Here is a 230686-nt window from a genome sequence, read left to right as displayed (position 1 = left end):
CGAAACAGCAGAGAACTGTAGTCTTTCAGTTGATTACTGGTTGCCTCGCTTTTGACCAGGCGGAGCAGGTTGGCAAGTTCGTGATAGCCGATCAGCACGATGTCGCCGCCAATTTTCTCGGCTTGGCGATTGGCGCTGTCTTTCCAGATTTCGGGCAAATAAATCAGCGTGGTTGCTGGGTCTTCCGCTTGTTCCCGACTGGCTTGGGCAACAGATTCCCAGTTGTCCGCGCCGTCGTATGCGTTGCCGCCAGTGGCGACCATGGCTTTACCGTCTGGATCAATGGCGACTGTTCCAGGCACCCAGCTTTCAGGGCGGGGGGCGCGGCTCCAGCCTTGGACTTCGTCACCGGTAATGACGATGTAGCCTTGGGTGTAGTCGATACTGGCGTCATGGGCGTTGGTCGTGCGGTATTCAGCCGCCAGTTCGATTTGCTGGGAAAGGGTAATAGTCATGAGGCGAATCCAAATCGCAAGGCGCGTTGTTCGTTCAGTTCGTTGCGGATCATGAAGGCGAAGGACTTGAGCTCTTCGGCTTCAACGTCAGAGACGATCTGCCAAAGGAGGTAGCGAACGGCCAATTCTGGCAACAGAACAGATTGGTCGTGGAAGGCTGCGCGGTACTCTGAGAGCACGTCTTCAGCGCAAGGCGGTACCAGTTCGGTTTGAACCGGAATCGGTGGGTGAACAGTCGCGTATGGCATTTGGGTAGCCCCTTGCCTTGCCACGCTGCCGGTTTAGTAACAGTTCGTGGTAGGCTTTCAAGTTGGGTTTGGTAATAACGGCGCTGCAACGCCATTACCTAAATACTAGTCTAAAAACTAACTTCTAAGCAATAAATGCCTAGTATTTAGTCGGTTGAATTTTTGTATATGGAAAATCCATTAGATAGATTTAAGCTATTGATACGGATGGAAGACGTTAAGATGCCATGGCTCGAACAAGCCACAGGGATCGATAGAAAGCGATGGGCAAACGTAAGAGATGGCAATGCAAAAATGCTTGCGTCCGAAATCCAAGCTTTAGGGGCAATATGGCCGGATTACGCATACTGGATAGCGACAGGCCTTGAGTTACCTGAAGCTGGGCAGGTAAGTCCAATGACCAAAAAGGCTCATGAACTCTCAAAGACAGCCCCCGGGGCTGGCTAGTAGCTAAACGTGTTGCCGAACGATGGACAGCGGCGACAACACGACAGGGAAGTTGTGATGAAGATACTGAATAAAAGCTCATTACTGGGCTTGTTCATTGTAATGATGGGTCAGCCTGTAGCAGCTGAAGACTTTGTAGAGGCATTGCAGGAACTCAACCAAGCGAAAGCCGATTGGTTTGTTAACGCATTCAAGCGATCCAAAGACCTGGATGAAGTCACAGAGACCATTCCTTTCCAGGGAATGCCCGTCACCTTTCGGCACCAGCATTGGAAAATTCCACACGAAAGCGTCTGCCGTGATGTATGGAATAACCAGAAGCAGTATGCGAAATGCACGATAGCTGCCAAGCAGCTGTTCGTTAGTCTGTGCAATACACCGCAATACAAACGAGCTTCAATAGAGAAGAGCAGATCAAGGATGTTTTGCAACACCGCAGAAACCTACCAGCCTGTTCAGACAACAGTTAAGCCCTCCGGATCGGCAGGGCAGATAAGCGGCAGGCAGATTACTGACGAGTGCAGACAGGCAAAGCTGGATGCTTTCATGAACCCAAGCACAAAAACTGCAAATTACAGAGATCAGGTGTGCAACTAGGGACGCATTCTTGTAGCTGGACAGAAGTAATCCGCACATTGCTCTGCCACGACAGAATACCTGGACTTATCTTCATACATGCGACAGCTTGCTTTAAAAACCCTCTGAGCATGAGCTCTGCAATCCCGATACTTCAGCGATCCACGTTTGTACTTGTAGCAGACGGTGTTTAAGTGGATTGACGCTGTTTTCTTGCTATACCGCCAATGGACAGGGGGACAATCCCTACCAACAGAGGGACATTCTACGTTCGCCCGGGGGCAAAGCTTATCTGTAAATGGGGTACTGTAAGCCGATGCTGACAGCGAAAAACTGCATAGCAAGAGCGTGAAGAGAAGGTGGTGAAAGGAAGCTTTCAGTAACTTGACCATGTTCGCTCCATCCGTGAAGTTTTAATAAGAGCCAAGTTACACGATTGTCAGGAAAATATCAGCATGTGTTGACGTTCAAGAAGAGAATCAACCTCGTTTTGATTCTTTATTTTCTTCTGAAATTAAGGCTGCCCAGTTGGTATTTCCCTTTTTCCGCTTATCAGAGTCTTTTGAAATCCTTGTGATTTTCTTTGCCTCTTTATTAGGGTTCTTATTCATGACTTCCATCCTTATTCACTTTTTTAAATAGTTTAAGCTCTTCGTCTGTAGGCAGATAACTATCTGGATCATTCTTTACTTGCTCTTCTATTTCCTCATCCGTGGTCCTGGAAACCCGGTCGTGATCAGTTTTTCCTTTGAGCTTTTTAAGATCTTCTTTGGAATAACGAACTATTTTTTCTTTCATGCTATACCTCGTTGAGAAAACAAACCTTTATCATATAGCTCTCGCTCTTTTTTATTGGCTCGACGAGCAGAGATTATGCGAATAACTTCCATTCCATCTTCATAAAATCGCTCAGTATAAATGACGAAGTATATGTTGAACTTGATTTTGCCAATAGTTTGATAACGAGTTTCACCGTAATCATTTCTCAAGTCTTTTACTTCTTGCCGCCTTGGATCATCCCATAGGTCAATCATGTCAATAAAGTCGATTTGTCTTTCGTTGAGGGTTTTTATTCTTTTGTTTTCATCCCATTCAAATTCCACCTTTGACTCCTTGTCCAAAAAACGTTCAGCAAAGAATCTCAGAAAACATAGGCTTTTTTTGAGAGTAAAGTCTCAGCTCAGAACAAAAAATCCCCTTTTAAAATACGTGTTACAGGGACGTATCTCTTGGGGCGTCCCGCCAGTCTGCGGCCCGCCCTGGTTCTTTCTCGCTGTTCGCTTGGCATCACCAGGGCGGGCCTTGCCTGTCGTCGGGCTTGCTCCCGGACTCGCTACGCTCGAAATCCTCAACAGGCAAAGGGTACAGCGTAAAGGGTACCTTACTTCGTTACGCGCTATGCGCCCTTGACTCTGTACCTGATCTTTCCCTGTTTCCGGGTTTTGAATCCTTCGCATCCCTGACGCAACCGGCAGCGGCTACGCCGGTGACACCGAGCAAGATCCAGATGAGCTAGGCAACAGCACCAAAGCTACGGTCACAAACCTGTCAAGGGTTCGCGCGCTGCGCGCGCCGCTTCGCGCCCCTGACAGCTTTTAGACCGTCAGCTAGGGGTAATCATGCCCAGCGCATCATAGGCGGTAGACACCGCATAGGGGAGGGAGTAACCAGCAACACCGAGCAGGAAGCGAAGCCTAATATACAGTGGTTGAACGCTAGTTAAGTTGTTGATTTATATAGGCTTGTTGTCGGCTCTATATTAGGCAATGCGGTATAAGTTGTTGATTTTTATAGAAAAGCCTTGCTGCATGGGGTGCAGGGGGTCGCGAGTTCGAATCCCGCCGTCCCGACCAAATTTTCCTTTTAAAATCAGCAGCTTAACTTTTTGCTGATCTTCCAGAACAGCCACTTCCTAATATTCCCGCCTAATATACAGTACTACCGTGTGGACTTGATTAGATCCGGTCTCTCATCGCCATATTCTGCGGTAACAGACATCTTAATGCCGTTGTAGGAGGGAATTTATTCCCGATGGCTGGTAGGTGCGCCTTGCGCACCCGAACGCAGAAAGGCCAGCGTCACTGTCAGCGGGAGCACGCCTGATTCATCATCAGACGGTTGTATTCGCTCTGCTTTTCAAAATAGGTTGAACGCCAAAACTTGCAGGTCTCGGCAATTTGTTGTCTGGCACTCTGCTCGCGTTGTTGCTTGGCGCGGGCGGCTTCGGCCTGCTTTTGTTGAATCGCTCTTTGCTTGCTCAGTTCTTGCTGACGTTGCTGGTTCTGAATGTTTGCCAGCCAGGCAGCCTGGCGCGCTTTCAGTTCTGCTTTCTTCTTGGCCTCAGTTCGCTCTTTTTGAATCGCTTCAGCCGCAACATTGGCGGTGTAAATGCCGATGGCCATATAGATCCCAGTCACAACGATTGAAGACAGTACCAAAGCAAAAAATAAGGCCAGAAAAAGTTTGAAGGGGGTCAGCGTCCGTTCCATTCAATACATCCTTTGTTTGAGTAGCCTCAAACATACCACGTGGCGATGACCTTGGACGCTTGTTGATCCGCTTCAAAGAGATTAATTGAATTTTACGCCAATCGAATTATTCCTCTGGGGCATCAATCTCTACCTTGGATTCCTTACTGTTTCCCCATTCATCTATTCGTAACTTTACAGAAATGTAAATAACACGGGCTTTTCACATCCGAGCGTCAAGGTAACGGGCCTTTCTTGCTGTGTGCATGTCGCTTTTATTTCAGCGCCAACAATCCGTCATCCGCAGGAAAGCGTTTTTTTGAGCTTATTCCCTACGGATCGAACGGTTTTTTGATGTTATGGCAATATTCACGCGTAAGGATCGACAGCGTTTTTTGATCAAACAGATCATGACCGGTATGGCCATTGTTGGGCCGGTACAGGCGGTCGCCTCTGAAATTCATAACGTGGAAGCGGTGATTCCTCCGCAGTGCTACACCAAGACCGAAGGGAAGTTTAACCCCTGTTATGTGTGCCACCAGACCCACCCCAAAGGCACTCGGGTGAATGCCATGGCGGATGGCGATATTCAGGGGGACTACAGCTTTTCTGATATCGGAGTAACGAATCAGTGGAGCAACCTGTTCAAGCCGCGTGCCGTTGAAATTGCTGCCATCACTGACGATGAGATTCTGGAGTATGTTCGTCAGGATAATTATAGCGACTTGTTGGCGCAGCAGGGCAGTGGCGCGTACCTGCCTGATTTGAAGAATTTACAGAACCCGGCCGATGCCTTTGATGAGCGTGGTCTGGCCCGCGACGGTTCGGGGTGGGTTGCCTTCAATTACAAGCCGGTTCCGAGCACGTTCTGGCCAACCAACGGTAATTTTGATGATGTGATTATCCGCTTGCCGGAAGCGTTCCGCACTGGTGCGAACGGGGATCACAGCGAGGCGATTTATTTCCTCAACCTGTCGTTGGTTGAGATGGCGATCAAGGACCTTGATCAAATATCGATTCCTGCGGTTGATGAGCGACAGCTGGCATTGGACCTGAATGGTGATGGCGAGCTGACGCGGGTGTTCAGCCTGTTGCGTCAGTCGAATTATCTGGGAGCTGCTTCCGACGTTGAGTTAAAGCGCCAGCAGTACCCGTTGGGAACGGAATTCTTGCATACGGTTCGATATCTCGACCTTGCTGCCGATGGTTCTATTCAGCCGTCCCGTCGGATGAAAGAGGTACGTTACAGCCGTAAGTACAAGATGCTCTCGGAGGTGGCGACACGCTACGCGTTTAACATGGAGCATCGGGAAAAGGCCGAGGGCAAGTTGCCTGCCTACTCCTGGAATCAGCCTGCCACCCAAGCCGGAATGAACAACAAGCAAGGCTGGGTTGTACAAGGCTGGATTGAGGATGAACACGGTGCTTTGCGATTGCAGAATCGTGAAGAGAATTTCTTTTGCATGGGGTGCCATACCACCATTGGCACCACCATCGACAGCAGTTTTGCATTTCCTCGTAAAGTCACCGGGGCTGCTGGTTGGGGCTATATCAACCTCAAGGGGATGCAGGATGCGCCGAGTCAGGGTGAAACCCTCGGCGAGTACCTTACCTACCTTGAACGGGTCGGCGGTGGTGATGAATTCCGCCAGAATCAGGAAATGATCGGTCGTTGGTTCCATGCTGACGGTCAGGTTAAACGTGAAGCGGTGCAAGCCGCTGATGTACACACTCTTATTACTCCCTCCACGCAACGGGCTTTGCAGCTGAACAAGGCGTATCAGCGCATCGTTGCCGAACAATCCTTTTTCCTTGGACGAGATGCCGTGCTCGGTAATCCGGTCAACGTTTATAGCGAAGTTGATCAGGATAACGTCCCGGTTTTGCCAGCCAGTCGTCAGTTCCACTATGACCTTCGCCTCGATTGGACGGCGAAGTCATCTGTGTCGAGCACGTTGACGGCCAGCAAGCAGGAATCGAACAAAGCGTCAGTGACCAATCTGGTTGTCGCCACTCTGGATGACGACTCCGGCCGCTCTGGTGGTGCCCTGTCCCCATGGATGGCCGTACTGATGATGTTTTGTGTGATGGTGCTGCGGCGGCGGTGAATGCCGCTGGCTGTGCACCTTGAGCAACGATTCCAAAAAACCAAAAGGAAAGAGGGAGTTCACATGTCCAAAGCAACCGTACATGGGTTGCCGGAGTCTCTGGTGCCAATGACCAAGCAGCTGTTGTCTGCTGTGATGGTCGTTGCATCCTTGACGATGGCAGGCTGTGGTGTCTTTGATGACGATAAAGAAAGCAGCTCTGGTAGTGCGGATAACAATAGCAATAACAATGGCAACACCGACTCAAATACTGACAACGGCTCAGATACAGGCTCAGACACAGACAACAGCCCTGAAGCGGCGCGTTACATCAAGCTGTTCGAGGATGACTTTGAATCTGGCTCCATGAGCAAGTGGGCCGTCGTTAATGTAAACGACGGCAGCAACGAGTGGCATGTGGAATCCTACGCCGGTGACCAGTTTGCCGTTGCCAACTGTTATGGCAGCTCGGACGCTTGTGATACCTGGATGATTTCACCAGCGCTGGACGTTACCAACTTCGAAAGCCTGTTGGTTAGCTTCAACTCAGCCTGGAACTACGGCACAGGCACCGACCAGATTGCGCTGAAGGTTTCCAGCGATTATGCCGGTGATGTTGCTGCGGCTACCTGGACCGATGTTTCTGATCGTGCGACCTGGTCTGACGGCGCATTCAACTTTGTGGATTCTGGCGATGTCGACCTTACCGACATGGTTGGTCAGCCAATCGTTCTTGCGTTTCACTATGCTTACCCGGTGGCAGATGCGACCAAATGGGAAATTGATGATGTCGTGATTGACGGTTACGGCACCGGCGACTTCCCGCTGTCTGCGGAAGTTAACCTGGGTGACGGTCCTTTCTATGTGGATCGGGCAATTACCTTTAACGGTGCTGCATCCAACGGCGCTGGTGAACCTTATACCTTCAGCTGGAATTTTGGCGATGGTGAAACCTCGTCAGAAGAGACACCAGACCACACATTCAGCGCATCTGGCAGCTATGAAGTGGTTCTGACCGTAACCGATTCCGCAGGTAATGCAGAGTCTGTTTCTAGCTATCTGGATGTGATTCCACAAACCACGTTCACCGTTGCTGAAAAAGCCTCGGGCGATCTGCGTGTTGCAACCTTCAATGCTGGCTTCGACAAGCAGAGTGCTGTGGGTGAGCAGGAAGCAACCTTTGCCGATGGCGAATACGTTCAGGCCCGGAAAGTGGCTGAAATTATTCAGCGTGCTAACCCGGATATCCTGCTGTTGAACGAAATTGACGGCAACGACGACGGTGCCACGGTAAACACCTTCAACAGTGCTTACCTGCAAGTTGCCCAAGCCGATGACATTGCTGCCATCAGCTATCCATACGTTTACTACGGCGATAATGGCAACACCAATTACTGCAATACGGGCGCGCCAATCGAAGAATCCGTTGATGTTGATTACAACAAGGACGGCGATTCCGATGACCCGGAAGACCGCTATGGGTTTGGTAACTACAACGGTCAGTACTGCATGGCGATCTTCTCGAAGTACCCGATCGACGAAGCCAATATTCGTACCTTCCAGGAATTCAAATGGGCCGATATGCCGGATTACCTGGTGCCGACCACCAGCGATGGTAACTGGTACAGCGATGACGAAATGTCGGTATTCCGCCTGTCTTCGAAAACCCATATGGACGTTCCAGTCAACGTTGATGGCACGGTGGTTCACGTACTGGCGACCCACCCAACACCGCCAAGCTTCGATGGCGACGAAGACCGTAACGGCATGCGTAACCACGATGAAATTCGTCTGTTTGCGGATTACATCAACCCGGAAAGCACTTACCTGTACGACGATCAGGGCAACACGGGCGTCAGCCTGACGGCCGATAGTCGTTTCGTGATTGTGGGTGACCTTAATGCGTCAGCCAAAGAAGGGGATGCCTACACGCTGGATGGCGTACGCGCGATTGAACAGCTGACACTGAGCGAGCTGGTGAATCCGAACCTGCACGAAGACAGCAATACCTTCCAGGTACCAACGTCTGCGGCTGGCTTCGAAAATGCTTCTGACAGCATTTACGCCTCTACTCACACTGCCGGTTGGGCGATGCGTGCTGACTACGTACTGCCATCTGCATTTGGTCTGGAAATTTCTCAGGGCGGCGTATTCTGGCCACGGGAATCGGACGACCTCAGCTACCTGATTACCGCAGCCAATGCCGATGACATGGAAAGCTCTGACCACCGCATGGTGTGGATGGACCTGACCATCACAGACGGCACCGTGGTGGATGAAAGTACTGAACAGCCAGCGGCTGAAGAAATCGTGTTCAGCGATGACTTCAAGTCCGGCTTCGATAACGTCACTTTGGTGGACAACGGCGACGCTGCCGAGGGGTGGGAATCGTCTTCCAGCTACGGCGCGGTTGTGAGCTGCTTTAACGGCACGGAAAACTGCGACGACTGGCTGATCGTGCCAGCTACTCTCGATGCCGACGCTGAATATGCACTGAGCTTTGAGTCCGCCTACAACTACGGTTCTGACCCGCTGGGCCAGATCAAGCTGCTGATCTCTACCAACTTCACCGGTGACGTTGCTGCAGCAAGCTGGGCTGACCTGTCCGATCAGGTGACCTGGTCTTCCGGCAGCTGGGCGTTTGTCGATTCCGGCGACATTGATCTGTCAGCCTATGCGGGCGAATCGGTTCATATCGCTTTCCAGTACAGCAGCGCTTCTGGTTCTGACGCGGCGACCTGGGAAATCACCAATTTTGAACTGGTGAAGCAGGTGGTAGCTACCGCGGACGAAGTGGTTTTCTCTGACGACTTCAAGTCCGGTCTGGATAGCCACGATGTCGTGAGCCTAAACGATGATGGTCAGGACTGGACGTCCGACGCTGGTTACGGTGCCAAGGTAAGCTGTTTTCATGGCACGGCGGCCTGTGATGACTGGCTGATTGTGACCGAATCACTGGATGCGGGTGCCGACTATGTTCTGAACTTTGAGTCAGCCTACAACTACGGCAACGACCCGCTGAGTCAGATCAAGCTGCTGATCTCTACCGATTACGCGGGTGATGTTGCTACCGCTAACTGGACTGATCTTTCCGATCAGGTGACCTGGTCTACTGGTAGCTGGGCATTTGTGGAATCCGGCGATATCAGTCTGTCTGCTTACGCGGGCCAGGCTATTCACATTGCTTTCCAGTACACCAGTGCCGCAGGCGGCGATGCCGCGACCTGGGAAATCACCAACCTGACCATTACCAGGCTGGGTAACGGTGTGCCGGTTGTTGAAGACACCACAGGTGGAACCGTGTTGGCCGACAGTGCGCCAGCCGCAACCCTGAACAACGTGAACCTGCGTACCGAAGGCGCACTTGCGTTTGAAGAAGTGGCAGTGCCAGCGGCAGATTCCGCGGAAAGCTTTCAGGTGGTTGGTTCTTCTGGCCTGACGGTGGACGGTATTGCACTGGCCGATTCCGGCTATAAAACGCTGGTGAAGTCCGGTGACCTGATCGACGGTAATGTCTACGCCCAGGTGAAAGACAGCGCCGGTTCAGACCTGTTTGTGTCCAACTACAACGAGTTCAGCTCCATTCTGCCAATCGACGATCGTATCTTTGCGGTCAGCCAGTTCGAGAACATCCCGGGTGGTATGCACCTGATGGAACTGACTCAGGACACCACCACCGGTGTACTGACGCCAATTTCTACCGAGGCGCTGGACTTCTCCCATGTTCACGGTGGCTACAACCACTGTGCCGCCATGGTGACTCCATGGAACACGCACATGGCCGCAGAAGAGTATGAGCCAAACGCCCGTGCCCGTAACGCCGCGACCGGTTCCATCGACAGCTACTACGATCCCATTGCCGATTACCATGCCGACCTGAGCCTGGTACAGGTAAACCCGTACTGGTACGGCTACCCGGTTGAAGTCGCGGTCAACGTTGACGGTACCGATGTGACGACTGAGATCACCAAGCACTATGCGGTGGCCCGTGTATCCATCGAAGTGCCTTACGTAATGCCAGACCGCAAGACCATGTACCTGACCGACGACCAATCCACCGGCGGTGGTCTGTACATGTTTGTTGCCGATGAAGCGGAAGACATGTCTGCCGGTACTCTCTATGCCATGAAATGGAATCAGACCGATGCCGGTTCTGACGACAATGCCGGTATGGGCGCTGCGGATATCGAGTGGATCAATCTGGGTCACGCCACCAACGAAGAAATCTCAGCCTATGTGAACGGTGATGCGCCACTGGCCTTCGCCGATATGTTTGATGCCATTGATCCAGCCGACGGGCAGTGTGCGCTGGGCTACACCAGCATCAACTTCCTCGGCGAGCAGGAGTGCCTGAAGCTGAACAGTGGCATGGAACAGGCGGCTTCCCGTCTGGAAACCCGTCGCTATGCCGCTTACATGGGCGCGACAGTGGAAATGGCCAAGGAAGAAGGTTTCACCTACAACCCGCATAACCACAAGATCTACCTGGCAACCACCAACGTGGTTCGCGGCATGCTGAATGGCTCGAACGAAACCGGTGGTCCAAACCACATGCAGCTGCAGTCCAACATGTGTGGCGGCATTTATGAAATGTCGCTGGGCAGCAACGAGGAAATGGGTTCCGAGTATGTGATCGGTGCTGCTCGTGGCGAAGTCGCTGGTATTGTAGAAGGCTCCAGCTGTTCTGTTGACGGCCTGGCGGGTCCTGACAACGTTGCCTACGTTGGCTATGACACCCTGATCATCACCGAAGATACCGGTTACCACGACAACAACTTTGTCTGGGCCTATAACCTGCAAAGCAAAGCGCTGACCCGTATTCTGTCCGCGCCGAGCGGCGCAGAAAACACCGGTCCGTACATGTTCAACCAGATCAACGGTTTTGCTTACATCACCAACGTAGTGCAGCACCCGGCCGGTGAATCGGTTGATCCTTCGGCTGGTAACGAGGCGGAACTGGGGTACTTTGGCCCGATTCCTCTGACAGCTGACTGACAACCACCGATGTCAGCCTGAAAACCGCAGTTATGTGCTGCGGTTTTTCTTGAACCTGCTGTTTTTGTCATGAGTACACTGAAAAAATCTCTCCTTTTTATGATCTTTTACAGTGCACCTTACCATTTTGTGTGCTTCTTCATTGAGCATCAAAAAGCTGCCTGTCAGCATCATCAGATCAATATCCGAACAGAACTTATTTTTTTCACGTTTTTTTGCTTTCAAGCAGAAATTTTCCGGAGATGATTTTAAGTTGTTGAATTTAAATGACTAATTTTATTTCTGTTGCCGTATTTAATCGAAAAAATCCGCCATTGGCCCGCTTGGCACCAGCTCTGCAACTACCGATTACATGTTTTCTCAACAAGCGTTTGAACGAATGCATGGCCCGATTCGACCGACCCTTGTTGAATTCATTGAATCGAAGCCAAACCGACAGATAGCACACGTAAGGCAAGCAAAATAAGGTGTGTACGTCTTTTCCCGGTGAGGCTTTAAATCATAGATAAATGCCGAGGAAGATCAGATGCTGAAGAAAGTCTTGTGGACCACGATCGCTTTTCTGGGAATGCAAACCGCTGCGGCCAATGCCGGTGAAGCCATGAATCTTAACCTGTGTGGCGGTAGCCCTAATGGCCTCTGGAGCCTGCTGGGTGTTGGACTGGATCGTGCCGTGAAGGCGGATAACCCGGAATCCAGTGTGACCTATCAAACTTCTTCCGGCGGCTTTGCCAACATCATGCAGATCAAGAAAGGCGCCTGTGACCTTGGCATTGTGCATCTCGGTGAAGCCAGTCTGGCGTGGGATGGCAAACCGCCGTTCCGCAGTGCCGAGCAGGAGTTCGGTGTGGTGGGCGTGTTGTACAACTGGGCGCCAACCCAATGGGTTATGACCAGGGACTTTGCCGACAAATATGGCATCAGCTCGCTGGAAGACCTGGCCAGTAAAAAGCCACCGGTGCGCATCGTTATGAACCGCAAGGGCATCCTGCCGTCGATCGTGGCTGAGGATGAACTGAAGTCATTGGGTGTCAGCGTTGATGATATCGAAGACTGGGGTGGCAGTGTGGTGAACCAGGGTTCTTCTGTCGCGTCCGAGCTGATTCAGAACCGTCGGGCGGATATGTGGGTGAACCAGACCTTTGTTGGCAGTTCTGCTATTCGTTCGATGTCTGAAAACATGGACATGCAGCTGCTGGAAGTACCGCCAGCTGTGGTTGCTGCAATGGCTGCCAAATACGGCGATACGCCATTCACTATTCCTTCAGGTGCCTACCCATGGTTGAGCAAGGACATCACCAGTAACGCCGCGACCGCCATGGTCGTGGCTTCCAGCAAGATGGATCCGAAGGTGGTAGAGCAGCTGACCAATGCCATGATCGAGCACATCGACCTGATTCAGGGCGTGCATTCGGCGATGGGCAAACTGACTCCGCAAATTCTCAATTCCCAGAACAAACTGGCGTATCTGCCGGGTGCGGTGTTGGCCTATAAAAAGCATGACCTGCTGGTAGCCGCCGAATAATTCAACCCTGTAAACGGAGTGATGCTTTGAGTATTTCAACATCGCTGGGTGTTGCTCTGCTTTCTACGGGAGACCGTAGAAAGCCAGAGGGCTACCTTGGAAAATTTATCGCCATATATGGCTTTATGATTGCCTTATGGGTGTTGTGGTCGACGATATTTTCAACATCTGACGTATTGATGCTGACGATCGTATATTTAACCCAAATGCTGGTGTTGGTATTTCTGGTGTTTTCCTCCGGTCATGTCAATGCCTCTGATAAACCTACAATAATGGACTATACCCTTTCATTATTGTCGTTCGGCAGTTCGGTTTTCTTTTTGGTGAATATGGATTCACTGGCCGATCGAATCAGTTTGTTAACCCCGTTGACTGATATGGAATTTGGCGTTGGTGTTGTAGTGTCGCTGGTCACACTTGAGGCTACCCGTCGCACTGTAGGGCTAGGGCTGACGCTGATTGCCGGGGCATTTATTGTATATAACCTGTTTGGGCATTTGATCGATGGTGAATTTGGCCACGGTTATATTTCACTGGCCGATTTTATCGATATCAATATTTACACCAGTGATGGCCTGTTTGGTGTGCCGGTACGTGTAGCAGCCACATATGCTTTCCTGTTCGTGATGTTTGGTACCTTTCTGGAAGCCGTCAAAGGTGGCGACTTCTTTTTCCGTCTGGCGTCCCGTCTGACCGGGCGTTCGGTGGGTGGGCCTGCCAAGGTAGCAATTATTTCTTCCGGCTTGTTTGGCACGGTTTCCGGTAGCCCAACGGCCGATGTGGTGACCACTGGTTCGGTGACGATTCCCTTGATGCGCCGTCTGGGGTTTTCGAAAGATCTGGCTTCCGGAATTGAAGTGTCGGCGTCCACCGGTGGTAGTTTGTTGCCGCCGATCATGGGCTCTGTGGCCTTTATCATGGCTGAGTACACCGGGCTGGCCTACAACGAGATCATCATTGCCTCGCTGATTCCGGCAATTCTTTATTACATCGGCGTGTATGTGCAGGTGCATCTGTATTGCCTAGCCCACGGTGTGGCGAACCCGGATGGCGACGAAATACCGGGCTGGAAAGAGGTGTTTGAAGGCTCCTGGATGTTTCTGGTGCCCTTTATGGCGATGGTGATTCCGCTGGTGGCGGGCTATTCGCCAACCTTTGTCGCGGTGTTTGGTATTGCAGCCATCATGGTGGTGTCGCAGGTTCCGGGAAAGTGTCGGGTACCAGTAAAAACCCTGATGCAGAGTTTTCCGACCGCAACAATTCGTATGGTCGGTGTGACAGCCGCGTGTGCTTCTGCGGGCCTGGTTATTGGTGGAATCACCATGACCGGATTGGGTACCAAGTTTTCGTCGCTGATCCTGATGTTGGCCGGTGATAGCCAATTGATGACGCTGGTATTGAGCGCCATTGTGACCATTATTCTTGGTATGGGAATGCCAACCCCAAGTGCCTATATCCTGGCCGCGGTACTGGTGGGGCCGACGCTGGTCAATCATATGGATTTGCCCATTATGTCAGCGCACCTGTTTATTCTGTATTACGCCGTATTGTCAGCGATGACCCCGCCGGTGGCAGTGGCAGCTTATGCCGCAGCCGGTTTGTGTCATGGTAATCCGATTACCATTGCAGTAACGGCGGTACGTTTGTCAGTAATTGCTTTTGTATTCCCGTTCTCGTTTATCTATAACCCGGGAGTATTGCTTGAAGGCTCATTAATTGAATGTGTTTTTGCCATTATTCAGGCCCTGTTCGCCACAGTATTTATAGCCATCGCAGCGGAAGGGTATTTCTCGTTCCGAATCAATAATCCTATCCGCTTGGTTATCCTGTGTTGTGGGCTGTCATTGCTGGCGCCCGGGCACATATATTCAATTATTCCGGTAATCCTGGTAGTGGCTCTTTTGGCTGCTATAAAAAAAGACAAGGCTGGCTTGTTAGTCAAGCCTGTTTGAACTTATATCAAAAAATCTGTTTTAAATAACGAGGTACTATTATGTCTGTTTCCAACAAACCTGTTGCATGGCCACTGGATCCACTGGTTCTGGACGATCAAATTCGTGCCTTCCTGCGCGAAGATATCGGCTATTTCGATCTGACCGCTACCTTGCTGGTGGATCAGGAACTGCAGGGCGATTTCTATATGAACGCCCGTGAGCCAATGACGGTTGCCGGTATTGCTGCTGCCGCTCGGGTGTTCAGCTTCTACGATCCAACACTGGAAGTAGAGCAGCTGGTGAAGGATGGTGACCAGGTTCAGAAAGGCGACATCCTGCTGAAAATCCGCGGATGTGCCCGCAGCATTCTTACCGCCGAACGGGTGTCGCTGAACCTGTGTCAGCACCTGTCGGGTATCGCCACCGTTGCTGCAACCTACGTGAAGGAAATTGAAGGCACCAAGGCCCAATTGATCGATTCCCGTAAAACCACGCCGGGTCTGCGGGCAATGGAAAAACACGCGGTGGCGTGTGGTGGCGGTCGTAACCACCGTCTTGGTTTGGATAACGGCATCATGCTGAAAGACAACCACATTGCCGTATGTGGCAGCATCACTGCCGCGGTTGTGCGCGCAAAGGCATCCGTTCCCGTGCTGACCAAGGTGGAAGTGGAGTGTGACCGTCTCGATCAGGTTGAGGAAGCGCTGGCGGCCAAAGCCGACGTCATCATGCTGGACAACATGTCTGTTGAAGATATGAAAAAAGCGGTTGAGCTGGTGAACGGCAAGATTCTGCTGGAAGCGTCGGGTGGTGTGCGTCTGGAAACCATTCGCACCATTGCCGAGACCGGTGTTGATTTCATTTCGGTAGGCCGTATTACCCAATCTTCACCTGCTCTGGACATCGGTCTGGATGAAGCGGAGTAACTGATGATGAGTAACCAGACCGCCCAGCCAGAGGGCATGCTCGTTCTGGTGGTCGGCCCCAGTGGGGTCGGCAAGGACACTCTGATTGACCTGGCTATGCAGCGTTTGCATGCCCATCTGGTCAGCCGTGCAATGCGTATTGTCAGTCGCCCGGCGGATGCTGGCGGTGAGGATCATATTGCCGTCACCGAGAGTGAGTTTGTCCAGTGGCAGGAGTCGGGACGGTTACTTATTTCCTGGCAGGCCCATGGCTTGTGCTATGGCCTGCAGGCTGATATTCGGGATCGCATCAAGCGTGGCGAAACCGTCATTGCCAATGTTTCCCGCAAGGTAATCGGCGACCTGGTCGGCATGGGTTTGCCGGTCAGTCTGATCGAGATTACCGCCTCGAAAGAGGTGTTGAAACAACGTCTGATCGAACGTGGTCGTGAGTCGATGGAGCAAATCCAGCGTCGCCTTAGTAGCCTGGAGTGGGACATTCCGCAAGATATTCCGTTTGTTCGGGTGGTTAACGACAAAACCCTTGAGCACGGCATCAACCGTTTTATTGATGCGCTCAGCAGCTTCTGGGGCAACGAAACCAAAACCCGCACGCTCGAAATGACTGCCGGTTACCGGCTGGCCTGCGTGATTCAGCCTGACAGCCCGTTTGCCCGCATGATTGCCGATCCGGAAAACCCGCGGCTCGAGCTGACCTTTATGAATCAGCATCGGGTATTCGACGTGATCATTTCTGATGCTGTGGCGTTGAAGACCGACCAGGTCGGAATTCTGGCCAGCTCCTACGCTGTGCTTGGCTTCGATCACAAGGTCAAGGTGACGGTATCCGAGCCGTCCTACCCGCAAGGGCTGGCGCTACTGAAACAGAAGATCAAAGGCCAGTCGCTAACCGAAGATGAGTACTTCGCGGTTATCAGTGACATCAATGAAAACCGTATCAGTGAAGGTGCCGCCTGTGCTTTCCTGACGGCGTTGTCGAACGATTTGTCAGATGCGGAACTGAGTGATCTGACCCGCGCCCGTTCACGCTTTTCCAGCGTCATTAACTGGAACCTGCCGGTGGTGGTCGACAAGCACTCGATGGGTGGTTTGCCTGGCAGCCGGGTCAGTTTGATCATTATTCCGATCATTGCAGCACTGGGGCTGAAAATTCCCAAGGCGTCGTCGAAGGCGATCACCTCCCCAGCAGGTACGGCAGATACCATGGCCTTGTTTGCTGACGTTGATCTGTCAGCGCGACAGGTACAAAAGGTGGTCGACGAGCATAATGGCTGTGTGGTCTGGAACGGCCGTATCAGTCATACCCTGTTCGATGATTTCACCAATGCCATGATCCGGCCGCTGGATCTTGATTCCGCCAAGATGAGTGTGGCGTCGATCCTGTCGAAAAAACTGGCTGCCGGGATTACCCATCTGGTGATCGATTTACCGGTGGGGCCGAACGTCAAGCTCAAGACCATGGCTGAAGCTGAACGCCTGAAAGGCCTGTTTGAATCCGTAGGTGCCGCGTTGGGCATCGAGGTCGATGCTATTTTGACCGACGGCAACCATCCGGTGGGGCGCGGTGTTGGTCCGGCACTCGAAGCCCGCGACATTATCGAAGTGCTCAACAACAAGAAAACCGCGCCCAAAGACCTGCGTGACAAAGCGCTGTTGTTTGCCGGACGGCTGTTGGAAATGTCTGGTAAGGCAGCGCCAGGACAAGGGCAAGCACTGGCGCTGGAAACCCTCAAGTCCGGAGCGGCAGCCCGCAAATTTCTGGAAATTTGCCGGGCTCAGGGCAAGCGTAAGGTGCTGCCTGCACCGGAGGATCGCTACATCGATGTACTGGCTGATGTCGACGGTGAAGTGGATGCCTTTGATGTCTGGCGTATTAACAGCATTGCCCGCTATGCCGGGGCGCCCGCCAACCCGAGAGCAGGCATCGAACTGCATGTTGAGCTCGGCAGTCAGGTGCAAAAAGGCGATCTGTTATTCCGGGTGTACTTTGGTCAGGTCCGGGACGCTAAAGAGATGGCTGACGACGTTTATCGCTATAGCGGCGTCTCGGTGCACCCGGGTCGGTCGCAGCTGGCAAGCTAAACAAATTCAGCTATCTACACAGGTTTTGCCATAGCGTATTGCCGCTACCCTTGGGTAGCGGCTTTTTTGTTTGCTTTCTATGTTCCCTTTAGTACTTCCTTTTCAACCCGCTTTGCCACTCCCTTGGCCACTGGCCAATCATTTCCTGCCGCTGGTAAAAGTGGCGGCAATTTGCCGTTTTGGCTTGCCACTCATCTTGAGACTATATCCAAGCTACTGATAAATAAGCATATTTTTATTTGGCACGGCGGTTGCTGTATTCACTGCAAGTTAAGTTTCGACTGTGGTAACGGCAATGGCGGCAATCAGTTTCAACAATGCACTCGGTGTTCATGACGATGCTCTGCAACTTCGTGCCAAGCGGGCAGAGGTGCTGGCGAATAACCTCGCTAACGCCGATACCCCGGGATACAAGGCGCGGGATTTTGATTTTCAGTCAGCATTGGATGCGGCGGTTGAAAACGGCAATGTGGGCACCGCCCAGCAAACCAGTCTGACGCTGGAGCGTACCAACAGCGGCCATTTGGCCGGATCGGGTACCGGTTCAATGGATGAAAGCCTGCTGTACCGCAATCCAATGCAGCCTGCGCTCGATGGCAACACGGTCGATTCGCAGCTGGAATCGGCGCTCTACGCCAAAAACAGCATCGATTACAACGCTTCCTTTGAGTTCCTGAACAGCAAGATCACAGGTCTCAAAGGCGCCATCCGGGGAGAATAATCATGTCATTAACCAATGTGTTTGATATCGCCGGTTCTGGCATGAGTGCCCAGTCGGTGCGTTTGAATACCACAGCTTCCAACCTGGCTAACGCGGAAAGTGCCTCCAGCTCGGTGGATGAAACCTACCGCGCTCGCAAGCCCTGGTTTGCGGTGATGCAACAAGAAGAGCTGAAGCTGAATGAAGACGGCCAGTTCAGCGGCATGGACGACGGTATCGGCGTTGGGGTGCAGGTGCTGGGTATTGTCGAGAAAGACTCACCACTGCAAGCCCGCTTTCAGCCGGATCACCCCATGGCCAACGAAGACGGTTATGTCTATTACCCCAACGTTAACGTGGTAGAGGAAATGACCGACATGATGTCGTCTTCCCGCAGCTATCAGATGAACGTAGAGGTGATGAAAACCGCCAAGCAAATGCTTACCCGTACGCTGACGCTGGGCCAGTAAGGAGGTTTTCATGTCCACCATTGATACAACCACCACCTCGTCTTCGGTACTGGATCAGTACAAGGCTTCGACCGATTCCGGTACGGGCACCTCCGATAACGAACTGGGACAGGACGCCTTTCTGGAGCTGATGGTTGCTCAGTTGAACAACCAGAACCCGCTCGACCCCATGGACAACCAGGCGTTTGTGGCACAGCTGGCGCAGTTCTCAACGGTTGAGGGCATCGACAACCTCAACACCACGGTTGAGACCATTTCGTCCGAGTTCTCATCTTTCTCCGCCTTGCAGGCCTCCAGCATGGTTGGCCAGTCGGTGATTGTTGATGGCAACACCAGCGGTGTGCTGCGCGATGGTGGCACCCTGAGTGGCTATACCGAGCTGGAAGAAAGCGCCACTGACCTGAGCCTTGCGGTGTACGACAGCAGCGGTCAGTTACTGGAACAGTATGACATTGGCACGCACGCCTCTGGCGCCCTGTCGGTGGAGTGGGATGGCCTCAACCTCAGCGTCGATGGCGATGAGCTGAACAGCAGCGCCCTGAACCGGGATGAATATCTGACCGATGACAACGGCGAACTGATTCTGGACGACGACGGCAACCCGCAACTGGTGCCTTACGAAGCCGGTGAATACCAGTTTGTACTGACGGGCACTATCGACGGTACAACCGAACAGGTTGATATGAACATGAGTACCCGGGTAGAGAGCGTGACGTTGGCTTCCAGCGGCACCGTTACCCTTAATTTGACCGGCGGTCAGACAGCCAGCATGTCTGATATCAGCCAGGTTCTCGAAGACTAACGCACGACAGGTATCAAGAGGAATTCGTCATGGCTTTTAACATTGGTTTGAGCGGTATTAACGCGGCGTCTACCGACCTGTCGGTCACCGGTAACAACATCGCCAACGCCAGCACTACCGGCTTTAAGGAATCGCGGGCGGAGTTTGGCGACGTCTACACCAACTCGCTGCTGGGCAGTGGCAGTGCGGCAGTGGGCAGTGGTGTATCGGTTGCGGATGTGGCGCAAGAGTTCACCCAGGGCAGCATCAGTGCCACTGATAACACGTTGGACCTCGCCATCGATGGCAACGGCTTCTTTGTGTTGAACGACAACGGCTCACAAACTTACACCCGTTCGGGGGCGTACAACCTCGATGCCGATGGCTATGTCACCGCTAACAACGGCGCCGTGCTGCAAGGCTTTTTGGCCGATGAAAACGGCGAAATTGCCGGGGTACTGCAAGACCTTCAAATTGACGTAACCAGTCAGTCTCCACAGTTAACCAGCGACGTTCAGCTGGAAGTTAACCTCGACGCCAGCGAACCAATTTTGCAGGAGCTGGGCACCACAGTAGATACCACCGGTCTGGCGATTGGCGCAGTTGACGCCGGTATTCCTGAATCGACCTTTACTACCTTGTCCAGTGCCGGTCAGCCTATGACCGCTGGTACTGCCGCACGGGTGGGCTTTGCCACCGACCTCACCACGGTTGCAGCGGCCGGCTATGGCGCCATCAGCATGGATATTGATGTGGGTGACGGCTCTGGTGCCCAAACCATCACACTGGATGGCGTCGCGGCCGGTGGCTCCGTGGCTGATATTCTCAGCGATGTGCAAGGGGCTCTGGATGATGCCTTTGGCTCCCAGCAATTTACTGCCAGCCAGGGTACGGGCGGCGAGCTGGTGATTACCCGAGCGGGCTACGCCGCGACCAATGGCAGCGCGTTTACGCTCTCGAACACAGCCGCATTTGATGCTGCCTTTGGTGCCAGCGGGGCCGTCAGTGCCGGTACGCAGGGTAGCTTGCTGTTTGTTGGTGACACGCCACTGACCATTGATCTGTCGAACACCCCGGGTACTTCAACAACCACCCGTACCACTGCCACTCCGCCGCTGAATATTGTTGCCAGCGATGCCGGTGAACTGGCGGAATTGACTGCTGGCAGCATCATCGGTGCTCAGGATTTGAGTACCGCCAACGGCAACGTGCTGGCGTTCACCATTGCCACCGGTAACGGCTCCACCTACAACATCAACCTGTCCGAAGCCAGCTGGGCCTCCGCTGCTCCAGCCGACTATGCCAATGTGACAACCGCTGAGCTGGTGGCAGAAATCAACACCCAAATCGCGGCTCAAAGCGCCACACCGGATGTGAACGTGGTGAACAGCAGCGGCTTTATTTCATTCCAGGCTCAGGCTCCGGCAACCGAAGGTGATTACGTACAGCTGGCGGATAACACCGCAACGTCGAATGGCCTGAACCTGACGGATCTCGGCTTTTCTACCTCAAACCGCTACGACGGTGGTGAAGCCCCGGTTGATGCCAATAACGAATTCCAGATTGAAGTGACCAGTACCACGGGTAACACCGCTGGCCCATACACAATAACCATTCCACCAAACACCTATGCCGATCTGGATGATCTGGCCAACGCCATTCAGCAGCAGTTTGATCTGGTGATCGGTGCTAACGGCCTGGCCGATAACGTCAGCGTTGAAGCGGTGGGCGGTCAGTTGGTGTTTACCAATCTGGTCACCGGCTCCGGTGAGGGCATTGATATTACCGCTACCGGTACGGAGCCTCAGGCCGTTACTGAGCTGGGCTTTGACAGCCTGTACGCTGTGGCAGGTACCGATGCTATCGATCGCAGCAACAGCTTCCGTATTAACCTGACAGTGCCGCAGCCGGATGAAGAAGGTCGTTCCGGTTCTGTACTGATCTCGCTGGATCAGGAAATCAGCTCGGTGCAGGAGCTGGCTTCGGCCATTAATGCCCAGTTGAACAGCCAGGACTCCGACAGCTACATTGGCGTACAAGCCTACGCGGTGGAAGTAGAGCCAGCGACCACGCCAATCCAGTATCAGCTGGAACTGCGCGCCACAGATGCGGGCGAAGCCTCGACCATCAGCATCACCAACATTAATGCCTCAGGCAGTGACATTACCGATGCCGAGCTGTTTGCCCTGTTGCAGGTGGATGCCAGCGACGACACTCTGATGGTTGAAGGCATTGAGGGCGTTAACAACGGCTACCCCGAAACCATGGTGACCCTGACGAATCCGGAAGGGGAAGAAAGCATCATTACCATTCCGGAGTACAGTGCTGCCAACGAAATCGTCGCCTTGCTGAACGATGAGCCAGGGGTTACTGCTTCAGCAACCTCCACCGCCACTCTGACAGCAGCGGGCTACAACAGCCCAGGCAACGACATGACCATTACCCTCAATGGTCAGCAATTAACGTCAACTTCGCTGGAAGATCTGGCTGAAGAAATCAACGAATACACCGATACCTCGCTGCCGGGCTTTACTGCTGAAATCAACGCCGACGGCGATCTGGTCATCAACAGTGCCACAGGCCGTGATATTGATATCGAGATTTCTTCCAGCACCGATACCGACTCGCTGGTGATTGTCGGCTCGTCCACCACTGGCCCGCAGGTACTGGGTGGTAGCGCCGGTGCGGCCTCGGCTGCCACCATTGGCGGCACCGTGAATATCGTACTGAACGAAGGCTATAACCTGTCGAATCCGACGCCATCGGTATCGGGTATTTTTGGCACCCTCAATGCCTCTGAATACACCGAATACGCGCTGAACACCTTCGACCCGAACGATTCTGGCACCTATAACCATTCCACCTCGGTGACCATCTACGACAGTCAGGGTAACGACCATGTGATGACCCAGTACTTCGTACGTGAACCCGCCACCGACGAATCGTCCGACTCCCAGTGGGTTATGTACGTGACGGTGGATGGACAGAACGTGGGTGATCCGGATTCGACGCTGGATTACCCGGCTAACCAGCAAGCCACCATGGCCAGCTTCGATCTTTACTTCAACCAGGATGGTACCATCGATGAAGATGCCGTCGGTGAAATGTACATCACCAACTGGGACCCATTGGACAGCAACGGCGACCGTAACGGTGCCATCGGCTCAATGAATGTGCTGGAAGGCGGTCTGCCGCTGACCACCCCGGCCAACAGCTCCAACTTCCAGATCAGCCTGGAAGGCACCACCTTGTATGGCTCTGATTTTGCGGTTAACGAAGTGGATCAGAACGGTTACACCACCGGTCGTTTGAGTGGCCTGCAAATTGATGACGACGGCATTATCTTCGCCCAGTTCACCAATGGTCAGTCTGAGACCCTGGGGCAGGTGGCGTTGGCCAACTTCACCAACCCGGAAGGTTTGACCAAAGTGGGTGACACCGCCTGGGCGGAGTCATACTCGTCCGGCGTGCCAACCATTGGTGAGCCAAATACGGCTTCTTTGGGGCAGATTCAGTCGTCTGCGCTGGAAGATTCCAACGTCGATTTGTCGGAGGAACTGGTGCAGTTGATCATTGCCCAGCGTAACTTCCAGGCCAATGCCAAAACCATTGAAACGTCTGATCAGGTGACACAGGCCATCATCAACATCTGATTATCTCTATCTACCCATAAGTCAGACAGGGCTCATGGGTTTTGATTAGAAAAGAGGAGAAGAGTAGCAGACCACAGATAGATCGCTGCTCTTCTCCGCTATCCTTATACGCGTTAGTCTAGAGGCTCCCCCTTGAGCTTCAACGGAGCGAACCATGGCTAACGAATCCCCGCAACAACGCCGCATCGACATCGTCAAGGTAGATTATCGCAACCCGCAGCATGGCCAGCAGCTGGTCGATCTGTTGGACGCTTACGCGCGTGATCCTATGGGCGGGGGGGAGCCGTTGTCGATAGAAGTACAACGTACATTGCCACAACGCCTGGCGGCCGTACCGTACGCACACAGCTGGATTGCCTACGTGGACGATCAGCCTGCCGGTTTGCTGAATGCCTTTCTGGCGTTTTCCACCTTCAAGGCCAAGCCGTTGATGAACATTCATGATATTGCGGTGAAGTCGGCGTTTCGTGGTTTGCAGTTGAGTCAGCAATTGCTGCAAGCGGCCGAGATGGAAGCCATTGAACTGGGCTGCTGCAAGGTGACGCTGGAGGTGCTTTCCGGTAATGAAGTCGCAAAGAATGCTTATCGTAAATTCGGTTTTGAAGGCTACGAGCTGGACCCGGAAAATGGTCACGCGCTGTTCTGGCAAAAGCATCTGGATTACACCAATTTGTAATCCAGGATGTGCGGAGCTTCCCAGGGCACCGGCCTGAGTGCGTGCCTTTTTAAAAAGGCGCTTGTTTAAAAAGGCGCTTGTTTAAAAAGGCAGAAGGCTGCCATCCCAAAACAACAACTTGCCGGACTGTTGTTCGGTCAGGTTTTCCATAATCGTCATCATGCGCTCGGCGGTTTGCTCTACGGAATAGAGCTTGCCCTCGGCAATGCCTTCCTGAAACGGCTTGCTCAGCGGTGTATCGGTCGTACCGGGATGAACCGCACAAACCCGAGCCGCCGGGTTCTTGCGACGCCATTCAATATCCAGATTACAAATCAGCATGTTCAATGCGGCTTTGGTCATTCGGTAGCTGTACCAGCCGCCAAGCCCGTTGTCTGAAATACTCCCCACCTTGGCCGACAGCGAGATCCAGCGAAACTCCGTCTTGCGGTTTATGTGGCTATGAAGGCTCTGCGCCAGATGGGCGTGGGTCACCAGATTGCTGCTCACCGATTGCATCAGCCAGTCGGCGTCAAATTCCCGAATCGATTTTTCAGGCCGGTGACTGTCGTCATGCAGCACACCGCTGCAATGGTACACCCGGTTGGGACAACCAACGGATTGCCATAAACCGGACAGCTGTTCGAGACAGCGTTTGTCCGATAGATCGACCGTCAGGTGCTGGTGGCTGGCTGCCATGCTGGCATCGGTCTGTGGTGTTTCACCGCGTGACAGGGTGATGATGTGGATATCGGGCATCACCGCCAGCGTGCGAAAAATCTGCTGACCAATGGCGCTGCTGGCACCGGCAATCACCACGGTAGTTGAGGCAGAATTCGGGGGCATAATGCGTGCTCCAGTGTGAAGGGGCTGGAGCCGAAATACAGCCCCTAAACCCGGTAGCGGCTGACCACAGCCTTCAGGTTAGCTGCACTATTGTCCATCGACAGGCTGGTATCATCCAGTGCTTGTGTGTGTTTGTCGGTATCTGAACTTAACGCACTCACATGGGTAATCAACGAACTCATCTCTTCAGACAAATTGGCCTGGCGGTTAGCAGCTTGCGAAATTAGCTGATTAAGGCGAGTGATGCTGTCGACGGCGGTTATCAGTCCTTGTAACGAAGCCATGCTCTGGCGCGATTGGTCAGCATTTTGACTGGCGTCTTCCGAATAGCGGCGCAGCTCGGTTGCCGAGGCGGCGGCTTCCTGTTGCAGCTGTTCGATTTCCGACTGAATACTCTCTGTGGCTTTCTGGGTACGATTGGCCAGTCCTCGTACTTCGTCTGCCACGACAGCGAAGCCACGTCCTTGCTCACCGGCCCGGGCCGCTTCAATAGCGGCATTGAGCGCCAGCAGATTGGTTTGCTCGGCAATTTCATTGATCAGCGAGACCACTTCGCTGATACCCCGGGTTTTGCCTGCGACCTCATTGGCACGCTCGGAAGCGGCTTGCAGGTTGGCCGACAGGGCATTCACGGCATCGGTCAGCGCCTGCACCTGTTGTACCCCTTGCTGGGCATCGTCGCGGGTGGCGCCTGCAGTCGCCGTACCGTCTTGAGCCGATTGCAGGGTGTCTCTGGCACATTGCAGCACCTCGTCCATGCGTTGCTGAACGTTGCCGACCAGTTGCAGTTGTTGGTTGCAGTTATTGCGGTTGTGGCTCACGGCATTGTTCAGCTGCTGGCTTTGTTGGGCAACGGCACTGGCTGACGTCGCCATGCGCTTAACGCTTTGCTGAAAGCTGTCCAGCATATGGTTGAAGGCCATCGCGGTTTCGCCTGCTTCGGTTGCAGGTTCGGCTTCCGCCCGGCGGGTCAGATCGCCAGTGGCGACGATTTCCTGCATGGTTTTCATGGTATCCAGCCAGACGGTGCGGGCACCGTGCTCGGCAACATTCAAACCGATCTCTTCGTGCTCTTTGCTGACGCGCAGATCGTGTAGTTGACGCAGTAACCAGAAACACACCAGCCCGGAGAAAAACGCCCAAAGAAACACGCTTACCACACCGCTTAGTTGCACCATCAGTTGCTCACCGCGGCTGTGGTTTAACACTTCCGGCTCGGCAAACAGTGCCAATGCCAGCGTGCCCCAGATGCCGCCGAAGCCGTGAACCGCAACTGCACCCACTGGGTCATCGAGTTTGGCGTAGTGCAGCAGGCAGTATTCCGCAACGAACACCACCACACCGCCAATCAAACCAATCCAGATGGCATTGTTGGGTTCTACAAAGGCACAACCGGCCGTAATGCCAACCAGACCGCCAAGGATGCCGTTAAGCGACCGCTCCACCGAGACAATGCCACGCCCTGTAAGCCACGACAGCAGCAGCGCGGTGATGCCACCCGCGGCACCGGCCAGCACGGTATTCAACACAATAATGGCAACACTGGCGTCAGCGGCGAGCGTGCTGCCACCGTTAAAACCAAACCATCCAAACCAGAGAATGAAGACGCCGACGGTAGAAATCAGCAAATTGTGGCCAGGAATATCCATCGGTTTACCATCGTCGTCAAAACGTCCACGCCGTGCGCCAAGGGCAATAATCCCGGCCAATGCCACCCAGCCTCCAACAGAATGCACCACGGTAGACCCGGCAAAGTCCATAAAGCCTTTGGCCTCAAGCCAGCCCGGCTGTCCTTCGGTCAGGGCGCTGCCCCAAATCCAGTGGCCAGACACCGGGTAAATAACAATGGAAATGGCGACGCTGATAATAATGTAGGCATTGAACTTCATGCGCTCGGCGACCGCACCGGCAACAATGGTGGCGGCCGTTCCGACAAACATGGATTGGAACAGGAAAAAGGCGTAATCCGCCGGGGTTGAGAGCAAGCCGCCCATCCACCCGTCACCGCCTAGCCAGCCGTTGACGCTGGGGCCAAACATCAGGGCAAAGCCAATCAACCAGAACGTCAGTACGGCAGTGGTGAAGTCGCTGATGTTTTTAATCGCCACGTTGTAGCTATTTTTGGCCCGCACCATGCCGGATTCCAGCATGGTGAAACCGGCCTGCATAAAGAACACCAGTCCCGCCGCGAGAATCACCCAGGTCATATCCAGCATTCCTTGCACGTCGCCGGCGACGATATGGGCCGGGTTGGCCGAGGCAATGCCGGGTATCAGGCTGCCAGCCAGTAGCAGGCTCAGAGCGCGAGGTAATTGACAGCGTTTGGAATAGGAATGATTTGCCATACGAATCCCGAGAGTACAGTAGTCCCTCAAGCCTAGTCGGGTTTCTCCCTGGTCCTGCTGGCCGCGACTGGATATTCCAAACTGATATGAGCAGCGCGTGATAACGCACTTTTATTCAGAGGGTTCTTTACTGACTCATTGAACGAACCTCTCCGCTTTAAAAAGCGCTGGGTCAGGCTCAGTACGGCGTCAATTTATTAGCTCGACTGGCGGCAATTCGCTGCCGCCAATTTGACAATCTCGCTGCGTCCAAAGTCTGTAATTCTTCTAACCCTTTGAAAAATATGAATAAAGTGATTCTGGCACAAAGGCTGCTGTGTTCTTACAAAAGCTGACGCAGTCCGTTGGCGGTGACGAATACGGGGCAGTGCCCCAGCGGGAGGAAGTATGGATAGAGCGCTCTACATTGCCATGTCAGGGGCTCGTCAAAACACCTTGGGGCAGGCATCCCATGCCAACAATTTGGCCAATGCCAGCACCACCGGGTTCCGTTCAGACTACAGCCAAAGCCGTGCCATGGGGGTATTTGGTGAACATTTTCCCACCCGTGCCTACGCCATGGTGGAAAGCCCGGCCAGTGATTTTCGTCAGGGGCCATTGATCGAAACCGGCCGCCGTATGGATGTCTCGATTGAGCATCAAGGCTGGTTCGCCGTTGTTGGCCCTGATGGTCAGGAAGCCTATACCCGCGCGGGTGATCTCAGTGTTGATCCCAACGGCCGTTTGCTGAATGGCCAGGGCGATCAGTTGATTGGTGACGGCGGCCCTGTGGTACTGCCGCCGTTTACCCAAATTGAAGTCAGCCGGGCGGGCATCATTACTATCCAGCCCGCAGGCGAGCAGCCGGTGGGTGTGGCAGAGCCGGTGCAGCTGAAGCTGGTGAACCCCGACCCCCAGGATCTGGAAAAAGGCGAAGATGGCCTGTTCCGGTTCCGCGAAGCGGGCGTTGGCCCAGCCGACTTTGACCCCAACATCTCGTTGGTGAACGGCTTTCTGGAAGGCAGCAACGTCAACGCGGTGTCCGAGTTAACCGATCTGATTGCGCTCAATCGTCAGTACGAAATGCAGGTGAAGCTGATGAAGCGCGTCGATGAAAACACCGCAGCAACCACCCAGTTGCTGCAAAGCCAATAACGTCAGGCCTGAGAGGTAATCTACCATGATGAATGCACTCTGGATCAGCAAGACCGGCCTTGAAGCTCAGGATCTGGCGCTGACCACCGTTTCCAATAACCTGGCCAACGTCGCCACCACCGGCTTCAAGAAAGACCGCCCGGTGTTTGAAGACCTGTTGTATCAGATTGACCGCCAGCCCGGGGCCAACAGCTCGGCCGACAGCCGCTTGCCATCGGGCCTGCAGTTGGGTACCGGTGTTCGTACTGCGGGCACCCAGAAGGTGTTTACCACCGGCTCGTTGGAACTGACCGACCAGACGCTGGATGTGGCGATTAACGGTCGCGGCTTTTTCCAGATCGCCATGCCGGACGGCAACATTGCCTACACCCGTGACGGTACGTTTCACCTCAATGACGAAGGGGTGATGGTGAATGTGAACGGCTATCCGTTGGAGCCACAAATCACCATTCCGGATCAGGCCAATGAAGTCATGATCAGTCGTGACGGCATTGTGCAAGCCTCTATTCAAGGGGACCCAACGCCGATTGATCTGGGCCAAATAGAAACCATCGACTTCATTAACCCGGCAGGCCTGCTGGCCACCGGTGGCAACCTGTTCCTGGAAACTGCGTCCAGTGGTGCACCGGTTGCCGGTATTCCCAGTGAGGATGGCTTCGGCACGCTGGAGCAGGGCGCTTTGGAAAACTCCAACGTCGAAGTGGTGGAAGAGCTGGTGAAGATGATCACGGTTCAGCGCGCCTACGAAATGAACTCGAAAGTGGTGTCTGCGGCGGATGAAATGTTGCAGTTCCTCAACCAGAACACCTGATAGAGCGGAGTAAGTTATGACGCCCGTTAGCCACCTCAACAGCACGTCTGACCAACAACCGGAAAGCGGCAAGGATCTGCCAGTCCAAACCGAATTTGCCGCTGCCGGTAAGCCTTTGCTGGTGTGTGCCATGTTGGCAGCGGTCGTCGGCTGTACCTCGGTGCCGATGGAACAGGATGTCGTCATGAACGACCCGGATTACGCGCCGGTATCGGCCGATACCTTGCAGCCACCACCAACGGCTTCGGGTTCCTTGTACCAGGCTGCGTATTCTAACGGCTTGTATCTGGATCAACAGGCTCGCCGGGTTGGCGACATCATTACGGTGATTTTTGAAGAGTCGTATCAGTCCAGTAAATCGGCTGAAACCAGCTCCGACAAGTCGTCCTCCAACAGCGTTGGTGCGGGCACTATTTTGGGAGTAACACCGGGCTGGAAGAACCTCAATCTGGGAGTCGAAACCAACAGCGACCGCACGTTTAGCGGCAGTGGTGAAGCCGATCGCTCCAACAGTTTGTCGGGTCAGATCAGTGTGTCGGTGGCAGAAGTTTTGCCCAACGGCATTCTGCGTATTCGTGGTGAAAAATGGCTGACCCTGTCTGAAGGGGATGAATACATTCGTATAGCGGGCCTGATTCGCCCGCAAGACATCACCCCGGACAACACGGTGTCGTCCAGCAAGGTTGCAGATGCGCGAATCTCCTTTGGAGGCCGTGGCAACCTGAACAACTCCACCAAGCAGGGCTGGGGCGACAAGATTCTGAACTCTCCCTGGTGGCCGTTTTGATGGTGGCCGTTTTGATGGTGGCCATTCTGATGGCGATCACCTACACCCGGTTACGCAACAACAAGCCTTTTCAACAGAGTTGGCTGGCCGCAGCACGTATGCTGGTTTTCAAGGCGAATGAGAGCTTTGAGGTAGTGACATGAAAAACGCAAGCGCCCGTATCATCATCAGCCACACTGGTAACAGCAGTGCCTGGGATCGGCTGTTGGCCAAAGGTCAGGCCTTGGTGTTATTGCTGATTGCTTCGGTGTTTCTCGCCCCTGTGGTGATGGCAGAACGCATCAAGGACATCACCAGCATTTCCGGTGTGCGCAGCAACCAACTGGTGGGCTACGGTCTGGTGGTGGGTCTGGATGGCACCGGTGACAAGGCGCCGTTCACCACCCAAACCTTCACCAATATGATGTCGCAGTTCGGCATTACCTTGCCGGAAGGCACCGACCCCAAACTCAAGAACGTCGCCGCCGTGTCGGTCACTGCTGAACTTCCGCCGTTTGCAAAACCTGGCCAGCGGGTCGACGTGACTGTTTCTTCTTTGGGCAATGCCGGCAGTCTGCGCGGCGGCCAGCTGTTGTTTACGCCATTACGCGGCGCAGACAATAACGTCTACGCCGTTGCCCAGGGGAATCTGGTGGTCGGAGGACTTGGGGTCGATGGCAATGATGGCTCCAGCGTTACCATCAATGTGCCCAGTGTGGGGCGTATTCCCAATGGCGCATCGGTAGAGCAGTCGGTGCCAAACAGTTTCGCCCGTGGCGACAGTCTGGTGTTTAACCTCGACCAGCCGGATTTCACCACCGCCCGTTACATGGTCGACAAGATCAATGATCTGCTGGGGCCGGGCACCGCCGAGGCGCTGGACGCTACTTCTGTCCGTGTCAGTGCCCCCCGTGATACCAGCCAGCGAGTTGCCTATCTTTCCATTATTGAAAACCTGGAAATTGAAACCGGTGAAGAGCGCGCCAAGGTCATCATCAATTCCCGCACCGGCACCATTGTGATGGGCCAGCACGTCAGAATCGACCCGGTTGCCGTTACCCACGGCAGCATGACGGTAACCATTAACGAAGATTTTCAGGTAGCCCAGCCCAATCCATTGGCGGACGGCGACACCGTGGTGGTACCCGAAACCAACATCGAAATTGACGACGGCGGCGAAAGCCGGATGTTCAAGTTCGGTCCGGGTGTGACATTGGATGACATCATCAAGGCGGTTAACGAAATTGGCGCTGCCCCCGGCGATTTAATGGCTATTCTTGAAGCCATGAAGCAAGCCGGGGCCCTGAAAGCCGAACTGATCGTAATATGAGAACAGACTATGACTGCCACCAAGGACATGACCCTGAGCCAGCTGGAAGCTGAATTTGAACACATCCGACTGATGTCGCTGGAGATTCAGTCGTTGATCAAGCAAGGCGTAAAAAAAGGCGTACAAGAGCGGTTGCAAGAACGCGATATACGCCTGCGCAGCTGGTTTGAGGCGATCAATGGCGTCATCAATCTGACCCAACACAATCAGACGGTGCTGGAGCAAATTCTGGCCGAAGAACGAGCGCTGGTCGCGCAGTTAAAATCCGAGCAGGGCAGTCTGGCCAGTCAAACCAAAAAACACACCCAGGTGCGCGCCTACCATGCGGTTGGCAAACACTGACTGCTGTAAACACTGACTGCTGTAAATAGTGACGCCGCTCTCTGCTTACACTCATTCCCCAATTTGCTGTCCAAATCCTGCCTTTGGCCGATAGGCTGCTCCACTAATTATTGTTAGCTTAAGAACCCTCTGAATAACTCGGTGCCCGCTCTGGATGACAGGGCGACGCTGAATCACGAAGCTGATTTGCAGGCCTGACGGGTCAAGTCAAAAATCAGCGACACAGAGTCATCAATGCCCTGTCATCCCCTTTGGGCGCTGCCTGCAGGCCGCCAGAACGGTGTTGGCGAATTTGGAAAGGGCCAGCCATTCCGCTGCATTCGCCGCCTTGTTCTGACAACCTGCAGGACTCGCGCACAGCTGTGCAGAGTTATTCAGAGGGTCCTTAATCCCTATCAATATACCTGCATGGAGAAGCCTGATGTCAGAACAGGACAAGATCAACGGCCTCAAGGTTCGTACCGAAGTCATGGGCGAAGCCTTTGTTCAGAAAGCCCAGGACAACACCATTCCTCTAACAGAACCGCTGCAAGACTGGATCAACGAACACGCCTGGGGCTCCACCTGGCAGCGTGACGGCGTGCTGCCGCGTAATGTCCGGTCGTTGGTTACCATCGCCATGCTGGCAGCCTTGCGAGCGCCAACCGAGCTGAAAGGCCATATCCGCGGCGCGTTAAACAACGGTTGTAGCCCAGCAGAAATCCGCGAGGTATTGCTCCATAGTCTGCCGTACTGCGGCGCACCGGCGGCGCAGGAGGCCTTTCGGGCTGCGGCCGAGATTCTGGGTGAAGAAACCTTCGACGACCAATAAGTAGACTCCGCCTCTCATAGCAACGATCAAAATTCCAGCAATCTGGCAAGCATCTTGCTGAATCAGGGTAAACCACCCTGATTTGGAGATGGCCATGACGGTCAGCAGTCAGATTTCCGGCACCCGCGCTCAAGCCAGCGACGTTTATACCGACCTTAATAGCCTGCAAGACATTCGCGCGCTGGGAAAGGACGATAAAAACGCCGCCTTGATGAAAGTCGCCCAGCAGTTCGAGTCCATGTTCATGAACATGATGATGAGCTCGATGCGGCAGGCCAATGCGGTGTTTACGGAAGACTCCATGTTCAGCTCCCCGGAGATGGATTTCTATCAGGGCATGTACGACAACCAGATGGCGCTGGAACTGACCGGCACCAGCAATGGCGGGGCTTCCGGGGCAGGTAAAAGCGTTGGTGGCACTGGGCTGGCGGATGTGATTTACCGTCAGCTGAAACAAAACTACGGCGATGTTGATGAACGGGATATCGCCATTGATCAAAGCACCTTGTGGGACCGCCGGGTCTCCTCCCAACCACTGAATCAGGCCATTGAGCAGGTCGACGAAGTGCTGCAACAGCAGGCTTTATCGGAGTCGCTTGCCGAGGCTGAATCGGTCACTGCTGAGTCACCTGTTTCCAGTCCACAATCACCTGCTTCCAGTCCGGAAATAGCATCTTCGGATAGCGCTGAAAGCACTGCCCTGGCCGCCACTGGCAGCGGCAGCAAAGGGCAGCAGTTTGCCACCCCGGAAGCATTCGTTGCCGCTTTGTATCCGCATGCTGAAGTTGTTGGCGCGGAGCTGGGTGTTGATCCACGCGCCATTGTGGCCCAGGCCGCGCTGGAAACCGGCTGGGGCAAACACATGATTGCCGATGACGCTGGTCGCAACAGCTTTAACTTCTTTGGCATCAAGGCCGACAGCCGCTGGCAGGGTGACTCGGTTGAGGTAATGACCCACGAATACCGCCAGGGCGTTCGGGTGAATGAGACCGCCAGCTTCCGTTCATACGCTTCGTTGGAAGACGGCCTGCGCGACTACGCCGACTTCCTGTCGGGCAACAGCCGTTATCAGGACGCCATCGGGCAGGGGCTGGGTGCTGACGACTACGGCCATGCCTTGCAACAGGCGGGCTACGCCACTGACCCTGAGTACGGCAACAAGATTGAACGCATTGCCCGCAGCGCTGCTATTCACGGTGCTGCCATTCACGGTGCTGCTGTAGAGACGGATAGCAAGTCGGTTGAACTGCCTCAGGCCGGTCAGGCACAGCCTCAGACTGATGTGAAAGAGGACTGAGGCCATGGCGGATATTCTCAATATTGCGGTATCGGGCCTCAAGGCCCATCAAACGGCACTGGCGGTAACCGGTAACAACATTTCCAACGCCACAACCGAGGGCTACAGTCGCCAGACCGTCAGCTTTGAAACCAGTAACAGCCAATACCTCAGCGGCAACTGGCAAGGCACCGGCGTCACACTGGAAACCGTGTCGCGGATTTACGACGAATACCTCACCGAACAGGTGTGGACGGATACCTCGGACTTCAATTACTACGAGACCCTGGCCAACTACGCAGGCCAGATCGATGGTCTATTGGCCGACTCGTCTACCGGCGTGCAGCCTGCCATGGAATCCATGTTCGAGGCGTTGCAGGCGGTGGTGGATGACCCCAGCTCGATATCGACTCGTGAAGTCTTGCTGTCAGAGGCAGAAGCCCTGACCGACCGCTTTTCGGTGGTTACCGACCAGTTGTACGCCATCAACGAAGTATTGAATGGACAAATAGAGGTGATGGCCGCTGATATCACCCAGTTGGCCAACACCATTGCCGAACTGAACGAAGACATCGCTTTTGCCGTAGGCACTTCCCAAGGTGAGCAGCCCAACAGCTTGCTGGACCAGCGCGACCAGCTGATTACCCAATTGTCCGAGCTGGTGGACGTGACCGTGGCGGATCAGGGCAACTCCCAGGTCAACGTGTACATCGGTGATGGCCAGCCACTGGTGATCGGCAATATCTACAACGAGGTCTATGCCAATGTCGGTGAGTCCGATCCAACCCGCTATGCGCTGTATCTGCAAAACAGCGATCAGGTAACAGAAGTGACCGATAACCTCACTGGTGGAACGCTGGGAGCATCGGTCGCTTTTCGTAATGAAATTCTCGACCCGGCGCTGAACTCGCTGGGCAAGCTGTCGCTGGTGATTGCCGAGCAGTTCAACGAACAGCAAGCGCTGGGGCTGGATTACAACGGCGACCTCGGCATCAGTTTTTTTCAGGACATCAACAGCGATACCGCGGTATCCCAACGAGTGTTTGGCTCCAATGAAAACGCCAACCCGGACGACCGTGAGGTGTCGGTTTACATTACCGATGCCGGCGCTCTGGGAACCTCTGATTACACCTTGTCTTTTAATGGCCCGACCGATTTCAACTACACCATCACCGACAACATGACGGGCGAACAGGTGGTGAAAGGGGCCTACGACGGCGACCTGCCCGCGGTGATTGAAATGGACGGTCTGGAAATTCGGCTGGAGGCAGGCAGCTTCCAGCAAGGCGACAGTTTCCAGATTATGCCTACTCGCAACGAAGCCACCAATATGGAGGTCGAGCTGCAACTGGCCGAGCAAATTGCCATGGCGTCCCCCATTATGACGGCGGCCTCCTATGGTAATCAGGGCGATGCTGAAATTACGGCGGGTGTTGTCAGCTCGCTGGATACCCATGCCTTTAACGACGATGGCGAACTGGAACCTGAGTTACTGATTCGTTTCACGTCGGCCACCACCTATGAGGTGCTGGATAATTCCGACCCGGCCAATCCCGTCGCGCTGGAGCCACCGATTTCGAACCAGAAATACGTGCCGGGTGTGGCCAATACCATCAACCTCGGGTCGACCACCCAGACCATTGCCACCAGCTATCTGGACGAGCTGCCCGTCGCGGCCACTTATCAGGCACCGTCGCCAGCCGCGGAAGTGACTCCGGGTAACGGCTTCAACAGCCAGATGTTTGCCATCAGCACCACCAACGCCGCGACCGGTGTGGTGACCGAGCAGCCGCAGCTGAATATCAGCGCCAATACCTCGGCCAAGGAGATTGCCGAGCAGTTGAGTTATTACAGCGGTGTCGAAGCCAGTGCCCAAACCACCTTGCAGCTGGCCAACTTCAACGACGATGACGACTTCCTCGGCATGGGCGTCAGCCTCAATGGCATTGAATTGACCGACACCTTGCCATACGGCCAAACCAAATACAGCGAAGACTACCCGGAAGAAGTCCCCAATCCGATGACGCCCGAATTCATTGCCGATCGCATCAACAGCAACCTGGAGTTGCAAGGCATGGGCATCACGGCGGTATCCGATGGCGAAGTGGTGACCATCACGGCCATCAACGGCGAAGACCTGACCATTGAAATCAGCGGTGACGCCACTGACACCGTGGATGTCAGCAACGGCCAGGACATTGCCCTGACCAGCACCGGCAACTCGCCGTACCGCGCTCTTAACGTCTACGAAGGCTTCGACTTTACCGAAGGCGGCCCTTACAGCTGGGAGTTCGAGGTGGAAGGACAGGGCACCTTCCAGATTGAACTGAGCGAAAACTACGCCACCGCCGACGACATGATTGCCGCCATCGAAGCCGCCATTGAAGAAACCGACTATCTCAGTAATGGCACTGTGGATGTGTCCATCGATGAACGCGGCGACATCAGCTTTCAATCGCGGCTGGAAATGAGTGGCACCGGTATTCACGGCTCAACCAAGGTGACGTTGGGTGGTCAGGTGACCATTACTGCTGATGAAGGCGTCAGCATCGAAAACGTTGGCCGCGGTAACAACCTGTTTGCCGCTGACCTTGGTTTTGTGTCCAGTGACATGGGCATCACGGTGGAAATCTCTGGCTCGGTGGTGGCGGGAGATGAATTCACCATTGGCAACAACACCGACGCCATTACCGACAGTCGCAACGGTGTCGCCATGCTGGCGTTCCAGTCGGCTGACCTGATCAACGGCACCAGCACGCTGACCGAATCCTACTCATCGCTGGTCGAGCAAGTGGGCTCGGTCACTGCCCGTGCCCAAAGCAACATGGAATCGGCCGAAGTGATTCTGGCTGCCTCTCGCGACGCCGTCAGCAGCATCAGCGGCGTGAACCTCGACGAAGAAGCGGCGGCCCTGATTCAGTACGAGCTGGCTTACAACGCCAACGCCCAGGTGATCCAGGTGGCGCGGGACATGTTCGATACCCTGATTTCGACCATCGGCTGATAGTCCGATCGTTTTAAAGAGGAAGCACCATGCGTGTATCAACCTTGCAAATTCACCGTAACGGGCTGGCCAATATGCTCAGCAATCAGGAAGCCCTGACCAAAACCCAACAGCAGGTGTCTTCTGGTGTGCGAGTGAATACGGCCGCCGACGATCCGATTGCCGCTGCCCGAATCCTGCAAATTGAGCAGCAGCTGGCCCTGACCGAACAGTTTGAAAACAACATGATTTCAGCCACCAACCGGCTGGAACTGGAAGAAAGCACGCTGTCGGCGGTGACCGACTATTACGACCGTTTGCGGGAGTTGACCGTGCAGGCGGGTAGTGGCGTGTTGGCCCAAACCGACCGCGAGGCCATCGCCGCAGAAGTTGAGCAAATTGAAGAGGCACTGGTGGAGCTGTTTAACACCAAAGATGCCACTGGCGAATACATTTTTGCCGGGTTCCAGGGGGGCGAAGCGCCTTTCGTACAAAATGCCAATGGCCGCTACAGTTACGAAGGTGACGACGGCCAGCGCTTTGTTGCCGTTGGCAGCTCGACCACGGTGGCTACTGGCGATTCCGGTATCGATCTGTTTGTTGATATTCCATCGGCAGCACCAACCTTCACCACCACTACCAGCCCACTCAATACGGGAACAACCAGTGTCAGCGCCGGATTCATTACCGACGACGAAGCCTTTGCCGAGTTCTACCCGGACGACATTGTGATTACGTTCAACGCCGACTCGGCGGTTGACCCGGCAGCGACTAACTATACCGTCACCCGGGCATCGGACGGCCGAGTCATCAACGGCTTGGAAAATCAGGTCTACGACGAAGGGGCCGAGCTGAACATCAACGGCGTTACCTTGCAAATCAGCGGCGTGCCCGAACCCGGCGATCAGGTGATTGCCGAGTCGACTCCCAAGCAAAGTATCACGGATACCATTTTCCGGTTTACCGAGGCATTAAACACGCTGACCAACGGCTCTGAGGATCAGGCGACTCTCGATAATCTGATTGAAGATACGCTCAACAACCTCGATGCCGCTCTGGCGGTGGTATCCAGCACCCAAAGTAAAATTGGTGCGCGTTTGAACACCATTGAAAACACCGAACTGATGACGGCGGACATGAAACTGGCCAATCAGGAGGCGCTGTCGGATTTGCGGGATGCTGACCTGGCCGAGGCGGTCAGCCGTATGACGTTGGAATCGACTTTGTTGGAAGCCGCACAGCAAAGCTACACAGTGATCAGTAACCTGAGCCTGTTTAACAAGCTGTAATCCGGCCAAAAATCGGGCCAGTTTTCCAATGAAAGGGTGGGTGGTTTTCCACCCATTTTAAGGGGAAAGCACCAAAAGAGTGAGATTGAATTACGGATGTAACTGTTTAACAGTGCATTCGTACCATTTTTCGCTAAAAGTACTTGCCGTATTACGACCAAAGTCAGACACTTGAAGACTTGGGACCCTCTGAATAACTCAGTGCCCGCTCTGGATGACAGGGCGAAGCTGAGTCACGAAGCTGATTTGCAGGCCTGACGGGTCAAGTCAAAAATCAGCGACACAGAGTCAGCAATGCCCTGCCATCCCCGCAGGGCGCGGCCTGCAGACCGCCAGAACGGTGTTGGCGAATTTGGAAAGGACCCGTCATTCCGCTGCATTCGCCGCCTTGTTCTGACAGACCGCAGTACTCGCGCAGAGCTGTGCAGAGTTATTCAGAGGGTCCCTTGATCATAAAATAATTCTAATAATAATCAGGAGTCTCCTATGAAGCTGGCTATTGCCGTGCTGACGTCGGTTATTGTCTCTCTGTGTGCCGCCACGGTACACGCTGATCCCATCCAGATTCGCTTTTCCCACACAGTGTCTGGCAAAGCGCCAAAGGGCCAGATGGCCAAACACTTCAAAAAACTGGTGGAAGAACGCCTGAAAGGGCGTGTGGAAGTCAAAATTTACCCCCGTTCACTGATGTACCTGGACTCCGAAGTGGTGTCTGCGTTGCAGGAAGGCAAGCTGGAACTGGCTGCCCCGGCATTGTCCAAGCTCAAGCGTCTGACGCCAAAACTGCAGGTGTTCGATCTGCCGTTCCTGTTCAAGGACATGGCCGCAGTAGACCGCTTCCAGAATTCCCCGCAGGGTAAGGCGCTGCTGCAGGCCACGGTTGACCAAGGTGTACTGGGCTTGGGCTACCTGCATAACGGCATGAAACAAATGTCGGCCAATGACCCGCTGCGGGTTCCGGAAGACGCCAATGGCAAACGTTTTCGCATCATGTCTTCTGAAGTGATCAAGGCGCAGTTTGAAGTGCTGGGTGCGGAAGGGGTGAAAGCCGCCTTCCCGGATGTCTTCAATATGCTGGCGCGTGGCAAGGTGAATGGTCAGGAAAACACCTGGTCGAACATTTACAGTGCCCACCTGCATCGCCACCAGAAGTACATCACCGAAAGCAACCACGGTTTGCTGGACTACATGGTGATTACCTCTGCGGAATTCTGGCAGAACCTGCCAGCGGACATTCGGGTTGAACTGGACCAGATCATGGCGGAAGCCATTGCCTTTGGTAATCAGGTGGCTGCGGCCAATAACGACGAGAATCGCCAGTCGGTGATTGACTTTGGCCACAGCGAAATTGTGACCCTGAGTGATCAGCAACGCGCCGCGTGGGAACTGGCGATGGCGCCGGTATGGCAACAGTTTGCCAATGAAATTGGCCCGGACCTGATTCTGGCAGCCAAGTCGTATAACCAGTAATCAGCCAGACCTGCATTAGCAACCCTTCTGAGATGCCCGGGACTGAAGACCCGGGGCATCTGCACCTCACAAACACCACAATCCGGTTGAACAATCCTGCCTGCAACGACTCTCTGAAGCGTGAACTCACTTCCAACCGGAGTCTGATATGGAAGGACTGGACCAGCTGGCCAGTTACATGGCGGAACTGAATCTGCCCACCTGGGCCATTGCCTCGGGTATCTCATTGGCGTCTTTGATGGTGTTTCTGGGACTGAAAACCCTGTTGCTGGCGCGTCTGGCAAAAGTCACCGATAAGACCAAATGGTTCTTTGATTCGCTGTTTATGCGGGCACTGGGTTTGCCATTAACCATTGTGATTATTGGTTTTCATCTGGTGGTGCTGGAACGCCTGTTCGAGCACTTTGACCTCAGCGGCAAGAACTTCGATTTGATTGCCAGCGTGATTGCCAAAATCCTGCTGGTGTTCGCCATTATCGTCTTTTTCGACCGGCTCTCGGTTGGCACGCTGGATCATTACACCCGTCGTTCGCCGATTTTGTACAACAGTCAGGGGTTGGCGCGGGGGCTGGTTCGAGGGCTCATATTTGGCCTTGGTTTATTGGTGCTGCTGGGGACGCTGGGTATTTCTGTCACCCCCATTATTGCCTCACTGGGGATCACCTCGTTGGCTGTTGCGCTGGCGTTACAACCGACGCTGGAAAACTTTTTCTCCGGGGTTCAACTGCTGGTCGACAAGCCGTTCAAGGTGGGTGACTTTATTCAGCTGGAATCCGGCGAAATGGGCTATGTGCAAAAAATCGGCTGGCGTTCGACCTGGGTGAAAATGCTGCAGAACAACACCGTGGTGCTGCCTAACAGCCGAATCTCGGAATCCAAGGTCCTGAACTACGACTACCCGGCGAAGGAACTGTCGGTGCTGGTGGAAGTAGGGGTGCACTACGACTCTGACCTGGAGCACGTTGAACAGGTAACCCTGGAGGTTGCCAGAGCCATTTTGAAAGACACCGACGGTGGCCAATCGGAGTTTGAACCCATGGTGATGTACCACACCTTTGGCGACTCCAGCATCAATTTCACCGTGGTGCTGCGGGCGCTGGAATACGCTGACAGCTTTGTACTGAAGTCGGAATTTGTGAAAAAGCTGCACCGTCGTTACGGCGAAGAGGGCATCACCATTCCGTATCCAATTCGGGCTCTGAACCTTTCTCAGGAGCAGGTGGATCTCGATACCTTGATGCAGTCCCGTAAGCCTTCAGCGGCTGCGGCTGCGGCTGAGTCTGAATCTGAATCTGGTGCCGAATCAAAGCCAGGGCCGATACCAGAGTCAAAATCAGAACCAAAACCAGAAGCCCTGAGCGACCGTCAGAAGCAGGCGATGGCGTATGCCAGTCAGCAACAGGACGTGGCCACAGAGAACGGTGATTCAGGTGGGGAGAGTAATGGCGACGGCAGTGGCTCGAATGGCCGTTAGGGGCTCTGGCTGATTACCAGGTTCTATTAAGTCATACAGCAGACACAAAAACGCCCGCTACATAGCGGGCGTTTTTGTCTGTTTCAGAAGACTCTGAAACCGGCTCTGTTACTTCTTGAACAGCTTTTGCAGTTCTTGCAGAGCCACCGGCCAGTATTCACGCAAGCTGGCAAATTCACGATCCAGCACTTCCATGTACTCATCGACATGTTCCACTGCATCGTGTTGTTCTGTCTGCTCGATACGAGCCAGACGATCTTTCAGATCAACCAAGCGGGCTTCCAGGTTGGCGATCTTGTTTTCCAGTTCAGCTTTGCTTTCGTACATGGACCTACTCCTTACAGACCCAGCGCCTGACTGCCGCCAATCAGCACCAGTGGGGCAATGAAGAACACCAGCAGAATGTAGCCGCCTGCGTACAGCTTGTTTTCAACCGCAGCGTCAGCCAGTTTTTCTGCAGCGAACAATGGAATATTACGCAAGAACGGGATGCTGTAAATAAATACCACAGACATCAGGTTAAAGGTCAGGTGCACCAGGGCCACTTGCAGGGCGAATACTGCGTTCGGGCCTGTTACCGCTGTGGCAGCCAGCAAGGCCGTTACCGTGGTACCAATGTTGGCGCCCAGGGTGAACGGGAAAATCTGACGCAGGGTGAACACACCGCTGCCGGCCAACGGCACGATCAGGCTGGTGGTGGTGGAGCTGGATTGAACCAGAACAGTAATCAGGGTGCCGGATGCAATGCCGGAAACCGGGCCACGACCAACGGCAGAGTGAAGGATTTCTTTCGCTTTACCCACCAGCAGGGCTTTCAGCAGCTTGCCGATCAGTGTGATGACGACAAAGATCAGGGCGATGCCCAGAACCACCATGACGATACCGCCAGCGGTGTCGCCCATCAGCGATTCGGAGTGGCCTTTAATAAAGCTCACCGGTGGCTTAACCAGTGGCTTGATGAAGTTCAGACCTTTCATCGACATGGAGTCAGCGCCCACCAGCATGGAGGATACCGACGCACCGATTTTTTCAAGGAAGCCGAACATGATTTCCAGCGGCAGGAAAATCATCACTGCCAGCAGGTTGAAGAAGTCATGCACAGTGGCCGCAGAGAATGCGCGGCGGAATTCAGCGCCCTGACGTACGTGGCCCAGGCTCACGATGGTGTTGGTGATGGTGGTGCCAATGTTGGCGCCCATGATCATCGGAATGGCAATTTGTACCGGCAGGCCACCGGCAACCAGACCAACAATGATCGAAGTAACCGTACTGGAGGATTGAATCAGGGCAGTAGCAACAGTACCGACAATCAAGCCAGTCAACGGGTTGCTGGCAAACTCAAACAATTCCTTGGCATGGTCGCCAGACGCCAATTTAAAACCACTACCAATGGTAGATACGGCGACCAGCAGCAAATACACCAGGCCGGCAATTTTCAGCCAGTTGATCCAGTTCGCCTTGGGTGTTTGCTCAACAGCGACGGACGCTGCAGTTGCTGTAGTTTCATTCATAACGAAATTACTCGTAGATTGAAGGTCTGAAATAAAGTGCGCGGATGGTCTCCGAGAAATATTACAGTTTTGTTACAGCGACAGCTTTGACTGTCATAAAGTCTTCATAAAACTGAAATATTTCAATTTTGGCTCTAATTTGAGCTTTTGTGATGAAGATCTCATCGGCAGCGCGATGGTACATAAACGTTGCCAAAACTGACAGTTCAGTTTCTTGTCATCACTCAATAGGTAGCCAATGAGCCGCGCTCTATTTTATTTCCAAGCTGGAATATGAGTGTTTCTGTTAAGAGCCGATGCTTTTATACTGTGTGGCGACACCTGACCAGCAACACCCACTTATCACTCGGACACTGCTATGGCTCGCTTTACCGGTACTGACGACTACATTGCCACTCCTGAACTTCAAATGGCTGTGAATGCCGCCATCACATTGCAAAAACCGCTGTTGCTTAAAGGTGAGCCTGGTACGGGCAAAACCATGCTGGCAGAGCAATTGGCCAGTGCGCTGGATACCGACCTGATTCAGTGGCACATCAAAAGCACCACCCGCGCTCACCAGGGCTTGTATGAGTACGATGCGGTATCACGCCTGCGAGACTCTCAGCTGGGTGTGGAAGGCGTAAACGACATCAGCAATTACATCAATAAGGGCAAACTCTGGCAGGCCTTTGAGGCTGATAAGCCGGTGGTACTGCTGATTGATGAAATTGACAAGGCCGACATCGAGTTCCCCAACGACCTGTTGCTGGAGCTCGACAAGATGGAGTTCTTTGTTTACGAAACCAGCGAACGGGTGGTGGCCAGGCATCGTCCCATCATTCTGATTACCAGTAACAACGAAAAAGAGCTGCCGGATGCGTTCCTGCGTCGTTGCTTCTTCCATTACATCGATTTTCCGGACCGCGATACCCTGCAAAAAATCGTCGACGTGCATTTCGATAACATCAAGCAGGAACTGGTCAGTGCCGCGCTGGAGGTCTTCTTCGATCTGCGCAAAGTGCCGGGCCTGAAGAAAAAGCCGTCCACCTCGGAAATGATCGATTGGCTGAAACTGCTGATGGCCGATGACATTGGTCTGGACGCCTTGCAGGGTAAAAAGGGCACCGACGCCATTCCACCGTTGCATGGCGCTCTGATCAAAAATGAACAAGACGTTATGCTGCTGGAAAAACTGGCCTTTATGAGTCGTCGTCGCGGTTAACGCCGGGGCTTGTTGCTATGTTGATTGATTTCTTTCAAATCGTCCGCGCTGCCGGTGTGCCGGTCTCTATCCGGGAATATCTGGATTTGATCAATGCCCTCAAGCAAAACCTGGCGTTCGCGGATCAGGAACAGTTCTATCAGTTAACCCGGGTGTGTCTGGTCAAGGATGAGAAATACTTCGACCGTTTTGACCGTGCGTTCGCCGCTTACTTTGCCGGCCTTGAAAGCTGGCAGGGCAAGCTCGAAGAACTGAACCTGCCGGAAGACTGGCTGCGCAAGGAAGTAGAGAAAATTCTGTCGGAGGCTGAAAAAGCCGAGATAGAAGGATTGGGCAGCCTTGAGAAAATCATGGAAGCCTTGCGCGAGCGGCTGGAAAATCAGACCAAGCGCCATCAGGGCGGCAGCAAAAACATTGGTACCGGAGGCACTTCACCCTTTGGGGCTCATGGCTACAATCCCGAAGGCATTCGTATTGAGCAGGGCCATAGCCGCCATAAAAAGGCGGTGAAGGTGTGGGAACAGCGCAATTACCGCAACCTCGACGACAACGTCGAACTGGGCATTCGTAATATCAAGGTGGCGCTGCGACGTTTGCGGCAGTTTGCCCGCCAGGGCGCTGCGGATCAGCTCGACCTGGATGACACCATTCGCTCTACCGCCCGCAATGCCGGATATCTGGATTTGAAGCTGGTGCCTGAGCGCCACAATGCCGTCAAGGTGCTGTTGTTTTTCGACATTGGCGGTTCGATGGATGAACACGTCAAAGCCTGTGAGGAGCTGTTCTCGGCTGCACGGGCGGAGTTCAAGCACATGGAGTGCTTCTACTTTCATAATTGCTTGTACGAGTTTGTCTGGAAGGACAACCACCGCCGCTATCAGGAACGCCTCAACACCTGGGACGTGCTGCATAAATACGGCCCCGATTACAAAATCATCTTTGTGGGGGACGCCACCATGGCACCCTACGAAGTGACTCATGTTGGTGGCAGTGTTGAGCACTACAACGAGGAGGCGGGTGCCGTGTGGTTACAGCGCGTGACCGACCAGTTCCCCCACGTCGCCTGGCTGAACCCGACACCGCACCATTGGTGGGGGCCGGGTGGGTCATTGGGCATGATTCGCCAGCTGATGGAAGACCGTATGTATCCGCTGACGGTCGACGGCCTTACCCAGGCCATTCGTGAGTTACAGCGCTAGCTTTGAATAACCCGCCGCGCTTTGAGAAAACGCTGCCGCTTTGTCATCTTCATTGAGCGCGACACATGCCGTCGGATTGCTTTGACGGCATTGTCAGGTGTCTGGCCGATTAAAAAACAGTCAGTCATTAATTCTGAAACAGTTCACGGTTCCTGTGGTCGCAACTGGATAGTATCGAATTGTCCGTGCCTTTTCGTAAGGCAATCTCTACCCGTTTGCAGCAGCGATGCAAGTGATGTCAGGAGGTGACCGATGGAATTGATGCAAATGAGTCAGGAAGAAGTTTTCAAGCTGACGTGCCAGGCGCTCGCCCGTGAGTTGCAGCAAGTGCACGAGGTTCTCGATGTGGTGCATGGCCCGCTGGAGCAGCAGCTGCATCAACTGGACCATGAATTCGAAGAGATTCTGCACGATACCGAAAGCCATGTGCCTCATTGGCAAAAAGCCAATGCCAAGGCGCAGCAGACACGCGCTCGGTTGAACGATCTGGCGCACCAGTTGAACTGAAGCAGTCAGCTGCTCATTTCAACAGCTAAAGAAAAACAAAAGGCGCAACAGAGAACTGTTGCGCCTTTTGTTTAGGGGCGGTTTTAAGAGTGATCGGTTTTCGGCGTGATTCGTTTTCAGCTGTAGATCAGATCACTTGGCGTCAGCTTTGCGCTGAGCTTCCTTGAAAGCCTTCTTTTCCGCCCGACGCTTCTGAATCACGTCCTGCAAGTCGTTACCCAGGTGGTCTTCACCACGCTCCCGTGCCAATTGCATCTGCTGTTCGCGCTGGCGGAAACGCTCACGCTGTTCTTCGGAGTATTCGTCGATGCAATGATGACAGCTGATGCCCTGAGCGTAGTGCTCGGATTGCTTGTCTTCTTCGGTAATCGGGCGACGACAGGCGTGGCACTGGTCGTATTCGCCTTTTTCCAGCTTGTGGTTAACGGTCACCCGGTTGTCAAACACAAAGCATTCGCCTTCCCACAGGGTTTCTTCTTCCGGAACTTCTTCCAGGTATTTCAGAATGCCGCCCTCGAGGTGGTAGACCTCGTCGAAGCCCTGTTCTTTCAGGTACGCGGTGGATTTTTCACAACGGATACCGCCGGTACAGAACATGGCGACTTTCTTGTTCTTCTGCGGATCAAGGTTTTCCTTCACGTACTGTGGAAACTCACGGAAGGTTTTGGTGTTCGGGTCGATGGCGCCCTTGAACGTGCCAATGCCCACTTCGTAATCGTTGCGGGTATCCACCAGTACCACATCCGGGTCTGAAATCAGCGCGTTCCAGTCTTTCGGCTTAACGTAGGTGCCTACGACGCGCTTTGGATCAATGCCTTCCACGCCCATGGTGACGATCTCTTTCTTCAGCTTGACCTTGGTGCGGTAGAACGGCTGTTCGTCGTCGTAGGATTCCTTGTAGCCGATATCGGCCAGGCGCTCGTCCTTGCGCAAGTAGTCCAGCAAACCGTCGATGCCTGCGCGGGTACCGGCAACGGTGCCATTGATGCCTTCGTTAGCCAGCAACAAGGTGCCTTTAACGTCGAGCGCCAGCATGGTATCCAGCAGTGGTTGGCGCAGCGCTTCAAAATTGTCCAGTGTGACAAATTTGTACATGGCGCAAACAACGATTTGTTCGCGCTGTGCAGCAGACGGATTAGCGGTATTTTGAGTCATATTTCCTCGCTTTCCCGGAACGTAAAACCGGTGCGTTTGATGGTAGTGGGTTGATACAGGTCAAAAGAGGGCGCGGAGTATACAAAAACCACTGCAAAACCCCAAACCGGGCTCATCGCCGAAAAATACAGAGCAGTAAAACGCCGCTATCGGTTGCGGCAGACAGAGATTGGCGGGTAAGGACTGAGGGGTGGAAAGTAGCGAAAGTGGGCAAAGCAGCGAAAGTGGGCAAAGCGGCTACGGATAGAGCAGAGAACAAGAAGGCCAACGCACCGGTTGATGCGTTGGCGCTACTGGTCAGAATCCGTTGATCAGAACTCGCAGTTATTGTTGTTCAGCACGTACTGCGGCAGCTCATCTTCGGCCGGAATTGGCGTTGGAACGCCCTCGTCATCAATGGATACAAATTTGAACAGGGCTTCGGTCACTTTTTCACGGTGACCAATACGGCCACGACGGACCCAGGCTTCCACATGGATTTGCATCGAGGTGCGACCGACCTGGGCAACTTCGGTGTAGACCCCCAGAATGTCACCCACTTTAACCGCGCGAATGAAGCTCATGCTGTCGACAGCCACGGTGACAACTCGGCCCTGGGCGCGTTGGCCGGCGCAAATTCCGGCAGCAATGTCCATTTGGGACAGTACCCAGCCGCCGAAAATATCTCCGGCCGGGTTGGTATCGCTGGGCATGGCAATGGTGCGGGTGGTCAGACGGCCGCGGGTGGTTTCGTTCATAGATTTTCTCGGTCTGGTTGCTCTCGGTGAGATCGCTCTCGGAGAGGCTGCTCTCAGTGTGTGCTCAAGATAGATCGCCGGATATTGGTTTCCGGTTGGGTGCGACAGTAGCGGGAAAACCTGCCTGTCGCGTTTGGCGCAATATAACCCAATCTTTCGGGGCCAGCTATCGGAACGGCTGTTCATTCAGGGGCGGTTCAATGCCTGATAGAAACCCGGGTGCCGTTCAGGAGTTCCAGAAATCGCGGTTGCGCAGCCGAAAACCGTGGCTGTCGCACTCGTAATGCACCAGCTCGAGTCCCTGCGGGGTGATGGCTTTGGTTGGCAAACCGGGCAATTGGGACAGCGGCTCGCGCATCACCGACGCCGGGGTTTTGTCGGCCAAAAAGCGCGACACCGTGACGTGGCTTCCCCAGGGCATGGCACTGCGAATACTGCGTTTATTGGCGCTCGATACCAACTGGTCGGCCAGCTGCCAAAAATGCTGGTTGGCTTTGCTGGCAGCAATCAGAGTGTTGCTGTTGTAGAGCCATTCGGTGAAGGTAATCTGGATGCGCTCGGTGAGCGACTGGCCAAGGGCAAGCCCTTCTTCAAAGAACCAGCTGCTGAATTGCAGCTCGCTTTTGCTGGCTTCGTGATCTGTTAAATCGTGCAGCTTGGGACCGACGGCAACCGTCGTGTACAGCGCCTCGGGGGCGTAGGTCAGGGCGGGGATAGTGCTGGCGACGGCCAGGCTGGCCTGGTGCAGTCGCTCGGTTAGCTCCGGCGGGTATTTCAACACCACCAGCATGCCGGCCTCGAACGGCCGATCGGCACCGGTTAACTGCAACTCCTGCTGCGCCATGGGGTGCTTGAATGCGTTCAGATAAATACTCTGCTGTTTTTCAAACAATGTATCCAGACTGCTGTGCATACCTGTCCCTCGCGCTGATCTCGTCCTGAGTGGAGTGGTGGTCGTTTATGTTTGATGTTCGACCTTGGTCGAATAAATCATCGGACGGGATGGTACTTTTGTACAGACTTAAAAAGCAGCAACTTGCATAAAAATTGGCCTGAATCACAACATAACGACCGTAAGGGAATGACAAATCCGCCAGTGGCGGGTGGATTGGCGGGGGATTGGCGGGGGATTGGGGTGGATTAGAAAGTAGCTGCGAATCAGTCGCTACTGAGCCAACTAACAGTCATCGCCAATCGCAGAGTATTCTGGCCATCACACTGTTAAACTCGTCACATTCTGCTTAGGGGACTGATCTGAATAACGCTGCGCGAGCAGCGGGGTATTCAGGCTGGCCCCGGTGTTATTGCAATGCCCACTGGGCTCAGGGACGGCATGATCAAGTTTTACCACTCCAACGACCTCGATGTTCTGAAAGGCATTTTGTTGTCTTTGATGAAGCACAACCCTCCGTCGCCGTTCGAGCAGGAAGCGATACTGGTGCAGAGTCAGGGCATGGCCCATTGGCTTAAACTGAACATCGCCGATGGTCTTGGGGTATCGGCTCAAGTCGATTTTCCACTGCCGTTCAGCTTTGTCTGGAAAGTATTTAACCAGCTTCGCCCGGATTTGCCGGAGCGCTCTCATTTCGACAAGCCGTTCATGACCTGGAAGCTCATGACCTTGTTGCCGGAATTGATTGAAGCCGCCCGCGATAACCCGGATCACCCGTGTGCGGCCATTGCTCACTATCTCGATGACGACCCGCAAGGACTGCGCTGTTTTCAGTTGTCACAAACCATCGCCGACGTGTTCGACCAATATCTGGTTTATCGCCCCGACTGGTTATTGGCATGGGAGAACCAGCAGGACGAGATTGAGGGCGCCGACATCTCCCTGCACCCGTGGCAGCCGGTGGTGTGGCGGGCGCTGGTGGAGCGCAGTCGTGAGTTGGGGCACAGCCTTGATCACCGTGCTCGCTTGATGGAACAACTGGCCGATTTGGTCAGGCAGCACCCGGAGCGCCTGAAGGGTTTGCCCAAGCGTTTGTTTGTGTTTGGTATTGCCGCGTTGCCAGGCAGTTACTGGCAAGTCTTGAATGCCATTTCTGAACGCATTGAGGTGCATTTTTTCCTCTTGAACCCGTGTCGAAATTTCTGGGGCGACATTGTCGACGACAAACGCCGGGCACGGATTCTGCGCCAGTCGCCAGAATCTGCCGCTTATCTGGAGCGGGGTAATCCCTTGTTGGCCAGTTGGGGGCAGCTCGGACGGGACTTCCTGACCATGGTACACGACACCGAATTAGAGCTCGACGTTGAAGCCTGGGTAGATCCTCAACCGCAGCCCCAGCGTAACCTGTTGCAGCACCTGCAAGCCGACATTCTTGAACTGCAAGACCGCCAGCAGCTGGCCTTTACCGAGCAAGCGTTAGACAGCAGTGATTTCAAACAAGCGGTTGAGGCAAGCGACGACAGCATTCGTATTGTCTCGGCTCACAGTCCGCTGCGGGAAGTGCAGCGCTTGCAGGACCAGCTACTGAATTGGCTGGCTGATGACCCGACCTTGCAGCCTCGCGACATCGTTGTGATGGTGCCGGACATTGATGCCTATGCACCCTACATTGATGCCGTATTTGCCAGCGCCGACGTCAGTCGAAAAGCCAACAGTCTCTATATCCCGTGGGCCATTGCCGACCAATCGCTGGTGGCAGAAAACCCGTTGCTAGACACGTTTTTGGCCTTGCTGGCGCTGCCAGACAGCCGCATGACGGTGACCGAAGTACAGGACTGGCTGGAAGTACCGGCCATTCGTTTGCAATTTGGCATTGCCGAATCCGATCTCGACACCATCAAGGAATGGCTGCAGCGAGCCAATGTGCGCTGGGGGCTGGATCGCCAGCAACGGAACGGTTTGGGCGTGCCCGGTTTTGAACAAAACAGCTGGCGTAAGGGATTGCGTCAGTTGTTGCTGGGGCTGATGATTCCGGAAACCCTGCCGTCCAGCTCCATGGTGCCTGGCTGGCAGGGTGACTGGCCGGTTTCGGCGGTAGAAGGCAGCAGCGCGGAATTACTCGGCAAGTTGCTGGCATTGATTGATGCGCTGGAGTACTGGCAGCAGGCGCTGGCCAAACCGGCGACTGCGCTGCAATGGATCGAACGGGTGTCCGAACTCACCCGGCAGTTGTTTACTTCAGACTTCAGTCGCGCCGATCAGGTATCCGCTTACGAACAGCAACGTCAACAGAATTCCCTGCAACAAATACGGGATGCCATTCAGAGCTGGCAACAAGAGCTGGAACTGGGTGGTTTGGTGAACGACGAGCAAGGCGGTGAACAGCAACTGTCGATTCGTGTGGTACGCGCCTGGTTTGTGAATGAACTGGGTCAGCAGGGCGGTTGGCAACGTTTTCTGGCCGGGCCAGTTAACTTCTGTACCCTGATGCCGATGCGTTCGATCCCGTTTCGGGTGGTGTGCATGCTGGGCATGAACGACGCCGACTATCCCCGTAAGGTGACGCCGGTCGGGTTTGATCTGATCATGGCGGGTAAGCGTCGTCAGGGAGACCGTTCCCGTCGGGACGACGACCGTTACCTGTTTCTGGAAGCCGTCAGCTCGGCGCAGGACAAACTCTATATCAGCTACCGTGGTCGCGGTGTGCGCGAGAATAACGAACAACAGCCTTCGGTATTGGTCAGCGAACTAACCGACTACTTGTGTGATGGTTATTGCCTGTCGGACTGGCAGCCAGCGGCTCATGCCGATAGCCGCCAGTGGATGCGTCAGTGGTTGCAGGAAGAGCTGCCTTTGCAGCCGTTTAATCCGCAGCTGTACTTGCCGCGCTCTCCAGACAATGCGGCTCAAGACAATGTGGCCTGGGACAATACGATCCAAGACAGCACTAAAGAGAACAGCAAGATTCCCTCTCGCACGATTCAAAGCTATCACCCGTTGTGGGCCGCCGTGGCTTCAGCCCCCATGCAAGTTGAACCTGAACGGTTTATTGCCAAACCCTTGCCGATACCGGAAGAGTGGCAAGACGATCCACAGTCGGCCTTGCAGCTGGAGCTGAGCGACATTCAATCGGCGTTGAAAAGCAGTGCTACGTTCTTCCTCAAACGTCGTTTGCGCATCGACCTGCAACCGCGTTGGCAGGAAGAGCGTACCGAGGAACCGTTCCGGCTGGATACGCTGGAGCAGTATCTGTTTCGCGATGAAGAAGTCGGGCTGGAAATCGCTCAGGTAGCCGCTGACTCGGGAACCGATTGCGGCTTGCAGCCCGATAGTCTTAAGCGTTTACAGCGACTGCAATCGCTCGGCCAGCTACCCGTCAATGTGCTGGGAGAACTGGCTCTTGAAGATGCCATAGCCGAGGTGCAACCCCTGGTTCAGCGAATTCGGCAGCTACAGCCTCAAGTCGGCGAGGCTACTTCCTGGCGTGTGGAACTGCCACTGCCTGCGTCTGTACGGGCCTTGTTCGGCAACCATGAGCGCTTGAGTGCCAACGAACAGCTGACCATCAGTGGCGAGAGTCTGGCGATGACGGCCGGTAAAACACTCGTTCGATGGCGCAGCGGTAGCGTGCGCGGCAGTCATCTGCTGGATGCCTGGGCCGAACTGTTGTTAGCCAATCTCGCCTCCGACGGTGAGGTCAGCAACCTCAGCTATCTGGGATTGGGGGACCGCAAGAGCGGCGAGGTATGTGAATACCAGCTGGGCTGTCCTGAACCAGAGCAAAGCCAGGCGCTGTTGCTGGAAATGGTCGAATACCTGATGCAAAGCTGGCTGATGGCCGGTGACTTGCTCCCCGATTTGCTGTTCAGCCTGCTGTCACAAACGCCGGATGTGGATCTTGCTGCCGTCGCAGCCGGTTCCAACGACGATGACAGCGAACACCAACAAGCGATCGAAGAATGGCTAACCCTTGTTAGGCAAGCATTGGCCAGCGACTTTGGCGAGTTGCAAGGGGCTGAACTGCAACGCTGTCGGCCGGAATTATTGGAGTCACTGCTGAAACCGGACTACCTGCAACACTGGGTCAGCCGTCATAACCACCTGATGTCGTCCTTGATGAAATACACAACACGCGCCGATGCGGCTCAGGAGGGAGTATGACCTCCATGAATGCCATTCCACTGGATGTTTCCACTTTTCCGCTTACCGGCCAATCGCTGATTGAAGCCAGTGCGGGCACCGGCAAAACCTTTACCATTGCCAGCCTGTACAGTCGTTTGAGTCTGGGACATAACACCGGTTTGCCGCCGTTGGGTTGTGATCAGATTCTGGTGGTGACCTTTACCAAGGCCGCCACGGAAGAACTGCGTGGCCGAATTCGTGAGCGCCTGCGCGGCAATCTGGAAGACCTGCTGCGTCAGCAAGCCGGTCTGCCATTAACAGACGGGCTGCTGGCCAGTTGGTTACAACAGCTGGACTGGTCGGACGAGCAGCTGCAACAGCAGATCGACAGCTTGCAGGCCAACCTGTCGGCGATGGACGACGCCAGCATTTACACCATTCACGGTTTTTGTCAGCGCATGCTGAAGCAGTTTGCCTTCGACAGTGGGGTGATGTTCAGCGCTGATCTGGAGATGGATACCGCCAGCTGGCTGAAGCAGGCCTGTGAAGATGTGTGGCGTCAGCACATGTATCGGGCAGAGCGTACCGATGTGCTGGTGTACCGTTCGGTGTTTCCGTCGCCGGACGAACTGATGAGCAAGATTCGGGGCTGGTTCTCGCGCCCGGATACGGTGTTTGTCCCACCGGTGCCTGCGGCCGAAGCACCGGACTCCCGTGAAGCCGAACAGGCGTTCGAGAAAGCACTGGCGGCGGCTCAGGCGAGTGGCTGGCAAAGCATCGGCGACTTGCTGTTGGAAGCGGCCACCACCAAACAGCTGAACAACAACAGCTATAAACCGGCTTCTATACCTGGTTGGCTGAAAGACCTGCAACGCTGGTTTGATGGCGGCTTTTCACTCAAGGTGCCAGCCAAGGCCGAGAACTTTACCGCTCGCCAGTTGAGTGTCAAAACCAGCAAAGGCAAAACCACGCCAGAGCACGATTTCTTCGATGCGATGGACGTGCTGCTCAGTGCACTGGAACCATTGCAGCAGTATCAGCACCAGTTACTGAAAACCCTGCCCAAAGCCTGGTTTGATGAGGTGAAAACCCGCTACTTCCAGCTGCTGGAGCAAGCCGGTGCCTTGTCGCCAGATGACCTGTTGCGGCTGCTGGACAGTGCCTTGCAAGGGGCTCAAGGTTCCGCACTGGCGCAGCAAATCCGAACCTTGTATCCGGTTGCTCTGATTGATGAATTTCAGGATACCGATCCGATGCAGTATCGGATCTTCCAGACCATTTATGCCACGGCTGCTGATACAGAGGATGGCGCTGAGTCAGCACCCGCCTGTGGCCTGACCGCCATTGGTGACCCCAAACAGGCGATTTATGCCTTCCGTGGGGCGGATATTTTTACCTACATTCAGGCCCGTCGACAGATGCCGCCAGAGCGTATTTTTACGCTGGATACCAACTGGCGCAGTCACAGTCGCATGATTGGCGCTGTGAATCGGCTGTTCGATGAGCACCCGTCGCCATTTGTGTTTGATGACGATATTCCTTTCTTTCCGGTAAACGCCGCTGGTAAACATGACGATGCTGCTTTGCGACTGAACGGCGAGGCGGCTGCACCACTGCAATTCTGGCTGCCCTCTGATGCCGAGGCGGAAGAAGAAACCCGGGAAGCCGGTGTACGCCGCTGTGCTGAAGACTGTGCCGACAGCATTCAGCGCATGCTGGCCGGGGCGGCGCAGTTGGGTGAGCAGACAGCTCAGGCGCGGGACATGGCGGTGTTGGTACGAACCAATGCCCAGGCGCAAATGATGCGTGATGCGCTGGCGCAACGAGGCATCGCAGCGGTGCTGCTGTCGCGGGAGTCGGTGTTCAAATCGACCACTGCGGTCGAGCTGCTGAACTGGCTTAGCGCGGTGGCGGAACCGGCTGACGAGCGTTTGCTACGCAATGCACTGGCAACCCGCTTGCACGGTTTTAGCGTTCACCAGATTTACCAGTTGCAAGTGAACGAACGCGAGCTGGAACGTCAGTTGGAGTGGATGCATCACTACCACGAACGCTGGAACCGTAACGGCATTATGGCTGCCATTCTGGACTGGATGGCCCGGGACGATCGTGCCGCCCGCATTCGCCATCAGGCGGATGGTGAACGCACGCTGACCAACTTGCTGCATTTGGGCGAGTTGTTGCAGCAGATCAGCCGTCGTTTGAAAGGGCAGCAAGCCTTGTTGCGCTGGTTCCGTGAGCGGGTGCTGGACGCCAATGAATCCGGCGAAGACGCCCAGTTGCGGCTGGAGTCGGACGCCAATCTGGTGTCGATTGTCACCATTCACAAATCCAAGGGTTTGGAATACCCGTTGGTGTTCCTGCCGTTTGTCTGGGCAGACCTGACCAAGCTGAATAACGTTGAAGACGTGCGCTATTTTGACGGCGAGCAGGTGATTCTTAACCTGGATGCCGGTCGGGATGAACGCGATCTGGCGGCCCGCGACAAACGGGCTGAATACATGCGTCTGTTGTACGTGGCACTGACCCGGCCGAAACAGGGCTGCTTTGTGTGGTTGTCGAAGGCGAATGTCGGCGGTCGTGCGAAAAATCCACCGCCGGTGTTGCAGTCGTCGGCCCTTGGCGAGTTATTGCAAATACAGCAGCGAGGCTGGCAAGGGCTGGCTGAATTGTCTGATGACAGCTTGTATCTTGGCCCGGCACCTGAGCTGCAGCCAGACGAAGCAGCTTTTTCAGGCGCATACGCCGAACAGCTGGGCGACAATGCCCAGCTGCAAGCGGCTGACTTTACCCGCAAGATAGATCGCCGCTGGCGGGTTTCCAGTTTCACCGCCTTGAGCCAGCAGGATGTGGCCAACGAGCAGGGTCTGGAAGAATCCCAGGAAGGTGGTCTGCGACAAGACGAAGGCAATGGCTGGCAGCAAGCCAGAGGTATGCTGAATGCCGGGTTGCCAGTTGCTGGCACTGCAGGAGTGATTCCTGGCGGCGAGAGCATGAGCGGTGCTGGCAACAACCTGACAGAGGCTAATGCCGAACTGGCCGCTGAAGCCCAACGGGCAGCTAGGCAACAGGCCTTTGTGCAACATCTGGCCATGCAATTCCCGCGTGGCTCTCAGGCCGGTACCTGTTTGCACAGCATTTTTGAACACTGGAATTTTACCGACAACAAGGCGCTGCAACGGGATGTATTGCCGAAAGCATTGCGCCACTTCGGCTTGCTGGACGACGTGTTGGCCATTGCGCCCTCTGACGCTGACGAAGCGTCTGAGATCCCGATTGAAGAGCACCAGGCAATCGAACAGCTGTCAGATTGGTTGCAGCATGTGGTGACCACGCCGCTAAGCGGCGACATCCAACTGCACCAGCTCGATAGTCGTCAGCGACTGGATGAAATGGAGTTCTGCCTGCCCGTCGGCAATCTGTTCGCCGATGGCCTGAATGCCTTGCTGCGTGACAGCCGTAGCGCCGATATGCAACGCCCCAAACTGCAATTCCGGCCACTGGATGGCTACCTGAAAGGCTTTATCGACCTGATTTTCTGTGTTGACGGCCGTTACTACCTGTTGGACTACAAGTCGAATTATCTGGGCGACAACCCGGAAGATTATCTGGGTGAAGCGCTGGATCAGGCAATGGCTGCACATTACTACGATTTGCAGGCTCGTATTTACAGTCTGGCGTTGGATCAGTTCCTGCGTCACCGGGTTCCGGATTATTCCCCAGCGCAACATTTGGGTGGTGTGTTCTATCTGTTCCTGCGGGGGATGCAGCCAGGCTGTGATTCGCAGTCGGGAGTGTGGTTCAGCCCGATTGACCCGCACGATTTGGCCCGTTGGCAGCGAGGCATGTTGCGTTTGCCTGCCACGGAATCCGTGGAGGGCAAAGCGACTGGTCTGGATTCTGGCATGAACTCTGGTTCTAGTACGAACCTCAGCATGAACTCCGGCACGAACTCCAGTCAGCAAGGGGAGTTACCTTTCTAATGATGTCTCAAGGATCAACTCGTCATCCGCAAACCGATGGGCTGCAAATCAGCATGAAACAGAGTGCCATGGCGGCACTCTGGCAGGCATTGCAGGAAAGCGACCGGCTGCGGGAAATCGACTGGCAAGTGGCCAGACAGCTGTTTCTGTATCAGTCGCAGTCGTCCGGCCCTGACAATAGAAGTCAGGAAGCTCAGCAAAGCCGGAATGCTCATAACAATTGCCAGGATCAGGATGCCGCAATGGTAGTGGCCGGGCTTTTGGTATCCTGGGCCTTGGGGCGAGGACAAGTGTGCCTGCCGCTGGCAACGTCCCCCCTGAAAGACATTTTGCCGCAGGGCTTGTACGTCGATGCGGCCAGCTCTACTTCCAGCGCGAATTCTGGTCAGGTTCCGTCCGCCATAGCCGCGCTGAATATGCTTTGGCCGACACCACAGCAATGGCAAGGCTGGCTGGAGCAACATCCGGCGGTGTTTAACAGCACCGCCGCTGGCCCGGATGCTGTTACGGCGGCTTATCAGGGCCAACCGCTGGTGCTGGAAACCTGGCCGCAGCCACGCTTGTATCTGGCGCGTTATTTCTTTTATCAGCACGGTCTCGAACAGCAGATTCGCCAGCGACTGGCTTTGCCGGTCGAGCTGAATATGACAGCCATGGCGCCGGTATTTGCAGACCTGTTTCCGCCGCAGGCTGTGCCCGCCAGTGCGGGGCTAATGGAGCGGACCGACTGGCAAGCAGTGGCCGCTGCAACGGCCTGTTTGCAGCGTTTTTGTGTGATTACAGGTGGCCCGGGAACAGGCAAAACCCACACGGTTACGCGCTTGCTGGCGGCTTTGCTGAGCGCCGAACCGGATCTTCGAATTGCCCTGGCGGCTCCGACAGGAAAAGCCGCTGCCCGCATGACCGAGTCGATTCGTGCTGCCCGTGAGCGTGGGGATGTTGCTCATGCTGACGCCATCCCGGATACCAGTTTTACCCTTCATCGTTTGTTGGGCTGGCGACCTGATGGTTTCCGCTACGGCGAACAGCAAACCTTACCGTATGACTGCATTGTGGTTGATGAATCCTCGATGATTGACCTTGCCATGATGTATCAGTTGGTGGCGGCAACTCCGGCTTCAGCGCGGTTGATTTTGCTGGGCGACCGGGACCAATTAGCCTCGGTGGAAGCCGGCAGTGTGTTGGCAGATCTGTGTAATGCCGGTAACCAGTGCTGGCCCGATGCGCAGTTTGCCGCCCGGATTAGCGCATTGTGCGGCCAGCAGTTGCCTGCCAATACCAGTGCTGGGGCGACTTTCGAGAACAGTACAGAGAGCAGAGAAGACAACGGTTGGGTATCTGATGATTCCGCTGATCACTTACAGCCGTTCGAAACAGCAGACCTGTTTGCAAGCGCTGACCTTGTCCCGGATTCCGCGCCAACGGAGTTTCCTCCCTCAAATTCAGATCCCATTGCGTCGGTGATGAGCGGTGCTGCAACCAGTACAGATGTCGTCGACCAGCCAGCATTTAATATGGCCAATGCCGTTGCCGAACTGAAAGTGTCACGCCGTTTTACCGCCGACAGTGGTATTGGCCAGCTGGCCAGTGCGGTGAATCAGGGGCGCTCCAGTATTGCCTTGCAGCTGTTCGGTCGTCACCCTCAGGCGTTGTCGCTGCGTTTGCATGATGATCAAGGCGCCATGCCTCGCGATGCGTCGCAACTGTGTGACTGGGAAACGGACTTGCTGGACGGTCATCGCTACTATTGCAGCCGCATTGCCGTTGCAGCGCCGCGTTCGATGCAGGAGCAGGAACAGGCAGGGGCCGAGGCGCTGGCGGCGTTTGCCGAGTTTCAGGCGCTGGTGGCGGTGCGACAAGGGCCATTTGGCGTGGAGAATCTGAATCGCCATGTTGAGCAACTGCTGACGCGACAAGGGCTTCTAAATCGGGCGTCAGACAGCGTCTGGTACGCAGGGCGCCCGATTATGATTACCCGTAACGATTACGACCTCGGCCTCTACAACGGCGATATCGGTGTGGTGGTGCGTGATACCAGCGGAGAATTGCGGGTGGCCTTTGAGGCACGGGAAGGCGGAATTCGCTTTTTATTGCCCAGCCGACTGCCCAGCCATGAAACTTCTTTCGTTATGACAGTCCATAAAAGTCAGGGATCGGAGTTTCAACAGGTAATGTTGCTGTTGCCAGAGCAATGGCAGCCAGTGATCACCCGAGAGCTGATTTACACCGCGATCACCCGAGCCAAGGAACGCTTTGTGTTACTGACCCAGCCCGAAGTTTGGCATATCGGTTTAAAGAGCCGGGTAGTGCGAGCCAGTGGCTTGCGTGACGCTTTGTGGGCGTCAGATCGGTGAGTGCAGCCAAAAACCGACATATTTACCCTTTGGAAAAGTCCTGTTCTGGCTCTGAACGACAGGGCATTTTATTTAACTGTTTATATTTACATGCGGAGTTTGCATGACCTCCCAACGTGACGATTCGGATATCAACGAACCGCTGGTAGCGTCCCGTGAAACCAGGACTCACTCAACATCACAGTCTTCAGCACCGGTACCGGGTGGCAAGCCGCCACGCGGCATCCTGTTCTGGCTGGGCCGCACCGTGCTGGTGTTGCTGCTGTTATTGATCATTCTGGTTCCGCTGGTGCGTTACGTGGCACCGCCGTTGGCGATTTCCTGGTTGAAGAACTGGTACGCCGAGCAGGGTGACGAGTACCAGTTGCAACTGGCGGACTGGCAGCTGTCACTGTGGTCCGGCACGCTGGCGCTGAATGGCATTGTGCTGGATCACCCGGGTAAGGATGGCGACCAAACCTCATTGCAGTCTCTGACGTTGGATGTGAATACCGGCCTGCTCAAGGACCGCACCATCGAGATTGAAGGCGTATCGGTGTCTGGCTTAACACTGCAAGCCAGTATGGCCGATAGCACTTTGCACCTTGCGGGTCTGGAATTGCCGCTGGAACAGCAGGCGACGTCTACAACAACTGCAGGCGCCACCAGCCCAAGCGAGCCATGGCGGGTAATGGTCAATGACCTGACGTTGTCGGACTGGAACCTGAACTGGCAGCAGCCAGGCCTGAGTAGCAAGGCCACCCTGAAACAGTTGTCGCTGGCGAATTTCGACAGCGAGAACCCCGCGTCATTTGATGTGACTACCTCGGTGGCGCTGGAATCCCTGGCGCTTGATGACCAACTTCTGACCAGCCTCAACCAACAAGCCTTGGTTGATACCTTGCAGCAGTCGCTGGCGGCCGATACCGAGTTGAAGCTGACGTTAGAACAGCCGTTTCAGGTTGATTGGTCTGGCCGCGTTACCCAGTGGAACAGCACGCCGGGAGTGGCAGGCGACCTGACACTGGGAAGGCTGGAATTGCGGGCTCTGGATGCTATCGAGCTGGGATTCGATCAGTTTTCGGTGGAGGGTATCGAGGCCAGTGCGTCACAACAGGCATCCGCCGAGGTGAATTTGACCGGTCTGCATATTACCTCTCCTAACGCTCGTCAGGTGGCGCGAGACCTGTTTGTGCTGGAGCAATACCAGCTTGATCGGGCGCTGTTCGACGGTCAGATGCTGCAACTGGGCAAGCAAACCATCAAGGGTCTGAAGATTGATGCCCGATTGGAAGACGAGCGTCTGAATCAACTGCCGTTTGTGATTGCATCGGTCAATACAGCGGATGCCCAGGATTCTGTTAACGGAGGTACTGACTCCAGTGAAACGGGTGTCAGTGAGTCCGCTGAGCGTAGTTCCGTAGCAACACAAACAGCTACACAAGTAAGCCCGCAAGCAAGCCAGTCTCGTCGTGGTACTGGTCCGGGTGGCTTGCCGGAATTTCATCTCGAAGGAGTGGATGTTCAACAGCTGGACATCGGCTATCGTCAGTCTGGCATTGTGGCGCACATCACTTCGGATGCCATGAATCTGGGGGTGATCGACAGCGCCCAGAATCTGCCGATTGAATTGAACGGTAGTCTGGATGTTCAGCGTCTGGAAGTCGAAGAGCCTCAATCCGTGGCCCTGCTGCAACCGTTGAACTTCCGCTGGTACGGTCAGCTGCGTGATTGGCGTCGCCAGCCGCAGCTGGTGGGCGACGTTGTCTTTGAACACTTCTCGGGCCGTGCAGAAGGTCAGCCACCGCTGTCGTTCGATAGTCTGGCGGTGGAGGGCATCAGCGCTGACCGTCATATCCAGTCTGCTGAACGGATAACCCTGAGCAATCTGGTGGCGCAATTCCCGGACGGCGAAACAGAAGCAGTCAAAAACAAGGGGCCTTTGCTGAGCCTGGCCAGCTATGTGATTCCGAAGCCCTATTTCGATGGCGATGCCTTCACCACCGGGATACAGACGTTTGCCGGTTTGAAGATGAATCTGGTGCGCTTGCAGGACGGCCGCATTGCCGGTACGCCGGTGGCCTCGGATGCCGGTGCCAAAGCCAATAATGGCGGCACGGGCAGCTCAGAAGGGCCCGTCGCGCCGACGGTAAATCCAACCTTGCCAATCCTGATTCGGGTGGATGGGGTTGAGCTGCTGACTGAAAACGCAGGCACGGCCATCGATAGCCGTATTGAGTTTGAAGATCAGGCGATTCAGCCAAATCATCGCAGCTCTCTGCAACTGCGTACCTTCACCGTGGGCCAGGTCGACAGCAATGAGCTGTTGGGCAATCCGGAGAGCCGTGTACCGGTGAGTGTGTTGGCGGGCCTCGACAAATACAACGACATCAAACTGGATGCCAAAGTGGGGTTGAGTGGCGGTTTGCCTGAAGGCAATTTCAACTTCTCCATCAGTCAGATGAACTTGCCACCGTTCAGTCCTTATGTGTCTCAGGCGATTGGCTACAAGGTGCAAAAGGGCATGCTGCAGTTGAAGTCGAATGTTGATGTGGTGGCGGGACAGATGGACGGCAAGGCGACGCTGCGACTGCAAAACAGCAAGTTTGAACCAGCCAACCAGAAGCGGATTGACCGCGTCAGCAAGCAAATTTCGATGCCGGTTGAAACCGTGTTGTCGGTACTGAAAGACGATAACAACAACCTCAAAATTGATATCCCGATCGACGGTCCGATCAACGACCCGGGTATCGGCATCAACGACATTCTGCAACAGGTGACCAAAACCGCGGTGCGTACCGCCACCCTGTATTACTTGCAGCAAGCGTTTCAGCCTTACGGTGCGCTGATCAGCCTGGGCTCTATGGCGTCCGATACCCTGTTTGCCATTCGACTGGAGCCGCTGAAATATCAGCCACAACAGTCAGATCTGACCTCTGAACAAACGGATTACCTGCAAAAAGTTGTCTCCACCATGAAGAAAAAGACGGCGCTGGAGCTGCAAGTGTGTCCGTTCGTCAGTAAGGAAGAAGCGGCCGCCATGGGAGATCAATGGTTCGGTCTTGGCATTCAACGCGGTGAAAACGTTAAGGACTGGTTGTCGCAGTTCAAGGACGACAAGGACAAGTCCTTGTCCCGTCGAATTACTGTCTGTTCGCCCGAGCAAGGCAAGGACTCCCGGGTAGAGATGGGTTTCTAACGCCAGTACCACTGCCCGCTGAAAACGCCTGACCAACTGGTCGGGCGTTTTTATTTGTGGACACTGGTTTTCGGTGTGTTAAATAAGTGCTATCAGGTACGAAATTATTACAAATTAGTACCAGAATGCCATTGAGGTGCCTTCTCATTTGCATTACCTTTCCTGACGTTTTTGACACACAACAACAAGAGTTAGGAAAATCATGAAACGTTCGATGCTGGCAGCTGCCATTGCAATGGCTGCTTCTTCCACGGTTATGGCTGAAACCAATGCTGAACTGAAAGCAGAAATCGCCGATCTGCGTGAGCAACTGAATGCCGTTGCCGACATGGTGGAAAGCAAGGAAAGCGCTCACAGCGGTGTGAGCCTGGGTGGTTACGGTGAAATCCACCTAAACCTGAATAACGGTACCGACAACGAAATCGACTACCACCGCTTCGTATTGTTCCTGGGTAAGGAATTCAACGACACCACGCGTTTCTTCGCTGAGCTGGAGCTGGAACACAGCCTGGCCGGTGACGGTAAGCCAGGTGAAGTTGAGCTGGAACAGGCTTTCATCGAGCACGATCTGAACGCCAACAACTCTGTCAAAATGGGTATGTTCCTGATGCCGGTTGGCCTGCTGAACGAAACCCACGAACCAGATACCTTCTACGGTGTTGAGCGTAACAACGTAGAGAAAAACATCATCCCAACGACCTGGTGGGAAGGTGGTGTTATGTTGACCTCTCGTCTGGCTCCAGGCTTGGCAGTAGATGTGGCCATGCACTCTGGCCTGAGCACTTCCGACGGTACCATCCGTAAGGGCCGTAAGAAGGTCGCTGAAGCACCTGCCAACAAGGCTGCTTACACCGCACGTATTCGTTACACCGCCATTGCCGGTCTGGAGCTGGGTGCAACCCTGCAACGCCAGGACGACATGCTGCAAGGCGCGGGTACTGAAGAAGTGAACGGTACTCTGGTTGAAGCGCACGCCGCTTACCAGAAAGACGGCTTCGGTCTGCGTGCCCTGTACGCCAGCTGGTCCCTGTCTGACGCTGTTGAAGATCAGGGTCTGGCCAAAGGCGAAGGCGCCACTTCCCAGAAAGGTCTGTACATCGAGCCTTCCTACCGCGTCGGCGATGTGGGTGCGTTCTACCGTTACAGCCGTTGGGACAACCAGGCTGACGCCGATCTGGGTACCGATTACACCCAGCAAGACGTCGGTGTTAACTACTGGTTGAGCGAAACCGTTGCCCTGAAAGCGGACTACTTCCGTCAGAACAAGGATGGCGATCTGAACGCGACCGGTTACAACCTGGGTCTGGGCTACAGCTTCTAAGCGATAGCCAATCCGCAGGATAGCCAAAGCCCGGTGCATCGAAAGATGCATCGGGCTTTTTTGTGTCTTGCAGGTTTGTGCAGTGCAGGTTTGTGCAGTGCAGGTATATCGGTGGCAGATTCCTGAATGACAGATTCCCGGACGGCAGGCATAAAAAAACCGGAGTGGCGAACCACTCCGGTTTTTGTCAGGCAGTGAAAACCGGGATTAAACCGGTTTCACAACGAACAGCAGGTCGCCCTGGTTCACCTGTTGGCCATCGGCGTTCATGATACGAGTGACCTTGAACTTCTGGCCTGCCGGGTACAGTTCGGCACCAGCACGGTTGAACTGCTTCAGGCTCAGCGGCGTGAACATCTTCATCGCTTCCATCAGACACAGGGTCTGCTCAACGTCGATGATGTCGCCTTCTTTCACGAACGCAGGTTCGCTTGGAGAAGATGAGCCGTAGAAGATAGACGTGGTTGGAGACAGAACTTTCAGTTCGTCAGAACCTTCAATCTTCAGTTCAGAAGCATCTACTGCGTCAGCGGCCAGATCGGCGGCTTCTTCAACGTCCTTGATCAGGGCATTGAGGTCGGTGCGATCCAGGAATTTCGGCAGGTAGCCAGTGTCGTAAACACCGTTCTTGAACACTTCATCATCCAGAATGCGCATGGCGGTCGGGATGTTGGTGCACACGCCGGTGATCTTCACGCGGCTCAGGTATTCACGCAGCTTGGCTACAGTGTCTTCACGGTCCTTACCGTAACAGATGATCTGGACGATCATGCTGTCGTAGAACGGTGATACTTCCTTACCGGCAGCGGCCATGGAAATCAGATCGATGTAATCTTCTTCCGGCAGTACGCATTCGCGGATCTTGCCCGGAGTAGGAACGAACTGCAGCTCGTCACCCTTGATTACCGGCTTCTCGGCGTTGATACGTACTTCAATGGCGTAACCGTTCTGCTTCGGCGTCAGGTCAGCAATGGATTCGCCTTCCGCGATCTTGAACTGGGTGGATACGATATCAATACCGGATACCCATTCCGTTACAGGGTGTTCTACCTGCAGACGGGTGTTCATTTCCATGAAGTAGATGGTGTTGGCATCGAGGTCGAAAATGAATTCAACGGTACCGGCACCGAAGTAGTCCACGGCGTCGGCCAGCTTGGTGGCGTAGTCGTAGGACAGCTGTTCCAGTTCACGCGGCAGCATGGTGGAGCCGGATTCTTCGAACAGCTTCTGGTTGTTACGCTGTACGGAACAGTCACGCAGACCCAGAATCTTGGTGTTGCCGTGCTTGTCACGCAGTACCTGTACTTCGATGTGACGCAGGGAAGTGACAAACTTCTCCAGGTACACGTCGCCGTTACCGAAGGCCGCCTTGGCTTCCGTAGAGATCTGGTGGAACAGGGTGTGCATCTTGTCGGCAGAGTGAACCACCTGGATGCCTTTACCACCACCACCGTGTACGGCTTTCAGCAGTACCGGGTAACCGATTTCTTCTGCAACCGCCGCTGCGTTGGCAGAGCTGGTCAGAATGCCGTGAGAGCCTGGGACAACCGGAACTTCAACGCGCATCGCGGTGTTAATCGCGTTGGACTTGTTACCCATGGTTTCCATGGAGGAAACAGCAGGGCCAATGAAGTTGATGTCGTGGTTGCCACACAGAGCGGCGAACTGGCTGCTTTCAGACAGGAAGCCGATGCCCGGGTGCAGGGCTTTGACGTTTTCGTGGTGCGCAACACGCAGCACGGACTTGGCGTTCAGGTAGGATTCATCCGGAGTGTTACCACCGATACAAATCACACGGTCTTCAGGGCCAAGCATGTCCACTGGAACGGAGTTCATGTCCGGGTCGGACTGAACCAGAACCACCTTGATGTCGTTTTCCTGAGCCTTGCGGATCAGTTTCACGGCAGTACAACCACGGGCGTGTACCAGCACCTTGTCGACAGGACCGAATACCTTGTCGCTGTTGGCGCCTTTGCCAGTGTCCGGAATCAGACGCTCGGCAGTCACGTAACCTTGCAGAACACGATCCAGAACGTCATCAACGGTGTGACGTGCGGTTGGCATGTCAGGGTCGATGGCGCGCAGACGGTCGTCCATATCGTCGAAGAACGGGTGGGCCACCAGACCGTCCATGGACTTCGGAGAAACAGACAGGTAGTTGGACAGGGTGCTGGTGCTTGGCAGGTAGCTAGGCACAACAATCTGACCGGCGAACGGCATGTTGGTACCGGAGAAGTAGTAGGTCTGCGCCAGCGGGTGAGTCACGAAGGACGCCTGCGCACCACCAGTACAGTCACCGAAGCCGAAGATCACCATTGGCAGTTCGTTGTCACGAACAAAACGGGTGATACGGTCGTTGGTTACCGCCATGGAGAACAGTGCCGCAGCACCTTCTTTGGTTTGCATACCACCGGAAGAAACGAAACAAACGATTGGCAGGTGCAGCTTGGCACACTCCACCATCAGCTTGCAGAATTTCTCGGCAGAAGCCATATCGAAGGCACCGGCCTGGAAGTCCAGGTTGGATACCAGCGCACCGACTTGCTGTTCGCGCTCACCAATCTTGATGGTACCGATACCGGTGATCACACCACATGGCTTGACGTCTTTCTTCAGAGCGCCTTCGATGGAGCTACGGAAGCCTGGGAATTGAACCGGGTCAGCCGACATCAGGTTGGCGTTGGTTTCCTGGAAATCGCTGAAGAAGCGCTCAATGATGGCATTGGCGGAGGTCTTCTTCTGACGCTTGGTGTCGTCCAGAACCTGCTGGATCAGCAAGTCGTGGTAGGCCATGGTCAGACGGTTCCAGAAGTCTTTACGACGACCAATGGTTACCGGGTTGATGCGACCGTTGTAGGCCTTGCCCTGTTGCTCGGCGGAATAGTATTCCGGCAGCAGTTTTTCCAGAATGAAGGTGATCACCACGAACAGGGTGTCAGACAGACGTGGGAACGCCAGCTTCTTCCATTCTTCAACGGACTTCAGGAAGGCACCACGCTGACCGCTCTTGCAGAAGTAGCTCAACCAGTAGTTGAAGGATTCCTTCTCTTGCTCGGTGTAGGTGTCGCCAGAAGTCGCTTCGGCGAGGGATTTTTCCAACAGTGCTTTCAGGCTTTCCAGCGACAGCGCGCGGCTCTCGTTGGCTTCCTTGGCAACGTTCACCAGGTTGCTGATGAAGTTGTCGTACATCTTGCCGAACACCAGCATGTTGTGACACACCTGGGTGAATTCCAGACGCAGTTCATCATGCAGAATGGCGTCCAGAATGGTGATGTCCGGATGCTGTGGGTTCTGGATGTTTTCCTGACGGAACTGGATGTACGGCGCCAGAGACTCTTCCAGAATACGACGGTTGGCTTCGATGGTCGCCGCGTCGGTGCTGTTGGCCAATGCTTCGGTACGGGAAGACAGCTTCAGCTCGGAACGAATGGCTTCAGGAACCAGAGCGCCTTTCAGGACGATGTTCAGGGCGGACGCGATGGTCTGCTTCAGAGCGCCTTTGGACTTCTCTTTTTCCATGCCCTGGGTCAGTTCCTGATGAACATCGTGAGGCAGTTGTTCACGAATGTACGCCGCCAGTGGGTGGGCGTTGTTTTCGATGAACTGGGCAACGGACTGGGTATCCAGAACGTCAGCAGCGCGTAGCAGGAAGCGGCTCTGCTTGTAGTCTTCCAGGTAGTTCAACAGACCGTTGAAGTTAACCGGTGCGTCGGACTTCCAGCGGTTGAACAGGTACAGACCCAGGTTAAAGCACAGCTCTTGCTTGGCTTTCAGGTAGTTGTTCTTTGGTTCACCCAGGAACAGACGTGCGATGGTGCCACGGCTTTCGTCGCGGTCTTCGTACTTGCTCCAGAAGTTCTTCCAGCTCTTGTGCAGCGTGTCGTCGTAAACGATTTTCTCAGGCGCTTGCAGCCAGTTCTGGAACTTGCGCTTGGATTCGGCTTGTTGACGCTGTTGCAGCTGACCTTCCGGAATCTCTTTCTCAGCCAGACGGCCGTAGTTTTCAACGGTGCTGGAGTGAATTCGACGACGCAGGGTCAGGTAACGGGTGTAACGGTACGTCAGACCAAACAGGTTAACGTGTTCAGTCGGGCTTTCTGCTACGAAGAAGTTAGCGCCTTTCTGCAGGTTTTGCAGTTTGTCAGACGGCTTCAGGAAACGCTCAACCGAGGTCTTGTAGTGGTCCAGCATGTATTCGTTGTTCTTGGCGAACTCGACGGCGCTGCCTTCGATGGACTGAATACCGGAAACCACGGCCTGGTGCAGGTTGAAACGCTTTTCGTCAGCGTCGGTCGGGGCGTAGTCGATGATGCCATCGATGATGCCGGCTTTACGCAGTTCGTAACCGGATACACCCACGTACTTGGCACATTCCTGCCAGGACAGGTTGTACTTGCGGGCAATGCTCGCCAGACCCTGTGGCTGAATGGTGTTGAAAATACCGTCGCGCACGGTCAGCAGGATGTTGGTGGTGGCCAGTGGAATGGCACCGCCGGAGTAACCTGCACCCCAGATAATACCCAGAGTTGGCACGTCGTTGTTGGCCATCTCGGTAATCAGGTGGGAAATGCTGTGCGCCTGGTTGCCGGCGTTGGCAACTTCACCGGCGTCCGCTCCAGGCGTGTCGATGAAGGTAACGATTGGCATGGAGCGTTGGGCGTAGCCACGAACCAGCTGAGCCGCACGGTTGTGGTGCTGAGGGCCCCAAACGCCGTTGGCGGTTTCGCGGTTCTGACAGATGAAGGCAACGCGACGTACCTTGCCGTTGAAGTCCATGTCGGCTTCACAGGCGTACAGAGGGCCGTCTTCAACTTCAGTGATGGTACGCAGGATCAGGTGCTTGACGACGCTCTTGGCGCCTTCACGGCTGTTGCTTTCAGAAGGAGCAACCACCTGTTCGATGTATTCGTCGATGTTCAGGGTTTTCAGACGCGCCAATTCGGTGTCACAGGTGTCAGGCGCAACCAGACCTTTTACGGTTTGGTCAACAGCGTTGTCTTCATACTCAGGGAACAGGGAGAAGTCTGCCGATAGCTGTTCGGCAATTTGAAAGAGCTGGTCTACTTGTTTGGAAATTTGTTCAGACATGTTGGGTTAATTCCGTAATGTGCCGATCGTCGGACCAGGTTGGTTGGCATACCGCCAAACCAATCATGCCCGCTGGGCAACCGATGTTTTCAGTTGCCGTCGCAGGCCTGGTAAGTCAGGGAGCAAGGATCGGGTTTCCCTTGCCCCTGGCTGCTGATTAGACAGCCTTGAAAATCAGTGTGGCGTTGGTGCCACCGAAGCCGAAGCTGTTGGACATAACGTACTTCAGCTCAGCTTCACGGTTCTCTTGAACCAGATCGTACTCAGCAGCGCCTTCATCCACTTCAGTGATGTTGGCACTACCGGTGATGAAACCGTGTTTCATCATCAGCAAGCAGTAAATGGCTTCTTGCACGCCCGCGGCACCCAGAGAGTGACCGGACAGGGACTTGGTAGAGCTGAACGGTGGCACCTTGCCATCAAAGGCCTGGGCTACGGCTTTCAGTTCGGTGATGTCGCCTGCTGGAGTGGAAGTACCATGAGTGTTCAGGTAGTTGATTTCCGGGTTGCCGGCTTCTGCCATGGCAATCTGCATGCAGCGAACTGCACCTTCACCGGAAGGGGCTACCATGTCGGCGCCGTCGGAAGTGGCACCGTAGCCAACCAGCTCACCGTAGATGGTGGCGCCACGGGCTACTGCGTGCTCGTATTCTTCCAGTACAACCATCGCGCCGCCGCCAGCGATTACAAAACCGTCACGGTTAGCATCGTAGGCACGGGAAGCGGTGGCTGGGTTGTCGTTGTTCTTGGTAGACAGTGCGCCCATGGCGTCGAACTGCATGGACAGTGCCCAATGCTCTTCTTCACCGCCGCCGGCAAAAATGATGTCTTGCTTGCCAAATTGAATCAGCTCGGCACCGTGACCAATACAGTGTGCGCTGGTCGCACAAGCGGAGGTCATGGAGTAGTTGGTGCCCTTGATCTTGAAGGCAGTTGCCAGGTTGGCGGAGGTTGTGGAACCCATGGTGCGGGTTACACGGTATGGACCAACGCGCTTGACGCCTTTTTCACGCAGGATGTCGACAGACTCAACGATGTCGCTGGTTGAGGCGCCGCCGGAACCGGTGATGATGCCGGAACGTGGGTTGCTGACCATTTCGTCAGTCAGACCAGCGTCGGCAATGGCTTCTTTCAATGACAAGTAGGAGTAAGCAGCAGAGTCGCCCATGAAGCGCATCATTTTACGATCGATGTGTTCACTCACGTCGATTTTCGGACGGCCAGCAACGTGGCTGCGCATACCGATCTCAGCGTACTCAGGAATGAATTGGATACCGGAGCGCTGTTCGCGCAACGAGGACAGTACTTCTTCCTTATTGTTGCCCAGGCAACCAACGATCCCTATACCTGTAACCACTACTCGACGCATAACTAGATCTCTGAACTTGTTCTAAGTGACTGAAACGCGACATCGTACGACCGTCGCGTTGAATTAATGTTTCAAAAATAAGTAATGAGCCCTGAAAAAGCTCAAAATACTGAAAATCGCCGTCCACTATATAGCAGGCGGCAAAAATGGATAAAGAAAAATATTCTTAACTGAGAATCGTCAATCGCGACTCAAAAAGCCCGACACAGATCACGCCAGTCAGCGTTTATCTGCTGTAATTGGCATGAAACTGGTCGGTTTTTGTTCGAGATCAGATCGAAGGCGCGGTTTTGACGCGCTTGAAGACCGGAATCCAGAAGCCACGTGCACTGTTGATCAGTGCGCAAATGGCAATAACGGAGGCCAGCAAACCGGTGCACGGGTATGGGTCGTTGTGGAACGGCGTATAAATAGCCGCCAATGACAGAATAGTGGCGGTAAACAGGATCACGCCCGGCTTGTTGGGCCATTCGAAGTGCTGGCAAATCCACACCGACAGCCAGGCAATGATGATGCCGCCAGCCGAGCCGACCAGAACGTCCAGTGGCCAGTGGGCACCCACCGCGATACGGCTGAATGCTGCCAGCAGGGCAAAGGCCAGCAGTGGCAGCAGCCAACGTGGTGAAATGGCCAGCATGACCAGTGTCCAGCAACTCAGTGCCGTGAAGGAGTGGCCAGACGGAAAGCTGTGGCGGGTGAGTGTGGGGCCAATGATGTGAAAGCTGTCAGGCACCAGCACAGCGGCCGGTCGCAGGGCATCAAAGAAGGCTTTGCCGCCCTGCACATAAAGAGTGCCAATAATCAGCAGTACCAGCGAAGGCGCCAGAATCTGGGGGCGGAAGCCTGCGACCAGCAGCAGCAAACAAACGCCGAACAGGGTGTCGGCGGTGAAGGTCATGTTGGCCCAGAAGCCATCTGGCAACACACTGGCATCCTGGTTCAGCAGCAGAAAAATGGCGGCATTGGTGTCGCTTAGCGACACCACCAGTGCCATGGCCAATAACAGCAAGGCGGCAACCAGCAGAGGGACCTGTTGTGGGCCAAGTGTCAGGCGATCAGTGCGCATCAGGGGCTCCTGTTGGGTGTGTTTGGTCAGCATCGGTTGGGTTCATCGCCGGGCTATCGGGCCATTGAATCAACATAATCGGTCCTTCGTGAAACAGCACATTGTATTGGGACAGATTGTCGATACGGTCTTCGCGGCCAAAACCAACCCGGCCAGCGGGCAGGTCTGAGCGTCGAGGGGTGACCTTGTCGAGGTAAACGTTAAAGCTCGGAGTATCAATCGACAGGGTGGTTACAGGCAGATTGTGCTCGCGGGCAAACATGGCGGCGTTATAAATAGGGCGCTGCTGGGCTTCGCTGAAGGCCGGAGCAAACACATACCAGGTGAAAATGGCCTGACAAATACCCGCCAGAAACAGCCCTTTCCAGATGGCCAGTTTGCGCCACAGAATAAAGCCAACCGCGATCAGACCCAGCACCGCAGCCTTGATGGCAAAGGCAGTATTAATGTAGTGAGAAGCACGTTCTGCCGTGGCAATTTCGATCGGGTTGGTGAGGCTAGCCTTGATGGTCGGCAACAGCAGCGGAAAGATCGCAAACAGTGCAAAGAACAGGGCAGGCAGAATAGCGACCAGCCAACGGCGCTTGAGAGCAAAGCGATGACGGGCCATCAGCAACACCAGTGGGGTGCAGCCGTACAGAATGTAATGCGGCAGCTTGGTGCTGGCGGCGCTGAACAACACCAGCACAAACAGGAACCAGATCCACAGGAAACGATTCAGCGGATCAGAGGTAACACTCTTGATGCTTGGCAGCATGCGCAGCAACAGTGGACCAAAGGGGGCAAGAACAAACGGTAAGACCAGCGGGTAGAAGAACAACGAGCCGCCGTGGCCTTCCATCGCGTTGTTAAAGCGATTGACGTTGTGCTTGAGGAAAAAGCCGTTAATAAAATCCTGCCCCTGAGCCATGTACTCCAGCACATACCATGGTGCGGCGATGGCCAAAAACAGTACCCAGCCTGGTACGAAGAACAAGGCACGCAACAGGGCCTCACGCTGACCGTTCCAAAGATAGAAAATCACCGCCACGGCACCCGGAATGGCAACCGCCACCGGACCTTTGGTCAGTACGCCAATGCCCATCAAAGCGTACACCGCATACAGCACACCTTTACCGGCACGAGGGTCGCGCAGGCTCAGCCGACTGTGGTGATACATCAACAGCAGGGTGCAGGCCAGTACCGAATTCAGCAGTGCATCGGCGGTCGCTACGTGGGAAATAACATTAATGCCCAATGCGCTGGCGCAGATCATCGCCGCAGCGACGCCGGTATCGCGGCTGAGGTAGTGACGTGCGAATACGAACGTGGCCATCGACCAGATGATGCCAGCCAGCACCGACGGCAAGCGGAATGCCCACACTTCGGTGCCAAACAGGGACATGGAAACGCCCTGTAGCCAGTAAATCAGGATGGGTTTGTCAAAACGCACCCGGTCGTTTAGCCAGGTGGTAATAAAATCGCCACGCTCGAACATGCCGCGGGTGGCTTCACTGAAGGCGCCTTCATCATGGTCAAACAGCAGGTAGCCGCCCATGTTCAATGAAAACAGCACCACGATGAGGGGCAGCAGCCAAAAAGGCATGGCTGCTGGAAGGGGCAATCGCATTGGGTATCAGCTCGCGGAGGTTGGGGCGTCTTTGTTGGCTTCGTCGTTGAATTCGTCTTTCAATGTAGAACTCGGACCATTCCCGTTCGCCCAATCGGCATCGGCTGTTGGCTCACCTTCGCGGTGGTAGATCACGTATTGCTGTTGGCGGGCCGACGATTCGAAATAGGTACGTGAAATAAGTTCAGACATCACGCCGGTGGTCAGGAATTGCAGCGCCGCAATGACACACACCACTGCGATCAGGAACAGCGGTCGGCCGCCAATATCTTCACCCAGAATAAACTTCACAAAGGCCAGGTACACCATCAGCAAGGAGCCAATAGAACCCATGGTCAGGCCGATCATGCCAAAAAAGTGACCAGGACGGGCGCGGTAACGCATGAAGAAGTAGACCGACAGCAAATCCAGAATAACCCGGAAGGTGCGGGAAATGCCGTACTTGGAGGTGCCTGCGGTACGCGCATGGTGGTCAACCACGATCTCGCCAATGCGGCTTGGTGGTACAACCGCAGCCACCCAGGCCGGAATAAAGCGGTGCATTTCACCGTACAGGCGTACCTGCTTGATAACCGAGGAGCGGTATACCTTCAGGGAGCAGCCGTAGTCGTTGATGCGTACGCCGGTGATCTTGCCAATCAGGCGGTTGGCAATGCGCGAAGGAATCTTGCGCATTACCAGGTCGTCCTTGCGGTTTTTACGCCAGCCGGTCAACAGGTCGAGGTCTTTCTCGATCAGGTGGTCGACCATGCGAGGAATGTCTTTTGGATCGTTTTGCAGGTCGCCATCCAGTGTCGCGATCAGTTCACCACGGGCTTCATCGATACCCGCCTGCATGGCCGCGGTTTGGCCGAAGTTGCGACGCAGCTCAACCACACGAACATGACTGCCGCGTTCTTCAGATTGGCGACGCAGCGCCTGTGGCGTGCCATCGGTACTGCCGTCGTCAACGACCAGCAGTTCCCATGGACCTTGGTAGTCGTCCAGGGCTTCATGCACGCGGGAAATCATTGGGCCGACGTTGTCGATTTCATTGAACATCGGAATAACAATCGACAAGGACGGCTTGGTGTTCTCTGTCACAGGGATACCACTCTGAAAAATCATATAGGAAACGCGCTGGATAATACCCAAAAGCGTGCAGCGTTAAAACTGACGCAATGTTGCAGCGGTGCCGCTAATGGATCTTTCGGGGCGATGAAGGTTCCAGGGCGGTTAAGGTTTCGGGCGTCGGGGAATCAGAACCGTCATCAGGGTGGTCAGCAACAAGGTGCAGCCGAGTACAAACAGATGCAGGTTGACCGCACCGGCCAGGGCGGCTTTGGCATCGGTGGCCCACAGTACCAGTCCCGCGACGACCCCGGCTTCGTAGGTGCCAGCACCGGCAACACCGTGAATAGGCAGCACCGAGCTCAGCTCACCGGTGCTTGCGCCAACCCAGGCATGATTGAAAGGAATGCCGATGAACTGCTGCAATAACCAAGCGTAAACCGCCACCTTCAAGGACCAGTTGAACAAGGTCCAGCCAAAGGCACGAATAAAGGGCCATGGGGAGCGTGGCAGAGCTGCCATCAGGTCGGCAATCTTGTTCAGCTTGCCGGAGTTGTGGTTCTCCAGCCATCCGATGATCAGGTTTTGCAGCGGCAGAATGACAAGCGGGCAGGCCAGCAGCAGGATTTGCAGTGTCCAGATTACGTTTTCCGTCAGGCCGGTCAATTGCGCCAGTTGGCTCTTCAGGGTCCATACCGACAGCACAATCAAGGCGTACAGGTCGAGCAGTCGCAGCCACAGCAGTGCCGGGGCTGAGTGACGGGCCGGGCAATCAAACTGTTGCTTCATTAATAGAGGGAAGCTGACCTCACCACTGCGCATTGGCAGCATGTTGTTCAGAAAATTGTGAATGACGGTGACGCGGGTCAGTTGCCAGAAATGCCCCCGGCAATACTGATGAAAAAAGTCATAGAAGCGTGCGGCTCGTAACAGGTAGCTGGCGGCCATCAGGGCAACCGCGGCCAGCAAGGCTTGTGGCGCAATGGACTGCCAGCTCAGCAGGACAGCAGACCAGCCGTAGCTTTGTTCAACAAGGACAATAAAGGCGATGAAAATCAGCAGGCTCAGCCAGAATTTCCAGGATATCAGCATTGGGCTCTCAAGACCAGAATGACCGCAGTCACAGTTGAAGGGAACGGCTGCGGATACTTGCCCTCGTACCGTTTAAAGTCAAGCGTTGCATCCATGGTCAGGCTTGGGTAACGTCCGCGCTAACAAAAACCGGATACATGCTTGTGGTCGCTTCAGAAACTCCTTCTTTTAAAGTCTTGTTGATTAAAACTTCTTCGCTGGGGGATGTGTTTCATACCTTGCCGGCACTGGAAGATGCCTGGCGCAGTGTGCCGGGGCTAACCGTGGACTGGGTGGTAGAAGAAGGTTTTGCGGCGATCCCGGCCTGGCACCCGGCGGTGCGAAAGGTGATTCCGGTTGCCTGGCGACGTTGGCGCAAGCAGCTGTTCAGTGCCAAACACCGGGCGGAAATTGCCGAGTTTCGCCAGCAGCTCAATGGTGAACAATATGACCTGGTGCTGGACGCCCAAGGGTTGCTGAAAAGTGCCATGATCACGTCGTTGGTGAAAACCGATAAGCAACGCAAGGCCGGATTGGATAAACACAGTGCGCGGGAATCGTTAGCGGCGCTGGCCTATGGACAGAAGTATCCGGTAGCCAAAGGGCGACATGCCATTCATCGGTTGCGTGACTTGTTTGGCAAGGTGTTCGATTACCAATGCGAAGAGCTTGAATTCAGCTATGGCGTTGATCGTAGCCGTTGGCAGCGTCCGAACATTGAGGGCAATTATTGGCTGTTTTTGCACGGGACAACCTGGGTTACCAAGTTGTGGCCGGAAAGCTACTGGAAAACTCTGGCGCAGCAGGCTGTCGATCAAGGGCGTAAGGTGGTGTTGCCGTGGGGTAATGACGAAGAGCACGAGCGTGCGATTCGAATTGCCGAAGGCATTGAAGGGGCCGATGTACTGCCGAAAATGGGCCTCAACGAATTGACGGCCTGGTTGGCATACGCTGAAGCCATTGTAGGTGTGGATACCGGCTTGTGTCATGTCGCAGCAGCGCTGGAGGTTCCGGCAGTGGCCATTTATGGCTCAACGGATAGCAGTCTGACAGGAGCGCTGGGGCCTGAAATGGAAGTGCTGGCGAGTGAATACCACTGCGCACCGTGCCTGTCGCGCAAGTGTCTGAACCCGGGTGAGGGCGAGGTGGAACCGCCTTGCTATCAGGAAATCAGTCCGGCACGCGTGTGTGAGCAATTGCTCACACGGTTGGGTCGCACAGACGTTATTGCTGCGAACTGATCAGGTCGCGGGCATCAATCAGGGCGTCATAGTAGGCCAGCGAAACTTCCTGTGAGCTGAGGCCTCGCTGTTCCAGTGCGGCCCAGTCCAGTGATGACCAGTCCGCCTGTTCCAGACGGGTGATCACATTCAACATTTCTCCTAACTCACCACTGTTGTTGAGCAGCGCTTCGCTGATCATGGCAGGCAGGTGCAGTTTCTCGCACAGCACTTTTAATGGCACGTCGACAAAGGCGTCCAGTAACGAAAACAGCCCAACGGTGAATGCGGTTTCCTTGTCCATGTCTGGCCACAGTTCGGCCAATTGGCGGGCGAGGCAGGCGCGGGTGACGGCTTGTTCCTGCAAGGCGACGGGCTTGTCGTCCAGCTGGCCAAGCGCCAGCATATTGGACCAGGACTTGAGGCGATCCAGCCCCATGGTCATCACGGCACGGGTGATGGACGTGATTTCACTGGCAGGGGCAAACGCGGGTGCGTTAACCATTTGCAAGATACGCGAGCTGATTTGAGGGTCGGCCTGAATCACTCGGGTCAGTTCGTCGACTTCGCTGTCCGGGTTGTTCAGTACCCGCAATAGCTTCAGTACCGTGAGTTTGTTGTCGGGAATCTTCTTGCCGTACATCACGTCGGGTTTGGCAAAGAAGAAACCCTGGAACAGGTCGCAACCGGACTGGGTGCAAAACTCGAATTCCTCGCGGGTTTCGACTTTCTCGGCCAGCCACTTTAAGCCGGGGCGCTGGTTGGCGGCCATGATGTCGCGCAGCTGCTCTATGTTGTCCAGTGCCATCAGGTCTACCTTGATGATGTCGACCAATTCCAGAATGGCTGCGGGAATGGTGCCGCCGGTGAAGTCGTCGAGGGCGATCTGGAACCCTTGTTCACGCAGGTTACGAATGTGGTCGGCCTGGGTGTCGGTCAACTCAAGGTGTTCCAGCAGCTCTGCAACGACGTACTTGCAGCCAAGGATTGGTGGGTTCTCCAGCCAGTATTGGGTGAAATTCACAAACGCGGGCAGGCCACCCGTGACGTTTTCGATGCCGAGATCGTTAAAGGCATTGATGATGACTTCGCTGGTTGCCTGGTCGCCGTGAGAATCCTGCCAGTCAGGAGTGGCGTTGGGCACGGGTCTGCTGAGTAGCTCATAGCCGACGGTTTTCTGATGCTTGTCGAGTATCGGCTGGCGCGCCAACAGGGGGACCTGGCTATCAATCATTCTCTCATCCTGAACTGCAAAGCGGCCGTTTGGCCCGCTGGTAAATTAGAGTGTAGCCGACTCATGCAGTTTGCTCGGGGTTGTCTACACTTCAGGGAGTATCTATTTAAACCTGCATGATCCTGAGCGGATGCTGGCTTCCGCGGTGCCCGATTGTAACTGGCTTTGGGCGTAATGGCCGACCTCGAAGTGCGTCTTATGCGCTATCAGGTTGTGAATTGCTGCTCGAAAACGCCAATGACGGCAAATGACACATGCACCACCCCGGGTGGGATGTGCAGTGCAGGGGGAATACATACACCTTTTATAAGAGTCTACAGCTGGAGCTTTTTATGAGCGGCGTACTGAGCAGTGTTGATGCCAGAACCAAATTGGTTGGCCAGAATCGCCTCGAGATTCTGCTGTTCCATCTCGGTGGTCGGCAACACTTCGCCATCAATGTCTTCAAGGTGCAGGAGGTGATGCGGCTTCCCAAGTTGACGGCACTGCCAGACTGCCATCCTGTGGTTCGCGGTGTCACTCACCTGCGTGGCCAGACCGTGCCAGTGGTGGATTTGCGTCAGGCCATCCAGATGGGGCCTTTGAAGGTGGATGATGTCGACGCCACTATCATTGTGACGGAATACAACATGACGGTTCAGGCGTTTCTGGTGGGTGGTGTCGATCGTATTGTGAATATGAACTGGAATGAAATCCTGCCGCCGCCTGGTGGGGCAGGGCGTCAGCATTATCTGACAGCCATTACCCGTATCGATGAGAAAATTGTGGAAGTGATTGATGTTGAGAAAGTGTTGGCAGAAATCAATCCATACGATACCCAGCTTTCCGATGATATTTACGAAAACGACTTGCTGGCGGTGATTCGCGGTAAAAAGATCCTCATCGTCGACGATTCCAAAGTGGCTCTGGGGCAGATGAAGCAAGTACTCACTCCAATGGGTCTGGAGATTGTTGAGGCCAGTAACGGTCTTGAGGCTTATCATCAGCTGATGCACTGGAAGGAGTCTGGCATGGACATCGATAATGACATTGCCATGATCATCACCGATGCTGAAATGCCGGAAATGGACGGTTACATGCTCACGACCGAAGTGCGAAGGGACCCTGTGCTGAAAGAGCTGATCATCGTGTTGCACACCTCGCTGTCAGGTAATTTCAACAAGGCGATGGTGCAAAAAGTGGGTTGTGATGGCTTCCTGTCGAAATTTGCTCCGCACCAAATGGCCACCGAAGTGCAAAGTCTGTTGCGTAAGCGCTTCATGGGCTAATTGTTCGTTTTCACGGTTTGGTCTTACAGCGCCAAAACCGCTAAGCTCCAGCTTCGACTAATTCCTGTGGAAGCTGGAGTCTCCCTTGACTGATCTCACTGTCACCCGCCTGTTTATTTATCCGGTTAAATCCTGTGCTGGAATTGAAGTTGATCGCATTGAATTTGATCGACAGGGCCCTCTGCACGATCGTCGCTTTATGGTTGTCTCGCCCGAAGGCAAGTTCCTGACCCAGCGCCAACTACCCTTGATGGCTCATATTCAAACCGAGTTGCTGGAAAATGGGTTAAGGTTATCTCTGGCTGGCCCTCTCTCTGCTACCGGTTCCACTGCTAATTCCAGTTATGGCGCTTGTGATATCGACTTGAATCAGCAGTCGTCTTGGCAGTCGCGTCAGGTGACGGTCTGGGGGGATGAGGTTTCGGCGCTGGATTGTGGTGATGAAGTGGGTGATTGGCTAACGACTGTGCTGGGACGCGACGCGCGGTTGGTGTATATGCCGGCAAATATTGATCGGCAGGTAGACCCTGAGCGAGCAGCGGAGCAAGACCTCGTGGCTTTTGCGGATGGGTTTCCTTTGTTGGTGTGCACGGAAGAGTCTTTGGCGGCGTTGTCATCAGAGGCGGGTTTAACCATCGATATGTTGCGTTTTCGTCCCAATGTTGTGGTGGCTGGGGATGCCGCTTTTGCTGAGCTTGATTGGCGCCGCATGGACGTTGTGGATGGTGAGCAGTCCGATGCTGCCTTGTTGTGCCTGAAGCCTTGTACCCGGTGTGTGATTCCGACGCGTGATATCGACTCGCTTGAGAAACAGCCGGACGTTGTAGCAGCGTTGAAGGCACTGTGCCTGTCTGATAAGGGGATTGTATTTGGTCAGAATGCCGTTGTGCGTAGCATCGATGCATTGCAGGTGGGGATGGTGTTTAGCGCGGTGAAATAAGAACTTTGCTGTCGGCTTGATTGATCGGCTGGCAATGAAGTTTATCGAACGGGAAGCACTGCGCTTCCCGTTTTTGTTTGCTGGTCAGAAATATGTGGGTGCAAGGGACTTTAGAACAGCTCGATTTCGTCCTCGGTGCCAAAGTCATCGTTGGCGCTCTGTTCGAAATGGTGGCGGTAGATTTCCAATGCCTGGCTCACGCTGTGACCTGCCATAATGTGTTCAAACATGATGCGCTCAGCTTCCATGGTGTAAAAACCTTTGATCTTCAGTTGTAGCGCTTTCCATGAGTTTGGTTGGTAGCGCTCGCCGCTGTCGGCCATCAGGTGTCCGACTTGTTCCAGGCTGTGGGATACGTGATCCAGGCGTTGGCTGAGGCGATCGTAGAATTGAAAGGCAATGATGGATTCCTGAATCTCCTGATTCACCTGCGAGGCGATCTGATGGATCTCGCTTTTGATGGTGCTGGCGGCAGGTTCTTCGATCTGGTTCGATTCTGTTTCAGTAATCTGCAGAATGCGGCGGGTGTTGTCTGCCATGGCGGTGAAGTTGGTGGAGAGCTTGTCGATGGATTGGCCCCCTTCGTTAAGAGAGGTCTCTATTTGGGCGACCGCCAGTGCCAGCATGGCCATGGTTTCTCCAACCTGGCTCCAGTCCATCTCCTGATTTTCAGGGTGTGCTTGTCCTGCAATGCTGTGGCGATCGTTGGTCATGGTAAAAATCCTGGCTGAAGCTATCTTTTTACTCTAGATCAACTGGCTGTTTTTGCTGTGTTTTGGCGTTATTTTTTGTGCCTCTGACGTTGGGGGTAAATGCAGGTTCTTTGGGCTTGTTGCAGGCTGGCAGATCGAAGGGGCGAGTGGTGTGGTCAGGCATGGCTGGAGGTTCTGGCTGCAGATAGTCAAATTGTTGAGTCAGGTGGCCTCCTTGTTAGGTGTCTGAAAGGCATTGTGATTCATTTTATGGCTTATTTATTTTGGGTGGAATGCGACACATTTACGTTAGCGGGATATGAGGTTCGGCATATTGGAGGGTGTGTTTTGTGAATTGCGCCAATGTGGACATTGGTTGTTTTGCGATCAAAAATATATGACTAAAGGATAAATATATTCTGTGTTTATTTTGAATATAACCTCGGTGGATATTCATAAAATGCGCCGGGTATTTGTTTTTGATTTGCCTGGATATGTTTTCCTGGGGCAATAAAAAAGCCGCTGAATAGCGGCTTTTTTATTTATTACCGGATATTAGCCCGGGTAGTCACGCTTGGTGTGACCGGTGTACAGCTGGCGTGGACGGCCGATGCGGTAGTCGCCGCTGATCATTTCATTCCAGTGTGCAATCCAGCCTGGAGTACGGCCGGTAGCAAAGATCACGGTGAACAGCTCGGTCGGGATACCGATGGCTTTCAGGATGATACCGGAGTAGAAATCGACGTTCGGGTACAGGCCGCGTTTAACGAAGTACTCGTCTTCTGTCGCAATTTTTTCCAGTTTCATGGCGATCTTCAGCAGTGGATCGTTTTCCATGCCCAGTTCAGCCAGAACTTCGTCGCAGGTCTGCTTCATAACCTTGGCGCGTGGGTCGAAGTTCTTGTAAACACGGTGACCGAAGCCCATCAGGCGGAACGGATCGTCCTTGTCCTTGGCTTTGGCGATGAACTTGTCGATGTTGGATTCGTCACCAATCTCGTTCAGCATCACCAGTACGGCTTCGTTAGCACCACCGTGAGCAGGACCCCACAGGGCGGCAATACCTGCGGCAATACAGGCGAACGGGTTGGCACCGGTAGAGCCAGCCAGACGAACGGTAGACGTGGAAGCGTTCTGTTCGTGGTCGGCGTGCAACAGGAAGATGCGATCCATTGCCTTGGCCAGAACCGGGCTGATTTCTTTCTCTTCACATGGGGTGTTGAACATCATGTGAAGGAAGTTTTCGCCGTAGCTCAGGTCATTGCGTGGGTACATGAATGGCTGGCCAATGGAGTACTTGTAAACCATGGCGGCCAGAGTAGGCATCTTGGCAATCAGACGGTGAGCGGAGATGACACGGTGGTTTTCATCGTGAATGTCCAGTGAGTCGTGGTAGAACGCGGACAAGGCGCCCACAACACCACACATGATGGCCATTGGGTGTGCGTCACGACGGAAACCGTTGAAGAAGTGGCTCAGCTGCTCATGAACCATGGTGTGGTTCTTGATGGTGCTTACAAATGTAGCCTTCTGTTCTGCGGTTGGCAGTTCGCCGTGCAGCAACAGGTAGCAGGTTTCCAGGTAGTCGGATTTCTCTGCCAGCTGTTCAATCGGGTAGCCGCGGTGCAGCAATACACCCTTGGCGCCGTCGATATAGGTGATCTTGGATTCGGTTGCCGCAGTGGAAACGAAGCCGGGATCATAAGTAAACAGGCCTTTGCCAGTCAGGCTACGAACATCGACTACGTCCTGTCCCAGGGTGCCTTCATACACCGGGAGTTCCAGGGATTCTTCGATGCCGTCGACTGTTAGTATTGCTTTTTTGTCAGCCATGGATAGGCCTCCTGCTGTTCAAATTAAGCCCAATTATTAAGGCGTTACCTCTAATTAAGGGCGTTTACTATAGGTTCTGAAGCAGCTTTGTCAATTACTGACCTCCGAGCATATATGTTGTTCATTGTGGCATATATCCGTGTATTCCCGGAAACATTGGCATTCATAAATCCAGTCTATTTATACGATAGTAGTAGAGAAGCGGTTTCAGGGTGTCTGAAGTGTTTGTAAAAGGGTCGGTGCGTGACTATAATTTGTCGCGGCCGTAAAACTTGTGCAAACCTTGTACACGACTACGGTCGTCTTCTTGAGCCCGCGCTTGCCCTGCTGCGTCAGACGGCAGAACAAGCCCATAAGAGAGTGTAAAGAGCCGTGAATAGCAATAGACCTACAAACCTAGATCTTTCTACTATTGAGCTCCCACTTCCCGCCAAAGCGTCCATTATTCACCGTATCTCCGGTTTCATCCTGTTTTTCGCTGTTGCCTTCATGCTGACTGCACTTGCGACCTCGCTGGAATCTGAACAAGGCTTCGAAAGCCTGATGAGTGCTTTTGATAATGGATTGGTCAAGTTCATCACCTGGGGCATTGTTTCCGCCCTTGGTTACCACTTTGTGGCAGGTATCAAACACCTGTTGATGGACATGGGAATTGGTGAAACCAAAGAAAGCGGACGTACTGGTGCCATGATTACTCTGGTACTGGGCGTAGTTGTAATCGTACTGGCAGGAGTTTGGGTATGGTAACAAGTGTCACAAACCTGGGCCGCAGTGGCCTGTATGATTGGATCGTCCAGCGCCTGACTGCTGTCGTTCTTGCCCTTTACACTCTGTTCCTGGTGGGCTTTCTGGTGGCAACGCCGGATCTGACCTACGGCCAGTGGCAGGGCCTGTTCTCCCAGACCTGGATGAAAGTATTCAGTCTGGCTGCTCTGATTTCGATTTGTGCCCACGCCTGGGTAGGCATGTGGACCATCTCAACTGACTACCTGAAAAACGCTGGCGTTCGTACCGTATTCCAGTTGGTGTGTGCAGGTTTTCTGTTTGTTTACCTCGTTTGGGGTATCGATATCCTCTGGAGCGTGTAAGTTATGTCATCTATCAGAACATTGTCCTTTGATGCCATCGTAATTGGTGGTGGCGGTGCTGGTATGCGTGCAGCGCTGCAGTTGACCGAAGCCGGCATCAAAACCGCTTGTGTGACCAAAGTATTCCCGACCCGTTCCCACACAGTATCCGCCCAGGGCGGTATTACCTGTGCGATCGCGTCTGCTGATCCGAACGATGATTGGCGTTGGCACATGTACGATACCGTTAAGGGTTCCGATTACATCGGTGACCAGGACGCTATCGAATACATGTGTTCCGTAGGTCCTCAGGCTGTATTCGAACTGGAGCACATGGGTCTGCCATTCTCCCGTTTCGAAAACGGCCGTATCTACCAGCGTCCTTTCGGTGGTCAGTCCAAGGATTTCGGTAAGGGTGGCCAGGCCGCTCGTACCTGTGCTGCTGCTGACCGTACCGGTCACGCGCTGCTGCACGCCCTGTATCAGGGTAACCTGAAAGGCGGTACTACCTTCCTGAACGAATGGTACGCCGTTGATCTGGTGAAAAACGCCAAGGGTCAGGTAGCGGGCGTTATTGCTATCTGCATCGAGACTGGTGAAACCGTATACATCAAAGCCAAGGCAACCGTACTGGCTACTGGTGGTGCGGGTCGTATCTACCAGTCCACTACCAACGCATTGATCAACACCGGTGACGGTGTGGGTATGGCACTGCGTGCCGGTGTTCCAATGCAGGATATGGAAATGTGGCAGTTCCACCCAACCGGTATCGCCGGCGCGGGTGTACTGGTTACTGAAGGCTGTCGTGGTGAGGGTGGTTACCTCATCAACAAGGACGGCGAACGTTTCATGGAGCGTTACGCTCCAAACGCCAAAGACCTTGCGGGTCGTGACGTTGTTGCCCGTTCCATGGTTCTGGAAATTCTGGAAGGCCGTGGCTGTGGTGAAAACGGTGACCACGTATTCCTGAAGCTGGATCACCTGGGTGAAGAAACCCTTAACGCCAAGCTGCCAGGTATTCTGGAACTGTCCCGTACCTTCGCTCACGCGGACCCTGTGAAAGTGCCAATTCCGGTTGTTCCAACCTGTCACTACATGATGGGTGGTGTTCCGACCAATATCGGTGGTCAGGCGCTGACTGTTGATGCAGAAGGCAACGATCAGGTGGTTGATGGCCTGTACGCTGCTGGTGAGATCGCTTGTGTATCGGTACACGGCGCCAACCGTCTGGGTGGTAACTCACTGCTCGACCTGGTGGTATTCGGTCGTGCCGTTGGTCTGCAGGTTGAACAGAGCTTCAAAGACGGTTTCGAAGGTGCTGAGGTGTCTCAGGAAGACATCGATCGCGCCATGTCCCGTCTGAACCGTCTGAATAACAGCTCCACTGGTGAGAGTGTTGCTGACGTTCGTGCGGAACTGCAGAAGACCATGCAGCTCTATTTCGGTGTATTCCGTGAAGGTCCTTCCATGGAGAAGGGTCTGAAGATGCTGGACGAAATCGGCGAGCGCGTTAAGAACACGGTTCTGGACGACAAGAGCGGTGCGTTCAACACAGCACGTATTGAAGCACTGGAACTGGACAACCTGTTTGAAACTGCCTACGCAACAGCGGTTGCGGCGGTAGAGCGTAAGGAGTCCCGTGGTGCTCATGCCCGTAATGACTACACTGAGCGTGATGACGAGAACTGGCTGTGCCACTCTCTGTACTTCCCTCAGACCAAGTCTGTTGGCAAGCGCGCTGTAAACTTCGCTCCGAAGACTGTCGAAGCGTTCCCACCGAAAATCCGTACCTATTAATGGGAGGTATGCAATGTTAGTAAGTGTCTATCGCTACAACCCAGAGAAGGATTCTGCGCCATACATGCAGGACTACAACATCGATATCCCTGGTGGTAAAGATGTGATGGTTCTGGATGTTCTGGCTCTGGTGAAAGAACAGGATACCGGTTTTGCTTACCGTCGTTCCTGCCGTGAGGGTGTTTGTGGCTCTGACGGTATGAACATCAACGGCAAGAACGGCCTGGCCTGTATCACTCCGATCTCTGAAGCCACCAAGGGCAAAATGGACAAACTGGTGCTGCGTCCTCTGCCTGGCATGCCAGTGATCCGTGACCTGGTCATTGATATGTCCATGTTCTACAAGCAGTACGAGCGCATCAAACCGTACTTGCAGAACGATACGCCAGCACCTGCTATTGAGCGTCTGCAGTCTCCTGAAGACCGTGAGAAGCTGGATGGCCTGTACGAGTGTATCCTGTGTGCATGTTGTTCGACCGCGTGTCCTTCATTCTGGTGGAACCCTGACAAGTTCGTCGGCCCATCCGGTCTGTTGCAGGCTTACCGCTTCCTGGCGGACAGCCGTGACACCACCACAGCAGAGCGTCTGACGGATCTGTCTGATCCATTCAGTGTGTTCCGTTGCCGCGGCATTATGAACTGTGTGAACGTTTGTCCTAAAGGTCTGAATCCGACAAGGGCAATCGGCCATATTCGTAATATGCTGTTGAATCAGCAGATTTAATCTGCAAACTATCGGAACCCCTGTGTTTCAGGGGTTCTGTATAGACGTAAGTGGGCTGGACACACAGCTCGTTTTCGTAAAAAATCGCGCAACCTCGCGCTTACAAGGCGCGTGTACATAAGTAAAAAACGACATTGAGGGATCAACAGGGTATTCCTGTTTCACCTCAGAGGCCTTGCGACTTAACCAGTCGGCCCTCTACTTGCCTCGCATTGCTAGAGTCGGCGCAGCCATCTCTGTGGGTGATCGTCCCCAATATTTCAGGAACAGGGTGATCGTACATGCACGAGCAGACAATGGAGCAGCTATGGAGCACCTCCCATCTTGATGGTGGAAGTCTTGCTTACATAGAAGAGCTCTATGAAGCCTATCTCCGGGATCCTAGTGAGGTTTCCGAGAAATGGCGCAGCTATTTTGACCAACTCCCGCGAGCCGACGAAAGCGTTACCGTCGACACTCCCCATAAGCCGATTCGTGAACAGTTTCTGCTCATTTCCAAAAACCAGCATCGTGCCCGTCCGGTAGCGGCCAGCAGTGTCAGCACCGAACATGAGCGCAAACAGGTGCAGGTTCTCCAGCTGATTAATGCCTACCGCGGCCGCGGTCACCAACAGGCCAAGCTGGACCCACTTAACTTGATGGCTCGTGAGTCTGTTCCTGATCTCGACCTCCACTTCCATGGCCTCTCCAAAGCTGATCTGGATACCACCTTCCAATGTGGCACCCTGTTCATCGGTCAGGAAGAAGCGACGCTGAAAGAAATCATTGATGCGCTGGAAGCCACCTACTGCGGAACGATTGGTGCTGAGTTCATGCACATCGTGAACACCGCAGAACAGCGTTGGTTCCAACAGCGTCTGGAGAGTGCCCGCTCTCATCCGAAATTCAGTGGCGACGTCAAAATGCACCTGCTGGAGCGTCTGACCGCAGCTGAAGGTCTGGAAAAATATCTGGGTTCCCGTTACCCGGGCGTCAAGCGTTTCGGTCTGGAAGGCGGTGAGTCCCTGATTCCACTGATGGACGAACTGATCCAGCGCTTTGGTTCCTACGGCGCCAAGGAAATCGTCATCGGTATGGCCCACCGTGGTCGTCTGAATACCCTGATCAACACCCTGGGTAAAAAGCCTTCTGATTTGTTCGACGAATTCGATGGCAAGGCGGAATACAAGCACCACGGCGACGTGAAGTACCACCAGGGTTTCTCTTCCAACGTGATGACCTCTGGCGGCGAAGTGCACCTGGCCATGGCATTTAACCCGTCCCACCTGGAAATTGTGTCTCCAGTGGTTGAGGGTTCTGTGCGCGCCCGTCAGGATCGTCGTGAAGACAACACTGGCGAGAAGGTTGTACCAATCACCCTGCACGGTGACTCTGCATTCGCAGGTCAGGGCGTGGTGATGGAAACCTTCCAGATGTCCCAGACTCGTGCTTACAAGACTGGCGGTACCGTTCGTGTCGTGATCAACAACCAGGTAGGTTTTACCACCTCCAAGCGTGTTGATGTGCGTTCTACCGAATACTGTACTGACGTTGCGAAAATGATCGAAGCGCCAATCCTGCATGTGAATGGCGATGATCCTGAAGCGGTTCTGTTTGTAGCCCAGGTGGCTGCTGACTACCGTCGCGAGTTCAAGAAAGACGTTGTGATCGACCTGGTTTGTTACCGTCGTCGTGGTCACAACGAAGCAGATGAGCCATCCGGCACCCAGCCGCTGATGTACGCTCAGATCAAGAAGCAAAAGACCACTCGTGAGCAATACGCTGCCAAGCTGGTAGAAGAGGGTGCAATCTCTGCGGAAGGCGTCAAGGCGCTGGAAGAAGAGTACCGTAGTGCTCTGGATGCCGGTCAGCACGTTGTGAAGAGTCTGGTGAAAGAGCCAAACTCTGAAATGTTCGTCGACTGGACCCCTTACCTGGGTCACGGCTGGACTGCCAAGGCAGACACCACCTTCGATCTGGGCCGTCTGCAGGAACTGGCTAACAAACTGCTGGAAACTCCAGAAGGTTTCGCGATTCAGCGTCAGGTTGGCAAGATTCTGGAAGACCGTGGCCGCATGGCTGCCGGTGCGACGCCAATCAACTGGGGCTTCGCCGAGACCATGGCATACGCCACTCTGGTCGACGAAGGTCACCAGGTCCGTCTGACCGGTCAGGATGTGGGTCGTGGTACCTTCTCTCACCGTCATGCGGTACTGCACAACCAGAAAGACGCCAGCACATTCGTGCCTCTGGCCAATCTGAAAGAAGACCAGCCAGACGTGGCCATCTACGACTCGCTGCTGTCTGAAGAAGCGGTACTGGCATTTGAATACGGTTACGCCACCACCACGCCAAACGCGCTGGTGATCTGGGAAGCCCAGTTTGGTGATTTCGCCAACGGTGCCCAGGTGGTATTCGACCAGTTCATTTCCTCCGGTGAAAGCAAGTGGGGCCGCCTGTGTGGTCTGACCATGTTGCTGCCACACGGCTATGAAGGTCAGGGCCCTGAGCACTCTTCTGCTCGCCTGGAGCGTTACCTGCAACTGTGTGCTGAACACAACGTACAAATCTGTGTTCCTTCCACACCGGCTCAGGTGTACCACATGCTGCGTCGTCAGGTGATTCGTCCACTGCGTAAGCCAATGGTGGTTATGTCACCTAAGAGCTTGCTGCGTCACAAGCTGGCTACCAGCACCCTGGAAGAACTGGCTGAAGGCAGCTTCCAGACCGTGATCAGTGAGCAGGATGATCTGGATCCGGCAGCAGTACGCCGTGTACTGATGTGTTCCGGCAAGGTCTACTACGATCTGTTGGAACGTCGTCGTGCCGAAGAAATCAATGACATCGCCATCGTTCGTATTGAACAGCTGTATCCGTTCCCACACGACGATCTTGAAGCAGAGTTGGCCAAGTACACCAACCTGAAAGAGATCTACTGGGTACAGGAAGAGCCGAAAAACATGGGTGCCTGGTACAGCAGCAACCATTACATGGAGCGTGCAATCAGCTCCGTCGGCCTCGACGTGGAGCTGCAATACGCAGGCCGCGCGGCAGCAGCATCTCCGGCCGCTGGTTACATGGCTCTGCACTTGCAGCAGCTTGAAGAATACATCACAGACGCTCTGGACATTCAGGGCTAATAGCAGGAACACCTAAGGAAAAAATAATGAGCATCGAAATCAAGGCCCCGACTTTTCCTGAGTCCGTTGCAGACGGTACCGTCGCTACCTGGCACAAGCAGCCAGGTGAACCAGTAGAACGTGATGAACTGCTGGTTGATATTGAAACCGACAAGGTTGTGTTGGAAGTTGTGGCTCCTGCTAACGGCACCCTGAAAGAAATCTTCAAAAACGCTGACGACGTTGTCCTGAGCGACGAAGTTCTGGCTGTATTTGTTGAAGGCGACGTTGCTGCTGCAGCGCCTGCCGCTGAAGCTGCACCGGCTGCCGAAGCCGCACCAGCTGCGTCTGATGATGATTCCCTGGTTAATCCGGCTGCTCGCAAGCTGGCTGAAGAGAAGGGTGTTGCCCTGTCTGCAGTCAAAGGCACTGGCAAAGGCGGTCGCGTGACCAAGGAAGATGTACAGAACCATATCAAGAACGGCGCCAAGCCAGCGGCTGCTCCGGCTCCTGCCGCAGCACCTGTTGCTGCCGTTCCAGCAGGCGAGCGCGTTGAAAAACGCGTCCCAATGACTCGTCTGCGCGCCACCATCGCCAAGCGCCTGGTGGATGCACAACAAAACGCAGCCATGCTGACTACGTACAACGAAGTCAACATGAAGCCAGTAATGGAACTGCGTAAAACCTATAAAGAGCAGTTCGAAAAAGTACATGGCGTCAAGCTGGGCTTCATGTCTTTCTTCGTTAAAGCTGCCACTGAAGCGCTCAAGCGTTTCCCAGCAGTTAACGCGTCTATCGACGGTAACGACATGGTTTACCACGGTTATCAGGATATCGGTGTTGCCGTATCTACCGACCGGGGTCTGGTTGTTCCTGTTCTGCGCGATACCGACAGCATGGGCCTGGCTGAAATCGAAGGCACTATTGGTGACTTCGCCAAACGTGGCCGTGATGGCAAGTTGGGCATGGAAGACATGCAGGGCGGTACCTTCACTATCACCAACGGTGGTGTGTTCGGTTCCCTGATGTCTACCCCAATCCTGAACCCACCGCAGACCGCAATTATGGGTATGCACAAGATTCAGGAGCGTCCTATGGCGGTGAATGGCAAGGTTGAGATCCTGCCAATGATGTATCTGGCATTGTCATACGATCACCGCATGATCGATGGTAAGGAAGCGGTTCAGTTCCTGGTAACCATCAAGGACCTGCTGGAAGACCCTGCACGTATGCTGCTGGACGTTTAATCGGACTTTTAAGGATTCGTAATGAGCAAGAAATTTGACGTAGTCGTTATCGGCGGCGGTCCTGGCGGCTATGTAGCTGCCATCCGCTGTGCACAGCTGGGCCTGAAAACCGCTTGTATCGACAAGTGGGTGAACAAAGAAGGTAAAGGCGTTTACGGCGGTACCTGTCTGAACGTTGGTTGTATCCCATCCAAAGCGCTGCTGGATACTTCCCACAAGTACGAAGAAGCCAAGCATGACTTCGACATGCACGGCATTGGCGCTGGCGACATCACCATGGATGTCAGCAAGATGCTGGCTCGCAAGGACCAGATCGTTAAAAACCTGACCATGGGTGTTGCTGGCCTGTTCAAGGGTAACGGCGTTACTGCTCTGGAAGGTGTTGGTAAGGTTCTGGCTGGCAAGAAAGTTGAGTTCACTCCTCACGGTGGTGAAGCTGAGCAGATCGAAGCCGAGAACATCATCATCGCGACCGGTTCTGTACCTTTCAACATTCCACCAGCTCCACTGACTGATGACATCATTGTCGACAGCACTGGCGCACTGGAATTCAAGGAAGTACCAGAGAAGCTGGGCGTTATCGGTGCCGGCGTTATCGGTCTGGAACTGGGTTCCGTATGGGGCCGTCTGGGCGCCAAGGTTACCGTTCTGGAAGCACAGGACAAGTTCCTGCACGTTGCTGACTCTGCGGTTTCCAAAGAAGCTCAGAAGCTGTTCACCAAGCAGGGCATGGACATCCGTCTGGGCGCTCGTGTGACCGGTTCTGAAGTGAAAGACGGCAAAGTAACCGTTACCTTCCAGGAAGGCGGTGAAGAGAAGTCTGAAACCTTCGACAAGCTGATCGTTGCTGTTGGCCGTAAACCATTCACTGACGGCCTGCTGGCTGCTGACTGTGGTGTGAACCTGGACGAGCGTGGCTTCATCCACGTAGACGACAGCTGTCAGACTGCTGCTCCAGGTATCTGGGCAATCGGTGACGTTGTTCGTGGTCCAATGCTGGCTCACAAAGCATCTGAAGAAGGCGTAATGGTTGCCGAGCGCATCCACGGCCACGCTGCCCAGATGAACTACGACGTGATTCCTTCCGTTATCTACACTGCGCCAGAAATTGCCTGGGTAGGTAAGACCGAAGAACAGGTTAAAGCAGAAGGCGAACCATACAACACTGGTATGTTCCCATTCGCGGCCGTAGGTCGTGCGATGGCCAGCAACCAGACTGATGGCTTCGTTAAAATCATTGCACATGCTGAAACAGACCGCATTTTGGGCGCTCACATCGTGGGTCCTAACGCCGGTGACCTGTGTCAGCAGATTGTAATTGCGATGGAATTCGGTTCCAGCGCAGAAGATATCGGCATGATGGTATTTGCTCACCCAACCGTTTCTGAAGCAGTTCACGAAGCGGCCCTGGCTGTTAGCAACTCCGCGATCCACAAAGTGAATCGTAAATCCAGAAAATAAGATCCGATAAAAACAATGGCCCGGCTAGACCGGGCCTTTGCTTATATTGCTGAACTTCAACGCAGAGTGTTTTTTGCGTACCCCATAAAGGTTGTTCAGTTAACACAGGCTGTCGGGTAATCCTCGACAAACAAAAGAAACAGGACGAAAGCGATGAACCTTCACGAATATCAGGGTAAACAGCTTTTTGCTCAGTACGGTCTGCCAGTATCCAAGGGTGTGGCAGCCAAGACTGCAGAAGAAGCGGCAGCAGCGGCTGACGAAATCGGTGGTGACAAGTGGGTTGTTAAAGCCCAGGTGCACGCCGGTGGCCGTGGTAAGGCAGGTGGCGTTAAGCTGGTTGACTCCAAAGAAGAAATCAAGGCATTTGCTGAGCAGTGGCTGGGCAAAAACCTGGTTACTTACCAGACTGACGAAAAAGGCCAGCCTGTAAGCCGTATTCTGGTTGAGAGCTGCACTGATATTGATCAGGAACTGTATCTGGGTGCGGTTGTTGACCGTTCCACTCGTCGTATCGTCTTCATGGCCTCTACTGAAGGTGGTGTTGAGATCGAGAAAGTTGCTGAAGAAACTCCAGAAAAGATTCTGAAAGCAACTGTTGATCCACTGGTTGGCGCTCAGCCATACCAGGCTCGCGATCTGGCTTTCAAGCTGGGTCTGCAAGGTGACCAGATCAAGCAGTTCACCAAGATCTTCATGGGTCTGGCGAAACTGTTCCAGGACAAAGACCTGGCGCTGCTGGAAATCAACCCGCTGGTAATCACTCCAGAAGGTAACCTGCACTGTCTGGACGCCAAGATCGGTATCGACAGCAACGCTGTTTACCGTCACAAAGACCTGCAAGAGATGCACGATCCTTCCCAGGAAGATGCTCGTGAAGCTCACGCTGCTCAGTGGGAACTGAACTACGTAGCGCTGGATGGTGACATCGGCTGCATGGTTAACGGTGCTGGTCTGGCCATGGGTACCATGGATATCGTGAAGCTGCACGGTGGTAACCCTGCAAACTTCCTGGACGTTGGTGGCGGCGCTACCAAGGAACGCGTTGTTGAAGCGTTCAAGATCATTCTGTCCGACGACGCTGTTAAAGCCGTATTCATCAACATCTTCGGCGGTATCGTACGTTGTGACATGATCGCAGAAGGCGTTATCGGCGCTGTTAAGGAAGTGGGTGTTGAAGTTCCTGTTGTTGTTCGTCTGCAGGGTAACAACGCTGAACTGGGCACCAAGGTTCTGTCTGAATCTGGTCTGAACATCATTGCCGACACCGACCTGGCAGGCGCTGCCAAGAAAGTTGTTGCAGCAGCTGCTGGCGAATAAGGGGATATCATGAGCATTCTTATCAACAAAGACACCAAGGTTATCTGTCAGGGTTTCACTGGTGCTCAGGGTACTTTCCACTCTGAACAAGCCATCGCATACGGCACCAAAATGGTTGGTGGTGTAACTCCGGGTAAAGGCGGTCAGACTCACCTGGGTCTGCCAGTATTCAACACCGTTGCTGAAGCTGTTGAAGCAACTGGTGCTGAAGCATCCGTTATCTACGTTCCAGCGCCTTTCTGTAAGGATTCCATCCTGGAAGCGGCCAACGGCGGTATCAAACTGATCGTTTGTATCACTGAAGGTATTCCTACTCTGGACATGCTGGATGCCAAAGTTAAGTGTGACGAGCTGGGTGTTACCCTGATCGGCCCTAACTGCCCAGGCGTTATCACCCCAGGCGAATGCAAGATCGGCATCATGCCAGGTCACATCCACCTGCCAGGTAAAGTGGGCATCGTATCCCGTTCCGGTACTCTGACTTACGAAGCCGTTAAGCAGACTACTGACTACGGTTTCGGCCAGTCTACCTGTGTTGGTATCGGTGGTGACCCAATCCCGGGCTCCAACTTCATCGACATCCTGAAATTGTTCCAGGAAGATCCAGCGACTGAAGCCATCGTTATGATTGGTGAAATCGGTGGTACCGCTGAAGAAGAAGCTGCTGCCTTCATCAAGGAAAACGTAACCAAGCCTGTAGTTTCCTACATCGCTGGTGTTACTGCTCCTGCTGGTAAGCGTATGGGCCACGCTGGCGCCATCATCTCCGGTGGTAAAGGTACTGCTGACGAGAAGTTCGCCGCTCTGAACGACGCTGGCGTAACCACCGTTCGCAGCCTGGCTGACATCGGTGCAGCTCTGAAGGAAAAGACTGGCTGGTAAGTTTTACCGCTGATCTGATCTTTGAAAAACCCGCGCTTGTCGCGGGTTTTTTTGTTTTAGGGTTGTCGGGAGTCGGGAGTCGGGAGTCGGGAGTCGGGCTCACTTCTGGCCAGTCCTTGTCCCGTATTGTCGCGCACTAAAGTATTGATAGACCAAGGTTTGATCACCCAACGTCGAATGGTTGCTATCCCTCGCGAAGACTAAGGTTTTAGCGTCATCTTGAGGGGACGATCATGACATACCAACAACAATATCAGTCATCCATTGCCAACCCTGAAGCATTCTGGAGAGAGCAAGCCAACCGTGTTCAATGGTTCAAGGAACCAGAAACCATTTTGTCCAAAGACGCCAACGGCATTGACCGCTGGTACGCCGATGGCGAATTGAACACCGCCTATCTGGCGCTGGATTACCACGTCTTGCAGGGGCGAGGGGATCAAACCGCACTGATCTACGATTCGCCAGTGACCGACACCCGGCGCAGTTACAGCTACCGTGAATTGACCGCCGAAGTTGCGCGCTTTGCCGGGGCCTTGAAAGCCCGTGGTGTTGAGAAAGGCGATCGGGTGGTGATTTACATGCCAATGGTGCCGGAAGCGGCCATCGCCATGCTGGCTTGTGCCCGTCTGGGAGCGATTCACTCAGTGGTGTTTGGTGGTTTTGCTGCCAGCGAGCTGGCAACCCGAATTGACGATGCAACACCCAAACTGATTCTGTCAGCGTCCTGTGGCATCGAGATTGATCGGGTCATTGAATACAAGCCGATCCTGGATGAAGCCATTGAGCTGGCTGCGCATAAGCCGGATGGCTGCATCATCTTGCAGCGGGACATGAGCCGCTGTTCACTGGGCGACCGTGATACCGACTGGCATGACGCCATCGCCAAGGCGGAACCGGCCGACTGTACGCCGGTGGGTGCAACCGACCCGCTCTATATCCTCTATACCTCTGGCACAACTGGCAAACCCAAGGGCGTGGTGCGTGATAACGGCGGCCATGCGGTGGCGATGAAATACAGCATGGAAGCAGTTTACGACATGGGCGTTGCCGATGTGTTCTGGGCTGCCTCCGATGTCGGTTGGGTAGTGGGCCATTCCTATATTGTCTATGGGCCGCTGCTGGCGGGCTGCACAACCGTATTTTACGAAGGCAAGCCGGTTCGTACTCCGGATGCCGGGGCTTTCTGGCGAGTGTGTGAAGAATATGGCGTGAAAGGTCTGTTTGCGGCGCCAACGGCGTTCAGGGCGGTGCGTAAGGAAGATCCGCAATGCTTGTTGGCCAAACAGTACGACCTCAGCCAATTGAAGACGATTTTTATGGCCGGCGAGCGACTCGATCCACCCACCTACGACTGGGTCGTTGAGCATATACAGCGTCCGGTTGTTGACCACTGGTGGCAAACTGAAACCGGTTGGGCGATTGCGGGTAATCACGTTGGTCTGGGGCCGGTAGCGGTGAAAGCCGGTTCGGTGACGCGACCGTCACCGGGTTTTAATGTTCAGGTACTGGATGGCCGCGGTCAGCCGGTAGGAGCCAACCAACAAGGCAGCATCGCCATCAAATTGCCGTTGCCGCCGGGCTGTCTGCCGACCATCTGGGGCGACCATGATCGCTTCGTATCCGGTTATCTGGGGACGTTTGACGGCTACTACGTCAGTGGTGATGGCGGTTATCTGGATGATGACAACTACCTGTTCGTTTTGGGCCGTACCGACGACATCATCAACGTGGCAGGGCACCGTTTGTCGACCGGCGAGATGGAGGAAGTGGTTGCGGCTCATGAGGCAGTTGCCGAATGTGCCGTGATTGGCCAGTCCAGCGAGTTGAAGGGGGAAGAGCCGCTGGGGTTGGTGCTGCTAAAAGACGGTGTCGATGTTGATGAAGAGGCCTTACAGCAGCAGCTGGTTCAGCAGGTACGCGAAAAGATCGGCGCGGTTGCCAGCTTCAAGAGTGCGGTGGTGGTCAAGCGTTTGCCGAAAACCCGTTCTGGCAAGATTCTGCGCAAGATACTTCGCAATATTGCCAATGGCGAAGAGTACAACACGCCATCAACCATTGATGATCCAGCCTGTCTGTCAGAGATTGAGCAGATCCTGTCAGAGAAGGGTATTCGCAAATAAACGTAAGTGTGAAAAATATTTCGAACCAATTCGAGAGCGGTCACTCAAACAGATATGTTTGGAGATCATCATCAGTTTCCAGACTCCCGCTCTCTTTCATGATATTCAGCCGAGTTTTTAGCTCGGCTTTTTTTTGCCTGCGGTTTTCTGTTACTGGACGCTGGAGTCGCAACGGAATGACCGGCTGGCCAGTTTCATAGCCAGCCGTATCCCCCGGTCTGCGCAAGTTCAGTCTTCTTCCGGTTTTACGCCATCCAGTGGTTTTACCACCAGCACGTCACAGTGCACTTCATCAACCAGTTGCTCTGCGGTGTTGCCGATCAAAACCCCGGCAACGCCACAGCGGGCGACGGTGCCTACAACAACAACGTCGGCTTCTATATTGGCAGCGACTTTGGCGACCACGGCGTCTGGTTCACCTTCCATAACGTGCAGATGGTCTGCATTGACGTTGTACTTACGACCCAACGCTTCACAAGCGGTCTGATGCTGCTCGGTGATGTAGTCCTGAATGTCATCCGGTGCGGTGACTTCCGGCACCATGGCAAAGGCCACAGAGATTTGTGGGTAGGCATTCACCAGGTGCAAATCGGTTTCGAAGTGGTCAGCCAGATGCTCGGCATAGGACAGGATGTTGTCATTGATCAGCTGATGGCCTTCGTCTGTGGTCGTAGCATCCACCGATGCCAACAGACGATTGTGCTTCCATGGGGCGGGGCTTTTTACCAGTAGCACGGGCGCTGGGCAGTGGCGCATCAGATTCCAGTCGGTATGAGTGAAAATGCGATCCAGTACGGAGTGGGGCAGGGTGCCCTTGATCACCAGGTCAAAGTCCTGCTGGTGGGTGACTTCCAGTACCGCATTGTGCAAATGCTTGTGCCACAGCACTCGGGTGCTGACCTTACGAACATCGGGGCTTACTTCGGGCAGGAAGCTGTCGATCCAACGCTGGGTAGAGGCCAGTCTTGCCTGACGGATTTGTTTGACGGTGTCGTTATCCAGCGCCGACTCATCGCCACAGTAGGGCTCGTAGACCGACGTCAGCAAGGTAATGTCGGCGTCAACGACACTGGCCAGCCAGATTGCCTTGTCGAGGGCAATCTGTTCCGGGTGGTCGGAATCCAGCACAACAAGAATGTGGTTGATGTCCATCATGGCGAGTCCTCCCGTTGAATAGATAACTTCAGAATACGCCGCTTGGCTGCAGCGGACTATGCTGTACGTCAAATATCCGGGGTCGATTTCAAGAGTGCCATCATGGCGTTGGCGGCGTTGCTTTGAGGGCGGTTGCGCAGATGGATAATGCCGAGTTCGCGGGTAAGTGGTGGTTGGTCGCAGTCGAGCACAATCAATTGGTCATCGATCATCGATGGCGGTAACACCGACCAGCCCAGCCCGACACTGACCATCATCTTGATGGTTTCCAGATAGTTGGTGGGCATGCTGGTATGAAGCTTTTGGCCACCCTCAATAAACTGCTGCTCGACCAGTCGATAGGTGATGGTGTCTTTCTCGGGCAGGATCGCTGGCCATTGGCTCAAGTCTGCCAGGCTGGTCCTGATGCGGTTGGCCAGCGGGTGTTCGCGGCTGACGACAAAATGCAGTTCGTCTTGCCACAGCGGCCAGCTTTGCAGTTGCTCGCTGGCGTTGCTATCGAGGGTGGTCAGTGCCAGTTCTACGCTACGCTGTTCAACGGCCCGGTAGGCATCTTCGGAGCCCAGGAATTGTAAATCCAGCCGTGCTTGCGGGTAGCGACGGGCAAAGTCTTTCAGAAAGGGCGGCAACCGGTGCAGGCCAATATGATGGCTGGTTGCCATGGACAGTACGCCGGTAACGCTGCCGCTGAGGTTGGTCAGTTGCAGTTGGGTGTCGTCCATCAGCTGCAAGATGTGCTTGGCCCGAGGTAGAAGGAGCTCGCCGGACTCCGACAGACTGACGGAGCGGTTGTGGCGTTCAAACAGTTGGGTGTCGAGCTGTTGTTCTAGGGTCTGGATGCGCTTCGATACGGCCGACTGTGTCAAGAATAACTGCTCAGCGGCTTCGGAAAACGAGCCATGCTCAACCACTGCCAGAAACGCTTTCAATTGTTGGCTGTCCATAACGCTTCTCCTGTCAGGCCTTATAGGGAATTGGGGCGGCTCGCAATGGATGGTGGTATCGCTGCGCTGTCATGGCCCGCGGGTATTGTTGCTCTATTCCTTAAAGGAATGCAATTCAGAAAAAATATGAATTTGTGTTGCACAATGAAAGGCGTAGCATAAGCAAGGTAAGAGATGCGCTGAGTATTTCGGTGGCGTTCAGGTCGCCGAGACAAGCCAAAGCATCCGTGGTGTTTGATGACTGCTGCGGCAGTACAACGAGAGATTCAAGGAGCCCTCCATGGCTGGCAAAACCCTGTACGACAAGTTGTGGGAACAACACGTCGTGAAAGAACGTGATGACGGTACTGCGTTGATTTACATCGATCGTCAGTTGCTGCACGAAGTAACGTCTCCACAAGCCTTTGAAGGCCTGCGCATTGCGGGTCGTCAGCCATGGCGCCTGACTGCCAACCTGGCTACTCCGGACCACAACGTGTCCACCGACGCCTCTGAGCGTGCTGGTGGTATCGATGGTATTCAGGACCCGGTTTCCCGTATTCAGGTGAAAACCCTGGACGATAACTGTAACGCCTTCGGCATTACCCAGTTCGATATGAAAGACAAGCGTCAGGGTATCGTGCACGTAGTTGGCCCGGAGCAGGGTGCTACCTTGCCGGGCATGACCATCGTCTGTGGTGACTCCCACACGGCTACCCATGGTGCGGTTGCGGCTCTGGCCCATGGTATCGGTACGTCCGAAGTTGAGCACGTGCTGGCAACCCAGTGTCTGATTCAGCGCAAGATGAAAAACCTGTTGATCAAGGTCGACGGTGAGCTGGGTCCTGCCATCACGGGTAAAGACGTGGTTCTGCACGTCACTGGCGTGATCGGTACCGCTGGCGGTACTGGCTATGCGATGGAATTTGGTGGTTCTGCCATTCGCTCCATGAGCATGGAAGGCCGTATGTCCATGTGTAACATGGCGATCGAAGCCGGTGCTCGTGTGGGCATGGTGGCGTTTGACGACATCACCGCTGAATACGTCAAGGGCCGTCCATTCGCGCCAAAAGATGATCAGTGGGACATGGCGGTTGCTGCCTGGAAAGAGCTGGTGTCTGACGAAGACGCCGTGTTCGACAAAGTGGTAGAAATCAAGGCCGAAGAAATCAAGCCTCAGGTGACCTGGGGGACGTCTCCGGAAATGGTAACCACCATCGACGGTACGGTTCCTGCTCTGGAAGATGCCAAGGACGACGTTGAGCGTTCCGCCTTCACCCGTGCTTATGAGTACATGGGCCTGACTGCTGGCCAGAAAATCACCGACATTCAACTGGACCGCGTTTTCATCGGTTCGTGCACCAACAGCCGTATTGAAGACTTGCGTCAGGCCGCAGAAGTGGCCAAAGGTCGTAAAGTGGCTGGCACCATCAAGCAGGCCATGGTTGTACCAGGTTCTGGTCTGGTGAAAGAGCAAGCCGAGTCTGAAGGTTTGGACAAGATTTTCCTGGAGGCCGGTTTTGAGTGGCGTGAGCCAGGTTGCTCCATGTGTCTGGCCATGAATGCCGACAAGCTGGGTGCCGGTGAGCATTGTGCCTCTACCTCCAACCGTAACTTTGAAGGTCGTCAGGGCTATGGAGGCCGTACTCATTTGGTGAGTCCAGCCATGGCAGCCGCGGCAGCGATTGCCGGTCATTTTGTCGACGTACGCGAATTCTGAGGAGCCAACACATGAGAGCATTTACCGTACATACCGGTGTGGTGGCGCCAATGGATCGTCCAAACATCGATACTGATATGATCATTCCAAAGCAGTTCCTGAAGTCGATCAAGCGTTCCGGCTTTGGCCCGAACCTGTTTGATGAACTGCGTTACCTGGACGAAGGTAAGCCAGACGCCGATAACTCCGGTCGTCCGCTGAACCCGGATTTTGTGCTGAATCAGCCGCGCTATGCAGGTGCTTCTGTGCTGCTGGCTCGTGAAAACTTCGGCTGTGGCTCTTCCCGTGAACACGCCCCGTGGGCGCTGGAAGATTTCGGTTTCCGTGCCGTGATTGCCCCAAGCTTTGCCGATATTTTCTTCAACAACTGCTTTAAAAACGGTCTGTTGCCGATCATTCTGCCGGAAAGTGTGGTGGACGGTTTGTTCAAGGCGGTTGAATCTTCCGAAGGCTACCAGTTGACGGTTGATCTGGATAAGCAGGTCATTCTGACGCCAGACGGTCAGGACATTGCCTTTGATGTTGACCCATTCCGCAAGCACTGCTTGCTGAACGGTCTGGATGATATTGGTCTTACGCTGCAGGACGCCGACGACATTCGTGCGTACGAAGAAAAGCGTCAGCAATCTGCGCCCTGGTTGTTTAACGCCGGTGCCTGATCGCATACCGATCGGTTAATTGAATTTGGTTCAGCCCGATGATTCCGGTCAGCGGGCTTTTTTACAGGATAAAAAACATGAGCAAAAACGTATTGGTTTTGCCGGGCGATGGTATTGGCCCGGAAATCGTGGCAGAAGCCGTTAAGGTTCTGAACACCGTTAACGACAAGTTCTCTCTGGATCTGACCATTGACCACGGTCTGGTTGGTGGTACTGCATTTGATGCAACCGGTTTCCCGTTGCCAGAAGAAAGCCTGCAAAAAGCCAAGGCGGCTGATGCCATCCTGCTGGGTGCTGTTGGCGGCCCTAAGTGGGACAAACTGGACGACCGTTCCAAGCGTCCTGAGCAAGGTTTGCTGGATATCCGTTCCAAGCTGGAACTGTTCGGTAACCTGCGTCCGGCCATTCTGTACCCGCAGCTCGCAGATGCATCTACCCTCAAGCCTGAAGTGGTTTCCGGTCTGGATATCCTCATCGTACGCGAACTGACCGGTGGTATTTACTTCGGTAAGCCACGTGGCATTCGTACCCTGGAAAACGGCGAGCGCGAAGGCTACAACACCTACGTGTACAACGAATCCGAGATCCGTCGAATTGGTCGTGTAGCGTTTGAAGCGGCCATGAAGCGCAACAAGAAGCTGTGCTCTGTCGACAAGGCCAACGTTCTGGAAGTGACCGTGCTGTGGCGCGAAATCATGGAAGAACTGAGCAAGGAATACCCGGAGGTTGAGCTGTCTCACATGTACGTGGACAACGCTGCCATGCAGCTGGTTCGTGCACCGAAACAGTTTGACGTTATCGTAACCGGCAATATGTTCGGCGATATCCTGTCCGATGCAGCTGCGATGCTGACTGGCTCTATTGGTATGCTGCCTTCTGCGTCTCTGGATAAGGACAACAAGGGCATGTACGAGCCATGTCATGGCTCTGCGCCAGATATCGCAGGTCAGGGCATTGCCAACCCACTGGCGACCATCCTGTCTGCTGCCATGATGCTGCGTTACAGCCTTGGCCAGAACGAAGCGGCTGACGCGATTGAAGCAGCGGTCAGCAAGGTGCTGGACAGCAACCTGCGTACCGCGGATATCTACTCCGACGGCATGCAGAAAGTATCCACTACCGAAATGGGTGATGCAGTTGTAGCCGCACTTTGATACGGTTATAACGCAATTTTGAACAAAACCGCGCTCTGCGCGGTTTTTTGTCGTCTGTAGCGGTGAGAGCGCAAAGCGGGCGGCAATTACAAAGAACAAGGTAAACGACGTATGTTGAAAACAGGTCTGGTTGGCTGGCGTGGCATGGTAGGTTCCGTGCTGATGCAGCGTATGGAAGCCGAAGGTGATTTTGCTCTGATCGAGCCGACTTTCTTTACTACCTCCCAGAAAGGGCAGGCAGCGCCACAGTTTGGCGGTAAGGATTGTGGTTTGCTGGAAGATGCTTTTGATATTGAAGCATTGTCCGCGCAAGACGTGATTATTACCTGTCAGGGTGGTGACTACACCAAGGAAGTCTACGGCAAGCTGCGTGAAGCGGGCTGGCAGGGCTACTGGATTGACGCTGCATCTTCCCTGCGCATGGATGATAACGCCATCATCGTACTGGACCCGGTCAACGCAGACGTGATTGACGCTGGTCTGGATGCCGGTGTTAAAACCTACGTTGGTGGTAACTGCACAGTATCCCTGATGCTGATGGCATTGGGCGGTTTGTTCGAAAAAGGTCTGGTGGAGTGGGTTGCTCCGCAAACCTATCAGGCCGCTTCCGGCTCCGGTGCCCGTCACATGCGTGAACTGATCAGCCAGATGGGTGCGGTACACGCCAATGTTAAAGACAAACTGGACGATCCTGCTTCTGCAATTCTGGAAATTGATCGTCAGGTGGCGGATTTCATCAACAGTGATGACTACCCGAAAGCCCAGTTTGGCGTACCTCTGGCAGGCAGCCTGATTCCTTACATCGACTCCCAGCTTGAGTCTGGCCAGAGCCGTGAAGAGTGGAAGGCGCAGGTAGAAGCCAACAAGATTCTGGGTCGTTCCGACGATCAGATTCCGGTAGACGGCTTGTGTGTTCGTGTTGGTGCCATGCGTTGTCACAGTCAGGCAATGACCATCAAACTGAACAAGGATATTTCGGTTGAAGAAATCGAAACCATCCTGGCTCAGCATAACGATTGGGTTAAAGTGATTCCGAACGATCGTGATATCACCATGCAGGAACTGACCCCAGCGAAAGTGACCGGCACCTTGTCTATTCCGGTTGGCCGTATTCGTAAGCTGAATATGGGTCCTGAATATATTTCTGCCTTTACGGTTGGCGACCAGCTGTTGTGGGGTGCCGCTGAGCCTCTGCGCCGCATGTTGCGTATTTTGTTAAACCGTTCATAGAAATTTATTTTACAAGCGGGCTTCGGCCCGCTTTTTCATATTTCCCTTCCTGAAACTTTCATAAACCCTTATTACATATCACTTTTATAGTTACTTAACCGTGCAAAACATTGCACCGGAACTTTTTATACTTAATACTTACGCGTGATTTTTGAACACTCGAAATAGTGCATCGTTCCGGGCCGATCCGGAATACTCGGAAAACCGAGCTTGTTAGCCAATTCGTGACACCAAGGAAGCACCAATGAAGCGCCTGTTTGCAACCGCCATGCTACTGGTAGGAAGTACTCTGATGTCCAGTCAGCTTATGGCTCTGGGTCTTGGAGAGTTGAAGCTCGATTCTGCGCTAAATCAGCCCCTCAAAGCGGAAATCGAACTCGTAGACTCGGCAGGTTTGTCCGAGTGGGAAATCAAGCCGGTACTGGCCAGTGCGGAAGCATTTGACCGTTATGGCGTCGATCGTTCCTATTTTCTGACCAAAATCAAATTCAACGTCGCTGGCGACAAGATTGAATTGAGCACCCGCGAAGGGGTGACCGAGCCCTTCCTGAATTTTCTGGTCGAACTGAACTGGCCGTCTGGTCGCGTGGTACGCGAATACACCGTGCTGCTGGACCCGCCTACGTTCGAACAACAGAGCTTTCAACCTGTCGTAGCGGCCCCATCAGTAACGCCATCCACCGGACAGGTTCAACGTCAGAACAATTCCATTGTCACGCCGAGTACCGGTGTGGCATCCCGCCAGCCAGCGGGCAGTGGTGCTGAAGGTACCTACACAGTTCAGCCAAACGACACCATGTGGGCGATTGCACTGGCGACTCGCCCGGATGCATCGGTTTCTCCCCAGCAAATGATGCTGGCCATTCAGCAAGCTAACCCTAATGCCTTTATTGGCGGCAACATCAACCGCGTAAAAACCTTTGAAGTGCTGCGCATACCGGGTGCCGATCAGGTGCAAGGTATCAGCCGTCAGGTAGCGGTTAATGAAATGGCACGCCAGAACGACGAACTGGCAGGTCGCGCCCAACTGGATGCCACCGGTCGCAACACGTCTGTGGCGCCTCGCGCTAGCTCCGACGGTCGTGGTGAAGTACGTCTGGTGACTGATGCCAAGCAAGGCGCAAACTCTGCCGGTGCCAGTGGTGATACAGAAGGTCAGGGTAATGGCCGTCAGGAAGCCCTTGAAAATGATCTGGCCATCGCGCTCGAAAATCTCGACAAGTCCCGTCGCGACAACGCGGAGCTGGAAGACCGTCTGAGTGCTCTGGAAGAACAGATTGCCGCCCTGCAGCGTTTGGTGACCCTGAAAAACGATCAGCTAGCCAGCATGCAAGCAGGTGCTGCCACTGCCGAAGCACAACAGCCTGTTGCCACGGTAACGCCTGAGCCTACACCGGAGCCAGCACCAGAAGTTGCTGCCCCGGCCGCCGTCGAGCCGGCTAAAGCAGAAGCCCAGGCCGCTGCGCAGCCTGAAGTGGCTGCCAAGCCGGAAGTTCAACAGCCTGTTGAGCGTAAACCTGCACCGAAGCGCTATGTTCCGCCACCACCAAGCCTGATCGATACCATCCTGCAAGATCCGATGATGCTGGGCGGTCTGGTTCTGGCGATCCTGTTGCTGATTGCACTGATTTACACCGCCATCAAGCGTCGTCTGGTTGGTAAGGATGACTCTGATGAAGCAGCCAAGGAACAAGCAGCGATTGCAGCGGCTGTAGAAGAAGTGAATGCAGTTAACGAGCCTGTCGATTCCTTCGACTTCGACGAGCCGGAACAGCACGATGACCCGATGGACTTCCTCAACGATGACAGCGCTGTGGACATTTCCACTGCCAGCCTGGAATCCGAAGACGAATTGTTGGTGGAAGTAGAAGAGCACATTGCTTACGGCCGCTTTGACGAAGCCCGTGGCCTGCTGAAAAACGCCATTGCTAACGAGCCGGTCCGTGGCGACCTGAGCCTGAAGTTGCTGGAAGTGTACGCTGAGCTGGACGACGCCATTGCCTTCTCTGAAGAAGAGCAGCGTCTGCAAACCTTTGGTGATGACTTCCAGGTGGAAACTGCGGAAGCGATGCGTGGACGCCTGACTAGCCCAATCGGTGCTGCGGGCGTGTCCGAAGTGTCTCTGGAAGACCTCGATATGGAATTCCAGAGCGGTCTGGACGAGCCTGCGGTTGCTGTGCCGTCAGAAGACACTGTGTCGGTTGATACTGAAACCACCACCAACATGGACGACGGTGAAGATTTCGCTGCCATGCTGGATCAGGGTCTGGATTTTGAGTCCGCTCTGGATCAGGACGACGAGCAGACAGCCGGCTCCAGTGAAGTCGAGTTGGATTTCTCTTCCGACTTTGCAACGTCCGACGATAACTCTCTCGATTTCGATCTGACTTCAATGGACGATCACGACGCAGAGCAACAGGACGCGCCGTCTTTCCAGCAGACTGAAGAAGTTGAAATCGACAATCTGATGGAATTTGAACTGTCAGACGAAATGCTGGAACTGGACAACGCCGAAGCCGCCGCTGACAACACTGAGTCGGATGAAGTTGAAGCAGATGAAAACAGCCTGGACTTCGATCTGGGTGGTCTGGAATTGCCAGAATCCGAACTGACCTCGCTCGACGACGAGCTGGCAGAGCTGGAAAGCGACGTTGCTGGCGAAGAGTCTTTGGAGTCTCTGGAGCTGGACATCGACGGTCTGGACTCTGTTGAGTCGCTTGAAGTCGATTCCGATCTGGAAGAAAGCACTGACGACCTGCTGGAACTGGATCTCGGCGAAGAGCTGGCTGAACTCGAATCTGATCTGGATGAGGCTGCTGGTGACGAGCTGGACCTGGGTGATCTGGCAGCGCTGGACGGTACTGAAGTAAGTGCTGAGGAGAACGCTGAGGAGAGTGCCGAAGAAGGCGCTACTTCCAAATTGCCAGAAGAGCTGGATTTCAACCTCGACTCCGAGCTGACCGAAGAATCCCCGTCAGAGCTGGAGCCTGACGCAGAACTGGCTGCCGAACTGGAAGCCTTTGCTGAAGAACACCCGGTTGCTGATGCTGGTGAAGACTCGCTTGAAAATGAGATTGAAAGCGATGCCGGTGATCTGGATCTCTCCGTTGCAGAGACCGAGAGTCTTGAAGAATTTACGGCTGATGATGTCGACGCAGCGGTAGAAGAAATTTCTGAAAGCACTTCTGAAAATGTTACTGAAGGCGCTTCCGAAAGTGAGATCGCAGAAATCGATTTCGACTCCGAAGAAGCGGCTGATTTGAGCCTGCCGGATCTGGACTCTGCACTGGACGATTTTGACCCAGCGTCTGAAGTGACCGACACGGCCGACGTTGAAGCACCAGAGCTGGACGTCACTGATACCGAAGAAACCGGTGCAGAAGAAAACGCATCTGAAGACACTGACAGCGCAGAGTCTGAGCAGCCAGTCGTTGAAGACATGGCCGATCTGGATGACTTGCTGGGTGGCGACGGTGAATTCGACCTCGACTCGCTGGATTTCGAACTGGACGATCTCGGCAACTCCGACGTTGAAGCGCCGAAGCTGAGCCAGGATGACCTGAACCGTGTGATGGAATGGGATTCTGAAGACAGCGACGAAGCCGATGTCATGGACCTGGCTGACGTCATGGAATCCGATGCCGATGCCGATGCGGAAGTAGAAGAGATCCCGGCCCTGGAAGACGTTCACGAAGAAGAGTCGTTCGATCTGGAAACCCTGGATGCCGGCACAGACTTTGAACTGACTTCTGAAGACACGCCTGACCTGGAAATTCCTGAGCTGGACGCTCTTGAATTGGATAGCTCTGAAGACAAGTTGGAAGCCGATATTCCGGAATTAGCTGCTGAGGATGACATCCCTGAGCTGACGGATCTGCCAGAGCTGGATGCGGTTGAAACCGCAGAAGAGCTGGATGCTGACAATATCAGCTTCACCGCTGCCGACGCTATCGACCTGGATGAACTGGCCGAAGCCGAAGACGAGTTTGAATACCTGGCCGGAACCGACGCCAGCGAAACCAAGCTGGACCTGGCTCGTGCCTATGTCGATATGGGTGAATCCGAAAGCGCTCGTGAGCTGCTGGGTGAAATCCTGCAGGAAGGCAACGACAAACAAAAGCAGGAAGCTCAATCCCTGATGGACTCCCTCAACTGATCCATGTCTGAAACATTTCGATACGCTGCCATCGTGGAATACAACGGTGCTTGTTTCCACGGTTGGCAGAGGCAGAAACACCACAACGAGCCTACCGTACAGGCCGCTCTTGAAGCGGCCATTTCGAAAGTTGCCAACCACCCCGTCGAAGTCGCCTGTGCAGGTCGTACCGATGCGGGGGTGCACGCAACCCGACAGGTCATCCACTTTGATACCACATCCAAACGCAGTGATTACGGCTGGATCATGGGTATCAACACCAACACGCCACCGGCGGTGTCGGTGCAGTGGATTCAACAAGTCGATTCGGAATTTCACGCCCGCTTCAAAGCCCAGGCACGCTGCTATCGCTATCTGATCAACAACAGCAAGTACCGTCAGGCCTTGCAGCACGATCAGATGACCTGGTGGAAATACCCGCTGGATGCAGAAAAAATGCAGCAGGCGGCTAATCATTTGCTGGGCGAACACGACTTCACGTCATTCCGCGCCAAGGACTGTCAGGCCAAAACCCCGGTGAAAACCATGCACCGGATTGAGGTCAAACAGTGGGGCGACCTGATCATGGTGGAGCTGGAATCCAGCGCCTTCCTGTATCACATGGTGCGCAACATCATGGGTTGCCTGATTCCGATTGGCGAAGGTCATAAAGATCCGGACTGGATGAAAGACGTGCTCGACGCCAAATCCCGTCTCGCTGCAGGTGTTACGGCACCGGGTGATGGCCTGCATTTTGTTGGTGTGCGTTTCCCGGAACACTTTGGCATTCCGTCACAACCCTTTGGTCCATTGATGCTGGAGCCGGCGCTTTCGGTCAGCCGTTGAGCGGGTTTTGAAGGTTTGAAAGGCCAGAATATTTGCTAGTATTCTGGCCTTTTGCGTTATTGGAGCCAGACCATGCCTGCTCGAGGTCAGATTCGCACCCGTGCCAAGATTTGTGGAATCACCCGTATAGAAGACGCCAAAGCGGTTGTGGCTGCTGGCGCGGACGCAATTGGACTGGTGTTTTATCCGCCCAGCCCGCGTTCGGTTACCGTCGAGCAGGCTCGTGACATCGCTGCTGCGATTCCGGCCTTTGTTACGGTGACGGCACTTTTTGTGAATCCAACCGTCGAACAAGTGCAATCGGTGCTGGATGCCGTTAGAATCGATTTAATCCAATTCCATGGTGATGAAGACGATGGCTTTTGCCAACAATTCAACCGCCCCTACATCAAAGCCATCCGTGTCCGGCAAGCGTCGGACATGGTGGAGGCGTGCGTGCGCTTCCCAGGTGCCTTGTCTCTGCTGCTAGACAGCTACAAACCCGGCGTGCCGGGTGGAACGGGCGAGACCTTTGACTGGTCGCTGGTTCCAGAGAATCTATCAAAACCCATTATTCTTGCTGGCGGTCTGAATCCCGCCAACGTGGCCAATGCCATCCAGGACGTCAAACCCTTTGCGGTGGACGTCAGTGGCGGTGTTGAAGCCGAAGGGCCTAATGGCCTGCAAAAGGGCATCAAGGATGCCAGCAAGATCCAGGCATTTATGAATGAGGTGTATCGTGGCTAACACTACTGCCAACAACGCACATGCGGCTTTTATGGAAGCCAACCTGCCAGACGAGCGCGGCCATTTTGGTATTCACGGCGGTCGTTTCGTATCAGAAACCCTGACAGCTGCATTGGACGAGCTGCAAGCAACCTACATGAAGCTGCGTAACGATGCAGACTTCCAGAAAGCGTTCGATCACGACCTGGCACACTACGTCGGTCGTCCGTCGCCGCTGTACTATGCCGAGCGTCTGAGTAACCACTGTGGTGGTGCGCGCATCTTCCTGAAGCGTGAAGACCTGAACCACACTGGCGCCCACAAGGTAAACAACACCATTGGTCAGGCGTTGCTGGCCAAGTTTATGGGAAAAAAGAAAGTCATTGCTGAAACCGGTGCTGGTCAGCACGGCGTGGCATCTGCCACCGTAGCGGCCCGTTTTGGTTTGGAATGCAAGGTCTTCATGGGTTCTACCGACGTTGAGCGTCAGAAGCTGAACGTGTACCGCATGAAGCTGCTGGGTGCCGAAGTGGACTCGGTTTCTTCCGGTACAGCGACCTTGAAGGACGCCATGAACGAAGCGATGCGTCACTGGGTAACTCACGTTGACGACACCTTCTACATTATTGGTACCGCGGCCGGTCCGCACCCGTACCCAATGCTGGTACGTGACTTCCAGAGCATCATTGGTCGCGAAACCCAACGCCAGTGTGAAGAGCAGATTGGCCGTCAGCCAGATGCGGTTGTTGCCTGTGTCGGTGGTGGCTCTAACGCCATTGGTATGTTCTACCCATACATCAAACACCCTGAAGTGGCCATGTATGGCGTTGAAGCCGGTGGTCTGGGGCTGGACGGCGACGACCACGCTGCACCACTGAACAAAGGCATTCCGGGCGTACTGCACGGTAACCGTACTTACCTGATGGAAGACGAAAACGGCCAGATCATGGGTACCCATTCCATCTCTGCCGGTCTCGACTACCCAGGCGTGGGTCCTGAGCACAGCTGGTTGAAAGACGTTGGTCGCGCCAACTATGTTGCCGCTACCGACGAAGAAGCTATCGATGGCTTCCACAAGCTGACTCAGCTGGAAGGCATCATGCCGGCACTGGAATCTTCCCACGCGGTGGCTTATGCCATGAAGCTGGCGAAGACCATGAGCTCTGACAAGGTGATCGTGGTGAACCTGTCCGGTCGTGGCGACAAGGATATTCACACCATTGCAGAGCTGGACGGCGTAACTGCCTGACAGTCACAGGAGCCTCTCTGAAAAGCGGATTCGCGTTCGCAGATAATGCGCATTCGATGAGCCGATACGAGCCAGAACGAACAGAACATGCGTCCATGGATGGACGCATAGCCCGGTTGAGGCAGGACGCCGAATCCGGGCGTGTTCGTGGCGAGTTCGCCCGCGAATGTCGTTAGCGAATCGTCAGCGCAAGGCAGAGGGGAGGGCCGCCGCCCGGGGAGAGAAGTTCTCCCCGAGAGGCATGCGGTTATTCGATGGGCTCCGTGTTTTATGTGAGCGAAGGCCCTACGAAATACAGAATTCAGGAAATTTAGAAATGTCTCGTATTAACGGTTTGTTTGCTGCCCTGAAAGAACAGGGCAAAAAGGCGCTGATTCCTTACATCACCGCCGGCGACCCACAAAAAGACGCCACCGTGCCAATGATGCACGCACTGGTAGAAGCCGGTGCCGACCTGATCGAATTGGGCATGCCATTCTCAGACCCGATGGCCGATGGTCCAACCATTCAGTTGGCTTGTGAGCGTGCGCTGGAGCACGGTACGTCGTTGAAAGACGTGCTGGCCATTGTGGCAGAATTCCGCACCACCAACACTGAAACCCCGGTTGTGCTGATGGGTTATCTGAACCCGGTTGAGCGTATGGGTTACGACCAGTTTGCTGCCAATGCCGTTGAAGCCGGTGTTGACGGTGTGCTGTTGGTTGACCTGCCACCTGAAGAAGCCATTGATGTGGCGGATTTCTTCAAGCAGCGTGATCTCGATATGATCTATCTGATCGCACCGACCACTACCGATGCACGCATCGAAGCCATTGGTCATGCGGGTAGCGGTTATGTCTACTACGTGTCTCTGAAAGGCGTGACCGGTTCGAAAGCACTGGACGTTGACGACGTTGCCCGCAACCTGGAGCGCATTCGCAAGCACGTGGACATTCCAGTGGGTGTTGGCTTTGGTATCACCAATGGCGAAACCGCAGCGGCGGTGGCCCAGGTGTGTGACGGTGTGATTGTTGGTTCTGCCATTGTTAATCGCATTGCCGATAATGCCGAACAGCCGGAACAGGCCCGTGCACAGGTGTCCGAGCTGGTGAGTGAAATGCGTACGGCGATGGACAAAGCCTGATCGTACTGCTGTTGGAATGTCGTTGGAGATGACTGGAATGACCGAATACACCAGCTGGAATGTGGATCGCTGGTTGCAACACCTTGAGTCCGTTCACTCGGCCGCCATTGATATGGGGCTTGAGCGGGTATCCGAGGTCGCTGCGCGTTTGAATTGCCTCAGACCGGCTGGCCTGGTCATTCTGGTTGCAGGAACCAATGGCAAGGGCACCACCAGTGCCCTGTTGTCGTCCTTGCTGGGCGTACAAGGTATGCGGGTAGGGATGTATAACTCCCCGCATATCATCAAATACAACGAACGGGTGTCAGTGAATGGCGTCGATATTTCCGATGCCGACCTGTGTCGCTCGTTCGAGCTGGTTGAGCAGGCCCGTGGCGATACGCCGCTGACCTATTTCGAGTTTGGAACACTGGCTGCACTGGCCTGGTTCAAAACTCAGAACCTCGATGCCTGTGTGCTGGAAATCGGGCTGGGCGGTCGACTGGACGCGGTCAACATTGTTGAGGCTGATCTGTCGATTGTCACCAGTATTGGCCTGGATCACGAAGCATGGCTGGGTAATGATCCGGAAGTGATCGCCTACGAAAAATGTTCGATCGCCCGTCCGGGCAGCTACCTGATCTGTGGTCAGCCAAACCCACCCAAACGCGGTCGTGAGACCGTCGATGCCATTGGTGGCAAGTGGTTGGGGCGCGGTGAAGACTTTGATGTCAACAAGGTGGTTGTAGCGGACGAAACCCGTTTGGATATTCGCTTCAAACCGATGCCGGACGAAGACACCGTGTTCAACTGGCAGTTGCCGCTGGGGCATATCCCGGCCGACAACATCGCGACGGCGGTTCAGGCTATGGCAGCGCTAGGGCATCTGATGCCGGAAAACGAAGTGGCTGATGCTGTTCGTCGTCTGCGGGTCCCGGGCCGCTTGCAGCAGTGGCAGTGTGAAACAGCAGAAGGCAAGACCCTGCGCGTCACCCTCGATGTGGCCCACAATGAGCAAGCGGCGGCGTATCTGGCCGGTCGTGTTGATCATGCTGATGGTGTGTTGCTGGGGATGTTGTCCGATAAGCCCATTGAGGATGTGGTCAAGGCATTGCCGCAAGCCGGGCAGTGGGCGTTTGCGACTCTCGATGGCCCCCGTGGGCTGTCGGCCAAGGGCCTTGCAGAGCGTGCGCTGGCAGTCAACGCAGGGCTTTCTGAGGCGCCACAGTTCGAGTCCGTTGAAGCAGCCTTGAACCATGTGATCGATACGGCGTCTGAGGGTGAGCACTGGTTGGTTGCAGGTTCTTTTGTAACCGTGGAATATGCACTCAAGACCATTTATCAGCAGCAAAAGGCTGGAACTCACTCATGGAAAAGCATCTGAACAAACGGATTCTGGGTGCGGTAGTCACGGTGTTGGCTGTCGCAGTCATAGTTCCGATTGTGATTGATGGCTCCCGCCAAAACCTCACCATTGATGACGACATGCCACCGATGCCGGATATGCCGGACTGGGCGGAAGTCGAAAACCAGAAGCGCATCCGCATGGATCTGGAAGCGCTGGCCAGTGGTGAGGCCGAAGAAGATTTGCAGCCACCGCCGGTCAGCACGGCCGATGCCGATGATCCGGTGCCTGAAGTGGTGACTCAAAACGCCGATCAGGCGGTTCAAAACGAAGAATTCCTGCCTTACGCCTGGATGATTCAGGTAGGGGCGTTTTCAAAACGCGACAACGCCGAGGGCTTTCGTGACTCCCTGCGCCAGAAAGGCTACAAGTCGTTTGTGCGTTCTGACGGCGACGGCCTGACCCGGGTGTTTGTCGGTCCAGAATTACAGCGCGAAGCCATCGACAGTCTGCGTGCGCGGCTCACCAAAGAGCTCAAGCGTGATGACTTACGCGTCAAACAATACAAGGCAGGTTGACCAATTGGTCAGCCTTCGGAAGATTTCACTGTTGAATTCGGCTCAACAGGATTTTGGCGTGAAATGGTCAATTGGCGCCGTCATCTGGTTGTCGCAATGCAGCCGAATCCCTATACTGCGCGCTTGTTTCAAACCAGTGGTGTAAATAGCTGATGGCCGTTATTGATTGGGTCATTCTCGCTGTCTTGCTGATTTCCAGTCTTATCAGCCTCAAGCGAGGTTTCGTTCGTGAAGCCCTGTCGCTGGTGGTATGGGTTGGCGCATTTGTGCTTGCCCGCATGTTCAGTGGAAATCTGGCTACACTTCTTACGGATTATCTGGAAACGAATTCGCTGCGCTGGATCGCGGCCTTTGTGATTCTGTTTCTGGGCGCAGTTGCCGTGGGCACCATGGTCAGTCATCTGATTGCCGAGATGGTCAGGCTTACCGGCCTGGGCAGTATGGACCGGGTTCTGGGAATGGCATTTGGTGCCATTCGCGGTCTGGTTGTACTGGTCGCCATCGTCTACGGCCTGCAATTCACCGTGGTTCCTGAAGATCCATGGTGGCAAGAATCCCTGTTGGTACCTCATCTGGAATTATTGGCAGACTGGGCGCGTAAAACGCTGCCGGGTGCGACCAACCAGTTGATGTCCTCCATCCCGTCCTGAATTTGAGGTATATCGCGAATGTGCGGAATTGTGGGTATCGTCGCCAAGACCCATGTTAACCAGTCGATTTATGATGCTTTGACCGTGCTCCAGCACCGTGGTCAGGATGCTGCCGGTATCGTCACCAGTGACGAAGGCAAATTCTACCTGCGTAAGGACAACGGCCTGGTTCGTGATGTGTTCCACACCCGTCACATGCGTCGTCTGGTGGGTAATATGGGTATCGGCCACGTCCGTTATCCAACTGCGGGCAGCTCCAGCTCCGCCGAAGCGCAGCCGTTCTACGTGAACTCGCCGTACGGCATCGTACTGGCACACAACGGCAACCTGACCAACACCGCTGATCTGGCCCAGGACATCTACCGTGAAGACCTGCGCCACATCAACACCACCTCCGATTCCGAAGTATTGCTGAACGTGTTCGCCCACGAGCTGCACGCTCAGGGTGAGTTGCAGCCAACACCGGAAACCATCTTCAAGGCCGTTCGCCGCGTGCACCAGCGTGTTCGCGGTGGTTACGCCGTGGTTGCCATGATCTGTGGTTACGGCGTTGTTGCCTTCCGCGATCCAAACGGTATCCGCCCTGCGGTATACGGTAGCCGCGAAACCGAATCCGGCACCGAATACATGGTGGCGTCTGAGTCCGTGGCTCTGGATGCACTGGACTTCAAACTGGAGCGTGATATCGCACCGGGTGAATGTGTGGTGATGCCGGAAGCGGGTGGTATTTTCACCCAGCAGTGTGCGGAAGACACCAACCTGACTCCATGTTTGTTCGAGCAAGTGTACTTCGCCCGTCCGGATTCCATCATCGATGGCATGGCGGTTTACAAGGCTCGCCTGCGTATGGGCGAGAAGCTGGCCGACAAGATTCTGCGTGAGCACCCGAACCACGACATCGACGTGGTGATCCCGATCCCGGATACCAGCCGTGCGTCAGCAATGGAGCTGGCCAACCGTTTGGGCCTGAAGTTCCGCGAAGGCTTTATGAAGAACCGCTACATCGGCCGTACCTTCATCATGCCGGGTCAGCAGCAGCGCAAGAAGTCTGTGAAGCAAAAGCTGAACGCACTGGATCTGGAATTCCGAGGCAAGAACGTGCTGCTGGTGGATGACTCCATCGTACGTGGTACAACGTGCGAGCAGATCATTGAGATGGCTCGTGAAGCTGGTGCCAAAAACGTCTACTTCGCCTCGGCAGCACCTGCAGTGCGTTACCCGAACGTGTACGGCATTGATATGCCAGCGAAGGAAGAATTTATCGCGCACAACCGAAGCACCGAAGAGATTGCCAAGCAAATTGGTGCCGACTGGCTGGTGTATCAGGATCTGGAAGACCTGACCGCCGCATGTCTGGAAGGCAGCAGCACCACGGCCACTGCTTTCGACGCATCTGTGTTCAACGGTGAATACGTTACTGGGGACATCGATGACGCCTACTTCCAGCGTCTGGCCGACCTGCGCAGTGATTCGTCCAAGACCATTCGCAAAGCCATTTCCAATGTTGCGATTGATCTGCACAACGAGGCAGAATCCTGATTCTGTCCTTGATGCCCGTTAGCGGGTAGTGTGTTTGCGAAACGGGGCGGATTTATCTGCCCCGTTTTTGTTTGTTTTCTGAACAAATGTTTGCCGGATGGTCCGGCAACTGGCTGCTGGCGATAACCAGCTAAGGCTACATACCATGACCGATATCCACGATTTGCTGGGCCCTTACCAGTCCGACCTGACCGATGCTGAAATCGAAACCCTGGCGGTACGAGCAGGGCAGTACCGTACGCAGGAGCATGAGCATTCTGAAGCCATTTTCCCGAGCAGCAGCTACGTGTTCAAATCCGCGGCAGAAGCTCAGGCAACCTTCCGTGGCGAGCTTGAAGGCAACGTTTACTCCCGCTACACCAATCCGACAGTACGCACCTTCGAAGAGCGTCTGGCGGCGATGGAAGGCGGTGAAGCAGGCGCAGCAACGGCGTCGGGCATGGCCGCTATCCTGTCTGTGGTGTTGGCTCACCTGAAAGCCGGTGACCACGTCATCTGCTCCCAGAGCGTGTTCGGCAGCACCATCAACCTGTTTGAAAAATACCTGCGCAAGTTCGGTATTGATATCGATTACGCCGACCCGGTGAATACCGCCGATTGGAAAGCCAAAAGCCGTGCAGAAACCCGTCTGTTCTTCCTTGAGTCACCGTCCAACCCGGTGATGGAAGTGGCCGACCTGGAAGCCATTGCCGCAGTGGCCAAGGACGTGGGTGCGCTGTTTGCCGTCGACAACTGTTTCTGCACCCCGGCGATTCAGCGTCCGCTGGATTTTGGTGCCGATCTGGTGATTCATTCCGCCACCAAATTCATCGACGGTCAGGGCCGTTGTTTGGGTGGTGCGGTGGTTGGCTCGAAGGAGCTGATTGAGCCTGTGGTGGGTGTACTGCGTACTGCTGGCCCAACCATGAGCCCATTCAATGCCTGGGTCTTCACCAAGGGTCTGGAAACCCTCAGCATTCGTATGAAAGCCCACACCGAAAACTGTGCGGTCGTGGCCGAGTGGCTGAGCCAGCATCCAAAAGTTGCCCGTGTGAACTTCTGTGGATTGGCGTCCCACCCGCAGAAAGCCCTGATCGACAAACAACAGCGTTTGGCCGGTGGTGTACTGTCGTTTGAAGTTGAAGGTGGCAAAGATGCGGCCTGGCAGGTGATTGACTCCACCCGCATGATTTCCATTACCGCCAACCTTGGCGATACCAAAACCACCATCACGCATCCGGCGACCACTACTCATGGTCGTATTACCGAAGAAGAGCGTCTGGCAGCAGGCATCAGTCAGGGTCTGATTCGCGTGGCGGTTGGTTTGGAAAACCCGCAGGATGTCATCAAGGATCTGGCCCGCGGCCTGGATGCCTTGTAAGTAGTAGTTGATATTCACACAGGGATATCCAGAGACGGGGCTTCGGCCCCGTTTTTTGTGGCGGATACGGTCTGTTACCGTGATTCTTGTGTCAGATTTTGTCACTATGCAGCGCAGAAACCTGAATGCTCGGTCGGGCATTGAATCAGTCAGACGGAGAACCTCATGACCAAGGCTGTTGAAGCGGCACTCGCACAACTGAATACGGTAATTCTGGGCAAGGAAGAGCAGCTCAAGCTGTCGCTGGCTTGCTTGCTGGCCGGAGGTCATTTGCTGATCGAAGATTTGCCCGGCATGGGCAAAACCACCTTGTCTCATGCTCTGGCCGGGGTGCTGGGGTTGCAGTACAACCGCATTCAGTTCACCAGCGATTTATTGCCCGCCGATATTCTCGGGGTGTCGATTTTCGAGAAAGAGCCGGGCAGTGAGCTGGGGCGTTTTCGGTTTCACGAAGGCCCGGTGTTTTCACAATTGTTGCTGGCCGACGAAATCAATCGCGCCACGCCAAAATCCCAGAGTGCCTTGCTGGAAGCCATGGAAGAGCGTCAGGTGACGGTGGAAGGGGAAACCCGCCAACTGCCAGATCCTTTCTTTGTGATTGCCACCCAGAACCCGGTCAACCAGTCCGGCACTTTCCCGTTGCCCGAAAGTCAGCTGGACCGCTTCCTGATGCGAATCTCGCTGGGCTACCCGTCGCCTGCTGCCGAACGCCAACTGCTGGAAGGCAATAACCACCGCGACAAGGCCAACCATCTGCAACAACAAATCACGCCAGAACAGCTGAGCGCGCTGAAACAACACGTGCAGCAGATTCATGCCTCATCGTCGGTGCTGGATTACATTCAGCGTATCATTGGTTTTACCCGCTACGATGCGGGCTATGCCTATGGCTTGTCTCCTCGTGGGGCGTTGGCACTGTTGCAGGCCGCCAAAGCCTGGGCGCTGGTGAATCAGCGCGAGCATGTGATTCCCGAAGATGTTCAGGCCGTGCTGCCGGCGGTGGTCGATCACCGTTTGGCCGATGCCGCTGACGGCGGTGCCAGCAGTGTGTCGGCCCATATTCTGGCCAACGTCGACGTGCTGGTTTAAGCCGTGTTGAAAAATCCGCTTCGCCAGTGGCTGGCGACCTCGGCTGTGCGCCAACGTTGGCAGCATTGGTTGGACCGCCGCATTCCGGTCAGCCGCAGCGTGACTCTGGGGCATAGATCGATCTTTATTTTGCCCACGGCCATTGGCTGGCTGTTTGGCAGCCTGATTTTGTTGTTGCTGGTGACGGCCATTAATTACAAGAACAGTCTGGTGTATGGCCTGACGTTCTGGCTGTTCAGCATCGGCCTGACCACCATGTATCTGACTTTCCGCAACCTGAAAGGACTGGTGATCACCGCGCAGGACCCGCTGGACGGTTTTGCCGGACAGTCGTTTGATGTTCCGCTGTTGCTGAATAACCAACGTTATTCAGCTGTCAGTGGCGGCACTAAGAGTACAGCTCAGGGCAGTGGTAAAAGCCGTGGGCATTATGCACTGTGGCTGCAATACCCGGACAACCCGGGGATCAACGCTTCGGTGCTGACGGGAGAGGCGGTGACGCTGTCCAGTCATTATCGCAGCCATCAACGTGGCCGCTTGCAACCCGGCCGTATTTTGCTGGAAAGCCGCTTTCCGCTGGGGCTGTTTCGCGCCTGGAGCTGGGTGAAGCTCGACTTCAATACCCTGGTGTACCCGGAACCACAATCGGTGCCGCTGGTAACGGGCAGTGATGGCGACGGGGGAGAGCTGGAAGGTGCCAGTCGCGATGTCAGCGGTGATCAGGATTTTCGTGGTTTGCGCCCCTATCAGGCGGGGGATTCGCTGAAGCAAATCGCCTGGAAACAGCTGGCCCGCGGTAAGGGCCTGGTGACCAAGGAATTTGACAGTGACGACGGTGCCAGTTGCTGGCTCGACTGGGGCCACCTGACTGGCAATACCGAATACCGCTTGTCGTGCCTGACGGGTTGGGTGCTGAGCGTTCACGACAAAGGCTGGCAATACGGCTTGCGACTTCCGGGCGTAGAGATTGCCCCGGATCATTCAGAAAGACACCTGCGACGTTGTCTTGGGCAGCTGGCGCTGTATGGACTGGGGTCTGATTCAGGGCTTGCATCAGGGCTTGCATCAGGGCTTGCTTCGGGCAGTACTTCAGCTAACCCAGTCACTGTAACCGTATCCGCTAATCAGGAGGCAGGGCGATGAAGGCCATCGAACGTCCGTTACCCCGGTCTGCCTTGCTGTGGTTGTTGGCCGCCGGTGTGTTGGTCTTTATGCCACACCACAGCCATTTACCGTGGTTTTTCTGGGGTATGGCGCTGATCACAACCGGCTGGCGCTGGTTGATGCATCGGGGCCAATTACCGTATCCAAACGCCAAAACCAAAATGGCCGCGGTCGTGCTGGTGGGTGGCGCTGTGGTTGCTGGCTTCAGTGGTCACTATTCGCTTGAAAGCGCGGTCGGCTTTTTTGTTGCCATGAGCTTGCTGAAAACGCTGGAAATGCGCACCCAACGAGATGGCTACATCGTGGTGTTTCTGTGCTTCTTCCTGCTGGCAACGGGCTTCCTGTTCGAGCAGGAATTGCTGTGGGGCTTGCTGGGGATTGTCGCCACCTGGGTGCTTATTGGCACTTTGGTGGCCTTGCAGCTGGGTCAGCAGGGAACCGGTGCTGCAAAGCAACTGGGTTTTGCGGTAGTCAGCCGCTTTGCCACAGGCATTCTGCTGATTTCATTGCCGCTGATGCTGGTGGTGTATCTATTGTTCCCACGCTTCGGACCGCTTTGGAGCATCAAGCTACAAAGCGAGCAGGCAATGACCGGCTTGTCAGATTCCATGTCGCCGGGGGATATCGCCTCACTGAGCCAGTCTGATGAGCTGGCCTTTCGGGCGACCTTCGAATCCGGTCAACAGCCGCCCCGCAATCAGCTGTATTGGCGCGCCCTGGTGCTCGACCAATACGACGGCCGCAGCTGGCAACGATCCGGTTCTCGCCGAAACGTGACATGGTATCCGGAGATGCCCGAGTATCAGGTGGAGCAGCTGCGCCGGGCCGGTGTTGAAGGCGTTACCCGCTACGAAATCATTCAGGAGCCGACCGGCCAGAACTGGCTGTTTACCCTGCGTGATGGTGGCTCCATGGAGCCGGGCATTGGTTTGACCAGTAGCGGTGTTCTGGTTGATCGCAGGCCGGTATTCCAACGTAAGCGATACCGGGGCTATGGCATTGACGGTCAGTACGCGAGGCATCAGCTAGGCTATGTTCAGCGCCGCCTGAACCTGCAACTGCCGGACGACGGCAACCCGAGAACCCGCGCATGGGCACAGCAGTTGTGGCAACAGAACCCGACTGCGGATGTGTTTGTACAGGCATTGCTGGATCACTTTGCCGCAAGCTTCACCTACACCCTGAAACCGCCGGTGTTGGGCGACGATGACATTGACGAATTTCTGTTTGATACCCAGCGCGGCTTCTGCGCGCATTTTGCCGGTGCGTTTGTCTATGCCGCCCGGCTGGTGGGGATTCCGGCCCGGGTCGTCACCGGCTATCAGGGGGGTGAATGGAACAATGCCGAGAACTACCTGACCGTACGCCAGTACGATGCCCATGGCTGGGCTGAAATCTGGCTGGATGGGGTGGGCTGGGTGCGTGTCGACCCAACTGCGGCTGTGGCACCGTCACGGATTGAGCTGGGGCTGGAACAGGCCTTGGCGGGTGAGGGCAGCTTTATGGAAAACTCGCTGATCAAGCCGGGCCAAATACGCAGCATGCCGTGGCTGAACCAGCTGCGATTGAAGCTGGAGTCGGTTAATTATCTGTGGCATCGCTGGGTGTTGTCGTACGACGGCGAACGCCAGAAAAGCATTCTGCGCTCAATCTTCAACCGAACCGACTACCTGTATTTTATCTGGTGGATCATCGGCGCTGTGATTGCTGTCTTTGTGGTAATTGCCGCCCTGATGTTGGCCAAGGGGCCTGCGCGCTCACGGTCTGCTGAACGGCGTGGTTGGGATACGCTGTTAGCGGATTGCGAGAAGGCCGGCATTGCGGTGGCTGCCAGTGAATCGCCCCTATCTGTGCTGCAACGTTTGCAGCGGCAGTACTCGTCGGCCAGGCCTGCGCTGTTGCAGTTAGCGACCTTGATGGAGCAGCGGCTTTATGCCGCGCCGTCACAGGCTGACGCAGTTTCTAGCAAGGCGGTTTTGGCGGCGATCAAACAGGCGAGACGGGCTCTTAAAAGGGCCCAGAAACTGGCTCGTAAATAGGCCGAGAGTTGGGCTAGTAAGCAGGTCGAGAGTCAGCTCGTGAGCAGGCTGAGAGATAGATTCAAAAGCAGCTCTCTCACAGAAAAAACCTTACGGCCACTCACAGAAACAGCCGCTGCCTGCCACGTTCAGAAACGGACCATAGCTACCCGCGGTCATCTTGCGGACGATGTTGGGGAAAAAGTCATCGCTGGCAACGGTACACAGCGCACCGAAGCCATAGGCACCGTAATAGCCCAGTTCATAACCGTCGATTCCGGACTGCTTCCCGGCACCGTCGCGGTTGCTGATCAGCGCCATCGATGGCGAGGAGGACGGCCTGAACTCGTCGGCTTCAAGTTGCATCAACTTGATGCGCGGCGGATTCAAACGGCGGAATTCCTCCAGTGTTTCTGCGGATGCCGAAGCGGGTGCAACAACCACAATTTCCAGCTCTTCGGCGCTGGTTTTGGCCAGCAGACCATCAAAGTGACGTTGGCTGACCTGGTTGCAGAGACAATCCGGGTTCCAGAAGTGCAGCAGGGTGACTGGTGCCGTGCGCTTTACCACGTCAGCGTGGTTGGCGACCAGCGCGTGTAACTGTTGTTCCACTTCCGGGGCGGCAGGCGGCGGCTGGTTTGGGTCGAGGAAGGAGCGGATGTTCTGCGACTGAAACCACCACAAGCCAATGGCGGTGCCAATCAACCACAAGGCGACGGCCAGGCCCAAAATCAGGTGTTTGTGTTTTGCCAGCGGAGCTTCCTTTGCGTGTTGCGTTTGCACCTTTGTTACACCTTCGTTTTTTGTTTTCGCTTTTACATTGAAGTCACAGCCCAGAGTGTCATTCGGGGAATGGGGCCTGGTAGCTGGAAAGCCGTTTTCTGGCAGTGTAACCTGCCTGCTCCAAAACGCGACAGCCCCAGATGAACAGCCAGCCCCCGAACACCGACCTATCTCTTACACCTGCTTCCAGCCCGCACGGCTTGGATAATGATGCGGCGATTTCAGACGCCATGCCAACGGATCAATTTATGGCAGCCCTGAAGCAGCAATCCGCTCATCAGCTGGTGTTGGTCGACTTTCAGGCGGCCTGGTGCTCACCTTGTCGGGCCTTGTTACCGGTGCTGCAAAAACTGGCGCTGGAATACCGCGGTCAATTGACTCTGGTGACGGTGGATGCCGAACAGCGCGCCGACCTGATAGAGGCGCTGGCGGTACGTGGTTTGCCGACCGTACTGTTGTATTTGCACGGCCGCGAAATCAACCGTTTCACCAAAGCCTTGCCGGAACGCGATATTCGCTTGTTGCTGAAACCCTACATCAACAGCCCGGAAAAACGTCTCAAACAGCAGGCCGAACAGGCGTTCGAACAACACGACTGGTCGACAGGCCTGGAGCATTTGCGTGCCTTGCTGAAATACCCAACCGCAACGGCGCGAGACTGGGCTCACTTTTGCCATCGGCTGATGGATGCCTTGCCAGAATACCCGCAGTTGAAGGCGGAACTGCAACAGGCGCTTCAGTCTGTCGACGCCCATGGCCTGCGTGACCCGGCCATGCAACATGCTATCTCTCGCTGGCACCTGCTGGAGCGTAATGTCGCCAGCCTGGATGTGCTGCAATACAACTTCCGTCAACAACCGTCTGCCGAAACCCGTTTGGCGTTGGCGGAAGGGTTGGCCAGCGATGAACAGTACGAGCAGGCTCTGACGCTGCTGTTGGGGCTGTTGCGTCGGCCATGCAATGACGAGCAGGAAGCAGCCGCCAAAGCCCTGCTGTTTGAATTGATCAACACCTTGCCTGACCGTGCCCAGGCCAACCGCTATCGGCGTGAATGGTTTGATTACCAGCGTCAACGCCAGCTGTCTGAAGAACCGGATCAGAACGGCGACTGAGTGATATCCGCGCACGGCTGTTCAATTTGTTGAACACTGGGTTCGAAAACCCGCGCCAAGCCGGTTAGTCTGAGTCGATATACTGGCAGCTTGAATAGGAGATATCGATGGAAAAGCGTCAACTCGGCAATACCGACCTGCAAGTGACCAAGCTGTGCCTTGGCACCATGACCTGGGGTGAACAAAACACCGAATCCGAAGCCCACGAGCAAATGGACTATGCGGTGGCTGAAGGCATCAACTTCTTCGATGTTGCAGAAATGTACCCGGTGCCGCCCAAGCCTGAAACCCAGGGTCGCACTGAAGAGTGCATCGGCAGCTGGTTCGCCAAAACCGGCAAGCGTAAGGACATTGTGCTGGCCACCAAAGTCGCCGGGCCATCCTACGGCGGCAGCCATATTCGTGGTGGTTCACGGCTGAATCGTGAGCACATTACCCAGGCCGTTGAAAGCAGCCTCAAGCGTTTGCAAACGGATTACATCGACCTGTATCAGCTGCACTGGCCTGAACGGGCAACCAATTTCTTTGGCAAGTTGGGATATGCGCATCAGCCAGAGCTGGATGGCACCCCGATTGCTGAAACCCTGGAAGTGCTGGATGACCTGATCAAACAGGGCAAGATTCGCCACTACGGACTGTCGAACGAGAGCGCCTGGGGCACCATGAAGTTCATCAGTGAAGCAGAGCGCATGGGCATCCAGCGTCCGGTGTCGGTGCAGAACCCATACAATCTTTTGAACCGCAGCTACGAAGTGGGGCTGGCTGAAGTGTCGATCCGTGAACAGTGTGGCTTGCTGGCGTATTCACCGCTGGCGTTTGGCGTGCTCACCGGTAAATACCTCAACGGTCAGAAACCCGCCAAAGGCCGCCTGACGCTGTTTGAGCGCTTCCAGCGCTACAACAGTGAACTGGCGGGTAAAGCGACCCAAGCTTATGTCGACATTGCAGCCGATGCCGGTATGACGCCAGCCACCCTGGCAATGGCCTTTGTGACCCAGCAGCAGTTTGTGACCAGTAACATTCTGGGCGCGACGACCATGGCGCAGTTGAAAGAAAACATCGACTCTGCCGCCGTCCAGCTGGACGAGGAAACGCTGGGACGCATCAACGACGTTCACGCCACCATTTCCAACCCTTGCCCATAACCTGTTTGGTTATCAGCCGGCCCGGTTAGCCGGGCTGGTGCTGTTTGTGTGCGTTGACGGCCCAATCGGACTCGTTGTCTTACTTCAACGAAGCCTTGGTCACCTTGCGCAAACGCATGGTCAACACCACTGCGGCACCGGTCAGGCCAATCACCAGCCCCGTCCAGAATCCCTGTGCTCCGGCAGCTTCAATGCCAAGAGCCGGAATACCTTGGAAAGCCAGCACGTAGCCGCTACCCATCCCTAACGGCCAGTAGGCGATAAAGGTAATCAGCATCACCACAAAGGTGTCGTGATAGGCTCGCAAAGCCCCTGCAGCTGCAACCTGTGTGGCATCCGACAGCTGGAATACCGCGGCAAATAACAGCAGCTGTGCGCCCAGCTCGACGACGTTGTGGTCGGGGGAATACAAGCTGGCAATCGGCGCTGCAAACAGCACAATCAGCAGAGCATTAAACAGCGCACACGCCAGGTTAAGGCGTACGCCTAGCCAGGCTGCCCGCTTCGCCAAACGCGGTTCGTTGCGGCCCAGAAAGTGGCCGACCCGAACCGTCAACGACATGCCCAGACTCAATGGAATCATAAAGGTCAGCGACGACACATTCAGTGCCACCTGATGGCCTGCCACCACAACCGGGCCAAGGTCGGTGAGAAACAGCGCCACCGCAGTGAACAGACTGACTTCAAAGAAAATTGCCAGACCAATTGGAACGCCGATTTTCAGCAAGCTGCGTACGTGTGGCAGGTGTGGTTTCATCAGCCCTTGCAGCAAGGCAAAGCCCTTCGGCAAGCGATGTTTACGGGTATCAAACGCCATGGCGATGGCCATGCCCAGAAACACAATGCTGCTACCAATGCCGCAGCCAACACCGCCCAGCTCCGGGAATCCCAGCCAGCCATACACAAACAAGCCGTTGACCGGAATGTTCATGACCAGACCGGTGAGCATGATGCGGGTGACGTGTGCGGCCTGATTCAGGGCTTCGGCAAAAAAACGATAGGCGAGGAAAATCCCCACTGCCGGGAAGCCCACTGCAATTGCCAGCAGGTAATCCCGTGCCACCTGTGCCGTCACCGGATCGTCCACCAGCCAGCTGACAAAGCCGGATGCCAGCCATAGCAGGCCGCCAGACAGTACACCTAATACCAGCCCCAGAAATAACGTTGCCGTCAGCAGGTTCGACAGATCATTGGCTTGCTGGTTGTTGCCGTTTTGATTCGCCCGCGCATTCATGCTGGCGGCCAGTGGTGACAACGCAACCAGAATGCCTGCCAGAAACAGCCATACCGGCATCCACACGGCGGTGCCAATGGCCACGGCGGCAAGGTCGCGGGTGCTTACGTAACCGGACATCAGGGTGTCGACGGTGCCCATGCCAATCTGGGCCAGTTGGGTGGCCAGAATGGGCAGCATTAACCCCAACAGGGCTTTACGTTCGTGGCGAGAAAAATCCGTCGCAGACATTAACTTTAGCGATCCGACAAAACTTGAAAGGGAACGCATTGTGCACATTGGCTTGCAGAAAACCAATCACTCAGCAAAGATCAAGTTGGTGATATACTCCGCGGCCTTTGTTGATATAACCTCTCACTGCTGGCATCGATGACCTCCCGAACCGCTCCAGAGCTTGACCCCGCCGATTTGATCGCCATTTTCGATGGCCTGTTTGCTGAGTCTGAAACCACCCGTCTGGTGGCCGGTGACGACGAACCGATTTATCTGCCTGCTGACGACCAGTGCGTTCATCACCGGGTGATTTTTGCCCACGGTTTTTATGAATCTGCGCTGCATGAAATCAGCCACTGGTGTATTGCCGGCAGTCAGCGTCGGTTGCTGGTGGATTTTGGCTACTGGTACGAGCCGGATGGCCGCAGCGCCGAACAACAACGTGAGTTTGAGCAGGTTGAGGTGAAGCCCCAGGCGGTAGAGTGGTTGTTGTCGGAAGCTTGTGGTCGCCGTTTCCACATCAGTACCGACAATCTCGACGGTGATCCCGACGAAGTAGAGCGGGGCCGACAGCTTTTTGCCGACAATGTATGGAAACAGGCCCATCTGTATCTCAAAAACGGTTTGCCCCCGCGGGCAGAAGTATTAAAACGGGCGTTACTCGACTATTATCAGCGCCACGAATGTTATTCCGCCCAGTTGTTTGTGCGGGAAAGACTCTGATTGGAGACACTTTTGTTCAAGAAAATTTTCAAGGCAGTGAAGGGCAACCAGGATAACAACGCCGGATCTGCATCCCGTCCTGCTGCAAAAGCACCGTCCAAATCGTCTTCCCGATCTGGCCAGGCCGCTGCCAAATCCCAGAACACCAGCAAACACCCACGCGGTGACCAGCCACAAGCGGGTCACAGTGGCAAAAGCAACAATGCGGCCGATGGCCGTGGTAAAAAGTCCGGTAAGAAATCCGCTGGCAAGTCACGCCAGTCTGGCCGTCAGGTTGAGCCTCAAACGCCGTGGAATGCGGCCGACTTCAAGGTTGAGCCGGTCGAAGGCAAAACCCGCTTCCATGACCTCGACCTGCCGGATTGCATCATGCATGCGATTCAGGATCTGGGCTTTGAATACTGCACACCGATTCAGGCCGAAAGTCTGCCGGCGGCGATTCGTGGTCGTGACACCATTGGTCAGGCACAAACCGGTACCGGTAAATCCGCCGCCTTCCTGCTGACCATTATGAATCGTTTGCTGACCGTACAGCCGGAAGAACGCTTTGCCAGTGAGCCTCGTGCCCTGATCATTGCACCAACCCGTGAGCTGGCGCTGCAAATTGGTAAGGACGCAGACGGCCTTGGCAAATACTCTGGTTTGAATATCCTCACCGTTGTGGGTGGTATGGATTACGAGCCTCAGCGTAAGGTGCTGCGTAACGAAGTGGTGGACATTCTGGTGGCGACACCGGGCCGTTTGATCGACTTTATGCGCAATCAGGATGTGTTCCTGGATCAGGTTGAAATCCTGGTGCTGGACGAAGCTGACCGTATGCTGGACATGGGCTTTATTCCCGACGTGCGCCGCATCGTTCGTGCAACGCCGCCGAAGGATCACCGTCAGACCTTGTTGTTCTCGGCGACCTTTAACTTCGATGTTCGTATCCTGATTGACCAGTGGACCCGTGAGCCGATCAAGGTTGAAATCGAGCCTGAGCAGGTCACCACAGACCGGGTTGAGCAGCACCTGTATCTGGTGTCTGAAGCCGACAAGTTTGGTTTGCTGGAGCGTTTCCTCAAGCAGGAAAACCCGGAGCGCTGCATCATCTTCGCCAACCGTCGCGACCATACCCGTAACCTGTGCGACAAGCTGAACAAGAAAGGCTTCAAAGCCGTGCTGTTGTCGGGCGAAGTGGCCCAGCAGAAGCGTCTGAAAACACTGGAGCGTTTCCGTGATGGCGAGGTAACCATCATGGTGGCGACCGACGTTGCCGGTCGTGGTATTCACGTTGATGGCGTTTCCCACGTATTCAACTACACCTTGCCGGAAGACCCGGAAGACTACGTTCACCGTATTGGCCGTACCGGTCGTGCTGGCGCCAAAGGCCAGTCATTCAGTCTGGTATCCGAGGACGATGCGTTCTCGCTGCCGGATCTTGAAAAGTACCTCGGTACCAAGCTGCCATTGAAGCAGCCTTGAGTTGTAAACTCTGACGGCGTTCATTCGAACGCCGTTTTCTTTTGTTCATCACTTCGTATTTCCAGTCGACGCTTCATTTCTCTCTTTCTCTCTTTCTCTCGGCGTTTGCCTCTATTTGACCCAAATATCCTGATGATACCTTCGGCCAGTTAGCGCTTGGCGGTGGTGGTGCTAGTCTATATGGGGCATCTAGTTCAGTTTATTCCGATGCCCTCTTTATGCAGACGCATTCCAGCCATCGACCATCGGAGCAAGGCCGCGGATGAAGGAAGCCCAGTCAGTCCGACAGATCAGTGATGTCATACGGGAAGGTCATGTCACCTCCTGGATTCAGCGAGATATTGAATCGGAAGTGGCCGACGCTGAGGCCATTTTTAACTCGCTGCGGTTCAATCAATACTCACTCGAAGTCGCCAGCTACGAAGTGTTCTGGCTGCGGCGGGATTCTCGCATCGTTAACGTCAATGCGGCCGCTTGTGCGCGGATGGGTTACAGCCGCAGTCAGATGATTGGTATGGCAGCGTGGGAATGGGACCCTAACGTCCGCGAGCAGGACTGGCCCCATATTTGGGAGGCGCTGAAGTCCAACGGCTCCAGTTTGTTTGAATCGCGTCACCGGGACACCGCTGGCCACGAGTTTCCGGTTGAAATTCGTTCCCACTATTTTGAACTGGATGGCGAAGAATACGCCGTGGCGTTTGTGCTGGATATTTCCGAGCGACGGGCCGCCGAAGCCAAACTGACGGAGTATCAGGAGCACCTGGAAGAGCTGGTGGAAGAGCGCACCGCCGAGCTGGTGCGAGCCAATCAGCAAATGGAAACCATGCTGCAAGAGCTGCAAGCCGCCAAGGAAAAGGCCGAGGCAGCAGACCGGGCCAAAAGCGAGTTTCTGGCCAACATGAGTCATGAAATCCGCACGCCGATGAACGGCGTACTGGGCATGATCAACCTGATGATGGAAAGTGAGCTCAACGCTGACCAACAGGAAATGGCCCACGCCATTCGCTACAGTGCCGATTCGCTGATGACCATCATCAACGACATTCTCGACTTCACCAAAATTGAATCCGGCTGTCTTGAGCTGGAAGAAATTGAATTCGACCTGCCTCGCATGTTGTCGTTGTTTTCAGAGTCCATCGCACACCGGGTATCCGAAAAACAGCTGGTGCTGCTGTGCCCGGCGCAGCCCATTCTCAAGCAGTGGGTGATCGGTGATCCGGGCAGGATTCAGCAGGTGCTGTTTAATCTGGTTGGCAACGCCATCAAGTTTACCGATAGCGGCTCCATTCAGGTGTTTTGTGAGCTGGAAGAAGAAGCCGATAACAATGTACGGCTGAAATTCCGGGTGGTGGATACCGGCATTGGCATTCGCCCGGAAAACCTCAATCGGCTGTTTGAACGCTTTTCCCAGGAAGATACCAGTACCACCCGAATCCACGGAGGTACCGGACTGGGTTTGAGTATCTCGCAGCAAATAGTCAGCTTGATGGACGGCCACATCGGGGTCGAAAGCGAATACGGCAAAGGCTCTACCTTCTGGTTTGATGTCCGGCTGCAGTCCAGTCGTCGCAATAACGAAAGTGCTTATTGCGCCAGTCGTATTTTCAACAATCTGACGGTCATGGTGTACGAGCCGGAACAGTGCAGCCGGGAGTATCTGACCCGTGTGTTGGACACCTGGCAAGTACACTACCAGCTGTTGGATTCACTCGAATCCCTGCCTGACACGCCGAAGGATCAGCGGCTGGTGCTGTTGATGGCATTGGACGGCGAAGCGTGTGAGGCGCTGGAAGGGCTGGATTCGATTTTGGAAGGTCACGAGCATGCACGACCATCGGTTGTGGCGATGTTGCCGCCGGGGATGCGGCTGGACAAGGGCGCGATGCCGGGCAGCGAGCGTTTTAGCACGGTGGCCAAGCCGCTCAACCAGTCTGCGCTGCTGAATCAGATCAATGACTGTATTGGCGCATTAAACCCACAAGCACTTCAGGTTCCGGCACCGACAGCTGAAAAAACGCTGATGTTTAACGCTCGGGTGCTGCTGGTGGAAGACAATCTGGTGAACCAGAAAGTCGCTCAGGGCATGCTAAAACGGTACGGTCTGACCATTGATATTGCCGCCAATGGCAAAGAGGCGTTGGTGCGTCTGGCGCAGCACCCGGATTACGACATGGTGTTTATGGATTGCCATATGCCGGTGATGGATGGCTACGAGGCCACCCGATGCCTGCGGGCTGACAAACAGTTCAGCCGTTTGCCAATCATTGCCATGACGGCCAATGCCATGCGTGGCGACCGGGAAAATTGTTTGCAGGCGGGAATGAACGACTATCTGGCCAAGCCCGTCAGAGCGGAGGCATTGAAAAACCTGTTGTTGCGATGGTTGGTGCAAACGTCCGACCGCTGACCCTGTTATTGCGTTACAGCCAACAGGCTCTTATTACGTTACGGCCAAAAGTCTCAACACGAATGTCATTCACGCAGAGAAGTTCTATTTAAAGGGTCCCCAGTGCCCGTTCAATGCTGCTCACCAACCATTCTCCGTCATCCATAGGCAAGTCGTGGCCTGCGCTTGGGTGCTCAAACAAGGGTTTACCCCAGGCTTTGGCAATGGCGTGGCTGCATTGGCTCGACACCAGCTGGTCGTTGGCACTGCAATACAAATAGGCGCGTTCGCACGGTGCGTTGGCGGGGCCTTGATAGCCTCCGGCCGCCTGTATTTGGTGAATGATGTTACTGGTGCTCATCGGATATTGGCGGGCGAATTGTTTCCACTCAGCCAGGCAGTGTGGCGGTGGCGTGTGATTCAAGGTCATGTCGAGAATGCCGCTTTCCAGTGCCGCCGGGTCTTGTAGCAATTTGGGGGCGAGTTTTAGCAAACGCGCCAGAGCTCTGGGTTTCATCCGTTGCCATGGTCGTGAGAATCGGCCGAAGCTGGTGTTGATCAAATGCAACTCGGTAACTTCATCCGGGTATTTGGCGGCCCAGGCGGTGGCGATCATGGCGCCCATGGAAATGGCGATCAGGGTGAGGTTATTCAAACCATCGGGTTTCAGCTCGAGGGTTTGGCGACGCATATCCTCGACCATGGCGGCAATGTCAGCAGGGGAGTGCTCGGTCGAGCGTTCGCCATTACCGGCCAGCTCTGGCATCAGCAGTTCTTCTACTGGTGCCAGCTTTAACAGTTCAACGGGAAAGTTACCCCAATGAAAGCGGCTGCGAATCAGGCCTCGCAGCAGCACGCAGGTACGTGGGCCCGAGCGATCAGGCCCTGTGGCGTACTCAGAAGTCGAAGTAGCGGTGGATACCGAATTGGAATGTGGTCCCTGCATCAAAGTCACTCGTCAGATTGGTGCGCTCCAGCGTCAGACGATAGTCCCACTGATTGTAGGTTCGCTCAACACCCACCCGGAAGTGCCAGTAGGAATCGCGGTCGTCGTGACCATAATTATAGTCGTCATCGAGACCCAGTAGGCGATGTTGGGCGCCGTAAAACTCGAAGTCAAAATCGGAGCTATGCAGGGTGTAGGAGGCTTCCACTACCCGGCGAGCAAAGCGACTGCCGATGTAGTGGTTGGTATGACGCCAGCCCAGCACCAAAGACTGGTCATAGGAGACGCGGGCATGAACCTCGTTGTAGTGGTTCAGGTTGTCCTCATCGCGGGAGCTGTCACCCTGGAAGGTGTAGCGGGTAAAGCCAGCATCCACACCCAGCTCGGACGTCAGGGAGCGGCTGATGCCAGAGTAAAAATCCCACTCTGAGTGGGAGTCGTCGTCCTTGCGCTGCAACTGGCTGGCCCAAACGCCACCGTAAACGCCGCTGTTATGAACGTAGTTGATACCACCTTGCGCCGCGAAGTTGCCGCGGGTTTCGCTGATGCCGTCACGGACGTATTCCGTCACCAAACCCAGCTGGGCATTGGTTTCGGCCTGGGCAGGCAAGCTAACGGCGGCAAGGGTGACCAGCACGCTGGCAGCTAGTGAGTGAACAACGGATTTGGCTACCGAAGCAGCGGGCAGGCGAACAGACAACATGGGGCGATAATTCTCGGTATTGGCTCGATTTCGGGTCATACAACAAATCAGAGGCGCTCATCATACGCGAATCGGCAAACAATTGTCGCCAGCTCTCTGACAAAGCAACAACAGACTCTGAAGTTGTGAGCCGGGTTCCATCGGGTTGCCCTTTCGGCCGTTAACAACTGCCGAGTGGCTGGTCTTTTTCTGCCAGGTTCGGATACCAACGCTGCAACGCTAGTGAGTGTTGCTGTTGTTTGTGGGCTTGGCCCTGCGGTAACCAGGCCGTTTGATTGGCCAGCGCCGACATCATGAAATCGAACAGGGTGATGTGGCGGCGTAAAATGCGCTGATGGCGATGTGGCAACACCGGATTAAACAGCCCGTGAAAATGCAGTAAGTGCAGTGGGTTCTTACGCACCCACGCCCACGATCCCATTTCCAACGTCAGCGGTAAGAACACGCCGTTCGGGTTGGCTTGCTGATAGCCGTCGTACAGGTAATCCCAGACGTCGCCGTTGGTGGTGTAGCTGTGCGCCTGGGGTTCAAACAGATACATGCTGTGGTTGGGATAAGAGTGCTCGAACAACTGCGTCAGGGCATGAGCTTCAGCTAAACCGGGCCAGGGGTTCATGCTCTTGGCATAGGGAAACCAGATGCGGTCGCGAGAGCCAAAACCGCTGTGGCAATCCAGCGAAATACACAGGGGCTGCTGATACAGGGTTTGGGCAATCACGCTGGTCAGCGCCTGATTTTCCGGCTCCATCGCCGCATTCCTGCGGCCCCGGTACCAGGGCAAATGACGTGACAAACGATGGCCGCCAACCAGCATCGGCGTACGATGTTCGGCCTCTACCGGAGCATTGCGCATCAGGTCGACACCGTTGGCGTTGCAGCGGGAGTTTTCCCACATGCCGGATGGATTGACGATGGGAATAAACAGCAGGCGTAATTTCTCCAGCTGTTGCTGCAATTGTTCGTCCCATTCCAGTCGGTGAATCAACGAGCGTAAAAACGCCAGAATAATCTGGCTGCCAATGCGTTCCACACCATGTACGCCGCCAATCAAAGCCAGTGTCGGTGCGATGGCATCCCGGCTGCCCATCTCGATGGAATAGATAGGCAACTGCGTGCCCGCATGATGGATGTGTGCCGGGGCCGAGATGCGCATTTCCTTGCGGCCCTCATTAATCAGGGCTTCCAGTTCGGCTAATTCCGGCAAGGCTTTCTGAATATGGTAGATTCGTCGGCTCATTTACATCTCCACGCAGGGTTTCCATTCTGCATTCGAGTTTTACAGAGACGGCCACCTCATAGGGTGCAGCCTTGCTTCAAAGACTGGCAAGGCGTGTACGTCGGATTAAACAGCCGTCTTCTGAAGCATAGGTTACAACTGACATGAAATCGTTCGGCGCTCGGGGATATGACCCTGAACCACCCGTTAGACAAGGCTGGCAGTGGCTGAAAACACTGACGCCCTATTTGTTGGAGTATCGCAGCCGGGTTGTGGTTGCAATGATTTGCCTGGTGGGCGCCAAAGTGGCCAGTGTCAGCATGCCGTTCCTGATGAAGCATCAGGTGGACCAGCTTGACCAGATGCCTGACGGCTTCAGTGGCGACGCCTGGTTGTGGTTTCCGCTGGGGCTGTTGTTGGCGTACGGGCTGGCGCGTTTGATGTCGGTGCTGTTTGGTGAAATCCGGGATCTGGTGTTCGGGCGAGTCACCGAGCGGGCGATGCGACGCACCGCCTTGAAAGTGTTTCGCCATTTGCACGGCTTGAATCTGGCGTTTCATCTGGACCGCCAAACCGGTGCCTTGCAGCGTGACATTGAACGCGGTGTGCAAGGCATCAGCTTTCTGTTGCGCTTTCTGGTGTTCAACATTCTGCCAACGCTGTTGGAACTGTTTATGGTGATCGGCCTGCTGCTGATTAACTATCCGCCAGTGTTTGCTGTGATTACCGCGGTCGCTGTGGTGCTGTATGTGTTGTTCTCGGCGCGAATGACCGAGTGGCGCACCCAATACGTACGAGAGGCCAACCGCATGGACTCGACCACCCATGCTCGTGCTCTCGACAGCCTGCTGAATTACGAAACCGTTAAATACTTCAATGCTGAACAGCGTGAAGCGGCCGCCTACGATGAGGCGCTGGCGGGTTGGGAAGCAGCACGCCAGAAAAACCGCTACACCCTGTTTGGCCTGAACGCAGGCCAGGCCTTGATCATCAGTGTGGCCATGCTGTCGATGATGATGTTCGCGGGCTGGTATGTAGTGAAAGGGGAAATGACCCTTGGGGATTTCACGTTGGTAAACGCGTTTATGTTTCAGCTGTTTTTGCCGCTGAACTTCCTTGGGTTTGTCTACCGCGAGCTAAAGGCGTCCATGGCCAACATCGAACGCATGTTCGAGCTGCTCGGTGAAACAACCGACGTTCCTGATCTGGGAACCGAAGCACCGGCAGCTGGTAAGGGCGAACTGGAATTCAGACAGGTGGGTTTTGGCTATCGATCTGACCATCAGGTGCTGAGGGATTTTTCATTGCGCTTGCCGGCTGGCAAAACCCTGGCGGTTGTTGGTGGCAGTGGTGCGGGAAAATCGACTCTGACCAGACTGCTGTTTCGCTTTTACGATCCGCAGCAAGGCGACATTTTGCTGAATGGCCAGTCGATCCAACGGGTGCCGATGGCCAGTCTGCGAGAACAATTGGGCATAGTGCCGCAGGACACCGTGCTGTTTAACGACTCGTTGAAAAATAACCTGCTGTACGCGCGGCCAGAGGCCAGTGATGACGAGCTGCACAGCGTGATCCGAATGACGCGCTTGTCAGGGGTGATTGAGCGACACCCGGAAGGTTGGGATGTGCTGGTGGGGGAGCGCGGTTTGAAGCTGTCCGGTGGTGAAAAACAACGCATTGCCATCGCCCGCATGTTGCTGAAAAAGCCCGCCATCATGCTGTTCGACGAAGCAACGTCATCGCTCGATTCTGCTACTGAGCGCGCCATCATGGCCTCCATCAGGGAGGTGTCGGCTGGACACACGACGCTGATCATTGCACATAGGCTATCGACCATTGTCGACGCCGATCTGATTGCCGTGGTTGAACAAGGACAGGTGGTGGAATTGGGTGATCATGCTCAGTTGCTTGAGCAGCGTGGGGCGTACTTCCAGCTGTGGCAGCACCAGAATCAGGGCTCGACCCCAGCCAGTGATGATGAAGGAGCGGCAGAATGAAATTACTGATTGTGGACGCCATGAATCTGGTGCGTCGGGTGTATGCCGCGGTAGAGAACACGCCGACGGCGCTTGAAGCAACCACCAGTCGCTGCATTGCCACCATTCATAACAACATGGAATGGTTGGAGTGTAGCCATTTGGTGATGGTATACGAGTCTGAGGGTGACACCTGGCGTCATCGCATGTGGGCGGACTACAAACTAGGCCGCTCGCCGATGCCAGACCACCTGAATCAACACCTGACAGAAATGCAGCAGGCGTTCGAGCGTAATGGCATCCACTGTATCAAGGTGGACGGCTGGGAAGCCGACGATGTGTGCGCCACGCTGGCGGTGAAATGCGCCGGTCGCGGTATTGGCTCGGTCATTCTGTCTACGGACAAGGGTTTCAGTCAGCTGGTGAATCAACACATTGCCATTGCCAACCACTTCGACCGTCAGTTTCTGGACGAAGACGGTGTGATGCAGCGCTTTGGTTTGCCGCCAGCCAAATTGGTGGATTTCTGGGCCATGACCGGCGACAGCACCAACCACTTGCCGGGCGTGCCTGGTTTGGGGCCGAAATCGGCGTCTGCCATTCTCGATGCCGTGGGCAGTCTTGATCGAGCGCTGATTGGCACCGGGCAATTGCTTGAGGACGGAGTAATCAAGCCCGCACAGGCTGAAAAATTGAATGCCCATTGGCAAGATGCCTTGCTGACCCGGGAGTTGGCTCGCTTGTCGACTGACGTGCCGGTAGCTGTGAACCTGAAAGAGCTTCGGTATGAGCCTGGTCGCTAGGCTGGGGTGGTCTGGGCTTCAATCTTAGATCAAACACTTGTTTGAATTAAAACGCTTGTTTGATTAGACTCCGGTGCAGTTAATTATTTCGACACGGGAGTGGTCATGGCGGTTGATATCAAAGTTCGCGGATACCATCTGGATATTTACCAGCACGTGAATAATGCCCGTTATCTGGAGTTCCTCGAGGAAGCGCGCTGGGAATTCGTCGAACAGCATAACTTGCTGGAACTGTTTGCCAGCCAGAATCTGGCGTTCATTGTGGTGAACATCAACATCTCATATCTACGCCCTGCACTGGCTGGCGAGACCCTACGGGTGTTGTCGGCCATTGATACCCTGGGCAACAAAAGCGGTGCGGTGAAGCAGAAAGTGGTACTGCTGAAGGACGGCAAAGAAGCCGACACCATCGCTGAAGCCAAGGTGACTTTCTGTTTGGTTGATCTGAAAACCCAGCAAACTGTGCCAATTTCCGGTAATGTTCGCGCCTCGTTGGAGAACATGATTGAGGAAGAGCTATGAACCTCGATGAGGTGTTAGCGGAGATTGATGCGTTTCTGGGGTGCGAAACCCCACAAGCCTGGGTGGATGAAGCCCTGAAGCAGCAGGAAATCCTGCTGATCGACCACGCCAATTGCGAAAAGAAAGCGGCGACCACGGCCATGAACCTGCTGTACAAGCATATTGATCGTGAAGACCTGCTGAAGAAAATGAGTCAGCTGGCCCGCGAAGAGCTGCTGCACTTCGAGCAAGTGGTCAACATAATGAAAGACCGCGGCATTACTTACCGCCACGTGTCATCGTCGCGCTATGCGGCGGGCATGCGTGATGCGGTGCGTAAGGGCGGTGTTCCTGAGCTGATCGACATCTTGATTGTTGGTGCGTTCATTGAGGCACGCTCATGCGAGCGGTTTGCCAAAATTGCACCGTATCTGGATAAGCAGCTGGAAAAATTCTATCGCTCATTGCTGCGCTCGGAAGGTCGTCACTACAAGGACTACCTGACGCTGGCACAGCAATACTCCGACGAGCCAATTGAGGCTCGCGTAGCGTTTTTCCAGCAGCTTGAACGTGAGCTGATTGAGTCACCAGACGCTGATTTCCGCTTTCATAGTGGTGTGCCGACGGCCGCGTGAGGCGGTTGTCGGATCTATTCTATCGCTGTCGGAATCTAACGCCTGTTGTGCTACTCAGTCGCGGCAGGCGCGAATGATCTTCTGGCACACGTCTGTGATTGTTTCGTATTCATCAGAATCGATCACGCGGGCATCAAGGTCACGACGAGCTTGTGAAAGGCGCGCCTCTGCGTCTTTCAAATCGGTAAAACGGCGGTTCGCTTCGAGTGCACGTGTAACAGTTTGAGCGGTCATTGTTGTTCCCTTTGTGTTGGTCTGCGGTCTTGGGCTACGTGAAGTGTTCGGTTTCACCGTCACGAATACGTTTATAGTTGTTATTCGTATTGTCAGGTTCCCTTGATCTTCAAATGCTTCAGTCCATGAAACGAGTGTAATGCGTTTTTGTGCGTTTGTTTTTCGCAATGCCCAGATTGTAGCAATGATTACTGGGCAGTCTTATGACGGCCTTAGACGTATTGGTTACCAATATTCTGGAGTAAACGAATGCCTGAGCATATAGCCGATGACTGGCAAATCTGTACGAATGGCGTGATATGTGGCTATTGGCGTGCGGGAGATCAAGATTCCCCTGTCTTACACCTGCTTCATGGCAATGGATTTTGCGGGATGACCCTGTTGGCATTGGCCGAATCACTGCCACGAAGCTGGAATTTGCTGGTGTCGGACGTACCAGGGCATGGTCGTTCGCCAGCGGCGCAGAGTGCCTTCCCGGTTTGGTCGGAGCTGGCTGATGCTGTCGCCAGCTTTGCGGCAGGTGTTATTGCCGAACGCATGCCTACGGCAAAAATCAAAAACACAACGTTAAATAACGGTGCAGTAAATACCCCGGGCGGTATTGGCAACAATGTATATGCAATTGGTCATTCCATGGGTGGGGTGCTAACCACGATGATGGCTGCACGTTATCGCGGATTGTTCAGCCGTATCGTCCTGCTTGACCCGGTATTGTTTCCGGCGTCTCTGATTCGTTTGCAGCATGTTCTTAAATTTACCCGGCTATGGGGTATTAATCCGTTGGTGAAGCAGGCGCGGCGCAGGCAAGCTCATTGGGCAGATAGAGCGTCGGCCGGACGTTACCTTCGCTCGAAGCGGTTATATGCCAACTGGGACGAACGAGCGTTAGGTGGATATCTGGAATATGGTTTGCGCGAAGTCGACACTGGTGTGGCGCTTGCCTGTACACCCGAGTGGGAGGCACGCTTGTTTGGGTCGGCTCCGGATGGCATGTGGGATTGTGTAAGAACGCTGGACGTGCCCGTTACCATTCTGAAAGCCAATGGCGAGTTTGGTTTTGTCGAGCCCGGTGTAAAACGTGCCATTAAGATAAACCCCAATGTTCGCGCTATCGACTTTGGTGGTAGTCACTGTTTTCCTATGGAAGAACCGGAACGCACTGCTGATATTATTGTCAAAATATTCGAATAAAGCATCGTTGTGATCGGCGTTGCTGGCAGGGTCTTTAATGCTTCAATGTGACCCGAAAACTATCGTATTGTTAGTATTTGTTAATAAGCGCACTAAAGGGCTTGGTCGGGGTAAAAAAGGGCTTTAAAACCTTTGTCAAAAGGAAACCCTTAAGCTATCTTGGCTGTTATTGGATCAAATAATAAAGCGAGAGTGTTGAGTTAGACCTATGAACGTGGAGATTCAGGCAGCGCTTGAAGTTGCTGATGAAACTGATTCATTTCTGCAAATAACAGATGTGATATACGACAAGGAAGCCGAGCAGGGTTACAGTGCCCTGAGCGACGCCGAGAAAACCGTTTTCTGTATCGATGGTTTATTACGGGAAATGGAAAACGGCGGGTTCTCCCAATTCTTCCACCACGATGTCGGTGCTTTGGCTCACGACACGTTGGAGTCGTTGGAGCGCATTAAGGCGCGGGATACTCATGCCTTGCTGGAAAAGCTGGTAGCGATGTTCCCGGACGCGACAGTGCCAACGGACGAAGATGAGCGCGTTGATCAGTTTGATCAGATTGAAAGCGAGCATGCAGATGAAGTGTCGGCGCTGGATGATCGTTTCTATGACGTCAGTGACGGTCTGGTTGCTCAAACCTTGCAGTTTGTTTCCAAAAACCTGAAAGATTTTTACTGATTGATCGGGTACCGGATATACCCAAAAAAGCCGCTGACTCAGCGGCTTTTTTGGTTTTTGCGTTTTCGCTCAGAATGCTTTGTTTTGCTGAATCACACTACTGGCCGACGGGCATGCTGCTGCATGACCCGCCTGCTTTGGTAAGGCGCTTGTGAAGCGCCTGAGTGGATTTATTTCTTGCGCTTGGCTTGCTTGCCAGCAGCAGATGCCTTGTCTTCCTTCTTGTTTTTGGACGACTTCTTACCAGAAGACTTCTTCTTGCTGTCTTCAGGTTGACCTTCGTCTTCGGCAATGTGGGAGATGGCTCTCAGGCGGTCAATGATGTCGCCATTGATGGTGCCATCCGGGAATTCGCCGTTGTCGTCCATAACGCCCGCCTCACGCTGCATCAGCAGCTCCAGCGCTTCATCCACATGCTTGATGCAATGAATCTGGAATTGCCCGGCGGCGACGGCTTCGACCACGTCATCGTGCAGGATCAGGTTGCGACGGTTGGATTCCGGCACAATCACGCCTTGTTTGCCGGTCAGGCCGCGAGCTTTACAGAGGCGGAAGAAGCCTTCGATCTTCTCGTTCACGCCACCAATGGCCTGCACTTCACCATGCTGGTTCATTGAACCTGTCATGGCAAAGCTCTGGTCGATGGGTGAATTGATCAGGGCAGAAATCAGGCACACCAACTCAGCCAGTGAGGCGCTGTCGCCGTCGATGTAGCCGTAGGATTGCTCCATCGCCAGATGGGCCGAAATGGCCAGTGGGAATTGCTGCGCATAGCGGTTGCCGAGGAAGCCGGTCAGGATCATCACGCCCTTGGAGTGAATTGCCTGGCCCAGGCTCACTTCGCGTTCAATATCGACAATGCCGCGTGAGCCCGGATACACGGTAGCGGTAATACGCGCAGGAGAACCGAAGCTGCTATCGCCCAGTGACATCACGGTCAAGCCGTTCATCTTGCCGACAGCGGTGCCTGACGTTTCCAGCAATACGGTGCCATCCATCATTTGCTCGAACAGCTTGTCGTAAACCCGGCCGGTACGCTCCAGTTTGGCAGTCAGTGCACGTTCGATATGGTGTGGCTCAATGGTTTTGTCCGCCGCCATTTGGCGAATGAAATCGGCTTCAGACAACAGGTCGAACTGTTCGCCAATGTGAGCGCTTAGACAATCCTGCTGCTCGGCCAGGCGGGCGCTGAATTGCACCATGCGCGCAACGGCATCGCGACTCAGAGGCGCGTAGCCTTGTTCGTCGGCGCGGCTTTTCAGTAGTCGGGCGTAAGCGTGCAACGACTCATCCGTTAGTGGCAGATCGTTGTCGAAGTCGACCACGGTTCGGAACAGACGATTAAAGTCTTCGTCGTATTGCTGCAGCAGGTAGTACACCTGACGGGAGCCAACCAATACCAGCTTCACGGACAGCGGAATGGTCGCTGGCAGCAGGCTGGTAGTGTTGAAAATGCCCATCTCTGAATAAGGCGAGTCCATTTTCAGCTGGCGGGACTGAATGGCGCGCTTCAGCGCGTCCCAAACAAAAGGCTCTTGCAGGACTTTTTCGGCGTCCAGAATCAGGTAACCGCCGTTGGACTGATGCAATGCGCCTTGGCAAATACGCTGATAGCTGGTGACCAGAGCACCCTGGTCACTGGTGTATTCAATGCGACCAAACAGGTTGCCGTAACTCGGGTGTGCTTCGTACACCACGGGTGCACCGCTGTCGGTGGAGTGGTGGGTGACCACGTTCGGCAGCAGCGACTCTTCCAGACGGTTGCGCTTGACGTATTCTTCGCGCAATTCCATCAGGCGGTCGTCGATCAGTTCTTCCAGCACCAGGCGGGGCAGGTGTTCTTCCATTTCGTCCAGATGGCTGGAAACCCGGTCGTGATGGCCAAAACGGTCGCGCAGAGGCGTCAGCAGCGGCTCAATCGCTTCCTTGATGGTTTGCTGGTTCAGCTCCCGTTGCTGGTCGCTGCTTTCCCGTTTCCATTGCGGTAGCTCGGCCAAATGGTCGCCCAGCATTTGCTCCAGCTGGGCGATGGTTTCATGGAAGTGCTCGCGCTCTTCTTCTGGCAACTGGGCAAAGTCGGATTCGTCCAGCGCCTTGCCTTCGCGCAGTGGGGTGAAGCTGATGGTGGAGGCATCGCGGTATACGGCGACTCCTTGTTTGTGCGCTTCCTTCTCAACCTGTTCAATCGCCTTGTCGTACTTGCGATTGAATTGGTAATCAATGGCAGATTTTTTTTGCTGGTAGGACGGGTGTTCGAAAGCCGCCGGAAAGGTCGCCAACAGCTGGTCGATCAGCTGGCGAATGTCTTCTTTCAGTTGGCTGGCTTCTGCCGGTTGCAGTTCAATCACACCCGGCTCACGGGGGTTTTTGAAGTTGTTTACGTAACACCAGACGGTGGGTGTTTCCTGGCGTTTGGCTTCGCTTTTCAGGTAGTCGCGAACGTAGGAAGAGCGGCCTGTGCCGGTGTCTCCCATTACAAAGATGTTGTAACCCGGACGCTGCATGGCAACGCCGAATTGAATGGCATTTACTGCTCGTTCCTGACCCAGAACGCCGTGAAAGCTGTCGAGTTCTGAGGTGGTGTCGAAATTGATGATGTCCTTATTGACGCGTTGGGTCAGATGTTCAGCAGGAATAAGTGTCGATACGTTGGCTGACATGTTATCCGTCTATATTGCGGCTGTTAGAAGATTCCACACTATTGGGAGTTGATTTACTTGGCAAGTAATTCACCGCATCTTTGACGGTCACGCTGCCTTATTTGCGGGCGCTGGCTGGCAAGAAGAATGCAACACAGCATTGCAATTCGAGCCTCGGACGGCATAATGCCGGCCGTTTTTTCCGTCGGTAGCACCCATGTCAGTTCAGCCTGAAGATCGCACGACGATCGATATGTTCTCGACTCCGAGACGTGGTCGTCCCAAAAGCAGCCCTTATGATCGCCGTTCCCAGAGTCGCTTTAACAAGCGTCACCAACGGATGCGTGACAAGGAGCGTGGCTTGCAGCGTCTTGAGGTCAAGATTGAAGGGGATATCATCGATGCCCTCGACACCGCTGCCAGTGAATTGAAGCTGACCCGTGCGGACGTCATATCGTTGGCACTGAAGCAGTGGCTGCATTTGTAGTTCCCAAAATGTAGCCCCGAAAAACTGCGCGGAGCGACTTGTTTGAATAACCCCTTGATTTTCAAAGAAGTTGTCATTAGTATGCGCGCTTCCTGACGTAAGTCGGGCGTTATGGTGGCCCCTGTTGGTCCCCTCGCAACGATAAACTGCGAACCCCGCCAGGCCCGGAAGGGAGCAACGGTAGTAGTCGACTCGTGTGCCGGGGTGTGGCTGATGGGGGTCATCTCCAACTTCCCCTGACATCCCCCTCGTAAGTCGCTATCATTCGCCAATCGAAGTTTAGCTGAGTCAGCGTTTTCATGAGTTATCAGGTACTTGCACGTAAATGGCGGCCAAAGTTCTTCCACGAAATGGTTGGCCAGGAGCACGTCCTGAGAGCGTTGATCAACGCCCTTGACGAGCAACGTCTGCACCATGCCTATCTGTTTACCGGTACCCGTGGGGTCGGTAAAACCACCATTGCCCGAATTCTTGCCAAGTGCCTTAACTGCGAACAAGGCGTCAGCTCTCGTCCGTGTGGCGAATGTTCTGCCTGTCGTGAGATTGCCGAAGGCCGTTTTGTTGATCTGATCGAAGTGGATGCTGCCTCCCGCACCAAGGTTGAGGACACCCGCGAACTGCTCGACAACGTACAGTACGCGCCGACGCGAGGCCGCTACAAGGTTTACCTGATCGACGAAGTGCACATGCTCTCTACCCACAGCTTCAACGCCCTGTTGAAAACGCTGGAAGAGCCGCCAGAGCACGTCAAATTCCTGCTGGCAACCACCGATCCGCAAAAGCTGCCGGTCACCGTGCTGTCTCGTTGTTTGCAGTTCAGCCTCAAGAACATGACGCCGGAGAGCATTGTTGGCTACCTGGAAACCGTTCTGGACGCTGAAAGCGTTCAGTACGAAATGCCAGCGTTGTGGCAATTGGGCCGTGCGGCACAGGGCAGTATGCGTGATGCCCTCAGTTTGACCGACCAGGCGATTGCGTTCGGCGAAGGCAATGTCTATGAGCACCAGGTAACCAGCATGCTGGGCACCATGGACCGCGGTCGACTGTTCAAACTGGCCGAGGTCATGGCGCGCGGCAGTGCGCCCGAAGTGCTGGCTGAAGTGGCTGAGATGGCCGAACACGGCCCGGACTTTGATGAAGTGGTTCAGGGTTTGTTGGGTATCTGGCATCGTGCCGCACTGGCGCAAGTGGTGCCGGATGCTATTGATAACGCCGAAGGTGACCGCGAGGCCATTCTGGCGCTGGCGGTAGCCATGAACGGCGAAGACTTGCAGCTGTATTATCAAATTGCGCTTTCCGGTCGCAAGGACCTGGCGATGGCGACAGATCCACGTCAGGGCTTTGAAATGCTGGTGCTGCGCATGTTGGCGTTCCGTCCAATGCCGGAGCAGCTGCCACAAGCGTTGGCCGATTTGGATCTTGCGACCGCGCTGACCAATCCTTCCGTTGCTGCATTTGCTGCCGATGATCCGGCGGCCGAAAAAAAAAAGTTAACGGCTGAGCCTGAACCTTCATCTTCTTTGCCTGAAACTTCTGCTGCCGACTCTTCTGTTGCTGAAGCGTCCGTTGCAGCAGCTTCTGAACCACACCTGCCAACCGCAGATCAGCCAGGCTCAGCGCAGTCTCATATTTCCGGGGAAAATGCTGCTTCAGAACCAGCCGCCCCAGAAGCTCCAGCGCCAGCCCAGCCAACAGTACAGACAGCAGCCTCTGTTGTTTCCAATAAACCTGTGGCTTCTGTGCCTGAAGCGGTCGAGCCTCAGGATCATCATCCGGTCAATCCGCCGCAGGAAAAGCCTTATGTCGCCGCTGCTCCAGCAGTAGAGCTTGCGCCCACACCTGAAGCGCATACTGGTCAGAGCGTAGCAAGCCCTTCCGGTACTCATATGCCAGCACAGCAAGAGGAGCCGGTTGCTCAGCCTGCAGCTGTGCAAGATGCTGCCCCTGAAGCACCGGCTGTACCTTGGGCAGAAGAGGACATTCCGGTCGACGACGAGCCGTGGAGTTCCGGCTCGTCCAGTCAGCCACCTGCCTATGAAGAATACGACGACGATGAAGACGATGCCGTTCCTGCGCCGATGGGTGCAGCCATGGCCGGTCATCTCAGTCAGCTGTTGAATGCGTCAGCGGAAGACTCGCTGGCTCCTGTAGCGGCGCCGGAACCAGAACAGCCACCACCGGCCGAAGTCAGCAAGGAAGATTTGCCAGAGCTGGCCCCGCATACCTGGTGGATGTGGCTGCCGCATTTGCCATTGGCCGGTTTGCCCATGGCGATTGCCAAAAACAGCGCGCTGGTGGAAGTGCGTGGTAACGAATACATTTTTGATGTCGACCCGCAGCAGGGCGCACTGTTTAACGCCAACCAGCAGCAGCGCATCCAGCAAGCGGTTGAGAGTTTGCTGCCTAACGCCCGTTTGGTGATGGCGTTGAATACCCCGCGTGGTGAAACGCCGGATCAGCGTCGTCAGCGGCTGGCCGCTGAAGCTGCTTTTATTGCCCAGCAAGCGATTGAGACGGACGACAAGGTTCGCAATATACTGAGTACCTTCAACGCGATGGTGGTGCCAGACAGCATTCAGCCGCTTACGGAATAGAATCAAACGTTTTCGGCCATTGTGATCGAGCCGAAAACTTACAACACCGATGTCGGTCGTAAGCTATGCACGATGTCGGAAGACCATTGAATACACACTGGCGAGATGCCGGTAGAGGAGTCAAACATGATCAAAGGTGGCATGGGCAACCTGATGAAACAGGCCCAGAAGATGCAGGAGCAAATGCAAAAGGCTCAGGCTGAACTGGCAGAAGCAGAAACCACCGGCGAATCCGGTGCGGGCCTGGTTAAAGTCGTTATGACAGGTCGTCACGACGTCAAAAGCGTTGCCATTGATGATTCCCTGATGGAAGAAGACAAGGACATGCTGGAAGACCTGCTGGCCGCTGCTGTAAACGATGCGGTTCGCAAGATCGAAGCAGCCAACAAGGAACACATGTCCAAAATGACGCAGGGCATGGGTCTGCCACCTGGCTTCAAAATGCCATTCTGATGCCGAAAGCGATCATTCCAGCGCCGCTGGAACAGCTAACCAGAGCCCTGGATGATCTGCCGGGCATCGGCCCCAAAGCCGCTGCCCGTTTGTCGCGTAAGCTCACGCATTCGCCTGAACTGGCGCGACAATTGATGCAAGCATTAACAACGGCACAGAACGACCTTGGTCTGTGTGGCTGTTGCCGGTCTTATACCGTAGATTCAGAATGCCCGGTGTGTGATGGTCAATGGCAGGGCAGGCAGCCTTTGCGCATTGTGCAACTGCCTGAGCAAATCGCCGATCTGCGCGAGAAAAACCATCTTTTGCCAGAGCCTGATGCGCCAACCAACTGGTTTGTGTTGCACGGGTTGTTGTCACCGGTTGATGGTATTGGCCCGCGACAATTGGGTCTGGAATGCCTGCAGCAGCGGTTAGGCAGTGAAGTAGAGCGGCCATCGCGTATAGATGTTGTACTGGAAGACTCTGTCGAGGCCCAGACGACGGCGTTTTACCTCGAAACACTGGCCGAACAAGCAGGCATCGTATTTGCCGCACACCACGTTGAAGGTGTGTTACAGCCGCGCTAGTGTCCCTGAGTGTCTAGCGTGGTACTCAGGCATCGCCATGCCGCTTCTATAAATTAATGAATCTGGCGCACGAAACTGCCAATAGGAGAATCCCTTGAGTAAGCCAAACGTACCGGTACCTGTGTGGTTAACCAGCAACGAAACGCTGGCCGCCGCGTGCAAGGACTGGCTGCACGAGGAGTTTCTGGCGCTGGATACCGAATTTGTTCGCACCACCACCTTTTATCCCAAGGCCGGTCTGGTACAGGTGGCCAGCAGCAAGGGCTGCTTCCTGATCGACCCGCTGAGCATCAGCGACTGGTCCGCTTTTACCGACGTGTTGCAGGCTGAGTCTGTCACCAAGGTATTTCATGCCTGTCTGGAAGACCTTGAAGTCTGTCGCCAATTAACCGGGGCAGTGCCAAGTCCTTTGGCCGATTCCCAGTTGGCGGCTGCGATGGTGGGGTTGGGCGCTTCGTTGGGCTTCCAGAAAATCATTGCTGCCTTGCTGTCTATCGAGCTTGATAAGGAAGAAACCCGCTCCAACTGGCTGGCTCGTCCACTGACGGAAGAGCAGGTGCAGTACGCCGTAGCCGACGTCTATTACTTGCGTAAAATCTGGCCCATGCTGGTCGGCCAGTTGCAACAGTTGCAGCGCACTGACTGGCTGGCAGAAGACTGTGCCCGCACGGTAGAAGAAGCCAGTGAAACCGATGTGCCGGGCAATTATTACCGCCGGGTAAAACTGGCCTGGAAGCTGCGTCCGCAGGAACAACATGTGTTGCAGCAGCTGGTGGTATGGCGTGAACTGCAAGCCCGTGAGCGTGATGTACCACGCAACAAGATCATCGACGACAACAGCCTCTGGAACATTGCCCGCTATAAGCCGAAAGCCAAGGATCAGCTTAATCGTTCGGGTTTGAAGCCGGAAATGATTCGCCGCGATGGCAACACCGTACTGGCGGTGATGCGCGAAGCCATGGAAGACGAAAAAGACCTGTGGCCCGCCGTGCTCGACAAGCCGCTGTCGCCGGATGCTGGTCAGCTGCTGAAAGACATCAAACAAATTGTTGTGAATCGCGCGGAAGCCCTTAACATTCCCCCGGAAATTCTGGCGCGCAAGAAGCCGCTGGAGGCACTGGTTCGCTCGGGCTGGAAAACGGGGCGCTATTTTCTGCCGGATACGCTCAGCGGTTGGCGCAAGAACGAAATTGGCGATGTGCTGCTGGCACACCTGAACCAAAGTGCATCCGAACCAGAATGCAGCTGAGCCAGAGTGCAGCTGAGCCAGAGAGCTGCTGAAACGACGGGATAAGCCGCAACCGTGGCACGCAACCAACAAGATTATTCGCGCACGTGCGACGAATAACAGGATTAACTGATGAGCAAAGTACTCTGCGACGTTTACAAGAGTCGTAAAAAAGACGAAACCTATTTGTACGTTTCCCGCAAGGATGGCCTTGAGCGTGTGCCGGAGGCGCTGTTGGAAATGTTTGGCAAGCCGGAGCTGGCGCTGACGCTGATCATCACGGCTGAAAAACAGCTGGCCCGTTACACTGGCGAGCAAGTTCTGGAAAGCATCGACGACAAGGGTTTTTTCCTGCAAATGCCGCCTCCGAAGGAAGAGACCGGCCTGCCAGACCTGTTCTGCAAGCGTGATACCGACGACTGATGAGCCAACAAGCATTTTGGCAAACCAAGTCGCTGGATCAAATGAGCAAGGCCGAGTGGGAATCGCTGTGTGATGGCTGTGCCCGTTGTTGCCTGCACAAACTACAGGACGACGAAACCGACGAGGTTTACTACACCGATATCCACTGCCGCTATATGGAGCGCAGTGACTGCCGCTGTAGCGTGTACCTTGAGCGCCAGCAGAAAGTACCTCATTGCGTCTGGCTAACCCCGGAGCAGGCCAGCGAGTTCTTCTGGTTGCCCGACACTTGCGCCTATCGCTTGCTGGCGGAAGGCAAACCCTTGTTCGACTGGCACCCGTTGATCAGTGGTGACCCGACGACCGTTCACTCGGCGGGTATCTCCATTGCCAACAAGGGTGTACCTGATGATCAGGTGCCGGAAGAAGACTGGGAAGATCACATCATCTGGAAAGCCTGATATGGATAATTTTTTTGACCCGACCATGGCCTGGGGCCTGTACCTGATAAGCGCCCTGATTGGCTGCTGGTGCTGGCGTGCGATGTTTTTCTTTATGAAACGCTCAGGTGTTATCCGTGACTTTCTGGTAATGCTGGGTCCGGTTCTGTTGCTGACGCCAACGCCGTTGGCTACAGGCCGCAGCGAATTCGCACCGGCGTTTATGGTGGCAGCGTTTTCGGCGATTAACGGCGAAACCGAGATCACCGAAAGCGCCTTGGTGTGGTGGTTGGGTGGCCTGGTGGTCGGCATCGTGTACGTTCTGGTGCGTATGGTGGTGCGTTTACAAACGCGCAAACCGGCGGCCGCCGAAGATGGCGAACACGCCGCAGCATAACCACTTCTTCTGATTTATCCCTCTTTTGAACGGGCCGCTCAGGCTCGTTCCCCTCGCTTTGTGGCTTTCGACTACATCTCGTACCGTTTCTTTTCTTGCCGGCTTCTGGCCTTAACAAAGATCTTTGCTAGGTTTACATAGGGTGCCCTAAAAGAAGGGTCGCTGTGTATACAACCTGCACAGAGTGACTATTTCCATCCCGGGCATTGAAACAATGTTTATTCGGCCAGGTTCGTCCGTTTGCTGATACCAACGTGGCGGCCTGATTACGGTGAGGTTGGAGCATGGCTAATCATATTTTTATTCTGGCTACGGTAATGCTGCTGGCGGGCATTTTCGGTGGGCTGGTGAACTATTACCTGTATGGCGACAAGGACCCGGATGCCGCTGGCTTGCCGCGATTTCTGGTGGTGGGGGTAGGTGCCTCCTTTTTGGTGCCGGTGATTCTGGACGTGGTGAACAGTGAGCTGGTGCTGGAAAGCCAGGGCGATCCATCTCGTCTGCTGATCTTTACCGGTTTCTGCTTGATTGCAGCTCTGGTAAGCCGCTTCTTCGTCGACAATATGTCCGACCGCATTCTCTCTGAAGCCAAAGTTGCCAAACAGCGTTCGGAAGAAGTTCAGCACAATTTGATGACCATTCAGAAAGAAATCCTGCCTTTGGTCGATACAGAAACAGAGCAGGACGGCATGGTGGAAGACGCCGAGGAATACGAAATCCAGGATCAGCTGGACGTTACCTCTGCGGAAATTCTCAAAGTGCTGTCGAATGGTCGCTTCATCTTCCGCTCCCTTGGTGGGGTGTGTCGTGAATCGAACCAGGAAGAATCAACGGCACTGAAAACCCTGCACGTTCTGACCACTCGCAGTCTGGCTGGCAAGGTCAGCAGTAAGAGTGGTGTGCGTTGGCACATTACCGAGAAAGGACGCCGCGTACTGGAAGCCAACCTGTAACCAGGCACAACCTGTTTTAAGTGCGCTTTCCCGCAGTTGTGGAGTCGGAATATGAAGGTAAACAAAGCGATCGGGTGGTTTAAGACCAGTGATAAACAGACCGGACCTATCCGGCAGACCCGATGGCTCCTGACATTTTTTATGCTGATATGCCTGCCGTGGTCAGCTGCTTGGGCGGATGACTCGGTCGATGTCCGGGTGGTTATTGATATCTCCGGCAGCATGAAAGAAACCGATCCACAAAACCTGCGGGTGCCAGCACTGAATCTGGTGGTTGAACTGTTGCCGGAAGGCTCTCAGGCGGGGGTCTGGACCTTCGGGCAGTACGTCAACATGCTGGTGCCGCTGGGGCAGGTGAACGACCAGTGGCGCAGCAAGGCCCGCGAAGTCGCCGGGCAAATCAATTCCGCTGGCCAGCGCACCAACCTCACCGAGGCGCTGGAAAAAGCCAGCTGGAAAATTGCCGACGACTCCGGCCTCCAGCAAAGCGTTATCCTGCTGACGGACGGCATGATCGACGTTGCCAACGGTGGCCCACAAGCGGCCGCCAACCAGCAATCCCGCCGTCGTTTGATCACCGATATTCTGCCGCTGTACCAAAAGGCCGGTGCCAAAATTCATACGCTTGCCTTGTCGGATGCCGCTGACAAACAGTTGCTGGAGCAAATCGCCCTGGAAACCGGAGGCTTGTTCCTGCAACCCGCCAATGCGGACGACCTGAGCCGTAACTTCCTGCGCGCGTTTGAGCGTGCAGCACCGGCGGAACAAGTACCCCTGAACGACAATCGCTTCAGTATCGACAGCAGTGTGCGTGAATTCACCGCGCTGGTGTTTCGTAAGCCAGGTGCGAAGCCGACCAAGCTTATTTCGCCGTCGGGTCAGGAATATACCCGCGACACGCAGGCCGACGATGTGCGTTGGCACCGGGATGTGAATTTTGACCTGATTACCATCTCGCAACCAGAAGCCGGCGAGTGGAATCTGGATGCCGATATCGACCCTGAAAACCGGGTGCAGATATTATCGGACCTGAAAATGACCGTTGATGGCATCGAGGCGACGATTTTCAGCGGTGACCCGATCAATGCCGATATCGCTCTGACCAACGAAGACAAGATCATTACCGAACAGGCACTGTTGGGCCTGACGGACTTCACCATCAGCGTAACCAACCCTGATGGTCGTACTACTACACACCTGATTTCTGATCCGGAAGACCTGCCAGAAGACGGTATTTTCAGTAAAACCCTCGAGCGTTTTACCCAGCCTGGTGAGTACCGTTTTGAAGTGTTGGCACAGGGTCGGACTTTCTCACGCCAGCGAACGCTGACCGCCAACCTGTCTGAGCCGTTTGAGGTCAGTACCGAAGAAAACGTCGATGAGCAGCGCTTTATGATCCGCGTTGAGCCATTGTCGGACTTGATTGACCGTGGTCTCAGCCGGGTGCTGGTACGCACGATCTACCCGGATGGCAGTTCCAAAATTGTGCCCATGACCATGGTTGGAGACTACTGGGAATTTGAAGCGACGCCGACGGAAGGCGATGGCGACTATGAATACGAGCTGAATATCCGCGGGGTTACGGCCGGAGGTAAAACCTTCCGCAGCCATCCGCAAAATATTGATGTGACCTTCCCGCTGAATCACGAAGCGGTGGTGGTACCCATTAATACCGACCTGTCGCAACAAGCCATGGCCGGTGCCATGAACCTGGCAGCGGAGATGGAAGAAGAGGCGGCGCCGGAAGAAGAGATCAAAGCGGTTCGTCCTCCCGACCCGCCACCGGAACCTGAGCCTGTTGTTGAACCCAAAAAACCGGAAGTGCCTGAACCGGCGGTTACCGAAGGTGCTGAGCCAGAAGAGGAAGAAGGCTCCAGTCTGTGGGTGTGGATTGTGATTGCCGTGGTGGTGCTGTTGCTGGCCGGTGTTGGCGCGGGCGTGTTCTTCTTCCTGAAGAAGAAAAAGCAGGCTGCCGCAGCGGCAGATGCCTCCGACGATGCGCCTAAAGGCGAAGTGGGCCTGGACGAGGTGGATGAGAAAACCGTGGCTGAAAATATTCAGAACATGGACGACTTTGAAGCCTTTATGTCGGAAGGGGAGGAGCAAATCCTCGATGCTGGCAACACTGACGATGTCGACAGCCCGGATACCATCGCCAGCGATACCAATATTGATCCACTGGCCGACGACGGGGCCGCGGATGCCGACATTGGCGCTGGGGCCGACGAAGATGACGACTGGGGAGAGTTCGACCTGGATGATGACCAGAAGTAATTGGCTTTGAATATCCCGGCCGTCTGTCCTGATGCCTGACCAGAAGCCTGTCCAGAAGCCTGTCCAGAAGCCTGCACTGTGAAAAGTGCAGGCGCATACCACTGGAAAATCTGCGTTTTTATTACCGAACGGATTCGCCCGCGTTAGCGCTGGAATAGCGCCTTATCAATCGCCATTATGGCCTCACATTGAACTTGCCGACGCAATCGGGTGTTGGCATTTACGGAGGTTGTATGTCGTCATCGTTCAAACCCGTTGCTTACCTGAAAAGTGACTGCCCATTCTGCTTCAAGCTGGTGATGTTTCTGGCGGAAGCAGGCCTGATGGACAAGGTCGAGTTGGTCCGGATTGAGGGCACCGATGAAGCCGCAATGAATCACTATCGGGAATTGCTGCAACAAAAGACCAGGGAGAAGGCGAGCTTCCCAACGGTACAGCTGGATGAAGACAGCTACAGTTCGGATTCGGAAGGTCTGATTCAGATGTTTGCCGATCAATACCAGATTGATGCGGCGACATTACCGGGGCTGGCGTACTACAAGGACAATCTGTTTCCAGCTTATATTGCCCGCTTCAAGGAATTGAAGGCGTTGCGCGCACAGGTGGCTGAGTCCTGACTCTGGTCAGCTAGTAAGTAGGGCATAAAAAACGGAGCACAAAGGCTCCGTTTTTTATGCGTCAGGCATTGGATTGCCTGTTTAGCGGGGGAGTTACAGAACGCCCTGGCTCTTCAGGTAATCGTCGTAGCTGCCGTGGAAGTCGACGATCTTGTTGTCGCGGATTTCCAGAATACGGGTCGCCAACGAGGATACGAACTCACGGTCGTGAGATACGAAGATCAGCGTGCCTTCGTACATCTCCAGCGCCATGTTCAGGGATTCAATCGATTCCATGTCCATGTGGTTGGTCGGTTCGTCCATCACCAGCACGTTGTGGTTACCCATCATCAGCTTGCCGAACAGCAGACGACCTTTTTCACCACCGGAACATACCTTGACGTTCTTCTTGATGGCATCGGCGTTGAACAGCAGGCGACCCAGAGCGGCACGAACGGCAGTCTCGTCCTGTTCTTCGGTCTTCCACTGGTCCATCCAGTCGTACAGGTTCACATCACCACGGCCCGGGCCTTCGAACTCGTACTCGTGATCCTGAGCGTAGTAACCCAGGTTGGCGTTTTCAGACCATTTCACGACACCACCGGTTGGCGTCAGGTCGTCAACCAGACACTTCAGGAAGGTGGTTTTACCCACGCCGTTGGCACCGATCACCGCGATTTTCTCGCCTGCTTCAATCATCAGATCGGTGCTGGAGAACAGTGGCGCTTCGCCATCATACGCCTGGGTCAGGCCTTCGATCATCACAGCCTGACGGTGCAGCTTCTTCTCTGGAGTAAAGCGAATGAACGGGTTCTGACGGCTGGAAGGCTTGAACTCTTCAATCTTGATCTTTTCAATCTGCTTGGCACGAGAGGTAGCCTGTTTGGCCTTGGACGCGTTGGCAGAGAAGCGGGAAACGAACTGCTGCAGTTCGGCAATCTGGGCTTTCTTCTTGGCGTTGTCGGCCTGCTGGCGTTCACGGGCAGCGGTAGACGCGATCATGAAGTCATCGTAGTTGCCCGGGTAAACCTTGATCTGACCGTAGTCGATGTCGGCCATGTGGGTACACACGGAGTTCAGGAAGTGACGGTCGTGCGAGATGATGATCATGGTGCACTTCATGTCATTCAGAATGCCTTCCAACCAACGGATCGTGTTGATGTCCAGGTTGTTGGTCGGTTCGTCCAGCAGCAGGATGTCCGGGTTGGAGAACAGCGCCTGCGCCAGCAGCACACGCAGCTTCCAGCCAGGGGCAACTTCGCTCATTGGGCCGTTGTGCAGTTCGGTTTCGATGCCGGCGCCCAGCAGCAGTTCGCCTGCCTTGGATTCGGCGGTGTAACCACCCAGCTCGGCAAATTCGCCTTCCAGCTCGGCAGCACGCATGTAGTCTTCTTCGGTGGCTTCCAGATTGGCGTAGATGGCATCACGCTCTTCTTTAACCGCCCACATTTCCTTGTTGCCCATCATCACGGTGTCGAGCACAGTGAATTCTTCAAAGGCAAACTGGTCCTGGTTCAATTTACCCAGACGCTCGTTGGGCGTTACAGACACGTTGCCTGCAGACGGTTCCAGAGAGCCATCAAGGATCTTCATGAAGGTGGATTTGCCGCAGCCGTTGGCGCCGATCAGGCCATAACGGTTGCCGTCACCGAACTTGATGGAAATGTTTTCAAACAGCGGCTTGGCGCCGAACTGCATGGTGATATTGGCGGTGGAAATCAAAGCGAAGTCCTGCAAATGTGAAGTGCCAGACGATCAGGGCACAGGTGTAAGTCGAATAGGTGCGAACTATACCTGTTTTTGAAGCTGTTTGCTTTCAAACCTGTGCCTGAAAGGTATGAAATCCGCTGCTGTCTGGTTAATCTCCAGTGCCGATTTGATGAAATTGTCGACAGCGCTGCGTTTAAACGGATATAGAGAATCAACGACATGGACAGACCGCTATTCAACTCAGTGTATTGCTACCGAACAGGCGTATTGCTCCTGATTGTCTCCATGCTTGCCGGGTGTGTTTCAGCGAAGACAAAGCCCCTTGAGCAAGTGTCATCGGAGGAACAGGGAGTCGTTCAATGCGAACAGACGTTTCCGGAGTGGGAGTTGGGTCTGGAGGGGTATTCCCTGAAAGAGTGTGAGTCCGGCAGTGTCGGCGAATTTGTGGTTTGCAATATCGTGCTGGGTGGCGTGATTCTCGTCGGCAGTACCATTGTCTCTGGCAGTGTTTATGCGGTGGGAAATACCCTGCATTGGGCAGAGAAGAGTGTCAGGTGCTCGGATTTGCCCGAGCCAGAAGATGCGCAGGAACCGGTACGGGAATCAGCTACTGGCGGTGATCTTCAAGCGGAAATCTAGCCGTTCAGGCAAACAAAAAAGCGGCTGGGTCAGCCGCTTTTCTGTTTTTGGAGCGAAGGTTTATGGTCGGCTGGGCTTATTTGCCAGCACGGCCCAGAAAACGACGCTCTTCCACATTGATGCGAACCACATCGCCCTGGGAAATATGCTCTGGAACCTGAACCACCAGGCCGGTGCTCATGGTCGCAGGCTTGGTGCGCGCAGTGGCAGAGTTGCCTTTCACAGACGGTTCACATTCGGTGATTTCCAGTTCAACGATGGAAGGCAGCACCAGACCAACCGGAGAGCCGTCTACCACCAGAACCTGTAGGTCCTGGGTGTTTTCATTAACGAACAGAATTTCGTCTTCGATGGCGCTCTTGTCCAGGTGGTATGGGGTGTAGTCTTCGTTGTCCATGAAGACGTAGGCTTCGCCGTCGATGTAGCTGAACATGGAAGGGCGACGAACCAGGTCGGCAAAGTTCAGCATGTCGGAATCCTTGAAGGTTTCGTCCAGCTTCTGACCGGTTACCACATTGTACATACGCATACGGTACAGGCTGCCACCGGCGCGACCCTGGGGTACGGAGCGCTCGATATCCTTGATGAAGTAGACCTCGCCGTTGTATTCGATGGCGGCGTTCTTTTTGATTTCACTGGCCTTTGGCATGACGGTTTCCTCAGTGTTACATGCGCTGCGAACGCTGCTGAATAATGGCTTATGGCGTCCGCTACAGTTCGGCCGCGACTATACGCCGAAATGGGATTCAAAACGACAGTGTCATGGTGGGATAACGCAGAATTGTACCTGTCTGCCTTATGGTCGCTGTGATGCAATGACGCTTCTCATATACCTCTCTCGCTAAGGAAACTACCATGCGTACTTTGCCCATTTTTCAGATCGACGCGTTTGCCGAACAGGCGTTCGAAGGTAATCCGGCAGCGGTGATACCTCTGGAAACGGTTGCAGGCGGAGAGTGGTTGGATGACCAAACCCTGCAGCAAATCGCGATGGAAAATAACCTGTCAGAAACCGCCTTCCTGTTGCCACTGGAGAAAACATCAGCAGAGCAATGCGATTATCACCTGCGCTGGTTTACCCCGGCAGTGGAAGTACGCCTGTGTGGCCATGCCACGTTTGCCAGCGCCCACTGGTTCTTTACTGAACATCAGCCTGAGTCCAGAGTGGTCCGCTTTCAGACGCTGTCAGGTGTGTTGACGGTGGAGCGCCATTCCGGTGGTATGACCATGTCGTTGGGGGCCGAGATGCCTGTGGCGGTTGAAGCCAAGCCGGATTACTTAAGTGCGTTGGGGTTGCAGCCTGAACAGGTTGAATTCGTCGGTGCCGGGATCGAGTACTTACAGGTGGTGGTGGCCAACGAAGCTCTGGTCCATTCGCTGCAGCCGGATATGTCAGCGTTAAAAGTGGTGGAATTTGGCGGCGTGATTGTTACCGCCCGAGCGTTTGACCAACCATACGACTTTGTAGGCCGCTTCTTTGCCCCGCAGTTCGGGGTTGATGAAGACCCAGTGACGGGCTCGGCATTCGCCGTAATGGCACCGTACTGGATGGACCGTCTGGGTGCAGCAACCCTGACGGGGTATCAAGCCTCAGAGCGAGGGGGCACGGTTGTGTGTGAACAAAGTGGTGATCGGATCTTGATGACGGGTAAGGCGGTTACCTTTATGCGCGGTGAGGTCTATTTGCCGTGATGGTCTGGATCGCGGCCAGAGGATCAGCCTCTGGCCCGCAATAACAGCAACTCAGCTTCTTCTTCGGTCACCGGCATAATCGACAGTCGGTGGCCTTTCTTGACCAGTCCCAGTTCGCGGATTTCCGGCATTTCCTTGATCGCCTTCAACGGCAATACCTTGTTGAAGCGCTCGCTGAATTTCACATCCACCATGTACCAACGCGGGTTGTCCGGGTCGGATTTTTCATCGTGGTATTTTGACTGACTGTCGAACTGGGTGTGGTCAGGGTAGCCTTCGCGCACCACCTGGGCCAGTCCGGCGATGCCGACCAGTTTGCAGGATGAGTGGTAGATGAACACCCAGTCGCCTTCCTTTATATCGTCACGAAGAAAGTTGCGGGCCTGATAGTTACGCACCCCATCCCAATGCTCGGTTTGGTTCGGACGCTGCTTCAGGTCGTCGATGCCAAAGGTGTCGGGCTCGGTTTTGAACAGCCAGTAAGCCATGGTTGGGCTCCATTAACGTGCCCGGTTCGATTCGGGCGTGGGGCATGTTGCTGGACGGCTATCGAACCGGCTTAAGCCAGCTGAATAGCCGCCATATATTTACAGGTAGGGATTACTTCTTACGCGCTTTCAGTGACAGCGTACTGTCTTTCTTTTTGCGGTTGTTCACCCATTTGCGACCGGCGGGTTTCTTGTTGCCGTCATCGGATGAATTAGCGGCGGCTTGTTTAGGTTCGCGTTTTTCGACGTCAGCCGGTGCTGGCTTGGTAAACGGTTTTTTACCGGCTTTAGCCGCTTTGCGATCTTCATCGGTGGCCAGACGAATCTTGTCACGCTCAATGATGATCTTGCGTTCCTTGTACAAGTTGCCAATGGCTTGTTTGAAGGCACGTTTGCTGCAACCAAAGTGCATTTCGATCAGGTCGGCCGGGCTGGAGTCGCTGACCGCCATGATGCCGGGGCCTGCTTCCAGCTTTTTCATAATGCGACCAGCCAGATCCAGGGCACGTTTGTGGCCCACAGGCTCCAGCGATAAATCCAGTTTGCCGTCTTCGCGCACGCGTTTGACAAAGCCATCCAGTTTCATGCCGGTGCGAACGGCGGTACGAATGTCGTCGTTATACAGCACGCCCCAGAACTGGTTGTTTACCACCGCCTTGTAGCCCAGATCCGTGCGCTGGGCTATGAGCAGTTTGACGGCTTCACCGTTCTTCAGCAGCGGTTCGCCTTCCGCCTGCCAGGCGCCTTCCGATACCGCACGATCCTTGATGTAGCGGTTCAGTTTGCTGGTGGCAATCAGACGGCCGGTGTTGTCTTCAGTGAGGTACACCACATAGCTTTTGCCTTCTTCCATGCGCTGGTTTTGCTCGGCGAAAGGCACGAACAGGTCTTTCGGCAGCCCCCAGTCCATGAAGGCACCGGTGCGGTTAACATCAACGACCTGCAAGTTGGCCACCTGGCCCAGCTGAATGCGCGGGCGTTGCAGGGTAGCGATGTAGCGATCTTCAGAATCCAGGTAGATAAAAGCCTTCAGCTTGTCGCCAACCTGACAGCCGTCAGGCACCTGACGATTCGGCAGTAACACGCGTTCGCCTTCGTCATCTTGCAGGTAAGCGCCTTGTGGCAGGAATTCTTCTACGGTCATTTGGGCATAAGTGCCGGCTTGCAACATGGTGTCTCTCCGTCTGTTGGCAGGCGCCTCCGTCTTCGGAGGCCGGGTGATAAAGTTGAGCGGTCGATCAGTTACGGTAAATGGTTTCAATCAGGTGATAGCCAAATTGGGTTTTCACCGGTCCCTGCACTTTCAGCAGGGGGCCCTTGAACACAACGTCATCGAAGGCCTTGACCATGTCACCTTTGCTGAATTCACCCAGGCTGCCGCCATTACGCTTGGACGGGCAGGTGGAGTGTTTCATGGCCAATTTGCCAAAATCTGCTCCCTTGGCCAATTGGGTTTTCAGCTTTTCCGCTTCTTCGCGGGTTTTTACCAAAATGTGGCGAGCGCAGGCGCGTGGCATGGAAATTCTCCGGCTGATCTGACAGGGCGGCGGACTATACCAGAATGGCACCGGCATGCCAGTACAAAAAACACACAATTCACTGGTGCCGGGTGCTTCCTTGTTGCGATCCGGACGGGGCGGGGTCACACTGCCGCTTTTCGGGTTAGGGGACGTGGTTGTGACGCTGGAAAGCTTGTTGATTCCAATCTTGTTGGCGCTGGTTTGGATGTTCTGGATGGTGCAGCAGCGAGCCCGTTCATTGGCCCTGAAACACGTCCGCAAGGCTTGCCAGCAGGAGTGGGTGCAGTTGCTGGACGACACGCTGGTGCTGGAGTCGATACGACCGAGCCGTAACGCCGCTGGACGGTTTTGCCTGGAACGCCGTTATGGCTTTGAATTTTCGTCAACCGGTGAGCGCCGCTACAAAGGCGAAGTCCATTTGCGTGGCCAGCGGGTTGCCCATCTGGAGCTGGAACCCCACCAGGTCGGGCCCGGTTACTAAATCTCCTGAGCTCGTGATACCTCTGTAAACATCGCGTTCATCCTGTCTTTTCCGCTGTTTTACCACCGCTTATCCGGTTTCGCTGCTATACCAACATAAGGTATTTCTAAATCGATAGGCGGAAATCGGCGTGTCAGATCAGCAAACCAACCTCAATGTGATTGATGTGCTTGGGCAGTGCATATCGCAACAAGCGGAAGCGGCGGAGTCTTTAGCACTCGCCAAGGCAAAGTCGTTGCTGACGATGCTGGACCGGCGACAATGCATTGCCTACTACGACCTTGAAGGGCATCTGCAAGACTGCAACGAACGCTTTCTGGAAACCTATCACTATGCTCGGGAAGACGTTGGCAACCTGAGTCACAAACAGCTGTGCACCTACGAAGAAGTGGAATCGCCGGAGTACCCGCAATTCTGGGAAATGCTGCGTTCTGGCGAAGCCATTTATGGTCAGTTTATCCGTACCACGTTGGACGGCTGGGATATGGAGGTGGACGCCAGCTACATACCCGTGAAAGGCGATGCCGGTATGGTAGTGGGCGTGTTGCAGCTTTCCAATGATATTACCGACGACGCCGGTAAGAATCGCGATAACGACAACTGGGTATCTTCCATGCGGCGGTTTCGGCCGCTCATCGAAGCAAGTGCTGATGGCCGAATCAGCCAGGCTACCTATGCCGCTGAGAAAATCTTTCGCTGCGAAGGTGGAGCCTTGGGCGGCATGCAATTCGATACCCTCTGCGATGCCGATTTTCGCACGGGCCACACCTACACCAGCATCTGGAAAGACCTTCAGCAAGGGCAGGATCGGGTCGGTGATTTTCCGTTCCGTCGGCTGGACGGTGCCCAAGCCTGGCTGAAGTGTGCTTTTGTGCCCATCATGGATGCCCAACAGCGCTTGCAGCGCATTGTTATCGACCTTGAGGATATTACCGATAACAAACTCAATAATCTGGAAGCTGAGGCCCGTATGGCTGCTATCGACAGCGCCCAGATCGTTGCCGAGTTTGATCTGGAAGGTAAGGTTCTGAACGTTAACGAGCGCTTCCTGCAATATTCCGGTTACGCTCACAACGATGTTGTCGGTCAGCACCACACCATGTTTTGTACACCGGAATACGCTAACAGCGAGCAGTACCGCTCCATGTGGGAGAACCTGGCGATAGGAAAATCCCAATCCGGTGAATTCCTGCGGATTCGCCGGGATGGTGAGCAGGCCTGGGTGCAGGCACTGTATACGCCGATTCTGGATATCTCCGGAACCCCTTACAAAGTCGTCAAGTTCGCAACCGATATCACCGCCCAAAAACTGAAGGCGATGGACGATGACGGCAAGGTCGCGGCCATTGCCCGTTCACAGGGCGTGGTGGAGTTTGACCTCAAAGGCAATTTGCTGGATGCCAATATGAATGCCCTGAAGTGGCTGGGCTACAGCATGGATGAAATCCGCGGTCAGCATCACAGCATTTTTGTCGACAGGGATGAAGCCAGTAGCTCGGAGTACCGGGCGTTCTGGCACAAGCTGGCAAAAGGCGATTACGAAAGCGGTGAGTTCCAGCGGATCACCAAGTCGGGCAAGCGCATCTGGATTCAGGCCACCTACAATCCCATCTTTGACCATGCCGGTCGTCCCAAAAAAGTCGTCAAGTACATGATCGACATTACCGAGACCAAGCAACGCTCGCTGGAAAATCAGGTGCGGATGGATGCGGTATCGGCCAGTTGCTGCGTGATCGACATCGACAGCGAAGGCACCATCACGGGTATTAACGAAGAGGCCGAACGCGTGCTGGGCTATAGCGCCAGTGAGCTGGTCGGTGAGCAGGAAACCAAGCTCAGGCATGAGGAAGAAATCCGTAGTTCCACGCGTCTGGAAAACCTGCAAAAAGTACGCGAGGGGCGCGCGGTGTCGGGCGAATTCAAATTGCTGGGGGCTGGCGGTCGCGAGATTTGGGTCAGTGCAACCCTGAGCCCGGTTATGGGGCTGGATGGCCTGCACAAGAAAACCATTGTGGTGGCTTATGACGTCACCAACCGCAAGAAACAAACGCTGGATGCTGAGGGCAAGCTGTCAGCCATCGACCGCTCCCAGGCCATTATTGAATACGACATTGAGGGGCGTGTGCTGACCGCCAATAACAACTTCCTGTTGTTGTACGGCTTCGAAATGAGTGAAATCGCGGGCCGTCATCAGCGCATGTTTGTGCCGGATGAAGAAAGCTCGTCGCCGGATTACCAGTCATTTTGGGAAAAGATGGAGCGTGGTGAATACGAAACCGGTGAATTTAAACGCATCGGTAAAGGCAAGCGCGAACTGTGGGTGCAGGGCAGTTACAACCCGGTGTTCGATCCATCGGGGCGGGTGGTGAAAGTGGTGGAGTATTCCACCGATGTCACTCTGCCCAAGCTGCGTAACGTCGAGTTTGAGGCCAAGGTAAATGCCATCGACCTGGGGCAGGCGGTGGTGGAATTCGACCTGTCAGGCAATGTGCTCAGCGCCAATCGCAATTTCCTGGTGGCCATGGGCTACACCTTGCAGGAGATCCGCGGTCAGCATCACAGCATGTTTTGCTCTCAGGATTACGTCACCAGCGAAGAGTATCGGGATTTCTGGCTCAAGTTGAGCGAGGGTGAGTTTGTGTCAGGGCGTTTCAAACGACTGGGCAAGTTCGACCGGGATGTCTGGATTCGGGCAACCTATAACCCGATCAAGGACCTCAACGGCCGGGTGGTGAAGGTCATCAAGTATGCCTACGACATCACTAAGGAAGTGGAGCTGGAAGACCAGATGATGAAAAAATCGATGGAAATGACCGACTGCGTCAGCAAACTGTTGGACACGATTTCCGAGATTTCCCAGGGCGCTCAAACGGCCTCCAACAACGTCTCGACAACTACAGCGGTGGCTGAAAATGGCCTGAAGTCGTTGCAGGAATCGCTCAAGACCACCCGCCGGATTCGCGGTAACTCCGAAAAAGTGGCCGAGATTGTTGGCATCATCAGTGAAATTGCGGGGCAGACCAACCTGTTGGCCTTCAATGCGGCCATCGAAGCGGCCCGCGCTGGCGAATACGGTGTCGGTTTCTCGGTGGTGGCAACCGAAGTGCGCAAACTGGCCGAGCGTTGTTCGGTGGCGGCCAATGACATTAATGAGCAGATCAAAACGTCCCAGAACGACGTAGAAGAAGGCGAGCGCATCAGTCAGCAAACCGCCGATCAGATTCAAACCATCATGCAGCGGGTGTCTGGCACCATGGACATTGTTGAAGGCATTACCCAGGCAGCCGAGCAGCAACGCATACAAGCGGAAGATGTGAAGGAAATGATTCACCAGCTGCGGGCGACGGTTCATTGAACATGCAGCCCGGCCAGGGCATCCAGACGCTGGCACCCGACCACGAGCGGCTTGCCGCACTGATACACAAGGGTGAGGTGTTTGCCTTCCCGTTGGAGGTGGTGCGTGAAGTGGTTCCCATGTCGGAGTTGCTGACGCCGGTGTGTTCGGCTCCCTGTGTGATGGGGTTCATCCTGTTACGCGGTGTTCAGGTGCCGGTGATGGATCTGTCCGGGGTGATGCATTACGGCGCACAGGACGTTTCTGAGGCATATGCGTCAGAACAACCTGCGCCTGAACAGTCCGACGTGGTGGCCATTCTGCGCTTTGATGATTGCCTGCTGGGCTTGGTCATTGATGCCGTGGTGGATGTGCTGAAAGTAAAGCCGGATCAGTTTTCTCACTTGTGTTTCGATGCCAATTACAACGGCGTTTGGAATGACCTTTGGAATGACGCTGGTGCTCGTGCTGTCAGTAGCTCGGGTGCAAGCCATTCTGATGTCGCCAGTCAGCCTCGAAATAGTCGCCTGGTGCTGGGCAGTTACACGCTGGAGTCGGACTCGTCGCCCAGTCAATCCGGTGCCAAAACGGCGCTCTTGATTGACGAGCAAGCGCTGTTTTCGATTCCCGGTGTGCCGCTGACCCGGGTAGAACCTCTGCGTGTCCAACGAGCTTTGAAGCCTGTTAGCAGTGAGCAGCCGGATGCTGACACAGCTGCGAATGGCTCTGAAAGCAGAGCTAACAATGGCGACGCGAACAGCGACATGCCCGATGCGTCAGGCTCCCACACGGCTGAGGCACTAACGCTGGTTAGCGACGATGAGTCCGGCCTTGATGGTAAACATGCAAGCACCAATACCAACACAAATACAAACGCCAAGTCAGGCAGCGAAGCCAGGCGTCCGCCACCGACCTATGCCCCGCACGTGCTGGTGGTGCGAATTCGGCGTCATTATTTTGCGATTCAGGCGCGGCTGGTTCAAACCACACTGGCCGACTACGATGTAGACGTCGCCCCCATTGATAACGAAATGTACGTTGGCGAAATCCGTTTTCAAGATCAGTCGATTGCCATTGCCGACTGGAGTCAGCTGTTTTGGGAAAGCGATGAAGAGCCGCCGTCACGGAACGGTCGATTGCCGCTGTTGATTTACCAAATGCCTCAGGGACTGCTGGGGTTAATGGTGGATGAGGTGCTGGATGTTTTGCCAACGCCTGCAGTAGAAGCCTTGCCATTGCCCAAAGGCGCTTTGCCCGGCGGTGATTTGATGACGGGCGTGTTGCCGCTGGAACAACTCTACAAGCAGGGTAAAACCAACATCGGTACGGATTTTGTTTTGCTGTTTGACGACGATCGAATTCGCGCCACAGAGTCGCTTGGCCGGTTAGCCAGCATGGCTCGACGGTTATCGTCCAGTGCCTATTCGGGAGCTGACTCCAGTACTTACACGAACACAGCAGGCAGTGTGGAACACAGCAAGGCCGGAAATACCGCACACGGCGTTGAAAAAGACCTCCACTTACAGCAGATGCTGATTGTCGATGCCGGTGTTGAAGTGTGCTGCCAAATTCGGGATGTGGTTGAAATCTTTCGACTGCGTCAGAGTCATCGTATCAATATGCCGGGCACGCCCTTGTGCGGGCTGGCCACGGTTCGCGGTCGGGCAGTGCCTGTTTATCAGTTGGCGGGACTGATCGGTCAGGTATCCACTCAGCAGGAAGGAGAAGTTCTGGTGGTGCGAGCCGGTGACGGCTGGGTTGGCTTTATGGTGCAGGCGTTGAAAGAAATTCAGTTTGCCCAATGGCAGCGGCAGGTAGACATCCCGGCGCTGTCGCGTCCGGACGGTGTTGACTATGGCCAATACAAGGCGTGCTGGAGTTTGTGTGGTCTGCAAACCCCGGAAGGCCTGAAAACCACACCATCGTTAAATCTTGGCAAGCTGGCCGAGGTGTACACGGACATCTTCCCGGCGCTGAGTTTTCACGAACCGTCTTGACGTAAAAAATCCAGCATCCAGACACCGGCCAGGGTGTCGTCGGTGCTGGTGTTCAATGTTTCCATTCCCGCATTAAAGCGCTCCTCTCCAATGGCTTCCCGCCGACGTGGTAACAATCGTCGTAAGTAGGTGGCCGTGAATTCCGGGTGGCCCTGAAACGCCAGCACCCGGCGGTCGATCGAAAACGCAGCGTTCGGACAGAAATCACAGCCGGACAGTCGTTGTGCCTCCGGTGGTAGTGATAACACCTGATCGCGGTGGCTGTAGATCAAGCGTAAATGGCTGGCCTTGATGGTCGACCAGGACGGTGAGGCGGTAATGGCGCTGCCGCGAACACCAATGCCCCAGCCCTTGTCGCTTAACGCGGCATGGCCGCCAAGGTGATGAGCCAGAAACTGGTGACCAAAGCACACACCTATTTGCGGTACTCCGGCTGCAAAGCATTGCTTCACCCAGTTAGCCAGTGGCTCCAGCCATGGGTCGTTATCGTAAACGCCGGTTTTTGAGCCGGTGACCAACCAGGCATCACATTCATTTGGTTGCTGCGGGAATTCCATCTGCGTCACCTGATAGCTACGAAACTCCAGCTGGCTGGCTAACGGGTGTGGCAGAGCCGTCAGAAATTGGCGAAACATATGACCGTACGAACGGTAGTCGCTCAGCAGGTCGGGGTAGAGTTCGTCTGTCTCCAGAATGCCGATTCGAATCATGTGAATCCTGAAAAGTAGAAGGGGCGTGTTACTGAATCGAAGGGTTTCCTTTGTGATGCACTGGTGAATTCCGGCGCAACGGCGTCAGGATGTCCTCAAGCCCGTTAATGCGAATTTCCAATGCCAATGCCATCAGCTTGCCCAGTTCGCCGTCCGGAAAGCCCTTGTTGGCAAACCACAACAAGTACTCCTCTGGTAGATCAATGATCACTTTGCCCTGATATTTTCCAAACGGCATCGGGTAGGACACCAGTTGGATCAGGTCCGATTTGTCGAACATAGATGGCCTCTTTTAATGGCAATGGCGCAGACAGTCGTGTCTTTTGGTATCGAGTTTCAATAAATACTAACAAATGCATCGCGTGATGCTGAAAAGTTCTAAAAGCGCACTAGTCTTAATACAGGGTATCAATTCTGATCTCTTGATCACCAGTTCCCATGCTGGGTTGTTTCTGATAGAAATGTTAATAGTAGTCTTGAATTTTCTGTTTGAGCCAACTGCTCAAGTTGAATATGTGCCGATGGAGCTGAGTTAGTGCCGGGCCCTGTATCTGATTTTAAGTACCCCTGTGGCGATGACCAAGGACGTTCCCGGGAGAGGGTACAGAGTCAACGTGACAGCCGCTTGCGACAAATCGTAGAGCGAAGCGCCAAAGCCTTTGCATCGGCCAGTGGACGGTCGATCTATGGCGACCTTGAAGCCATGCTGTTTTTGTTGGCGGACACACTGGCGGCCCAGGAGGCCTTCTTGCTGGTGTCGTCACCCATCACCAGTTGGCAAACGCCGATGGAAATTGTGGTCGGCAAGAACGATGGCGTCGACTTGCTGAACCGGCTGGCGGATTTTCGGCTGGCAGACTTCAATGACAACATTGACCAGATACCGGACATGGCGGTTTGGCAAACCGGTGAGTCCGGTGCCATAGCGCCACCGGGGGCGCTGGAAACCCTGTGGTTGTATTTGTCGGACGGCAAACCTTACATCGCGGTGCCGGTTCAAAACCGCCGCGAAGTGCGCGCCCTGATGTTGTTCAGCTTTGATCATGCTGCCCCCGACATTACTGCCGCCCTGCGCAGCAGCCTGTTAACCGCAGCCCATATGGGGCTGGCCTTCGCCGACCTTGGCGTGTTGGACCAACAACTGAATTTCCGGGTGCGACTGCTGGACGAATCCCAGCAGTTTGCCAATGTCGGTATGTGGGAATACATCACCGGCCATTCCGATCTTAAAATTTCCCCTGTTCTGCAACGCCTGTTCGGTATTCCGGTTGAGGAGTTTGCCAACCTGACGTCTCTGCTCGGCCGGGTACATGAGGATGAGCGTCAGCAAGTCACCATGCTGGTGACGACGGCTGTCAGTCGTAACGAAGGCTACAGCCTGCAATGCCGGGTGTTGTTGGGCGACGGTCAATACACTCGCCTGAACGTGGTGACCCGGGTCGAGAAAATTGCTCCCGGTGCCTATCGCCGTTATGGCTTTGTGCGCAAATGCGAAGAAGCCGCAGCGACGGTGCCGGGGCATTTACGCAGTAATGTGCTGAAACACATGGATGATGGGGTGGCTATTTTTCATCGCGACGGCAGTGTGTTGTCAGTGAATCCGGCGTTTTGCAAGCTGGTCGGCTTTCCCGAGGAGGTGCTGATTGGCTGTGGCTGGGGTGAAGTGGCCGGCTTGTGGTCCTTGCCATCTGCACCAGCGCGGATCATTCGTCAATCGGTCAAGGACGGTAGCTGGAGCGGCGAAGGGCATTTTCGGTCGGGGGGCTCCAGTTCACCGTTGCACAAACTACGACTGGTGGCGCTGACCGACGAACAACAAAAGCTGGAACACTTCTCCATCATTCTGAAAGACGTTTCCAGTCGTCAGAATTCCAAGCAACGGCTTGAATGGCTGGTTAACGTCGACATGGTTACCGGCCTGCCCAATCGTAACCAGATCATGCGACGCATCGACAGTGCCATCGCCAATCTGCCAACGGGACGTCGGCTGGCGGTGATGGTGCTCAATATCGACAGCTTCCAGGAAATCAACGACAGCTACGGCCACATTATTGGGAATGAGCTGCTGAAAGCCTTTGGCGAACGCCTGTCTGATTGTTGCCGTACCTCCAATACTTTTTTGGCTCGCCTTGGTGGTGATGAATTTGCGGTGTGTGTGTCAGATCTGGAGACCGATGCTGAGCTGCAATTGTTGATCAGTGCCGTACAGCAGGTCACCCAACGACCGTTCGATCTGGTTGATGGTAATCCAATCTATGCCACCGCCGGTATGGGCGTGGCGGAATATCCGGTGCATGGCGAACATGCCATGGCGCTGGTTGGCAACGCCGATACCGCGCTGCACGATGCCAAGCGCAGTGGTGCTTCCGGGGTTGCCATGTATCGCAATGACCTGACCGAGCAAGCAGCCAACCGGGTGCAAATTACCAATGATTTGAGGATGGCCTTGCAGGGTGGGGAAGGGCTGATTATTCATTACCAGCCTCAGGTGGATGCCCGCCATGGCAAAATTGTTGGCCTTGAGGCGTTGATACGCTGGCAGCACCCACGCAATGGACTGATTTTCCCACTGGGTTTCCTGCCCTGTGCGGAAGACGCCGGACTGATGCCGGAAATCGATCGTTTTGTATTGCGGCGTGTGGCTCGGGATCTGGTGAGCTGGCGTCAGCAGGGGCTGCAAACCGTCACGGTAGCAGTCAATATTTCCCAGCAGAGCTTTGTTGAAGGTTCTCTGTTGGAGCAACTTGAATGGCTGGCGCGATCGCATCAGCTACAAGATGGCGATATTGATCTGGAACTGACGGAAGGCGCTTTGTTGCAACCGACCGACGCCGTGCTGGATATGGTTACAGCCATTCGCAAGCTGGGCTTTGCGTTGACCATTGACGACTTTGGCACCGGCTATTCGTCGATGAATTACCTGCATCGCTTCCCGCTGCAAAAACTCAAAATTGATCGCAGCTTTATTTCCCAGCTGGAAACCGCTGAAGAATGCCGGGTCATTACACGCAACATTGTGCGTATGGCGCAGGAGTTGAAATTGGGGCTGGTGGCAGAAGGGGTAGAAAACGGCGAGCAGTCAGCGTTTTTGAAAGCCACTGGCTGTGATGTGCATCAGGGATTTTATTACGACCGTGCTCTGACGCCAGAGCAGGTGGTGCGCCTGCTGGAAGGGTAATAGCAGGCACACCGTTTTCGGAGCAGGATCGCTGCTCCCGAAATTTGATTACTCGTAGGTGCAGAAGTATGCAGTGTCTACGGTAATGCGCACCTGGAATTTCTCATTGGCAGCGATCTTGAACGATTCGCCCTGGCCATAGGTGATCCATTCGCTGGCGCGTGGCAGCAGTGCGGCGATAGAGCCGGATACCACAGTCATCACTTCGTTCTGGCTGGTGCCAAACTCGTATTCGCCCGGCAGCATGACGCCAACGGTGGCTGGCAGGGTTTCGGTCTGCAGGCCGATGGACGCGACTTTACCGTCGAAGTACTGGTTCACTTTCAGCATTGCTGGGTCTCCTTAACAAAAGTAGGGGCCTGGCGTAAGTCACTCTTTTAGGAGGCTTTTGCAGGATATATCCCCGAAACAGGGCGGCGGATTATGCCAGAACTCTGGCCAGACAGAAAACTCTTCAAAAAACGTGACTGTTCCACAAAAAGTTCGGGCATTCTTATTTATCTTCCTGTATAGTCCGGCACCCTTTTGACAAACATACATGTCGGGCCAGGCCAGTTGCAGTGATAGTCAGTCATCGCGTTTACGTGTTTCGAACTGACGACGAGTGCAGAGAGATCTCAGCAGAGACGGCCAACGCCCTGCCTCTGTGAGCAACTAATCAGGAACTATATGTCCGATACTACTCCCGCTGGTTTTGCCAGCCTGGGCCTGCCTTTCTCTATTCTGCGTTCACTGGACGAACTGGGCTACGAAGCTCCATCCCCAATTCAGGCGGCCGGTATTCCACCGCTGCTGGAAGGCAAGGATGTGCTGGGTATGGCTCAGACCGGTACCGGTAAAACCGCTGCCTTCTCGCTGCCAATTCTGGCGCGCACCCAAGCCGACTTCAAAGCCCCACAGGTACTGGTGCTGGCACCAACCCGTGAGCTGGCTCAGCAAGTTGCTGAAGCTGTAAAAACCTACAGCCGTTTCATCGACGGTATTAATGTTGCTGCTATTTATGGCGGTACTGACTACGGTTCCCAACTGCGTGAACTGAAGCGCGGCCCGCAGTGGGTTGTGGGTACTCCAGGTCGTATCATGGACCACCTGCGTCGCGGTTCCCTGAACCTGGCCGACATCAAGGCCGTGGTTCTGGACGAAGCTGACGAAATGCTGCGCATGGGTTTCATCGACGATGTGAACTGGATTCTGGAACAGACTCCACGCTCCCGTCAGGTGGCGCTGTTCTCCGCCACCATGCCGCGTGAGATCCAGCAGGTTGCTGAAACGCACCTGAAAGACCCGGTACAGGTGAAAATTCAGGCCAAGACCACTACCAACGAACGCATTACCCAGAAGTACTGGTTCGTTGCTGGCGCACACAAGAACGATGCGCTGCTGCGTCTGGCTGAAACTGAAGACTTCGACGCCATGATGGTGTTCGTACGTACCAAGCAAGCCACTGAAGAAGTTGCCGACTTCATGCAGGCCAACGGTTTCCGTTGTCAGCCACTGAACGGTGATATTCCACAGCAGCTGCGTGAAAAAGCCGTTGAAAAGCTGAAAGCTGGTCAACTGGATATGATCGTGGCGACTGACGTTGCCGCTCGTGGTCTGGACGTTGAGCGTATTTCTCACGTTATCAACTACGACATTCCACAAGACACCGAATCCTACGTGCACCGTATTGGTCGTACTGGCCGTGCTGGTCGTGAAGGTGTGGCGATTGCGTTTGTTCGTGGCCGTGAAAAGCGCATGCTGCGTGACATTGAACGTGCAACCCGTCAGCAAATTGAAGAAATTCAGCTGCCGACTGCCAAAGATGTTAACGAGCGTCGCAAGACCCGTTTCCAGCAGCGTGTGGTTGAAGCCATTAATCCGGAAAAGAACAAGATTTTCCGCGATATTCTGGAAAACGTGCAGCTGGAAAACGAGCTGGACCCACTGGACCTGGCCGCTGCCGTTGCTACCCTGATGCAAGGCGACAAGCCTCTGTTCATCGATGAAAACGAACGTCCTCGTCGTGAGCCTCGCGAACCACGTGAACGTCGTGAGCGCGGTGACCGTCCAGAGCGTGGTGATCGCGGTGAGCGTCGTGACCGCAAGTCTGCGCCGGACTCCCGTGCTCGTCCTCTGAAGGGCAAGCCGGACGTTGAAATGACCCGTTACTGGGTTGGCGTGGGTTACGAAAACGGCCTTAAGCCAGGTAACCTGGTGGGCGCAGTTGCCAACGAAGCGGATCTGGATTCCAGCTTCATCGGTCACATCGAAATCTTCGACGGTTACTCCGTGGTCGACCTGCCAACCGGCATGCCGAACGAAACCATGAACGTGCTGAAGAAAGCCCGTGTGTGTGGTCAGGCGCTGAACATTCGTCCTTACCGTGCCGATCTGGCTGAAAGCTCCGGTCGTCCAGCGCGCCCAGCCCGTCGTAATGACCGTGGTGGTGAGCGTGGCGAAGGTCGTGGCGATCGTGGTGGTGAAGGCCGTCGTGAGCACCGTGGTGGTCCACGTCGCGCACCTCGCAAGCCGCGTGACTGATCCCGGCCTAACGCCTGCTTGATCCCTGAAAACCCCGCACCCTGCAAAGAGTGCGGGGTTTTTTATTGGCCGCGATTTCTCTTTCGGAGCTATCTCAGAGATATCAGGCTGTCCGGAATGGCAGGAGAGTTCCAAATGTGACGGCGACACTGAAATAGCGGCTGGCACAGCCTCGGCAGAGTAGTGGAATCGGGATTAGGCTTATGCAAAAGCGCTTTTCTCTGCACGGTTTTTTTGCAGAGTTGTGGCACTGTTCAATACGCTGCTTTGGAAGCGGGGGCTTGTATGCAAATCCACGACGTCGTCGATCTCAACATTGCCATTATTTCGGCCTCGCATCGCTCCGGGTCGCAAAGCCTCAGAATTGCCGAAGCACTGCGTGACCAGTTCCTGTTGGGCAATGCCGACGTGATCGACCTGTTCGATGAAAATCTGCCGCTGTGGGATGGTGAGCAAGCCACCATGGCCAGTAACGAGGTCGCATCGGTGAAGGCTCGGGTGAAAGCCGCAGACGGTCTGGTAATGGTCATTCCCGAGTGGCATGGCATGGTGCCCGCCGGGTTGAAGAACCTGTTGCTGTGGTTAGGCGCCGATGAGCTGGCCCATAAACCGGTGTTGCTGGTGGGTATATCGGTGTCGTCCGGCGGTGCCTTTGTGGTGTCTGAAATGCGTGCCAGCGGCTATAAAAACTCGCGTATGTTGTATCTGCCGGAGCACCTGTTGCTGCGTAATGTTGCCGATCTTTGGCAGCAGGAAGATGCCGAAGCCGATGCTTATATCAGCGCGCGTACCCGTTATTGCGTCGATCAGCTGTTGGTCTACTGCTCGGCCATGCGGCCCATGCGTGAAAGCCTGTGCGAGGGGCTGGCGGAATACCCCAACGGCATGTCTTAAGCTCTTTTTACTGGTAACCGCCAGTCCCTCTGGTTAGCATTCCCCGGCTCAGTTCGGGGAATCTATGTCTGCTTTAACCTCCAGTCAGTTACAGGTCGTCCAGCACCAGCAAGGGCACGCACGGGTTGTTGCCGTGGCCGGCGCGGGAAAAACCACCACCTTGACGCATTTTATTCAGCAACGCCTGCAAGACGGTTGTTCGCCGCGCCGAATGCTGGTGTTGATGTACAACAAGTCTGCCCAGCAAGAATTTGAACGCAAATTACAGCGCTTGATCGAAGGGCAGCCATTGCCAGAAGTGCGTACCTTTCACTCGCTGGGGTTGCGTATTTATCGCAAGCTGATCGAACTGGGCGAGCTCCCTGCGTTTCAGCAAAGCCTGCTGTCCGATTCTGAAATGGACTCGGTGGTGTGGCGGTTGTTGCAGCAGTTGGCAGACGACGATACCCGCCAGGACATTCTGTCGCAGCGCAAAAAATGGGTGGAGCCTGCGTGCAGCTTTATCGACCTGGTTAAAGCCGGATTGAAGCCTGCCGCCGAGGTGTTCGACCAGCTCGACCTGCCGCCTGAATGCCGTTTGTTTGTTGAGGCTTTCGACTTGTTCGAGCAATGGCGCAAGGACAACCGGCGCATTGGTTTCAGCGACATGATCTACGATCCGGTGCGATTACTGGCTGAGCGGCAGGACCTCGCTGGCTATTTCGGCGGCCACATGCAGTGGATACTGGTCGACGAATATCAGGACATCAACGAAATCCAGCAAACCTTGCTGGACATTCTGCACGGCGGTCGTGGCTCGGTGATGGTGATTGGTGACCCGGACCAGACCATCTACGAATTCCGCGGCTCAATGCCGGAGTTCATCGTCAGTGGTTTTGACAAGCGGCTGGGCGACGTCACCGTGTACCAGCTGCCGGAAACCTTTCGCTACGGCCCGCAGTTATCGCTGGCGGCAAACTATCTGATTCATCATAACCGTGAGCGTGAGCCAGTCGTTGGGCGATCCCATGCCAGCACGCCCGCGACCAGCCTTCAGGCGCACGAGTGCAGCCCGGCCTCGGAAGCCCGGACCACTTTGAAGCTGGTGCAGCAGGCATTAGAGCAGCATCAGCCTTCGGATATTGCGGTGATCAGTCGTTTGTGGGGCTTGAGTGCGCCGATTGAACTGGCACTGTTGCGCGCCAATGTGCCGTACCGGTTGGATCACAGTCAGTCGGTTCTGGAGCGCTGGGAGTTGGAAATCTTCTGGCTGTTGCTGGAAATCGCGGCAGGGCGGTTTCAGCAACGCACCGTCGAGCAGCGGCGCGATGCCTGGCTTACGATTCTGACCACGCCATACCCCAAAATCCGACGTAACCTGCTGGAAAGCATGGCAACCCAGCTGGCCAATGCCAGCCAGCATTATGGCGCTGCCATGCAGGCAGCGATTCCGGATGATCTGAACAAATGGCAAAAGTCGCAGCTGAAAGAGCGGGCCGAAGTGCTCGACAGCGCTGAGCTGATTCGTATGCCAGCACGGCGCTTGCTTAATACCTGGATTGACGTCACCGAGCTGGAGCAGGGCGTCAAGGACAGCGCGTTTTCTGCCCAACAAGTGGAAGACCGGTTGCAAACCATTCGGGCGTTTGTGCAGTTTATGGGCGAGAGTGAACACAACACCGACACGGCCTATGACTATTTGGTTGAAATGCGCGACCGTGCCCGCCAGCAAAACAGCAGCAAGCAACAAGGGGTGCGGCTAACGTCCATTCACAAAAGCAAGGGCCTGGAATGGCCGGTTGTGATTGTGCCCGGCTTGAACGGTCATTATTTCCCTTATCAGCCGGAAGGGGCGTTCACCACGCCCGCCAGCGTCGAAAGTGAACGCCGGTTGCTGTACGTCGCCATTACCCGGGCAAGGCATCAGGTGCATCTGATTCGGCCAACCCCTGCCCGTGGTAAACAAATCCCGGACCGCGAGTTGGATAGCCCTTTCTGGCGAGAGCTGAGCCTGACCGACAGTCAGCGGCTCGACAAGGCGCTGGCAGCCGGTGAATCTGAGGTGACTCTGCTGGCCAAGCCGCCGGAGTGGCTCGAAGGTCTGCTGTCGCAGTGTGAGCCTGTTCTAAAGGTTGATGTCAAAGCTGAAAAGCCAGCGGCAACCGATGGTCGCTATGCCCGTCCACGTCGGGTGAGCGCGCCGCCTCAGACCCTGCGAGCGCAGCGGGTCAAGCACGCCAGCCTTGGTAGCGGGCGGGTGTTGGACAAGGACGAGAAATACATCAAGATTCTGTTCGATGGCGAGCAAGAACCGCGCTTGTTGGTGCTTGAGGTTGCCCGGGATCATTTGCAGTGGCTGTAAGGCTACGGTTACAGCAGCGCTTTTTACCAAAAGGGACGTAACGTGAAATTGTTCAAGGGATTGGTGAACATTGCCGTGGTGATCGGGGTGACCCTGGTGGCCGTCGAAGTGTGCTGGCAAACCACCAATGAACGTCAGCATCAGTATCTGGCCATGAAATTTCCGCAGCTGCCCTGGCCAGAACCGGAGGCCGTCAGCTTATGGTTGGGTGTACTGGCAGAGCATTCCGGCTCGGCAGCCATCAAAGGGCTGGCGGGTGGTTTGCAGCAGGATTTCCAACAAGGGACTGATGCCTCAGAACCTTTGGGTCGACCGCAAACAGAGGGCGTTACGGATGCGAGTGGCGGCGAAAAAGAGGCCATCGCCACGGTGCAAACCAAGTCCGACACCCATATCGACACCCAAGGCACATTAGACGACACGGCTTCTGCCAATGGTCATCTGGCATTAACCAGCTGCCGCCCGGCGGCGCTCGACCCTGATCAGAATCCCGGTGTAAGCGCCAGACCTGCAAAGCAAAGTGTCTATCGCTGGGTGGATGAGCAGGGGCGGGTTCACTTCGATGACAAGCCTCGTACGGCGAATGCGGAAGACCTCAGTGACCGCTACGCCAGTCAGCGTAAGCTGCACCTGGATATTGAATTTGCCGATGCCGCGCCTGACCTGACATTACAGCGCAAATTCGAGCGCGAAGCGGAGTTGATGTACCGCATCGTTACCAATTTGTTGCCTGCAGAACAGGTTCGCCCGGTGACCCTGAGTCTGGTGGTGTATGCAAATCACGGGGCGTTTCGGGCGGCTACCCGCCAGCACCAATTGCCGCCGGCCGTCATTGGTATTTATACCCCGGCAGAAAATCGCATTCATTTGGGCAGGCAGGTGCGCGATAGCGCAACGCTGGCGTTGGCCCGACATGAAATGACGCACGCCTTGCTGGCCAACCTGGTGGGGGCAACCCCTGTATGGCTAAACGAAGGTTTGGCGGAATACGCGGAGCGTTTGCAGTTTCATATGAACGCCGCACGTGTGCCGATGACTGCCGCTTCGTTACAACGGTTGAAGCAATTGCAACAGCGCCAGCCAGACTGGTCGGGCTACTTGCAGCAGCCTCCCCATCGATTTTATGCCGCCGGTATCAGTGCCTACGCGCGGGCGTTTGGCATGGTCTATTTCCTCAATGAGAGCCCGCAAGGGCAGCAGTTTTTGCGGCGCGTGTTTGCCACGGTTGCCGCGCAGCCGTGTGAGCCGGATGCTGCTACGCTGGCCTTGTACCAGTACCCTAATGGCCTCAAGGCACTGAGTTCGGACTTTGACCAGTGGTTGACCACAGCGGTGGCTGGTGACCAACGATATTGATCCAGAGCGGGCACGGAGTTATTCAGAGCTGCTTTGGGAGCTACTGGGAGCTAACAGGCAGTTGCAGGTCGCTTGCGCTGGTGGCGCTTATTGGCTCAGTTGATATACTGGCGGCTCGAATCGTAGAGAATGACCACCGCCTAATCGCCAGTATTAGAGTCGCTAAATGTCGCTTTGCGTACAACTCATGCTCTGAAGAAGAGCCAAAGACGGACAATACTTATGACCATTGCCCAACACAAAGTAGTTTCTATCCATTACAAAGTGGTTGATGTAGCTTCTGGCGAAACCATCGATTCCTCCGAGGGTGGTGCTCCAATGACCTACCTGCACGGTGCCCAGAACATCATTCCAGGTTTGGAAGCGGCACTGGAAGGCAAGCAAGTTGGCGACGAGCTGGAAGTGACTGTTGAGCCAGCTGACGCATACGGCGAATACAGCGAAGATCGTATCCAGAAAGTACCAATGGAAGCGTTCACTGGTGTTGAGCAAGTTGAGCCAGGCATGGCTTTCACTGCCCAAACTCCAGAAGGTCCGGTTAACCTGATCGTGACTGAAGTAGAAGAAGAGCTGGTTACTGTGGATGCCAACCACCCACTGGCTGGCAAGGCCCTGGCTTTCTCCGTTGCTGTAGAAAGCGTTCGTGATGCCTCTGAAGAAGAAATTCAGCATGGCCACGTTCACGGCGAAGGTGGTCACCACCACTAAGCACTTGCCTGCGCATCCGCGCAGTTGGTGTTTGCCAAAAGAGGTCGCCTGCGGGCGGCCTTTTTGCGTTTATGGGGCGCGGAAATAAAAAATAATATTCGGGAATGGGGTTCGGTAAATCAATACACTTGGTGAATAGTGAATTTGCTGCCACAATGCCGGTTCGCTTTTGAGTATACGGACAAGCAATGAACCTGGATCGAATCGACCTCAACCTGCTGGTGTACCTGGATGTGCTGCTACGTGAAGGCAGTGTGACTCGCGCCGCCCAGCAGCTGGGGATTACCCAGCCTGCCATGTCCAATGGCCTGCGCCGTTTGCGTGACCTCTTCAACGACCCGCTGCTGGTGCGTACGTCGGAAGGCATGACCGCCACTGAACGGGCGTTGGAACTTCAGCCGGTGGTTCGCAAGGCACTGGGTGAGCTGGAAGCCGCATTGCAGCCACTGGAAGAGTTTGACGCCCAGAGCAGCCACCGGGTATTCCGTATCATGGTCAGTGACTATGCGGAGTCGACGCTGGTGCCTGAGCTGGTCAAGCGTTTGCGCGACGTCGCTCCGAACGTCATTCTGGATGTGTTGACGCCATCCGACGTGACCTTCAAGGACGTTGAAGCGGGTAAAGTCGATATGGCCATTAACCGTTTTGACGAAATGCCGCAATCCTTTCACCAGATGACTCTGTGGCAGGACGACTTTGTTTGTCTGGTTAACCCTGATCACCCGTTAGCCGGAGCGTTCGACATCGACGCCTACGTCGCCAGTAACCACATTTGGGTGTCGAAAACCGGTATGGGTGCTGGTGTCGGTATAGACCCAGAGAAAGTCATTCGACTGGGTTGGGTTGATAACGCACTGTCGAAGCTGGGTCACAAACGCAAGATTTCTGTCTTTACCCGCCACTATCAAATGCCGGCACTGTTGGCTCATAACAACGATCTGGTGGCGACGTTGCCTCGTAAAGTGGCCGATATGCAAGCAGAAGCTGCGTCGCTGCTGGTGAAGGAGCCACCGTTCCCGATTCCGCCGTTTGAGCTGAAAATGGCCTGGTCGCCATTGCTGCAACACCATCAGGCTCATCGCTGGCTGCGCCGTGTGATTGTGGATGTTGCCCAGTACTGCTGATCGTTAGCGCCTTCAAATCAGGGCCGCGAACATGAAAAAGCCCGTCTGCGATGCACTCGCGGGCGGGCTTTTTGTTTTCAGACAGGGTTCCTAGGGACCCTCTGAATAACTCTGCACAGCTCTGCGCTAGTCCTGCAGGTCGTAAGAACAAGGCGGCGAATGCAGCGGAATGACCAGTCCTTTCCAAATTCGCCAACACCGTTCTGGCGGCCTGCAGGCCGCGCCCTACGGGGATGGCAGGGCATTGCTGACTCTGTGTCGCTGATTTTTGACTTGACCCGTCAGGCCTGCAAATCAGCTTCGTGACTCAGCTGCGCCCTGTCATCCAGAGCGGGCACCGAGTTACTCAGAGGGTCCCTAGCTTAGCGTCACCGCCAGCAGATGGGATTCCCCAGATGCCAGCCACACCACATCGTCCATGGCGTTAGCGGTTTCAATGCACACCATGTGCTTCCAGCCATCGTCTGGAAATTGGCTCAGACGAATCGATTTTTCGACTTCCGGATTCCAGACAATGGTGCTTTGGCTGCCCTGACTGGTCAGAGTGCGGCTGTGCTGCTTCTCCAGGCCGCTTCTGAGTATTAGCGGGTTGCCCTGGCCGTTGGCAGCAGCAGGCTCTCCGGCTGGTGGCTGAGACAAATAGATCCGATCGGTTTCACCTCGGAAAACAACCGCGCCTTCCTGGGTTTTTCGTTGCCACTGGTCGAGGGTGTCGATGTACTCACATCCTTCAAGGCCGTGTACCTCGGCGGTCATTACATCGTCCACCGGGAAGTAGCTATGCAACGCCTGTGAGAAGCAAGCTGGGCTGTCGCCATGGTTGGTTGTGGTCAGTTCAATATGCACGGCGTCGGCACTCAACACAAAGCGAATGTCAGCCTGCAGGCGGGCGGTGAAATATTCTGGCGTGGCCTGCTGTGGAAGTGTCAGTGCTAATGTCAGACGTTGTTCGTCCTCTTCGATGCCGGTCAGTTGCCAGTCGGAGCTGCGCGCAAAACCATGGGCCGGGGCGCTGTTGGCGTCGTTAAGGTTATCTTGCACCGCCTGCGGATTTTTATCGGCATCGCCAAACCAGGGCCAGCAAACCGGCACGCCACCGCGCAGCGAAGTACCTGCCTTGTATTCCACGGCTGGACTCAGCCATAACCAATCGGAGCCCTGAACCGGGCGAAAGCGGGTGAGTTGCGCCCCTTGTGGAACAATCTCGGCCTCAAAAAGCGGGTGTTGAACGCTGAAAGTCGGCAGCTCGCCCTTGGTTTCCAAACGGCAATAGCGGCTTTTCGCGAGCAATTGCTGAAGTTCTTTGATTTGTTGAGGCTGCATAAGGTACTTTCCCGCAATGGTTTCCATTTCAGCTCCGGTGCATAGATATGCATTGCCGGTGCTGCCGTTACTCTACCGGATTCTGATGTGAACAAAAGTCAGTTAAAGCAGGCTTTGCTGGATTCTGTTGATGCAGAGATCGCAGCGGCGATCGATGCCGCAACCGCGGCCCAGGAAAGTGCTTCCCACGAAGACAATCAACCCGAAAACCAGTACGACACCCTCAGCCTGGAAGCGGCCTATCTGGCACATGGTCAGTCAGAACGCATTCTGGGGTTGCAGCAGCTGCGTATTCAGCTGGGACGGTGGCAGGTTGTTGGCTTTGACGAAGATGATGCGATTGGCTGCGGGGCGTTGGTTGGGCTTCAGTCACTGGAAAACGACGCTGCGCCGATCCGCTGGGTATGGATTGTGTTAAACGGCGGTCGCCAGTTGCGGTTGGCCGATGAACAGATTCAGGTTGTGTCTGCCCAAACGCCGTTGGCCAAAGCCTTGCTGGGCAAGGAGTTGGGTGATGAGGTGACGATGAATGGCCAGGGCTGGGAAGTCGTTTCGATTTCGTGAAGATGGAGTTTATACCGTTATCTTTTTTGGTCCGGGCGCTGTTGTTTTTGCGTGCTGTTTTGGCAGGTTGTTGGGAACCGTTTTCAATGAGTGCAGTCCACTCACATACATTTTTGATAAGGAGGCTTTATGTCCAAACCACAACCGCGTGAGCTGATGGTTGAGTCGACACAGCGTATAACGCCAAACATGCAGCGCGTTGTTCTTACCGGAGAGTCATTGGCGGATTTTCCAGCGGACAGCAAAAGTGGTTATGTAAAGCTTCAGTTCGCCGCAGACGGCGCGCCGCTGACGCTGGCTACTCAGGAAGAGGGTGTAAAGCCAACCATGCGCAGTTATACCGTTCGTGAAATCGATGTGGCGGCTCGAAAGCTGACCCTCGATATGATGTTGCATGGTCATAGCGAAAGCGCTGGTGCGGCGAACTCAGGCCCTGCGGGGCAGTGGGCGGAAGTGGCCAAAGCGGGTGATCGTATTCTGGTTGGTGGCCCGGGGCCGACCAAGCTGATTCCACAACCAGCCGACTACTACCTGCTGGTTGGGGATATGACCGCATTGCCAGCCATTGCCGGTAATCTGGAGTTGTTGCCCGCGGATGCCAAAGGCGTTGCCATTATCGAAGTGGTGTCAGCAGACGATGTGCAGACTATTGACTGCCCGGAAGGCGTACACATTGAATGGGTCATTGCCGATGACCTGGCGCCAGCGGCGGATCATCAGGCCCGTGCGGATGCATCCTTGCTGGTGCAGACGGCGCTTAACGTTGCCTGGCCTGCTGGTAAGGTTGCAGTATGGGCAGCGTGTGAATTTCACAAAATGCGCGCGCTGCGCCGCTACTTCCGCAATGAAAAAGGCCTGTCCGGTGATGAGATGTATATCTCCAGCTACTGGATGCTGGATCGCACGGACGAGCAGCACAAGCAAAGCAAAAAGACAGACGCCGAGGCCTGAAGCGCTCAGATTGGCGACTGGTGGGTCAGAAAAACCGCTATTGAAAAATAGCGGTTTTTTTATGTCTGCGTGAAAGGTTGTTTTATTTCCATATATATTTTGTGGTTTATTCTTGGCCTTTATATGCGTTTATTCTATAAGCTGGTTTTATTGTCCAACAATCGGATCGTTGTGATTAATAATAAATAGCATTTGCAGAATATTTTGCTGATAAAACGAGCACTTTCATGACGTGAATGCAACGGGTACTGTTTCCTTAAAGACACTTATAGAGGTAAATAAACAGATATTTATCGATCCTTGGCAAAAGTTCCGTTTTTATTTTCCCTTATATGGAAATAATTGTTGTAGGAACGCTATTTTATTCGCCAAGTCTCTTATGCGGTAACATGTAAAAGGCTACAATCCTGGCCTTCAGGACTGAGAGTACATAGGAGCAAAGATAATGAACTTCAAGCCCGTGATTTTGGCAACTGCCGTTGCATCCGCTTCCCTGGTGCACGCTGACGCCAACAACGCCTACATTACCCTGGGCGCCGGCTATTCCGACAACAGTGTATACGACGAATACGAAACCACTACCGGTAGCGATATTCGCGATTCATGGACGTCTGAGATTTCCCTGGGTTATCACTTCCTGCCTTCACTGGCGGCTGAGGCATCGGTAACTCTGCCTGGTTTGTTGCAGGATGACGATCGTCCTGAAATTAACCAATACCAAATCAAGGGTTTGTATTTCTTTGGTGATAACGCTGTTAAACCATACCTGACCGCAGGTTATGGCATTGAGCAAATCAACGTTCCACAAGATGGCGCCAAAGACGAAACCACGCACGTATATTCATACGGTGCCGGCTTGCAATACGACTTTGATGAAACCGTATTCGCCCGTGCTGAATACCACATCGACGAAATGACCGATGAAAGCAACGAGCACGGTGTTGCCATGCTGGAAGTTGGCTTCCGTTTTGGCACTGAAAGCAGCAAGCCTGCGGCCAAGCCTCTGCCAGTTGCTACCAAGCCAGTGGTTGCACCAGCGCCAGCCAAAGTGGTTGAAGTGAAGCCAGAGCCAGTTGTAGAAACCAAGCCTGCTCCTGTCGTTAAGCCGGTTCCGGTTATTGTTGAAGTGCAGCCGGTTGATACCGACCAGGACGGCGTTGAAGACAAGCTGGATAACTGCCCGGACACCATTCAGGGTGCAACGGTAAATGCTGAAGGCTGTGCTGCGTTTGAAGGCAAGCTGGATGGCGTGAAGTTCGAATCCGGTAGCGCCAACCTGACCCCTAACGCTCGTACCATTCTGGACGATGCCGCGGCTGAAATCGTTAAATACCCAGAGCTGGAAATTGAAGTTGCCGCTCACACCGACAGCCAGGGTTCTGCTGCGTTCAACCAGAACCTGAGCCAGAAGCGTGCTGACTCCGTACGTCAGTACCTGATCGGTAAAGGCGTGGATGCCAGCAAGCTGACCTCCAAGGGTTACGGCGAAGCGTCTCCAATTGCGACCAACGACACCGCTGCGGGTCGTGCTGAAAACCGTCGCGTTGAGCTGAACGTTCAATAAGTCTGATGGTAAGTCGAGCGGTTTTTGAACTGTAAGGTTCGAGACCCTTGAAAGAAACGGGAGCTTCGGCTCCCGTTTTTTGTTGGCTGCTGGCAAAAGTAGTCGTTGATGTAGCTGGTTGTTGTACTTTGGTATTGGGTAATACGTGCCATTTGGGCTAGTCTTGTTTGACCCCAAAGCATTCAGGGCGCATTCTCTCCGCGCCGCTGCCATTCTGAAACAACTATAACTACAGGAGCCGGAATGACAGATACATCCCCAGCGACAGGCTCAGCCGAACTCTGGCTGCTAGAGCAAATTCAGTTTTGCTTGCAGCACAATCTCAATGCATCCCTGCAAACCAACCCTTGTGTTGAGTTGGTGATTGCCGGTGAAGCGCAAAAATACCTCGCGGTCGATATCCCGGAGTGTGTATCCCAGAACGTCTCACAGCGATCGAGCTTTCGTCATCGTCATTTGAATCCGGACGACGAGCTGTTGCTTCGTTGTTTACAGCAAGGGTCGCCCATCAATGAGCTGGTTTGGTCACTGACTGAGAGAGCAGAAGCGGGCTGACGTTTGCTGTCTTGTGAACCAATGAGCGCTGTATGAAGCGCTTGTTGTTCTGATTTTTCGTCGGCTATTTATACTTGCTGCATCATTTCTTTTCTTACCACCCCATTTCGACCCGTCTCATCTTGTCCCATCAAAAAAATCCGACACTGAGCTAAATATTGGCCACGCCTGCGGAATCGTTCCGCAAATCCACTGCTATCGTCCGTCGGCTTTTGATAGCATTTGGCTGCCTTCGGGCGCTTTCATTTTTTGTGACACATGGGTAGGGACATCGTGACAGCTTCCAGCAAACGTTTTTCATCCATTTACCATTGGCTGACCGCTTGTGGTCTGGCGTTCTTTCTGCTGGCTGCCAGCGGTTGTACTACTACGACGGTATCGGCCCGGTCGGGTTTTGAAGTGCCGTCCCAGGGGCCAACGGTTCGTGGCATTGCGCGCTGGACCACCGATGAAAAGATTCATCCGGCGATGGGGGTTGCACCTGTTTACCCGGAGAAAATGATCAGCCGGGAAAAAGAAGGCGAGGTATCGCTGGAAGTGATGGTTCGCAATACCGGCCAGGTCGCTATGGTGCGGGTGATTGACAGTACCAACGATTATTTCCGCGAGTCTGCCATTGCAGGCACGCGAGGCATTCTTTACGACCCGACGCTCGCCGGGCAGACCTTTGTTGTTAAAGCGGTGTACCGCATTCAGAAACGTCCATAGGGCATGGCAGCAGAAACCATGCTGACGTGCTGTCGGAATTTCATGGGTCGCCTGTTGTCTGGTGTGTCGGGCTGCTTGTCGCAGCTGCGCTGGATCTCGGTAATCTGTGCCTTACTGGGCGCGCCGTGCCTATCTACGGCTGCTTCTGACGAGACTGCTTCCAATACCGCTGGTGCCAGGACCTCAACCTTGAGTGACCAGCAGTTGGTTCAGGATCTGAAGCAATTGTTGTTTGCGGGCACGCCAGTGGCTGACCCGCAGGCACTGGAAGCCGCGATGGCTCCACTGCAAGGGCGAGCCGAGTGGCTGTCGCCAGCAGACCTGAAATGGCTGCGGTATGCCCGCTTACGACTGGCGCTACCAACCATTCGGGTGAATGCTGATGTGGGCTCCAGCAGCCAATTGCTGTCACAAACGGATGACTGGATTCGTCAATTGGCCACCGATGAGCAGGACCAACCTTTTGTTCGGCTGGTGTGGCTGGCGCGAATTGAATGGCTGGCTGCCGCCATGGAGCTGGGTCTGAAGCCGGATTTACTGGCATTTGTATTAACCGACCTTGCTGAACAAATGCAGAACAGTCGTATTGATCCAAAACCGGCGTTGCAGGCAACGGTGGATTTGGCCCGTATCGCGGTCGCTGGTCAGCTGTTGCGTCAGGCTGAAGTCAATCTGGCTGCCGTACTGCTTACCTCGATTGAACCACAATCTTCCTATTATCCACTGGCCACTGTTATGACGGCGTGGCAATGGCAGCAAGCGCCTGTATCTGCGTTCTCTGGCTGGTTGATGCAATTGCGTCTGGCGCCTCAGGAGCCCGAGCTGGAGCATCAGTCGGTACAGCAGTTGCGTTCGTTGGAAGCCAAACGGGTGCAGTTGCGTTTGATGGTTGCTGCTGGGTTGCAGCAAAGCGCGCGCATCAGTGCATTGGCCTGGCACGAGGAAATGATTCGCCACCGTCAGGCCATTGAACAGTGGCTGCGTCCGCAGTTATTGGCGGCCTTGTACCGTCATTGGGAGCAGCAAACGACGCTGCCTGATAGTGGCAAGGTGACGGATTCAGTGCGGCTCTTTATGGATTGCTCGCTGTCGCAAACCCACCAATGTCACCCGCTGGCACTGCGCTATGTCTGGGATGCGCTGACCAACGACGATATTCGCTTTGTCTGGGTCAACTATAAGGAAGCCTGGAAGGTGTCGCATCGGGTGATTGGGCTTCGGGGGCAGGTCGCAAATCTTCCGGCGGATATGCCATTAAAGCCCATGCTGCGAGACGACATGGGCTTGAATGATGTCGACGGCAATCTGGATGGTTATCTGGCCTGGATGGCGGATCAATCGGATTATGAGCGGCGGCAAGCGGCCATGCAGCTGCATCAGGCGATGACGGCGGAGCTGTGGGAAAACAAACAGCGTCTGGCGTTTTACGGGCAGGGTTTCCGCGATCAGCTATTGGAGCTGATCGCGCAAGATTGACCGCGCAACCTGCTGGTTGGCAGGTTGGAGTCAGCCGATTACTCGGCGTCGTAGGCGTGGTTGCCCAGCTGAATGGTCGGCAGGTTGGACAGGCTTACGGTCACTTTTTCAGTTGGGGCAATGACAGTCGCTTCACCGGCCACAACCACCTTACCGTTCTGGTTCTTGATGGTGGTGTCGAAAATCACTTCTTTCTTACGGTCACGCTTTTCTTTTACGGTCAAAATCACCGTGATGGTGTCACCAATAAAAATAGGGCGTTTGAACTGAATGTTCTGCCCCATGTAAATGGTGCCTGGGCCAGGCAGCTCCATGGCGAAAGTGGCAGAAATCAGCGCGCCGGAATACATGCCGTGAGCGATCTGCTGCTTGAATGGGGTGGTGGCCGCGTATTCTGCATTCAAGTGCAGTGGGTTGTGATCACCGGATACCGCCGCGAACATCTGTAAATCATCTTCGGAAATGGTATGAACGCGCTCGCAGCTCTCGCCAATTTCCAGTTCGTCGTAGGTTCGGTTGGTGATGGTAGTCATGACGCTCTCCTGAATGTCCAGTGCAATCGATCAATGTGCGCAGTGTAACGCCAAATCGCGCTGCGAATGTGTCATTCACAAGTCATGTGTCTGCTTGTTGACGAATATCACGCTGCAATGGGTATTCGTGCGGTGCTTCATGGCAGGCGAACTGCAATCGGGGTAGTGTCCGTAACTATTAAGGTTCCAGTTATCAGTGGGTTGCCTGTGAACAGTCTGTCTGTGAGTCACCTGCCTGTAATAGTGGCCCCTATGGGCCGTTAATGGTGGATCGAATTGCGTCGATTAGGGTCTATTGTTAAATGACGGCTGCGGCAGATGGTGGGCAAAAAATGAAGTCAATGGTACGAGCGTACTGATAAATACATTTTTGCCTGTAGCTCAAAAGATGGTTACACTCCATGCTTTCTATTCAACAGTTGGCTGTCTGACGACATGTTTGCCGGTTGTTTCGGCAAGGGTGACGGCAGCAAGCCGGGTGTTGCCAGATGGGCTGTCTGGCGTGAAATCATAACTGTTGGCTGGCATCCTTATAAGAATAAGCACCTTGGGTGCGCAAGAGGACAAGGTATGAACGAGCAGTTCTTCCAGGAACGTTACCCTGAAAAATACCCGGGCACGATTGATGCCGACAAATACAACTCGGTTATCGAATTATTCGATGGCTTTGTCTCTACATACGCCGATCGTCCGGCTTTCAGCTGTTTGGGTCAGGAGCTGACCTACGCTGAGCTGAACGAATACAGCGCCCGCTTTGCCAGCTTTTTGCAGAACGAATTGAAACTTCAGCCGGGCGACCGCATGGCCATTCAGTTGCCTAATGTATTGCAGTACCCGGTGGTTACCTTTGGTGCCATGCGCGCGGGTGTCGTGGTGGTTAATACCAACCCGCTGTACACCGAGCGTGAAATGGAACACCAGTTCAACGACTCAGGTGCCAAGGCGCTGGTGGTGTTGGCGAACATGGCTTCCAAGGCTGAGAAAGTGGTGCCGAAAACCGGTATTCAGCACGTGATCGTAACGGAAGTGGCCGATTTTCACCCGTTCCTCAAGCGCACCCTGATCAACTCGGTACTGAAGTACGTTAAAAAGCAGGTGCCTGCGTTTAACATTCCGGGCGCTATCAAGTTGCGTGATGCCATCGCCGCAGGTGGCAAGCCTTACACGCCGGTCAAAGCCGAAGCCAATGACGTGGCGGTGTTGCAGTACACCGGTGGAACCACCGGGGTTGCCAAAGGCGCGATGCTGACTCACCGCAACCTGATCGCTAATATGATGCAGTGCCATGGCCTGTTCAAAATGGCGCTGAAAGAAGGTGTTGAAACCGTCATAGCGCCGCTGCCGCTCTATCACATTTACGCCTTCACCGTGCATTGCATGGTGCTGTTGGAAACCGGTAACTGCTCTTTGCTGGTACCGAACCCGCGCGACATCGACGGCTTTGTCAGTCTGCTGAAAAAGAATACCTTCTCGGGCTTTGTTGGCCTCAACACCTTGTTTGTTGCTATGTGCAACCGCGACGATTTCAAGGCGCTGGATTTTTCCGGCCTGAAACTGACTATCTCTGGTGGTATGGCGCTGACCTCAGGTGCGGCCAAGCAGTGGAAGGAAATCACCGGTTGTGAAATTGCCGAAGGTTACGGCATGACCGAAACTTCGCCAGTGGTGTCTTTCAACCCACCGGGCTACGTCAAACTGGGCACCATTGGCATGCCGGTGGCGGGCACATTGTGTAAAACCGTGGACGCAGATGGCAATGACCTACCATTCGGTGAGCCGGGTGAGCTGTGCGTGAAAGGTCCTCAGGTAATGAAGGGGTACTGGAAGCGCGAAGCGGCAACGGACGAGAGCTTCTTGCCCGGTGCAGATGGGCAGCCTGCACGTGAATGGCTGCGCACGGGTGATATTGCGGTGATTCAGGACGACGGCTACATGCGCATCGTTGACCGAAAAAAAGACATGATCATTGTCTCTGGCTTCAACGTATATCCGAACGAAGTAGAAGATGTCGTAGCGTCTCACCCAGCCGTAACCGAAGTGGCCGCGATTGGTGTGCCCGACCTGAAAAGCTCGGAAGCCGTGAAAGTGTTCGTGGTAGCAACTGGCGAAGTCAGCGAAGACGAGCTGCGCGCCTGGTGTAAGGAACGTCTGACCGCCTACAAGGTGCCGCGTCACATTGAATTCCGCTCGGAATTGCCAAAAACCAATGTGGGCAAAATTCTCCGTCGTGAATTGCGCGACGAAGAGCTTGCCAAGCAGAAGTAAGACTGCTGTTTAGCGCCAACAAAAGCCAGGGCCTTGCCCTGGCTTTTTCGTATCCGGCTCTGGCACAGCCTTCTTGATGTCCGTGCGTCGAATTTCCTTTGTCTTCCTGTTATATTTCGGCCTTTCAGGTGTCTGAAGGCGGCCAAGGGAGTGGGGCTGTGTGAATCCAGCGCTGTACCTGTCATCTTCAGAGTAAATGGGAATCCGGTTTGAATCCGGAGCTGTCCCCGCAACTGTAAGGTCTTAGACCGAGCCAGATACCAGCCTGACCAAGGTTAAACTTCGTGCGGGAGTTCACGAGGCATCTGGACAGACGCTCCGGTCTTCGTTGCCCAACGAGGACGTCGGCTTGCCTATCCAATGCCCGTGCTTTTGTTAAAACAGGCAGGCGCATTGGCTTCATCACCACCATTTACATCATCCAAATCGGGTTCTGAGTCCGTCTTTGGTTTGCGAGCAGACTTGCAAACAGGCGTGCAGATTCATGGATTGTCGCTTCGTAGCGCTGATACGTCGGCCATTCTGGATAACCTGACGCTGGACCTGCCAGCAGGGCAGGTGACTGGTGTACTGGGCCCGAACGGCGCAGGAAAAACCAGCTTGCTACGTGCCATCGCCGGGTTCGATTTCGCGCCGTTAAACCGTACGGGGGAGGTTCGTTGGCAAGGGCAGAGCACCCATGATATGTCGGTACAGGCTCGCGCCCGGGTGATTTCCATGGTCAGCCAGATGCACGATTCGGTGTTTGCCCTGAGTCTGAATCAGGTGGTGCGGATGGGGCTGTTGCCGCACCAAGGGTTGTTTTCCATGCCTTCCGCCAGTGACGAACAGGAAGTGGCGGATGCGCTACAGCGTGTTGGTCTGGCCAATAAGGCGCAACGGGTGTTTTCCAGCCTGTCTGGCGGCGAGCAGCAACGAGGCCTGATTGCCCGAGCCTTGGTGCAGAAAGCCCAACTGCTGATTCTGGACGAGCCAATCAATCACCTGGATGTCTACTACCAGCACGATGTGCTCGGTCTGCTGCGCCAGCTGTCCCATAGCCATGGCCTGACGGTTGTTATGAGCCTGCACGACCTCAACCTTGCCAGTTTCTACTGCGACCAGTTGGTGCTGTTACAGCACGGCAAGTTGCAAGCGGCGGGGCGCAGTGTTGATGTGCTGGATGCCGAACTGCTCGAACGGGTGTTCGGGCTTCCATGTGTGGTTCGTCATGAGCCGCATGGCTCGCGGGTCGATTTTTGCCCTTCTGGCACAGGTTACGGTCTGAGCGAAACTACCCCACTTACTACCTCGCCTGCTAACCCGCCTACTTCTCCGCCTACTAGCCCGCGAGAGGGAAGCGCATGATGACTTCCGTGCAGGGTGTTCGAATGGTGTGGCCGCTACTGGTCGTATTGGCGATTGTGTCACCGCTGATTTCACTTTGGTTTGGTTCTGCCGATTTGCCAGATGGTACCGTGTGGGCCTGCCTGACAGACCAATGCCCACGGCCGGTGGATCAGGCTATTTTCTATGATTTGCGATTGCCTCGGGTGCTGGCGGCCTTACTGGTCGGTGGCGGTCTGGCGGTGGCTGGTGCCAGTTTGCAGAACGTCACCCGTAATGGCCTGGCGGACCCTTATTTGTTCGGTGTAGTAGCAGGCGCAGGCCTTGGAGCATCGATTGTCAGTGTGTTGCCCGGCGTCAGTAGCTGGGTGCCGGACGGCGTTGCCTTGCCGATGGCGGCGTTTATTGGGTCATCACTGGCGGTCGTGCTGGTGCAAGCGTTGGCCACCAGCGCCTGGGCCAGAACGCCCGAGCAACTGTTGCTGGCGGGTGTGGCGGTTTCGCTGATGCTGGGCGCCATGACGCATTTTGTGTTGTACCTGGGTGAGCCCTTTGCAGCCAACAAGGTGATGTTCTGGTTGATGGGCAGCCTTAGCCGAGTTGAGCTTCACCAGCTGGCGATTATGGCGCTGCCATTGCTTGTTGCTGTGGCCTTGCTGTGGCTACTGGGACGTCGTTTTGATGCCATGTTGCTTGGCGATGACACCGCCCGTTCACTGGGGGTTGAAGCCTCCACCATGCGCGCTATCGGCATGGTCATTTGTGCGGGTCTGACCGCTGTGGTCGTTGCTTACTGCGGCGGCATCGGTTTTGTTGGCCTGATGATTCCTCACATTGTACGACGTTGGGTCGGCGTATCGACCCGTCAGGTAGTACCGGCCAGTTTGCTGTTGGGCGGTGCTTTTTTGGTATGGGCGGACGTGCTGGCCCGCAGTGCGTCTCCCGACCATGAAATCCCAATCGGCATTCTGACGTCGGCGATTGGCAGTGTGTTTTTCCTGCTGATGATGCGTCGACGCTAATGAACGACATTGCCGTTTTTTCACTTGTTACTTCTACCTTGCGAGAACCCCGTGACTGATCAATTTCCGGTATTCGAAATCAAAACCCTCGACTACAGCCGTCAGAACATCATCCAGCAGCGCATAGACAGCAAAACCAAGCCGCCGGGTTCATTGGGTGTGCTGGAAGCGTTGGCATCGCGCATTGCCTTGATTCAGTCGCGCCGTGAGGCCAGTGCACCAGAGCAAATCACCATTAACCGCCCGGTGATGCTGGTATTTGCTGCCGACCACGGGGTTGCCCGTCACCCTGTGTCTATTGCCCCGCAAGCAGTGACTGAGCAAATGGTGATGAATTTTCTCGCCAACGGTGCTGCCATTAACTGTTTTTGCCAGGCCAATGACATTCTGCTGAATGTGGTTGACGCCGGTGTCCTCAATGCCATCGAGTCTGACGACCCACGTTTGTTGTCTGCACGCATTGCTGCGGGTACTGGTGATTTCTCGGTCGAGCCTGCGATGTCACTTCAGCAACTGGCCGATGCCCTGGCCGCTGGCGCGCGTATTGCCCAGCAGCAAGTGGATGCCGGTTCCAACGTGCTGGCTTTTGGTGAAATGGGCATTGGTAACACCAGCTCCGCGGCGGCCTTGCTGGCACTGGTGGAAGACTTGCCTGTCACCGAGGCGGTCGGTAAGGGGACGGGCATCAATGATGAACAACTGGCACTCAAGCAGTCGTTGGTGCAGCAGGCGGTGGCGCGTGTTCGTGCGGAATACCCGCAGCTGTGTGCCGAAGACGCTTTGATGGAAGCGGGCGGTTTTGAAATTGCACAAATGGTTGGCGCCATGCTGGCCGGTGCAGAGCAGGGCGTTACGCTTCTGATCGATGGATTTATTGTTTCTATGGCGGCCCTGATGGCCGTGCGTTTGGAGCCTTCCTGCCGTGATTACATGGTGTTTGCTCATCAGTCGGAAGAACAGGCACACAAAGCGGTATTGCGTGCGTTAGGTGCTCGTCCGTTGCTCGACCTGGGATTGCGCTTGGGTGAAGGTACCGGTGCTGCCTTGGCCATGCCATTGCTGCGGGCGGCCTGTGCGTTTTACAACGACATGGCGACCTTCGAAAGCGCCGGTGTGACGGTTTGATGATTCGATTTTTGGCCGTTTGAGGGTGCCATGCTGAACCAGATATTACTGGCGCTGGGCTTTATGACCCGTCTGCCTGTACCACATCAGCTTAACTACAGCGCTGACGCCATGCATCGGGCGCTGGTGTTTTTTCCACTGGCTGGCTGGGTGCTGGCAGCGCTGTTGAGTTTGGTTTGGCTTGTCGCGGATGGGCTGTTTGGCTCACAAGTGGCCGTTGTTGTGTTGGTTGCGGCGAGCCTGTTAATGACCGGTGCCTTGCATGAAGACGGATTGGCCGATTGCTTTGACGGCTTTTACGGCGGCTTTGAAACCGCTCGCAAGCTGGAAATCATGAAGGACAGTCGTCTCGGCACCTATGGCACCTGCGCATTGGTGTTGGCACTGCTGTTCAAGGTTGTGTTGTTGCTGCAGCTGGCTGAACAAGGGCTGTTGATACTGGCATTGATTGTGGCTTACCCGTTGTCGCGGGCGTTGGCTATTACCCATGCTCAGGATCTCGAATACGTTTCTGCGCCAGGCAAAAGCAAAAGTGATCCGTTGGCCAAGCCGCTGTCGGACGCTCAGCTGAGCGGTTTGCTGGCGCTTGGTTGCTCCGGCGTATTGGTGGCCGCGCTAATACTCTGCATTGCAACCGGTGACTGGCGCGGCGCGGTTTGGGTGTCGGCGTTGGTGGCGGTTTTTGTGCTGCTGGCCTGTGCGGTTGCTCGTGGTTTGCTGCGCCATTGGATGAATAAGCACATCCAGGGTTTTACCGGCGATGCCCTTGGGGCTGCTCAACAGTTTCAGGAACTACTGATTTATCTGGTGCTGCTGGCGTGCAGTCAGGCGACCTGGCTACGCACTGAATTGACAGGAGGCTGGGCATGATACATCTGGTTCTGGGCGGTGCCCGCTCGGGCAAATCGTCCTTCGCTTTGGGCTTCTGCAACGAGCGCGCGGCACAACAGAATTTGAACAAACACTTTATTGCCACGGCCACCGCCTTCGATGGCGAAATGGAATCACGCATTGCCCGCCACCAGCAGGAGCGGGGAGACGACTGGCAGTTGAGTGAAACGCCGCTGGCGCTGATTGAGCGTATCCAGCAGGCACAGCAGGGCGACTTGCTGCTGGTGGATTGCCTGACGCTGTGGCTCAACAACCAGCTGTATCATCATCCTGAGCAGGATATCGAACAGCTGTTCAAATTGGTTGCAGAGTGCTTGCAAAAAACATCCGCCGATGTGGTGTTGATCGCCAATGAAGTGGGGCTGGGGGTTATCCCGATGGGAGCCGTTAGCCGTCAGTTTGTTGATGCCGCAGGCTGGTTGAATCAGGCCATTGCCAGAGTCGCCGATGAAGTGACCTTTGTTGCCGCTGGACTGCCGATGGTTTTGAAATCGGCAGTGCCGGTGAATGACGCCGGTAAATAATGCCAGCCAATTACGCTAGCGAATGACGATTCAGCACATGCTTGCAAATACATCCGAAAGGCCGGACAGACACTATGAGTGACACCCTGATTGATTTGTTTCGTCACGGCAAGGTGGACGGCCCGGCCGCCATGTATGGCGCCACCGACGTGGCCTTGCACGCTGACGGCTGGCAGCAGTTGCAGGCTGCTGTCAAAGCGATTCCAACCCCAGAGGTGGTGGTCAGTTCGCCGAAACAGCGCTGCCGCGCGTTTGCCGACCAGTTTGCCAATGGCATTAACCAGCCGCTTTTGCTGGATGAGCGGTTGCAGGAATTCAACTTTGGCGATTGGGACGGCGTGCCCTTCTCAGAGCTGTTTGGCGGCGACAGCGCCAATCCGGAAGGTTGGGAACAGCTGAAACGTTTTTCTGAACAGCCCGCGGAATACCCGGCTCCCAATGGTGAAACCATTGAGCAGGTGCATGCCCGCTGTGGCGATGCATTTCAGCAACTGGTGAAACAGCACCGTGGGAAGCATGTGGCGGTGTTTTGCCACGCCGCAGTGATTCGTTTGATATTGGCCCATTTGCTGCCTGTCGACTGGCGCTCGGGGGACTGGTTTTCCCGTTTGACCATTGGTTATGCCAGCCGTACCCGGATTCGATTGGTGGATCACCCGGACATGAGCCCAGTGGTTGAGTGTATTGGCTGGTTGCCCGCCGACGTGCCACTGGTCGCCAATCCAAAGGGCATGTGACATGGCAACAGGCAATATGGCAGTAGACGACAAGACAGCAGACAAAATGAAAACCAAGCGGAAACACCAGGGCATCAAGCCAGCACGTAACGACTTCAGAGCTGCTACCACGTTAATGGTGCAAGGCACCACGTCGGACGCTGGCAAAAGTCTGCTGGTTGCTGGCCTCTGTCGTCGCTTCAACGACGCCGGTATTCATGTAGCGCCTTTCAAACCACAGAACATGGCGCTCAATAGCGCGGTGACGGCCGAAGGCGGTGAAATTGGTCGTGCGCAGGCGTTACAGGCATTGGCGGCACGAGTCCCGGCGCATGTGGACATGAACCCGGTGCTGCTGAAACCCAGCTCCGACACCGGTGCTCAGGTGATTATTCACGGCAAGGCCTTGCAGGACATGAACGCCCGCAGCTATCACAACTACAAAACCACAGCTATGGCGGCGGTGCTGGAAAGCCACGAGCGGCTTCAGCAGCAGTTCCAGATGGTGGTGGTTGAAGGGGCGGGCAGCCCGGCCGAAATTAATCTGCGCGACCGGGATATCGCCAACATGGGCTTCGCTGAAGCGGTGGACTGTCCGGTGATTATCGTGGCGGACATCGACCGCGGTGGTGTCTTTGCTCAATTGGTTGGTACGCTTGAACTGCTGTCAGAAAGCGAACAAGAGCGGGTAGTGGGCTTTGTCATCAACAAGTTTCGTGGTGACATCAAACTGCTGGAACCTGGGCTCGATTGGCTGGAAGAACGCACCGGCAAACCGGTTTTGGGTGTGCTGCCGTACCTGCATAACCTCAGTGCCGCCGCCGAAGACGCCATTGATGTGCAGCAAAAGCGCCATGACGACGATGTGCGGCTGGTGGTGAAAGTGCCGGTGCTAACACGCATATCCAACCACACCGACTTCGATATGTTGCGTGAGCACCCGCAAGTCGACCTGCAATTTATCGGCAAGGGCAATTCCCTCAAGGGCGCGGACCTGATCATATTGCCGGGAACCAAAAACGTACGGGCCGATTTGGCCTGGCTGCGGGAAGCCGGCTGGGCGGACGATCTTGCCCGTCATCTGCGCTACGGCGGCAAGGTGTTTGGTATTTGTGGTGGCTACCAGATGCTGGGCATGTCCATTGAAGACCCGGAAGGAATTGAAGACCAGCCCGGTCAGTCGGATGGCCTGGGTTATTTGCCCGTTGTCACGCGATTGCACCCGCAAAAAGCTCTGGTTAACCGTACCGGACATTTGTGCCGAAAAATCGACGACCGGCCAGAAACCGGTGAAGCCTGCCCGGTCAGGGGCTATGAAATTCATGCCGGACGAACCCGTTATCTAACTGAAAATGGCGCGGATGCGGCATTTTGCCAACTCGATAACACCGATGCTGGCGATGGTTCGACTGCGCCGGATGGCTGCTACAGCGCCGACAATCAGGTGGCAGGCACTTATTTACACGGGGTGTTCGATACCCCGCAAGCCTTGCAACAGATACTGCGTTGGGCAGGTGCTGACACCGACAGCCTGACGCCTTATGACCAGCAACAGGAAGATGCGTTGGATCGCATTGCCGACGCCTGCAAGCAACATTTGACGCTGTCCGGACTGCCCGTGGCATGGCCGGATGGCAGCGAGTTTTCAAAATCATAAATGCAATGCGGCGGTTTTGCCGTCGTGCACGAAAACAGGGGTTAACGGAACCTTATGACTGATAAAAACGACCAGAAGCAGCAAGACCTGAACGCCGAGCACAAGGCCAAAATGCAGCAGCAACAGGCAGAAGTGCGTGAGCGTGTTCGTGCCGCCAAGGAAAAGCGTGGCACCCTGATTGTGATTACCGGTAACGGCAAGGGTAAGTCGACCTCCGGTTTTGGCACCATTACCCGTGCGCTGGGTTACGACCTCAAAACCGCCGTGGTGCAATACGTAAAGGGCACCTGGCCCTGTGGTGAACGCGACCTGCTGCAAAAAATGGGTGTGCCGTTTCATGTGATGGGAACCGGTTTTACCTGGGACACTCAGGATCGTGAAAAGGACATCGCAGCAGCCAAGGACGCCTGGGAAGCCAGCAAGAAATTCCTGCAAGACCCGGACATTCACGTGCTGCTGTTGGATGAACTGACCTACATGCTGACCTATGAATACCTCGACCTCGACGAAGTATTGGAAGCACTGGCCAATCGTCCAGAAAACATGACCGTTGTGGTTACCGGCCGTGGTGCCCACCCGCGCCTGGTCGAGCTGGCTGACACCGTCAGTGAAGTGCAGGCGGTCAAGCATGCGTTTGAGGCTGGCATCAAGGCACGTAAGGGCGTGGATTGGTAATGCCTTTGCCTGCTTTGAAGCTCACGAGCTGTGTTGTTGGCTTATGGCTGCTGGCAGCCAATGCCACGGCGCTTACGGCTACATCGGAACCGGCAGCTGTCCCCAGGTCGATTGACGAAATGGTACTGGCGCACCAGCCAGCGCCGTCGGTGGTCGTGATCGAACGCTTGCTGGCAATGCCTGCTGAGCAGCGCCAGCAACTGCGAATCGTGGCACTGGCTCCACACATCGTCGAACTGCTGTACAGCATCGGTGCCGGTGATCAAATTATCGGTACCACTGATTATTCCGATTACCCGGAAGCCGCCAACCAGATTCCGCGGGTAGGCTCTTACGCCGGTTTGCAGGTCGAAAAGATTCTGCAAATGAACCCGGATCTGGTAATCGGCTGGAAAACCGGCAATCCCGAAGCCGACCTTCAGCGACTGGTCGGTTTCGCTGTACCGGTCGTGTATTCCGACATGGTTGAGCTGGAAGACGTTGCCCGGGAGCTCGACTTCTATGGTCAACTGACTGGCCGTGAAGTTGCCGCTCAGGAGCAGGCCGATCGCTATTCCAAACGGCTTGGTACGCTGCGTGAACAGTACCGCGATCGCACGCCGGTGACGGTGTTCTACGAATTGTGGTCGCGGCCGTTAACAACGGTTGCGGGCAATGCCTGGCCTCAGCAGCAGCTGGAATTATGTGGTGGCGACAATCCGTTCAAGGACTTACAGCGGGACTACCCACAAATTGGCCTTGAACGGGTGATCGAAAGCTTGCCTGACGTGATTATTCAGCCAAACCACAACGGCAAGCCCAATAACGACGCCGTTGACTGGGCGCAATGGCCTGCTATTCCTGCGGTGAAAAACCAGCATGTGCTGGTACAAAACGCCGATCATACCCATCGGATGACCATGCGGGCGTTGGATGCCATTGAGGAACTGTGCCAGTCAATCGACTCTGCACGCGCTGACTAGCGGGGATTGATAACCCTGAAAGACTCTTTTACGTCGCATAAGCACAACAGCCACCGTAGGCTTATTGGTAAGTTGAAAGGTGAAGCTGAATGTTGACTGCAATGAATAAAGAGGAAAGCAGGATGTCTCGATCCAGTACGGAAGCCCTGATCTTTGATTACTATCAGGCGTTCAATCGCGGTGATATGGAAGCCTTTCTGGCGTTGTTAACGGATGACGTCATCCACGACATTAACCAGGGCGGCCGTGAGCAGGGCAAACAGGCGTTTGCCCTGTTCATGGAAAAAATGAACAGCAGTTACAAGGAAGAGCTGAAGAACATCGTCATTATGAGCAGCGGTGACGGCGATCGGGCCGCAGCCGAGTTTGTGGTGCATGGCGAATACCTGCAAACCGATGAAGGTTTGCCGGAAGCCCGAGGCCAAAGCTATGTGCTGCCTGCCGGTGCTTTCTTTGAGGTGCGCGGCAACAAGGTCGCCCGAGTGTCCAATTACTACAATTTGGACGATTGGATCGCGCAGGTCAAAGAGGCCGGTTAAGGGCTTCGCCTTGTCATGTAACACGTGTACGATAATTTGCTGTTAATTCTGTCAGTATCGGTATGGAGCACCGCTGCTGTTTAAATTATCTCATTGGGGATGTGCTTGAGCCTGATTAACCCGGTCGCGGTTCGCGACAGCAGGCCGGCACTCAGTCCTCTATTGTACGGACGTGTTGGACATGCCAAGAGCATTGGCCCATCGGAACTGGCTTTTCCCCGGACTTTTCGGATTTTCTGTACTCGCCATGCTCATCCTGTGTATCTACACCTGGATGAGCATGATGAGCGATATTCGCAGTGATCGTCGTCATCACCTGCAACTCACCTCCAACTCGGTACGTTCAGTACTAAGCAATCAGGAAAGCATGCTGGAGCTGGTTGGCTGGCAGCTGCTGGACGATTTTAACCTCGACAGTTTCGACGATGTGCCATTCACCGAATCGGTTGCGACACGTTTGCTGGATCGTTTGCTGACCCTGAATCCGGCGGTGGCCGGTTTTGGGCTGGCGGATACCGAAGGCCATATGCGCTACGTCACCAGTGATATGGCCGGGCGGAGTTTGCCCAATCTGGCAACCCAGGGTGTCAGTCACTTCTCCTTTGCCGAAGCCATTAATGCGCGCCGAATGGTGCTGGGGCGTACTTACTACATGCCCGCGCTGTTGCAGCAGCTGGTGCCGATTCGGGTAGCGTTGCGTAATTCGCAAGGGCAGGCGGTTGCGGTGATGACGGCTGGTCTGAAGCTGTCTGGCGCCAATGCCTTTTTGAGTGATGATTTGTACTGGGGCAATGCCAGTGGCACGTTGCTGATACGTCGCTCCGACCGCTACCTGCAATACGAACTGGCCGGCGGTGAGTGGCCGGTATGGGGCTATCAGACGCCGGTCGATACCGACTTTATGGACGCCATTACCCGTTCAAATCCAACCAACGACACAAGTTTCAGCGTACCCGTCAACCAGGTCAGTGTGGATCATCGGCCACCCGAAGGGGCGGGGCCGGATCAGTTGTTCACCGCGACTTTTGCCGGGGAAACCGTTATCGGCTTGTCGATGTACCTGCCGGAATACGACTTGTGGCTGGTGTCGGCCATCAAACGATCCGAGCTGGTAAATCGATACCTCTCTACCATTGCTGGTTATCTGTTGGTGTTTGCGGTGCTGCAATTGATTCTGTACCTGGGAGTGACAGCCGCCCAACGGGTCGAACGGGAAAAGAACGGCGCACTGCTGCATCAGGCTACTCATGACCCGCTTACCCAGCTCGCCAACCGCGCCTATGTGTTTTCTCGCATGCACCGCTGGTTACAGCGTGGTGAGCCGTTTTGTGTGCTGTACATCGATATGGACCACTTCAAGAACATCAACGACCACTTCGGCCATGAATTTGGCGACAAGGTGTTGATGGAAGTCGCCGATCGCCTGTTAGACAGCATTCCGACCAATGCGCTGGCAGCCCGTCAGGGAGGCGATGAGTTTCTGGCGTTGGTGCATTGTGAGCAGCACGGCTGTGAGGAAGTGCAGCAAATTGCCAACACCATACTGCGCCGTCTGGCTGAAATGTATTACATCAATAAGGTGCCGGTGGAGTTGGGCGTCAGCATTGGTTTGGCACGCTATCCCCAGCACGGTGATCAGGTTGACGACCTGCTCAGGGCCTCGGACATCGCCATGTATGAGGCCAAGAAACACCGTAACTGCTTGCGTGAGTACACCTACGACATGCAGATCGAACACCAGAATATGCTCGATATGGAGCAGCAGTTGCGTCATGGGTTGGCTCGGGATGAATTCTTTGTGGTGCTGCAACCTCAGCTGGATTCATCAGGGCGATTGCATGGCTTTGAAGCCTTGCTGCGCTGGCAAAGTCAGGCGTTGGGCTTGGTCTCGCCGGAGCGTTTTATTCCTATCGCTGAGTCCATTGGACTGATGCCACGACTGGGAGACTTCGTGCTGCAACAGGCCCTGCAGTTGGTACGCGAAATTCAGGAAACGGTGCCGTCCTATTTTCGCATGTCGATCAATATCTCGGTGCGCCAAATGGTTGAACCGGGCTTTCTGGATACCCTCAAACAGCACCTGATTCGCTTTGGTGTAAAACCGCAGTTGCTGACGTTGGAGGTTACCGAAAGCCTGTTGATCGACGACATTGGCTATATGGTCTCGCTGCTGAACAAAATCCGTGGGTTGGGTATTCAGATTGCGCTGGACGATTTTGGCACCGGCTATTCGTCCCTGAGCCGATTGTCGAACCTGCCGATTCAGGAGCTCAAGATCGACAAGAGCTTTGTTGATGACATGCTGCGTTCCGACACCTCCCGAGTGATGGTGTGTAACATCATCGAAATTGGTAAAAACCTCGGCATTCGCAGTTTGGCGGAAGGGGTCGAAACCCGCGAGCAACTGGACCTGCTGCGCTCGTTTGGCTGCGAGCTGTTTCAGGGGTACTACTATGCCAAACCCTTGCAACAGTCGGAGTTGGGTGCCTGGTTGGCAGAGCACCCGGAGGCGCTGGAACCAACATTGTGGGAAAACCTGGTGGAAGACAGCATCAGTTGATAACCCGCCTGCGTTCAAGCAGGTTTCCACCGGGGTGCCTCGCGCCGTATAATTGCCCAAGCTTTATCTTCTTCTACAGGATCAGATTTGTCTTCCGATCACACCGCGCCCGCCGCCAGCCAGATTTCCTTCGATCAAAAAGCCCTGCACAAAGCCATCGATTTTTGCCTGATCAAGGATCGATTCGCCATGCGCCGTTCCGTCAAGGAACTGGCTGATCGTGCCCGTCAGAAAAAGCCGCTCGATCAGGGCTTGGCCAAGCTGCTGGCGCGTATTGAAAAGAGCCAGGCGCTGGTACAGGCCCGCAGCAGCGAGCTGCGCATCAGCTACCCGGATTTGCCGGTATCCGAGCGCAAGGACGAAATCCTCGAAGCCATCCAGAACAATCAGGTAGTGGTCGTCGCGGGTGAAACCGGCTCCGGTAAAACCACCCAGCTGCCGAAAATCTGTTTGGAAGCAGGATTGGGTCGTTACGGCCGTATTGGTCACACCCAGCCACGTCGTTTGGCCGCGCGCTCAGTGGCTCAGCGTATTGCAGACGAAATGAACTGCGAGCTGGGTACCACGGTGGGTTATCAGGTGCGATTCACTGATAATTCCAACGACCAGACCCGCGTCAAGCTGATGACCGACGGTATCCTGCTGGCGCAAACCCAGCATGACCGTTTTCTGAATGAATACGACGTCATCATCATCGACGAAGCGCACGAGCGCAGCCTGAACATCGACTTCCTGCTGGGCTATCTGAAACAGCTGTTACCCAAGCGTCCTGATTTAAAAATCATCATCACTTCGGCAACCATCGATCTGGAACGTTTCTCGGAGCACTTCAATAATGCGCCGGTGATTCAGGTGTCGGGCCGCACCTATCCGGTCGAAACCCGCTACCGCCCGTTGGTGCGTGAAAGCGAAGACGACGATGACCGCACCCTGTTTGAAGGGATTCAGGAAGCACTGGCCGAACTGCGCAACGAAGATAAACAGCACAACATGCCGGGCGACGTGCTGGTATTCCTGCCGGGCGAACGCGAGATTCGTGAATGCGCTGAATACCTGCGTCGGGCGCATATTCCGGCCACGGAAATCCTGCCGCTGTACGCTCGCTTGAGCGCCGGTGATCAGCAAAAGATTTTCAAGCCAACCGGTGGTCGTCGGGTAGTGCTGGCCACCAACGTGGCCGAAACCTCGTTGACTGTGCCGGGTATTCGCTACGTGGTGGATTCCGGTATTGCCCGTATCAGCCGCTATTCCTATCGCAGCAAGGTTCAGCGCCTGCCGATCGAGGCGATTTCGCAAGCGTCTGCCAACCAGCGTGCCGGTCGTTGTGGCCGGACCATGCCGGGTGTGGCGATTCGTTTGTACGAAGAAAGCGATTTTCTGGCCCGTGATGAATTTACCGATCCGGAAATCCGCCGTACCAACCTCGCTGCCGTTATTTTGCAGATGCTGCACCTCGGCCTTGGCCGCTTGCAGGACTTCCCGTTTATTGACCCGCCGGACGACCGTTTCATTAAAGACGGTTTCACCCTGTTGCAGGAACTGGAAGCGGTCGATAGCAAGCAGAAGATGACCCAGCTCGGTCGCCAGATGGCACGTTTGCCAACCGATCCGCGTCTGGCGCGTATGATGCTGGAAGCGCAAAAGCAGAACGCTTTGAAAGAAGTGCTGATCATTGCAGCAGCGCTGACCATTCAGGACCCACGCGAACGCCCGCCTGAGAAAAAGCAGCAATCCGACGAAAAACACCGCATCTGGCAAGACGAGGATTCCGACTTCGCCGCGCTGGTGAACCTGTGGAATGGCTACGAAGAACAGCGTCAGGAGCTGAGCCAGAATCAGCTGAAAAAGTGGTGTACCAAGCACTTCCTCAACTACATGCGCATGCGCGAGTGGCGTGATACCCATCGCCAGCTGCACATTCTGTGTAAAGACCTCGGTCTGACCGAAAACGAACAGCCTGCCAATTACGAATCCCTGCATAAGTCCCTGCTGGCAGGCATGTTGAGTCAGATTGGCTTCAAGGGCGAAGGGCTGGAGTACCTTGGTGCCCGTAACCGCAAGCTGTTTATCTTCCCGGGTTCAAGTCAGTACAAGAAAAAGCCGAAGTGGTTGATGGCCGCTGAGCTGGTGGAAACCAGCAAGCTGTTTGCCCGTACCGTTGCCAAAATTGAGCCGCAGTGGCTGGAAGAAATCGGCCGTCCGTTGCTGAAATACCAGTATTTCGAACCACACTGGCACGAAAAACGTGGCCAGGTGGTAGCGTTTGAACAAAGCTCGCTGTACGGCCTGATTGTGAATCCGCGCAAGCGTGTGAACTACGCCAACAGCCATCCGCGTGAAGCCTGGGAAACCCTGATTCTGGAAGGTCTGGTTGGTCAGAAAATGAAGACCAAAGCCGACTTCCTGCAGCACAACCTCGATCTGATTGAAGAAGTCACTGAGTACGAAGAAAAGTCCCGTCGCCGCGATCTGGTGATCGACGACAACTTCCTGATTGACTTCTATCAGATGCGCATTCCGGAGCATGTGGTTTCCACCAAGCATCTGGAAAGCTGGTACGCCAAAGCCAGTGAGCAGGAAAAGAAAGCCCTTAAACTGACCCAGAATCAGCTGCTCAGTGACGCTGCTGCGGGCATCACCGACGCTGACTTTCCGACGGTGCTCGACTGGCAGGGGCTGCAATTTCCACTCAGCTACAAGTTTGCGCCGGGTGAGCGCGATGACGGCGTGAGTCTGAGCGTACCGGTGGCCATGTTGCAGCAGGTGCCGGATGCCAAGGTGGAGTGGCTGGTGCCGGGCTTTGTGGCTGACAAGCTGGCGTTTGTGATCAAGGGCTTGCAAAAGTCGACCCGCAAACTGTTTGTGCCAGTGCCCAATACCGTGGCGGAGTTTCTTGAAACCGCCGACCCATCGAAGGGCAGCATGTACAGCCTGCTGGCAGCGTTCCTGAACAAGCGCCTGCGCGGTACGACTGAGCCACAAATCGAAATTGAAGCCCTGCGTCAGATCGAGGTGCCTGAGCACTTCAAAATGAACATCAAGGTGCTGGATAACGGCAAGCTGATCGCCGAAAGCCGCGATCTGGAAGCGCTGAAAACCGACCTCAGTGAAGTATCGCAAACACAGATGCAGGGCATGGTGAAACACGAACTGCAACGTGAAAACCTCAACAGATGGGACTTCGGCGACCTGCCGGAAAGCACCACCTCTGAGGTCAACGGCTTGCAGGTGCGGGCGTTCCCTTGTTTGAAAGTCGAGAAGGGCGAACTGCAGCTGACAGTTGAAGCCGATGCCGATGAAGCGCATCGCAGTCACCGTCGTGGTCTGGTGGCCTTGTTCCGTAAATCGTTGAGCGATCAGGAGCGCATGTTAAAAAGTGCGATCCAGAAGAAGATGGGCCCCTGGTGGCTGAAAGCCAAAGGCATGGGTACCCAGCAAGAGCTGACCGAACAGCTTATCGAAGCCGCGTTCCAGCAAGTGTTTGTGCCGCTGGAAGAACCACTGCCGTACGAAGAACGGGACTTCCAGAAACGTCTGGCCCGTCGTGACGAGCTGGTGGAGCACGGCGAACAGCTGTTAGGCCAGTTTTACGAATGGATTACCCTGCGCCACAAAACCCTCAAAAGCATGGGCGGGGCGGTGAGCCTCGACAAGGCCATGGCTTACAGTGACGCCAAGGCGCATCTGGAACGCTTGCTCGCTACCGGCTTTATGCTGGATGCAAGCTGGAACCAGCTGAAGAGCTTTACCCGTTACCTCAAAGGCATCGAGTATCGAATCGACAAGCTGCAAGGTAATTTGGCCCGTGACCGTTTGGGCATGACCGAGTTTGCTTCAGTCTACGAACCGTTCAGCAAGCACACCCGCAATATGGATCTGACCGACCCGACTGATCCATTTACCGAGTTCCGCTGGCTGCTGGAAGAATGGCGCGTGAGCCTGTTCGCACAGCCGTTAGGCACCAAAGAGCCAGTGTCGCTCAAACGTCTGGATAAACGCTGGAGTGAACTTGTAACTTGATAGAGTTCACAGTTTTGTTGAAGGCAGTGAGGCGTGCGTCTTAAAACGCTCGTTTAACTGTCCGCTCTGGAGCTCTTTTTCATTACTTTGTCAGGACATGTAATGAAATGGAGTTCCAGGAATGCGTTCCTCATTAGTGCCTGCGGCTACATCCGCAACCTCTTTCCTCAAGCCCCAACTGGGCACCTGCAAGTTGGCGGCGGCTGTCGCCCTGGCGTCGTTGTTGGCTGCCTGTGGCAGCGACAGCAGCGATTCATCACCAGAACCATCCCCCGAAGTATCGGTATCCGTTGTGAATTACTTCACCGGGCAGCCATTGGCAGAAGCCAACGTAAAAGGTGTATGGCATCTGGCCGATGGCTCGGTGGTTGAGGGAACCGCGGTTTCCAACGCCGAAGGCGTCGCCTTGCTGGATGTATCCGATGTATCCGGCGCCACCCGGGTGGTGGTTACCGCCGATGCAACCGGGTTCAGTGTTCAGTCTGGTGCCATTGCTGAACCGGACGCCGCTGTACTTGAAAGCGTCGAACTGGCGCTGCAAACCGTCAACATCGCCAGCACGGTCGATGCTGAGGCCGGATTTGTACTTGAAAACGGCGATGACGACACCGCAATCGTCGAAATTGCTCCGTCAACGCTGGTAACTGCAGACGGCGCACTGGCCAGTGGCGACGTAACCGCAGAAGTCACCTTTATTGACCCAAGCCTCGACCCGGAACTGATGCCAGGCACCTATGCCATTGGCCCGACGGAAGAGGCGGGTGTACTGGAAAGCTTTGGCGCTATAAACGTCACCTTTATGAACGAAGCCGGGGACGAACTGAACCTGGCTGAAGGCCAGAACGCCACCATCCGTATTCCGGCGGCGGCCAACTCATCTTCCTTGCCAGCTGAAATTCCGTTGTTCTACTTCGACGATGCGTTGGGTTATTGGGTAGAAGAAGGCTCAGCCACCTTGGTGACCCTGGACGGCAATTACTACTACGAAGGCACTGTGGCGCATTTCTCTACCTGGAATGCCGATCAGGTGATGGACAGCGTATCTGTCAGCGGTTGCGTGGTGGATATTGAAGGTCTGCCGGTTGCCAACGCCCGCATCTACAGCCAGGGCCAGGACTACGTAGGTCAGTCGACGGCCTACGCCGATGAAAGCGGCTTGTTCAGCCTGTCGGTGCGCCGTTACTCAGAGGTCTTGCTGCAAGCCGCAGCCGGCGATGCCTACGACTCCCTGGATATTACAACGTCCGACGAAGACCTGGCGCTGGAAAACTGTCTGGTGGTTGAGCCGCGACCAATTTCAATTTCCCTGACCTGGGGCGAAGACCCCAGTGATCTGGACACGCACTTTGTCGGCACCTCGGCTGTTGATGCTGAAGACAACTTCCACGTTTCCTACATGGATACAGAAGCACTGGTTGGTGATGACCAGATTCAACTGGACGTCGACGACACCACGGGCTTTGGCCCTGAAGTGACCACCATGTCGGGCTTCCCATTTGCCGGAACCTACAGCTACCGCGTTCACCGGTTCTCGGGGGATGGTGATATCCAGTCCTCACCAACTCGCGTGGTACTTAACCTTGACGGCGACAGCCACATTTATACGCCGCCAGCCGGAGAGCCAGACGACTGCTGGAGCGTCTTCACCATCACGGTTGATGAATCCGGCAATACCAGTCTGGTCGAAGATGGTACCTGGGGTGACTCGTATCAGTGTCGACTGGATGCAGTAGACAACGCGGAAGAACCGAACACCGTCCAAGCTATGTCCAGTGCACCAGCAACACCAGAAAACCCACTGCGTGAAGCGGTACGGAGCAAGTATTACGCGCGCTAGTTTGCAGTCTGGATAATGGGCGACGGTAACACTCGAAAACGCCAACTTCAGGCTTAAACCAGGCCGGTGTCCGCCCTGCGGACACCGGCTTTTTTATTTTTTCAAAAAAATTTTAAAAACCGTGTAAGAAACCCGAAAGCCGACCGACAGAGTAATCAGAAGGCCAGCAAGCAGCTGTGCCGGTAACCAAAAGCCAGCATGGCTGAATCAAACCTGATTACTTAAAAAGGTCGCTTACAATGAAAACTCCAAACGTAAAAACCTCTATCAAGCCAATGTCTGCGGTAATGGGTGCTGCCTTTATTGCCGCCATGGCGCAATCTCCAGCGGTCGCTGCGGCTGAAAACCCGTTTGCCTCTGCCGAGCTGTCTTCCGGTTATCAGGTGGCTGGCCACCATGCCGAAGGTAAGTGCGGTGAAGGTAAATGTGGTGGTGACAGCGCCAAGAGCATGAGCAAGGCGTCTTCCGAAGGTAAATGCGGCGAAGGCAAGTGCGGCGGCGACAGCGCCAAAAGCATGAGCAAATCGTCTTCCGAAGGTAAGTGCGGTGAAGGCAAATGTGGCGGCGACAGCGCCAAGAGCATGAGCAAGTCGTCTTCCGAAGGTAAATGCGGCGAAGGTAAGTGCGGCGGCGATAGTGCCAAGAAAATGAGCAAATCATCTTCTGAAGGCAAATGCGGTGAAGGCAAGTGCGGTGGTAACAGCTAAGCGGCCACTGTCAGTGTTTCTGGAGCAAGTATGAATATCGAACGGGCGACAGTACCAATGGAACATAATTCACCATGGGATGTGCAGGGAGCGGGGCTTGGTTTGCGGCGTGGTTTGCTGCCCGAGCTACTGCAAGCACCTGACGCACCGATCGATTTTATGGAAGTGGCTCCCGAAAACTGGATGAACGTCGGCGGCCGGTTGGGCCGCCAGTTCCGGGAAATGACCGAACGATACGACTTTCTCTGCCATGGTTTGTCGCTATCTGTTGGCGGGCCAGCACCATTGGACGAGCAATTCATTCGTGACGTTGGTGCCTTCCTGAAGCAACACAACATCAAGGCCTACAGTGAGCATTTGAGCTATTGCGGTGGCGAACACCACCTGTACGACCTGATGCCAATTCCCTTTACTGAAGCCGCAGCAAACCATGTTGCCGAGCGGATCATGCGGGTGCAGGACATTCTGGGGCGGCGGCTGATCATCGAAAACGTCTCGGCCTACCTGGAACCCGGTAAGGAAATGTCGGAGCCGGAATTCGTCAATCTGGTGTTGCAAAAAGCCGACTGCGAGCTGCTGTTGGACATCAATAACATCTACGTTAACTCGGTGAACCATCCGTCAGGCGGGGCAGCAGATCGTCATTCGGCCATGGCCCGAGCCAAATCCTACATTGAAGCCATGCCGGGCGAACGCATTCGCTATATGCACATTGCCGGGCATTTTGAAGAAGCCGATGACCTGCTGGTGGATACCCACGGTATGGAAGTCAAAGACGATGTCTGGCAGCTGCTTCAGCATACCTATGCCTGCCATGGCGTGGTACCGACGTTGTTGGAACGGGATTTTAACTTTCCGCCATTGGCAGAGCTGATGGACGAATTGAATCAGATTCGCCGCACTCAGCAGCAGGCGGCTGAACATCAGGAACAAGGACAGCAGGAACAAGGACAGCAGGAACAAGGACAGCAGGAACAAGGACAGCAGGAACAAGGACAGCAGGAACAAGGACAGCAGGAAAAAGCGCAGCAGGCTGGAGGTGACCTATGAGCACTGCAGCAAAGGGCTTTACCGAACTGCAGCTCCAGCTGGCTGACCATATTCGTACTCGAGGCCAAACAGTGCCACCAGCGGACACCGAAGAGCGTCGCCTGAAGGTGTATCGGGATCTGTTTTACAACAACGTCAAAGGCTTTCTGGATGGCGGTTTTCCTGTCTGCCGTTCAATGCTGGGTGAAGAACAGTGGGATCGGATCGCCACCGCATTTTTCAAGGAATATCCCCACCAAACGCCATACTTTCTGGAGATATCAGCGGCGTTTCTGGACTTTCTGAACACCGGCTACAACCATGAGCCGAGCGATCCGCCGTGGCTTAACGAGCTGGCTCATTATGAATGGTTGGAGTTGGCCGTTGATGTCGATCCCTCCGACAAACCCGAAGGGGTTCAGCTGGACGGCGATGTGCTGACTGGCGTGCCAGTGACAGCTCCGGCCTGTCAGGGTTTTTTGTATCAGTATCCGGTGCATACCATTGCGCCGCAAAACCCATCCCCCGAACCCCGCCAAACGGCGCTGGTGGTTTACCGGGACGATGACGAACAGGTGCGCTTCACTGAAACGAACCCTTTCACGCTAAGTTTGCTGGCGTTGGTTAGTGCCAATCCAGACCGTCTGACCGGCTTGCAACTGGTCGAAACCCTGTTGCAAGCCAGCGGTATGGAAGCCAGCGACGCGGCGATGGCGGGAGGCTGTCAGATATTGCAGCAATGGCATCAGCAGGGGATTTTGCTAGGAACACTCTGAACAGCTCTGTGCCTATACTCACCCGTGAGACTTTTGCCAAAAATGGAACCAAGTAATGAGTCAGGCCGCCTTTTTTCAGCGTGGTCAAACTGCTTTAATAGCCGCAAAAATGGACTGAGGACATCATGATGCGTTTGCTGCTTGCCACACTGCTGGCTGCCACATCCGTTATGAGTTTTGCTGCTGATAAAAATACCAACCCGGACGACCCCTGGGAGGGGTTTAACCGTCGGGTATTCGCCTTTAACGAGGTGATGGACAAATACGTTCTGCGACCAGCTGCAGAAGGTTACCAATACATTACTCCGCAAGACGTTGACGACTCGGTCAGTAACGTATTCTCCAATCTTGGGGACGTTCTGGTCGTGGCCAACGACCTGGGTCAGTTGAAGTTTGGTCAGGCGCTGTCGGACACCGGCCGTTTCCTGATCAACAGCACCGTCGGTTTCTTTGGTGTGTTCGACGTTGCCACCCATATTGGTTTGCCCAAGCACGAAGAAGACTTTGGCCAAACCCTCGGTTACTGGGGCGTGGGCACCGGGCCGTATCTGGTTTTGCCGTTCCTTGGCCCAAGCAACCTGCGTGATACCGCCGGTACCGGCGTAGAGTGGGTCAGTGGCCTGGGTGCAACCAACGTAGCCAGCAATAACCGCGACCGCTATTCCATGGTGGTGCTGTGGGGCGTCGATAAACGCGCCGACTTGCTGCAAGCCGAAAGCATGATCACCGGTGACCGCTACACCTTCCTGCGCAGCCTGTACCTTCAGCGCCGCGAGTACCTGGTTAACGACGGCAAAGTGGAAGTCAACTTTGATGACGACTGGGACAGCTTCGACGACGCCGAAGACGACTGGGGCGAAGATTGGGATGAAGGCGGTCACGATGACTGGGGTGAAGACTGGGACGAGGGCATCTACGATGCGCCAGCCGACGGTCAGGCAGCACCAGCCACCGGCGAAACCTACAGTATGTAATTCAAAAGAATGCGGGCTTCAGGCCCGCATTCTTGTATCTGGTTCCAGCTCGGCTCCATCTACTTACGCGTACTAACGCTTCCCGCATCTCGTCTGCACCGTGTCGTGGTCAGCTCATTCCGAACAGATAGCCGCTTTCAGCAAGGTTGCATGCGCTGCCGCGGTTGCCCTCATGTCGCCAACTGGCTAGAGTACGTCGTTTCTGTATAACCACACTGATATGGCGGATTTTTCATGGAAATCGCATGCTTGGACCTTGAAGGCGTACTGGTACCAGAAATCTGGATCGAGTTTGCCAACAAAACCGGAATCGAAGAGCTGAAAGCGACTACTCGCGATATTCCCGACTACGACGTGCTGATGAAGCAGCGTCTGCGTATTCTGGACGAACACAACCTGAAGATTCAGGATATCCAGGAAGTCATTGCGACCCTGAGCCCGCTGGAAGGTGCTCGTGAATTCGTTGATTGGCTGCGTGAGCGTTTCCAGGTCATCATCCTGTCCGATACCTTCTACGAATTCTCTCAGCCTTTGATGCGTCAGCTGGGTTTCCCAACGCTGTTCTGCCACCGTCTGATCACTGACGAAGAAGGTCGTGTAACCGACTACAAACTGCGTCAGGCCGATCCAAAGCGTCAGTCCATCCGTGCCCTGCAAACCATCTACTACCGCACCATTGCGGCGGGTGATTCCTACAACGACACCACCATGCTGGCCGAAGCGGATGCAGGTATCCTGTTCCATGCGCCACAAAACGTGATCGAGGAATTCCCTCAGTTCCCGGCGGTTCACACCTACGAAGACCTGAAGAAAGAATTCATCAAAGCCAGTAACCGCGACCTGACTCTGTAAGGTCCGCTGGCTTATTCTGTGCTGGCAGCGCTGGTTGCTGCTGGCACAGATTCTTCTTTTACCTCTTTCTCGGTTCTCTTTTCCCGCTTCGCTTTTCTTTTTCCCGCTTTTCTTTCTTTGTCTCGTCTATTTATGACGGCTCCGGCTGTCTTGTTCAGGATGCTGTGTTCTCTGCCAGTGCCTCAAATACCACCGCCGGAACCCGAGGGGAGGGTGTCAATTTGGGTTTCACCAGCGTCAGCTCGGGAGCCAATGCTTCCAACGGCAGAACTCGTAAATGCGAGTGCGACAAACCGCTTAGCCGCGTCCCCGGAATCACCGTGGCGCAGACGCCAGAGTCGACCATTTGCAGCAACTGATGAATGGAATCGCTTTCCACCACTGGCGTAACCGACACGCCTGCCTGCACGCACTGCTGATCGATAAACTGCCGAAAGACATTTTTACTGCCCAGCAACCCTAATGGCAGTGCCGCGACATCCGGCCAGCGCAACGCGGCGTTCGGCTCGTTTTTAATTTGTCCCGCCATGGCCTCTTGCTGATACAACAAATGACACGGCTGCTGGCCAAGCGACAGCACCTCAAACCGGGCAGCGTCCAAATGACTTTGATACACCACGCCAAGGTCCAGCCTGCCATCGTTCAAGCGCTCCAGAATGGCTTCGTTGCTCAGGCTTTGTAGCTGAAAACGCAATTGCGGGTGTTGGCGGCTGAGCAGCTGCAAGCGACTGCCAAGGTCAAAATCTGATAACGGCACTACGCCGATTCTAACGTTTCCCGTCATTTGGCCTTGCAGGGCTGTGGCTTCCGACGCCATGGCATCGCAATTGGCGACTACGCTGCGGGCATATTGCAACAGGTGTTCGCCTTCGGCTGTAAAGCCTTCAAAGCGCTGGCGGCGTAGCACCAGTGCAATGCCCAGTTCTTCTTCCAGCGACTTCAAACGCATCGACAGGGCAGGCTGAGAAATAAAACAGGCCTCAGCGGCTTTGCGAAAATGACGGGTATCGTCCAGCGCACACAGCAAGCGCAGTTGTTTCAGGTCCATACAGAGCCAGTTCCAGGTCAGTTGGGCATCGCAAAACGCGATAAACCGTTCAGCAAACCTTACCACCAAAATCAAACTGATAAGAATGGCTTATTACCATGTCAGGACAACTGATTGGCCATGACACGCTTGCCGCCGCACCATAGGCCGATAACAACCAGATTCTTAAAGAACCCAAACGCCACCAAAGCCATCAAACCGGCTGTGTTGGCTGGCCCACCTGGTGCGACTGTTATCCGCATTAGCAAAGGTGAGGCCACTATAAAATGGGCAATCGGGCAACTCAACGCGGTACGCAGCATGACAAACAAAGCCAGTATCAAACCCTACACTCAGGCGGCGGGCGGCTGGGGTGCGCTTAAAAGCACTGCCAAGCACTGGATGAAAAGCGATAACCTCGCCGGCAACATCAAAAACCTGCTGCGAACCAACCAGCCTGCCGGATTCGACTGCCCTGGCTGTGCCTGGGGCGATGGCTCCTCGGCCAGCATGGTGCGGTTTTGTGAAAACGGTGCCAAAGCCGTGAACTGGGAAGCCACCAGCAAACGCGTGGATGCTGACTTCTTCAGTCGCCATAAAGTCAGCTGGTTGCATCAGCAGTCGGATTACTTTCTGGAATTTCAGGGCCGCCTGACCGAGCCCATGCGCTACAACGCCAGTACCGACACCTATCAGCCGATAGGTTGGGATGAAGCATTTGCGCTGATTGCCGACCACCTGCAACAACTGGATAGCCCGGATCAGGCCGAGTTCTACACCTCTGGGCGAGCCAGCAACGAAGCGGCCTACTTGTATCAGTTAATGGTGCGCGCCTACGGCACCAACAACTTCCCGGACTGCTCCAACATGTGCCATGAAGCCTCGGGCAAGGCACTGATCGCCAGCATAGGCATCGGCAAGGGCACAGTCACGCTGGACGATTTTGAGCAGGCCGACGCCATCTTTGTATTCGGCCAGAACCCCGGTACCAACCACCCACGTATGCTTGATGCCCTGCGGGATGCTTCCAAGCACGGCGCCCGTGTTGTGAGTTTCAACAACCTGAAAGAGCGTGGCCTGGAACGCTTTACCCACCCGCAAAACCCGGTGGAAATGCTCTCCAATGGCTCCACCCAAATCAGCTCGGACTATTACACCCCGGCGCTGGGCGGCGACATGGCGGCCGTGCGTGGCATGGTGAAGCATCTGTTAGACATGCAGCGTAAAGCCGAGAAATATCAGCTGAAAGGCGTGTTTGATCTGGAATTTATCGAACAACACACCAACGGACTGGACGACTACCTGGCGGCGGTTGATGCCACCTCGTGGGAGCAAATTGAAGAACAGAGCGGATTGCTACAGCATCAGCTGATCGACGCCGCTGAAATCTATGCCCATTCCGATCGCGTGATTTGCAGCTGGGCCATGGGTCTGACGCAACATAAACACTCGGTAGACACCATTCGGGAAGTCACCAACCTGCTGTTGCTGCGCGGCAATATTGGCAAGCCGGGAGCTGGGGCTTGCCCGGTTCGTGGCCACAGCAACGTGCAAGGCGACCGCACCATGGGCATCAACGATCGCCCACCCAAAGCCTTGCTGGACAGCTTGGAGCAGCACTTCAACCTGCCAATGCCACGGGAAAACGGCCACAACACCATTGAAGCCATCGAAGCCATGTTGCGCGGCGACAGCAAGGTATTTATTGGCCTTGGCGGTAACTTTGTGGCCGCCACACCAGACACCCCACGGGTGATGGAAGCCATGCGCCAGTGCGAGCTGACCGTCAATATCAGCACCAAACTGAACCGCAGCCATACCGTACCGGGCAAAGACGCACTGATTTTGCCGTGCTTGGGCCGCACCGATATCGATATGCAGGCCAGTGGTGAGCAATGCATCACCGTGGAAGACTCCATGAGCATGGTGCATGCCTCCGCTGGCGTACGTGACGTGCTCAGCAACGAACTGCGCTCTGAACCAGCCATCATTGCCGGTATGGCCAAAGCCCTGCTGGGCAATCACCCCGTTAACTGGGACGACATGGCCGCCAACTACGACCGCATTCGTGACCTGATTGAAGCGACCATTCCCGGCTTTAAGGGCTTTAATGAAAAAATCCGCCAGCCAGGCGGATTCTATTTGGGCAACAGCGCCGCCAACCGCCAGTGGAACACCAACACTGGCAAAGCCAACTTCAGCAGTGCGCAACTGCCAGAAGAACTGATTGCTGTAACGGCCCAACGTAATAGCAAGGACAAGGTCTTTACCCTGCAAACCCTGCGCTCCCACGACCAATACAACACCACCATCTACGGCATGGATGACCGTTATCGCGGCGTATTTGGCCAGCGCAAGGTGCTGTTTATGAACGTTGAAGACATGAAAGCACTGGGGCTTGAAAACGAACAACTGGTAGAAATGCAGTCGCTGTGGCCCGACAACCGCGAGCGCAAGGTGACGGGCTTTAAAGCCGTCGCCTACGACATCCCGCGCGGCAACATGGCAGCCTACTACCCGGAAACCAACCCGCTGGTGCCACTGGAAAGCATTGGCGACGGCAGCTACACACCCACCTCAAAATCCATCGCCATCGTGGTTAGGCCATACGAAGACCAACAACGCATCGCCTGATGCGTTGTTGGTTACCTTATGAACAAACACTTATCCTGTACCTGTAGGATGGGCCCCGCCCATCAGATCCACTTACCCTGTAGGAGCGAATTCATTCGCGAAAGTGGGAGCGCGGTTATCCGGGGCGCGCCCGTGTAGTCCGAAATATCGAAGCAGCATAGGATGGGCACTTGTGCCCATCAAAGCCGTCTCAATTATGGGCGCAAGAGCACCATCCTATGGTCTGGAGTTTCCATTCCGCCCGTATCATCACCCCTGCAAAAACCGGCGCACCAAACTGGTAAACAAATCCGGCTTTTCCGCATGCAGCCAATGCCCGACATTCGGCATCACCTTATAACCTGCGTTAGGGAACCACTTCAGCACTGCATCCTGATACTTCGGCAAAATATAATGGCTATCACCGCCTTTAATAAACAAGGTCGGCCCCTCGTACGGCTGTTGCATGGCCGGAGCGCAAGAAATCTCATCATAGTGCTCAACCAACGCCTTCAGGTTAATCCGCCAGGCAAACTGACCCTCGTTCTTGTACAGGTTGGTTAACAAAAACGCCCGTACCGACGCATCATCAATATGCTCGGCCATGATCTTGTCGGCCTCGCCACGAGACTTCAGCGTTGCCAAATCCACCGCCTGCAAGCCAGCAAACACGTCACTGTGGTGATTTGGATAATCGACCGGTGCGATGTCTGCCAGAATCAAACGTTCAATCGGCGTATCTGGCTCGCAGGCCAGTTGCATGGCCACCTTGCCACCCATCGAATGGCCCAATAAATCGACCTTCTCAAAACCAAGGTCTGCAATCAGCTGACGCACATCGGCCGCCATCGCCGGGTAAGATACATCGTCCGAATGCGGCGAACGGCCATGGTTACGCAGATCGACCGTAATCACCTGATACTCTTCCGACAGCGCTTTGGTTTGCGCCCCCCAGTTCTGCAACATGCCAAACAAGCCATGAATAATTACCAGCGGCTTACCTTCACCGGTGATTTGGTAATTGAGCTTCAGCGCAGACATACAGACTCCTGTGATACATCAGAAAGGGGATTGGCCAAAAACAGGGCGGCCGGAAAAAGGCGCCCAGTATCGCAGGAAATCAGTCTGTGTTCACGGCGGCCGTTGCTGTAATACGGCCGGAGTTTTAACCAAAAACTCTTATCAGAATCCGCTCAGCGTCTGTTCTATGTCTTGTAACCGCTGTTGCAATGGCTCCGTAGTGCTGTTCAGAAAACTCCGCACCCGTGGCGACACAAGCCGGTTATGCGGCATCACAAACTGCACAGGCACTGGGGCAGGGCTGCTATTGGCAAACACAGGCACCAGGGTGCCTTGTTCAAAATCCTGCTGGGCCTGATACGACAGCACCCGGGTAATGCCAAGGCCGTCGCGGCAGGCTTGCAGCAGGGTATCTATCTGATTGCTGGCGAACACCGGTTTGATTTTCACCGTACAGTCGCTGCCTTCATGGCGGAACGGCCAGTGATTGCCCGATGCCGTAAACGCCAGCGTTGGTAGTTCTTGCAAATCCAGCGGGTGAATAAGCGACTGGTTTTGCTGCTCCTGTTGTTGTGTTTGTGTCAGCCGTTTCAGTAAATCGGGGCTGGTACACAACACCCAGCGCACATGGCCCAGCGGTTTGGCAACCAGTGATGAATCCGCCAGCTGGCCAATCCGCAGGCCAAGGTCGAAGCCTTCTTCAATCAAATCCACCGTGCGGTCGAGCAAGGTCAACTCGGCACTCATGCCTTCATGCTGTTGCAGCCACTGATTCAGCAGCGGGGCGATATGCATCCGGCCAAACATCATCGGCGCGGTGATCGACAACTTGCCTGCCGGATTGGCGCGGCGGGTATCGAGCTGAAACTCCGCGGCATCCACATCGGCCAGAATCCGACGGCAATGCTGCAAGTAGTCACGGCCTTCGTCGGTCAGCGCCAGTCGGCGGGTACTGCGGTTTAGCAACCGCACACCGAGTTGTTTTTCCAGCTCGGCCAGGCTGCGTACCACCGCGGCCGGTGAGCGCGCGAGCTGATCGGCCGCCGCACTCATGCTGCCTTGGTCCACAATCGCCACAAAGGTCGCCATCGCCTTGAGTTTGTCCATCTGTCGCTGCTCGCTCTCGGCTATTTGGGTTCGGGCCACTGCCTTGGGCAGCTCCTAGTATTTGTGCAAAAAGCTGAATAAACCTAACAGTCTGACTGTATTTATTGCACTGAACGAAAGGCGTTTACTGAATACATCAACCTCGTACTTTGGAGCTACCGTGAACCCCCAAGCCATTCGCGCCTATGACCACGTCGGAATCCGCGTCAGCGACCGCCAGACAGCCGTGGCCTTCTACGAGCAGCTGGGCTTTAAGGAAATTCGCAGCTTCGACAACTATGAAGCCAATGAAATGGAATCGCCGGACGGCGTGCGGATCAATCTGATCTTCAACGCCAGTAAAGTGCCGAATAACCGAAATGTGCTTCTGGATGAGCCGGTAAAACTACCGGGCGTTACCCATGCTGCGTTTGTGGTGGACGACCTTCACGCCATGAAAGACTGGCTCGACCAGCAAGGCATTGTGGTTACCGAAGGCATTCACCCGATTGGCCCGCGCCGAATTACGCTGTTTATTCGTGACCCCGACCGCAACGTGCTGGAATTTAACCAATTGATCTCCGAACCGGATCAAAACGACTCGGATAAAGCGACCGTTAGATAACAATAAAACCCCAAAGGTACTGCCATGAAACTCTATGATCTTGAACTATCTGGTAACTGCTACAAAGTCCGTCTGTTAGCCGCACTGGCTGGCATCGACCTGGAAATCGTGCCGGTCGACTTCCTCGACGGTGCCCACAAGCGTGCGCCGGTGATCGACCTCAACCCATTTGGCGAACTGCCCGTGCTGGAAGATGGCGACGTAGTGCTGCGCGACTCGCAGGCGATTCTGGTGTACCTGGGCCGCAAATACGCAGGCAATCAATGGTGGCCAGACGGCGCCGCCCAGCAAGGTGAAGTGATGCAATGGCTGGCGACCGCTGCCAACGAAATCTTCAACGGCCCTAACGCCGCCCGTCTGGTCGACAAGTTTGGCTATGCCCTCAATAAAGAACGCACCATCGAAGTCAGCAATCACATTCTGCCGCTGGTAGAACAACACCTGCAAAACAACGAATGGCTGGCGCTGGGCCGCCCAACCATCGCCGACCTGGCGGTATTCCCATACATCGCACTGGGCTGGGAAGGCGGTGTCACGCTGGAACAATACCCCGCCATTCAGGCGTGGATTGGCCGCATAAAGGAGCTGCCGGGCTATACCGGTATGCCTGCTATTTAATAAACAGCAGAGTAACCAACGGCCTAACACCTGCCAGAACATACCGGCTGTAAATCCAGCCGGTATTTCCATTTCATTCATCCGGTTACTCCAACCGCTTAACAGTAATTCGCTTTGCGCTCGCTAACATGGTTGTTCAGTCAAACCATAAAAAGAGACAAGGACGAATTCATGGCCAACACTGCACCAGATGCCCCGCACACTATCGCCAGCAGAACCTCCAGTTTTACTGACACCACCGCCAGCAAAAACCAGCAAGCCATCGCCAATACCGCCCTGATATTCGCCGCGTTCATAAGCTTCGCAGCCGCACTGGCCCGCCATCCTTACCAGCATCGTCGCCACCTTTCTGACCGTGTGGGGTTTTGTACGCTCTGTCTGCCTCTGCGGTTATCCGCAAACTGCCACTTGTAAAAACGGCCCTTACACTGATCACTGGCATCCTTCTGCTACGCGGCATCGCAGAAATGCTGCTGGTGGCTATTCACAGCACTGGCCCAGATGAGTTAACGATGGGCAATAGCGTTGAGTACTGGCTGATCAGCTCGGCCATTTGTTGCAGCTGCTTGTTTCGGGAGGGGCGCCTGTTTTCTTCAGGTTCGGGCGCAGGGGAGCTGGAGGCGGTTGTAGTGGGGGGGAGCAGCTTTTGTTGCTCCTGATGGATGGTAAAAATCGTGATTGTTTTGACTGAGGAGGTTGTTCGCTATCCCAGCTGCTGGTAGCGTTAGTGGCTGAAATTAAAGACGTTGTCCTGTGCGGTTTACAAGCTCATGGGGAGCGTTGAATGGAAAATGGTGTGCGCTCGGTCAGTTATACGTATTTATGTTGATATGGGTTTTGTAGATAGTGGCGTATTTCTCAGATAATTAAAATTATTATAAAAACGTCAGTATCAAGTTACTTCACGGAGCGGCGTGAAAAGGAATTAATGATATTTATTCGGAAAAATACTTATTCTTGACCTGTGATGAATGGTTTTTATTGGTATTTAAAAAAATTAAGCTGCAGTTTGTTGCGTTTTTAAAGAGAGGCTTTTCAATGGCAGAGCAGGTGTCGAGCTCAGAATTTCTACAAGGTGAAATTTCAAAGAGTATTGAAAAATTAAAGGGGAAAGTCGAGTCAAGTAAAAAAAAGGCTGTCTGGGCCAATGCATTGTCTATAACGCTAGGAGCAGTGATTACTCTTACTTTAGGCGTGGATGTATCAGATGAATATATACATCTTCAGAAAAATTTGGCTTTGGCTTTCGGCGCCTTGCTTACTGTAATAAGTAGCTGGAACGCACTTTTTGACTACAAAAAACTTTGGATCAGGCAGAAAAATACGCTGTTGTCTCTATATCAGGTACAGAATGAACTGGGGTATATGAAATCGAAAAATGATGAATCTCAGTTGGATGATGTTTTTAACAAATATCAATGTGTTTGGGATAAGGATAGTCGCGAGTGGATAAGTATTTTCAAAGTGCAAAGACTGCTAGTAATAATGCGTCGAAAAATGAAATGGGAAAAGTTTTGTGAATATTGTCAATCTGCAAGTACAAAGAATTGTGATTCATCAGATACATCAGCGTGATGAAGATGGAAAAAAGGTAACACCAAGCAGAGGTACAGAATTCATAAGGTTTGATGCTGAAGCCATGAATACATTTAAGTCTAGGTTTATCAATGCTATAGGAGCAGAATCAAAAGCTGTTCCTATGTCTATTGTAAATCAAGAGTCCACTGATCTTCCTCCGATGGTAGACATGCTAAGTGAGTGTGGCGATGAGGATTTTATTTCCTTGTCATATGATGTTGCAAACAAATTGGCAGATGCTCAGCAGAGAAAGAATTTACAAGGTGGCATAGTCGTCGTGTTTGGCGGTTTATATGGTGCAACACCCAAAAAATTCGTTGGGATTATGAAGGCAGAAATTCATAGTGCTTACGGAAAAAAGGTTGATGATCTTACAAGTGAAATTACGCTTAAATATATTGAAGAGGCTCTTCTTACACCTGCCACAAAGTTATACAAGACAGCTGCTTTTTTCGAAAAATCTACTACGCCTGAAGGTGACGATTTAAATTCGAAATGGGATGTCCTTGTTTCTGACTCACAGATTAGTCAAGCAGAAGGGAAGGCTGCGGCTCTTTACTTTTACTCTAGTTTTCTCGGTTGTGGGTACCCCGAAACATGTGCACGAACAACGAAACAGTTTTATGATGCAACCTGTGAATTCCTCAATGATATAGATGTCAGCGAAGAAAAGCGGAATGACTTACATAATGCCTTGGTTTCATATTTGAAGCACGAAAACTCAGACGTTGTTAATCCTTTAGAGTTTTCGAGTAGGTATTTTGATGTAGAGACAAGAGATTCATACTCCGAGTTTCTTGAAGATAAGGAAATACCAAACACCGCTTTTACAAAAGATATAGAGTTTATCTCTGGGAAATTAAAAACAAGAAAGCTATCATTTAGTAAGGATGTTAAATTAATAGCACCATCCCAAGTGTTTAAAGAACTTGTTGACATACAATCAATTAACGTGAACGATGCAGGTGAAGCTGTAAAATGGACTAAAATCATTGTTAAAGATGAAATTGTAGCTCAAGAATGAATGAAAAAGAGTTTTTAGAGCATTGGAATCAAGAAATCCCCATGCATGACGCATGGGGGGACTTTGTCACATCTACAATATGCAAACATCTGAAAACAAACGGTAAAGACTTATCTTCATTCTTGAAACAAAGTCCTGAGCACAGAATCAAGGATACTACTTCTCTTCTGGATAAAGCTTTTTATAGAACCAACAAGAACTATGAAAATCCTTATGAAGAAATTGAAGATAAAGTGGGCTGTAGATTTGTTGTTCTTTTGATAGAACAAATTGAAGAGATATCTGACGTAATCGTTAACGAGGAAAGTTGGGATCACAAGGAGTGTCGGCACTTCTATTCAGAAAGAGAAAAAGAGCCTCTCTTATTTACGTATCAGTCTGTTCATTATGTTGTAAGGAGTAAAACTGAGTTTATTCATAACGATGTTCTAATCCATCCGGGTACGCCATGTGAGATACAGATAAGAACTTTGTTGCAGCATGCATACGCTGAATTAACACATGACGCTGTTTACAAAGCCAAAACTTTAGTTCAACCAGAAGTGCATCGTACTGTAGCCAAAAGTATGGCTCTAATTGAAACCACAGATGACTTCTTTTCTGATGTTAACAGCCGGTTAATCTTTGATGTTTCAGGCGAGTTTGATTTTCAGGAAAAACTTGACAGTCTTTACAAAGAATACGTTGGTTTTGAAAGTGCTTCAGCGCAAAAATCTTCGATTGTTATTTTTGATGAATTTCGTGATTTGATTGACGAGGATTTACTTAGGAAGGTCGAGAGGTTTATAAGAAAAGAGTGTTATCTATCAGATGTTATTAGGGGTGGTGTTGGTGAAAACCCATTTTATAAGCAGAGTGTGATTATTTTTTTGCTTTACATGGTTAAGAAAAAGAAACATAGATTAATTAATGGTTGGCCGTTAAATTACAGGATTCTGGAAAATCTTGCTATGGTTGTAGGTGTTTCTCTTGATCATGATTGATGGTTTTTGAAATGGCGTGCCTTGGTATTAACTATTGCCAGTGCGTAAAAAGGATATCCATCGATAAATCTTTATAGATTATCTTCAGGCGTTGTTTATGCTCTAGATCTTGGCTTGTCATCAGGCGAACTCTACGAAGAAATTGCGTGTCGATTTGGCCATATCATGTGTAAAGCCCCATTCGATAGCGCTATTTGTGGGCTTCCGTCGAGTGTTGACCTCAGCTGCTATCTGATTGATTAGTGGTGTCGACGGTAGAGAGCAGGGTTAGCACATTAGCATCCTACGATTTGTCGTTGGTTGGTTTGTAATTAAATTGTCCATCGTGGCAGCTATTTGGGGCCATCGGGATTGAAATCCCTCCTACAAGCCAGTTCAAAATCGATAATTGTTATTGATAGTCATCTGCGCCCGGAACCATCCCTCGTCAATAGCCCGCAGCATCTGCTCCGGCGTCAGCTGCTGGGTCATTCGCCCGCGCAGTACGTATTTGTGTTCAAAAGAACTTGCACCATGGGCCATGACTTTGGCTTTGAATTCGGCGATCTGGTCGTCGCCGAAGTTGCTGTTGAAGGTGTTAAACAGCACGACATGCTGGCCGTCGAAACGGTTGTTTTCAAGGGACAAACAGGACATCCACTTATCGCCAAGCAGCTCCAACATTAAGGGTAGGGTGGAGTTCACAGCTTTGCCTTGGTATCAGATTGAATAATGCAGTGAGGGTCGACGTAGATTTGTTATGCCTGCATAGGAGCGACTCGTTAGTTAGCGCCATTTCTGGATTTTCAGGTGAAAGAGAGCCTCAGATGTTTATCTGATAACAATATTAACTTCACAGGCTTGAATGTCACACAGGCTATCCGGTTAACAAACGGCGGGCCTGGCTTGTTCCGGTCGGTCGTTTGTAACCCAGTTGCTCGCAGGCTTGTCGAATGTTGGCTTCATTGCCTACAAAGGTACTGAAACAGCGTTCAAACTGCTGGGTCATGGTCAGCCAATGCTGGTCGTCCAGCCCGATGCGGCTCAGGATTGGGGCAAGTTTGTCGTCAATCGCCCCACGTTTGTTGGATCGAATGATTCATCCGGTTTCGTCGACTAACGCTAGGTAGTCGCTCAAAAGCATTGGGATTCCAGTAGGAGAGTCTTGGCGCGGATTTCCGGTGAAGGGGAGTAATAGCGGGGTTTGCGCCTTTATTGAATTTGGGGTTCTGGTGGTGTTTGAGTGTTCGATTCGCTGTTTTATTGAAGTGTGATCCGAGGCTTCTGGCGTGTCTGCGATCGCTGCTCGAACCGGGTTTAAATCGACATAAGCCATGCAGCTCAGTAAGGCAGCCTCATCCAGTAGGGCTTGAGATTTGAAACGGCCTTCCCAGAAACGTCCAGAGCAGCCATCTTCGGCATTGGCCTCACGGGCAATCGCCTCATTTAATACTCGCATAAACCAGCTGATATCGCTGAGCCGTGAGCGCCATTCATCAATCAGGATTGTTAAACGATTCTGCTCGGCTTCAGATAGCGGTTCTTCGCGCACAAAGCGCTGGGACAATACATTGCCTTTAAATAGCTGGTGCCAGCGCAAAACCACATCCATATTGCTCCAGCCATTTGCCTGATCAGAATCGACGAAAAGAACGACATGATAGTGGTTAGACATTAGACATCACGGCATAGGCCGAGACTTGGATGGCGAAGATCTGAGGCAGTGCCAGGATACGTTCTTCGAGCCAGCTTCGCCGGTGCTCGTATCTTTGGCCGGAAACTGAATCTGTTCCACAAAGAAAGGCGCGGCGAACGCAGCGAGAAACGCAATGGTAGTAGGGCGTGGCTTCAACAGATACTTGTTGCTTGCGGGGCTTTGGCATGGTCGAACTCCATCCGTGAAGTTACCGAAACCTGATTATGGCCTGTGAACTGGAAAATGGAATCAGTCAAAGGTACCAGTTTGGATGGGTGTCTCGGTTTGCCAGGTGTCTCGGTTTGCCATTAGCATCCTACGCTTGGTGCGGGATTGGAGGCTTCGGGATTGAAATCCCTCCTACGGTTTGGTGCAGGTTTGTTGAAGTGGTTGTTCCTGTCATGAAGCCGATGTAGCGTTGGCGGTTTGGATAAGCACAGCTCATTGCTCAGCAGCCGTCTGATATTTACCGGTATGGAGTGCCAATATATGCCCTTTAGTGATTCAGAAAAGTCAGCCCTGCTTGGGGTGAAAGGCGTTGGGCCAACGGTGGTGAAGCGTTTTGAAGAAATTGGTATCGACTCGTTTTCTGATTTGGCTGGTTTTGATCCAGAGGAAATTGCTGAAAGGGTCGCGTCGATGCTCAACACCACCTGCTGGAAAAACAGTCCCAGAGCACTGTCGGCGGTGAAGTCGGCGATTGAGCGGGCAAAACAGGGTTTGTGATTCTGTGGGCTCACGTGGTGTAGATCCCTGGATCTGATGGCAATGACGTTCTGGGATTACGGTAATAGCGGAGCACAATCGGTCTTTTGCCTATTAGCGGTTCGGAATGAGCGTCGTCATACTGGGCCTCAGGAGAATATCAAGGAAGGCGGATGAATCAGTTACTGATCGTTTTTTTGACTCTTTCATTGGCGGGTTGTTACGGAGAGTCTTCGAACACGGACCAGGCTACAGCAGAGGGCGGCGCTGAATCTTCTGAAAATACAGATACTTCAGAGGAAGCCGATACGTCAGATGGGTCCGATATATCAGAGGAAACTGATGCCTCAGAAGAAACTGACCCTTTAGAAGAAACCGATCCTTCAGAAGAGCCTGATCCCGCAGAAGAAACTGACGTCTCAGAAGAAACTGATCCCGCAGAAGAAACCGATCCAGCTACGGACGTGATTGACGACGAATCCAAATTATTGTGGCCAATCGATTGCATTCCGGGGGAGAGCTGTTCCATTGGACACGCCGATATAGACTCGGATGGACTGGCTTTCAACTGCGAAAGCCCCGGTTACACTGGCCATGAAGGCACAGACATCAGTTTGTACTCCTGGGACCAAATGGATGCTGGGGTCGATGTATACGCTGCCCAAAGTGGAAGGGTTTTATGGGCCTTTGACCATCCGGGTGCATACGATCGTTGTGATGCCAACAGCACGGAGGAAGACTGCCTGCCACCGAATTCCAACTACTATCCTGATTTGGACGACGGATACGCAATATGTACTGACGCTGGTGATTATTGTCCGGCGGACAGCGGTGGTGATTCCTGCTTCTGGTGTTTTGTCGGAAAGAATGTGGTTGTTATTGAACACTATAACGGTGATGTATTCGCTACTCGCTATGACCACTTTAAAAGTGGCTCAATACTCGTGGCTGCGGGTGACTATGTTCAGCGTGGTGAAAAAATTGGGGAAGTTGGTAGTGCAGGGAGCTCGACAGGGCCGCATCTTCACTTTGAAGTCTGGGGCGATGATTACTACAGCCTTGCGGAACCCTTTGTAGGAGAGTGCGGGCCTAATAGGACTGAAAGTCTGTGGGGTATTTCGGTTGAACCGTGGGCAAGGTAAGCACAGCCCTGCGGTCAAAACACAGGGCTGTGACTAATAAAGCAAGCCGTGTCAGGCAAACACGAAGTATTTGCGAACGGTTTCAACCACTTCCCAGGTGCCTTTCATACCTGGTTCGATCACAAATACGTCGCCGCCTTTCAGATGCTTTGGCTCTTCACCTTCCGGGGTGATGATGCAGTAGCCTTCCAGAAAGTGGCAGAACTCCCACTTGTCGTAAGCGACTTCAAATTTGCCTGGGGTGCAGATCCAGGTGCCCATGATTTTGCTGCCATCTTCAGACTGGTAGGCGTTCAGGTTAACTGTGTGTGGTTCGCCTTCAATGCGCTTCCATTTGGTGGCATCGACCACTGGGGTAGGGCAGGTTTCGCGCAGTACGGTAATGAAGTCAGACATCTCGGCTCCCGAGCAATGTTGGTTAACGTGCGGTTTAAAAGCAAAAGCTGGCAGCATTCTATGAGCCGTTTGAATAGCCGGGTTGACTGTGGGCGACGGGATTTCAGGAATCGACGCCGCGAATCAATCGGCTGTTTTGTTGCCCAGGCGTCGCATTAAACAGGGGCGCTTTAAACAGGGGGTGTTTTAAACAGGGACACATGCAAATTCGGACACATGGTATTGGAGAACACCTATGGATCGCATTGAATCACCAAGCATTGAGTACTCTCAGCTTGGCGAGCTGGACCAACACGCGCTGTTGGCCATGCTGAACAAGGACAGAATTCGCACGCATCTGGTGCAGCATGATCTGTTTACCGAAACCACTTTGGCGGCTTGGGTTGCGGAGAAGAAAGCGGTGGATGCCGCACCGGGTTGCCGTGTTCGTGGTATTTGCGTGAATGGGGCCGTTGCAGGCTGGTGTGGGATTCAGTTTGAAAACGACGCCTATGAGTTGGCTATTGTGCTGGATGAATCATTCTGGGGCGTCGGTATTGCGGTGTTCAAGGATATGATGGCGTGGGCGGCAGAGCTCGGTCATACCCGGGTGGTGCTGCATTTGTTTCATACTCGCCCAGAGTATCGCTTTCTGCGAAAAATGGCCTCGCGTGTGTACGAAAGCACTTTGTTCGGGCAGCAGTACACCAGTTACGAATTGAACGTCCCGCCTTTGAATTAGTGGTCTTACGGCCAAACGATCCTGAATTTCTCATCTGCTGATTATTTCCTGACCGCTCAGATAGCATCCTGTTGACTGAACCGCTAAAGTGTCCGGCTTGGAAAGCACCGGTACAGGTGTTCTATCAATAAGCTCCCACGGAAGAGGGGCGATCGAGAGCGTCAAGAGAACATGATGAAAAAGAAAAATACAGTAGCACTGCTTCTGAAAGCGGTCAGTGTGGCGACCATTGCGGCACTGTCTTTTACTGCCACGGCGGCCGATAAGGTTTACCGCCTGAAATTGGCAGAAACCTGGGGCGAGAACACGCCAATTCTGGGTGATGCCAGCAAGAACATGGCAAAGCTGGCCAACGAGATGTCTAACGGCCGTCTGCAAATTCGCATCGACTCCGCCAACAAGCACAAGTCACCGTTTGGCGTGTTCGATATGGTGAAGTCTGGCCAGTACGATCTGGGTCATTCCAGTTCTTATTACTGGAAGGGCAAGGTACCTAATACGCTGTTTTTCTCCTCTATGCCGTTCGGCATGATGAGCACCGAACAATACGCCTGGTTCTACCGTGGTGGCGGTATGGAGCTGATGCAAGAGGTGTATGGCCCGCATAACCTGTTGTCCTTCCCAGGTGGTAACTCGGATATTCAGATGGGCGGCTGGTTCAAGCAGGAAATCAAATCGCTGGCCGATTTGCAGGGCCTGAAAATGCGTATTCCTGGTTTTGCCGGTGAGGTATTTGCACGTGTGGGTGCCAGCCCAACCAACATTGCCCCGGGCGAGCTGTATACCTCGCTGGAGCGCGGCACCATTGACGCACTGGAGTGGGTAGGTCCTGCCTTCGACTTACGCATGGGCTTCCAGAAAATCGCACCGTTCTATTACACCGCATGGCATGAGCCGGGTTCAGAAACCCAGTTTTTGGTGAACAAGAAGAAGTGGAATTCCTTGCCGAAAGACCTGCAAGTGATTCTGGAAACCGCCTTCCGCGTAGCCGCCTTCGACCTGTACGTGCAAGCCATTGATGCCAACGCCATGGCGTGGGACAAAATGCTGGCCGAAAACCCGGACATTCAGGTTCGCGACTTCCCGCAAGACGTGATGGACGCCATGCGTAAAGCCAACGACGAACTGCTGGCCGAGCTGACTGAAAAAGATGAGCTGGCCAAGCGCATTGTGGAATCCCAGGCGGACTACCTGAAGAAGGTACGCGCCTGGACCGATATTTCTACCAAAGCGTATCTGGAAACCACGGCTGACTGATCAGAGCCGCTAAAGCAGTAAAATCGAAAGCGCCCGGCTGTTTAGCCGGGCGTTTTTGTTTATGGGGTGCAGCCTAGGTAAAGCAGTGTTATTCAGCAGACTCTTCGTCGGATGACGCTTCGCTTATTCGACCTACAAAAATACTGTGGATCAGGGTTAACCAGAGTAGTGTATTTGCCTGTGCTTAATAATTGTGCCTACCACGGAATGCCGTTGATTTCGGCTAGAACAGCTAACGCGAGCATTAAACCCGTAGGTATAAATGTTAACGCCTGAATTTTTCTGCTGATTCTTTTCCACTTTAATGCATTCAATATGAGATGCGGAATCCAGATTGCTGAAGAGAAAATGACCATGTAGCCGGTTACATATAGGCCCTCGTAATGTAGTGGATTGCTGTTGTCGAGGAAGGCAACGAACCCCGATATGGCAACATAAACCGGGATGCACATGATTATGGCCAGGAATATCGCGGATTTTTCGTAAATGTTGGTCATGTCAATCACGCTAGCAGCCGTTGGAAAAACGAGCAACCCGTAATCTGATTGGGCGGGGCACAGTTTTCAGGGCTGTGCTACCCTCGTTTCAACGCTCTGCGTGGGAATGTATCCCGATATGGCTACCACGCAGGAGCGTGTGAGACTGAGAAGGGCGGTCGCCATCTGATAATCCCTGTGTCGGATGGCGCTTCGCTTATTCGACCTACGTTACTGGCTGATCAGAGCCGCTAAAGCAGTAAAATCGAAAGCGCCCGGCTGTTTAGCCGGGCGTTTTTGTTTGCGGGGTGGGTTTGGGCTTATTTGCCCGCTTCCAGATCTGCTTCGGCGGCTGCCAGCAGGTTGAACTCTTCTTCTGCGGTGGTCGCAATCAGTTTGTTGCGGCTGTGCAGGAAGAAGTAGGCGGCGCCAATGATGAACAGTCCAATTGTGTAGAAGAAGGCGCGTGGATCGAAGGCGTATACGCCGGTCAGAGCAACCAGAGCCAGTACCAGTGCAATACCGGAGGTAAATACGCCACCTGGGGTTTTGTATGGGCGTGGCAGCTCAGGTTGTTTTACCCGCAGCAGGATGTGGCTCAGGGCCATCAGGGCGTAGGACACGGTTGCGCCTACCACGGCCATGGTCAGCATCAGGTCGCCTTCACCGCTCAGGGAAGCCAGGAAGCCGAAGATACCTGGAATAATCAGGGCGCGGGCAGGCACCTTACGCTTGTTAGTCAACGACAGGCTTTGTGGCAGGTAGCCAGCACGAGACAGCGCAAACACCAGACGGCTGTAGCCGTAGATGATGGAGAAGAAGGAGGCAATCAAACCTGCCAGTGCCAGTACGTTCACCAGTGTCGCCAGTTGCGGGTTACCTGCTGCGTTGAGTGCATCGACCAAAGGCACGGCACTGCTGCCCAGTGCTTCAGAGCCAGTAATGCCTGCCAGAATGAAGACCACCAGTGCGGCGGTGAACAGCAGGAAGATCATGGCGCCGATGATGCCTTTCGGTACGTCTTTGGCCGGGTTTTTGGCTTCTTCAGCGGCCAGCGGCACGCCTTCTACCGCGAGGAACAACCACATGGCGAATGGCAGCGCAGCCCATACGCCGTACCAGCCGAATGGCAGGAATTCAGAGGCGCCAGCGGCGTCAGTAGGAGCGATGTCGAACAGCAGCTCTGCATTAAAATCGCCGATCAGTGCCACGGCAGTACCCAGAATGGCCAATACCGCCAGACCGCTGATCACCATCATGACTTTCAGCGCTTCACCAACGCCTGCCAGGTGAATGCCGATAAATACGGCGTAGAAAATTGCGTATACCACCGGGCCGTTAAAGCCGAGCAGGGATTCCACCGCCGAACCAATAAAGATCACGATGGCAGCAGGAGCAATGGCGTATTCAATTAATACCGCCAGGCCGGTAATGTAGCCACCCACCGGGCCCATGGCCTGACGGGCAAAGCTGTAACCGCCACCGGCGGCCGGAATGGCGGCCGACATTTCTGCCAGCGACAGAACCAGAGTGAAGTACATCAGGCCCATCAGGCCGGCGGCGATGACAAAGCCACCCCAGCCAGCTTCGGCAATACCGAAGTTCCAGCCAGCGAAGTCACCGGAGATTACATAGGAAACACCCAGGCCAGCCAGTAGCAGCCAACCGGCTGAGCCACGTTTGAGCTGGCGTTGAGCCAGATATTCCTGATCAAGTTGAGGGGATGCAGACATCAGTTTTCCTTACATCGAGGGCAGTTCGAAACGATCAGCTGTGGCCGATCAAGAAGTTATGGTTATGGTTGTCGTCCTGTTCCAGTGCCGAGTCGTCGCTGCGGTCTTTCAGGTTGACCCCTGAAACTTCAAGATGACGGGCTTCGTTCAGCAGGTACAGGGCTTTGCGAGCCGCTTCCGGAAAACGGTATCCGGCTGGTCGCACGTTGGAAATGCAGTTGCGCAGGGCATCGGTGTGGCCCACTTTCGGGTTCCAGGTCAGGTACAGCCCAAGGCTGTCGGGCGAGCTGAGTCCCGGGCGTTCGCCCACCAACACCAGCACACAACGGGCATTCAGAAGTTCACCCACGTGGTCGCCAACGGCAACGCGGCCTTGTTCCACAATCGCCAGTGGGGCGATTTTCCACGGCTGTTTGTGGCCGGTTAGCAGTGGCACCAGCTGTGCCAAAAACGGCAAACAGTTGTCTTCAATGGCCCGAGCAGACAGGCCGTCGACGATGGCAATGGCCAGATCGTAGCGTTCGCCCTGAGCCGCTTTCGGGTGCTGGTGGTCTTGCAAAATCTGTTGCGAACCGCTGTTCAAACGACGGCCCAGGTCTGGCCGTTGCAGGTATTCGGCGCGGTGTTCTGCCTGGCTGTGCAGTTGGAATGGCAGCCCGGCGGGGCACCAGCTTTGCTGCACCAAATTGTCTATCAGCTGTTCGGTTTGCAGTGGGCTGTGCACGGCGTCCTGGGCGCGGGCATGGGCCAGCTGGAAGTCCAGCAGGTGTTTGGTCGGCACGCTGACGCCAGAGCGGCCAAGGCCAATGCGGGCGTCGGTGAATTTACGCAGGCTTTCCCACGGGTTGTCGGTAACGGCGGAATCTTGCCCGGTTTTCAGGTCGTCGTTTTGCAGCTCGTCGGTATCGACCTTGATGCGGTTATCGGTGCTCATCAATGACCTCCCAGCAGGTTGCCTAACGACTGCTCGAATCGGGCGGGCAGTTGGTTGTTGAGGGTAAAGCTCTGGCCATTGCGGAAAATCTCGACCTGTTCCAGCCAGGCGGCGAATTCCGGTGCCGGCTTCAGGCCCAGCGCCCGGCGGGCGTACAGCGCGTCGTGGAATGAGGTGGTTTGGTAGTTCAGCATGATGTCGTCAGAGCCGGGGATGCCCATGATGAAAGTGCAGCCTGCTACGCCCAGCAGGGTCATCAGGTTGTCCATGTCGTTCTGGTCGGCGTTGGCGTGGTTGGTGTAACAAACGTCGCAGCCCATCGGCAGGCCCAGCAGCTTGGCGCAGAAGTGGTCTTCCAGCCCCGCGCGGGTGATTTCCTTGCCGTCGTAGAGGTATTCCGGGCCAATAAAACCCACCACTGTGTTGACCAGCAGGGGGCTAAACTTGCGAGCGACCGCATAAGCGCGAGCCTCGCAAGTTTGCTGGTCAACACCGTGATGGGCATTCGCTGACAACGAGCTACCCTGGCCGGTTTCGAAGTACATAACGTTGTCGCCCACCGTGCCGCGTTTTAGCGACAGGGCAGCGTCCCGGGCTTCTTGCAGGGTAGCGAGGTTGAAACCAAAGCTGTCATTGGTGGCCTGGGTGCCGCCAATCGACTGGAAGACCAGATCCACCGGAGCGCCTTGTTCGATGGCTTCGATGGTGTTGGTTACGTGTGTCAGAACACAGGACTGGGTGGGGATCTCGTAGTGCTGGATCACCTCGTCCATCATTTTCATCAGGCGGCAGGCTTGCGGCACGTTGTCGGTGGCCGGGTTTATGCCAATCACGGCGTCGCCGTTGGCGTACAGCAAGCCGTCCAGAATGCTGGCGGCAATGCCGCTTAAATCATCGGTCGGGTGGTTAGGCTGCAAACGGGTCGACAGGTGTCCCGGCAGGCCAATGGTGTTACGGAAAGCGCTTTTTACGTGGCACTTCTTGGCCACCAGAATCAGATCCTGATTGCGCATGATCTTGCTCACGGCAGCCGCCATTTCCGGCGTAATGCCTGCACGAATCTGCTCCAGCACCGACGTCGTTGCCAGGTCGCTCAGCAGCCAGTCACGGAAGTCACCTACCGTCAGGTGAGAAATAGGTGCGAAGGCGTTCTTGTCGTGGTCGTCCATGATCAGACGAGTGACTTCGTCATCTTCGTAGGGAATCAGGGCTTCGCTCAGAAAACGTTTCAGCGGAACGTCGGCCAGTGCCATTTGCGCTACGGCGCGTTCTTCGGCGCTGCGGGCGGCCACTCCGGCCAGACGGTCGCCGGAACGGGCGGGGGTGGCTTTGGCCATCAAGTCGGCCAAATCCCGAAAATAAAAGGTGCTTTGTCCTGCCTGATGGCGGAACGCGGCGTGCTGCTGTTCTGCTGACATAAAGGTTGCTCCTGGGGCACAGGTTTTGCTTCGGTCATTGTTGCCAATTAACCAGACAGTGGTTATCAAGTTTCTGCAAAAGACATAAATCCTATAAAAATCAATGACTTATAAGTTTTTCGAATTTCACGCTTGCGCAATTTCGATATTCCGGGGGCAGCCATGAGGCAAATGGATACTCACGGCGCACCAAGCGAGGGCGTCGTGCTCCAACATAGGGAGGCCAGCGATGCCGACTTGCACGCCAGCAACCTCACCAATTGGAGCCAGCAGTACGATCAGGTCAGTCAGGGGGAGTTTTCTGGCCATATCGTCGAACTGCCGTTCGAGCAATTGCAGGTGTTTCGGGAAGACACCAGTCAGGCTTTGCAACAGAAGTGCCTGGTATGGCCCGATTCTATTTGGCTGGGCATTCCGTTAGCGGATCAACAGAATTGCCGCATCAACGGCCTGGAAGTGGATAGCACCGCGTTTATGTGCAAGCCAGGCGACCACGATTTCCAGCTTTCGACACCAGAGCAATACAGCCTGTACGGCATGGTGGTGCAGCGTGATGCCTTGCAGGCGATGGCCGATATTCATGGCTATGAGTTAGCCGATGTGTGGCAGGAGGGCCCCGGCCGTCATCAGATTCCTGAGAAGGTATTGAACGATGCACGTTACATATTGGCGCGCATGTTGAACGATCAGGACGAACGAGGCCGTAACCGATTGTCTCGGGAAGTGCTGATGCTGACGGTGTTGGAATTGCTCAAGGAAGAACAACCGGCCCCCAGCGATACACCGAGTTTTCAGCACCGCAAACAGGTGGTCGATACGGTTCAGGGGTTGATTGCCAGCCAACCGGATCGTGCGTTTACCGTGACCGAACTGTGCGAGCAGGCGAATGTAAGCAGCCGTACCTTGCAGTACAGCTTTCAGAGCATTTTAGGCATCAGCCCAATTCGGTATTTGCGGGTGTCGCGCTTGAACGGTGTGCGCCGGGCGTTGTTGCAAGCACCGGAAGGCAGTAGCGTGGCAGACATCGCAACCCAATGGGGCTTCTGGCACCTGAGCCAGTTCGCCAAGGATTACAAACTGCAATTTGGCGAACTGCCATCAGAAACCATCCATACCCGCCGTCTGCTGAACCAGCGCCTAGGGCAGTGGTGATGTTCAGGCTAGCCTGATCGACACTTGAGGCAATGAACCTCGCTCATGAATCTTGAGCGGCGTTTCATGGCTCAATTCCGGTACTGATTTGCTGCACATGACGTGCAGTTTGTTTTCCTACCGGAGGCCGTTATGTCTGTTGAATCCCGTTTAAGTCCTGTCGCTCTGATGGCAATTGCTGCCTTGTCGGGCGAAGCCATTGCCGAAACCACCAGCGGCGCTGAAAGCAATAGCGCCAAGCGCCAGCAAGTGTATGCCGCCGGCAGTTTGCCGACCTTTGCCGGGCCTGATCATTTGTTTACTGGTGATGTGTTCGTAAAAATGGCTTTCCCAGGCGACCAAACACCGTATTCCGGTGCTTATGTAACCTTTCAACCCGGTGCGCGTACCGCCTGGCATTCCCACCCGGCAGGTCAGCACATGGTGGTGACCAAGGGTACGGCGATTACCGCTACTCGCGATGGTCAGGTAGTGGAATTCCATGAAGGCGAAGCCGTTTGGTGTCCGGAAGACGTGGATCATTGGCATGGCGCTACCCCGCATGCGGCCATGACTCACTTTGTGGTGACCAACAGCAAAGACGGTGAAAACGTCGTCTGGAAGGACAAGGTGATCGACGCCCAGTACCAGGCAGCGCTGAATGCCATTGAGGCCAGTCAGCCGACGTTCGACAAGCTCAGTGCGCGCAACCAGCAGTTGGCTGTGGTGGCTGCTTTTGCCGCAGCGGGGGATATGGGCTCGCTGCGAGTGAATCTGGCCAAGGCGCTGGATGCTGGAATCAGCATCAACGAATTGAAAGAAGTCATGGTGCACTTGTATCCGTATGGCGGTTTTCCGAAGTCCCTGAATGGACTGGTTACCCTCATGGCGCTGGTAGACGAGCGCAAG

Annotated in this window: 184 protein-coding genes, 1 other RNA gene and 1 riboswitch (2 of these 186 only partly in view); of the genes, 134 read left to right on the top strand and 51 right to left on the bottom strand. The window is 54.5% G+C overall.

Translation table 11 applies throughout. The annotated features are described in order from the left end of the window. Together G516_RS20990 and G516_RS0104160 are read right to left on the bottom strand one after the other, a co-directional pair. On the bottom strand, window positions 1–455 hold the 5' portion of the coding sequence (locus G516_RS20990) for a hypothetical protein (protein ID WP_036534366.1). 55 nt of this gene lie to the left of the window's left edge; 455 of the gene's 510 nt are visible here — the first part of the coding sequence; its start codon is at window positions 453–455; the stop codon falls past the left edge of the window. Then, complete coding sequence (locus G516_RS0104160) at window positions 452–703, bottom strand: hypothetical protein (protein ID WP_028292597.1); 252 nt, start codon at window positions 701–703, stop codon at window positions 452–454. The genes G516_RS20990 and G516_RS0104160 overlap by 4 nt, the downstream gene beginning before the upstream one ends. Window positions 704–1207: 504 nt before the next feature. On the opposite strand from G516_RS0104160, the gene G516_RS0104150 reads away from it, so the two are divergent. After that, a complete protein-coding gene (locus G516_RS0104150) occupies window positions 1208–1747 on the top strand; it encodes a hypothetical protein (protein ID WP_028292595.1) in 540 nt (179 codons plus the stop codon). A gap of 458 nt (window positions 1748–2205) precedes the next feature. Here G516_RS0104150 and G516_RS25140 read toward each other — a convergent pair whose 3' ends face one another. From G516_RS25140 to G516_RS0104135, 5 genes are all read right to left on the bottom strand, one after another. Next, complete coding sequence (locus G516_RS25140) at window positions 2206–2337, bottom strand: hypothetical protein (protein ID WP_281168005.1); 132 nt, start codon at window positions 2335–2337, stop codon at window positions 2206–2208. Then, complete coding sequence (locus G516_RS20985; protein ID WP_036534354.1) at window positions 2330–2524, bottom strand: hypothetical protein; 195 nt, start codon at window positions 2522–2524, stop codon at window positions 2330–2332. The genes G516_RS25140 and G516_RS20985 overlap by 8 nt, the downstream gene beginning before the upstream one ends. Next, entirely contained in the window at window positions 2521–2829 is a 309-nt protein-coding gene (locus G516_RS0104140) for a BrnT family toxin (RefSeq protein WP_028292594.1), read from the bottom strand. Before G516_RS0104140 ends, G516_RS20985 begins: the two co-directional genes overlap by 4 nt. Before the next feature lie 656 nt (window positions 2830–3485). Next, on the bottom strand, window positions 3486–3635 hold the full coding sequence (locus G516_RS24585; protein ID WP_156878942.1) for a hypothetical protein: 150 nt from the start codon (window positions 3633–3635) through the stop codon (window positions 3486–3488). 175 nt (window positions 3636–3810) lie between these two features. Further along, complete coding sequence (locus tag G516_RS0104135) at window positions 3811–4215, bottom strand: hypothetical protein (protein WP_028292593.1); 405 nt, start codon at window positions 4213–4215, stop codon at window positions 3811–3813. 338 nt (window positions 4216–4553) lie between these two features. On the opposite strand from G516_RS0104135, the gene G516_RS20980 reads away from it, so the two are divergent. The 11 genes from G516_RS20980 (at window position 4554) to G516_RS0104075 (ending at window position 24023) form a co-directional block, all read left to right on the top strand. Then, entirely contained in the window at window positions 4554–6302 is a 1749-nt protein-coding gene (locus G516_RS20980) for a hypothetical protein (protein WP_211225056.1), read from the top strand. 63 nt (window positions 6303–6365) lie between these two features. Next, window positions 6366–11276, top strand: a complete 4911-nt coding sequence (locus tag G516_RS0104125; protein ID WP_211225055.1) for a DUF5017 domain-containing protein — start codon at window positions 6366–6368, stop codon at window positions 11274–11276. A 526-nt stretch (window positions 11277–11802) separates the two neighbouring features. Then, window positions 11803–12801 carry a TAXI family TRAP transporter solute-binding subunit gene (locus G516_RS20975; protein WP_051218918.1) on the top strand — a complete coding sequence of 333 codons (999 nt, stop codon included), beginning with the start codon at window positions 11803–11805 and terminating at the stop codon, window positions 12799–12801. Between the two features lie 26 nt (window positions 12802–12827). Beyond that, on the top strand, window positions 12828–14753 hold the full coding sequence (locus G516_RS0104110) for a TRAP transporter permease (protein WP_211225054.1): 1926 nt from the start codon (window positions 12828–12830) through the stop codon (window positions 14751–14753). A 41-nt stretch (window positions 14754–14794) separates the two neighbouring features. After that, window positions 14795–15661 (top strand): carboxylating nicotinate-nucleotide diphosphorylase, encoded by an 867-nt coding sequence (nadC, locus tag G516_RS0104105; protein WP_036534348.1) that lies wholly within the window; start codon window positions 14795–14797, stop codon window positions 15659–15661. 3 nt (window positions 15662–15664) lie between these two features. Next, the gene (gene phnN / locus G516_RS0104100) at window positions 15665–17743 is read left to right on the top strand and encodes a phosphonate metabolism protein/1,5-bisphosphokinase (PRPP-forming) PhnN (RefSeq protein WP_051218917.1); all 2079 of its coding nucleotides are present in this window, start codon (window positions 15665–15667) and stop codon (window positions 17741–17743) included. 295 nt (window positions 17744–18038) lie between these two features. Further along, on the top strand, window positions 18039–18464 hold the full coding sequence (flgB, locus tag G516_RS0104095) for a flagellar basal body rod protein FlgB (protein ID WP_028292587.1): 426 nt from the start codon (window positions 18039–18041) through the stop codon (window positions 18462–18464). A 2-nt stretch (window positions 18465–18466) separates the two neighbouring features. Next, window positions 18467–18913 (top strand): flagellar basal body rod protein FlgC, encoded by a 447-nt coding sequence (gene flgC / locus G516_RS0104090; protein WP_028292586.1) that lies wholly within the window; start codon window positions 18467–18469, stop codon window positions 18911–18913. Window positions 18914–18923: 10 nt separating this feature from the next. Continuing rightward, on the top strand, window positions 18924–19715 hold the full coding sequence (locus G516_RS0104085; protein ID WP_028292585.1) for a flagellar hook assembly protein FlgD: 792 nt from the start codon (window positions 18924–18926) through the stop codon (window positions 19713–19715). Between the two features lie 29 nt (window positions 19716–19744). Then, complete coding sequence (locus G516_RS0104080; RefSeq protein WP_028292584.1) at window positions 19745–23347, top strand: flagellar hook-basal body complex protein; 3603 nt, start codon at window positions 19745–19747, stop codon at window positions 23345–23347. Between the two features lie 154 nt (window positions 23348–23501). Next, entirely contained in the window at window positions 23502–24023 is a 522-nt protein-coding gene (locus G516_RS0104075; protein WP_036534341.1) for a GNAT family N-acetyltransferase, read from the top strand. 81 nt (window positions 24024–24104) lie between these two features. Here G516_RS0104075 and G516_RS0104070 read toward each other — a convergent pair whose 3' ends face one another. Both G516_RS0104070 and amt read right to left on the bottom strand, forming a co-directional pair. Further along, a complete protein-coding gene (locus G516_RS0104070; protein ID WP_036534338.1) occupies window positions 24105–24848 on the bottom strand; it encodes an SDR family NAD(P)-dependent oxidoreductase in 744 nt (247 codons plus the stop codon). Window positions 24849–24892: 44 nt separating this feature from the next. After that, entirely contained in the window at window positions 24893–27193 is a 2301-nt protein-coding gene (gene amt / locus G516_RS23710) for an ammonium transporter (protein ID WP_084644853.1), read from the bottom strand. A gap of 387 nt (window positions 27194–27580) precedes the next feature. Between amt and G516_RS0104060 the strand changes: the two genes are divergently transcribed. The 11 genes from G516_RS0104060 (at window position 27581) to G516_RS20960 (ending at window position 40879) form a co-directional block, all read left to right on the top strand. Next, window positions 27581–28327 (top strand): flagellar basal body rod protein FlgF, encoded by a 747-nt coding sequence (locus tag G516_RS0104060; protein WP_028292581.1) that lies wholly within the window; start codon window positions 27581–27583, stop codon window positions 28325–28327. Window positions 28328–28352: 25 nt separating this feature from the next. Next, window positions 28353–29138, top strand: a complete 786-nt coding sequence (flgG, locus tag G516_RS0104055; RefSeq protein WP_028292580.1) for a flagellar basal-body rod protein FlgG — start codon at window positions 28353–28355, stop codon at window positions 29136–29138. A 16-nt stretch (window positions 29139–29154) separates the two neighbouring features. Further along, window positions 29155–29925, top strand: coding sequence for a flagellar basal body L-ring protein FlgH (gene flgH, locus G516_RS0104050; protein WP_245582604.1), 771 nt, complete (start codon window positions 29155–29157; stop codon window positions 29923–29925). A gap of 268 nt (window positions 29926–30193) precedes the next feature. Next, on the top strand, window positions 30194–31234 hold the full coding sequence (locus tag G516_RS0104040; protein ID WP_245582613.1) for a flagellar basal body P-ring protein FlgI: 1041 nt from the start codon (window positions 30194–30196) through the stop codon (window positions 31232–31234). A 9-nt stretch (window positions 31235–31243) separates the two neighbouring features. Then, on the top strand, window positions 31244–31576 hold the full coding sequence (locus G516_RS0104035) for a hypothetical protein (protein ID WP_028292577.1): 333 nt from the start codon (window positions 31244–31246) through the stop codon (window positions 31574–31576). A 421-nt stretch (window positions 31577–31997) separates the two neighbouring features. After that, complete coding sequence (locus G516_RS0104030; RefSeq protein ID WP_028292576.1) at window positions 31998–32387, top strand: carboxymuconolactone decarboxylase family protein; 390 nt, start codon at window positions 31998–32000, stop codon at window positions 32385–32387. Between the two features lie 94 nt (window positions 32388–32481). Then, window positions 32482–33684, top strand: coding sequence for a flagellar assembly peptidoglycan hydrolase FlgJ (gene flgJ / locus G516_RS20965; protein ID WP_169449491.1), 1203 nt, complete (start codon window positions 32482–32484; stop codon window positions 33682–33684). A gap of 4 nt (window positions 33685–33688) precedes the next feature. Then, window positions 33689–36667: a flagellar hook-associated protein FlgK gene (flgK, locus tag G516_RS0104020; protein ID WP_028292575.1), complete on the top strand. Its 2979-nt coding sequence runs from the start codon at window positions 33689–33691 to the stop codon at window positions 36665–36667. Window positions 36668–36696: 29 nt separating this feature from the next. Further along, on the top strand, window positions 36697–37935 hold the full coding sequence (gene flgL / locus G516_RS0104015; protein WP_028292574.1) for a flagellar hook-associated protein FlgL: 1239 nt from the start codon (window positions 36697–36699) through the stop codon (window positions 37933–37935). Between the two features lie 486 nt (window positions 37936–38421). Further along, a complete protein-coding gene (locus G516_RS0104010; RefSeq protein WP_028292573.1) occupies window positions 38422–39405 on the top strand; it encodes a DctP family TRAP transporter solute-binding subunit in 984 nt (327 codons plus the stop codon). A gap of 148 nt (window positions 39406–39553) precedes the next feature. Then, window positions 39554–40879 (top strand): mechanosensitive ion channel family protein, encoded by a 1326-nt coding sequence (locus G516_RS20960; RefSeq protein ID WP_211225053.1) that lies wholly within the window; start codon window positions 39554–39556, stop codon window positions 40877–40879. 108 nt (window positions 40880–40987) lie between these two features. On the opposite strand, the gene G516_RS0104000 is transcribed toward G516_RS20960, so the two are convergent. After that, the gene (locus G516_RS0104000) at window positions 40988–41206 is read right to left on the bottom strand and encodes a hypothetical protein (RefSeq protein ID WP_028292572.1); all 219 of its coding nucleotides are present in this window, start codon (window positions 41204–41206) and stop codon (window positions 40988–40990) included. An 11-nt stretch (window positions 41207–41217) separates the two neighbouring features. Continuing rightward, window positions 41218–42390, bottom strand: coding sequence for a Na/Pi symporter (locus tag G516_RS0103995; RefSeq protein WP_028292571.1), 1173 nt, complete (start codon window positions 42388–42390; stop codon window positions 41218–41220). A 358-nt stretch (window positions 42391–42748) separates the two neighbouring features. On the opposite strand from G516_RS0103995, the gene G516_RS0103985 reads away from it, so the two are divergent. The 3 genes from G516_RS0103985 to G516_RS0103975 all read left to right on the top strand — a co-directional run bounded on the left by G516_RS0103985 (window position 42749) and on the right by G516_RS0103975 (window position 45300). Continuing rightward, window positions 42749–43594 carry an AAA family ATPase gene (locus G516_RS0103985; protein WP_028292570.1) on the top strand — a complete coding sequence of 282 codons (846 nt, stop codon included), beginning with the start codon at window positions 42749–42751 and terminating at the stop codon, window positions 43592–43594. A gap of 17 nt (window positions 43595–43611) precedes the next feature. Further along, window positions 43612–44793, top strand: a complete 1182-nt coding sequence (locus tag G516_RS0103980) for a vWA domain-containing protein (RefSeq protein WP_028292569.1) — start codon at window positions 43612–43614, stop codon at window positions 44791–44793. Between the two features lie 252 nt (window positions 44794–45045). Continuing rightward, complete coding sequence (locus G516_RS0103975; RefSeq protein WP_028292568.1) at window positions 45046–45300, top strand: hypothetical protein; 255 nt, start codon at window positions 45046–45048, stop codon at window positions 45298–45300. A gap of 132 nt (window positions 45301–45432) precedes the next feature. Here the strand turns inward: G516_RS0103975 and trhO are convergent, their stop codons facing one another. The 3 genes from trhO to G516_RS0103955 all read right to left on the bottom strand — a co-directional run bounded on the left by trhO (window position 45433) and on the right by G516_RS0103955 (window position 48105). Next, window positions 45433–46455: an oxygen-dependent tRNA uridine(34) hydroxylase TrhO gene (gene trhO / locus G516_RS0103970; RefSeq protein WP_051218915.1), complete on the bottom strand. Its 1023-nt coding sequence runs from the start codon at window positions 46453–46455 to the stop codon at window positions 45433–45435. A gap of 311 nt (window positions 46456–46766) precedes the next feature. Further along, the gene (locus G516_RS0103960) at window positions 46767–47192 is read right to left on the bottom strand and encodes an acyl-CoA thioesterase (protein ID WP_028292565.1); all 426 of its coding nucleotides are present in this window, start codon (window positions 47190–47192) and stop codon (window positions 46767–46769) included. A gap of 226 nt (window positions 47193–47418) precedes the next feature. Then, window positions 47419–48105 carry a hypothetical protein gene (locus G516_RS0103955; RefSeq protein WP_028292564.1) on the bottom strand — a complete coding sequence of 229 codons (687 nt, stop codon included), beginning with the start codon at window positions 48103–48105 and terminating at the stop codon, window positions 47419–47421. Between the two features lie 420 nt (window positions 48106–48525). Here G516_RS0103955 and recC point away from each other — a divergent pair, with 420 nt between their 5' ends. The 5 genes from recC to G516_RS0103930 all read left to right on the top strand — a co-directional run bounded on the left by recC (window position 48526) and on the right by G516_RS0103930 (window position 63042). Then, on the top strand, window positions 48526–52245 hold the full coding sequence (recC, locus tag G516_RS20955; protein ID WP_051218914.1) for an exodeoxyribonuclease V subunit gamma: 3720 nt from the start codon (window positions 48526–48528) through the stop codon (window positions 52243–52245). Then, on the top strand, window positions 52242–56189 hold the full coding sequence (gene recB, locus G516_RS0103945; RefSeq protein WP_028292563.1) for an exodeoxyribonuclease V subunit beta: 3948 nt from the start codon (window positions 52242–52244) through the stop codon (window positions 56187–56189). Before recC ends, recB begins: the two co-directional genes overlap by 4 nt. After that, the gene (locus tag G516_RS20950) at window positions 56189–58543 is read left to right on the top strand and encodes an AAA family ATPase (protein WP_051218913.1); all 2355 of its coding nucleotides are present in this window, start codon (window positions 56189–56191) and stop codon (window positions 58541–58543) included. The genes recB and G516_RS20950 overlap by 1 nt, the downstream gene beginning before the upstream one ends. A 103-nt stretch (window positions 58544–58646) precedes the next feature. After that, window positions 58647–61721, top strand: coding sequence for a DUF748 domain-containing protein (locus G516_RS0103935; RefSeq protein ID WP_028292562.1), 3075 nt, complete (start codon window positions 58647–58649; stop codon window positions 61719–61721). Between the two features lie 202 nt (window positions 61722–61923). Further along, complete coding sequence (locus G516_RS0103930) at window positions 61924–63042, top strand: porin family protein (RefSeq protein WP_036534327.1); 1119 nt, start codon at window positions 61924–61926, stop codon at window positions 63040–63042. 207 nt (window positions 63043–63249) lie between these two features. Here G516_RS0103930 and G516_RS0103925 read toward each other — a convergent pair whose 3' ends face one another. The 6 genes from G516_RS0103925 to G516_RS0103900 all read right to left on the bottom strand — a co-directional run bounded on the left by G516_RS0103925 (window position 63250) and on the right by G516_RS0103900 (window position 74316). Next, the gene (locus tag G516_RS0103925) at window positions 63250–68130 is read right to left on the bottom strand and encodes an ATP-binding protein (RefSeq protein WP_028292560.1); all 4881 of its coding nucleotides are present in this window, start codon (window positions 68128–68130) and stop codon (window positions 63250–63252) included. A gap of 157 nt (window positions 68131–68287) precedes the next feature. Further along, window positions 68288–69499 carry a beta-ketoacyl-ACP synthase I gene (gene fabB, locus G516_RS0103920; RefSeq protein WP_028292559.1) on the bottom strand — a complete coding sequence of 404 codons (1212 nt, stop codon included), beginning with the start codon at window positions 69497–69499 and terminating at the stop codon, window positions 68288–68290. 271 nt (window positions 69500–69770) lie between these two features. Next, entirely contained in the window at window positions 69771–70565 is a 795-nt protein-coding gene (locus tag G516_RS23705; protein WP_051218912.1) for a phosphatase PAP2 family protein, read from the bottom strand. Then, a complete protein-coding gene (locus tag G516_RS20940; protein ID WP_084644849.1) occupies window positions 70555–72174 on the bottom strand; it encodes an ArnT family glycosyltransferase in 1620 nt (539 codons plus the stop codon). The genes G516_RS23705 and G516_RS20940 overlap by 11 nt, the downstream gene beginning before the upstream one ends. Before the next feature lie 6 nt (window positions 72175–72180). Next, the gene (locus G516_RS20935) at window positions 72181–73257 is read right to left on the bottom strand and encodes a glycosyltransferase family 2 protein (RefSeq protein WP_245582603.1); all 1077 of its coding nucleotides are present in this window, start codon (window positions 73255–73257) and stop codon (window positions 72181–72183) included. A 132-nt stretch (window positions 73258–73389) separates the two neighbouring features. Continuing rightward, window positions 73390–74316: a lysylphosphatidylglycerol synthase transmembrane domain-containing protein gene (locus tag G516_RS0103900; protein ID WP_036534321.1), complete on the bottom strand. Its 927-nt coding sequence runs from the start codon at window positions 74314–74316 to the stop codon at window positions 73390–73392. A gap of 179 nt (window positions 74317–74495) precedes the next feature. Here G516_RS0103900 and waaC point away from each other — a divergent pair, with 179 nt between their 5' ends. Further along, window positions 74496–75536, top strand: a complete 1041-nt coding sequence (waaC, locus tag G516_RS0103895; RefSeq protein WP_245582602.1) for a lipopolysaccharide heptosyltransferase I — start codon at window positions 74496–74498, stop codon at window positions 75534–75536. On the opposite strand, the gene G516_RS20930 is transcribed toward waaC, so the two are convergent. Then, complete coding sequence (locus G516_RS20930; RefSeq protein WP_051218910.1) at window positions 75520–76749, bottom strand: EAL and HDOD domain-containing protein; 1230 nt, start codon at window positions 76747–76749, stop codon at window positions 75520–75522. The two genes, waaC and G516_RS20930, sit on opposite strands and share 17 nt — an antisense overlap. A 332-nt stretch (window positions 76750–77081) precedes the next feature. Between G516_RS20930 and G516_RS0103885 the strand changes: the two genes are divergently transcribed. Beyond that, window positions 77082–78017, top strand: coding sequence for a chemotaxis protein CheV (locus G516_RS0103885; protein WP_028292556.1), 936 nt, complete (start codon window positions 77082–77084; stop codon window positions 78015–78017). 85 nt (window positions 78018–78102) lie between these two features. Then, the gene (locus G516_RS20925; RefSeq protein WP_051218909.1) at window positions 78103–78957 is read left to right on the top strand and encodes an MOSC domain-containing protein; all 855 of its coding nucleotides are present in this window, start codon (window positions 78103–78105) and stop codon (window positions 78955–78957) included. 110 nt (window positions 78958–79067) lie between these two features. Here G516_RS20925 and G516_RS20920 read toward each other — a convergent pair whose 3' ends face one another. Next, on the bottom strand, window positions 79068–79670 hold the full coding sequence (locus tag G516_RS20920) for a hypothetical protein (RefSeq protein WP_051218908.1): 603 nt from the start codon (window positions 79668–79670) through the stop codon (window positions 79068–79070). A 534-nt stretch (window positions 79671–80204) separates the two neighbouring features. After that, the gene (gltA, locus tag G516_RS0103870) at window positions 80205–81482 is read right to left on the bottom strand and encodes a citrate synthase (RefSeq protein WP_028292555.1); all 1278 of its coding nucleotides are present in this window, start codon (window positions 81480–81482) and stop codon (window positions 80205–80207) included. Window positions 81483–81854: 372 nt separating this feature from the next. Here gltA and sdhC point away from each other — a divergent pair, with 372 nt between their 5' ends. The 10 genes from sdhC (at window position 81855) to G516_RS0103820 (ending at window position 95198) form a co-directional block, all read left to right on the top strand. Further along, window positions 81855–82229: a succinate dehydrogenase, cytochrome b556 subunit gene (gene sdhC, locus G516_RS0103865; RefSeq protein ID WP_084644848.1), complete on the top strand. Its 375-nt coding sequence runs from the start codon at window positions 81855–81857 to the stop codon at window positions 82227–82229. Continuing rightward, window positions 82223–82570 (top strand): succinate dehydrogenase, hydrophobic membrane anchor protein, encoded by a 348-nt coding sequence (gene sdhD, locus G516_RS0103860; RefSeq protein ID WP_028292553.1) that lies wholly within the window; start codon window positions 82223–82225, stop codon window positions 82568–82570. The genes sdhC and sdhD overlap by 7 nt, the downstream gene beginning before the upstream one ends. A 3-nt stretch (window positions 82571–82573) precedes the next feature. Beyond that, window positions 82574–84346 (top strand): succinate dehydrogenase flavoprotein subunit, encoded by a 1773-nt coding sequence (gene sdhA, locus G516_RS0103855; RefSeq protein WP_028292552.1) that lies wholly within the window; start codon window positions 82574–82576, stop codon window positions 84344–84346. Window positions 84347–84359: 13 nt separating this feature from the next. Beyond that, window positions 84360–85070 (top strand): succinate dehydrogenase iron-sulfur subunit, encoded by a 711-nt coding sequence (locus tag G516_RS0103850; protein WP_028292551.1) that lies wholly within the window; start codon window positions 84360–84362, stop codon window positions 85068–85070. Window positions 85071–85351: 281 nt separating this feature from the next. Further along, window positions 85352–88189, top strand: a complete 2838-nt coding sequence (locus tag G516_RS0103845) for a 2-oxoglutarate dehydrogenase E1 component (RefSeq protein ID WP_028292550.1) — start codon at window positions 85352–85354, stop codon at window positions 88187–88189. Window positions 88190–88215: 26 nt separating this feature from the next. Then, window positions 88216–89415: a 2-oxoglutarate dehydrogenase complex dihydrolipoyllysine-residue succinyltransferase gene (gene odhB, locus G516_RS0103840; protein WP_028292549.1), complete on the top strand. Its 1200-nt coding sequence runs from the start codon at window positions 88216–88218 to the stop codon at window positions 89413–89415. Between the two features lie 21 nt (window positions 89416–89436). Beyond that, the gene (gene lpdA, locus G516_RS0103835) at window positions 89437–90876 is read left to right on the top strand and encodes a dihydrolipoyl dehydrogenase (RefSeq protein WP_028292548.1); all 1440 of its coding nucleotides are present in this window, start codon (window positions 89437–89439) and stop codon (window positions 90874–90876) included. Between the two features lie 153 nt (window positions 90877–91029). After that, window positions 91030–92196, top strand: coding sequence for an ADP-forming succinate--CoA ligase subunit beta (sucC, locus tag G516_RS0103830; protein WP_028292547.1), 1167 nt, complete (start codon window positions 91030–91032; stop codon window positions 92194–92196). Window positions 92197–92205: 9 nt separating this feature from the next. Next, entirely contained in the window at window positions 92206–93078 is an 873-nt protein-coding gene (gene sucD / locus G516_RS0103825; RefSeq protein ID WP_028292546.1) for a succinate--CoA ligase subunit alpha, read from the top strand. Window positions 93079–93311: 233 nt separating this feature from the next. Next, window positions 93312–95198, top strand: a complete 1887-nt coding sequence (locus tag G516_RS0103820) for a propionyl-CoA synthetase (protein ID WP_028292545.1) — start codon at window positions 93312–93314, stop codon at window positions 95196–95198. Between the two features lie 228 nt (window positions 95199–95426). Here G516_RS0103820 and uspE read toward each other — a convergent pair whose 3' ends face one another. Together uspE and G516_RS0103810 are read right to left on the bottom strand one after the other, a co-directional pair. Further along, window positions 95427–96353: a universal stress protein UspE gene (uspE, locus tag G516_RS0103815; RefSeq protein WP_028292544.1), complete on the bottom strand. Its 927-nt coding sequence runs from the start codon at window positions 96351–96353 to the stop codon at window positions 95427–95429. Window positions 96354–96421: 68 nt separating this feature from the next. After that, window positions 96422–97297 (bottom strand): LysR family transcriptional regulator, encoded by an 876-nt coding sequence (locus tag G516_RS0103810; RefSeq protein WP_028292543.1) that lies wholly within the window; start codon window positions 97295–97297, stop codon window positions 96422–96424. Between the two features lie 280 nt (window positions 97298–97577). Here G516_RS0103810 and leuC point away from each other — a divergent pair, with 280 nt between their 5' ends. From leuC to G516_RS0103725, 17 genes are all read left to right on the top strand, one after another. After that, complete coding sequence (leuC, locus tag G516_RS0103805) at window positions 97578–98996, top strand: 3-isopropylmalate dehydratase large subunit (RefSeq protein ID WP_028292542.1); 1419 nt, start codon at window positions 97578–97580, stop codon at window positions 98994–98996. Window positions 98997–99007: 11 nt separating this feature from the next. Further along, a complete protein-coding gene (gene leuD, locus G516_RS0103800; protein WP_028292541.1) occupies window positions 99008–99655 on the top strand; it encodes a 3-isopropylmalate dehydratase small subunit in 648 nt (215 codons plus the stop codon). Window positions 99656–99732: 77 nt separating this feature from the next. Then, window positions 99733–100809: a 3-isopropylmalate dehydrogenase gene (leuB, locus tag G516_RS0103795; RefSeq protein WP_028292540.1), complete on the top strand. Its 1077-nt coding sequence runs from the start codon at window positions 99733–99735 to the stop codon at window positions 100807–100809. A 111-nt stretch (window positions 100810–100920) separates the two neighbouring features. Beyond that, window positions 100921–102039: an aspartate-semialdehyde dehydrogenase gene (asd, locus tag G516_RS0103790; protein WP_028292539.1), complete on the top strand. Its 1119-nt coding sequence runs from the start codon at window positions 100921–100923 to the stop codon at window positions 102037–102039. 244 nt (window positions 102040–102283) lie between these two features. Next, window positions 102284–106195: a FimV/HubP family polar landmark protein gene (locus tag G516_RS0103785; RefSeq protein WP_028292538.1), complete on the top strand. Its 3912-nt coding sequence runs from the start codon at window positions 102284–102286 to the stop codon at window positions 106193–106195. A gap of 3 nt (window positions 106196–106198) precedes the next feature. Beyond that, the gene (truA, locus tag G516_RS0103780) at window positions 106199–107020 is read left to right on the top strand and encodes a tRNA pseudouridine(38-40) synthase TruA (RefSeq protein ID WP_028292537.1); all 822 of its coding nucleotides are present in this window, start codon (window positions 106199–106201) and stop codon (window positions 107018–107020) included. Window positions 107021–107092: 72 nt separating this feature from the next. Further along, window positions 107093–107746 carry a phosphoribosylanthranilate isomerase gene (locus tag G516_RS0103775; protein ID WP_028292536.1) on the top strand — a complete coding sequence of 218 codons (654 nt, stop codon included), beginning with the start codon at window positions 107093–107095 and terminating at the stop codon, window positions 107744–107746. Between the two features lie 31 nt (window positions 107747–107777). Continuing rightward, window positions 107778–108974, top strand: coding sequence for a tryptophan synthase subunit beta (gene trpB, locus G516_RS0103770; RefSeq protein WP_028292535.1), 1197 nt, complete (start codon window positions 107778–107780; stop codon window positions 108972–108974). Window positions 108975–109290: 316 nt separating this feature from the next. After that, window positions 109291–110097 carry a tryptophan synthase subunit alpha gene (trpA, locus tag G516_RS0103765; protein WP_028292534.1) on the top strand — a complete coding sequence of 269 codons (807 nt, stop codon included), beginning with the start codon at window positions 109291–109293 and terminating at the stop codon, window positions 110095–110097. Between the two features lie 37 nt (window positions 110098–110134). Further along, complete coding sequence (locus G516_RS20910) at window positions 110135–111460, top strand: bifunctional folylpolyglutamate synthase/dihydrofolate synthase (RefSeq protein WP_036534310.1); 1326 nt, start codon at window positions 110135–110137, stop codon at window positions 111458–111460. After that, entirely contained in the window at window positions 111445–111999 is a 555-nt protein-coding gene (locus G516_RS0103755; RefSeq protein WP_028292533.1) for an SPOR domain-containing protein, read from the top strand. The genes G516_RS20910 and G516_RS0103755 overlap by 16 nt, the downstream gene beginning before the upstream one ends. A 152-nt stretch (window positions 112000–112151) precedes the next feature. Continuing rightward, a complete protein-coding gene (locus tag G516_RS0103750; protein ID WP_051218907.1) occupies window positions 112152–112649 on the top strand; it encodes a CvpA family protein in 498 nt (165 codons plus the stop codon). A gap of 18 nt (window positions 112650–112667) precedes the next feature. Beyond that, on the top strand, window positions 112668–114188 hold the full coding sequence (gene purF, locus G516_RS0103745) for an amidophosphoribosyltransferase (RefSeq protein ID WP_028292531.1): 1521 nt from the start codon (window positions 112668–112670) through the stop codon (window positions 114186–114188). Between the two features lie 145 nt (window positions 114189–114333). Next, window positions 114334–115548, top strand: coding sequence for an O-succinylhomoserine sulfhydrylase (locus tag G516_RS0103740; protein WP_028292530.1), 1215 nt, complete (start codon window positions 114334–114336; stop codon window positions 115546–115548). Window positions 115549–115713: 165 nt separating this feature from the next. Beyond that, window positions 115714–116637 (top strand): AAA family ATPase, encoded by a 924-nt coding sequence (locus tag G516_RS0103735; RefSeq protein ID WP_028292529.1) that lies wholly within the window; start codon window positions 115714–115716, stop codon window positions 116635–116637. A gap of 3 nt (window positions 116638–116640) precedes the next feature. Next, window positions 116641–117780: a DUF58 domain-containing protein gene (locus G516_RS20905; protein ID WP_051218906.1), complete on the top strand. Its 1140-nt coding sequence runs from the start codon at window positions 116641–116643 to the stop codon at window positions 117778–117780. Next, on the top strand, window positions 117777–119840 hold the full coding sequence (locus G516_RS0103725; protein WP_028292528.1) for a transglutaminase family protein: 2064 nt from the start codon (window positions 117777–117779) through the stop codon (window positions 119838–119840). Before G516_RS20905 ends, G516_RS0103725 begins: the two co-directional genes overlap by 4 nt. 90 nt (window positions 119841–119930) lie before the next feature. Here G516_RS0103725 and G516_RS0103720 read toward each other — a convergent pair whose 3' ends face one another. Continuing rightward, window positions 119931–120602, bottom strand: a complete 672-nt coding sequence (locus tag G516_RS0103720; RefSeq protein WP_028292527.1) for a DUF6436 domain-containing protein — start codon at window positions 120600–120602, stop codon at window positions 119931–119933. 248 nt (window positions 120603–120850) lie between these two features. On the opposite strand from G516_RS0103720, the gene G516_RS23700 reads away from it, so the two are divergent. Continuing rightward, window positions 120851–121714, top strand: a complete 864-nt coding sequence (locus tag G516_RS23700) for a thioredoxin family protein (RefSeq protein ID WP_028292526.1) — start codon at window positions 120851–120853, stop codon at window positions 121712–121714. Between the two features lie 107 nt (window positions 121715–121821). After that, window positions 121822–122859 carry an NADP(H)-dependent aldo-keto reductase gene (locus G516_RS0103710; protein WP_028292525.1) on the top strand — a complete coding sequence of 346 codons (1038 nt, stop codon included), beginning with the start codon at window positions 121822–121824 and terminating at the stop codon, window positions 122857–122859. Window positions 122860–122938: 79 nt separating this feature from the next. On the opposite strand, the gene G516_RS0103705 is transcribed toward G516_RS0103710, so the two are convergent. Further along, the gene (locus G516_RS0103705; RefSeq protein ID WP_028292524.1) at window positions 122939–124324 is read right to left on the bottom strand and encodes an MATE family efflux transporter; all 1386 of its coding nucleotides are present in this window, start codon (window positions 124322–124324) and stop codon (window positions 122939–122941) included. 138 nt (window positions 124325–124462) lie between these two features. On the opposite strand from G516_RS0103705, the gene G516_RS20895 reads away from it, so the two are divergent. The 3 genes from G516_RS20895 to G516_RS20890 all read left to right on the top strand — a co-directional run bounded on the left by G516_RS20895 (window position 124463) and on the right by G516_RS20890 (window position 128900). Continuing rightward, the gene (locus G516_RS20895; RefSeq protein WP_051218904.1) at window positions 124463–125029 is read left to right on the top strand and encodes an elongation factor P hydroxylase; all 567 of its coding nucleotides are present in this window, start codon (window positions 124463–124465) and stop codon (window positions 125027–125029) included. A gap of 12 nt (window positions 125030–125041) precedes the next feature. Continuing rightward, window positions 125042–126493: an ATP-dependent RNA helicase RhlB gene (gene rhlB, locus G516_RS0103695; RefSeq protein ID WP_245582601.1), complete on the top strand. Its 1452-nt coding sequence runs from the start codon at window positions 125042–125044 to the stop codon at window positions 126491–126493. 262 nt (window positions 126494–126755) lie between these two features. After that, window positions 126756–128900: an ATP-binding protein gene (locus G516_RS20890; protein WP_051218903.1), complete on the top strand. Its 2145-nt coding sequence runs from the start codon at window positions 126756–126758 to the stop codon at window positions 128898–128900. Between the two features lie 88 nt (window positions 128901–128988). Here G516_RS20890 and G516_RS0103685 read toward each other — a convergent pair whose 3' ends face one another. The 3 genes from G516_RS0103685 to G516_RS20885 form a co-directional block, all read right to left on the bottom strand. Further along, the gene (locus G516_RS0103685; RefSeq protein WP_084644844.1) at window positions 128989–129825 is read right to left on the bottom strand and encodes an alpha/beta fold hydrolase; all 837 of its coding nucleotides are present in this window, start codon (window positions 129823–129825) and stop codon (window positions 128989–128991) included. Continuing rightward, window positions 129776–130567 carry a TorF family putative porin gene (locus tag G516_RS0103680; RefSeq protein ID WP_084644843.1) on the bottom strand — a complete coding sequence of 264 codons (792 nt, stop codon included), beginning with the start codon at window positions 130565–130567 and terminating at the stop codon, window positions 129776–129778. Before G516_RS0103680 ends, G516_RS0103685 begins: the two co-directional genes overlap by 50 nt. Before the next feature lie 121 nt (window positions 130568–130688). After that, on the bottom strand, window positions 130689–131765 hold the full coding sequence (locus G516_RS20885; protein ID WP_051218902.1) for a DUF2817 domain-containing protein: 1077 nt from the start codon (window positions 131763–131765) through the stop codon (window positions 130689–130691). 143 nt (window positions 131766–131908) lie between these two features. On the opposite strand from G516_RS20885, the gene G516_RS20880 reads away from it, so the two are divergent. The 4 genes from G516_RS20880 (at window position 131909) to miaE (ending at window position 135659) form a co-directional block, all read left to right on the top strand. Next, window positions 131909–133741, top strand: a complete 1833-nt coding sequence (locus tag G516_RS20880; RefSeq protein WP_051218901.1) for an ABCB family ABC transporter ATP-binding protein/permease — start codon at window positions 131909–131911, stop codon at window positions 133739–133741. Then, window positions 133738–134523, top strand: a complete 786-nt coding sequence (gene xni / locus G516_RS0103665) for a flap endonuclease Xni (protein WP_028292520.1) — start codon at window positions 133738–133740, stop codon at window positions 134521–134523. Before G516_RS20880 ends, xni begins: the two co-directional genes overlap by 4 nt. A gap of 105 nt (window positions 134524–134628) precedes the next feature. Beyond that, a complete protein-coding gene (locus G516_RS0103660; RefSeq protein WP_028292519.1) occupies window positions 134629–135045 on the top strand; it encodes an acyl-CoA thioesterase in 417 nt (138 codons plus the stop codon). Continuing rightward, entirely contained in the window at window positions 135042–135659 is a 618-nt protein-coding gene (miaE, locus tag G516_RS0103655) for a tRNA-(ms[2]io[6]A)-hydroxylase (protein ID WP_028292518.1), read from the top strand. Before G516_RS0103660 ends, miaE begins: the two co-directional genes overlap by 4 nt. Before the next feature lie 54 nt (window positions 135660–135713). On the opposite strand, the gene G516_RS0103650 is transcribed toward miaE, so the two are convergent. Beyond that, entirely contained in the window at window positions 135714–135893 is a 180-nt protein-coding gene (locus G516_RS0103650) for a hypothetical protein (RefSeq protein WP_028292517.1), read from the bottom strand. A 249-nt stretch (window positions 135894–136142) separates the two neighbouring features. Here G516_RS0103650 and G516_RS0103645 point away from each other — a divergent pair, with 249 nt between their 5' ends. Beyond that, window positions 136143–137084 carry an alpha/beta fold hydrolase gene (locus G516_RS0103645; RefSeq protein WP_084644842.1) on the top strand — a complete coding sequence of 314 codons (942 nt, stop codon included), beginning with the start codon at window positions 136143–136145 and terminating at the stop codon, window positions 137082–137084. Between the two features lie 208 nt (window positions 137085–137292). Further along, on the top strand, window positions 137293–137757 hold the full coding sequence (locus G516_RS0103640; RefSeq protein ID WP_028292515.1) for a DMP19 family protein: 465 nt from the start codon (window positions 137293–137295) through the stop codon (window positions 137755–137757). A gap of 170 nt (window positions 137758–137927) precedes the next feature. Here G516_RS0103640 and G516_RS0103635 read toward each other — a convergent pair whose 3' ends face one another. Then, entirely contained in the window at window positions 137928–140417 is a 2490-nt protein-coding gene (locus G516_RS0103635) for a Lon protease family protein (RefSeq protein ID WP_028292514.1), read from the bottom strand. A 196-nt stretch (window positions 140418–140613) separates the two neighbouring features. Between G516_RS0103635 and ybfE the strand changes: the two genes are divergently transcribed. The 12 genes from ybfE to G516_RS20865 all read left to right on the top strand — a co-directional run bounded on the left by ybfE (window position 140614) and on the right by G516_RS20865 (window position 150810). Then, the gene (gene ybfE, locus G516_RS0103630; RefSeq protein ID WP_028292513.1) at window positions 140614–140883 is read left to right on the top strand and encodes a LexA regulated protein; all 270 of its coding nucleotides are present in this window, start codon (window positions 140614–140616) and stop codon (window positions 140881–140883) included. 122 nt (window positions 140884–141005) lie between these two features. Next, window positions 141006–141102: signal recognition particle sRNA small type (gene ffs / locus G516_RS24265), an RNA gene on the top strand. 80 nt (window positions 141103–141182) lie between these two features. After that, window positions 141183–143477, top strand: a complete 2295-nt coding sequence (gene dnaX, locus G516_RS0103625) for a DNA polymerase III subunit gamma/tau (RefSeq protein ID WP_028292512.1) — start codon at window positions 141183–141185, stop codon at window positions 143475–143477. A gap of 126 nt (window positions 143478–143603) precedes the next feature. Continuing rightward, window positions 143604–143930 carry a YbaB/EbfC family nucleoid-associated protein gene (locus G516_RS0103620; RefSeq protein ID WP_028292511.1) on the top strand — a complete coding sequence of 109 codons (327 nt, stop codon included), beginning with the start codon at window positions 143604–143606 and terminating at the stop codon, window positions 143928–143930. Then, the gene (locus tag G516_RS23695) at window positions 143930–144499 is read left to right on the top strand and encodes a hypothetical protein (protein WP_028292510.1); all 570 of its coding nucleotides are present in this window, start codon (window positions 143930–143932) and stop codon (window positions 144497–144499) included. Before G516_RS0103620 ends, G516_RS23695 begins: the two co-directional genes overlap by 1 nt. Before the next feature lie 94 nt (window positions 144500–144593). Continuing rightward, on the top strand, window positions 144594–145748 hold the full coding sequence (gene rnd / locus G516_RS0103610) for a ribonuclease D (RefSeq protein WP_028292509.1): 1155 nt from the start codon (window positions 144594–144596) through the stop codon (window positions 145746–145748). Between the two features lie 111 nt (window positions 145749–145859). Beyond that, complete coding sequence (locus G516_RS0103605; protein ID WP_028292508.1) at window positions 145860–146150, top strand: YcgL domain-containing protein; 291 nt, start codon at window positions 145860–145862, stop codon at window positions 146148–146150. Next, window positions 146150–146590: a YcgN family cysteine cluster protein gene (locus G516_RS0103600; RefSeq protein ID WP_211225051.1), complete on the top strand. Its 441-nt coding sequence runs from the start codon at window positions 146150–146152 to the stop codon at window positions 146588–146590. Before G516_RS0103605 ends, G516_RS0103600 begins: the two co-directional genes overlap by 1 nt. 1 nt (window position 146591) lies before the next feature. Continuing rightward, window positions 146592–146966 carry a hypothetical protein gene (locus tag G516_RS0103595; RefSeq protein ID WP_028292506.1) on the top strand — a complete coding sequence of 125 codons (375 nt, stop codon included), beginning with the start codon at window positions 146592–146594 and terminating at the stop codon, window positions 146964–146966. A 284-nt stretch (window positions 146967–147250) separates the two neighbouring features. Further along, complete coding sequence (locus G516_RS0103590; RefSeq protein ID WP_028292505.1) at window positions 147251–147919, top strand: YEATS-associated helix-containing protein; 669 nt, start codon at window positions 147251–147253, stop codon at window positions 147917–147919. A gap of 141 nt (window positions 147920–148060) precedes the next feature. Continuing rightward, the gene (locus tag G516_RS20870) at window positions 148061–150193 is read left to right on the top strand and encodes a VWA domain-containing protein (protein ID WP_051218900.1); all 2133 of its coding nucleotides are present in this window, start codon (window positions 148061–148063) and stop codon (window positions 150191–150193) included. 233 nt (window positions 150194–150426) lie between these two features. Then, window positions 150427–150810, top strand: coding sequence for a glutathione S-transferase domain-containing protein (locus G516_RS20865; RefSeq protein ID WP_051218899.1), 384 nt, complete (start codon window positions 150427–150429; stop codon window positions 150808–150810). Between the two features lie 93 nt (window positions 150811–150903). Here G516_RS20865 and G516_RS0103575 read toward each other — a convergent pair whose 3' ends face one another. Further along, on the bottom strand, window positions 150904–152511 hold the full coding sequence (locus tag G516_RS0103575) for an ABC-F family ATPase (RefSeq protein ID WP_028292504.1): 1608 nt from the start codon (window positions 152509–152511) through the stop codon (window positions 150904–150906). A gap of 375 nt (window positions 152512–152886) precedes the next feature. On the opposite strand from G516_RS0103575, the gene G516_RS0103570 reads away from it, so the two are divergent. Continuing rightward, window positions 152887–153138 (top strand): hypothetical protein, encoded by a 252-nt coding sequence (locus G516_RS0103570; RefSeq protein ID WP_156878939.1) that lies wholly within the window; start codon window positions 152887–152889, stop codon window positions 153136–153138. Window positions 153139–153214: 76 nt separating this feature from the next. On the opposite strand, the gene efpL is transcribed toward G516_RS0103570, so the two are convergent. Beyond that, a complete protein-coding gene (efpL, locus tag G516_RS0103565) occupies window positions 153215–153787 on the bottom strand; it encodes an elongation factor P-like protein EfpL (protein ID WP_028292502.1) in 573 nt (190 codons plus the stop codon). Window positions 153788–153993: 206 nt separating this feature from the next. Here efpL and G516_RS0103560 point away from each other — a divergent pair, with 206 nt between their 5' ends. Continuing rightward, window positions 153994–154830 carry a PhzF family phenazine biosynthesis protein gene (locus G516_RS0103560; protein WP_028292501.1) on the top strand — a complete coding sequence of 279 codons (837 nt, stop codon included), beginning with the start codon at window positions 153994–153996 and terminating at the stop codon, window positions 154828–154830. Between the two features lie 23 nt (window positions 154831–154853). Here G516_RS0103560 and G516_RS0103555 read toward each other — a convergent pair whose 3' ends face one another. The 3 genes from G516_RS0103555 to G516_RS0103545 form a co-directional block, all read right to left on the bottom strand. Next, window positions 154854–155318: an EVE domain-containing protein gene (locus tag G516_RS0103555; RefSeq protein ID WP_028292500.1), complete on the bottom strand. Its 465-nt coding sequence runs from the start codon at window positions 155316–155318 to the stop codon at window positions 154854–154856. 112 nt (window positions 155319–155430) lie between these two features. Beyond that, a complete protein-coding gene (locus G516_RS20860; RefSeq protein ID WP_051218898.1) occupies window positions 155431–156489 on the bottom strand; it encodes a CvfB family protein in 1059 nt (352 codons plus the stop codon). A 67-nt stretch (window positions 156490–156556) separates the two neighbouring features. Then, on the bottom strand, window positions 156557–156835 hold the full coding sequence (locus G516_RS0103545; protein ID WP_028292499.1) for a peptidylprolyl isomerase: 279 nt from the start codon (window positions 156833–156835) through the stop codon (window positions 156557–156559). A gap of 160 nt (window positions 156836–156995) precedes the next feature. On the opposite strand from G516_RS0103545, the gene G516_RS0103540 reads away from it, so the two are divergent. The 3 genes from G516_RS0103540 (at window position 156996) to G516_RS0103530 (ending at window position 162650) form a co-directional block, all read left to right on the top strand. Then, complete coding sequence (locus G516_RS0103540; protein WP_028292498.1) at window positions 156996–157319, top strand: DUF3301 domain-containing protein; 324 nt, start codon at window positions 156996–156998, stop codon at window positions 157317–157319. 130 nt (window positions 157320–157449) lie between these two features. Next, window positions 157450–160674: a methyl-accepting chemotaxis protein gene (locus G516_RS20855; RefSeq protein ID WP_051218896.1), complete on the top strand. Its 3225-nt coding sequence runs from the start codon at window positions 157450–157452 to the stop codon at window positions 160672–160674. A gap of 2 nt (window positions 160675–160676) precedes the next feature. Then, window positions 160677–162650: a chemotaxis protein CheW gene (locus tag G516_RS0103530; RefSeq protein ID WP_245582612.1), complete on the top strand. Its 1974-nt coding sequence runs from the start codon at window positions 160677–160679 to the stop codon at window positions 162648–162650. Here the strand turns inward: G516_RS0103530 and G516_RS0103525 are convergent. Together G516_RS0103525 and G516_RS0103520 are read right to left on the bottom strand one after the other, a co-directional pair. Further along, window positions 162635–163360, bottom strand: coding sequence for a glutamine amidotransferase-related protein (locus G516_RS0103525; RefSeq protein WP_036534292.1), 726 nt, complete (start codon window positions 163358–163360; stop codon window positions 162635–162637). The genes G516_RS0103530 and G516_RS0103525 overlap by 16 nt on opposite strands. A 28-nt stretch (window positions 163361–163388) precedes the next feature. Beyond that, window positions 163389–163640, bottom strand: a complete 252-nt coding sequence (locus G516_RS0103520) for a DUF3820 family protein (RefSeq protein WP_028292495.1) — start codon at window positions 163638–163640, stop codon at window positions 163389–163391. A 345-nt stretch (window positions 163641–163985) separates the two neighbouring features. Here G516_RS0103520 and G516_RS0103510 point away from each other — a divergent pair, with 345 nt between their 5' ends. Continuing rightward, on the top strand, window positions 163986–166538 hold the full coding sequence (locus G516_RS0103510) for a putative bifunctional diguanylate cyclase/phosphodiesterase (protein WP_156878938.1): 2553 nt from the start codon (window positions 163986–163988) through the stop codon (window positions 166536–166538). Window positions 166539–166586: 48 nt separating this feature from the next. On the opposite strand, the gene ppnP is transcribed toward G516_RS0103510, so the two are convergent. Then, a complete protein-coding gene (gene ppnP / locus G516_RS0103505; RefSeq protein WP_028292493.1) occupies window positions 166587–166868 on the bottom strand; it encodes a pyrimidine/purine nucleoside phosphorylase in 282 nt (93 codons plus the stop codon). A gap of 339 nt (window positions 166869–167207) precedes the next feature. On the opposite strand from ppnP, the gene G516_RS0103500 reads away from it, so the two are divergent. The 6 genes from G516_RS0103500 (at window position 167208) to G516_RS0103470 (ending at window position 175484) form a co-directional block, all read left to right on the top strand. Next, on the top strand, window positions 167208–169061 hold the full coding sequence (locus tag G516_RS0103500) for a DEAD/DEAH box helicase (RefSeq protein ID WP_028292492.1): 1854 nt from the start codon (window positions 167208–167210) through the stop codon (window positions 169059–169061). A gap of 285 nt (window positions 169062–169346) precedes the next feature. Further along, complete coding sequence (locus G516_RS0103495; protein WP_028292491.1) at window positions 169347–169955, top strand: NADPH-dependent FMN reductase; 609 nt, start codon at window positions 169347–169349, stop codon at window positions 169953–169955. Window positions 169956–170019: 64 nt separating this feature from the next. Next, on the top strand, window positions 170020–172296 hold the full coding sequence (locus G516_RS0103485; RefSeq protein ID WP_084644840.1) for an ATP-dependent helicase: 2277 nt from the start codon (window positions 170020–170022) through the stop codon (window positions 172294–172296). 42 nt (window positions 172297–172338) lie between these two features. Further along, window positions 172339–173652 carry a DUF4124 domain-containing protein gene (locus G516_RS0103480; protein ID WP_028292489.1) on the top strand — a complete coding sequence of 438 codons (1314 nt, stop codon included), beginning with the start codon at window positions 172339–172341 and terminating at the stop codon, window positions 173650–173652. Between the two features lie 222 nt (window positions 173653–173874). Next, complete coding sequence (locus G516_RS0103475; protein WP_028292488.1) at window positions 173875–174360, top strand: FKBP-type peptidyl-prolyl cis-trans isomerase; 486 nt, start codon at window positions 173875–173877, stop codon at window positions 174358–174360. A 188-nt stretch (window positions 174361–174548) separates the two neighbouring features. Further along, a complete protein-coding gene (locus tag G516_RS0103470) occupies window positions 174549–175484 on the top strand; it encodes a LysR family transcriptional regulator (protein WP_028292487.1) in 936 nt (311 codons plus the stop codon). Window positions 175485–175841: 357 nt separating this feature from the next. Here the strand turns inward: G516_RS0103470 and G516_RS0103465 are convergent, their stop codons facing one another. After that, a complete protein-coding gene (locus G516_RS0103465) occupies window positions 175842–176807 on the bottom strand; it encodes a D-hexose-6-phosphate mutarotase (RefSeq protein ID WP_169449490.1) in 966 nt (321 codons plus the stop codon). Window positions 176808–176894: 87 nt separating this feature from the next. Here G516_RS0103465 and G516_RS0103460 point away from each other — a divergent pair, with 87 nt between their 5' ends. From G516_RS0103460 to G516_RS0103435, 6 genes are all read left to right on the top strand, one after another. Continuing rightward, window positions 176895–177371, top strand: coding sequence for a GreA/GreB family elongation factor (locus G516_RS0103460; RefSeq protein ID WP_028292485.1), 477 nt, complete (start codon window positions 176895–176897; stop codon window positions 177369–177371). Window positions 177372–177500: 129 nt separating this feature from the next. Beyond that, entirely contained in the window at window positions 177501–178322 is an 822-nt protein-coding gene (locus G516_RS0103455; RefSeq protein ID WP_028292484.1) for a siderophore-interacting protein, read from the top strand. 445 nt (window positions 178323–178767) lie between these two features. Continuing rightward, on the top strand, window positions 178768–179886 hold the full coding sequence (locus G516_RS24930) for an OmpA family protein (protein ID WP_051218894.1): 1119 nt from the start codon (window positions 178768–178770) through the stop codon (window positions 179884–179886). A gap of 243 nt (window positions 179887–180129) precedes the next feature. Beyond that, the gene (locus G516_RS0103445; protein ID WP_028292483.1) at window positions 180130–180441 is read left to right on the top strand and encodes a hypothetical protein; all 312 of its coding nucleotides are present in this window, start codon (window positions 180130–180132) and stop codon (window positions 180439–180441) included. A gap of 273 nt (window positions 180442–180714) precedes the next feature. Continuing rightward, window positions 180715–181149: a TonB family protein gene (locus tag G516_RS0103440; protein ID WP_028292482.1), complete on the top strand. Its 435-nt coding sequence runs from the start codon at window positions 180715–180717 to the stop codon at window positions 181147–181149. 42 nt (window positions 181150–181191) lie between these two features. Next, window positions 181192–182625: a hypothetical protein gene (locus tag G516_RS0103435; RefSeq protein ID WP_156878936.1), complete on the top strand. Its 1434-nt coding sequence runs from the start codon at window positions 181192–181194 to the stop codon at window positions 182623–182625. 38 nt (window positions 182626–182663) lie between these two features. On the opposite strand, the gene G516_RS0103430 is transcribed toward G516_RS0103435, so the two are convergent. Next, on the bottom strand, window positions 182664–183158 hold the full coding sequence (locus tag G516_RS0103430) for a MaoC/PaaZ C-terminal domain-containing protein (RefSeq protein ID WP_028292480.1): 495 nt from the start codon (window positions 183156–183158) through the stop codon (window positions 182664–182666). A gap of 570 nt (window positions 183159–183728) precedes the next feature. On the opposite strand from G516_RS0103430, the gene G516_RS0103425 reads away from it, so the two are divergent. From G516_RS0103425 to thrH, 19 genes are all read left to right on the top strand, one after another. Further along, complete coding sequence (locus tag G516_RS0103425; RefSeq protein WP_028292479.1) at window positions 183729–185423, top strand: AMP-binding protein; 1695 nt, start codon at window positions 183729–183731, stop codon at window positions 185421–185423. Between the two features lie 136 nt (window positions 185424–185559). Further along, window positions 185560–185706, top strand: a riboswitch (cobalamin riboswitch). A gap of 206 nt (window positions 185707–185912) precedes the next feature. Further along, window positions 185913–186770, top strand: coding sequence for an ABC transporter ATP-binding protein (locus G516_RS0103420; RefSeq protein WP_028292478.1), 858 nt, complete (start codon window positions 185913–185915; stop codon window positions 186768–186770). Continuing rightward, entirely contained in the window at window positions 186767–187771 is a 1005-nt protein-coding gene (locus G516_RS0103415) for a FecCD family ABC transporter permease (RefSeq protein ID WP_211225050.1), read from the top strand. Before G516_RS0103420 ends, G516_RS0103415 begins: the two co-directional genes overlap by 4 nt. A gap of 51 nt (window positions 187772–187822) precedes the next feature. Continuing rightward, window positions 187823–188896 (top strand): nicotinate-nucleotide--dimethylbenzimidazole phosphoribosyltransferase, encoded by a 1074-nt coding sequence (cobT, locus tag G516_RS0103410; protein ID WP_211225049.1) that lies wholly within the window; start codon window positions 187823–187825, stop codon window positions 188894–188896. Window positions 188897–188926: 30 nt separating this feature from the next. Beyond that, window positions 188927–189766 (top strand): adenosylcobinamide-GDP ribazoletransferase, encoded by an 840-nt coding sequence (cobS, locus tag G516_RS0103405; protein WP_028292475.1) that lies wholly within the window; start codon window positions 188927–188929, stop codon window positions 189764–189766. Beyond that, window positions 189763–190311, top strand: coding sequence for a bifunctional adenosylcobinamide kinase/adenosylcobinamide-phosphate guanylyltransferase (gene cobU, locus G516_RS0103400; protein ID WP_028292474.1), 549 nt, complete (start codon window positions 189763–189765; stop codon window positions 190309–190311). Before cobS ends, cobU begins: the two co-directional genes overlap by 4 nt. 74 nt (window positions 190312–190385) lie before the next feature. Then, window positions 190386–191048 (top strand): histidine phosphatase family protein, encoded by a 663-nt coding sequence (locus tag G516_RS0103395; RefSeq protein ID WP_028292473.1) that lies wholly within the window; start codon window positions 190386–190388, stop codon window positions 191046–191048. A 115-nt stretch (window positions 191049–191163) separates the two neighbouring features. Next, window positions 191164–192684: a cobyric acid synthase gene (locus G516_RS0103390; protein WP_028292472.1), complete on the top strand. Its 1521-nt coding sequence runs from the start codon at window positions 191164–191166 to the stop codon at window positions 192682–192684. Window positions 192685–192738: 54 nt separating this feature from the next. Then, window positions 192739–193359: a cob(I)yrinic acid a,c-diamide adenosyltransferase gene (gene cobO, locus G516_RS0103385; protein ID WP_028292471.1), complete on the top strand. Its 621-nt coding sequence runs from the start codon at window positions 192739–192741 to the stop codon at window positions 193357–193359. Then, a complete protein-coding gene (locus G516_RS20845) occupies window positions 193359–194321 on the top strand; it encodes a cobalamin-binding protein (RefSeq protein WP_156878935.1) in 963 nt (320 codons plus the stop codon). Before cobO ends, G516_RS20845 begins: the two co-directional genes overlap by 1 nt. A gap of 122 nt (window positions 194322–194443) precedes the next feature. After that, window positions 194444–194860, top strand: a complete 417-nt coding sequence (locus tag G516_RS0103375; RefSeq protein WP_028292470.1) for a ketosteroid isomerase-related protein — start codon at window positions 194444–194446, stop codon at window positions 194858–194860. A 247-nt stretch (window positions 194861–195107) separates the two neighbouring features. Further along, window positions 195108–197420 carry a putative bifunctional diguanylate cyclase/phosphodiesterase gene (locus G516_RS0103370; RefSeq protein ID WP_028292469.1) on the top strand — a complete coding sequence of 771 codons (2313 nt, stop codon included), beginning with the start codon at window positions 195108–195110 and terminating at the stop codon, window positions 197418–197420. An 87-nt stretch (window positions 197421–197507) separates the two neighbouring features. Then, on the top strand, window positions 197508–201440 hold the full coding sequence (gene hrpA / locus G516_RS0103365; protein WP_245582600.1) for an ATP-dependent RNA helicase HrpA: 3933 nt from the start codon (window positions 197508–197510) through the stop codon (window positions 201438–201440). A gap of 121 nt (window positions 201441–201561) precedes the next feature. Next, complete coding sequence (locus tag G516_RS0103360; RefSeq protein ID WP_028292467.1) at window positions 201562–203277, top strand: hypothetical protein; 1716 nt, start codon at window positions 201562–201564, stop codon at window positions 203275–203277. Window positions 203278–203516: 239 nt separating this feature from the next. Next, complete coding sequence (locus tag G516_RS0103355; RefSeq protein ID WP_051218893.1) at window positions 203517–203984, top strand: HvfA family oxazolone/thioamide-modified RiPP metallophore; 468 nt, start codon at window positions 203517–203519, stop codon at window positions 203982–203984. A 30-nt stretch (window positions 203985–204014) separates the two neighbouring features. Next, a complete protein-coding gene (locus G516_RS20840) occupies window positions 204015–205034 on the top strand; it encodes an HvfB family MNIO-type RiPP peptide maturase (RefSeq protein WP_245582599.1) in 1020 nt (339 codons plus the stop codon). Beyond that, the gene (locus tag G516_RS0103345; protein ID WP_028292465.1) at window positions 205031–205789 is read left to right on the top strand and encodes an HvfC family RiPP maturation protein; all 759 of its coding nucleotides are present in this window, start codon (window positions 205031–205033) and stop codon (window positions 205787–205789) included. The genes G516_RS20840 and G516_RS0103345 overlap by 4 nt, the downstream gene beginning before the upstream one ends. Before the next feature lie 125 nt (window positions 205790–205914). Beyond that, on the top strand, window positions 205915–206763 hold the full coding sequence (locus G516_RS20835) for an MlaA family lipoprotein (RefSeq protein ID WP_084644835.1): 849 nt from the start codon (window positions 205915–205917) through the stop codon (window positions 206761–206763). A gap of 234 nt (window positions 206764–206997) precedes the next feature. Beyond that, a complete protein-coding gene (gene thrH / locus G516_RS0103335) occupies window positions 206998–207615 on the top strand; it encodes a bifunctional phosphoserine phosphatase/homoserine phosphotransferase ThrH (RefSeq protein ID WP_028292464.1) in 618 nt (205 codons plus the stop codon). A 154-nt stretch (window positions 207616–207769) separates the two neighbouring features. Here thrH and G516_RS20830 read toward each other — a convergent pair whose 3' ends face one another. Further along, entirely contained in the window at window positions 207770–208663 is an 894-nt protein-coding gene (locus G516_RS20830; RefSeq protein WP_051218892.1) for a LysR family transcriptional regulator, read from the bottom strand. A gap of 300 nt (window positions 208664–208963) precedes the next feature. Between G516_RS20830 and G516_RS0103320 the strand changes: the two genes are divergently transcribed. Beyond that, on the top strand, window positions 208964–211276 hold the full coding sequence (locus G516_RS0103320; protein ID WP_028292462.1) for an FdhF/YdeP family oxidoreductase: 2313 nt from the start codon (window positions 208964–208966) through the stop codon (window positions 211274–211276). 249 nt (window positions 211277–211525) lie between these two features. Here the strand turns inward: G516_RS0103320 and G516_RS0103315 are convergent, their stop codons facing one another. Next, complete coding sequence (locus tag G516_RS0103315) at window positions 211526–212296, bottom strand: alpha/beta fold hydrolase (protein WP_322785970.1); 771 nt, start codon at window positions 212294–212296, stop codon at window positions 211526–211528. 141 nt (window positions 212297–212437) lie between these two features. After that, complete coding sequence (locus G516_RS0103310) at window positions 212438–213382, bottom strand: LysR substrate-binding domain-containing protein (RefSeq protein WP_028292460.1); 945 nt, start codon at window positions 213380–213382, stop codon at window positions 212438–212440. Between the two features lie 160 nt (window positions 213383–213542). On the opposite strand from G516_RS0103310, the gene G516_RS0103305 reads away from it, so the two are divergent. The 6 genes from G516_RS0103305 (at window position 213543) to G516_RS0103280 (ending at window position 218189) form a co-directional block, all read left to right on the top strand. Beyond that, window positions 213543–213986 (top strand): VOC family protein, encoded by a 444-nt coding sequence (locus G516_RS0103305; protein WP_028292459.1) that lies wholly within the window; start codon window positions 213543–213545, stop codon window positions 213984–213986. A gap of 24 nt (window positions 213987–214010) precedes the next feature. After that, window positions 214011–214604, top strand: coding sequence for a glutathione S-transferase family protein (locus tag G516_RS0103300; protein WP_028292458.1), 594 nt, complete (start codon window positions 214011–214013; stop codon window positions 214602–214604). 171 nt (window positions 214605–214775) lie between these two features. Continuing rightward, complete coding sequence (locus G516_RS24575; RefSeq protein WP_156878934.1) at window positions 214776–215018, top strand: hypothetical protein; 243 nt, start codon at window positions 214776–214778, stop codon at window positions 215016–215018. Between the two features lie 543 nt (window positions 215019–215561). Continuing rightward, window positions 215562–216179 carry an SLATT domain-containing protein gene (locus tag G516_RS23685; protein ID WP_051218891.1) on the top strand — a complete coding sequence of 206 codons (618 nt, stop codon included), beginning with the start codon at window positions 215562–215564 and terminating at the stop codon, window positions 216177–216179. Further along, on the top strand, window positions 216121–217206 hold the full coding sequence (locus G516_RS0103285) for a nucleoid-associated protein (protein WP_028292456.1): 1086 nt from the start codon (window positions 216121–216123) through the stop codon (window positions 217204–217206). Before G516_RS23685 ends, G516_RS0103285 begins: the two co-directional genes overlap by 59 nt. After that, window positions 217203–218189: a GTP pyrophosphokinase gene (locus G516_RS0103280; RefSeq protein WP_028292455.1), complete on the top strand. Its 987-nt coding sequence runs from the start codon at window positions 217203–217205 to the stop codon at window positions 218187–218189. The genes G516_RS0103285 and G516_RS0103280 overlap by 4 nt, the downstream gene beginning before the upstream one ends. A gap of 375 nt (window positions 218190–218564) precedes the next feature. Here G516_RS0103280 and G516_RS0103275 read toward each other — a convergent pair whose 3' ends face one another. After that, window positions 218565–218873, bottom strand: coding sequence for a hypothetical protein (locus G516_RS0103275; protein WP_156878933.1), 309 nt, complete (start codon window positions 218871–218873; stop codon window positions 218565–218567). Window positions 218874–219267: 394 nt separating this feature from the next. After that, a complete protein-coding gene (locus G516_RS25225) occupies window positions 219268–219843 on the bottom strand; it encodes a hypothetical protein (protein WP_322785969.1) in 576 nt (191 codons plus the stop codon). Window positions 219844–220353: 510 nt separating this feature from the next. On the opposite strand from G516_RS25225, the gene G516_RS0103265 reads away from it, so the two are divergent. Continuing rightward, window positions 220354–220590 (top strand): helix-hairpin-helix domain-containing protein, encoded by a 237-nt coding sequence (locus tag G516_RS0103265; RefSeq protein ID WP_028292453.1) that lies wholly within the window; start codon window positions 220354–220356, stop codon window positions 220588–220590. A 152-nt stretch (window positions 220591–220742) separates the two neighbouring features. Further along, entirely contained in the window at window positions 220743–221711 is a 969-nt protein-coding gene (locus G516_RS24855) for a M23 family metallopeptidase (protein ID WP_028292452.1), read from the top strand. 51 nt (window positions 221712–221762) lie between these two features. On the opposite strand, the gene G516_RS0103255 is transcribed toward G516_RS24855, so the two are convergent. After that, on the bottom strand, window positions 221763–222107 hold the full coding sequence (locus G516_RS0103255) for a cupin domain-containing protein (protein WP_028292451.1): 345 nt from the start codon (window positions 222105–222107) through the stop codon (window positions 221763–221765). Window positions 222108–222342: 235 nt separating this feature from the next. On the opposite strand from G516_RS0103255, the gene G516_RS0103250 reads away from it, so the two are divergent. Next, window positions 222343–222828, top strand: a complete 486-nt coding sequence (locus tag G516_RS0103250) for a GNAT family N-acetyltransferase (RefSeq protein ID WP_211225048.1) — start codon at window positions 222343–222345, stop codon at window positions 222826–222828. Between the two features lie 174 nt (window positions 222829–223002). Beyond that, window positions 223003–224085, top strand: coding sequence for a TRAP transporter substrate-binding protein (locus G516_RS0103245; protein WP_156878932.1), 1083 nt, complete (start codon window positions 223003–223005; stop codon window positions 224083–224085). Between the two features lie 796 nt (window positions 224086–224881). Here G516_RS0103245 and eat read toward each other — a convergent pair. The 3 genes from eat to G516_RS0103225 are packed head-to-tail and all read right to left on the bottom strand — an operon-like array spanning window position 224882 to window position 228646. Continuing rightward, entirely contained in the window at window positions 224882–226294 is a 1413-nt protein-coding gene (gene eat / locus G516_RS0103235; protein WP_028292447.1) for an ethanolamine permease, read from the bottom strand. Between the two features lie 34 nt (window positions 226295–226328). Continuing rightward, the gene (eutC, locus tag G516_RS0103230) at window positions 226329–227228 is read right to left on the bottom strand and encodes an ethanolamine ammonia-lyase subunit EutC (protein WP_084644834.1); all 900 of its coding nucleotides are present in this window, start codon (window positions 227226–227228) and stop codon (window positions 226329–226331) included. Continuing rightward, the gene (locus tag G516_RS0103225) at window positions 227228–228646 is read right to left on the bottom strand and encodes an ethanolamine ammonia-lyase subunit EutB (RefSeq protein WP_028292445.1); all 1419 of its coding nucleotides are present in this window, start codon (window positions 228644–228646) and stop codon (window positions 227228–227230) included. The genes eutC and G516_RS0103225 overlap by 1 nt, the downstream gene beginning before the upstream one ends. Window positions 228647–228808: 162 nt before the next feature. On the opposite strand from G516_RS0103225, the gene G516_RS0103220 reads away from it, so the two are divergent. Both G516_RS0103220 and G516_RS0103215 read left to right on the top strand, forming a co-directional pair. Next, window positions 228809–229798 carry a helix-turn-helix domain-containing protein gene (locus G516_RS0103220; protein WP_028292444.1) on the top strand — a complete coding sequence of 330 codons (990 nt, stop codon included), beginning with the start codon at window positions 228809–228811 and terminating at the stop codon, window positions 229796–229798. Window positions 229799–229930: 132 nt separating this feature from the next. Next, window positions 229931–230686, top strand: partial view of a cupin domain-containing carboxymuconolactone decarboxylase family protein gene (locus tag G516_RS0103215; protein ID WP_028292443.1) — the 5' portion only. The gene runs 408 nt beyond the window's last position; only the first 756 of its 1164 coding nucleotides appear in the window; its start codon is at window positions 229931–229933; the stop codon falls past the right edge of the window.

It is taken from the genome of Oceanobacter kriegii DSM 6294 (assembly GCF_000422845.1).
Classification (GTDB): domain Bacteria; phylum Pseudomonadota; class Gammaproteobacteria; order Pseudomonadales; family Oceanobacteraceae; genus Oceanobacter; species Oceanobacter kriegii.
This window is presented reverse-complemented; position numbering and strand designations above follow the sequence as displayed.

What these genes read in the sequence shown, in the direction of transcription:
- G516_RS0104160 (WP_028292597.1), bottom strand. Translation starts at nt 703, where the DNA reads ATGCCATACGCGACTGTTCACCCACCGATTCCGGTTCAAACCGAACTG.
- G516_RS0104150 (WP_028292595.1), top strand. Translation starts at nt 1,208, where the DNA reads ATGAAGATACTGAATAAAAGCTCATTACTGGGCTTGTTCATTGTAATG.
- G516_RS25140 (WP_281168005.1), bottom strand. Translation starts at nt 2,337, where the DNA reads ATGAATAAGAACCCTAATAAAGAGGCAAAGAAAATCACAAGGATTTCA.
- G516_RS20985 (WP_036534354.1), bottom strand. Translation starts at nt 2,524, where the DNA reads ATGAAAGAAAAAATAGTTCGTTATTCCAAAGAAGATCTTAAAAAGCTC.
- G516_RS0104135 (WP_028292593.1), bottom strand. Translation starts at nt 4,215, where the DNA reads ATGGAACGGACGCTGACCCCCTTCAAACTTTTTCTGGCCTTATTTTTT.
- G516_RS20980 (WP_211225056.1), top strand. Translation starts at nt 4,554, where the DNA reads ATGGCAATATTCACGCGTAAGGATCGACAGCGTTTTTTGATCAAACAG.
- G516_RS0104125 (WP_211225055.1), top strand. Translation starts at nt 6,366, where the DNA reads ATGTCCAAAGCAACCGTACATGGGTTGCCGGAGTCTCTGGTGCCAATG.
- G516_RS20975 (WP_051218918.1), top strand. Translation starts at nt 11,803, where the DNA reads ATGCTGAAGAAAGTCTTGTGGACCACGATCGCTTTTCTGGGAATGCAA.
- nadC (WP_036534348.1), top strand. Translation starts at nt 14,795, where the DNA reads ATGTCTGTTTCCAACAAACCTGTTGCATGGCCACTGGATCCACTGGTT.
- phnN (WP_051218917.1), top strand. Translation starts at nt 15,665, where the DNA reads ATGATGAGTAACCAGACCGCCCAGCCAGAGGGCATGCTCGTTCTGGTG.
- flgB (WP_028292587.1), top strand. Translation starts at nt 18,039, where the DNA reads ATGGCGGCAATCAGTTTCAACAATGCACTCGGTGTTCATGACGATGCT.
- flgC (WP_028292586.1), top strand. Translation starts at nt 18,467, where the DNA reads ATGTCATTAACCAATGTGTTTGATATCGCCGGTTCTGGCATGAGTGCC.
- G516_RS0104085 (WP_028292585.1), top strand. Translation starts at nt 18,924, where the DNA reads ATGTCCACCATTGATACAACCACCACCTCGTCTTCGGTACTGGATCAG.
- G516_RS0104080 (WP_028292584.1), top strand. Translation starts at nt 19,745, where the DNA reads ATGGCTTTTAACATTGGTTTGAGCGGTATTAACGCGGCGTCTACCGAC.
- G516_RS0104075 (WP_036534341.1), top strand. Translation starts at nt 23,502, where the DNA reads ATGGCTAACGAATCCCCGCAACAACGCCGCATCGACATCGTCAAGGTA.
- G516_RS0104070 (WP_036534338.1), bottom strand. Translation starts at nt 24,848, where the DNA reads ATGCCCCCGAATTCTGCCTCAACTACCGTGGTGATTGCCGGTGCCAGC.
- amt (WP_084644853.1), bottom strand. Translation starts at nt 27,193, where the DNA reads ATGGCAAATCATTCCTATTCCAAACGCTGTCAATTACCTCGCGCTCTG.
- G516_RS0104060 (WP_028292581.1), top strand. Translation starts at nt 27,581, where the DNA reads ATGGATAGAGCGCTCTACATTGCCATGTCAGGGGCTCGTCAAAACACC.
- flgG (WP_028292580.1), top strand. Translation starts at nt 28,353, where the DNA reads ATGATGAATGCACTCTGGATCAGCAAGACCGGCCTTGAAGCTCAGGAT.
- flgH (WP_245582604.1), top strand. Translation starts at nt 29,155, where the DNA reads ATGACGCCCGTTAGCCACCTCAACAGCACGTCTGACCAACAACCGGAA.
- G516_RS0104040 (WP_245582613.1), top strand. Translation starts at nt 30,194, where the DNA reads ATGGCAGAACGCATCAAGGACATCACCAGCATTTCCGGTGTGCGCAGC.
- G516_RS0104035 (WP_028292577.1), top strand. Translation starts at nt 31,244, where the DNA reads ATGACTGCCACCAAGGACATGACCCTGAGCCAGCTGGAAGCTGAATTT.
- G516_RS0104030 (WP_028292576.1), top strand. Translation starts at nt 31,998, where the DNA reads ATGTCAGAACAGGACAAGATCAACGGCCTCAAGGTTCGTACCGAAGTC.
- flgJ (WP_169449491.1), top strand. Translation starts at nt 32,482, where the DNA reads ATGACGGTCAGCAGTCAGATTTCCGGCACCCGCGCTCAAGCCAGCGAC.
- flgK (WP_028292575.1), top strand. Translation starts at nt 33,689, where the DNA reads ATGGCGGATATTCTCAATATTGCGGTATCGGGCCTCAAGGCCCATCAA.
- flgL (WP_028292574.1), top strand. Translation starts at nt 36,697, where the DNA reads ATGCGTGTATCAACCTTGCAAATTCACCGTAACGGGCTGGCCAATATG.
- G516_RS0104010 (WP_028292573.1), top strand. Translation starts at nt 38,422, where the DNA reads ATGAAGCTGGCTATTGCCGTGCTGACGTCGGTTATTGTCTCTCTGTGT.
- G516_RS20960 (WP_211225053.1), top strand. Translation starts at nt 39,554, where the DNA reads ATGGAAGGACTGGACCAGCTGGCCAGTTACATGGCGGAACTGAATCTG.
- G516_RS0104000 (WP_028292572.1), bottom strand. Translation starts at nt 41,206, where the DNA reads ATGTACGAAAGCAAAGCTGAACTGGAAAACAAGATCGCCAACCTGGAA.
- G516_RS0103995 (WP_028292571.1), bottom strand. Translation starts at nt 42,390, where the DNA reads ATGAATGAAACTACAGCAACTGCAGCGTCCGTCGCTGTTGAGCAAACA.
- G516_RS0103985 (WP_028292570.1), top strand. Translation starts at nt 42,749, where the DNA reads ATGGCTCGCTTTACCGGTACTGACGACTACATTGCCACTCCTGAACTT.
- G516_RS0103980 (WP_028292569.1), top strand. Translation starts at nt 43,612, where the DNA reads ATGTTGATTGATTTCTTTCAAATCGTCCGCGCTGCCGGTGTGCCGGTC.
- G516_RS0103975 (WP_028292568.1), top strand. Translation starts at nt 45,046, where the DNA reads ATGGAATTGATGCAAATGAGTCAGGAAGAAGTTTTCAAGCTGACGTGC.
- trhO (WP_051218915.1), bottom strand. Translation starts at nt 46,455, where the DNA reads ATGACTCAAAATACCGCTAATCCGTCTGCTGCACAGCGCGAACAAATC.
- G516_RS0103960 (WP_028292565.1), bottom strand. Translation starts at nt 47,192, where the DNA reads ATGAACGAAACCACCCGCGGCCGTCTGACCACCCGCACCATTGCCATG.
- G516_RS0103955 (WP_028292564.1), bottom strand. Translation starts at nt 48,105, where the DNA reads ATGCACAGCAGTCTGGATACATTGTTTGAAAAACAGCAGAGTATTTAT.
- recC (WP_051218914.1), top strand. Translation starts at nt 48,526, where the DNA reads ATGATCAAGTTTTACCACTCCAACGACCTCGATGTTCTGAAAGGCATT.
- recB (WP_028292563.1), top strand. Translation starts at nt 52,242, where the DNA reads ATGACCTCCATGAATGCCATTCCACTGGATGTTTCCACTTTTCCGCTT.
- G516_RS20950 (WP_051218913.1), top strand. Translation starts at nt 56,189, where the DNA reads ATGATGTCTCAAGGATCAACTCGTCATCCGCAAACCGATGGGCTGCAA.
- G516_RS0103935 (WP_028292562.1), top strand. Translation starts at nt 58,647, where the DNA reads ATGACCTCCCAACGTGACGATTCGGATATCAACGAACCGCTGGTAGCG.
- G516_RS0103930 (WP_036534327.1), top strand. Translation starts at nt 61,924, where the DNA reads ATGAAACGTTCGATGCTGGCAGCTGCCATTGCAATGGCTGCTTCTTCC.
- G516_RS0103925 (WP_028292560.1), bottom strand. Translation starts at nt 68,130, where the DNA reads ATGTCTGAACAAATTTCCAAACAAGTAGACCAGCTCTTTCAAATTGCC.
- fabB (WP_028292559.1), bottom strand. Translation starts at nt 69,499, where the DNA reads ATGCGTCGAGTAGTGGTTACAGGTATAGGGATCGTTGGTTGCCTGGGC.
- G516_RS23705 (WP_051218912.1), bottom strand. Translation starts at nt 70,565, where the DNA reads ATGCGCACTGATCGCCTGACACTTGGCCCACAACAGGTCCCTCTGCTG.
- G516_RS20940 (WP_084644849.1), bottom strand. Translation starts at nt 72,174, where the DNA reads ATGCGATTGCCCCTTCCAGCAGCCATGCCTTTTTGGCTGCTGCCCCTC.
- G516_RS0103900 (WP_036534321.1), bottom strand. Translation starts at nt 74,316, where the DNA reads ATGCTGATATCCTGGAAATTCTGGCTGAGCCTGCTGATTTTCATCGCC.
- G516_RS20930 (WP_051218910.1), bottom strand. Translation starts at nt 76,749, where the DNA reads ATGATTGATAGCCAGGTCCCCCTGTTGGCGCGCCAGCCGATACTCGAC.
- G516_RS0103885 (WP_028292556.1), top strand. Translation starts at nt 77,082, where the DNA reads ATGAGCGGCGTACTGAGCAGTGTTGATGCCAGAACCAAATTGGTTGGC.
- G516_RS20920 (WP_051218908.1), bottom strand. Translation starts at nt 79,670, where the DNA reads ATGACCAACGATCGCCACAGCATTGCAGGACAAGCACACCCTGAAAAT.
- gltA (WP_028292555.1), bottom strand. Translation starts at nt 81,482, where the DNA reads ATGGCTGACAAAAAAGCAATACTAACAGTCGACGGCATCGAAGAATCC.
- sdhD (WP_028292553.1), top strand. Translation starts at nt 82,223, where the DNA reads ATGGTAACAAGTGTCACAAACCTGGGCCGCAGTGGCCTGTATGATTGG.
- sdhA (WP_028292552.1), top strand. Translation starts at nt 82,574, where the DNA reads ATGTCATCTATCAGAACATTGTCCTTTGATGCCATCGTAATTGGTGGT.
- G516_RS0103850 (WP_028292551.1), top strand. Translation starts at nt 84,360, where the DNA reads ATGTTAGTAAGTGTCTATCGCTACAACCCAGAGAAGGATTCTGCGCCA.
- G516_RS0103845 (WP_028292550.1), top strand. Translation starts at nt 85,352, where the DNA reads ATGCACGAGCAGACAATGGAGCAGCTATGGAGCACCTCCCATCTTGAT.
- odhB (WP_028292549.1), top strand. Translation starts at nt 88,216, where the DNA reads ATGAGCATCGAAATCAAGGCCCCGACTTTTCCTGAGTCCGTTGCAGAC.
- lpdA (WP_028292548.1), top strand. Translation starts at nt 89,437, where the DNA reads ATGAGCAAGAAATTTGACGTAGTCGTTATCGGCGGCGGTCCTGGCGGC.
- sucC (WP_028292547.1), top strand. Translation starts at nt 91,030, where the DNA reads ATGAACCTTCACGAATATCAGGGTAAACAGCTTTTTGCTCAGTACGGT.
- sucD (WP_028292546.1), top strand. Translation starts at nt 92,206, where the DNA reads ATGAGCATTCTTATCAACAAAGACACCAAGGTTATCTGTCAGGGTTTC.
- G516_RS0103820 (WP_028292545.1), top strand. Translation starts at nt 93,312, where the DNA reads ATGACATACCAACAACAATATCAGTCATCCATTGCCAACCCTGAAGCA.
- uspE (WP_028292544.1), bottom strand. Translation starts at nt 96,353, where the DNA reads ATGATGGACATCAACCACATTCTTGTTGTGCTGGATTCCGACCACCCG.
- G516_RS0103810 (WP_028292543.1), bottom strand. Translation starts at nt 97,297, where the DNA reads ATGGACAGCCAACAATTGAAAGCGTTTCTGGCAGTGGTTGAGCATGGC.
- leuC (WP_028292542.1), top strand. Translation starts at nt 97,578, where the DNA reads ATGGCTGGCAAAACCCTGTACGACAAGTTGTGGGAACAACACGTCGTG.
- leuD (WP_028292541.1), top strand. Translation starts at nt 99,008, where the DNA reads ATGAGAGCATTTACCGTACATACCGGTGTGGTGGCGCCAATGGATCGT.
- leuB (WP_028292540.1), top strand. Translation starts at nt 99,733, where the DNA reads ATGAGCAAAAACGTATTGGTTTTGCCGGGCGATGGTATTGGCCCGGAA.
- asd (WP_028292539.1), top strand. Translation starts at nt 100,921, where the DNA reads ATGTTGAAAACAGGTCTGGTTGGCTGGCGTGGCATGGTAGGTTCCGTG.
- G516_RS0103785 (WP_028292538.1), top strand. Translation starts at nt 102,284, where the DNA reads ATGAAGCGCCTGTTTGCAACCGCCATGCTACTGGTAGGAAGTACTCTG.
- truA (WP_028292537.1), top strand. Translation starts at nt 106,199, where the DNA reads ATGTCTGAAACATTTCGATACGCTGCCATCGTGGAATACAACGGTGCT.
- G516_RS0103775 (WP_028292536.1), top strand. Translation starts at nt 107,093, where the DNA reads ATGCCTGCTCGAGGTCAGATTCGCACCCGTGCCAAGATTTGTGGAATC.
- trpB (WP_028292535.1), top strand. Translation starts at nt 107,778, where the DNA reads ATGGAAGCCAACCTGCCAGACGAGCGCGGCCATTTTGGTATTCACGGC.
- trpA (WP_028292534.1), top strand. Translation starts at nt 109,291, where the DNA reads ATGTCTCGTATTAACGGTTTGTTTGCTGCCCTGAAAGAACAGGGCAAA.
- G516_RS20910 (WP_036534310.1), top strand. Translation starts at nt 110,135, where the DNA reads ATGACCGAATACACCAGCTGGAATGTGGATCGCTGGTTGCAACACCTT.
- G516_RS0103755 (WP_028292533.1), top strand. Translation starts at nt 111,445, where the DNA reads ATGGAAAAGCATCTGAACAAACGGATTCTGGGTGCGGTAGTCACGGTG.
- G516_RS0103750 (WP_051218907.1), top strand. Translation starts at nt 112,152, where the DNA reads ATGGCCGTTATTGATTGGGTCATTCTCGCTGTCTTGCTGATTTCCAGT.
- purF (WP_028292531.1), top strand. Translation starts at nt 112,668, where the DNA reads ATGTGCGGAATTGTGGGTATCGTCGCCAAGACCCATGTTAACCAGTCG.
- G516_RS0103740 (WP_028292530.1), top strand. Translation starts at nt 114,334, where the DNA reads ATGACCGATATCCACGATTTGCTGGGCCCTTACCAGTCCGACCTGACC.
- G516_RS0103735 (WP_028292529.1), top strand. Translation starts at nt 115,714, where the DNA reads ATGACCAAGGCTGTTGAAGCGGCACTCGCACAACTGAATACGGTAATT.
- G516_RS0103725 (WP_028292528.1), top strand. Translation starts at nt 117,777, where the DNA reads ATGAAGGCCATCGAACGTCCGTTACCCCGGTCTGCCTTGCTGTGGTTG.
- G516_RS23700 (WP_028292526.1), top strand. Translation starts at nt 120,851, where the DNA reads ATGGCAGCCCTGAAGCAGCAATCCGCTCATCAGCTGGTGTTGGTCGAC.
- G516_RS0103710 (WP_028292525.1), top strand. Translation starts at nt 121,822, where the DNA reads ATGGAAAAGCGTCAACTCGGCAATACCGACCTGCAAGTGACCAAGCTG.
- G516_RS0103705 (WP_028292524.1), bottom strand. Translation starts at nt 124,324, where the DNA reads ATGTCTGCGACGGATTTTTCTCGCCACGAACGTAAAGCCCTGTTGGGG.
- G516_RS20895 (WP_051218904.1), top strand. Translation starts at nt 124,463, where the DNA reads ATGACCTCCCGAACCGCTCCAGAGCTTGACCCCGCCGATTTGATCGCC.
- G516_RS20890 (WP_051218903.1), top strand. Translation starts at nt 126,756, where the DNA reads ATGAAGGAAGCCCAGTCAGTCCGACAGATCAGTGATGTCATACGGGAA.
- G516_RS0103685 (WP_084644844.1), bottom strand. Translation starts at nt 129,825, where the DNA reads ATGCAGGGACCACATTCCAATTCGGTATCCACCGCTACTTCGACTTCT.
- G516_RS0103680 (WP_084644843.1), bottom strand. Translation starts at nt 130,567, where the DNA reads ATGACCCGAAATCGAGCCAATACCGAGAATTATCGCCCCATGTTGTCT.
- G516_RS20885 (WP_051218902.1), bottom strand. Translation starts at nt 131,765, where the DNA reads ATGAGCCGACGAATCTACCATATTCAGAAAGCCTTGCCGGAATTAGCC.
- G516_RS20880 (WP_051218901.1), top strand. Translation starts at nt 131,909, where the DNA reads ATGAAATCGTTCGGCGCTCGGGGATATGACCCTGAACCACCCGTTAGA.
- xni (WP_028292520.1), top strand. Translation starts at nt 133,738, where the DNA reads ATGAAATTACTGATTGTGGACGCCATGAATCTGGTGCGTCGGGTGTAT.
- G516_RS0103660 (WP_028292519.1), top strand. Translation starts at nt 134,629, where the DNA reads ATGGCGGTTGATATCAAAGTTCGCGGATACCATCTGGATATTTACCAG.
- miaE (WP_028292518.1), top strand. Translation starts at nt 135,042, where the DNA reads ATGAACCTCGATGAGGTGTTAGCGGAGATTGATGCGTTTCTGGGGTGC.
- G516_RS0103650 (WP_028292517.1), bottom strand. Translation starts at nt 135,893, where the DNA reads ATGACCGCTCAAACTGTTACACGTGCACTCGAAGCGAACCGCCGTTTT.
- G516_RS0103645 (WP_084644842.1), top strand. Translation starts at nt 136,143, where the DNA reads ATGCCTGAGCATATAGCCGATGACTGGCAAATCTGTACGAATGGCGTG.
- G516_RS0103640 (WP_028292515.1), top strand. Translation starts at nt 137,293, where the DNA reads ATGAACGTGGAGATTCAGGCAGCGCTTGAAGTTGCTGATGAAACTGAT.
- G516_RS0103635 (WP_028292514.1), bottom strand. Translation starts at nt 140,417, where the DNA reads ATGTCAGCCAACGTATCGACACTTATTCCTGCTGAACATCTGACCCAA.
- ybfE (WP_028292513.1), top strand. Translation starts at nt 140,614, where the DNA reads ATGTCAGTTCAGCCTGAAGATCGCACGACGATCGATATGTTCTCGACT.
- dnaX (WP_028292512.1), top strand. Translation starts at nt 141,183, where the DNA reads ATGAGTTATCAGGTACTTGCACGTAAATGGCGGCCAAAGTTCTTCCAC.
- G516_RS0103620 (WP_028292511.1), top strand. Translation starts at nt 143,604, where the DNA reads ATGATCAAAGGTGGCATGGGCAACCTGATGAAACAGGCCCAGAAGATG.
- G516_RS23695 (WP_028292510.1), top strand. Translation starts at nt 143,930, where the DNA reads ATGCCGAAAGCGATCATTCCAGCGCCGCTGGAACAGCTAACCAGAGCC.
- G516_RS0103605 (WP_028292508.1), top strand. Translation starts at nt 145,860, where the DNA reads ATGAGCAAAGTACTCTGCGACGTTTACAAGAGTCGTAAAAAAGACGAA.
- G516_RS0103600 (WP_211225051.1), top strand. Translation starts at nt 146,150, where the DNA reads ATGAGCCAACAAGCATTTTGGCAAACCAAGTCGCTGGATCAAATGAGC.
- G516_RS0103595 (WP_028292506.1), top strand. Translation starts at nt 146,592, where the DNA reads ATGGATAATTTTTTTGACCCGACCATGGCCTGGGGCCTGTACCTGATA.
- G516_RS0103590 (WP_028292505.1), top strand. Translation starts at nt 147,251, where the DNA reads ATGGCTAATCATATTTTTATTCTGGCTACGGTAATGCTGCTGGCGGGC.
- G516_RS20870 (WP_051218900.1), top strand. Translation starts at nt 148,061, where the DNA reads ATGCTGATATGCCTGCCGTGGTCAGCTGCTTGGGCGGATGACTCGGTC.
- G516_RS20865 (WP_051218899.1), top strand. Translation starts at nt 150,427, where the DNA reads ATGTCGTCATCGTTCAAACCCGTTGCTTACCTGAAAAGTGACTGCCCA.
- efpL (WP_028292502.1), bottom strand. Translation starts at nt 153,787, where the DNA reads ATGCCAAAGGCCAGTGAAATCAAAAAGAACGCCGCCATCGAATACAAC.
- G516_RS0103560 (WP_028292501.1), top strand. Translation starts at nt 153,994, where the DNA reads ATGCGTACTTTGCCCATTTTTCAGATCGACGCGTTTGCCGAACAGGCG.
- G516_RS0103555 (WP_028292500.1), bottom strand. Translation starts at nt 155,318, where the DNA reads ATGGCTTACTGGCTGTTCAAAACCGAGCCCGACACCTTTGGCATCGAC.
- G516_RS20860 (WP_051218898.1), bottom strand. Translation starts at nt 156,489, where the DNA reads ATGTTGCAAGCCGGCACTTATGCCCAAATGACCGTAGAAGAATTCCTG.
- G516_RS0103545 (WP_028292499.1), bottom strand. Translation starts at nt 156,835, where the DNA reads ATGCCACGCGCCTGCGCTCGCCACATTTTGGTAAAAACCCGCGAAGAA.
- G516_RS0103530 (WP_245582612.1), top strand. Translation starts at nt 160,677, where the DNA reads ATGCAGCCCGGCCAGGGCATCCAGACGCTGGCACCCGACCACGAGCGG.
- G516_RS0103525 (WP_036534292.1), bottom strand. Translation starts at nt 163,360, where the DNA reads ATGATTCGAATCGGCATTCTGGAGACAGACGAACTCTACCCCGACCTG.
- G516_RS0103520 (WP_028292495.1), bottom strand. Translation starts at nt 163,640, where the DNA reads ATGTTCGACAAATCGGACCTGATCCAACTGGTGTCCTACCCGATGCCG.
- ppnP (WP_028292493.1), bottom strand. Translation starts at nt 166,868, where the DNA reads ATGCTGAAAGTGAACCAGTACTTCGACGGTAAAGTCGCGTCCATCGGC.
- G516_RS0103500 (WP_028292492.1), top strand. Translation starts at nt 167,208, where the DNA reads ATGTCCGATACTACTCCCGCTGGTTTTGCCAGCCTGGGCCTGCCTTTC.
- G516_RS0103495 (WP_028292491.1), top strand. Translation starts at nt 169,347, where the DNA reads ATGCAAATCCACGACGTCGTCGATCTCAACATTGCCATTATTTCGGCC.
- G516_RS0103485 (WP_084644840.1), top strand. Translation starts at nt 170,020, where the DNA reads ATGTCTGCTTTAACCTCCAGTCAGTTACAGGTCGTCCAGCACCAGCAA.
- G516_RS0103475 (WP_028292488.1), top strand. Translation starts at nt 173,875, where the DNA reads ATGACCATTGCCCAACACAAAGTAGTTTCTATCCATTACAAAGTGGTT.
- G516_RS0103470 (WP_028292487.1), top strand. Translation starts at nt 174,549, where the DNA reads ATGAACCTGGATCGAATCGACCTCAACCTGCTGGTGTACCTGGATGTG.
- G516_RS0103465 (WP_169449490.1), bottom strand. Translation starts at nt 176,807, where the DNA reads ATGCAGCCTCAACAAATCAAAGAACTTCAGCAATTGCTCGCGAAAAGC.
- G516_RS0103455 (WP_028292484.1), top strand. Translation starts at nt 177,501, where the DNA reads ATGTCCAAACCACAACCGCGTGAGCTGATGGTTGAGTCGACACAGCGT.
- G516_RS24930 (WP_051218894.1), top strand. Translation starts at nt 178,768, where the DNA reads ATGAACTTCAAGCCCGTGATTTTGGCAACTGCCGTTGCATCCGCTTCC.
- G516_RS0103445 (WP_028292483.1), top strand. Translation starts at nt 180,130, where the DNA reads ATGACAGATACATCCCCAGCGACAGGCTCAGCCGAACTCTGGCTGCTA.
- G516_RS0103435 (WP_156878936.1), top strand. Translation starts at nt 181,192, where the DNA reads ATGGGTCGCCTGTTGTCTGGTGTGTCGGGCTGCTTGTCGCAGCTGCGC.
- G516_RS0103430 (WP_028292480.1), bottom strand. Translation starts at nt 183,158, where the DNA reads ATGACTACCATCACCAACCGAACCTACGACGAACTGGAAATTGGCGAG.
- G516_RS0103425 (WP_028292479.1), top strand. Translation starts at nt 183,729, where the DNA reads ATGAACGAGCAGTTCTTCCAGGAACGTTACCCTGAAAAATACCCGGGC.
- G516_RS0103415 (WP_211225050.1), top strand. Translation starts at nt 186,767, where the DNA reads ATGATGACTTCCGTGCAGGGTGTTCGAATGGTGTGGCCGCTACTGGTC.
- cobS (WP_028292475.1), top strand. Translation starts at nt 188,927, where the DNA reads ATGCTGAACCAGATATTACTGGCGCTGGGCTTTATGACCCGTCTGCCT.
- cobU (WP_028292474.1), top strand. Translation starts at nt 189,763, where the DNA reads ATGATACATCTGGTTCTGGGCGGTGCCCGCTCGGGCAAATCGTCCTTC.
- G516_RS0103395 (WP_028292473.1), top strand. Translation starts at nt 190,386, where the DNA reads ATGAGTGACACCCTGATTGATTTGTTTCGTCACGGCAAGGTGGACGGC.
- G516_RS0103390 (WP_028292472.1), top strand. Translation starts at nt 191,164, where the DNA reads ATGGTGCAAGGCACCACGTCGGACGCTGGCAAAAGTCTGCTGGTTGCT.
- cobO (WP_028292471.1), top strand. Translation starts at nt 192,739, where the DNA reads ATGACTGATAAAAACGACCAGAAGCAGCAAGACCTGAACGCCGAGCAC.
- G516_RS20845 (WP_156878935.1), top strand. Translation starts at nt 193,359, where the DNA reads ATGCCTTTGCCTGCTTTGAAGCTCACGAGCTGTGTTGTTGGCTTATGG.
- G516_RS0103375 (WP_028292470.1), top strand. Translation starts at nt 194,444, where the DNA reads ATGTCTCGATCCAGTACGGAAGCCCTGATCTTTGATTACTATCAGGCG.
- G516_RS0103370 (WP_028292469.1), top strand. Translation starts at nt 195,108, where the DNA reads ATGCTCATCCTGTGTATCTACACCTGGATGAGCATGATGAGCGATATT.
- G516_RS0103360 (WP_028292467.1), top strand. Translation starts at nt 201,562, where the DNA reads ATGCGTTCCTCATTAGTGCCTGCGGCTACATCCGCAACCTCTTTCCTC.
- G516_RS0103355 (WP_051218893.1), top strand. Translation starts at nt 203,517, where the DNA reads ATGAAAACTCCAAACGTAAAAACCTCTATCAAGCCAATGTCTGCGGTA.
- G516_RS20840 (WP_245582599.1), top strand. Translation starts at nt 204,015, where the DNA reads ATGAATATCGAACGGGCGACAGTACCAATGGAACATAATTCACCATGG.
- G516_RS0103345 (WP_028292465.1), top strand. Translation starts at nt 205,031, where the DNA reads ATGAGCACTGCAGCAAAGGGCTTTACCGAACTGCAGCTCCAGCTGGCT.
- G516_RS20835 (WP_084644835.1), top strand. Translation starts at nt 205,915, where the DNA reads ATGATGCGTTTGCTGCTTGCCACACTGCTGGCTGCCACATCCGTTATG.
- thrH (WP_028292464.1), top strand. Translation starts at nt 206,998, where the DNA reads ATGGAAATCGCATGCTTGGACCTTGAAGGCGTACTGGTACCAGAAATC.
- G516_RS20830 (WP_051218892.1), bottom strand. Translation starts at nt 208,663, where the DNA reads ATGGACCTGAAACAACTGCGCTTGCTGTGTGCGCTGGACGATACCCGT.
- G516_RS0103320 (WP_028292462.1), top strand. Translation starts at nt 208,964, where the DNA reads ATGACAAACAAAGCCAGTATCAAACCCTACACTCAGGCGGCGGGCGGC.
- G516_RS0103315 (WP_322785970.1), bottom strand. Translation starts at nt 212,296, where the DNA reads ATGTCTGCGCTGAAGCTCAATTACCAAATCACCGGTGAAGGTAAGCCG.
- G516_RS0103310 (WP_028292460.1), bottom strand. Translation starts at nt 213,382, where the DNA reads ATGGACAAACTCAAGGCGATGGCGACCTTTGTGGCGATTGTGGACCAA.
- G516_RS0103300 (WP_028292458.1), top strand. Translation starts at nt 214,011, where the DNA reads ATGAAACTCTATGATCTTGAACTATCTGGTAACTGCTACAAAGTCCGT.
- G516_RS24575 (WP_156878934.1), top strand. Translation starts at nt 214,776, where the DNA reads ATGGCCAACACTGCACCAGATGCCCCGCACACTATCGCCAGCAGAACC.
- G516_RS0103280 (WP_028292455.1), top strand. Translation starts at nt 217,203, where the DNA reads ATGAATGAAAAAGAGTTTTTAGAGCATTGGAATCAAGAAATCCCCATG.
- G516_RS25225 (WP_322785969.1), bottom strand. Translation starts at nt 219,843, where the DNA reads ATGTCTAACCACTATCATGTCGTTCTTTTCGTCGATTCTGATCAGGCA.
- G516_RS0103265 (WP_028292453.1), top strand. Translation starts at nt 220,354, where the DNA reads ATGCCCTTTAGTGATTCAGAAAAGTCAGCCCTGCTTGGGGTGAAAGGC.
- G516_RS24855 (WP_028292452.1), top strand. Translation starts at nt 220,743, where the DNA reads ATGAATCAGTTACTGATCGTTTTTTTGACTCTTTCATTGGCGGGTTGT.
- G516_RS0103255 (WP_028292451.1), bottom strand. Translation starts at nt 222,107, where the DNA reads ATGTCTGACTTCATTACCGTACTGCGCGAAACCTGCCCTACCCCAGTG.
- G516_RS0103250 (WP_211225048.1), top strand. Translation starts at nt 222,343, where the DNA reads ATGGATCGCATTGAATCACCAAGCATTGAGTACTCTCAGCTTGGCGAG.
- G516_RS0103245 (WP_156878932.1), top strand. Translation starts at nt 223,003, where the DNA reads ATGAAAAAGAAAAATACAGTAGCACTGCTTCTGAAAGCGGTCAGTGTG.
- eat (WP_028292447.1), bottom strand. Translation starts at nt 226,294, where the DNA reads ATGTCTGCATCCCCTCAACTTGATCAGGAATATCTGGCTCAACGCCAG.
- eutC (WP_084644834.1), bottom strand. Translation starts at nt 227,228, where the DNA reads ATGAGCACCGATAACCGCATCAAGGTCGATACCGACGAGCTGCAAAAC.
- G516_RS0103225 (WP_028292445.1), bottom strand. Translation starts at nt 228,646, where the DNA reads ATGTCAGCAGAACAGCAGCACGCCGCGTTCCGCCATCAGGCAGGACAA.
- G516_RS0103220 (WP_028292444.1), top strand. Translation starts at nt 228,809, where the DNA reads ATGAGGCAAATGGATACTCACGGCGCACCAAGCGAGGGCGTCGTGCTC.